Annotated in this window: 169 protein-coding genes and 1 pseudogene (1 of these 170 cut by a window edge); 100 read left to right on the top strand and 70 right to left on the bottom strand. The window is 60.6% G+C overall.

All coding sequences use genetic code 11. The features are described 5' to 3' along the window. The coding region (locus NPS47_RS06895) for an aminopeptidase (RefSeq protein ID WP_274294259.1) at positions 1 to 1,073 on the bottom strand (1,073 nt) is incomplete at its 3' end. A 67-nt stretch (positions 1,074 to 1,140) separates the two neighbouring features. On the opposite strand from NPS47_RS06895, the gene NPS47_RS06890 reads away from it, so the two are divergent. After that, complete coding sequence (locus NPS47_RS06890; RefSeq protein WP_274294258.1) at positions 1,141 to 1,560, top strand: hypothetical protein; 420 nt, start codon at positions 1,141 to 1,143, stop codon at positions 1,558 to 1,560. Between the two features lie 65 nt (positions 1,561 to 1,625). Beyond that, on the top strand, positions 1,626 to 2,039 hold the full coding sequence (locus tag NPS47_RS06885) for a hypothetical protein (RefSeq protein ID WP_274294257.1): 414 nt from the start codon (positions 1,626 to 1,628) through the stop codon (positions 2,037 to 2,039). A gap of 4 nt (positions 2,040 to 2,043) precedes the next feature. On the opposite strand, the gene NPS47_RS06880 is transcribed toward NPS47_RS06885, so the two are convergent. Both NPS47_RS06880 and NPS47_RS06875 read right to left on the bottom strand, forming a co-directional pair. Beyond that, positions 2,044 to 2,277 carry a DUF1161 domain-containing protein gene (locus NPS47_RS06880; RefSeq protein ID WP_038605181.1) on the bottom strand — a complete coding sequence of 78 codons (234 nt, stop codon included), beginning with the start codon at positions 2,275 to 2,277 and terminating at the stop codon, positions 2,044 to 2,046. Between the two features lie 84 nt (positions 2,278 to 2,361). Next, positions 2,362 to 2,787: an OsmC family protein gene (locus NPS47_RS06875; RefSeq protein WP_274294256.1), complete on the bottom strand. Its 426-nt coding sequence runs from the start codon at positions 2,785 to 2,787 to the stop codon at positions 2,362 to 2,364. A gap of 181 nt (positions 2,788 to 2,968) precedes the next feature. Between NPS47_RS06875 and NPS47_RS06870 the strand changes: the two genes are divergently transcribed. Then, positions 2,969 to 3,973, top strand: a complete 1,005-nt coding sequence (locus NPS47_RS06870; RefSeq protein ID WP_274294255.1) for an LLM class flavin-dependent oxidoreductase — start codon at positions 2,969 to 2,971, stop codon at positions 3,971 to 3,973. A gap of 87 nt (positions 3,974 to 4,060) precedes the next feature. Here NPS47_RS06870 and NPS47_RS06865 read toward each other — a convergent pair whose 3' ends face one another. After that, positions 4,061 to 4,285 (bottom strand): DUF1161 domain-containing protein, encoded by a 225-nt coding sequence (locus tag NPS47_RS06865; RefSeq protein WP_274294254.1) that lies wholly within the window; start codon positions 4,283 to 4,285, stop codon positions 4,061 to 4,063. A gap of 106 nt (positions 4,286 to 4,391) precedes the next feature. After that, a complete protein-coding gene (locus NPS47_RS06860; protein ID WP_038605173.1) occupies positions 4,392 to 4,607 on the bottom strand; it encodes a dodecin in 216 nt (71 codons plus the stop codon). 154 nt (positions 4,608 to 4,761) lie between these two features. Here NPS47_RS06860 and NPS47_RS06855 point away from each other — a divergent pair, with 154 nt between their 5' ends. Further along, positions 4,762 to 5,088: a DUF883 family protein gene (locus NPS47_RS06855; protein ID WP_274294253.1), complete on the top strand. Its 327-nt coding sequence runs from the start codon at positions 4,762 to 4,764 to the stop codon at positions 5,086 to 5,088. On the opposite strand, the gene NPS47_RS06850 is transcribed toward NPS47_RS06855, so the two are convergent. Continuing rightward, positions 5,085 to 5,981: a LysR family transcriptional regulator gene (locus tag NPS47_RS06850; RefSeq protein ID WP_274294252.1), complete on the bottom strand. Its 897-nt coding sequence runs from the start codon at positions 5,979 to 5,981 to the stop codon at positions 5,085 to 5,087. The two genes, NPS47_RS06855 and NPS47_RS06850, sit on opposite strands and share 4 nt — an antisense overlap. A 109-nt stretch (positions 5,982 to 6,090) precedes the next feature. Here NPS47_RS06850 and trpB point away from each other — a divergent pair, with 109 nt between their 5' ends. Both trpB and trpA read left to right on the top strand, forming a co-directional pair. Continuing rightward, positions 6,091 to 7,308, top strand: a complete 1,218-nt coding sequence (trpB, locus tag NPS47_RS06845) for a tryptophan synthase subunit beta (protein ID WP_274294251.1) — start codon at positions 6,091 to 6,093, stop codon at positions 7,306 to 7,308. After that, positions 7,305 to 8,117 carry a tryptophan synthase subunit alpha gene (gene trpA / locus NPS47_RS06840; RefSeq protein ID WP_274294250.1) on the top strand — a complete coding sequence of 271 codons (813 nt, stop codon included), beginning with the start codon at positions 7,305 to 7,307 and terminating at the stop codon, positions 8,115 to 8,117. The genes trpB and trpA overlap by 4 nt, the downstream gene beginning before the upstream one ends. Before the next feature lie 117 nt (positions 8,118 to 8,234). Here trpA and NPS47_RS06835 read toward each other — a convergent pair whose 3' ends face one another. Further along, positions 8,235 to 8,564, bottom strand: a complete 330-nt coding sequence (locus tag NPS47_RS06835; protein WP_038605161.1) for a DOPA 4,5-dioxygenase family protein — start codon at positions 8,562 to 8,564, stop codon at positions 8,235 to 8,237. Positions 8,565 to 8,641: 77 nt separating this feature from the next. On the opposite strand from NPS47_RS06835, the gene NPS47_RS06830 reads away from it, so the two are divergent. Both NPS47_RS06830 and NPS47_RS06825 read left to right on the top strand, forming a co-directional pair. Beyond that, positions 8,642 to 9,259, top strand: coding sequence for an NAD(P)-dependent oxidoreductase (locus NPS47_RS06830; protein WP_274294249.1), 618 nt, complete (start codon positions 8,642 to 8,644; stop codon positions 9,257 to 9,259). A gap of 80 nt (positions 9,260 to 9,339) precedes the next feature. Continuing rightward, positions 9,340 to 10,911, top strand: coding sequence for a SulP family inorganic anion transporter (locus NPS47_RS06825; RefSeq protein WP_274294248.1), 1,572 nt, complete (start codon positions 9,340 to 9,342; stop codon positions 10,909 to 10,911). A gap of 1,870 nt (positions 10,912 to 12,781) precedes the next feature. Here NPS47_RS06825 and NPS47_RS06820 read toward each other — a convergent pair. The 4 genes from NPS47_RS06820 to hemF form a co-directional block, all read right to left on the bottom strand. Next, positions 12,782 to 13,501, bottom strand: coding sequence for a DUF4225 domain-containing protein (locus NPS47_RS06820; RefSeq protein ID WP_274294268.1), 720 nt, complete (start codon positions 13,499 to 13,501; stop codon positions 12,782 to 12,784). Beyond that, on the bottom strand, positions 13,473 to 13,973 hold the full coding sequence (locus NPS47_RS06815) for an Hcp family type VI secretion system effector (protein ID WP_274294247.1): 501 nt from the start codon (positions 13,971 to 13,973) through the stop codon (positions 13,473 to 13,475). The genes NPS47_RS06820 and NPS47_RS06815 overlap by 29 nt, the downstream gene beginning before the upstream one ends. A gap of 587 nt (positions 13,974 to 14,560) precedes the next feature. Then, complete coding sequence (gene aroE, locus NPS47_RS06810; RefSeq protein ID WP_274294246.1) at positions 14,561 to 15,385, bottom strand: shikimate dehydrogenase; 825 nt, start codon at positions 15,383 to 15,385, stop codon at positions 14,561 to 14,563. 54 nt (positions 15,386 to 15,439) lie between these two features. Then, positions 15,440 to 16,366, bottom strand: a complete 927-nt coding sequence (hemF, locus tag NPS47_RS06805) for an oxygen-dependent coproporphyrinogen oxidase (protein WP_274294245.1) — start codon at positions 16,364 to 16,366, stop codon at positions 15,440 to 15,442. Between the two features lie 130 nt (positions 16,367 to 16,496). Between hemF and NPS47_RS06800 the strand changes: the two genes are divergently transcribed. Further along, positions 16,497 to 17,474 (top strand): NADPH:quinone reductase, encoded by a 978-nt coding sequence (locus NPS47_RS06800; protein WP_274294244.1) that lies wholly within the window; start codon positions 16,497 to 16,499, stop codon positions 17,472 to 17,474. Between the two features lie 94 nt (positions 17,475 to 17,568). On the opposite strand, the gene NPS47_RS06795 is transcribed toward NPS47_RS06800, so the two are convergent. Both NPS47_RS06795 and dprA read right to left on the bottom strand, forming a co-directional pair. Next, the gene (locus NPS47_RS06795) at positions 17,569 to 18,126 is read right to left on the bottom strand and encodes an L-threonylcarbamoyladenylate synthase (RefSeq protein WP_274294243.1); all 558 of its coding nucleotides are present in this window, start codon (positions 18,124 to 18,126) and stop codon (positions 17,569 to 17,571) included. 37 nt (positions 18,127 to 18,163) lie between these two features. Continuing rightward, complete coding sequence (gene dprA, locus NPS47_RS06790) at positions 18,164 to 19,270, bottom strand: DNA-processing protein DprA (RefSeq protein ID WP_274294242.1); 1,107 nt, start codon at positions 19,268 to 19,270, stop codon at positions 18,164 to 18,166. A gap of 219 nt (positions 19,271 to 19,489) precedes the next feature. Between dprA and def the strand changes: the two genes are divergently transcribed. From def to NPS47_RS06765, 5 genes are read left to right on the top strand one after another with little or no spacing between them, the layout of a single operon-like run. Then, a complete protein-coding gene (gene def, locus NPS47_RS06785) occupies positions 19,490 to 19,996 on the top strand; it encodes a peptide deformylase (RefSeq protein WP_038605133.1) in 507 nt (168 codons plus the stop codon). A 57-nt stretch (positions 19,997 to 20,053) separates the two neighbouring features. Next, on the top strand, positions 20,054 to 20,986 hold the full coding sequence (gene fmt / locus NPS47_RS06780) for a methionyl-tRNA formyltransferase (protein ID WP_274294241.1): 933 nt from the start codon (positions 20,054 to 20,056) through the stop codon (positions 20,984 to 20,986). Then, a complete protein-coding gene (gene rsmB / locus NPS47_RS06775; RefSeq protein ID WP_274294240.1) occupies positions 20,983 to 22,293 on the top strand; it encodes a 16S rRNA (cytosine(967)-C(5))-methyltransferase RsmB in 1,311 nt (436 codons plus the stop codon). The genes fmt and rsmB overlap by 4 nt, the downstream gene beginning before the upstream one ends. A 19-nt stretch (positions 22,294 to 22,312) precedes the next feature. Next, entirely contained in the window at positions 22,313 to 23,686 is a 1,374-nt protein-coding gene (trkA, locus tag NPS47_RS06770) for a Trk system potassium transporter TrkA (RefSeq protein WP_038605126.1), read from the top strand. A gap of 12 nt (positions 23,687 to 23,698) precedes the next feature. Continuing rightward, positions 23,699 to 24,010: a hypothetical protein gene (locus tag NPS47_RS06765; protein ID WP_038605123.1), complete on the top strand. Its 312-nt coding sequence runs from the start codon at positions 23,699 to 23,701 to the stop codon at positions 24,008 to 24,010. A gap of 78 nt (positions 24,011 to 24,088) precedes the next feature. Here the strand turns inward: NPS47_RS06765 and NPS47_RS06760 are convergent, their stop codons facing one another. Next, positions 24,089 to 24,976: a lysophospholipid acyltransferase gene (locus NPS47_RS06760; protein WP_274294239.1), complete on the bottom strand. Its 888-nt coding sequence runs from the start codon at positions 24,974 to 24,976 to the stop codon at positions 24,089 to 24,091. 39 nt (positions 24,977 to 25,015) lie between these two features. Next, entirely contained in the window at positions 25,016 to 25,567 is a 552-nt protein-coding gene (locus NPS47_RS06755; protein WP_274294238.1) for a DNA-3-methyladenine glycosylase I, read from the bottom strand. Positions 25,568 to 25,649: 82 nt separating this feature from the next. On the opposite strand from NPS47_RS06755, the gene glyQ reads away from it, so the two are divergent. The 4 genes from glyQ to NPS47_RS06735 all read left to right on the top strand — a co-directional run bounded on the left by glyQ (position 25,650) and on the right by NPS47_RS06735 (position 30,017). After that, positions 25,650 to 26,597 carry a glycine--tRNA ligase subunit alpha gene (glyQ, locus tag NPS47_RS06750; protein WP_274294237.1) on the top strand — a complete coding sequence of 316 codons (948 nt, stop codon included), beginning with the start codon at positions 25,650 to 25,652 and terminating at the stop codon, positions 26,595 to 26,597. Beyond that, positions 26,594 to 28,648, top strand: coding sequence for a glycine--tRNA ligase subunit beta (gene glyS / locus NPS47_RS06745; protein WP_274294236.1), 2,055 nt, complete (start codon positions 26,594 to 26,596; stop codon positions 28,646 to 28,648). The genes glyQ and glyS overlap by 4 nt, the downstream gene beginning before the upstream one ends. 3 nt (positions 28,649 to 28,651) lie before the next feature. Beyond that, the gene (gene gmhB, locus NPS47_RS06740) at positions 28,652 to 29,185 is read left to right on the top strand and encodes a D-glycero-beta-D-manno-heptose 1,7-bisphosphate 7-phosphatase (RefSeq protein WP_274294235.1); all 534 of its coding nucleotides are present in this window, start codon (positions 28,652 to 28,654) and stop codon (positions 29,183 to 29,185) included. A gap of 61 nt (positions 29,186 to 29,246) precedes the next feature. After that, complete coding sequence (locus NPS47_RS06735; RefSeq protein WP_274294234.1) at positions 29,247 to 30,017, top strand: lysophospholipid acyltransferase family protein; 771 nt, start codon at positions 29,247 to 29,249, stop codon at positions 30,015 to 30,017. A 171-nt stretch (positions 30,018 to 30,188) separates the two neighbouring features. On the opposite strand, the gene NPS47_RS06730 is transcribed toward NPS47_RS06735, so the two are convergent. Together NPS47_RS06730 and NPS47_RS06725 are read right to left on the bottom strand one after the other, a co-directional pair. Next, the gene (locus NPS47_RS06730) at positions 30,189 to 31,811 is read right to left on the bottom strand and encodes an MFS transporter (protein WP_274294233.1); all 1,623 of its coding nucleotides are present in this window, start codon (positions 31,809 to 31,811) and stop codon (positions 30,189 to 30,191) included. Between the two features lie 99 nt (positions 31,812 to 31,910). Continuing rightward, positions 31,911 to 33,560: a GMC family oxidoreductase gene (locus tag NPS47_RS06725; RefSeq protein ID WP_274294232.1), complete on the bottom strand. Its 1,650-nt coding sequence runs from the start codon at positions 33,558 to 33,560 to the stop codon at positions 31,911 to 31,913. Positions 33,561 to 33,697: 137 nt separating this feature from the next. On the opposite strand from NPS47_RS06725, the gene NPS47_RS06720 reads away from it, so the two are divergent. Further along, a complete protein-coding gene (locus NPS47_RS06720) occupies positions 33,698 to 34,585 on the top strand; it encodes a LysR family transcriptional regulator (RefSeq protein WP_274294231.1) in 888 nt (295 codons plus the stop codon). 3 nt (positions 34,586 to 34,588) lie between these two features. On the opposite strand, the gene NPS47_RS06715 is transcribed toward NPS47_RS06720, so the two are convergent. Genes NPS47_RS06715 through NPS47_RS06705 form a run of 3 tightly spaced genes read right to left on the bottom strand, consistent with a single transcriptional unit; the run spans position 34,589 to position 37,597 of the window. Then, positions 34,589 to 35,407 (bottom strand): sulfite exporter TauE/SafE family protein, encoded by an 819-nt coding sequence (locus tag NPS47_RS06715; RefSeq protein ID WP_274294230.1) that lies wholly within the window; start codon positions 35,405 to 35,407, stop codon positions 34,589 to 34,591. Next, entirely contained in the window at positions 35,404 to 36,675 is a 1,272-nt protein-coding gene (locus NPS47_RS06710; protein ID WP_274294229.1) for an NAD(P)/FAD-dependent oxidoreductase, read from the bottom strand. Before NPS47_RS06710 ends, NPS47_RS06715 begins: the two co-directional genes overlap by 4 nt. Before the next feature lie 37 nt (positions 36,676 to 36,712). Then, entirely contained in the window at positions 36,713 to 37,597 is an 885-nt protein-coding gene (locus NPS47_RS06705; protein ID WP_274294228.1) for an MBL fold metallo-hydrolase, read from the bottom strand. Between the two features lie 248 nt (positions 37,598 to 37,845). Here NPS47_RS06705 and NPS47_RS06700 point away from each other — a divergent pair, with 248 nt between their 5' ends. The 3 genes from NPS47_RS06700 to NPS47_RS06690 all read left to right on the top strand — a co-directional run bounded on the left by NPS47_RS06700 (position 37,846) and on the right by NPS47_RS06690 (position 41,812). Continuing rightward, positions 37,846 to 39,162, top strand: a complete 1,317-nt coding sequence (locus NPS47_RS06700; protein ID WP_425313480.1) for a sigma-54 interaction domain-containing protein — start codon at positions 37,846 to 37,848, stop codon at positions 39,160 to 39,162. Positions 39,163 to 39,359: 197 nt separating this feature from the next. After that, positions 39,360 to 40,907, top strand: a complete 1,548-nt coding sequence (locus NPS47_RS06695; protein WP_274294227.1) for a DUF3300 domain-containing protein — start codon at positions 39,360 to 39,362, stop codon at positions 40,905 to 40,907. Between the two features lie 14 nt (positions 40,908 to 40,921). Continuing rightward, positions 40,922 to 41,812 carry a DUF2950 domain-containing protein gene (locus tag NPS47_RS06690; protein WP_274294226.1) on the top strand — a complete coding sequence of 297 codons (891 nt, stop codon included), beginning with the start codon at positions 40,922 to 40,924 and terminating at the stop codon, positions 41,810 to 41,812. Positions 41,813 to 41,891: 79 nt separating this feature from the next. Here the strand turns inward: NPS47_RS06690 and gyrB are convergent, their stop codons facing one another. From gyrB to dnaA, 4 genes are read right to left on the bottom strand one after another with little or no spacing between them, the layout of a single operon-like run. Continuing rightward, positions 41,892 to 44,309 (bottom strand): DNA topoisomerase (ATP-hydrolyzing) subunit B, encoded by a 2,418-nt coding sequence (gyrB, locus tag NPS47_RS06685; protein ID WP_274294225.1) that lies wholly within the window; start codon positions 44,307 to 44,309, stop codon positions 41,892 to 41,894. A gap of 4 nt (positions 44,310 to 44,313) precedes the next feature. Then, the gene (gene recF / locus NPS47_RS06680; RefSeq protein ID WP_045186360.1) at positions 44,314 to 45,417 is read right to left on the bottom strand and encodes a DNA replication/repair protein RecF; all 1,104 of its coding nucleotides are present in this window, start codon (positions 45,415 to 45,417) and stop codon (positions 44,314 to 44,316) included. Between the two features lie 7 nt (positions 45,418 to 45,424). Next, positions 45,425 to 46,528 carry a DNA polymerase III subunit beta gene (gene dnaN, locus NPS47_RS06675; protein WP_274294224.1) on the bottom strand — a complete coding sequence of 368 codons (1,104 nt, stop codon included), beginning with the start codon at positions 46,526 to 46,528 and terminating at the stop codon, positions 45,425 to 45,427. A gap of 39 nt (positions 46,529 to 46,567) precedes the next feature. Further along, on the bottom strand, positions 46,568 to 48,082 hold the full coding sequence (gene dnaA, locus NPS47_RS06670) for a chromosomal replication initiator protein DnaA (protein WP_274294223.1): 1,515 nt from the start codon (positions 48,080 to 48,082) through the stop codon (positions 46,568 to 46,570). A 581-nt stretch (positions 48,083 to 48,663) separates the two neighbouring features. Here dnaA and rpmH point away from each other — a divergent pair. The 22 genes from rpmH (at position 48,664) to NPS47_RS06560 (ending at position 69,484) form a co-directional block, all read left to right on the top strand. After that, complete coding sequence (rpmH, locus tag NPS47_RS06665) at positions 48,664 to 48,798, top strand: 50S ribosomal protein L34 (RefSeq protein ID WP_002551315.1); 135 nt, start codon at positions 48,664 to 48,666, stop codon at positions 48,796 to 48,798. 13 nt (positions 48,799 to 48,811) lie between these two features. After that, positions 48,812 to 49,219: a ribonuclease P protein component gene (gene rnpA / locus NPS47_RS06660; RefSeq protein WP_038616146.1), complete on the top strand. Its 408-nt coding sequence runs from the start codon at positions 48,812 to 48,814 to the stop codon at positions 49,217 to 49,219. Continuing rightward, entirely contained in the window at positions 49,212 to 49,457 is a 246-nt protein-coding gene (yidD, locus tag NPS47_RS06655) for a membrane protein insertion efficiency factor YidD (protein WP_075226616.1), read from the top strand. Before rnpA ends, yidD begins: the two co-directional genes overlap by 8 nt. 2 nt (positions 49,458 to 49,459) lie before the next feature. Next, positions 49,460 to 51,142: a membrane protein insertase YidC gene (gene yidC / locus NPS47_RS06650; RefSeq protein ID WP_274294222.1), complete on the top strand. Its 1,683-nt coding sequence runs from the start codon at positions 49,460 to 49,462 to the stop codon at positions 51,140 to 51,142. Between the two features lie 83 nt (positions 51,143 to 51,225). Then, a complete protein-coding gene (gene mnmE, locus NPS47_RS06645; RefSeq protein ID WP_274294221.1) occupies positions 51,226 to 52,596 on the top strand; it encodes a tRNA uridine-5-carboxymethylaminomethyl(34) synthesis GTPase MnmE in 1,371 nt (456 codons plus the stop codon). 516 nt (positions 52,597 to 53,112) lie between these two features. Continuing rightward, positions 53,113 to 55,005: a tRNA uridine-5-carboxymethylaminomethyl(34) synthesis enzyme MnmG gene (gene mnmG / locus NPS47_RS06640; RefSeq protein ID WP_274294220.1), complete on the top strand. Its 1,893-nt coding sequence runs from the start codon at positions 53,113 to 53,115 to the stop codon at positions 55,003 to 55,005. Beyond that, entirely contained in the window at positions 55,002 to 55,646 is a 645-nt protein-coding gene (rsmG, locus tag NPS47_RS06635) for a 16S rRNA (guanine(527)-N(7))-methyltransferase RsmG (protein WP_107024407.1), read from the top strand. Before mnmG ends, rsmG begins: the two co-directional genes overlap by 4 nt. 18 nt (positions 55,647 to 55,664) lie before the next feature. Beyond that, positions 55,665 to 56,456, top strand: coding sequence for a ParA family protein (locus tag NPS47_RS06630; RefSeq protein ID WP_028942555.1), 792 nt, complete (start codon positions 55,665 to 55,667; stop codon positions 56,454 to 56,456). A gap of 9 nt (positions 56,457 to 56,465) precedes the next feature. After that, on the top strand, positions 56,466 to 57,338 hold the full coding sequence (locus tag NPS47_RS06625) for a ParB/RepB/Spo0J family partition protein (protein ID WP_274294219.1): 873 nt from the start codon (positions 56,466 to 56,468) through the stop codon (positions 57,336 to 57,338). A gap of 149 nt (positions 57,339 to 57,487) precedes the next feature. Continuing rightward, positions 57,488 to 57,895, top strand: coding sequence for a F0F1 ATP synthase subunit I (locus NPS47_RS06620; protein ID WP_010222722.1), 408 nt, complete (start codon positions 57,488 to 57,490; stop codon positions 57,893 to 57,895). A gap of 16 nt (positions 57,896 to 57,911) precedes the next feature. After that, complete coding sequence (atpB, locus tag NPS47_RS06615) at positions 57,912 to 58,781, top strand: F0F1 ATP synthase subunit A (protein WP_274294218.1); 870 nt, start codon at positions 57,912 to 57,914, stop codon at positions 58,779 to 58,781. Positions 58,782 to 58,924: 143 nt separating this feature from the next. After that, entirely contained in the window at positions 58,925 to 59,182 is a 258-nt protein-coding gene (atpE, locus tag NPS47_RS06610; RefSeq protein WP_003097235.1) for a F0F1 ATP synthase subunit C, read from the top strand. A 57-nt stretch (positions 59,183 to 59,239) separates the two neighbouring features. Then, the gene (locus tag NPS47_RS06605; RefSeq protein WP_274294217.1) at positions 59,240 to 59,710 is read left to right on the top strand and encodes a F0F1 ATP synthase subunit B; all 471 of its coding nucleotides are present in this window, start codon (positions 59,240 to 59,242) and stop codon (positions 59,708 to 59,710) included. 12 nt (positions 59,711 to 59,722) lie between these two features. Beyond that, positions 59,723 to 60,259, top strand: coding sequence for a F0F1 ATP synthase subunit delta (locus tag NPS47_RS06600; protein ID WP_038616138.1), 537 nt, complete (start codon positions 59,723 to 59,725; stop codon positions 60,257 to 60,259). A gap of 21 nt (positions 60,260 to 60,280) precedes the next feature. Then, on the top strand, positions 60,281 to 61,825 hold the full coding sequence (gene atpA / locus NPS47_RS06595) for a F0F1 ATP synthase subunit alpha (RefSeq protein WP_038616135.1): 1,545 nt from the start codon (positions 60,281 to 60,283) through the stop codon (positions 61,823 to 61,825). A 50-nt stretch (positions 61,826 to 61,875) separates the two neighbouring features. Next, positions 61,876 to 62,736 carry a F0F1 ATP synthase subunit gamma gene (atpG, locus tag NPS47_RS06590; RefSeq protein WP_274294216.1) on the top strand — a complete coding sequence of 287 codons (861 nt, stop codon included), beginning with the start codon at positions 61,876 to 61,878 and terminating at the stop codon, positions 62,734 to 62,736. Positions 62,737 to 62,763: 27 nt separating this feature from the next. After that, positions 62,764 to 64,140, top strand: a complete 1,377-nt coding sequence (gene atpD / locus NPS47_RS06585; protein WP_274294215.1) for a F0F1 ATP synthase subunit beta — start codon at positions 62,764 to 62,766, stop codon at positions 64,138 to 64,140. 44 nt (positions 64,141 to 64,184) lie between these two features. Beyond that, entirely contained in the window at positions 64,185 to 64,604 is a 420-nt protein-coding gene (locus NPS47_RS06580; protein WP_038616128.1) for a F0F1 ATP synthase subunit epsilon, read from the top strand. Positions 64,605 to 64,726: 122 nt separating this feature from the next. After that, on the top strand, positions 64,727 to 66,094 hold the full coding sequence (gene glmU / locus NPS47_RS06575; RefSeq protein ID WP_274294214.1) for a bifunctional UDP-N-acetylglucosamine diphosphorylase/glucosamine-1-phosphate N-acetyltransferase GlmU: 1,368 nt from the start codon (positions 64,727 to 64,729) through the stop codon (positions 66,092 to 66,094). Between the two features lie 186 nt (positions 66,095 to 66,280). Next, positions 66,281 to 67,060: a DeoR/GlpR family DNA-binding transcription regulator gene (locus tag NPS47_RS06570; RefSeq protein ID WP_038616123.1), complete on the top strand. Its 780-nt coding sequence runs from the start codon at positions 66,281 to 66,283 to the stop codon at positions 67,058 to 67,060. Beyond that, the gene (glmS, locus tag NPS47_RS06565) at positions 67,060 to 68,895 is read left to right on the top strand and encodes a glutamine--fructose-6-phosphate transaminase (isomerizing) (RefSeq protein WP_274294213.1); all 1,836 of its coding nucleotides are present in this window, start codon (positions 67,060 to 67,062) and stop codon (positions 68,893 to 68,895) included. Before NPS47_RS06570 ends, glmS begins: the two co-directional genes overlap by 1 nt. Positions 68,896 to 69,163: 268 nt before the next feature. Further along, positions 69,164 to 69,484 (top strand): hypothetical protein, encoded by a 321-nt coding sequence (locus tag NPS47_RS06560; RefSeq protein ID WP_274294212.1) that lies wholly within the window; start codon positions 69,164 to 69,166, stop codon positions 69,482 to 69,484. Between the two features lie 25 nt (positions 69,485 to 69,509). On the opposite strand, the gene NPS47_RS06555 is transcribed toward NPS47_RS06560, so the two are convergent. Continuing rightward, on the bottom strand, positions 69,510 to 70,496 hold the full coding sequence (locus NPS47_RS06555) for a LysR substrate-binding domain-containing protein (RefSeq protein WP_274294211.1): 987 nt from the start codon (positions 70,494 to 70,496) through the stop codon (positions 69,510 to 69,512). Positions 70,497 to 70,942: 446 nt separating this feature from the next. Between NPS47_RS06555 and katG the strand changes: the two genes are divergently transcribed. The 4 genes from katG to hcnC all read left to right on the top strand — a co-directional run bounded on the left by katG (position 70,943) and on the right by hcnC (position 76,354). After that, complete coding sequence (katG, locus tag NPS47_RS06550; RefSeq protein WP_274294210.1) at positions 70,943 to 73,177, top strand: catalase/peroxidase HPI; 2,235 nt, start codon at positions 70,943 to 70,945, stop codon at positions 73,175 to 73,177. 211 nt (positions 73,178 to 73,388) lie between these two features. Beyond that, positions 73,389 to 73,703 carry a cyanide-forming glycine dehydrogenase subunit HcnA gene (gene hcnA / locus NPS47_RS06545; protein ID WP_274294209.1) on the top strand — a complete coding sequence of 105 codons (315 nt, stop codon included), beginning with the start codon at positions 73,389 to 73,391 and terminating at the stop codon, positions 73,701 to 73,703. Continuing rightward, positions 73,700 to 75,094, top strand: a complete 1,395-nt coding sequence (gene hcnB, locus NPS47_RS06540; protein ID WP_274294208.1) for a cyanide-forming glycine dehydrogenase subunit HcnB — start codon at positions 73,700 to 73,702, stop codon at positions 75,092 to 75,094. The genes hcnA and hcnB overlap by 4 nt, the downstream gene beginning before the upstream one ends. A 3-nt stretch (positions 75,095 to 75,097) precedes the next feature. Beyond that, positions 75,098 to 76,354, top strand: a complete 1,257-nt coding sequence (gene hcnC / locus NPS47_RS06535; RefSeq protein ID WP_274294207.1) for a cyanide-forming glycine dehydrogenase subunit HcnC — start codon at positions 75,098 to 75,100, stop codon at positions 76,352 to 76,354. 17 nt (positions 76,355 to 76,371) lie between these two features. On the opposite strand, the gene NPS47_RS06530 is transcribed toward hcnC, so the two are convergent. Further along, on the bottom strand, positions 76,372 to 77,247 hold the full coding sequence (locus NPS47_RS06530; RefSeq protein ID WP_274294206.1) for a LysR family transcriptional regulator: 876 nt from the start codon (positions 77,245 to 77,247) through the stop codon (positions 76,372 to 76,374). A gap of 129 nt (positions 77,248 to 77,376) precedes the next feature. On the opposite strand from NPS47_RS06530, the gene NPS47_RS06525 reads away from it, so the two are divergent. From NPS47_RS06525 to NPS47_RS06470, 12 genes are all read left to right on the top strand, one after another. Further along, positions 77,377 to 78,339, top strand: coding sequence for an AraC family transcriptional regulator (locus NPS47_RS06525; protein ID WP_274294205.1), 963 nt, complete (start codon positions 77,377 to 77,379; stop codon positions 78,337 to 78,339). A 140-nt stretch (positions 78,340 to 78,479) separates the two neighbouring features. Continuing rightward, the gene (locus NPS47_RS06520; protein WP_274294204.1) at positions 78,480 to 79,811 is read left to right on the top strand and encodes an aromatic acid/H+ symport family MFS transporter; all 1,332 of its coding nucleotides are present in this window, start codon (positions 78,480 to 78,482) and stop codon (positions 79,809 to 79,811) included. A 143-nt stretch (positions 79,812 to 79,954) separates the two neighbouring features. After that, the gene (locus tag NPS47_RS06515) at positions 79,955 to 81,208 is read left to right on the top strand and encodes an OprD family porin (RefSeq protein WP_274294203.1); all 1,254 of its coding nucleotides are present in this window, start codon (positions 79,955 to 79,957) and stop codon (positions 81,206 to 81,208) included. Positions 81,209 to 81,307: 99 nt separating this feature from the next. Next, a complete protein-coding gene (locus tag NPS47_RS06510) occupies positions 81,308 to 82,264 on the top strand; it encodes an AraC family transcriptional regulator (protein WP_274294202.1) in 957 nt (318 codons plus the stop codon). A gap of 106 nt (positions 82,265 to 82,370) precedes the next feature. Next, positions 82,371 to 83,729: a benzoate 1,2-dioxygenase large subunit gene (gene benA, locus NPS47_RS06505; protein ID WP_191830439.1), complete on the top strand. Its 1,359-nt coding sequence runs from the start codon at positions 82,371 to 82,373 to the stop codon at positions 83,727 to 83,729. Continuing rightward, on the top strand, positions 83,726 to 84,214 hold the full coding sequence (gene benB, locus NPS47_RS06500) for a benzoate 1,2-dioxygenase small subunit (RefSeq protein ID WP_038616069.1): 489 nt from the start codon (positions 83,726 to 83,728) through the stop codon (positions 84,212 to 84,214). The genes benA and benB overlap by 4 nt, the downstream gene beginning before the upstream one ends. A gap of 25 nt (positions 84,215 to 84,239) precedes the next feature. Continuing rightward, a complete protein-coding gene (benC, locus tag NPS47_RS06495) occupies positions 84,240 to 85,250 on the top strand; it encodes a benzoate 1,2-dioxygenase electron transfer component BenC (RefSeq protein ID WP_274294201.1) in 1,011 nt (336 codons plus the stop codon). A 66-nt stretch (positions 85,251 to 85,316) separates the two neighbouring features. Continuing rightward, a complete protein-coding gene (locus NPS47_RS06490; protein WP_274294200.1) occupies positions 85,317 to 86,078 on the top strand; it encodes a 1,6-dihydroxycyclohexa-2,4-diene-1-carboxylate dehydrogenase in 762 nt (253 codons plus the stop codon). Positions 86,079 to 86,096: 18 nt separating this feature from the next. After that, positions 86,097 to 87,218 carry a muconate cycloisomerase family protein gene (locus tag NPS47_RS06485; RefSeq protein ID WP_274294199.1) on the top strand — a complete coding sequence of 374 codons (1,122 nt, stop codon included), beginning with the start codon at positions 86,097 to 86,099 and terminating at the stop codon, positions 87,216 to 87,218. Between the two features lie 11 nt (positions 87,219 to 87,229). Next, entirely contained in the window at positions 87,230 to 87,520 is a 291-nt protein-coding gene (gene catC, locus NPS47_RS06480) for a muconolactone Delta-isomerase (protein WP_274294198.1), read from the top strand. 38 nt (positions 87,521 to 87,558) lie between these two features. Then, positions 87,559 to 88,491, top strand: a complete 933-nt coding sequence (catA, locus tag NPS47_RS06475; protein WP_274294197.1) for a catechol 1,2-dioxygenase — start codon at positions 87,559 to 87,561, stop codon at positions 88,489 to 88,491. Between the two features lie 108 nt (positions 88,492 to 88,599). Further along, positions 88,600 to 89,805, top strand: coding sequence for a benzoate/H(+) symporter BenE family transporter (locus NPS47_RS06470; RefSeq protein ID WP_274294196.1), 1,206 nt, complete (start codon positions 88,600 to 88,602; stop codon positions 89,803 to 89,805). 2 nt (positions 89,806 to 89,807) lie between these two features. On the opposite strand, the gene lpdA is transcribed toward NPS47_RS06470, so the two are convergent. Beyond that, positions 89,808 to 91,208 (bottom strand): dihydrolipoyl dehydrogenase, encoded by a 1,401-nt coding sequence (lpdA, locus tag NPS47_RS06465; protein WP_274294195.1) that lies wholly within the window; start codon positions 91,206 to 91,208, stop codon positions 89,808 to 89,810. Positions 91,209 to 91,417: 209 nt separating this feature from the next. On the opposite strand from lpdA, the gene cfaB reads away from it, so the two are divergent. Beyond that, positions 91,418 to 92,602 (top strand): C17 cyclopropane fatty acid synthase CfaB, encoded by a 1,185-nt coding sequence (gene cfaB, locus NPS47_RS06460; RefSeq protein WP_274294194.1) that lies wholly within the window; start codon positions 91,418 to 91,420, stop codon positions 92,600 to 92,602. Positions 92,603 to 92,605: 3 nt separating this feature from the next. Here the strand turns inward: cfaB and cls are convergent, their stop codons facing one another. Next, positions 92,606 to 94,045, bottom strand: a complete 1,440-nt coding sequence (gene cls, locus NPS47_RS06455) for a cardiolipin synthase (protein WP_274294193.1) — start codon at positions 94,043 to 94,045, stop codon at positions 92,606 to 92,608. Between the two features lie 128 nt (positions 94,046 to 94,173). Here cls and NPS47_RS06450 point away from each other — a divergent pair, with 128 nt between their 5' ends. After that, on the top strand, positions 94,174 to 94,701 hold the full coding sequence (locus NPS47_RS06450; RefSeq protein ID WP_274294192.1) for a DUF3617 domain-containing protein: 528 nt from the start codon (positions 94,174 to 94,176) through the stop codon (positions 94,699 to 94,701). 13 nt (positions 94,702 to 94,714) lie between these two features. On the opposite strand, the gene folE2 is transcribed toward NPS47_RS06450, so the two are convergent. Further along, entirely contained in the window at positions 94,715 to 95,602 is an 888-nt protein-coding gene (folE2, locus tag NPS47_RS06445) for a GTP cyclohydrolase FolE2 (protein WP_274294191.1), read from the bottom strand. Positions 95,603 to 95,633: 31 nt separating this feature from the next. Further along, positions 95,634 to 96,020: a glutamine synthetase gene (locus NPS47_RS06440; protein WP_274294190.1), complete on the bottom strand. Its 387-nt coding sequence runs from the start codon at positions 96,018 to 96,020 to the stop codon at positions 95,634 to 95,636. A 127-nt stretch (positions 96,021 to 96,147) separates the two neighbouring features. Here NPS47_RS06440 and zigA point away from each other — a divergent pair, with 127 nt between their 5' ends. Together zigA and NPS47_RS06430 are read left to right on the top strand one after the other, a co-directional pair. Further along, positions 96,148 to 97,356, top strand: a complete 1,209-nt coding sequence (gene zigA / locus NPS47_RS06435) for a zinc metallochaperone GTPase ZigA (protein ID WP_274294189.1) — start codon at positions 96,148 to 96,150, stop codon at positions 97,354 to 97,356. 55 nt (positions 97,357 to 97,411) lie between these two features. Next, positions 97,412 to 98,383, top strand: a complete 972-nt coding sequence (locus NPS47_RS06430; protein ID WP_274294188.1) for a CobW family GTP-binding protein — start codon at positions 97,412 to 97,414, stop codon at positions 98,381 to 98,383. On the opposite strand, the gene NPS47_RS06425 is transcribed toward NPS47_RS06430, so the two are convergent. Continuing rightward, positions 98,380 to 98,772 (bottom strand): DUF3301 domain-containing protein, encoded by a 393-nt coding sequence (locus NPS47_RS06425; protein WP_274294187.1) that lies wholly within the window; start codon positions 98,770 to 98,772, stop codon positions 98,380 to 98,382. The two genes, NPS47_RS06430 and NPS47_RS06425, sit on opposite strands and share 4 nt — an antisense overlap. Before the next feature lie 118 nt (positions 98,773 to 98,890). On the opposite strand from NPS47_RS06425, the gene pdxY reads away from it, so the two are divergent. Then, complete coding sequence (pdxY, locus tag NPS47_RS06420; protein WP_274294186.1) at positions 98,891 to 99,763, top strand: pyridoxal kinase PdxY; 873 nt, start codon at positions 98,891 to 98,893, stop codon at positions 99,761 to 99,763. Here the strand turns inward: pdxY and NPS47_RS06415 are convergent. Next, positions 99,760 to 100,245, bottom strand: coding sequence for an acyl-CoA thioesterase (locus NPS47_RS06415; protein WP_157190576.1), 486 nt, complete (start codon positions 100,243 to 100,245; stop codon positions 99,760 to 99,762). The two genes, pdxY and NPS47_RS06415, sit on opposite strands and share 4 nt — an antisense overlap. Before the next feature lie 322 nt (positions 100,246 to 100,567). On the opposite strand from NPS47_RS06415, the gene NPS47_RS06410 reads away from it, so the two are divergent. Further along, positions 100,568 to 102,328, top strand: a complete 1,761-nt coding sequence (locus NPS47_RS06410) for a cation:proton antiporter (RefSeq protein WP_274294185.1) — start codon at positions 100,568 to 100,570, stop codon at positions 102,326 to 102,328. A 146-nt stretch (positions 102,329 to 102,474) separates the two neighbouring features. Here the strand turns inward: NPS47_RS06410 and NPS47_RS06405 are convergent, their stop codons facing one another. The 3 genes from NPS47_RS06405 to uvrD form a co-directional block, all read right to left on the bottom strand. After that, positions 102,475 to 102,882 (bottom strand): SMI1/KNR4 family protein, encoded by a 408-nt coding sequence (locus NPS47_RS06405; protein WP_274294184.1) that lies wholly within the window; start codon positions 102,880 to 102,882, stop codon positions 102,475 to 102,477. A gap of 112 nt (positions 102,883 to 102,994) precedes the next feature. Then, positions 102,995 to 103,849 carry a Tim44 domain-containing protein gene (locus tag NPS47_RS06400; RefSeq protein ID WP_274294183.1) on the bottom strand — a complete coding sequence of 285 codons (855 nt, stop codon included), beginning with the start codon at positions 103,847 to 103,849 and terminating at the stop codon, positions 102,995 to 102,997. 140 nt (positions 103,850 to 103,989) lie between these two features. Then, positions 103,990 to 106,173 carry a DNA helicase II gene (gene uvrD, locus NPS47_RS06395; protein WP_274294182.1) on the bottom strand — a complete coding sequence of 728 codons (2,184 nt, stop codon included), beginning with the start codon at positions 106,171 to 106,173 and terminating at the stop codon, positions 103,990 to 103,992. A 224-nt stretch (positions 106,174 to 106,397) separates the two neighbouring features. Here uvrD and NPS47_RS06390 point away from each other — a divergent pair, with 224 nt between their 5' ends. Continuing rightward, positions 106,398 to 109,256 carry a putative bifunctional diguanylate cyclase/phosphodiesterase gene (locus NPS47_RS06390; RefSeq protein WP_274294181.1) on the top strand — a complete coding sequence of 953 codons (2,859 nt, stop codon included), beginning with the start codon at positions 106,398 to 106,400 and terminating at the stop codon, positions 109,254 to 109,256. Between the two features lie 37 nt (positions 109,257 to 109,293). Here NPS47_RS06390 and NPS47_RS06385 read toward each other — a convergent pair whose 3' ends face one another. Together NPS47_RS06385 and zwf are read right to left on the bottom strand one after the other, a co-directional pair. After that, positions 109,294 to 109,617 carry a hypothetical protein gene (locus tag NPS47_RS06385; RefSeq protein WP_274294180.1) on the bottom strand — a complete coding sequence of 108 codons (324 nt, stop codon included), beginning with the start codon at positions 109,615 to 109,617 and terminating at the stop codon, positions 109,294 to 109,296. A gap of 85 nt (positions 109,618 to 109,702) precedes the next feature. Beyond that, on the bottom strand, positions 109,703 to 111,145 hold the full coding sequence (zwf, locus tag NPS47_RS06380; RefSeq protein WP_274294179.1) for a glucose-6-phosphate dehydrogenase: 1,443 nt from the start codon (positions 111,143 to 111,145) through the stop codon (positions 109,703 to 109,705). 104 nt (positions 111,146 to 111,249) lie between these two features. On the opposite strand from zwf, the gene hexR reads away from it, so the two are divergent. Next, on the top strand, positions 111,250 to 112,116 hold the full coding sequence (gene hexR / locus NPS47_RS06375) for a transcriptional regulator HexR (protein WP_038616018.1): 867 nt from the start codon (positions 111,250 to 111,252) through the stop codon (positions 112,114 to 112,116). Between the two features lie 99 nt (positions 112,117 to 112,215). Then, positions 112,216 to 112,434, top strand: coding sequence for a PA3496 family putative envelope integrity protein (locus NPS47_RS06370; RefSeq protein ID WP_274294178.1), 219 nt, complete (start codon positions 112,216 to 112,218; stop codon positions 112,432 to 112,434). Here the strand turns inward: NPS47_RS06370 and NPS47_RS06365 are convergent. After that, on the bottom strand, positions 112,376 to 113,323 hold the full coding sequence (locus NPS47_RS06365) for a LysR family transcriptional regulator (RefSeq protein ID WP_274294266.1): 948 nt from the start codon (positions 113,321 to 113,323) through the stop codon (positions 112,376 to 112,378). The genes NPS47_RS06370 and NPS47_RS06365 overlap by 59 nt on opposite strands. 203 nt (positions 113,324 to 113,526) lie before the next feature. Between NPS47_RS06365 and NPS47_RS06360 the strand changes: the two genes are divergently transcribed. Then, the gene (locus NPS47_RS06360; protein WP_045186243.1) at positions 113,527 to 114,942 is read left to right on the top strand and encodes an acetyl-CoA carboxylase biotin carboxylase subunit; all 1,416 of its coding nucleotides are present in this window, start codon (positions 113,527 to 113,529) and stop codon (positions 114,940 to 114,942) included. 11 nt (positions 114,943 to 114,953) lie between these two features. After that, complete coding sequence (gene oadA / locus NPS47_RS06355) at positions 114,954 to 116,762, top strand: sodium-extruding oxaloacetate decarboxylase subunit alpha (RefSeq protein ID WP_274294177.1); 1,809 nt, start codon at positions 114,954 to 114,956, stop codon at positions 116,760 to 116,762. A 132-nt stretch (positions 116,763 to 116,894) separates the two neighbouring features. Here the strand turns inward: oadA and NPS47_RS06350 are convergent, their stop codons facing one another. The 3 genes from NPS47_RS06350 to NPS47_RS06340 are packed head-to-tail and all read right to left on the bottom strand — an operon-like array spanning position 116,895 to position 118,664. Continuing rightward, positions 116,895 to 117,560, bottom strand: a complete 666-nt coding sequence (locus tag NPS47_RS06350) for a GNAT family N-acetyltransferase (RefSeq protein WP_274294176.1) — start codon at positions 117,558 to 117,560, stop codon at positions 116,895 to 116,897. Positions 117,561 to 117,576: 16 nt separating this feature from the next. Next, a complete protein-coding gene (locus NPS47_RS06345; protein ID WP_274294175.1) occupies positions 117,577 to 118,023 on the bottom strand; it encodes a GNAT family N-acetyltransferase in 447 nt (148 codons plus the stop codon). An 11-nt stretch (positions 118,024 to 118,034) separates the two neighbouring features. Further along, entirely contained in the window at positions 118,035 to 118,664 is a 630-nt protein-coding gene (locus NPS47_RS06340) for an FMN-binding negative transcriptional regulator (protein ID WP_274294174.1), read from the bottom strand. A 90-nt stretch (positions 118,665 to 118,754) separates the two neighbouring features. On the opposite strand from NPS47_RS06340, the gene NPS47_RS06335 reads away from it, so the two are divergent. Next, entirely contained in the window at positions 118,755 to 120,284 is a 1,530-nt protein-coding gene (locus NPS47_RS06335; protein ID WP_274294173.1) for a PLP-dependent aminotransferase family protein, read from the top strand. A 3-nt stretch (positions 120,285 to 120,287) separates the two neighbouring features. On the opposite strand, the gene NPS47_RS06330 is transcribed toward NPS47_RS06335, so the two are convergent. The 4 genes from NPS47_RS06330 to aspA all read right to left on the bottom strand — a co-directional run bounded on the left by NPS47_RS06330 (position 120,288) and on the right by aspA (position 125,093). Further along, on the bottom strand, positions 120,288 to 121,319 hold the full coding sequence (locus tag NPS47_RS06330; protein WP_274294172.1) for a histone deacetylase family protein: 1,032 nt from the start codon (positions 121,317 to 121,319) through the stop codon (positions 120,288 to 120,290). Between the two features lie 142 nt (positions 121,320 to 121,461). Then, on the bottom strand, positions 121,462 to 122,454 hold the full coding sequence (locus tag NPS47_RS06325) for an AraC family transcriptional regulator (RefSeq protein WP_274294171.1): 993 nt from the start codon (positions 122,452 to 122,454) through the stop codon (positions 121,462 to 121,464). A gap of 58 nt (positions 122,455 to 122,512) precedes the next feature. Next, positions 122,513 to 123,505 (bottom strand): asparaginase, encoded by a 993-nt coding sequence (locus NPS47_RS06320; RefSeq protein WP_274294170.1) that lies wholly within the window; start codon positions 123,503 to 123,505, stop codon positions 122,513 to 122,515. A 163-nt stretch (positions 123,506 to 123,668) separates the two neighbouring features. Next, positions 123,669 to 125,093, bottom strand: a complete 1,425-nt coding sequence (aspA, locus tag NPS47_RS06315; RefSeq protein WP_045186229.1) for an aspartate ammonia-lyase — start codon at positions 125,091 to 125,093, stop codon at positions 123,669 to 123,671. Positions 125,094 to 125,271: 178 nt separating this feature from the next. Between aspA and NPS47_RS06310 the strand changes: the two genes are divergently transcribed. From NPS47_RS06310 to NPS47_RS06290, 5 genes are all read left to right on the top strand, one after another. Continuing rightward, the gene (locus tag NPS47_RS06310; RefSeq protein ID WP_274294169.1) at positions 125,272 to 126,177 is read left to right on the top strand and encodes a LysR substrate-binding domain-containing protein; all 906 of its coding nucleotides are present in this window, start codon (positions 125,272 to 125,274) and stop codon (positions 126,175 to 126,177) included. 201 nt (positions 126,178 to 126,378) lie between these two features. After that, positions 126,379 to 126,870 (top strand): 5-(carboxyamino)imidazole ribonucleotide mutase, encoded by a 492-nt coding sequence (gene purE, locus NPS47_RS06305; protein WP_038615995.1) that lies wholly within the window; start codon positions 126,379 to 126,381, stop codon positions 126,868 to 126,870. 10 nt (positions 126,871 to 126,880) lie between these two features. Continuing rightward, entirely contained in the window at positions 126,881 to 127,963 is a 1,083-nt protein-coding gene (locus NPS47_RS06300) for a 5-(carboxyamino)imidazole ribonucleotide synthase (RefSeq protein WP_274294168.1), read from the top strand. 93 nt (positions 127,964 to 128,056) lie between these two features. Then, a complete protein-coding gene (locus NPS47_RS06295) occupies positions 128,057 to 128,302 on the top strand; it encodes a GlsB/YeaQ/YmgE family stress response membrane protein (RefSeq protein ID WP_274294167.1) in 246 nt (81 codons plus the stop codon). A 44-nt stretch (positions 128,303 to 128,346) separates the two neighbouring features. Continuing rightward, positions 128,347 to 128,880, top strand: coding sequence for a DUF3299 domain-containing protein (locus tag NPS47_RS06290; protein WP_274294166.1), 534 nt, complete (start codon positions 128,347 to 128,349; stop codon positions 128,878 to 128,880). A 31-nt stretch (positions 128,881 to 128,911) separates the two neighbouring features. Here NPS47_RS06290 and NPS47_RS06285 read toward each other — a convergent pair whose 3' ends face one another. Both NPS47_RS06285 and NPS47_RS06280 read right to left on the bottom strand, forming a co-directional pair. Continuing rightward, a complete protein-coding gene (locus tag NPS47_RS06285; RefSeq protein ID WP_274294165.1) occupies positions 128,912 to 129,808 on the bottom strand; it encodes a D-hexose-6-phosphate mutarotase in 897 nt (298 codons plus the stop codon). Positions 129,809 to 129,880: 72 nt separating this feature from the next. Beyond that, positions 129,881 to 130,282 (bottom strand): acyl-CoA thioesterase, encoded by a 402-nt coding sequence (locus NPS47_RS06280; RefSeq protein WP_009402429.1) that lies wholly within the window; start codon positions 130,280 to 130,282, stop codon positions 129,881 to 129,883. Between the two features lie 373 nt (positions 130,283 to 130,655). On the opposite strand from NPS47_RS06280, the gene NPS47_RS06275 reads away from it, so the two are divergent. The 8 genes from NPS47_RS06275 (at position 130,656) to NPS47_RS06240 (ending at position 141,099) form a co-directional block, all read left to right on the top strand. After that, positions 130,656 to 131,945, top strand: coding sequence for an MFS transporter (locus NPS47_RS06275; protein WP_274294164.1), 1,290 nt, complete (start codon positions 130,656 to 130,658; stop codon positions 131,943 to 131,945). A gap of 161 nt (positions 131,946 to 132,106) precedes the next feature. Then, entirely contained in the window at positions 132,107 to 133,105 is a 999-nt protein-coding gene (locus NPS47_RS06270; protein ID WP_274294163.1) for a phosphate ABC transporter substrate-binding protein PstS, read from the top strand. A gap of 139 nt (positions 133,106 to 133,244) precedes the next feature. Continuing rightward, positions 133,245 to 135,533, top strand: a complete 2,289-nt coding sequence (locus tag NPS47_RS06265; protein ID WP_274294162.1) for an ABC transporter permease subunit — start codon at positions 133,245 to 133,247, stop codon at positions 135,531 to 135,533. A gap of 17 nt (positions 135,534 to 135,550) precedes the next feature. Next, on the top strand, positions 135,551 to 137,221 hold the full coding sequence (gene pstA / locus NPS47_RS06260) for a phosphate ABC transporter permease PstA (RefSeq protein WP_274294161.1): 1,671 nt from the start codon (positions 135,551 to 135,553) through the stop codon (positions 137,219 to 137,221). An 85-nt stretch (positions 137,222 to 137,306) separates the two neighbouring features. Further along, positions 137,307 to 138,140 carry a phosphate ABC transporter ATP-binding protein PstB gene (gene pstB / locus NPS47_RS06255; RefSeq protein ID WP_274294160.1) on the top strand — a complete coding sequence of 278 codons (834 nt, stop codon included), beginning with the start codon at positions 137,307 to 137,309 and terminating at the stop codon, positions 138,138 to 138,140. Positions 138,141 to 138,196: 56 nt separating this feature from the next. Further along, the gene (phoU, locus tag NPS47_RS06250; protein ID WP_128321944.1) at positions 138,197 to 138,955 is read left to right on the top strand and encodes a phosphate signaling complex protein PhoU; all 759 of its coding nucleotides are present in this window, start codon (positions 138,197 to 138,199) and stop codon (positions 138,953 to 138,955) included. A 162-nt stretch (positions 138,956 to 139,117) separates the two neighbouring features. Continuing rightward, a complete protein-coding gene (locus NPS47_RS06245; protein ID WP_274294159.1) occupies positions 139,118 to 140,020 on the top strand; it encodes a response regulator in 903 nt (300 codons plus the stop codon). A 182-nt stretch (positions 140,021 to 140,202) separates the two neighbouring features. Then, the gene (locus NPS47_RS06240) at positions 140,203 to 141,099 is read left to right on the top strand and encodes a peptidoglycan DD-metalloendopeptidase family protein (protein WP_274294158.1); all 897 of its coding nucleotides are present in this window, start codon (positions 140,203 to 140,205) and stop codon (positions 141,097 to 141,099) included. A gap of 6 nt (positions 141,100 to 141,105) precedes the next feature. Here the strand turns inward: NPS47_RS06240 and NPS47_RS06235 are convergent, their stop codons facing one another. The 3 genes from NPS47_RS06235 to phoB all read right to left on the bottom strand — a co-directional run bounded on the left by NPS47_RS06235 (position 141,106) and on the right by phoB (position 144,605). Then, positions 141,106 to 142,446: a hemolysin family protein gene (locus tag NPS47_RS06235; RefSeq protein WP_274294157.1), complete on the bottom strand. Its 1,341-nt coding sequence runs from the start codon at positions 142,444 to 142,446 to the stop codon at positions 141,106 to 141,108. Positions 142,447 to 142,561: 115 nt separating this feature from the next. Next, entirely contained in the window at positions 142,562 to 143,836 is a 1,275-nt protein-coding gene (gene phoR, locus NPS47_RS06230) for a phosphate regulon sensor histidine kinase PhoR (RefSeq protein WP_274294265.1), read from the bottom strand. A gap of 79 nt (positions 143,837 to 143,915) precedes the next feature. Further along, on the bottom strand, positions 143,916 to 144,605 hold the full coding sequence (phoB, locus tag NPS47_RS06225; RefSeq protein ID WP_038615964.1) for a phosphate regulon transcriptional regulator PhoB: 690 nt from the start codon (positions 144,603 to 144,605) through the stop codon (positions 143,916 to 143,918). Between the two features lie 146 nt (positions 144,606 to 144,751). On the opposite strand from phoB, the gene NPS47_RS06220 reads away from it, so the two are divergent. Continuing rightward, positions 144,752 to 145,123 carry a COG4315 family predicted lipoprotein gene (locus NPS47_RS06220; protein ID WP_274294156.1) on the top strand — a complete coding sequence of 124 codons (372 nt, stop codon included), beginning with the start codon at positions 144,752 to 144,754 and terminating at the stop codon, positions 145,121 to 145,123. Between the two features lie 78 nt (positions 145,124 to 145,201). Here the strand turns inward: NPS47_RS06220 and ubiA are convergent, their stop codons facing one another. Together ubiA and NPS47_RS06210 are read right to left on the bottom strand one after the other, a co-directional pair. After that, positions 145,202 to 146,089, bottom strand: coding sequence for a 4-hydroxybenzoate octaprenyltransferase (ubiA, locus tag NPS47_RS06215; protein WP_274294155.1), 888 nt, complete (start codon positions 146,087 to 146,089; stop codon positions 145,202 to 145,204). Continuing rightward, positions 146,089 to 146,613 carry a chorismate--pyruvate lyase family protein gene (locus tag NPS47_RS06210; RefSeq protein ID WP_425313479.1) on the bottom strand — a complete coding sequence of 175 codons (525 nt, stop codon included), beginning with the start codon at positions 146,611 to 146,613 and terminating at the stop codon, positions 146,089 to 146,091. Before NPS47_RS06210 ends, ubiA begins: the two co-directional genes overlap by 1 nt. Before the next feature lie 208 nt (positions 146,614 to 146,821). Here NPS47_RS06210 and NPS47_RS06205 point away from each other — a divergent pair, with 208 nt between their 5' ends. The 6 genes from NPS47_RS06205 to NPS47_RS06180 all read left to right on the top strand — a co-directional run bounded on the left by NPS47_RS06205 (position 146,822) and on the right by NPS47_RS06180 (position 151,193). Then, positions 146,822 to 146,989, top strand: coding sequence for a rubredoxin (locus tag NPS47_RS06205; protein ID WP_274294153.1), 168 nt, complete (start codon positions 146,822 to 146,824; stop codon positions 146,987 to 146,989). Positions 146,990 to 147,022: 33 nt separating this feature from the next. Further along, positions 147,023 to 148,171: an NAD(P)/FAD-dependent oxidoreductase gene (locus NPS47_RS06200; RefSeq protein WP_274294152.1), complete on the top strand. Its 1,149-nt coding sequence runs from the start codon at positions 147,023 to 147,025 to the stop codon at positions 148,169 to 148,171. Positions 148,172 to 148,358: 187 nt separating this feature from the next. After that, positions 148,359 to 148,634 carry an HU family DNA-binding protein gene (locus NPS47_RS06195; RefSeq protein ID WP_003213368.1) on the top strand — a complete coding sequence of 92 codons (276 nt, stop codon included), beginning with the start codon at positions 148,359 to 148,361 and terminating at the stop codon, positions 148,632 to 148,634. A gap of 198 nt (positions 148,635 to 148,832) precedes the next feature. Then, positions 148,833 to 149,720: a hypothetical protein gene (locus tag NPS47_RS06190; RefSeq protein WP_274294151.1), complete on the top strand. Its 888-nt coding sequence runs from the start codon at positions 148,833 to 148,835 to the stop codon at positions 149,718 to 149,720. Beyond that, entirely contained in the window at positions 149,717 to 150,694 is a 978-nt protein-coding gene (locus NPS47_RS06185; RefSeq protein ID WP_274294150.1) for a sel1 repeat family protein, read from the top strand. The genes NPS47_RS06190 and NPS47_RS06185 overlap by 4 nt, the downstream gene beginning before the upstream one ends. A 124-nt stretch (positions 150,695 to 150,818) precedes the next feature. After that, positions 150,819 to 151,193 (top strand): SCP2 sterol-binding domain-containing protein, encoded by a 375-nt coding sequence (locus NPS47_RS06180; protein WP_274294149.1) that lies wholly within the window; start codon positions 150,819 to 150,821, stop codon positions 151,191 to 151,193. 22 nt (positions 151,194 to 151,215) lie between these two features. Here NPS47_RS06180 and NPS47_RS06175 read toward each other — a convergent pair whose 3' ends face one another. From NPS47_RS06175 to exbB, 6 genes are all read right to left on the bottom strand, one after another. Further along, complete coding sequence (locus NPS47_RS06175; RefSeq protein WP_274294148.1) at positions 151,216 to 152,616, bottom strand: aminoacyl-tRNA deacylase and HDOD domain-containing protein; 1,401 nt, start codon at positions 152,614 to 152,616, stop codon at positions 151,216 to 151,218. A gap of 78 nt (positions 152,617 to 152,694) precedes the next feature. Next, a complete protein-coding gene (recG, locus tag NPS47_RS06170) occupies positions 152,695 to 154,770 on the bottom strand; it encodes an ATP-dependent DNA helicase RecG (protein ID WP_274294147.1) in 2,076 nt (691 codons plus the stop codon). Positions 154,771 to 154,779: 9 nt separating this feature from the next. Then, a complete protein-coding gene (locus NPS47_RS06165; RefSeq protein WP_157190540.1) occupies positions 154,780 to 155,700 on the bottom strand; it encodes a hydrogen peroxide-inducible genes activator in 921 nt (306 codons plus the stop codon). A 93-nt stretch (positions 155,701 to 155,793) separates the two neighbouring features. Next, positions 155,794 to 156,531, bottom strand: a complete 738-nt coding sequence (locus NPS47_RS06160; RefSeq protein WP_274294146.1) for an energy transducer TonB — start codon at positions 156,529 to 156,531, stop codon at positions 155,794 to 155,796. After that, entirely contained in the window at positions 156,528 to 156,953 is a 426-nt protein-coding gene (gene exbD, locus NPS47_RS06155) for a TonB system transport protein ExbD (RefSeq protein ID WP_274294145.1), read from the bottom strand. The genes NPS47_RS06160 and exbD overlap by 4 nt, the downstream gene beginning before the upstream one ends. A gap of 3 nt (positions 156,954 to 156,956) precedes the next feature. After that, positions 156,957 to 157,934, bottom strand: coding sequence for a tonB-system energizer ExbB (gene exbB, locus NPS47_RS06150; protein ID WP_274294144.1), 978 nt, complete (start codon positions 157,932 to 157,934; stop codon positions 156,957 to 156,959). Between the two features lie 196 nt (positions 157,935 to 158,130). Between exbB and NPS47_RS06145 the strand changes: the two genes are divergently transcribed. Next, positions 158,131 to 158,988, top strand: coding sequence for an SDR family oxidoreductase (locus NPS47_RS06145; protein ID WP_274294143.1), 858 nt, complete (start codon positions 158,131 to 158,133; stop codon positions 158,986 to 158,988). 12 nt (positions 158,989 to 159,000) lie between these two features. Here NPS47_RS06145 and NPS47_RS06140 read toward each other — a convergent pair whose 3' ends face one another. The 5 genes from NPS47_RS06140 to NPS47_RS06120 form a co-directional block, all read right to left on the bottom strand. After that, positions 159,001 to 159,735, bottom strand: coding sequence for a hypothetical protein (locus NPS47_RS06140; RefSeq protein WP_274294142.1), 735 nt, complete (start codon positions 159,733 to 159,735; stop codon positions 159,001 to 159,003). A gap of 57 nt (positions 159,736 to 159,792) precedes the next feature. Continuing rightward, complete coding sequence (locus tag NPS47_RS06135) at positions 159,793 to 160,173, bottom strand: RidA family protein (RefSeq protein ID WP_038615925.1); 381 nt, start codon at positions 160,171 to 160,173, stop codon at positions 159,793 to 159,795. 23 nt (positions 160,174 to 160,196) lie between these two features. Beyond that, positions 160,197 to 162,305: a bifunctional GTP diphosphokinase/guanosine-3',5'-bis pyrophosphate 3'-pyrophosphohydrolase gene (gene spoT, locus NPS47_RS06130; protein ID WP_038615922.1), complete on the bottom strand. Its 2,109-nt coding sequence runs from the start codon at positions 162,303 to 162,305 to the stop codon at positions 160,197 to 160,199. A gap of 60 nt (positions 162,306 to 162,365) precedes the next feature. Then, entirely contained in the window at positions 162,366 to 162,632 is a 267-nt protein-coding gene (gene rpoZ / locus NPS47_RS06125) for a DNA-directed RNA polymerase subunit omega (protein WP_028942466.1), read from the bottom strand. Positions 162,633 to 162,873: 241 nt separating this feature from the next. Then, positions 162,874 to 163,752, bottom strand: a complete 879-nt coding sequence (locus tag NPS47_RS06120; RefSeq protein ID WP_274294141.1) for a LysR family transcriptional regulator — start codon at positions 163,750 to 163,752, stop codon at positions 162,874 to 162,876. 243 nt (positions 163,753 to 163,995) lie between these two features. Here NPS47_RS06120 and NPS47_RS06115 point away from each other — a divergent pair, with 243 nt between their 5' ends. From NPS47_RS06115 to NPS47_RS06100, 4 genes are all read left to right on the top strand, one after another. Then, positions 163,996 to 165,378, top strand: coding sequence for a glutamine synthetase family protein (locus tag NPS47_RS06115; protein WP_274294140.1), 1,383 nt, complete (start codon positions 163,996 to 163,998; stop codon positions 165,376 to 165,378). A gap of 18 nt (positions 165,379 to 165,396) precedes the next feature. Continuing rightward, positions 165,397 to 166,890, top strand: a complete 1,494-nt coding sequence (locus NPS47_RS06110) for an aldehyde dehydrogenase (protein ID WP_274294139.1) — start codon at positions 165,397 to 165,399, stop codon at positions 166,888 to 166,890. 14 nt (positions 166,891 to 166,904) lie between these two features. Beyond that, positions 166,905 to 167,684: a gamma-glutamyl-gamma-aminobutyrate hydrolase family protein gene (locus NPS47_RS06105; RefSeq protein WP_274294138.1), complete on the top strand. Its 780-nt coding sequence runs from the start codon at positions 166,905 to 166,907 to the stop codon at positions 167,682 to 167,684. A 111-nt stretch (positions 167,685 to 167,795) separates the two neighbouring features. Then, positions 167,796 to 169,346, top strand: coding sequence for an APC family permease (locus NPS47_RS06100; protein ID WP_274294137.1), 1,551 nt, complete (start codon positions 167,796 to 167,798; stop codon positions 169,344 to 169,346). Between the two features lie 21 nt (positions 169,347 to 169,367). Here NPS47_RS06100 and gmk read toward each other — a convergent pair whose 3' ends face one another. Together gmk and NPS47_RS06090 are read right to left on the bottom strand one after the other, a co-directional pair. Beyond that, a complete protein-coding gene (gmk, locus tag NPS47_RS06095) occupies positions 169,368 to 169,988 on the bottom strand; it encodes a guanylate kinase (RefSeq protein WP_274294136.1) in 621 nt (206 codons plus the stop codon). A 13-nt stretch (positions 169,989 to 170,001) separates the two neighbouring features. Then, a complete protein-coding gene (locus NPS47_RS06090) occupies positions 170,002 to 170,865 on the bottom strand; it encodes a YicC/YloC family endoribonuclease (RefSeq protein ID WP_274294135.1) in 864 nt (287 codons plus the stop codon). Between the two features lie 241 nt (positions 170,866 to 171,106). On the opposite strand from NPS47_RS06090, the gene rph reads away from it, so the two are divergent. Both rph and NPS47_RS06080 read left to right on the top strand, forming a co-directional pair. Further along, a complete protein-coding gene (gene rph / locus NPS47_RS06085) occupies positions 171,107 to 171,829 on the top strand; it encodes a ribonuclease PH (RefSeq protein ID WP_274294134.1) in 723 nt (240 codons plus the stop codon). 24 nt (positions 171,830 to 171,853) lie between these two features. Continuing rightward, a complete protein-coding gene (locus NPS47_RS06080) occupies positions 171,854 to 172,222 on the top strand; it encodes a DUF4870 domain-containing protein (protein ID WP_107024511.1) in 369 nt (122 codons plus the stop codon). 63 nt (positions 172,223 to 172,285) lie between these two features. Here the strand turns inward: NPS47_RS06080 and NPS47_RS06075 are convergent, their stop codons facing one another. Beyond that, on the bottom strand, positions 172,286 to 173,065 hold the full coding sequence (locus tag NPS47_RS06075; protein ID WP_028942456.1) for an exodeoxyribonuclease III: 780 nt from the start codon (positions 173,063 to 173,065) through the stop codon (positions 172,286 to 172,288). 80 nt (positions 173,066 to 173,145) lie between these two features. Here NPS47_RS06075 and pyrE point away from each other — a divergent pair, with 80 nt between their 5' ends. Beyond that, on the top strand, positions 173,146 to 173,787 hold the full coding sequence (pyrE, locus tag NPS47_RS06070) for an orotate phosphoribosyltransferase (protein ID WP_010225878.1): 642 nt from the start codon (positions 173,146 to 173,148) through the stop codon (positions 173,785 to 173,787). A 41-nt stretch (positions 173,788 to 173,828) separates the two neighbouring features. On the opposite strand, the gene argB is transcribed toward pyrE, so the two are convergent. The 4 genes and pseudogenes from argB to coaBC all read right to left on the bottom strand — a co-directional run. Beyond that, on the bottom strand, positions 173,829 to 174,734 hold the full coding sequence (gene argB / locus NPS47_RS06065) for an acetylglutamate kinase (RefSeq protein WP_157190530.1): 906 nt from the start codon (positions 174,732 to 174,734) through the stop codon (positions 173,829 to 173,831). 29 nt (positions 174,735 to 174,763) lie between these two features. Further along, positions 174,764 to 176,140: pseudogene (locus NPS47_RS06060) on the bottom strand (phosphomannomutase/phosphoglucomutase); the annotation flags it as partial. A 136-nt stretch (positions 176,141 to 176,276) separates the two neighbouring features. Continuing rightward, entirely contained in the window at positions 176,277 to 176,732 is a 456-nt protein-coding gene (gene dut, locus NPS47_RS06055) for a dUTP diphosphatase (RefSeq protein ID WP_274294133.1), read from the bottom strand. A 6-nt stretch (positions 176,733 to 176,738) separates the two neighbouring features. Further along, positions 176,739 to 177,636: the 3' portion of a bifunctional phosphopantothenoylcysteine decarboxylase/phosphopantothenate--cysteine ligase CoaBC gene (coaBC, locus tag NPS47_RS06050; RefSeq protein ID WP_157190527.1), read on the bottom strand. The gene runs 311 nt beyond the window's last position; the window shows 898 of its 1,209 coding nt (coding positions 312–1,209); the start codon falls outside the window, past its right edge; it ends in the stop codon at positions 176,739 to 176,741.

Here is a 177,636-nt window from a genome sequence, read left to right as displayed (position 1 = left end):
CTTTTCAAGGCCTGATGCCGCTGCTCGAGCGGTAGACGCCCCAGGGCCTCAACACGCTGATAGAACATCTCCCAGTTCCTGTCTACCTGAGCAAATAACTGCGCAAACGCCGGCACCCACTGGTCATACAAACCAAAAGGCAACAACTTGGCATTGTTCATCGGAGCGTTGATCCAGGCGTCATAGCGCCCTTTGCCTCTCCATTGGCCATCACGCAGCGCCCGGTAGTCACCGCGCAAGCGTTCGAATTCAGCCTGCTTGCCCGCACGCTTGGCTGATTCGTTCAGCGGCGCCGCATACAGGGCCTTGAGCCGTTCGCGGCTGGCCAGCACCAATGCAACGAACTGGTCGCGCTGCTGACTATCGTCCTGTGTTAGCAACGCCAGACCACGGGAAGCACGCCACTGGCGCGTACCTTCCTGCTCGACGAATGTAGCAAAGGACTCATTGAACGCGGTGTCGTCCTGCACATACAGACGCTGATGCGCCAGCTCGTGGAAAATAACCGTGGCCAGGCGTTCGTCGCCCCAACCCAGCATCGAGCTGAGGATCGGGTCATCGAACCAGCCCAGGGTCGAATAGGCTTCCACCCCGCCGACATAGACATCCAGCCCCTGCTGCTTCTGCAATGCCGCAGCCCCGCGAGCCGCACCCTGGCTGTAGTAGCCGCGATAGGCGACGCAGCCGGCAATCGGGAAGCAATGGGTCTGGGGCTCGAGGGAGAACTCCGGGGTGGCGAACACATTCCACACCACGTACGGGCGGCCAATGTCGGCATACACCCGGTAACTGCGATTATCCGGCAACTTCAGTTGTGCGCTGGCGAAGGCCCGAGCCTGCTCTGCCTGAAGCAAATGCTGGCGCAGTTTGGCCGGGGTAGCTGGGTCCGCTATCAGTTCGGCCACCGGTTGACGCGCCTGCAACAGCTGCCACTGGCCGCTGGCCAATTGCCCGTAGTAATTGAGGCTGGAACAACCGTTGAGCAGCCCGAGCGCCAACAAGGGAACCAAGTAGCGAAAAAAGTGGTCGAGTGCCCCATGACTTGAGCGCAATAAAAGAAATAGTCGAAGCATCCGCGTCCCGTCATCCGCTCAAGAGCTCATCAGCTTCAAGACTATCCTGCCCGGCTGGAGTTTTGCCATGCGTACACTGCTTGTCATCAGTGCTCTTCTGCTTCTGTCCGGCTGTGCCGGGTTGTTGATGCCTCGTCCCGACCCCAACCAGGCCTGGATCGACCTCGCCACCGGCCAGGACGATACCCTGCATGCGGTGGAAGTAGACGACCGCGCCTGGGCCGACAAACGTTATTTCGAAGTGTCGCCAGGCAGCCACGAGCTGACCGTGCGCTACCTGTTTCCGGTAACGCCGAGCAATATCGGGCCGGTCAGCGAACCGCTGTGGCGCGATTGTCAGCTGAATGTGAAATTCAAGGATTTCAATGCCGGGCAACGCTATCAGCTCGAAGCCGGCAGCATTGGCTTTCGGCCCTGGGCCAAGCTGTATGACGAGCAGCGCAACCTGGTCAGCAAAGGGCTACCGGCGGGCTGCCAGCGCACCTGACAGCGCACCTGACAGCGCGAATGACGCTATGCTTGTGCTTTGTAGGTTGCAAGCGGGAGTTTGTCATGCGCCAGCCAATGATGCTGATTGCCCTCAGTACCCTGGGGGCTTGCGCCAGCCCCTTGCCGCCCGTTGATAGCAAGCAGGCCTGGGTCGACCTCTACACCATGACGCCTGGCAAAATGCTGATGGCCGACCGCCTGGATGGCGTACGCCTCAACGACGGTCGTTTCTTCCAAGTGACGCCGGGCAGGCATGAGCTGACCGTGCGTTTCGATTACGAGGTGAAATCCAGTGGATTCACCGTCGATCCGGTGGAGCGCACCTGCTACCTGAAAGTACGCTACGACCACTTCGAAGCCGGTCAGCGCTACCGCCTCGAAGCGCGGGCGCCAGCCATGCAACCCAGCGCCTATCTCTACGATGCGCAACGCAAGGTGGTCGCCGAAGAAGCCAACGACATATTCTGCATTCCCTGAATGCCTAGCGATCGTTCTTCTGATAGATGATCTTCTTGGTGCCGCCCTCGCAGCTGCCGACCACCATGTTCTGGTCGTGAACATCTTCGTTCTTGACGATTTCCAGGGTATAGGAGCTCACGTTATTGGCCTGTATCTTCGCTTCGATCTCGGCCTTGAGCTCTTCGCAATTCTTCGGCGCGGCCAGCGCAGAAGTCGCCAGCAACGAAGCCAGGACAGCAATTGCAACACGGATCATGGGGACAGCTCCTTGTGGCGGTAAGGATTTACCGGCACTCATTTGACCACAACAAGCCCGTCCCGGTTCTACCTTGCCCCACCTCTAACCCACCAGGCTGGCATCCAGGCTGATCTGCGCATTGAGCACCTTCGATACCGGGCAGCCGGCCTTGGCCTTGTTCGCCACTTCGAGGAACTGTTCCTCGCTGGCACCGGGAACCTTGGCCTTGAGAATCAGGTGCACAGCGGTGATCGCGAAACCATCGGGTTGTTTGTCGAGGGTGACTTCGGCGGTAGTGTCGATGCGATCCGCCGTGAAGCCCGCTTCGCCCAGCAACATTGACAGGGCCATGGAAAAGCAGCCGGCATGGGCCGCGCCGATCAACTCTTCCGGGTTGGTGCCTGGCTGGCCTTCGAAACGGGTGTTGAACCCATAAGGGTTGTCCTTGAGTGCGCCGCTCTCGGTAGAAAGCAGGCCCTTGCCGTCTTTCAGACCGCCTTGCCATACAGCCGATGCTGTCTTTTTCATACTGCCTCCGGAGTCTCTGCAGGGCGCGCGTTTGCGCCGCCTAAAATTCAGAGGCCAGTGGCCCAGGCAAGTTCAGCCTGATTGCACCCCAGGCATTGAATCCTCAGGAAGTGCCCATACAGAGTTAGAAAGGCCCCGGCTGAATGCCGAGCAAACGACTGCCCAGGAGGCTCAACAGCCCATGAAGCGACTTGCGGACATCAAATTTTCCACCCTCGACCTGGTACCGGTGCGTGCCGACGGCAGCCCGGCGCAGTCCCTGCGCAATTCGCTGGACCTGGCGCAGCACGTGGAAAAATTCGGCTACAACCGCTTCTGGGTCGCCGAGCACCACAACATGGACGGCATCGCCAGCTCAGCGACCGCGGTATTGCTCAGTTACCTGGCCGGTGGCACGTCGACCATCCGCGTCGGTGCCGGTGGCGTCATGCTGCCCAACCATGCGCCGCTGGTGATTGCCGAACAGTTCGGCACCCTGGAAAGCCTCTATCCCGGTCGAATCGACCTGGGCCTGGGCCGTGCACCGGGCTCTGACCAGATGACTGCCCGGGCCCTGCGTCGAGAACGCTCCGGCAGTGCTGACGATTTTCCGGACGATGTTGAAGAGCTGGTGCGCTACCTGGGGCCACGGACCCCGGATCAGAAAGTCATTGCCGTGCCCGGTTATGGCACCAACGTGCCGATCTGGCTCCTCGGTTCCAGCCTGTTCAGCGCCCAGCTGGCCGGTATGCGCGGCCTGCCTTACGCCTTTGCCTCGCATTTCGCCCCGCGCTATATGCACGAGGCCATCCGTATCTATCGCAACCACTTCCAGCCTTCGGCCGTGCTCGACAAACCGTATGTGATGCTGGGAGTGCCGCTGGTGGCTGCCGACACTGACGAGCAGGCCAATTACCTGGCGACCTCGGTGTATCAGCGAATTCTTGCCCTGATGCGCGGCCAGAGCCTGGTACAGCGGCCGCCGGTAGACAGCATGGACGGCCTGTGGCTGCCCCATGAGCGCGAGGCGGTAGGCGATTTCCTGGGGCTGGCGATGGTCGGCGGGCCGCAAAAAATCCGCGCCAAGCTAGACGTTTTGCTGGAACAGACTCAGGCCGATGAGCTGATCTTCACCTGTGACCTGTATGAGCATGCGGACCGGATCCGCTCTTATGAGCTACTGGCGCAGGTGATGCGCGAAAGCTAATGGCCTCATCGCCAGCAAGGCCGGCTCCCACAAAGATTGCCTTGGCACTCATCTGTGGGAGCTGGCGTTGCCAGCGATGAAGTCCGATCAGCCACGCTTGTAGACGATTTCCTTGGTGCCACCTTCGCAGGTCCCGACGACCTTGCCGCTCGCGGCAGCCCCTTTGTCAACGATCTCCAGCGAGTAGCCGCTGACGCCCTTGGCATCAAGCTTGGCGGCTATTTCGCTCTTCAATTCTTCGCACGGTTTGCCCGCGGCAAGCGCAGTGCCCGCCAACGCCATCAAACCCAGTGCCACTACCAACTTCTTCATCGATCGCTTTCCTTGTTCAGATCAAAGTGGAGGAGGGCGCCGGAACCGGTCCGGGCGCCTCTGAACTGTGTAACTCAATTGACCCGCACAAGCCAGTGTCATGCCTTCAGCTGTTGACGATACGGAATCCAACCTTGAGCGTTACCTGAAAGTGCGCCGCCTTGTTGTCCTTGATGTGCCCGCGGGTGTCGACCACTTCGAACCACTCAAGGTGCTTGATGCTTTTGCCCGCTTCGGCCAGGGCGTTGTTGATGGCCTCTTCGATACTGTTGGGTGACGAGCCGACGAGTTCGATTTTCTTGTAGGTGTGATGATCCGACATGAGCAGTCTCCTTTTCGAAGGTGAACTTTGAGCCTAGCAGCGTCAGCCTGATTTACCTGCCGAAGGTCCCTACCCGGAAAATTCAGAATGCACTTTCTCGCCCTGGCGGAGTCGGAATCAGAACAGCTCACTCACACCTCGAAGGAGAGCCACCATGGCCAACCATTCGCTGCGTAAAGCGTCGCTGCAAAGCATGGAAGCGGAGATCGAAAGCCTGCTCAAATCGCTGGAAAGCCTCAAAGGCGATGCCTCGGACGAGTCGCGCAAGACCTTAAAGACGCTCAAGGACAATGCCGAGAACGCTTTGCGTCATTCGCGCAGCCTGCTCAGCGATGCCTATGAAGAGGTGAAAACCAAGACCCGTGAGACCGGCCTGGCCACCCGCGACTATGCCCAGGAACACCCCTGGACCACCGCGGGTGTAGCGATTGGTGCGCTTGGCCTGCTTGCGGCGTACCTGTTGTCAAAGCGCGATAACTAGTCGGCCTGGCGCGCCAGCTCAGCGCGTAACCACCCGGCCAGTTGCTCGGCGCGCCCATCCGCGGCGCGTCGCGGCACCCACAACGCCAGGGCGGCCTGGGTCTGACAAAAGCCCCAGGGCGCAGCCAGGCGTCCGCCGCGCAAGTCATCGGCCACCAGCGGCTGCGGCGCGATGGCTACGCCCAGGCCGGCGACAGCCGCTTCCAGCAAGTAATACAGATGCTCGAAATCCTGGCCATAGCGCAGCGCCTCAGGGTTGATACCCTGTTGCTGCGCCCAACTTGGCCAGGCCTGTGGCCGTGAAGTGGTCTGCAGCAGGGTTTCTTCCAGCAAGGCCTCAGCCGGCGCCTGCTGCAGGCGGGCGAAGCCTGCGAAGTGCGGGCTGAGTACCGGACCAATGCACTCCTGGGCCAGCACATGCACCTGCATATCGGCCGGCCAGGGTGGCTCGGCGAACACCAGCAGAGCATCGAGCCCCGGACGACGCGGGTCGAGATCACCTTCACCGGCGGACAAATGCAGACGCAACTCGGGCAGGTCCGCCTTGAGACGGCCCAGTCGTGGAATGAACCAGCGGGCCAGCAAACTGCCGGAGCAACCGAGTACAAACGGCGCGTCGGCACTGCTCTGGCTCAACTCGGCGCACACGCTGCGCAAGCGCTCGAAGGCATCGGTGCTGGCATCGCGCAAACGCAGGCCGGCATCTGTGAGTTTAATGCCGCGCCCGTCCTTGACGAACAAGCTAACCCCCAGATGCTCCTCGAGCACCTTCAATTGCCGACTGACGGCGCCATGGGTCACGTGCAGTTGCTCAGCCGCCTGGCTGACGCTGTTGAGCCGGGCAGTGGCTTCGAAGGCCCGCAGGGCATTGAGGGGAGGCAGGTCCTGGCGCATGACGTGTGAGTTTTCCTGACATGTTCAAGCAATCTTATCGGTTTTCAGCTGCGCCTGTCGTGGGTACAGTAAAGCCATTCCCAGTCTTCACTACGCCCTGGAGCGACCCATGACCCAGACCAACTTCCGCGCCGGCCCTGATGCCAATGGCCTGTTTGGCGCATTCGGCGGCCGCTACGTGGCTGAAACCCTGATGCCACTGGTGCTCGACCTGGCCCGCGAATACGAAGCGGCCAAGGCCGACCCTGAGTTTCTCGAGCAACTGACCTACTTCCAGCGCGACTACATCGGCCGTCCCAACCCGCTGTACTTCGCCGAACGCCTGACCGAACACTGCGGCGGTGCAAAGATCTTCTTCAAACGTGAAGAACTCAACCACACCGGCGCACACAAGGTGAACAACTGCATCGGCCAGGTGCTGCTGGCCAAGCGCATGGGCAAAAAGCGCCTGATCGCCGAAACCGGCGCCGGCATGCACGGCGTGGCCACCGCCACCGTCGCCGCACGCTTCGGCCTGCCTTGCGTGATCTACATGGGCGCTACCGACATCGAGCGCCAGCAGGCCAACGTCTTTCGCATGAAGCTGCTCGGCGCCGAGATCGTGCCGGTGACCTCCGGTACCGGCACGCTCAAGGACGCCATGAACGAGGCCCTGCGTGACTGGGTCACCAACGTCGATGACACCTTCTACCTGATCGGCACCGTTGCCGGTCCACACCCGTACCCGGCGATGGTCCGCGACTTCCAGTCGATCATCGGCAAGGAAACCCGTGCCCAGTTGCAGGAGAAGGAAGGGCGCCTGCCCGACAGCCTGATCGCCTGTGTGGGCGGCGGTTCCAATGCCATGGGCCTGTTCCATGACTTCCTCGACGACACCAGCGTGCAGATCATCGGTGTCGAAGCCGGTGGCCATGGTGTCGACACCGACAAGCATGCCGCCAGCCTCACCGGCGGTGTTCCGGGCGTGCTGCATGGCAACCGCACCTACCTGCTGCAGGATGCCGACGGCCAGATCACCGACGCCCACTCGATTTCCGCCGGCCTGGACTACCCGGGCATCGGTCCTGAACACGCTTATCTGCATGAAGTGAAGCGCGTCGAGTACGTCAGCATCAACGACGAAGAAGCCCTGGCCGCGTTCCACACCACCTGCCGCCTGGAAGGCATCATTCCGGCCCTGGAAACCTCCCACGCCCTGGCTGAAGCAATCAAACGTGCGCCGACCCTGCCCAAGGATCACCTGATGGTGGTGTGCCTGTCCGGGCGTGGCGACAAAGACATGCAAACCGTGATGAGCCATATGGCTGCCCAGGAGATACAGGCATGAGCCGTCTTGAACAACGCTTCGCCGAACTGAAGGCCGAAGGCCGTTCCGCACTGGTCACCTTCATCACTGCCGGCGACCCGGGCTACGATGCCTCGCTGGCGATTCTCAAAGGCCTGCCGGCTGCTGGCGCCGACGTCATCGAGCTGGGCATGCCGTTCACCGATCCGATGGCCGACGGTGTGGCCATCCAGCTGGCGACCCTGCGCGCCCTGGAGGCGGGCCAGACCCTGGCGAAAACCTTGCAGATGGTTCGCGAGTTCCGGGTCGACAACCAGACCACGCCGATCGTGCTGATGGGCTACTACAACCCGATCCACCGCTTCGGCGCCGATGCCTTCGTCGCCCAGGCCAAGGAAGCCGGTGTCGACGGCCTGATCATCGTCGACCTGCCGCCTGAGCATGATGCTGAACTGGCCACTCCGGCCCAGGCAGCGGGTATCGACTTCATCCGCCTGACCACGCCGACCACCGACGACGTGCGCCTGCCGCGCGTACTGGAACGCAGCTCCGGCTTCGTCTACTACGTCTCGGTGGCGGGTGTCACCGGTGCGGGTTCGGCCACCACCGAGCAGGTCAGCAGCGCGATCGAGCGTCTGCGCCGGCATACCGACCTGCCGATCAGCGTCGGCTTCGGTATCCGTACCCCGGAACAGGCTGCGGCCATCGCCAGACTGGCCGATGGTGTGGTGGTGGGCTCGGCGCTGGTCGACAAGATTGCCCAGGCGAAAACCACCGATCAGGCCGTGGGTGATGTGCTCGAGCTGTGCTCGGCACTGGCTCAGGGTGTGCGGGGCGCGCGCAAGGCTTGATTCTGAAGCAGCTGTCTTAACACCCCCGGTGGGAGCGGGCTTGCCCCGCGATGCGATTTGACTGACACACCGCAATCGCGGGACAAGCCCGCTCCCACCGAGAGTTGTTCCCACCCACTATTCAAAGATCGACAGATCAAGCGGCCGCACCGCCCCCATCCAGATCCCATGATCGCGATGATCCGCCAGGTCATCGCCGGTCAGCGGATGCAGAAACACCACCAGCCCGTGGCGATACAGCGCCAGCCAGGGCAACACCACCCCGACCACCTCAGGCCCGAAGGCCAGCTGGCAGCTCCAGTCCGGATGCGGCCCGACCGGCTTCTGATGCATGCGCCCCATGCTCACCCCAAACAGCTTGGCAGCCTCTTCACATAGCTGCCGCGCTTGCTCCATGGTGCTGGCGTCGTAGTAAACGTGGGCGTGATATCCCTTGATCCTCTGCACAAAAACTCCTGAATGCCAACGAACCCCGGCCAGTGTCCCAGGGTCAAATGATCACCCCCAACGCGTGGAGTGATCTGGTGAAAAATGCCGAAACCCCAGTGTTCAAATTGGTCATCCTCGGTGGGCTGAGCAGCCTCGGCAGCGCCCTGATGGCCGAATTGCTCAAGCGCCAGCATGAGGTGATCGCCGTAGTCGATGACCTGAACACCCAGGCGCCACGCCCAGGCCTGCACTTCAAGATCGGCGGGCTGAACAGCGCTGATCAAGCGGAACAAAGCGTAGCCGGTGGCTCCGCCGTGATTTGCCTGCTGCCCGTCTTGGCGCCCGATGATTTTGCCATGCAACTGCGCATGAGTCAGACACTGATCAGCGGCCTCTCGCGTACGACTATACGCCGCCTGTTACTGGTCGGTGATTTCAGCGTGCTCGACAACAGTGAAGGGCACAGCGAGCAACAACGGGCCTGTGCCGATCAGATCGTCGACCTGTTGCAACGCAGCCCGCTGCACTGGACCTTGATCAACACGCCAGAGCAAGTCGCCGGGCTGGGCATCGAACATTTCCACCAGACCCACGGCACCCTGGAGCCTGGCCTGCGCGAGCCATTACAACGCCTGGCCAGAGTAGCGGCCGCCATGGTCGACACCCTGGAGCTGAAACTGCACCACGGCGAGCATGTGAACTTCGTCTTCTAACCTGCCGCACGCTTTCCGGCTTGCACCGAAGCGCCGGACATCGCACCCTGAACAGCTTCCAATCGCGATAGAGCATGTCCATGGCCTGGCCTGATCGCCACCGTCTGCTGCCGTTTCTCACCTGGCTGCCCCGGCAAACCCGTGCCAGTGTGCGGCGCGACCTGCTGGTCGGGCTGAGCGGGGCGATCCTCGCACTGCCGCAATCAATCGCCTACGCATTGATTGCCGGCCTGCCTGCCGAATATGGCCTGTATGCGGCGATTGTCCCGGTGCTGATTGCCTGCCTCTGGGGCTCTTCCTGGCACCTGATCTGCGGGCCGACGGCGGCGATTTCCATCGTGCTCTATGCCAGCGTCAGCCCCTTGGCGGTCAGCGGCAGTGACGACTACATCACCCTGATCCTGTTACTTACCTTTCTGGCCGGGGTGTTTCAGTGGTTGCTGGGGATGCTGCGTTTTGGCGCGCTGGTCAATTTTGTCTCTCATTCGGTGGTGCTGGGCTTTACCCTCGGCGCCGCCATCGTTATTGCCCTGGGACAACTGCCGAGCCTGTTGGGGCTGGACCTGCCCAGCCAGGCCACCCCATTGAAGACGCTGCAAAGCCTGCTGGAACACGCCGGTGAGGTCGATTGGCCTGCTCTGCTGCTGGGCCTGGGTACCCTGCTGCTGGGCATTGCGCTGAAGCTGCTGCGCCCGCGCTGGCCGGGCCTGTTGATAACCCTGACGCTTGCCAGTCTGCTGGTCTGGTTGCTGCCTGGACTCTTCGCTCATGTGCGCTTGGTACCCGGGTTCGCCGGCCAGTTGCCGCCGCTGAGCCCAATCCCCCTGCTCGACGTCGAGCTGATCCTGCGCTTGCTGCCCAGCGCTGTGGCGGTGGGCATGCTGGGGCTGGTCACCAGCCTGTCGATTGCCCGTTCGCTGTCGTCGCGTTCGGAGCAGTTGATCGACGCCAATCAGGAAATCCGCGCGCAGGGCCTGTCGAATATGCTCGGCAGCCTGTTTTCCGGCTACCTGTCATCAGGCTCATTCACCCGTTCCGGGCTGAGCTATGACGCCGGAGCACGCTCCCCCTTGGCCGGGGTGTTCTCGGCACTGTGGGTAGCGCTGTTCGCCGTAGCCGGCGCCAGCCTGATTGCGCATATCCCGATTCCGGCGATGGCCGCCAGCATCCTGTTGATCTGCTGGGGCCTGATCGATCATCGGGCGATGCGCGCGCTGTTCCGGGTCAGCCGTTCGGAGTTTCTGGTCATGGCCCTGACTGCAGCCGCGACCTTGCTGCTGGAGCTGCAGACCGCCATCTACGCCGGGGTGCTGGCCTCGCTGTTTTTCTACCTGAAGCGCACGTCACGGCCGCGCGTACAACACGCCCGCGAAGGTGATGCCGACGTGCTGCGGGTGGGCGGGTCGATTTTCTTTGGTGCCAGCCATTACCTGCAGGTACGTCTGCAACGCTGCCAAGGCCCTAATGTGGTGATCGATGCCCGGCAGATCAACTTCATCGACTATTCCGGCGTCGACATGCTCCATCGCGAAGCCCGTCGATTGCGCCGGGCAGGCGGTAGCCTGACGCTGCATCGGGCGCGTCCGCAAGTGATTGAGGAATTACATAAGCTGGAAGGGGTAGCGCACTGCCCGATCCGCTTCGAGGAGTGACCTATCGCGGGGCAAACCCGTTTGTGTCTAGCGACAGGGAATACACGCTGTGTAGTATGTTTTATGAGCTTACACTCTAAGGACTCTGTAGCAATGTATACAGTTAGATATTTAATAAGCATGGGGTTGACTATTATTGCCGGCGCCATGTTCTACACAATGCTTATTATGCTTGGCATAACAGCGTTATTCCCACTTGAAGAAACAACCTATTGGGTTATGAGCGGAATTCTGTTTGTCACCCTCAGCATTGTCGGATTAAAATTTTACATCCCCAGACTACGCAACATCTGGTAACCATGGTCATGCCAAACAGCTTGGACGCTTCTTCGCATAACTGGCGAGCTAGTATACTTTATGAGTTTACACCCTAAGGACTTTGTAGAAATGTATACAATTAGATACTTGATAAGCTTGGGGCTAATTATTATCGGCTGCTCTGCGGGCTACACAATGATCATCATGTGGGGCATAAGGAAATTATTCTCACTAGAACTAGAAGACCAGCTCTACTGGACTATAAGCGGAATTTTGTTTGTTATCATCACCGCTGCCGGCTTAAAATTTTACATCCCAAGACTACGCGACACATGGTAACCATCGTCATGCCAAACAGCTTGAACGCTCCTTCGCACAACTGGCGAGATAGTATACTTTTTGAGTTCACACCCTAAGAGCCCTGTAGAAATGTATACAGTTAGATATTTAATAAGCATGGGATTGACTATTATCATCTGCTCTATGTTCTACACATTGCTTATTATGTGGTGCATAACAGAGCTCTTCTCACTAGAAGAATCGCCATACTTGGTTATAAGCGGTATTTTGTTTGTTGCCATTTCCGTTGCCGGCTTAAAGTTTTACATCCCCAGACTGCGTAATAAATGGTAGCCATCGTCACTCCAAGCGATTTTTTCTAAACTTCTAATAGCTAGCAAGGGCTTGCTTCATAGTGCTGAAGCCGAAGTACACAAGGACATGATTGCCTCTGCACATTCACTGCTTAACTCTGCCGGTCCAAGGATCGGGACATCAAGCTGCTCTTCCACGACGATGCGCAGGGCATTGCACCCTGTCTGCTTGTGGTTATGATTGAGGCGAAAACAGTTCATTACCATATATCGCGTAGCCTGGGGATGTAAAACTTTAAACCGAAACCGGTAATTACAACGTATAAAATGCCGTATACGATCCAGTATAACGCCTCTTCTAGTGGAAATACTTCTATTATGAACCGCATAATAAGAGCCGTGTAGAATATAGAGCAACCGGCAATAGCCAACCCCAAGCCAACCAAATATCTAACCGTATACATTGCCAAAGAACCCCTCAAGCAAAACCCATCAAGCTATAGCATCAATTGATTTTAATCTCATAAATCCCCTCTGATACCATAGAGACAATTTTAATCTACTCAGCTACCCCCTGAAAAACTAAGCAAACTTACCGACTTACTGATATGCAGACTCAAAATTAGATAAGTTCCACCTGAAAAGCGAGACTGATTCCGTCACGGTCACACCTAGCATCGCAGCTTGTGCTTTTCGATTGAGGCCAAAGCAGATTACTGATACCCTTTTGTTGCATTTACTCCTAGCTAGATCTAATATTTTTATGCATTCACATCCAAAGGACTCTGTAGAAATGTATACAATTAGATATTTAGTAAGCCTGGGCATAACAATTATTGCCAGCGCCATGCTCTACACAGCCATTATCATGTTTGGCATAACAAAACTATACCCTCTAGAAGGAACTCCATACTGGGTTACAAGCGTTACTTTGTTTGTTACCATTTCCGTTGCCGGCTTAAAATTTTACATCCCCAGGTTACGCAATACATGGCGATTATAACAACCTCACTAAAACATCAATTATTTATGGTTTCAGCTCGTTCTTCTGACACCATGGATTTAATTGTAATCGAATCAACTAATGCTTCAAAAAACAAAGCCAATCTTCCGGTCTGTTGATACGCTGGTTCGTAATTAAGTGGGTCCCGCCTGAAAAGCTGCACTGAACCCGTCTTTCGTAAAGGCTGCATCATACCTAGAGCTGACAAACCCAGGTCGAATACTCCATACACCATATCCCCTGTGTATTCATCTTTAAATAAGTCTTGATAAACACGTCTAACTGGCCCCCTTGCCGCTTCAACATTCGGACCTTGGTAAATATTCATCCCCCCTTCATAAATATTATTAACGCCGTGAGCGATAAAAGCTCCACCTACTGGTGCTGCAAAACCGGCTGATGACCCTGTAATCGCAACTCCGACTTCAATCTGCATCACACCTGCTACGACCCCGATGCCATTCTGAGCATAAAAAGCCGCCTTGGAAGCCAGCTCGTCATACTCTGCCCTGATTTCTTGCACGCCATCCCAGGCACTTATTATCCCCTCATTAACATCACTTATAATTTCATTAACATAATCAGATATTACTGAGCCAAACTGCAGCTGAAGAATGCCATCATCAAAACTAGTAGCGCTTATGGTGCAACCCAATGCAACCAGGTCAGCGCCTGCTTTGGCCACATCATGAATGTCACATGACTGCTCATTCACCTTCGTACCCCCAAGACGCATAGGCACTTGTGCTTGCCTGGTGGTGTACCCAGCTAATGTCCCGATACCTGATGGCCAGAAGCTCCTGCGGCTGCGCGTCACTCATATGAATGGCATGTGGCACCTGAACGCTTACATTGGCAATACGTCCACCGGTCAACAACACAGTAAAGTACTTTTCGTGACCACCAACAGGTGAAGTGCGATAGAAATTGATTTTACACTCGATCTCTTCGCCTTCATGCAGGGCACTGGCTAGCAATGGTGTAGATTTATCGATGTTTTTTGTAATAACGACCGGCATATGTTTGCCACGCCCCCCTGACGTGCTGCCGTCATTACCACCTGCCATGTTATGAGCGTAAGCCAGCACCATAATTTCGTCTTCGTGGTCAGCTTGACACTTGTTCCCAATAGAGCTTTGGCTGGAACAACCAGCGGAAATCAAACCTTGTTTTTTCCCGGTAATGGTCATGTAACTGTGATTAGCCATCTCTTTCACTCCTGTGGTCAGAGTGATCAGTCTATTGCGAATGAGACAAGCCGAATGTAGGACGCTTCTGAAACGATATACAAAATATGTCGAACTTAGCTTCTATTACTCGATAAGAAGCCAGGCGCCTGCGTCGCGCAGGCGGTAGCCTGACGCTGCATCGGGCGCGCCCACCAGTGATCGTGAAATAGTGCAACCTGACATTTTTGCCAGTTGTGCCCGCACTGTCAGTGCAGTTGACTAGGGCAGTCGGGTGATTCGCCTCATCCTTGGTGCGCGATTACCCATCGACAACGATTGTCGAACGGAGTCCACCATGGAGCGTCATCGGGGTAGCTCATCCTGTTTGCTGTTTTATCTGCTCCTGTGGGCAGGGCAGCTAGCAAACGCCCATTCGACTGTCGGCGACACTGGAGGGTGCTGGACGATTGCTCAGGCAGAAGCTCGAATCAGGTCATTGCGTGACAGTATCAACGCTGTCGAGCCCTACTCAGGAAAACTGCAATCCCCGGCAAAAATTGCGTTCTACGAACGGCAAATTGCCGAGGAAGAGCAGTTCATCACAACTGAACAGCTAAGCGATTCGACTAATTGCGCGCCAACTGCCGACGCAACTCATCCAGCACAGGCGCCGTGTCTGGACGAATACCGCGCCAGATGAAGAACGCTTCAGCGGCCTGCTCGGCGAGCATGCCCAAGCCGTCGAGCACCTTGGCGGCCTTGTGTTCGCTGGCCCAGCGGCAGAAAGGCGTCGGCTCTTTGCCATACATCATGTCGTAGCACACGGTCTTGCCCGGTTCGATCAACGAGGCAGAGATCGGCGGCAGCTCTCCGGCAAGGCTGGCGGAGGTGGCGTTGATGATCAGGTCAACCGGCTCTTGCAACCAGCTGAAACCACTGGCAGCCACCGGGCCCAGGTCGGCGAATTCACGGGCCAGCTGCTCGGCTTTTTCCACCGTACGATTGGCGATCACCAGCGATGCCGGGTTGTGCGCCAGCAACGGTTCCAATACGCCGCGAACGGCGCCACCGGCGCCGAGCAGGAGAATGCGCTTGCCGCTCAGTTGCACACCGGCATTGACGGTCAGATCACGCACCAGCCCGGCACCGTCGGTGTTGTCGCCCTGCAGGGTGCCGTCGGCCAGCTTGCTCAGGGTGTTCACCGCGCCAGCGCGCTTAGCCCGTGACGTCAGGCTATCGACCAGGCGAAAGGCTTCCTCCTTGAACGGCACCGTGACGTTGGCGCCCAGGCCCTGCTTGAAGAAGCCCTGGGCACACATGCTGAAATCGTCCAGCGGCGCCAGCAAGGTGCTGTACTCCAGTTGCTGGCCGGTCTGGTCGGCGAACAGGCGGTGGATCAGCGGCGATTTGCTGTGGCCGATCGGGTTGCCGAATACAACGTACTGGTCCATTCACGCGGTTCCTGGGTCAAGGTCGGGCAGGGCCGGAAAGTTATCCACAACGGCTCAGCGGCTAGCCTTGGCCTCGCCAAGCCAGTCACGGTCCTGCAGGAAATACTCCGTCAGGCGCGCTTCTTCGCTGCCTGGTGCGGCCTTCCAATCGTACCCCCAACGCACTTGCGGTGGCAGTGACATCAGGATCGATTCGGTGCGCCCGCCCGATTGCAGGCCAAACAGGGTGCCGCGGTCGTAGACCAGGTTGAACTCGACATAACGGCCGCGACGGTATTCCTGGAATTCGCGCTGCTCGGCGGTGTAGGGCTGATCCTTGCGCCGCTGGATGATCGGCAGGTAGGCCTCGACATAGGCATCGCCAATGGCGCGCATGAAGGCAAAACAGGTGTCGAAGTCCCACTCGTTCAGGTCATCGAAGAACAGGCCGCCGATACCGCGCGGCTCGCCGCGATGCTTGAGGTGGAAGTAACGGTCACACCAGGCCTTGTAGCGTGGATAGACATCGGCGCCGAACGGCGCACAGGCGCGCTCGGCCACCTGGTGCCAGTGCAGGCAGTCTTCTTCGTTGCCGTAGTAAGGGGTCAGGTCAAAGCCCCCACCGAACCACCAGACTGCCTCTTCACCTTCCTTCTCGGCGATGAAGAAGCGCACGTTGGCGTGGGAAGTCGGTACGTGCGGGTTGTGCGGGTGGATGACCAGCGACACCCCCAGGGCCTCGAAACCACGCCCGGCCAGCTCCGGCCGATGGGCGCTGGCCGACGGCGGCAGACCGCTACCGAACACGTGGGAGAAGTTCACGCCGCCCTTTTCGATGACCTTGCCTTCACCGATCACCCGGGTCCGTCCGCCGCCGCCGGCTTCACGCGTCCAGGCGTCTTCGACAAAGCGGGCACCGCCGTCTTCGGTTTCGAGGGCGGCACAAATACGGTCTTGCAAGTCGAGCAGGTAGGCTTTCACGGCCTCGGTGCGGCTAGTCATCAGGTCACCTGGAAGCGGGCATGAGCAAATTCGGCGCGTAGCATACCACCGGCGGCAGGCTGGCCGCAGTTGACGGCGATCAAGCAAAGGCGTCCGATAGGGGTTTTCCCAAGCCGACAGGAGAGTGCAGATGGCCAAGCGTATCCAGTTCAGCCAGCATGGGGGCCCGGAGGTCCTGCAACTGGTCGATTTCGAACCTGCCGCCCCTGGCCCGCAGCAGGTCCGCGTGCGCAACCAGGCCATCGGCCTGAACTTTATCGATACCTACTTTCGCAGCGGCCTGTATGCGCCTCCGGCGTTGCCGTCGGGACTGGGCACAGAAGGTGCCGGGGTGGTCGAGGCGGTCGGTGATCAGGTCACCCGCATCAAGGTCGGCGACCGCGTCGCCTATGCCGGGGGGCCGCTGGGTGCCTACAGCGAAGTGCATGTGCTGCCCGAAGCCAATCTGGTCAAACTGCCTGACAGCATCAGCTTCGAACAGGCCGCGGCCGTGATGCTCAAGGGCCTGACCGTGCAGTACCTGCTCAAACAGACCTACGCCGTGCAACCGGGCGAGACCATTCTGTTTCATGCCGCTGCCGGTGGCGTTGGTTCACTGGCCTGCCAATGGGCCAAGGCTCTGGGTGCCAGATTGATCGGTACTGTCAGCTCTGCGGAAAAAGCCGAGCGCGCCAAGGCGCTGGGGGCCTGGGCGACCATCGATTACAGCCGTGAGGATGTAGCGCAACGGGTGCTGGAGCTGACCGACGGCAAGAAGTGCCCGGTGGTCTATGACGGCGTTGGCCAGGACACCTGGCTGACTTCACTGGACTGCCTGGCGCCGCGCGGTCTGATGGTCAGTTTCGGCAATGCCTCGGGTGCGGTCAGCGGGGTAAACCTGGGTATTCTGGCGCAGAAGGGCTCGCTGTATGTCACTCGGCCAACCCTGGCCAGCTACGCCAACAATGCCGAAAACACTCAGGCGATGGCCGATGACCTGTTCGCGATGATCGCCAGCGGCAAGCTGACGGTGGATATCCACCAGCGCTACCCGCTGAGTGAGGCGGCCAAGGCACAGACCGAGCTTTCAGCGCGCAGGACGGTGGGGTCTACGGTGTTGCTGCCTTGAGAATGTGCTGAACTCATCGCCGGCAAGGCCGGCTCCCACAGGGACTGCATGCTCTGATCAATTGTGGGAGCCGGCCTTGCCGGCGATCGGGCCATCAGCCAGCCCGAACCACATCCCCGGTCACCAGGTCACGGATCACACTCGGGTTACGCCGCCCACCCAGCGCGCCGCCCAGGACCAGATCCAGCTGTCCGCGGAAGTACTGCTCAACACGCAAGCGTGACTTCGCCGCCGGACGCCCTTGAGGGTTGGCCGAAGTCGATACCAGCGGCCCGACCAGCGAACACAGCTCACGGACCACCGGATGATCGCTGACCCGCAGGGCTACCGTGTCGTGCACCCCGGTAATCCACTCCGGCAACATGTTCTGGTGCGGTACCAGCCAGGTGTTCGGGCCCGGCCAGGTGCTGGCCATGCGGTCGAGCCAGATTTCCGGGAAATCCTCGAACAGGAAGTCGAACTGGCGGATATTGTCGGCAATCAGGATCAACCCCTTGTCGACCGAGCGCGACTTGATCGCCAACAGGCGATCCACCGCTTCCTCGTTCCAGGGATCACAGCCCAAGCCCCAGACGGCCTCGGTTGGGTAGGCAATCACCGCACCGGCCCGAATTTCACGCGCGGCTTGTTGCACACGCCAACTGCTCACCATTGAACTCTCTCCGCATTAAGGCTGACCAGCAGTGTACTTAGGCAGGCCGGGCAAACCAACGTCCAGCTTCATTGCAAACCCGCCCGGCCACTTCAAGCTCGGTCAATGCCGCCAGTACCTTGGGCAATGCCCAACCGCTGCTGTTGGCCAAAGCTTCGCTGGTTTGTGGCGCCGCCAGCAACAACTCTTCAAGTACATGCCGGCTGCCAGGCGTTTCGTCGCCCGGTAGCGGCGGCAGGCGCTGCCATCCCTGCAGGGTCTCGACAATCTGCTCGACGCTTTCCACCAGCAAGGCGCCGTCGCGAATCAACTGGTGACAGCCTTTGGACCCCGGATGATGGATCGACCCCGGAATGGCATACACCTCGCGCCCTTGTTCTGCCGCCAACCGCGCGGTGATCAGCGAGCCACTGGCCAGGCTCGCCTCGACCACCAGCACCCCCAACGACAGGCCGCTGATGATGCGATTGCGCCGGGGAAAGTTAGCCGCCACCGGCCCGGCATCGAGAGGAAACTCGGAAACTACGGCACTGCCTTGCTCGATCATCGCCGCCGCCAGCGCCCGATGCCGTTGTGGATAAAATTTCTGCAAGCCGGTCCCCAGTACCCCGATCGTCTGCCCACCGACATCCAGAGCGGCCTGATGAGCGGCACCGTCGACCCCCAGGGCCAGGCCGCTGGTAATGACAAATCCACCCCGGGCCAGGTGGCGGGAAAAGGCCCCGGCGGTGTCCAGCGCCGGGCGCGATGCGCGGCGACTGCCGATAATCGCCAGCTGCGGTTTTTCCAGCAACGCCGGGTTACCGGCCACGAACAGCAAGGGCGGAGCACTATCCACTTCAGCCAGTAACGCCGGGTAGGCGGGGTCGTCCCACATCAGCAAATGCTGGTCGCGCCGCTCTAGCCAGGCCAATGCAGCCGCTGCGCCTTCGCGTACTTCGTGGCTGCGGCGAGCCTCGGCGCTCACCTCGGGGAGGCCCAGCGAACGCCAGGCAGCGGCCGGCGCACTGAGCGCCGCCGAGGCATTGCCAAAGGTCTGCAAGAGCGAATGAAAGCGTTGCGGACCGAGTCCGGGTAAACGATGCAGGCGCAAGCGCGCCTCGAGTTCGGCGGGTGAACACGCCCGGTAAGCTGACTCTGGCATAACGATCATCCTTGATCGAACGAGTTGTATGCACCCTGCACAAGCTGTGGATAACTCTGTTGATAATACTTTGACAACCGGTTGAAGAATTTCCCTTGCTGGCATGCCTGGGGGCTGCCTGAAACCTTAGCTGACCTTTGCCAGGTGCCGAACGCGCCGAATCCCTTTATTATGTGTACTCATGTTTGTAATTCATCGCACAGTGCAGCTCATACGCTTATGGCCATTCTGAACATCCTCGAATTCCCGGACCCGCGCCTTCGCACCATCGCCAAACCGGTGACCGAAGTCGATGACGGCGTTCGCCAGTTGATCGATGACATGTTTGAAACCATGTACGAAGCCCCGGGCATCGGCCTGGCGGCAACCCAGATCAACGTGCACAAGCGCATCGTGGTCATGGACCTGAGCGAAGATCGCAGCGAGCCGCGGGTGTTCATCAACCCCGAGCTGGAGATGCTGACCGACGAAATGGACCAGTACCAGGAAGGCTGCCTGTCGGTACCCGGCTTCTACGAGAACGTCGACCGCCCGGTGCGGGTCAAGGTCAAGGCGCTGGATCGCGATGGCAAGCCTTACGAGCTGATAGCCGAAGGTCTGCTGGCGGTGTGCATCCAGCACGAATGCGATCACCTCAACGGCAAGTTGTTCGTCGATTACCTGTCGACGCTCAAACGTGACCGGATCAAGAAAAAGCTGGAAAAGCAGCATCGCCAGCAAGCTTGATCTCCTCTTTCCAAAGGCTTGCTCCGGCAAGCCTTTTTCTTTTTAAGCGAGAACGCCATGCGCATTGTCTTTGCAGGCACCCCCGAGTTTGCCGCCGAACACCTCAAGGCCTTGATCGACAGCCCTTATGAAGTGGTGGCCGTCTACACCCAACCGGACCGTCCGGCCGGGCGCGGACAAAAACTGATGCCCAGTGCGGTCAAGCAACTGGCTGTGGATAACGGCATCCAGGTCCTGCAACCGCCAACCCTGCGCAATGCCGAGGCTCAAGCTGAACTGGCTGCACTCAAGCCGGACCTGATGGTGGTGGTCGCCTATGGCCTGATCCTGCCGCAAGCGGTGCTGGATATTCCGCGCCTGGGCTGCATCAATAGTCATGCCTCGCTGCTGCCGCGCTGGCGCGGCGCCGCGCCGATCCAGCGCGCGGTCGAAGCCGGCGACAGTGAAAGTGGCGTGACCGTGATGCGCATGGAAGCGGGGCTGGATACCGGCCCGATGCTGCTCAAGGTCGTCACCCCGATCAGCGCCACCGACACCGGTGGCAGCCTGCACGACCGCCTGGCCGAGATGGGCCCGCCCGCCGTGCTCGAAGCGGTCGCCGGTCTGGCCGCGGCCACGCTGCAAGGTGAAGTCCAGGACGACAGCCTGGCCACTTATGCACACAAGCTGAACAAAGACGAAGCGCGCCTGGACTGGAGCCGTCCGGCGGTTGAGCTGGAGCGCCTGATTCGCGCCTTCAACCCCTGGCCGATCTGCCACAGCACCCTCAACGGTGAAGCCGTGAAAGTCCTGGCCGCCAGCTTATCCACAGGCAAAGGCACCCCAGGTGAAATCCTCGGCGCCAGCAAGGACGGCCTGATCGTTGCCTGCGGTGAACAGGCCCTGTGCCTGACCCGTCTGCAATTGCCCGGTGGCAAGGCGCTGAACTTCAGTGACCTGTTCAACAGCCGCCGCGAGAAATTCGCCAGCGGTACGGTGCTCGGTCAATGAATCCACGTCTGGCAGCCGCCCGCGCCCTGGCGGCAGTACTCAGCGGCAAGGCCTCACTGAACAGTTCGCTGCCCGCGCAACTGGACAAGGTCGAAGTACGTGACCGGGGCCTGACCCAGGACCTGGCCTTCGGCACCGCGCGCTGGCAACCACGGCTCTCGGCGCTGGCCGAACGTCTGCTGCAAAAGCCGTTCAAGAAGGCCGACGCCGATGTCGAAGCCTTGCTGCTGGTAGGCCTGTATCAGCTGCTCTACACCCGTGTCCCGGCCCATGCCGCCATCGGCGAAACCGTGGGCTGCGCCGACAAGCTGAAAAAGCCGTGGGCCAAGGCCCTGCTCAATGCCGTACTGCGCCGCGCGCAACGCGAAAGCAGCGAGATCCTCGCCGAACTGGAGCGTGATCCGGTGGTGCGCACCGCCCACCCGCGCTGGCTGCAGAAGTCGCTCAAGGCGTTCTGGCCAGAACAGTGGGAAGCCATTTGCGCCGCCAACAACGCTCATCCGCCGATGATTCTGCGGGTCAACCGCCGTCATCACAGTCGTGAGGCCTATCTGGAGCTATTGCGCGCAGCGGAGCTGGAAGCCAGCGCCTGTCAGTACAGCGTCGATGGCATCCTTCTCGCCCAAGCCTGCGATGTGCGCGGCCTGCCAGGCTTTGATCAGGGCTGGATCAGCGTCCAGGACGAAGCCGCACAGCTGGCTGCCGACCTGCTCGACCTCGCGCCAGGGCAGCGGGTGCTCGACGCCTGCTGCGCACCCGGCGGCAAGACCTGCCACCTGCTTGAAGCCGAGGCAAAACTGGAGTCTGTGGTCGCGATCGATCTCGAAGCCAAGCGCCTGACCCGGGTCCGGGAAAACCTCGACCGCCTGGGCCTCGATGCCCAGTTGATCGCCTGCGATGCCCGCGATACCGCCAGCTGGTGGGACGGCAAGGGTTTCCAGCGCATCCTGCTCGACGCACCTTGCTCGGCCACCGGGGTGATTCGTCGTCACCCGGACATCAAGATGACCCGTCAGGCCGACGATATTGCCGCCCTGGCCAGCTTGCAGGGCGAACTGCTCGACGCCCTGTGGCCGACCCTCGAAGTCGGCGGCATCCTGTTGTATGCCACCTGCTCGACCCTGCCGACGGAAAACACTGAAGTCATCGAGGCCTTCCTCGCTCGCACCCCGGGTGCCCGCGAGCTGGACCTGGCGACCCAGGCTGGCTTGCGCCAGCCCCATGGCCGCCAGCTACTGGCGCAGGAAGGCGGACACGACGGCTTCTACTATGCCAAGCTGATCAAAATCGCCGCCGCGCGCGGATAACAAGAGAAGGGAACAGCGGATGAAGATCATCATCCTCGGTGCAGGGCAGGTCGGCGGTACGCTGGCCGAGCACCTGGCCAGCGAAGCCAACGACATTACCGTGGTCGATACCGATGGCGAGCGCCTGCGCGACCTCGGCGACCGCCTGGACATCCGTACCGTCCAGGGCCGCGCCTCGTTCCCGACCGTATTGCGCCAGGCCGGTGCCGATGACGCCGACATGCTGGTGGCGGTGACCAACAGCGACGAAACCAACATGGTCGCCTGTCAGGTCGCCTACACCCTGTTCCACACCCCGACCAAGATCGCCCGGGTGCGTGAGTCGGCCTACCTGACCCGCGCTGGCCTGTTCGACAACGACGCCATCCCCGTCGACGTACTGATCAGCCCCGAGCAGGTGGTAACCCACTACATCAAGCGCCTGATCGAGCATCCCGGTGCCTTGCAGGTCATCGACTTTGCCGAAGGCAAGGCCCAGCTGGTAGCGGTCAAGGCCTACTACGGCGGGCCGCTGGTTGGTCAGCAACTGCGCCAGATCCGCGAACACATGCCCAACGTCGACACCCGCGTCGCGGCCATCTTCCGCCGCGACCGGCCGATCCTGCCTCAGGGCGATACGGTGATCGAGGCCGACGACGAGGTGTTCTTCATTGCCGCCAAGGCCCACATCCGTGCGGTGATGGGTGAACTGCGGCGCATCGACGAAACCAACAAGCGCGTGGTCATCGCCGGCGGCGGACAGATTGGCGAGCGCCTGGCCGAAGCGATCGAGAGCCGCTACCAGGTGAAGATCATCGAGATGAACCCGGCGCGCTGCCGTTACCTCTCCGATACCCTGGACAGCACCGTGGTGTTGCAGGGCAGCGCCTCGGACCGCGACCTGATGCTCGAAGAGAACATCGCCGAAGCCGATATCTTCCTGGCCCTGACCAACGATGACGAGGCCAACATCATGTCCTCGCTGCTGGCCAAGCGCCTGGGCGCGCGCAAGGTGATGACCATCATCAACAACCCGGCGTATGTCGACCTGGTCCAGGGCGGCGATATCGATATCGCCATCAGCCCGCAGCTGGCCACCATCGGCACCTTGCTCGCCCACGTGCGCCGCGGCGACATCGTCAGCGTGCACTCCCTGCGCCGTGGCGCGGCAGAGGCCATTGAGGCGATTGCCCATGGCGACTCGAAATCCAGCAAGGTGATCGGCAAAGCCATCGAAGACATCGCCCTGCCGCCGGGCACCACCATCGGCGCGATCATTCGCGATGAAGAAGTGCTGATTGCCCACGACGACACGGTGATCGAGGCGGGCGACCATGTGATCCTCTTCGTTGTGGATAAAAAGTACATCCGTGACGTCGAGAAGCTGTTCCATGTCGGGTTGAGCTTCTTCTAAGGGAGAGCCGCGATGCGCGAATCACTGGAAAAGATGCTGGCCAAGGGTGTGGATAACGCCCTGCTGCGCTTCGGCCTGGGCAAGGCCTGGCTGGATGAGGGCAACGGCGCCGAAGCGGCTGTTCATCTGCAACGCTGCGTCGAATTCGACCCGAAGTACTCGGCGGCGTGGAAGCTGTTGGGCAAGGCCCATCAGTTGCAGGGTGATAAAGCGGCAGCGCGCCTGGCCTGGGAACAGGGGCTGGAAGCGGCCAGGGCCCATGGTGACAAGCAGGCCGAAAAAGAGATGACGGTGTTTCTCAAGAAGCTGGATAAGGCCGGTTAGGCCATCGCGGGGCAAGCCCGCTCCCACAGCGTTATCCACAATGCCTGTGGGAGCGGGCTTGCCCCGCGATCAGCATTTTCAGTACCAGCGCGCCTCACCCGGCGGACGCTTCTTGAAGCGCTTCATGCTCCACATGTACTGGCTCGGATAAGCCCGCACATAACGCTCGACCACCTGGCTCATGGCCGCTGCCGAAGTTTCGGTGTCTTCGCTGTACATCGCCTCGGGCGCCGCTTCCAGAATCACCTTGAAGCCGGAACCGTCCGGCAGGCGCAGGGCATGCAGGAACACCCCGACAGCCTTGCCGCCGGCGAGCATGTTCGGCACGAATTTGCTGGTCAGCGCCTTGGTGGCGAAGAACGGCACGAAGATCCCCGCCGACTCGGCCGGCTCCGGGTCTGCCGGAATGCCGACCTGACCGCCTCTACGCACTTCCTTGATGATGCTCAGAATGCCTTCTTTGGTGGAAGCGGCCACGCGGTTACCCAGCTGCACGCGCTGCTCGCGCAACAGGTCATCAACCGCCTTGAGCTTGGGCGGGCGGTAGAAAATGATCGGTTTGCACTGGTTGCAATAGAAGTGGTTGAGCACTTCCCAGTTGCCCAGGTGACTGGTGATGCCGACCACGCCCTTGCCCGAAGCCAGAGCGGCCTGCAGCACTTCCAGGCCTTCGACTTCGCGCACCAGGTCGAGTGAGCGCTGGGCCGGCCAGATCCAGGCGCAGGCGCTTTCGGTAAAGGACTTGCCGATATCCATCAGGGTACGGCCAACCAGTTGCTCGCGCTCGACCGGGTCCATCTCCGGAAAACACTTGGCCAGGTTGATGCGCACCACTTCACGTGAACTGTTCGGCACCTTCCACATGATCCAGCCGATGGCCGCGCCGACCCGCTGTACCGCGCCCCAGGGGAGCTTGGCAAACAACCGCAACGCCCCGACCATCAAGGCGCCCTTGAATTTATCCACAGGCTGGTTCCTCTTTCTGCAAGCCGGCCATTGTACCCCTCAGCGCAGCAGAAGGGCGTAGCGATCACAATCGGTGGTGTGGTCCATGACCATGCCGGTGGCCTGCATGAAGGCATAGCAGATGGTCGGGCCGACAAAGGTGAAGCCGGCTTTCTGCAGGGCCTTGCTCATGGCCTTGGCTTCATCGGTAACGGCCGGAACGTCACTGCGCTGGCTGAAATGATTGATCTTCGGTACACCGCCGACAAACGACCACAGCCACTCAGCAGGGTTCTCCAAAGCCAGCCAGGCGTTGGCGTTGCGCCGCGCGGCATTGAGCTTGAGGCGGTTGCGAATGATCCCGGGATCGAGCATGCGTTCCTCGATTTCTTCATCACTCATCTGCGCCAGCCTCTGTGGGTCGAAGCCGAACAACACCTGACGGTAACGCTCGCGCTTTTTCAGCACGGTGATCCACGACAGCCCGGCCTGGAAGCCTTCGAGCAGCAGCATCTCGAACAACTGGCCCGGCTCACGCTGCGGCGTGCCCCATTCCTGATCGTGGTATGCCTGGTAAAGTGGATCGTCGGTACACCAAAAGCAACGTGGCATAAGGCTCCAAGGGTAGAGGCTTGGGCGAATCGGGTTATACTCCCGCTCTTTATATTCGCAGCCCTAGAAACAGGTGAATTTCGTGAGCCAGCCTACGCCAGCCGTGCGTACCTTCCAAGACTTGATCCTCGCCCTGCAGAACTACTGGGCCGAGCAAGGTTGTGTGGTGCTTCAGCCCTACGATATGGAAGTAGGCGCCGGCACTTTCCATACCGCCACGTTCCTGCGCGCCGTCGGCCCGGAAACCTGGAACGCCGCCTACGTACAGCCGAGCCGTCGCCCGGCTGACGGTCGCTATGGCGAAAACCCCAACCGCCTGCAGCACTACTACCAATTCCAGGTGGTGCTCAAGCCAAACCCGGCGAACTTCCAGGAACTGTACCTGGGCTCGCTGAAGGCCATCGGCCTCGACCCGCTGGTGCACGACATCCGTTTCGTCGAAGACAACTGGGAATCGCCGACCCTCGGCGCCTGGGGTCTGGGTTGGGAAATCTGGCTCAACGGCATGGAAGTCACCCAGTTCACCTACTTCCAGCAAGTGGGCGGGATCGAGTGCATGCCGGTCACCGGTGAAATCACCTATGGCCTCGAGCGTCTGGCCATGTACCTGCAGGGCGTCGACTCGGTCTACGACCTGATCTGGACCGACGGTCCGTTCGGCAAGGTGACCTACGGCGACGTTTTCCACCAGAACGAAGTGGAGCAGTCGACCTACAACTTCGAACACGCCAACGTCGAGAAGCTGTTCGAACTGTTCGATTTCTACGAAAGCGAAGCCAATCGCCTGATCGAGCTGGAACTGCCGTTGCCGACCTACGAAATGGTCCTCAAGGCCTCGCACACCTTCAACCTGCTCGACGCCCGCCGCGCCATCTCGGTGACCGCGCGCCAGCAGTACATCCTGCGCGTACGCACCCTGGCCCGGGCCGTGGCGCAAAGCTATTTGCAAGCCCGCGCCAAGCTGGGCTTCCCGATGGCGTCCCCTGAATTGCGTGATGAAGCATTGGCCAAGCTGGAGGCTGCACAATGAGTGCTCAAGATTTCCTGGTTGAACTGGGCACCGAAGAACTGCCACCAAAGGCCCTGAGCGCCCTGGCTGATGCGTTTCTCGCCGGTATCGAGAAAGGCCTGCAGGCCGCTGGCCTGAACTACACCGGCAAGCAGGTCTACGCTGCGCCGCGTCGTCTGGCCGTGCTGATCCGTCAACTGGACACCCAACAGCCGGACCGCAGCATCAATGTCGACGGCCCGCCCCGTCAGGCCGCCTTCGACGCCGAAGGCAACCCGACCCAGGCAGCCCTCGGCTTTGCCAAGAAGTGCGGCGTAGAGCTGGCCGAAATCGACCAGAGCGGCGCCAAGCTGCGCTTCTCCCAGCACATCCCGGGCAAGGCCACCGCCAGCCTGCTGCCGACCATCGTCGAAGATTCGCTGAACGACCTGCCGATCCCGAAACGCATGCGTTGGGGTGCGCGCAAGGAAGAGTTCGTGCGTCCGACCCAATGGCTGGTGATGCTGCTGGGCGACGACGTCGTCGACTGCACCATCCTCGCCCAGACGGCTGGCCGTGATTCTCGCGGTCACCGCTTCCATCACCCGGAAGACGTGCGTATCACGGCCCCGGCGAACTACCTGGAAGACCTGCGCAAAGCCTACGTACTGGCCGATTTCGCCGAGCGTCGCGAGCTGATCAGCAAGCGTACCGCCGAACTCGCCATGCAGCAGGAAGGCACCGCTATCGTGCCGCCTGCACTGCTCGACGAAGTGACTGCGCTGGTCGAGTGGCCGGTGCCGCTGGTCTGCTCGTTCGAGGAGCGTTTCCTCGACGTGCCGCAAGAAGCCCTGATCACCACCATGCAGGACAACCAGAAGTACTTCTGCCTGCTGGACGTCGACGGCAAGCTGCTGCCGCGCTTCATCACCGTCGCCAACGTTGAAAGCCGCGATCCGAAGCAGATCGTCGAAGGTAACGAGAAGGTCGTGCGCCCACGCCTGACCGACGCCGAGTTCTTCTTCAAGCAAGACAAGAAGCAGACGCTGGAAAGCTTCAACGAACGCCTCAAGAACGTGGTGTTCCAGGCTCAGTTGGGCAGCGTCTTCGACAAGGCCGAGCGCGTTGCCAAGCTGGCCGCGTTCATTGCCCAGCGCATTGGCGGCGACGCTCAGCGCGCAGCCCGCGCCGGTCTGCTGTCCAAGTGCGACCTGGCCACCGAGATGGTCGGCGAATTCCCTGAAATGCAGGGTGTTGCCGGCTATTACTACGCCCTCAACGATGGCGAGCCGGAAGACGTCGCCCTGGCCCTGAACGAGCAGTACATGCCGCGCGGTGCCGGTGCTGAACTGCCGTCGACCCTGACCGGTGCGGCCGTGGCCATCGCCGACAAGCTCGACACCCTGGTCGGAATCTTCGGTATCGGCATGCTGCCAACCGGCAGCAAAGACCCTTATGCCCTGCGTCGCGCAGCGCTGGGCGTGCTGCGGATCCTGATCGAGAAGCAGCTGGACCTGGACCTCGACGAAGCAGTGAACTTCGCTGTCACCCAGTTCGGCAGCAAAGTCAAAGCCGCCGGCCTGGCCGACCAGGTGCTGGAGTTCGTCTTCGACCGTCTGCGTGCCCGTTATGAAGACGAAGGCATCGACGTTGCCACCTACCTGTCGGTCCGTGCCTTGAAGCCAGGTTCGGCCCTGGACTTCGACCAGCGCGTACAGGCCGTACAGGCCTTCCGTCAGCTGCCTGAAGCCGCTGCCCTGGCCGCGGTGAACAAGCGTGTGTCGAACCTGCTGAGCAAGGCCGAAGGCGCGGTAGCGACCACGGTCGAGCCGAAGTACTTCGACAATGCCAACGAGTTCTCCCTGTACTCGGCGATCCAGCAAGCCGACCAGGCCGTGCAACCGATGGCCGCTGCGCGTCAGTACAGCGAATCGCTGGCACGTCTGGCAGCCCTGCGTGAACCGGTCGACGCCTTCTTCGAGGCGGTGATGGTCAACGCCGACGACGCCAATGTGCGGGCCAACCGCTATGCCTTGCTCAGCCGCCTGCGCGGTCTGTTCCTGGGCGTGGCCGACATTTCGCTGCTGGGGTAAGTCTTGAAGCTGCTGATTCTCGATCGGGACGGGGTGATCAACCAGGACTCCGATGCCTACATCAAGTCGCTGGACGAGTGGATTCCGATCCCGGGTTCGATCGAAGCGATCGCGCAGTTGAGCAAGGCCGGCTGGACGGTGGCGATCGCCACCAACCAGTCCGGCATCGCTCGCGGCTACTACGACCTGGCAACCCTCGAGGCCATGCATGAGCGCCTGCGCATGCTGGTGGCCGAGCAGGGTGGCGAGGTTGGCCTGATTGTCTATTGCCCTCACGGCCCGGATGAAGGCTGCGATTGCCGCAAGCCCAAGCCGGGCATGCTGCGAACCATTGCCGCGCATTACCAGGTAGACCTGGCCGGGCGGTGGTTTGTCGGTGATAGTAAGGGTGACCTGGAAGCCGCATTGACCGTCGATGCTCAACCGATTCTGGTAAAAACCGGGAAAGGCGAGAAAACCCTGAGCAAGGGAATTCCCGAAGGCACATTGATTTTCGATGATCTGGCAGCCATCGCCAGAGAACTTATCCACAAATAGGGCGTCTGCGAACCAGGCGCACTTTTACTAGGCGGGCAAGCCCGCAACGGTACATGCCGCTATGTCGATCCTGCAGGCGATCAGAATTTTTCTTTTTTACCTGCTGCTGGGTACCAGCTCTTTGCTGTGGTGCACCCTGAGCTTTTTTATTGCGCCGTTTCTGCCATTCAGCGCCCGTTATCGCTTCATCAATGTCTACTGGTGCCGTTTCGCGCTGGTGCTGGTGCGGGTCTTCCTGAACATCAAGGTCAAGGTCAGCGGGGCTGAAAACATTCCCAAGCAGCCTTGCGTGATCCTCTCCAATCACCAGAGCACCTGGGAGACGTTCTTTCTCTCGGCGTATTTTTCGCCGTTGAGCCAGGTACTCAAACGTGAACTGCTGTACGTACCGTTCTTCGGCTGGGCCATGGCCATGCTGCGGCCGATCGCGATTGACCGTGACAACCCCAAGGCTGCGCTCAAGCAAGTGGCCAGCGAAGGCGACAAGCTGCTCAAGGACGGCGTCTGGGTGCTGATCTTCCCGGAAGGCACCCGTGTGCCGTTCGGCCAGATCGGCAAGTTCTCCCGCGGCGGTACCGCCCTGGCGGTGAATGCCGGCCTGCCTGTGCTGCCGATTGCCCACAACGCTGGCAAGTTCTGGCCCAAGCAGGGTTGGAACAAGCGGGCTGGCACCATTGAAGTGGTGATCGGTGCGCCGATGTACGCTGAAGGCACTGGCCCGCGCGCGATTGCCGAGCTCAACGACCGGGCGGCAGCCTGGAACGAACAGGCTCAGCGCGACATGGGTTCGTTGCCGGCACAAGCCCCGAATGCCACCCAGGGCGTTGCCTGACGATCTGTGGATAACTTGTGTACAGTATTTGGATCTTTCGCTCAAAAATTCGCTAAGTGATTAATTTACTTACTTATTTCTCTGTATGACTGTTTTCTGAAAATCGTGCATAAGTTTTTCAACGGCATAAAAAAACCGGCGCTTGCGCCGGTTTTTTTTGCCCGAGAATCCTCACACCTTGTCGATGTCGACATCGCGGGTTTCTTTCAGGCAGAACAGCCCGACCACCAGGCTGACACCGGTGATCAACACCGGATACCACAGCCCATAGAAGATATCGCCGGTGTACACCACCAGGGCAAACGACACTGTCGGCAGGAAGCCGCCGAACCAGCCGTTGCCGATGTGGTAAGGCAGCGACATCGAGGTGTAACGGATGCGGGTCGGGAACAGCTCAACCATCACTGCCGCCAGCGGGCCGTAGGTCATGGTCGCGATCAGAATCATGGCGACGATCAGCACCACCACCATGGTTTCGTTGACGCTGGCAGGATCCGCCTTGGCCGGATAACCCGCCTTGTCGATGGCAGCCCGTAGCGCCACTTCATCGAAGCCGTTGATGCGCTGGTCACCGACAGTTACGACCACTTCACTACCGGCAGCGGCGGCTTCAGAGCTGTAGGGCAGGCCTTGCTTGACCAGGAAGGTCTTGGCCTTGTCGCACGGACTATCAAAGCGCGCCTTGCCGACCGGATCGAACTGGAAGGTGCAGCTTTGTGGATCGGCCATGACCACAATCGGTGATTGGCGACTGGCGGCATCGATCTGCGGGTTGGCGTAATGGCTCAGGGCTTTGAACAGCGGGAAGTAGAGCAGGGTAGCCAGCAGCAGGCCAATCATCAGGATCGGCTTGCGGCCGACGCGGTCCGACAGCCAGCCGAAGAACACGAAGAACGGCGCGCCGATCACCACGCTGATAATCAGCAGGGTGTTGGCCTGGGCCGGGTCCATCTTGAGCATCTGGGTGAGGAAGAACAGTACGTAGAACTGCGCGGTGTAGAAGGTCACCGCTTGCCCGGCGTTGATGCTGAACAGGGCAGTGAGGACGATCTTGAGGTTGGCCCAGGAACCAAACGACTCACGAATCGGCGCTTTACTGGTTTTGCCCTGAGCCTTCATTTTCACGAAAGCTGGCGATTCGTGCATGCTCATACGAATCCAGGTGGAAATCGCCAGTAACACGATCGACAGCAGGAACGGCAGACGCCAGCCCCAGACTTCGAACTGATCACCGCTGATATAGCGGCTGCCCAGCACCACCAGCAGTGACAGCAGCAAACCGAGGGTCGCTGTGGACTGGATAAAGCCGGTATGGAAGCCACGTTTACCCGGTGGCGCATGCTCAGCCACATAAGTCGCAGCGCCGCCATACTCGCCGCCCAAGGCCAGGCCCTGGAGCATACGCAGGATCACCAGAATGATCGGTGCGGCGATGCCGATACTGGCATAGGTCGGTAGCAGGCCGACCGCAAAGGTCGACAGGCCCATCAGCACGATGGTCACCAGGAAGGTGTACTTGCGGCCGATCATGTCGCCCAGGCGACCGAACACCAGTGCCCCGAACGGTCGCACCAGGAAGCCTGCGGCAAAGGCCATCAAGGCGAAGATAAAGGCAGTGGTGTCGTTCACCCCGGCAAAGAACTGCTTGCTGATGACCGCGGCCAGTGCCCCGTAGAGAAAAAAGTCATACCACTCGAACACCGTCCCGAGGGATGACGCGAAAATGATCTTGCGCTCTTCACGGCGACTGTTGCTGACCGTCGCCGCGCCCTGCTCCTGAATGTAATCCGACATCGTGCTGTCCTCGGCCTCAAGGCCCCAGTGATTATTCTTGTTGTTCCACTGTCGACGCCGGCAGACCGCGTCCGGTGTCGTTGTTGCTACGCACCCTGGTCAGGGCGTCGGTATTGCGTTTTCTTCATCGATCCGAGCTGTGGATAACATCCCCCGGGTGAGCAGTTGCGCCGCCTTTTCGGCAATCATCAAAGTGGGTGAGCAAGTATTGCCGGAGACAATCTGCGGCATGATCGAGGCATCGGCGATGCGCAGCCCCGGCACGCCATGCACGCGCAGCTGGTCATCGACCACGTCCAGCGGGCCATTGCCCATCCGGCAGGTACCGACCGGATGGAAAATGGTGGTGCCGATCTGGCCGGCGGCTTCGTGCAGTTGTTCTTCGCTTTGCAGGTCCGGCCCAGGCAAGTATTCGCGCGGGTTGAACGCGGCCAGGGCAGGGGCCTGGACAATCTTGCGGGTGATGCGAATGGCCTGGGCGGCAACCCGCAAATCTTGCGGGTCGCTGAGGTAGTTGGGATCGATCAGCGGCGCTTCGTCCGGGTTGGCCGAGCGGATATCGATGCGGCCTCGGCTCGTCGGGCGCAAGTTGCACACCGATGCGGTAAACGCCGGGAAGCGATGCAGCGGCTCGCCGAAGCGCTCCAGCGAGAGCGGCTGCACATGGTATTGCAGGTTCGCCGAGGCCTGCTCCGGCCCGGAGCGGACAAACGCCCCCAGTTGACTCGGCGCCATGGCCAGCGGACCACTGCGGTCATACAGATAGCGCAAGCCCATCCCCAGCTTGCCCCAGGCGCTGTTGGCAACCTGGTTGAGGGTGCGCGCGCCACTGACCTGATAGATCAGCCGCAGTTGCAGGTGGTCCTGCAGGTTGCCGCCAACGCCCGGCAATTCATGACGGACAGTTATCCCCAGGCTTTCGAGCAAACCACGCGGGCCGATGCCGGAGCGTTGCAGAATCCCGGGAGAGCCCACCGAGCCTGCACAGAGGATGATCTCGCGGCGGGCGCTGAAGTTCTGCCAGTTGCCTTGCCAGCGCGCTCTTACCGCTGAGGCACGACCGGCGTCGAGGATCACCTGGTCGACCAGCACATCGGTCAGTACGGTCAGATTGGGACGGTTGAGCACCGGACGAAGAAAGGCCTTGGCCGAGTTCCAGCGAATCCCGGAACGCTGGTTGACCTGAAAGTATCCACAGCCCTGGTTATCCCCGCCGTTGAAATCGGCGACGCTTTCAATTCCACTCTGGGCGGCCGCTGCGCGGAACGCATCGAGTATCGGCCACGAATAACGTTGTTGTTCGACCCGCCATTCGCCTTGATCGCCGTGCACATCACTGGCACCGCCGAAATGCTTTTCGCTGGCCTTGAACAGCGGCAACACGTCTTTCCAGGCCCAACCGGCGTTGCCTTGCTCGGCCCAGCGATCGTAGTCACCGGCCTGACCACGCATATAGATCATGCCGTTGATCGAGGAACAGCCACCGAGCACTTTACCCCGTGGATAACCCAGGGCTCGCCCGTTGAGGCCAGGCTGGGCTTCGGTCTTGAAGCACCAGTCGGTACGTGGGTTACCGATGCAATAAAGGTAGCCCACCGGAATGTGAATCCAGGGATAGTTGTCTTTACCGCCCGCTTCGAGCAGCAATACCCGACAGCTGGGGTCGGCAGACAAACGATTGGCCAGCAAGCATCCGGCAGGACCGGCACCGACGACCACGTAATCGTAGACAGGATCGGCTGATGGCATGGGCAACCTCGCGCCTGATTATTATTCTTGTCGTGGTCCATGTTATTGATTAATTTCGAGATGAAAACGTTAGATTTCACTCAAGTGCTGTGCGTTTTAACACAACGTTCGTGAACACCTGATTCACAAGGAAAAGCATGTTCGACTGGAATGATCTGCGGTTTTTTCTCGAGTTGCAGCGTAGCGGCCGCCTGCTGACCGCGGCCAAACGTCTCAACACCACCCACAGCACCGTGGCTCGGCATATCGACAATATCGAGCAGAGCCTGGGCACCGCACTGTTCGTCCAGCATGCTCAAGGCTATGAACTGACACCGTCCGGCCAGGCCCTGCTCAAGCATGCCGAAGCCATGGAAAACGTCGCCCTGCTGGCCCAGGAAGAAATCACCCAGGCCATTACCCCGCTAGGCAAGATCCGCCTCGGCGTCACCGAAGGCATCGGCATCATGTTCTTCACCCCGCGCATGGGCAGCCTGTTCGAGCGCTATCCGGGGCTTGAGGTAGAACTGGTCGCCGTGCCGCGCTTCGTCAGCATCCTCAACCGCGAGGCGGAAATCAGCATCCACCTGGAACGGCCGAATGCCGACCTGCTGATCACCCGCAAGCTCACCGATTATCGCCTGGCGCTGTACGCCAGCCCCGAGTATCTGGCCCAGGCGCCAGCGTTGCACCAGCGCGAAGACCTGGCCAGGCACAGCTGGATCGGCTACGTCGACGACCTGTTGTTCAGTCAGGAGCTGCTGTTTCTCAACAGTTTCTGCCGGGCCCCGAATGTGGTGTTTCGCAGCACCAGCGTGATCGCCCAGCAGCAGGCTGCCCGGGCCGGATTGGGCATTGCCGTGCTGCCCAACTACATGGCCCGGCATGACCCGGCGCTGGTCCGCGTGCTGCCCAGCGAAACCATCCAGCGCAGCTACTGGATCTGCACCCGCCGCGAACTGCACAAGTCAGTGCGCTTGCGGGTGGTCTGGGATTTTCTCCTGGCGCTGTGTGCGCAAGAGCAGGACGCCTTGCTGGCGGAGTAGGGCTCATCCACTGAAGGTTTTCACCGCCAGCAACATGGCCGCACAGATCCCCACGACGGCAAACAGCTGCTGCAGACGTGGGCCGGCCAGGCGGCTGGCAAACTGTCGGGCCACCAACAGCCCCAATACCGCACCACCCGCAAACGGCGCGCCCACGCTCCAGTGCATGACGCCACCGACGCTGGCGCTGATCACACTACCGGTGGACACCAGGGCGATCACCGCCAAGGAGGTGGCAACGATGCTTTTCATGTCCAGATTGGTGTAACGACTGAGTGCCGGAATGATCACGAAGCCGCCGCCGACACCGAGCAATCCCGAGAGCAACCCAGACAACGCGCCGGTAAATGCCAGCGCGCGGGCGCAGGGCAGGGTCCAGCGCAGGCGTCCTTGCAAGGGGTTGAGTACACATGGCATGACCATGCGCTTGCCCTGCGCCGGCTCACCGCGCAGCTCGCGGCGGGCTTTGAGCAGCATGCGCGCACAGGCATATACCAGCACTACCGCGAAGGCCAGGGCCAGCGGCGCGTTGGGTAGTTGGTGCGCCAACATCAGTCCGAACGGAGCGGCGGCGATACCGATCAGTGCCACAAAAGCCGCAGCGCGGTAACGCACCACCCCTTGGCGCAACCCCAGTACCGCGCCAACAGCTGCCGCCATACCGACGGCCAGCAGGCCGACCGGTGCCGCCTCGACCATCGACAGACCAAGGCCGAAGACCAGCAGGGGCACGGCCAGAATGCCGCCTCCGGCGCCGGTCAACGCCAGCACCGCACCAATGATCGCTCCCAGCCCTGCCGCAAGAAATGGCTGTTCGATCACTGCTGAACCTCAGCAACGACGGTCTGCGGTTTGGCCAGCCACTCGCGGCCCTTGAGCATGCAGCGCCAGTACAGCGGTGGCAGGATCTGCGCCTTGAGCAGCCAGGCCAGCCGGGTAGGGCGCCGGCCATCGAGCAGCCAGCGTGGAAAGCTCGGCGCCAGCTTGCCGCCGTAAGTGAACTCGGCCAGCACGATCTTGCCGCGCTCGACGGTCAGCGGGCAGGAGCCGTAACCATCGTAGTGCGCCAGCTTCGGCAGACGCCCCAGGGCGACCAGTACGTTATTGGCCACCACCGGCGCCTGCTTGCGCGCGGCTGCAGCGGTCTTGGCATTGGTCGTGTTGATCCCGTCACCCAAGGCGTGGATGTTGGCGAACTGGCGATGACGCAAGGTCGCCGGATCGACATCAATCCAGCCAGCCGCATCGGCCAAGGGACTGTTACGGATGAAGTCGGCAGGTACTTGTGGCGGCACCACATGCAGCATGTCGAAGGATTGAACCCGCGTTTCGCTGCTGCCATCGGGCAAGGTACGAATGAAGGTGGCCTGCCTGGCCGGGCCATCGACGGCAACCAGACGATGAGAATACTGCAGGTCGACCGCGTACTTGTCGATGTATTCCATCAGCGCAGGGACATAATCCGCCACCCCGAACAGTACCGCGCCGGCATTGAAGAACTGCGCCTGGATGTTCCCCAGACGCCCTGTGCGCAACCAGTGATCGCAGGACAGGTACAGGGCTTTCTGCGGCGCGCCCGCGCACTTGATCGGCATGGGTGGCTGGCTGAACAGCGCGCGGCCTTCGCGCAGGTTCTGCACCAGCTGCCAGGTGTAGGGCGCGAGGTCATAGCGATAGTTGGAAGTCACGCCATTGCGCCCGAGGGTCTCGCTCAGGCCATCGATGGCCTCCCAGTCAAGCTTCAGACCAGGGCACACCACCAACTGCTCGTAGCTCAGCAAGCGACCGTCATCCAGAGTCAGCGCTTGCGCCTGAGGGTCGAAGCTTTCGACTTTGGCCTTGATCCAGCGAACCCCCGAGGGAATGGTCGACGCCATGCTCCGCGCAGTGCTGGGTGCATTGAAGACACCGGCACCGACCATCGTCCAGCCGGGCTGATAGTAATGGGTGTCGGCCGGGTCAATCAGGGCGATATCCAGCGACGGATCGCGGCACATCAAACTTGAAGCCACGGCGATACCGGCAGCCCCCGCGCCGACAATCAGGACCTTGTGATGATCGCCTTTTGGCGATGTGGTGTGAGCAGGCATGGCAAGGTGTTCCTTTAATAATAATTTTGGGTGTTGCTCAGAGCACGTTGAGCGGGATCTTCAGATAGCGCACTCCGTTGTCTTCAGGTTCGGGTAACTGGCCGCTGCGCATGTTGATCTGCACCGAAGGCAGAATCAGCACCGGCATGTCGAGGGTGGCATCGCGCGCTTCGCGCATGGCGACAAAACTGTCTTCGCTAATGCCTTCGCGAACATGGATGTTATTGGCGCGCTGTTCGGCCACCGTGGTCATGTAGCGCAGCTCGCGGCCACCCGGCAGGTAGTCATGGCACATGAACAATCGGGTATCAGCGGGGAAGGCAAGAATGCGCTGGATCGAGCGATACAAGGTGCGCGCGCTGGCGCCGGGAAAATCACAACGGGCGGTACCGTAGTCAGGCATGAACAGGGTGTCGCCGACGAAGGCGATGCTTTGGTCACCGGCCTCGACCACATAAGTCATGCACGCCGGTGTGTGCCCTGGGGTGTGCAAGGCACGCGCCTGCAGATTGCCAATGGCAAACGGCTGCTCATCGTCGAACAGCACATCGAACTGGCTGCCATCGCGGGCGAAGCCCTGGTCGGCATTGAACAGCGCACCGAAGACTTTCTGTACCTGGGTGATCTGGCTACCGATGGCGATCTGGCCACCCAGGGCCTGCTTGAGATACGCCGCGGCAGAGAGGTGGTCGGCGTGCACATGGGTTTCCAGAATCCATTGCACCTTGCCGCCCAGTTCATTGACCCGGGCAATCAATTGGTCTGCTGAGGTGCTGTCGGTGCGGCCGGACTTGGGATCGTAGTCCAGTACGCTGTCGATCAACGCACAATGACCGCTGCCACGATCCATCAGCAGATAGCTGATGGTCGAGGTTACGCTGTCGAACAGCGCTTCCACATATAAGGTACCGCCGATGATCATTCCCGCTCTCCAGATAGTTCCGTGTGCCAGGACGTTGAGCCTTGTGCGCATTGGTCAGGCTGGTTTCAAGATGCGTGCCAGCGTTCAACGGGCCGCTTTCTGAGGGCAAGCACCGATTTCATTGGCTGCCAGGGGGTCGGTCTGCCACAGACTGCCGCTTCGGCTGTCAGGCATTGGCAGTCCCTGGCAGTTTTTGGCAGTGCCTCTCGCCTTCAGTTAAGCTGCTCGGGTGCTTCTCCTGGTGCCTTATGTCTTATTCTTCGCCAAATATTCCCGATCCGGCCGTGCAGGCGCTGGTGTCATACCTCGAACACGATGCGCAACCGACCATCGTGCTGGATACCGACTACAACATTCTCGCCGCCAACGCTGCCTACCAGCGTCAGTTCGGTGTGCAAGGCCAACCGCCCATCGGCAGCAAATGTCACAGGGTTTCCCATCACTATGCGGTGCCCTGCGATCAGGCCGGCGAGCTGTGCCCGATGCGCAAGGCCCGGGACAGCCGCGCGCCCGAACGGGTACTGCATGTTCATCACACACCCCGTGGCCCTGAACACGTAGACGTTGAACTGCGCCCGATCCTGAATCAGCAAGGGGAGGTGGTGGCCTTTGTCGAGCGCCTGACCAGCATTGCGGTAGCGTCTGCCCAGCCTCAGCAACAAGGTCTGGTGGGGCGCTCGGCAGCCTTCAAGGATGCGTTATCGAGCTTGCAGCGGGCGGCGCCAGCACAGATTCCGGTGCTGCTGCAGGGCGAGTCCGGCACCGGTAAAGAACTCTTTACCCGCGCGTTACACCTTGGCAGCCCGCGCGCCAACGGCCCGCTTGTCGTGGTCGACTGTACCGGCCTGACCGAGTCGTTGTTTGAAAGCGAGCTGTTCGGTTACGAGAAGGGCGCTTTCACCGGTGCACTGCAACGCAAGATCGGCCTTGCCGAAGCGGCTCATGGAGGCACCTTGTTCCTCGATGAGATCGGCGAAGTACCACTGGCCATGCAGGTCAAACTGCTGCGCCTGATCGAGTCGGGCAGTTTTCGCCCGGTCGGCAGCCTGCGTACTGTCCATTCAGATTTCCGCCTCATCTCGGCTACCCACAAACCGCTCAAGGAAATGGTCGCAGCAGGCACCTTTCGTGAAGACCTCTATTACCGCATCAGTGGCTTTCCCATTCGCTTACCGTCCCTGCGCGAGCGGGTCGATGATTTGCCACTGCTGATCGACAGCCTGTTGCAACGCATGGCGGGTAAGTCGGCGCCTCAGGTCGACAGCGAAGTGCTGAAAATACTCGGGCTACACAGTTTTCCCGGCAACATCCGCGAGCTACGCAATATCCTTGAGCGGGCGCGATTGTTCGCCGACGACGGCGTCATCCGTGCCGAGCATCTTCCGGCCGAGTTACGCAACGGGACAAAGGACGCGCAAGTAGACGTACGACGGCGTAACAAAGACGAGCTCGGAGAACTGGCCCAGGCCCTGCAGAACTTCAAGGGTTCACGCAGTGCTTTGGCCCAGCACCTGGGCTTGAGCGAGCGGACCCTCTACCGCCGCTTGCGTGAACTTGGGCTTTGATCCCGCAGGGCATGGACCGAGGATGAACAAACGGTTTGATTTGATCGTGATCATCCGGCAGAGCATTTTTTCTTCTACGCTGAAACTGCTCACCCGCTGCGGAGAGCTTTCCATGCGTCGATTGCCGAGTCGGTAACCGGTTGGGTGCGAGGGCGCCTGACGTTCCGCTCTGTCTTTTCTGCCACAGGAGCATCGTCATGTCTGCCTGCCTTCACAGGGCGATCCTGCTCACCATCGCCATGCTCGCGCTCTCTGGCTGTTCTGATAAGGATGAGCCCCCCAAGGCAACGGCCACGGCGCCCGCAACCGTCACGCCAGCTGCGCCATCCGAACCGGTTGCTCCGCCTGCTCCGCCTGCTCCGGCCGCTCCAGCGGCGCCAAGCGAAGCGGTGTTCAGCACCGAACAGCTTGATCAAATGCTGGCACCGTTGGCGTTGTATCCGGACGCTTTGCTGGCTCAGGTGCTGATGGCCACCACCTATCCAGGCAATGTCGCCGACGCGGTTGCCTGGTCCAAGGCGCATCCGAAGCTCAGCGGTGATGCTGCCGTCAAGCAGGTCGCCGACCAACCCTGGGACCCCAGCGTGCAATCGTTGGTCGCGTTTCCGCAGGTGCTGGACACCCTTGGCCAGGACCCGGTCTGGGTGCAGCGCGTCGGCGATGCCTTTCTCGCCCAGCCCGATGCGGTGATGAACGCGGTGCAGCGCCTGCGCGCCAAGGCCAAGGCCGCTGGCCACCTGGAATCCAACGAGCAACAGACCGTCGTAGTGCAACCGGCAAGCGCCCCCGCAAGCGGCACGACCACTGTGGTGCAAGCTGCCGCGCCGGCACAAACCATCGTGATCCAGCCGACCAACCCGCAGGTGGTATACGTCCCTAGCTACAACCCCAATGTGGTGTACGGCAGTTGGCCCTCTCAGTCCTACCCACCGGCGTATTATCCGCCATCACCGGCGTATACCATCGGTACGGCATTGGCGACCGGCTTGGCTTTCGGTGCTGGCGTAGCGATCGTCAATTCGCTGTGGGGGGATTGCGACTGGGATGATCATGACGTCGATATCGATGTGAATCGCTACAACAACATCAACAACGTCAACCGCAGGCTCGATGCCAACCAGAACAACTGGCGCCATAATCCGGCGTATCGCGACGGCGTCCCGTACCGCGATCAGGCCAGCCGAGCCCAGTTCGACCGGCGCCTACCCGGCAGCGCACAGCGCACAGCCTACCGCGGTGACACGCCGGCCCGTGTCGAAGACCGCGCGCGCGCCCGTCAAAGCCTTGAAAAACGTGGCATCGAAGCACCGGCAACCAGTAACCTTGAAGCCCGCCAACGTGCGCAGACTGCCGACCGCGAGCGCGCCAAACAAAGCCTGGAACAACGTGGCATCAACCAGTCCGGCAGCGCCCGCGAGCGCGCCCAGGTTGCCGACCGCCAACTGAAGAATGACGGTCAGGTCCGCCAACGTGCGCAGGCGCCCGTGCAGAAACGCCAGCAACAGCAGCCGGCGCGCAACCAGCAAGTGCGCCAGCAAGCCCGCCAGCAACATGCTAGCGCCCAGGCGCCGCGCAACAATGCCTTGGCCGGTGTGCGCAACCCTTCGCAGACACGCGTCGCGAGCAATCGTGGCCAGGTCAGCCAACGCAGCGCCAGCCGCCCCGCCGCAGCGTCTGCGGGCCACCAGGTGCAACGACCCGTACGGATGCAATCCAACGGTGGTGGCGGCGGCCGCCGCCGTTGAGAGGAGAGTCAGTCATGAATGCTGCAAGTCGAATTGCGCTGGTTCTGCTCCTGCTCTGGACATCCAGCAGCTACGCCCAGACACATTTCCCCAACGCGGAGGCCGCCGGCGACGCGCTAGTGCAGGCGCTTGGTAGCGAGAAAGCCGATAGCCAAAAGTTGGCCAACTTGCTCGGCAACGACTGGAAGAGTTACATCCCGACCAAGAACGTCGACCGTAAGGATGTCGACGCCTTTCTCGCCCTCTACAAGGAAAAACATCAGATTCAGCCCGACAGCCCGGAGCGTGCGCATCTGGTCGTCGGCGACACGCCCTGGGTATTTCCAATTCCCATCAGACACAGTGCTGGCGGTTGGGCATTCGACACCAAAGCCGGCGCCGCGGAAATCCGCCTGCGCCGCATCGGGCGCAACGAGCTGGCGACAATTCAATCAGTGCGCGCCTATCACGACGCGCAGATGGATTACGCCGAGGTTGATCGCAATGACGATGGCGTCCTCGAATACGCGCAGAAATTCATCAGCAGCGACGGGCAGTTCGACGGCCTGTACTGGCCGGAAGAGGAGGGTGTCGAAGAAAGTCCGCTCGGACCGCTGTTCGGTGATGCCGCGAAGGGTGACGACTGGCACGGCTATCACTATCGCATCCTCACTGCCCAAGGCCCTTCGGCGCCGGGCGGCGCCTATGACTACAAGATCGGCGATCGCATGACCCGCGGTTTTGCCGTGATCGCCTGGCCGACGGAATATGGGGACACTGGCGTGATGAGCTTCATGATCAGCCACGACGGCGAATTGTTCGAGAAAGACCTGGGCCGCGACAGCACCAAACGCGCTGCTGCGATTACGCGCTTCGACCCCGACAGCAGTTGGCGTGAAGTAAAGGACGAGGAGGATGCGCGCTGAACCAAGTGGAAATCAGCGCAAACAAAAAGCCCGCGAGAGCGGGCTTTTTGATACAGCATGCCGGTGAATCTACACCTGGTTAGAAGTCCAGGTTAGACACCGCCAAGGCGTTACTTTCAATGAACTCACGACGTGGCTCAACCGCATCGCCCATCAGGGTGTTGAAGATCTGATCGGCAGCGATCGCGTCTTCGATGGTCACCTTGAGCATACGGCGCACGGTTGGGTCCATGGTGGTTTCCCACAGCTGGTCCGGGTTCATCTCACCCAGACCTTTATAGCGCTGGATGGTGTGACGCTTGGTGCTTTCGGTCATCAGCCAGTCAAGTGCTTCCTTGAACTCGGTGATCGCCTTCTTGCGCTCGCCACGCTGCACATAGGCACCTTCGCCGAGCAGGGTGCTCAACTGTGCGCCCAGGGCGGTGACGGTGCGGTAGTCGTTGCTGCCGAAGAAGTCACGGTTGAAGGTGACGTAGCTGGCCAGGCCATGGGAGGTGATTTCCACTTCCGGCAGCCAGACATTACGTTCTTTGTCTTCACGCAGGCTGGCCTTGTACAGCAGGCCCGACTTCTCGCTGGTACGCAGACGCTCTTCGAATTTGCCCAACCATTCCTGCATGGCAGCGTGGTCGCCCAGCTGATCCAGGGACACCGCCGGCAGGTAGACGAAGTGCTCGGTCAACTCCTGTGGGTACAGGCGCGACAGACGCTTGAGGGTCTTCATCACGGTACGGAATTCGTTGACCAGGCGCTCCAGCTCAACGCCAGAAACCGGTGGTGCCGATTCGTCCAGGTGCAGGCTGGCGTCTTCCAGCGCCGACTGGGTCATGTACTCTTCCATGGCCTCGTCGTCTTTGATGTACTGCTCCTGCTTGCCTTTCTTGACTTTGTACAGCGGTGGCTGAGCGATGTAGATGTAGCCGCGCTCGACCAGCTCCGGCAGCTGACGGAAGAAGAAGGTCAGCAGCAGGGTACGGATGTGCGAACCGTCAACGTCAGCATCGGTCATGATGATGATGTTGTGATAACGCAGCTTGTCGATGTTGTACTCTTCGCGACCGATACCACAGCCCAATGCAGTAATCAGCGTGCCGACTTCCTGGGACGAGATCATCTTGTCGAAACGTGCTTTCTCGACGTTGAGGATCTTACCCTTGAGCGGCAGGATGGCCTGGGTCTTACGGTTACGACCTTGCTTGGCCGAACCACCTGCGGAGTCACCCTCCACCAGGTACAGTTCGGAAAGGGCAGGGTCCTTCTCCTGGCAGTCGGCCAGTTTGCCTGGCAAGCCGGCGATATCCAGCGCACCTTTGCGGCGGGTCATTTCCCGCGCTTTACGTGCAGCTTCACGGGCACGCGCGGCGTCGATCATCTTGCCGACAACGGCTTTGGCTTCGTTCGGGTTCTCCAGCAGGAAGTCGGAGAAGTATTTGCCCATCTCCTGTTCCACGGCCGTTTTCACTTCCGAAGAAACCAGCTTGTCCTTGGTCTGCGAACTGAACTTGGGATCTGGCACCTTGACCGAAATGATTGCGGTCAGACCTTCACGGGCGTCGTCGCCAGTGGTCGAAACCTTGTTCTTCTTGGCCAGGCCTTCCTGCTCGATGTAGTTGTTCAGGTTACGGGTCAAGGCCGAGCGGAAGCCGACCAAGTGGGTACCACCGTCGCGCTGCGGAATGTTGTTGGTGAAGCACAACAGGTTCTCGTTGAAGCTGTCGTTCCACTGCAGAGCGATTTCCACGCCCACACCGTCTTCACGCTGAACACTGAAGTGGAACACCTGGTTGACCGGAGTCTTGTTGGTGTTCAGGTACTCAACGAAGGCACGCAGACCGCCTTCGTACTTGAAGTACTCTTCCTTGCCCGAACGCTCATCTTTCAAGAGGATGCCGACGCCGGAGTTGAGGAACGACAGTTCACGAATCCGCTTGGCCAGGATGTCCCAGCTGAAGTGGATGTTTTTGAAGGTTTCGGACGACGGCTTGAAGTGGATATGGGTACCGGTGGTTTCACTGTCACCGACGATGGCCATCGGAGCTTGAGGAACACCGTGAACATAGGTCTGTTCCCAGATCTTGCCGCTACGGCGAACAGTCAGGATCAGCTCTTCGGACAGGGCGTTAACCACAGACACGCCTACACCGTGCAGGCCGCCGGATACTTTGTAGGAGTTGTCGTCAAACTTACCGCCAGCGTGCAGGACGGTCATGATGACCTCGGCGGCGGATACGCCTTCCTCTTTATGCACGTCGACTGGGATGCCGCGACCGTTGTCGCGAACACTGATGGATTCGTCCGGGTGGATAGTTACGGTAATGTCATCACAGTGGCCGGCGAGTGCCTCGTCGATCGAGTTATCGAGCACCTCGAACACCATGTGGTGCAGGCCGCTACCATCATCGGTGTCGCCAATGTACATACCGGGACGCTTGCGCACGGCATCTAGCCCTTTCAGCACTTTAATGCTGGAGGAGTCGTACGTTTGATTTTCGCTCATGCCTTCACTCCCGATGGTCGTGGGTCTGGGTGATACGGCCCTGTTCCACGTGGAACAAAGCAACTGGCGTTTCCGTCTGCCAGCCTTCCCTCAATAATTCGTGATCTACACAGGTGATAAATACCTGGCAGCGTAAGTCTTCCAACAAGCGACAAAGTGCGCGACGGTGCTGCTCATCCAATTCAGATGGCAAGTCATCCACTAGATAAATACATTGGCCGCGCCGAGCCTGGCTGACCAAATGTCCCTGGGCAATCCGCAACGCGCAGACCACAAGTTTCTGTTGGCCCCGAGACAAAATATCGGCGGCGTTGTGAGCGCCGAGTCTCAAGCGCAAATCAGCTCGCTGTGGTCCGGCCTGGGTATGGCCCATGTGCTGATCCCGCTGCAAGGAAGAGGCGAGTACTTCACTGAGCTCTCGATCCTTGTCCCAGCCGCGGTAATAACTCAGGGTCAGCCCTTCGAGCTCGACCAAATCGCTCAGGGTTTGCTCAAAGACGGGCTTCAAGGCCTTGATGTAATTTCGGCGGTATTCATCTATTTCAGCACTGGCCAGGCACAGTTCCCGGTCCCAGGCCGCTTGCGAAACAGCGTCAAGTGTACCATGCCGCAACCATGAGTTCCGCTGCCGCAAAGCCTTCTGCAGGCGTTGCCATGTGGCCATGAAGCGTGGTTCCACGTGGAACACACCCCAATCAAGGAACTGCCGGCGAATTTTCGGCGCACCTTCGAGCAAGCGAAAACTGTCCGGGTTGATCAATTGCAGCGGCAAAATCTCCGCCAGCTGCGCGGCGCTGCGGGCGTTCTGACCGTCGATGCGGATAGTGAACTCGCCTTGCCGATCCCGCGAAATACCCAGGTTGCTCGAACCCCCTTCACTCAATTCCACCTGGCCAAAAACGGTACAGGCAAGTTGCTCGTACTGGATGACCGGGGTCAAACGCGTGCTGCGGAAGGAGCGGGCCAGGCCAAGAAGATGAACGGCTTCCAGCACGCTGGTTTTACCGCTGCCGTTGGCGCCGTACAAGATATTGATGCGGGGGGAGGGGGAGAAAGTCACCGGGTGCAGGTTACGCACCGCGGTGACTGAAACGCGACTGAGGGACATCTAGAAACTACAGACGCATCGGCATGACAACGTAAGCGGAGTCGTCGTTGTCAGCTTCCTGCAGCAGCGCACTGCTGTTGGAATCCGACAGAATCAGGCGAACTTGCTCAGTGGTCATGACGCCCAGCACATCCAGCAGGTAGCTGACGTTGAAGCCGATTTCCAGCGCGCTACCGTTGTAGTCAACGCTGATTTCTTCTTCCGCTTCTTCCTGCTCAGGGTTGTTGGCCTGGATCTTCAACTGACCGCTGGCCAGCTGCAGACGGATGCCGCGGTACTTCTCGTTCGACAGAATGGCGGTACGGCTGAACGCTTCACGCAGCGCCTGGCGATCACCCAATACCAGCTTGTCACCGCCCTTGGGCAGTACACGCTCGTAGTCAGGGAACTTGCCATCGACCAGCTTCGAGGTGAAGGTGAACTCGCCGGTAGTAGCGCGGATGTGATGCTGTCCCAGGACGATGCTGACCATGCCCTCCGGCTCGGTGAGCAGACGCGCCAGTTCAAGGATACCTTTGCGCGGCACGATGACCTGGTGACGGTCAGCCTGACCGATGTCGGCACGCATGGAGCACATGGCCAAGCGGTGACCGTCGGTGGCGACAGCGCGCAGGGTGTCAGTGGACACTTCAAGCAGCATGCCGTTGAGGTAGTAACGCACATCCTGTTGCGCCATGGCGAAGCTGGTGCGCTCGATCAAGCGGCGCAGACGGCTTTGCTCAAGGTTGCAGGTCAGCGAACCCGGGCCTTCTTCGACAGTCGGGAAGTCGTTGGCTGGCAGGGTCGACAGGGTGAAACGGCTGCGCCCGGCCTTGACCACGATCTTCTGTTCGTCGAGCTTGATGTCGATCAGCGCATCGTTTGGCAGGCTCTTGCAGATATCCATGAGCTTGCGCGCGGGTACGGTGATCTCGCCTGGCTCGGCAGGCTCTTCCAGTTGAACACGGCCAACCAGTTCCACTTCCAGGTCAGTACCGGTCAGTGAAAGCTGTTGACCCTGAACAACCAGCAGTACGTTGGACAGTACCGGCAAGGTCTGGCGGCGCTCGACGACGCCTGCGACCAGTTGCAGGGGTTTCAACAGGGCTTCGCGTTGAATGGTGAAGTGCATGGTCTAGTCCCTTGCCTTAATAAGCTGCGCTGACGTCAATCACGTCGTCAGGGTCCGCAGCAGGTTCTTGTAGTCCTCGCGGATATCCGCGTCGGATTCCTTGAGTTCGTTGATCTTGCGGCACGCGTGCAACACGGTGGTGTGATCGCGGCCGCCGAAGACATCACCGATTTCCGGCAAGCTGTGGTTGGTCAGTTCCTTGGACAGAGCCATGGCTACCTGACGCGGGCGGGCCACCGAACGGGAGCGCCGCTTGGACAGCAGATCGGAGATCTTGATCTTGTAGTACTCGGCCACGGTGCGCTGGATGTTATCCACACTCACCAGTTTGTCCTGCAGTGCCAGAAGATCCTTGAGCGATTCACGAATCAGCTCGATGGTGATGTCGCGTCCCATGAAGTGCGAGTGGGCGATGACGCGCTTGAGCGCACCTTCCAGTTCACGGACGTTGGAGCGAATGCGCTGGGCAATAAAGAAGGCAGCGTCATGCGGCAAGTCGACCTTGGCCTGGTCAGCCTTCTTCATCAGGATCGCGACGCGGGTTTCCAGTTCCGGTGGCTCGACCGCTACGGTCAGGCCCCAGCCGAAGCGCGATTTCAGACGCTCTTCCAGGCCTTCAATCTCTTTCGGGTAACGGTCACTGGTCAGGATGACCTGCTGACCGCCTTCGAGCAAGGCGTTGAAGGTATGAAAAAACTCTTCCTGGGAACGCTCTTTACGAGCGAAGAACTGAATGTCATCGATGAGCAGTGCATCCACCGAACGGTAGAAACGCTTGAACTCGTTGATGGCATTGAGCTGCAGGGCCTTGACCATGTCGGCGACGAAACGCTCGGAATGCAGGTAGACCACCTTGGCATTCGGGTTCTTCTTGAGCAGGTGGTTACCCACAGCGTGCATCAAGTGCGTTTTACCCAGACCTACACCGCCGTAAAGGAACAACGGGTTGTAGCCATGCTTGGGATTGTCGGCGACTTGCCAGGCGGCTGCGCGAGCCAACTGGTTGGACTTACCCTCGACGAAGTTCTCGAAGGTAAAGGTACGGTTCAGATAGCTGGTGTGCTTGAGCGCACCTTCAACCTGCACGGTACGTTGTTCGGTGCGGCTACTTGGCGCCGGTGCCGAAGCGGATTCGCCCATCGAATCGAAGCTGTCACGCGAAGGCGCTTGCTCGACTTCAGCCGCAGCCGGAGCAGCAACAGGTGCGGCAACTGGTTCATTGACCACAGCCGTTTGTGCAGCCTGCGCCTGGGATGCGGCGACAGCGGCAGCCAATGGTGCATTAGGGGCGGCACGAGGCGCGGAACTGCGTCTGCTGCCTATTAATAAGGAAAGGGCAGGCGCAATGCCGTTGCCATGCTCACCCAGCAGCTCGAGCAGGCGGCTCAGGTACTTTTCATTGACCCAATCGAGAACGAAACGGTTGGGCGCGTAGACGCGCAACTCGTCGCCTTCGGCTTCGACCTGTAGCGGACGGATCCAGGTGTTGAATTGCTGGGCAGGCAGTTCATCGCGCAGAAGCTCCACGCACTGCTGCCAAAGTTCCACTGACACGGATATCCCCTGAGTTGAAAGCCGGTGAGGCAAAAACAAGCCCCCATTGTACCGAGCAGCAGCGCAGTTATCCACATGCAGGTGCGTCGAGGATGGCGATAAATCAGCAGCTTAGTGACCAAAATGACCTTTCGGCGCTGTGAATAAGCTCTGTGGATAACCGCACCTGAGGTCTTTGCACAACTGGGGGTTGAAATCGGTGGATAACCGCCCTGTGGATAACCATCGATTTGATCCACAGCTTTTCCGAGGCTTCGGCACAGCCAGAGCACCTCTTCTCGACAAGGTTTCTTTTCTCTGTACACGACGGAAATAAAGGCCTGTAGCGTTTTATCCACAGATAATGGCTGCTTAAGCTTTATAAGTTTTACAGAAAAGCTTTAAATAATTCCTCTCTCTTTTTTTATGTTTAAGCGTGTGAGGGTTCTCCTCCGTGAAGCCCACTACCTGGAACGGGTGATTTCCCGTCTATAAGGAAAAGCTGGTTGGAAATTGACCTATGGCTGCGCTTTCTCTAGAATCGCCGGTCTCTTAAAACGGGGGCCATTCCGGCCCGTAGTCGACGAACCAGGTAACACGCCATGAAACGTACTTTCCAACCAAGCACCATCAAGCGCGCTCGCACTCACGGTTTCCGTGCCCGTATGGCCACCAAGAACGGTCGTGCCGTTCTGTCGCGTCGCCGTGCCAAAGGCCGTAAGCGCCTGGCAGTTTGATTTTTCGGCACAGGTGGTGAGTCAGGACTTCAGTCGGGAAAAGCGTCTGCTTATCCCCCGACAATTCAAAGCGGTCTTCGACTCCCCAACCGGCAAGGTCCCAGGGAAAAACCTGCTGCTCCTTGCCCGCGAGAACGGTCTGGATCACCCCCGCCTGGGGCTTGTGATCGGGAAAAAGAGCGTCAAGCTCTCCGTTCAACGTAATCGCCTGAAACGCCTGATGCGCGATTCGTTTCGCCTGAACCAGCACTTGCTTGCAGGTTGGGATATCGTGATCGTCGCGCGCAAAGGGTTGGGCGAGATTGAAAACCCAGAATTGCACCAACATTTTGGCAAGCTCTGGAAGCGCCTCGCACGCAGTCGGCCCGCTCCAGTGGTGAACACCGACTCTGTGGGGGTAGACAGTAAAAATGATGCGTAAACTGGCACTCGTTCCGATCCAGTTTTACCGTTACGCCATTAGTCCTCTGATGGCCAATCACTGTCGTTTCTACCCCAGTTGCTCCTGTTACGCGTTAGAAGCCATCGAAAACCATGGTCTTTTACGTGGCGGGTGGCTAACCGTTCGTCGCCTGGGGCGTTGTCACCCGTGGAATGCCGGCGGTTTTGACCCGGTTCCGCCAGCTCCCTCTTCCCGTTCTTCTTCGATAGCCGAGTAATCATGGATATTAAACGCACGATCCTGATCGTCGCCCTGGCAATCGTGTCCTATGTCATGGTCCTTAACTGGAACCAGGACTACGGCCAAGCTGCCTTGCCGACTCAGAATACTGCTGCCAGCAACGCTGCCCCGGCCTTGCCGGACACCGCGCAGGCCGGCAACACTGGCGCCAGCGCCGATGTGCCAAGCGCCAACGCTGAATCCAGCCCAGCCGAACTGGCTCCGGTTGCCGTCAGCAAAGACCTGATTCGGGTCAAAACTGACGTCCTCGACCTGGCTATCGATCCAAACGGTGGTGACATCGCCCAGCTGATGCTGCCCAAGTATCCGCGCCGTCAGGATCATCCGGACATTCCGTTCCAGTTGTTCGACAACGGTGGCGAGCGTACTTATCTGGCGCAAAGCGGCCTGACCGGCACCAATGGTCCGGATGCACGCCCGAGCGGTCGTCCGCTGTACGCCGCCGATCAGAAAAGTTATCAACTGGCTGATGGTCAGGACCAACTGGTTGTCGACCTGAAGTTCAGCGACAACGGCGTCAACTACATCAAGCGCTTCAGCTTCAAGCGCGGTGAGTACGACCTGACCGTTACCTACCTGATCGACAACCAGAGCGCTCAGCCTTGGTCCGGTAACCTGTTTGCGCAATTGAAGCGCGACGCCAGCTCGGATCCGTCCTCGAGCACCGCGACCGGTACTGCGACCTATCTGGGTGCTGCCCTGTGGACAAGTTCGGAACCCTACAAAAAGGTGTCGATGAAAGACATCGACAAGGGAAATCTGAAAGAAAATGTTACTGGCGGCTGGGTAGCCTGGCTGCAGCACTACTTTGTAACTGCCTGGATTCCAAACAAGTCTGACAACAACATTGTCCAGACCCGCAAGGACAGCCAAGGCAACTACATCATCGGTTTCACTGGCCCGGCGCTGAACGTGGCCGCTGGCGCCAAAGGCGAAACCAGCACCATGCTGTACGCCGGTCCCAAGGTCCAGGACAAGCTCAAAGAGTTGTCCCCAGGCCTGGAACTGACCGTCGACTACGGCATTCTGTGGTTCATCGCTCAGCCAATCTTCTGGCTGCTGCAACATATCCACAGCCTGCTCGGCAACTGGGGCTGGTCGATCATCGTCCTGACCATGCTGATCAAGCTGCTGTTCTTCCCGCTGTCCGCCGCCAGCTACAAGTCGATGGCGCGTATGCGTGCCGTGGCGCCGAAACTGGCTGCGCTGAAAGAACAGCATGGCGATGACCGGCAGAAAATGTCGCAGGCCATGATGGAGCTGTACAAGAAAGAGAAGATCAACCCACTGGGCGGCTGCTTGCCGATCCTGGTGCAGATGCCGGTCTTCCTCTCGCTGTACTGGGTGTTGCTGGAAAGCGTCGAGATGCGTCAGGCGCCGTGGATGTTCTGGATCACCGACCTGTCGATCAAGGATCCGTTCTTCATCCTGCCGATCATCATGGGCGCGACCATGTTCATCCAGCAGCGTCTGAACCCGACGCCGCCGGATCCGATGCAGGCCAAGGTGATGAAGCTGATGCCGATCATCTTCACCTTCTTCTTCCTGTGGTTCCCGGCTGGTCTGGTGCTGTACTGGGTTGTGAACAACTGCCTGTCGATCGCACAGCAGTGGTACATCACCAACAGCATCGAAAAGGCTACCAAGAAAGCCGCTGCATAACGGGTTAGCCAGCTAACCTGTGGATAAACGCCCCCTCGTGGGGCGTTTTGCTATCTGTCGTTTTTGTCGTGAGGCCTTCGAGCATGAACACTGTGCGTGAAACCATTGCCGCCATCGCTACCGCCCAGGGACGTGGGGGCGTGGGGATCGTGCGGCTCTCCGGACCCCTGGCGCAGCAAGCCGGGCTGGCAATCTGTGCAAAGCCACTGACGCCGCGCCATGCCCATTACGGACCGTTTCGTGCCGACGATGGCCTGGTCATCGATGAAGGCATCGCGCTGTTTTTCCCCGGCCCGAACTCTTTCACCGGTGAAGATGTGCTGGAACTACAGGGCCATGGTGGTCCGGTGGTCCTGGATATGCTTTTGCAGCGCTGTGTACAACTGGGCTGCCGCCTGGCTCGCCCGGGTGAGTTCAGTGAACGCGCTTTCCTCAATGACAAACTCGACCTGGCGCAGGCCGAGGCCATTGCCGACCTGATCGAAGCCAGTTCTGCACAGGCGGCGCGCAATGCCTTGCGCTCGCTGCAGGGCGAGTTTTCCCGTCGTGTGGATAACCTCACCGAGAAATTGATCAGCCTGCGGATCTATGTCGAAGCGGCGATCGACTTTCCCGAGGAGGAAATCGACTTCCTCGCCGATGGCCACGTGCTGAGCATGCTCGATGATGTGCGCACGAATTTATCCACAGTGCAGCGTGAGGCCGGGCAGGGGGCTTTGCTGCGCGATGGCATGACCGTGGTAATCGCCGGTCGGCCGAATGCCGGCAAGTCGAGCCTGCTCAACGTGCTGGCCGGCCGTGAGGCGGCGATTGTCACCGACATTGCCGGCACTACCCGGGACATCCTGCGCGAACATATCCACATCGACGGCATGCCGCTGCACGTTGTGGATACCGCCGGACTGCGCGATACCGACGACCATGTGGAAAAGATTGGTGTAGAGCGTGCGCTCAAGGCCATCAACGAAGCCGATCGGGTGCTCCTGGTCGTCGATTCCACCGCGCCGGAGGCCAGTGATCCCTTCGCCCTGTGGCCGGAATTCCTCGATCTGCGACCTGATCCGGCCAAGGTTACGCTGATTCGTAACAAGGCCGACCTGAGTGGCGAGACGGTGGCCATGGAACAAAGCGCCGATGGCCACGTCACCATTACCTTGAGTGCCAAGGATGCCGACATGGGACTTGAGCTGCTGCGCGAGCACCTGAAGGCCTGCATGGGTTATGAACAGACGGCCGAAAGCAGCTTCAGTGCCCGCAGGCGCCATCTGGAGGCGCTACGCCAGGCCAGTGCACACCTGGAACACGGTCGTGCGCAATTGACCCTCGCAGGTGCCGGTGAGCTACTCGCTGAAGACTTGCGTCAGGCTCAGCAAGCCCTGGGCGAGATTACCGGCGCCTTCAGCTCGGACGACCTGCTCGGTCGGATCTTCTCCAGCTTCTGCATCGGCAAGTAAGCGTCCTTATCCACAGCCGGGTCCGCCATGGACCTGGCTTCTTTCCTCCTTTCCTCGATTTCCCCTTCCTGACAGGACAGCCAATCGGCTGATTCTGCGTTCTCGCCTGCGCGTCTATCCACATTTCTGTGGAATAAGCCCTGTGGAAAACCCCTCCTCAGCTCCGTTGATAACTACCCTTCAAGGCTGAAGATAAATCCGCCTGTGGGTAACTAGCCATTTCATCCACAGGCTTAAAGCGCTTATCCAGAACGCTCATGACCGGTAGACCACAGGGTTTTGAATCTCTGTACATAAGGTAAATAAAGGCCTGTAGGACTTTATCCACAGAAAGGGTGGTGCATAAGAATAAACATAAAAACAAAGCTTTAATAAATTTCTCTCTCTTTATTTCTATTGCTCGCCACTCATCCACAGCCTGGTTAAATTTTGTGCAAAAGGTTCCTTTAGAGGGGGGTAAGTCCCTATACTTGTGCGTTATCCCTATCTATTCCCGAAACAGGCACGAGGTGCGTGGTGGATTTCCCTTCCCGTTTTGAAGTGATCGTCATCGGCGGCGGCCATGCCGGTACCGAGGCTGCGCTTGCGTCTGCACGCATGGGCGTAAAAACCCTGCTGCTGACCCATAACGTGGAAACCCTCGGTCATATGAGTTGCAACCCGGCCATCGGTGGCATCGGCAAGAGCCACCTGGTCAAGGAAATCGATGCGCTCGGCGGCGCTATGGCGCTGGCTACTGACAAGAGCGGTATCCAATTCCGTGTTTTGAACAACCGCAAAGGCCCAGCCGTGCGCGCTACTCGCGCTCAGGCCGACCGCGCTATCTACAAAGCGGTAGTGCGTGAAATTCTCGAGAACCAACCCAACCTGTGGATATTCCAGCAGTCCTGTGATGACCTGATCGTCGAACAGGACCAGGTGCGCGGTGTGGTGACGCAAATGGGTCTGCGTTTCTTCGCCGACTCCGTGGTGTTGACCACCGGGACCTTCCTCGGTGGACTTATCCACATCGGTCTGCAGAATTACTCCGGCGGTCGCGCCGGTGATCCACCGGCCATCGCCCTGGCCCATCGCCTGCGTGAATTACCGCTGCGCGTCGGTCGTCTGAAAACCGGGACCCCGCCGCGCATCGACGGACGCTCTGTGGATTTCTCGGTCATGACCGAGCAGCCGGGCGATACGCCGATTCCGGTGATGTCGTTCATGGGCGACAAAGCCATGCATCCGCGGCAAGTGAGTTGCTGGATTACCCACACCAATGCCCGTACCCACGAAATCATCGCGTCGAACCTCGACCGTTCGCCGATGTACTCCGGGGTCATCGAAGGCATTGGCCCGCGCTATTGCCCGTCGATCGAAGACAAGATCCATCGCTTTGCCGACAAGGAAAGCCACCAGGTGTTCATCGAGCCGGAAGGCCTGAACACTCACGAGCTGTACCCGAACGGGATATCCACATCCTTGCCGTTCGATGTGCAACTGGAGATCGTCCGCTCGATCCGCGGTATGGAAAACGCGCACATCGTGCGTCCGGGCTACGCCATCGAGTACGACTACTTCGACCCGCGTGACCTCAAGTACAGCCTGGAAACCAAAGTGATCGGCGGTCTGTTCTTCGCCGGGCAGATCAACGGCACCACCGGCTACGAAGAAGCCGGTGCCCAGGGCCTGCTCGCTGGAACCAACGCCGCACTGCGTGCGCAGGGCCGCGAAAGCTGGTGCCCGCGCCGCGACGAAGCGTACATCGGTGTGCTGGTCGACGACCTGATCACCCTGGGAACCCAGGAGCCGTACCGCATGTTCACTTCGCGCGCCGAATACCGCTTGATCCTGCGTGAAGACAACGCCGATTTGCGCCTGACCGAAAAAGGTCGCGAGCTGGGCCTGGTCGATGACCAGCGCTGGGCGGCGTTCAGCGCCAAGCGCGAAGGTATCGCCCTGGAAGAGCAGCGGCTGAAATCCACCTGGGTTCGCCCGGACACCGCGCAGGGTCAGGCCATTGCCGAGAAATTCGGCACGCCGTTGAGCCACGAGTACAACCTGCTCAACCTGCTGACCCGTCCGGAAATCGACTACGCTGGTCTGATGTCCGTGACCGGCGGCAGCGAGATCGACCCGCAGGTGGCCGAACAGGTCGAGATCAAGACCAAATACGCCGGTTACATCGACCGGCAACAGGAAGAAATCGCCCGGCTGCGTGCCAGCGAAGATACTCGCCTGCCCGACGATATCGACTACAGCGGTATCTCCGGTCTGTCCAAGGAAATTCAGAGCAAGCTCGGTCAGACCCGGCCTGAAACCCTGGGCCAGGCGTCACGGATCCCCGGTGTGACCCCGGCGGCGATTTCCCTGTTGCTGATTCATCTGAAAAAACGCGGCGCAGGCCGCGAGTTGGAGCAAAGCGCTTGAGTTCTCAGGTCACCCCTCAACACGCCGAAGAGTTGTCCACAGGTGCCCGCCAGCTCGGTGTCGAGCTGAGCGAGGCGCAGCATGCGCAATTGCTGGCCTACCTGGCCTTGCTGATCAAGTGGAACAAGGCCTACAACCTGACCGCCGTGCGCAATCCGGACGAAATGGTTTCCCGCCACCTGCTCGACAGCCTGAGCGTCATGCCGTTTATCCACAGCGAGCGTTGGCTCGATGTCGGTAGCGGCGGCGGCATGCCCGGTATTCCCCTGGCGATCCTGCATCCGGACAAGCAAGTCACGGTGCTCGACAGCAACGGCAAGAAAACCCGCTTCCTGACCCAGGTAAAACTGGAGCTGAAGCTGGACAACCTGACAGTTATCCACAAGCGGGTCGAAGAGTTCCAGCCAGCGCAGCCGTTCAGCGGAATTGTTTCGCGGGCTTTCAGCAGCATGGAGAACTTCACCAACTGGACGCGCCACCTTGGCGACGAACAGACGCAGTGGCTGGCAATGAAAGGGCTGCATCCTGCCGATGAGCTGGTAGCATTGCCGGCAGATTTCAGAGTGGATAGCGAGCAGGCCTTGACCGTTCCGGGTTGCCAAGGCCAGCGCCATCTGCTGATACTGCGCCGCACGGCATGATTGGGAACACAAGCAAGAATGGCTAAGGTATTCGCTATCGCGAACCAGAAGGGTGGTGTGGGCAAAACCACCACCTGTATCAACCTCGCAGCATCGCTGGTCGCTACCAAGCGCCGGGTGCTGCTGATCGATCTCGATCCACAGGGCAACGCCACCATGGGTAGCGGTGTGGATAAACACGTCCTGGAACACTCGGTCTACGACCTGCTGATCGGCGAATGCGATCTGGCCCAGGCCATGCACTTCTCCGAGCACGGCGGTTATCAACTGCTGCCGGCCAACCGCGACCTGACCGCCGCGGAAGTGGTGCTGCTGGAAATGCAGATGAAGGAGAGCCGCCTGCGCACCGCGCTGGCGCCGATCCGCGAGAACTACGACTACATCCTGATCGACTGCCCGCCGTCGTTGTCGATGCTGACCCTCAACGCCCTGGTCGCCGCCGATGGCGTGATCATTCCGATGCAATGTGAATACTTTGCCCTGGAAGGCCTGAGCGACCTTGTGGATAACATCAAGCGTATCGGTGAGCGTCTGAACCCGAACCTGAAGGTCGAAGGCCTGTTGCGGACCATGTACGACCCGCGCCTGAGCCTGATCAACGATGTCTCCGCGCAGCTCAAGGAACACTTTGGCGATCAGCTCTACGACACGGTGATCCCGCGCAACATTCGCCTGGCCGAGGCGCCGAGTTTCGGTATGCCGGCCCTGGCTTACGACAAGCAATCGCGCGGCGCGCTGGCTTACCTGGCCCTGGCTGGGGAACTGGTACGCCGTCAGCGCCGTCCATCACGCACTGCACAAACAACTTAAGGAATCCGTATGGCCGTTAAGAAACGGGGTCTCGGACGTGGGTTGGATGCACTGCTCAGTGGTCCTACCGTCAGCGCGCTCGAAGAGCAGGCTGTGAAGGTCGACCAGAAAGAACTGCAACATCTGCCGCTCGACCTGATCGAGCGCGGCAAGTACCAGCCACGTCGGGACATGGACCCGCAAGCGCTGGAAGAACTGGCTCAATCGATCAAGAACCAGGGCGTGATGCAGCCGATCGTGGTGCGCCCGATTGGCGACAACCGCTTCGAAATCATCGCCGGCGAACGCCGCTGGCGCGCCAGCCAGCAGGCCGGCATGGAAACCATTCCGGCCATGGTCCGCGATGTGCCCGATGAAGCGGCCATCGCCATGGCCCTGATCGAGAACATCCAGCGCGAAGACCTCAACCCGGTGGAAGAGGCCATTGCCCTGCAGCGTCTGCAGCTGGAATTCCAGTTGACTCAGCAGCAGGTCGCCGATGCCGTGGGCAAGTCGCGGGTTACCGTGGCCAACCTGCTGCGCCTGATCTCGCTGCCGGAAGTGATCAAAACCATGCTCTCGCACGGCGATCTGGAAATGGGTCATGCCCGGGCACTGCTTGGTTTGCCGGAAGAACAGCAGGTGGACGGGGCGCGTCACGTTGTCGCACGTGGACTGACCGTACGCCAGACCGAAGCCCTGGTGCGCCAGTGGCTCAATGGCAAGCCGGAACCGGTCGAACCGGCCAAGCCCGACCCGGACATCACCCGCCTCGAACAACGTCTGGCAGAGCGTTTGGGCTCGGCAGTACAGATACGTCACGGCAACAAGGGCAAAGGCCAGTTAGTTATCCGTTACAACTCGTTAGATGAGTTGCAAGGTGTGCTAGCTCACATCCGCTGAAACAATTGCTTTTGTAGCGCGTAGTCGGAAATCACTACCCGGCAGTTGAATAGGGGTTAATCCGCCCCTATACTCTGCGCGCATTTTGTCGGCACAAATTATGCCAAGTCATAGCTGACTGGTTGGTCGACTTTCGAGGAGCAGTTGTGATGGAAACACGCACGCCAAACCGCTTGCCTTTCCATCGCTGGGCGGTTTTTCCGGTACTGTTGGCTCAATGTGTCGTGTTTCTGCTGGCAACTTTGGCGTTGTGGCAGTGGCATGGGGCGGTCAGTGGATATTCAGCACTCTGCGGAGGACTGATTGCCTGGCTGCCAAATGTGTATTTCGCCTGGAAGGCTTTTCGTTACACGGGGGCCAGGGCAGCGCAGGCTATCGTCAAGTCGTTTTACGCTGGCGAAGCAGGCAAATTGATTTTGACGGCAGTGCTGTTTGCATTGACGTTTGCAGGAGTGAAGCCATTGGCGCCGTTAGCAGTCTTCGGTGTCTTTCTGCTGACCCAGTTGGTCAGCTGGTTCGCGCCCCTGCTGATGAATATAAGACTTTCGAGACCTTAGGGCGTTTGAGGCAACCATGGCAGCAGAAACCGCTTCGGGCTATATCCAGCACCACTTGCAGAACCTGACCTTCGGTCAACTACCAGACGGCGGTTGGGGCTTTGCCCATTCCGCAGCAGAAGCCAAAGCAATGGGCTTCTGGGCTTTCCACCTGGATACCCTGGGTTGGTCGGTCGCACTGGGTCTGCTTTTCGTACTCCTGTTCCGCATGGCAGCCAAGAAGGCGACTTCCGGCCAGCCTGGCGGCCTGCAGAACTTCGTTGAAGTGCTGGTAGAGTTCGTCGACGGCAGCGTCAAGGACAGCTTCCACGGTCGTAGCCCGGTGATCGCCCCACTGGCGCTGACCATTTTCGTCTGGGTCTTCCTGATGAACGCCATCGACCTGATCCCGGTCGACTGGATTCCTCAGCTGGCCATCCTGATCTCCGGTGATCCGCACATCCCGTTCCGCGCGGTCTCGACCACCGACCCGAACGCGACCCTGGCCATGGCCTTCAGCGTGTTCGCCCTGATCATTTTCTACAGCATCAAGGTCAAGGGCATCGGCGGTTTCCTCGGCGAACTGACCCTGCACCCGTTCGGCAGCAAGAACATCTTCGTTCAGATCCTGCTGATTCCGGTCAACTTCCTGCTTGAATTCGTCACCCTGATCGCCAAGCCGATCTCGCTGGCACTGCGTCTGTTCGGCAACATGTATGCCGGCGAGCTGGTGTTCATCCTGATCGCTGTGATGTTCGGCAGCGGCCTGCTGTGGCTGAGCGGTCTGGGTGTGGTGCTGCAATGGGCGTGGGCTGTGTTCCACATCCTGATCATCACCCTGCAAGCGTTCATCTTCATGATGCTTACCATCGTCTACCTGTCGATGGCTCACGAAGATAACCATTAAGACCGCCTGGCGTGTCTGATGACCCTTTCGCCAGCACGGGGGAGGGTCGAAAAAGTCCGCAAGGGCAGCTGTACCAAACGATTTTGTTTTACCGCTTCAAACTAAAAAACCTAACCAATACGACGTAAAAGTCGGGAGGAAAGATGGAAACTGTAGTTGGTCTTACCGCTATCGCTGTTGCTCTGCTGATCGGCCTGGGTGCTCTGGGTACCGCCATTGGTTTCGGCCTGCTGGGCGGCAAGTTCCTGGAAGGCGCTGCTCGTCAGCCAGAGATGGTTCCAATGCTGCAAGTTAAAATGTTCATCGTTGCCGGTCTGCTCGACGCCGTAACCATGATCGGTGTTGGTATCGCTCTGTTCTTCACCTTCGCTAATCCCTTCGTTGGTCAAATCGCCGGCTAATCACTCGAATTCTCGAGTGGTTTGGTGTGATGGACAAAGAACGAGCGAGGTGTTGGCGTGAACATTAATGCAACCCTGATTGGTCAGTCCGTTGCGTTCTTCATTTTTGTGCTGTTCTGCATGAAGTTCGTGTGGCCTCCGGTCATCGCGGCATTGCAAGAACGTCAGAAGAAGATCGCGGATGGACTGGACGCTGCCAACCGAGCAGCTCGCGACCTGGAGTTGGCCCAAGATAAAGTGGGTCAGCAACTGCGCGAAGCGAAGGCTCAGGCAGCTGAAATCATTGAGCAAGCCAAGAAGCGCGGTGCTCAGATCGTCGAGGAAGCCCGTGATCAGGCCCGCGTCGAAGCTGACCGTGTGAAGGCTCAGGCTCAGGCCGAGATCGAACAGGAAATTAACGGTGTCAAAGACGCCCTGCGTGCCCAAGTGGGTCTGCTGGCTGTCGGCGGTGCTGAAAAAATCCTTGGCGCCACAATCGATCAAAACGCGCATGCGGAGCTGGTTAACAAACTGGCCGCTGAAATTTAAGCGAGGGCGATCATGGCAGAACTGACCACGTTGGCCCGACCTTACGCTAAGGCTGCCTTTGAGCATGCCCAGGCCCATCAGCAACTGGCCAATTGGTCAGCCATGCTCGGCCTGGCTGCTGCGGTGTCGCAAGACGACACCATGCAGCGCCTGCTCAAGGCCCCGCGACTGACGAGCGCAGAAAAGGCCGCCACTTTTGTTGAAGTGTGCGGTGACAAGTTTGATGCACAGGCAAAGAGTTTCATCCAAGTTGCCGCGGAAAACGAACGTCTCCTGCTTTTGCCGGAGATTTCGGCGTTGTTCGAGCTGTACAAGGCCGAGCAAGAGAAATCCGTGGACGTGGAAGTCACCAGTGCTTTTGCGTTGAACCAAGAACAGCAAGACAAACTCGCCAAGGTTCTCAGTGCACGGCTCGACCGGGAAGTGCGCCTGCAAGTGTCGGAGGATGCCAGCCTGATCGGTGGCGTCGTAATCCGCGCCGGCGACCTGGTTATCGATGGCTCAGTCCGCGGCAAAATCGCGAAACTGGCCGAAGCATTGAAATCTTGAGTTTGAAGGGGCAGCAGAGCAATGCAGCAACTCAATCCTTCCGAAATTAGTGAAATCATCAAGGGCCGCATCGAGAATCTCGATGTAGCCTCTCAAGCTCGCAACGAAGGTACTGTCGTCAGCGTTTCTGACGGCATCGTGCGGATTTACGGTCTGGCCGACGTCATGTACGGCGAAATGATCGAATTTCCAGGCGGCGTCTACGGTATGGCCCTCAACCTGGAGCAAGACTCCGTTGGTGCGGTAGTACTGGGCGCTTACGACACCCTCGCCGAAGGCATGAGCGCCAAGTGCACTGGCCGCATCCTCGAAGTTCCTGTTGGTAAGGAACTGCTGGGTCGCGTTGTCGACGCACTGGGCAACCCAATTGACGGCAAAGGCCCGCTGGGCAACACCGAGACCGACGCGGTCGAGAAAGTTGCTCCGGGCGTGATCTGGCGTAAGTCGGTAGACCAGCCTGTACAGACTGGCTACAAATCCGTCGACGCCATGATCCCTGTCGGCCGTGGCCAGCGTGAGCTGATCATCGGTGACCGTCAGATCGGTAAGACCGCCATGGCGATCGACGCCATCATCAACCAGAAAGACTCCGGTATTTTCTGTGTTTATGTTGCTGTCGGCCAGAAGCGTTCCACCGTTGCCAACATCGTTCGCAAGCTGGAAGAAAACGGCGCCCTGGCCAACACCATCGTGGTGGTTGCCAGTGCTTCGGAATCCGCCGCACTGCAATTCCTGGCGCCATACGCCGGTTGCACCATGGGCGAGTTCTTCCGTGACCGCGGTGAAGACGCGCTGATCGTCTACGATGACCTGTCCAAGCAGGCCGTTGCCTACCGTCAGATCTCCCTGCTGCTGCGCCGTCCACCAGGACGTGAAGCGTACCCAGGTGACGTGTTCTATCTCCACTCCCGTCTGCTGGAGCGTGCATCGCGCGTTTCCGAAGAGTACGTCGAGAAGTTCACCAACGGTGCTGTAACTGGCAAGACCGGTTCCCTGACCGCACTGCCGATCATCGAAACCCAGGCTGGCGACGTTTCCGCGTTCGTTCCGACCAACGTGATTTCCATCACCGACGGTCAGATCTTCCTGGAATCGGCCATGTTCAACTCGGGCATCCGCCCTGCAGTGAACGCCGGTGTTTCGGTATCCCGTGTGGGTGGGGCCGCTCAGACCAAGATCATCAAGAAGCTTTCCGGTGGTATCCGTACCGCTCTGGCTCAGTACCGTGAACTGGCAGCATTCGCCCAGTTCGCTTCTGACCTGGACGAAGCCACTCGTAAGCAACTCGAGCACGGTCAACGTGTTACCGAGCTGATGAAGCAGAAGCAATACGCTCCAATGTCCATCGCGGACATGGCGCTGTCGCTGTATGCCGCTGAGCGTGGGTTCCTGACCGACGTTGAAATCGCCAAAGTCGGCAGCTTTGAACAAGCGCTGATTTCCTACTTCAACCGTGATCACGCCGAACTGATGGCGAAGATCAACGTGAAGGGTGACTTCAACGACGAAATCGACGCTGGCATCAAAGCCGGTATCGAGAAGTTCAAGGCCACCCAAACCTGGTAAGCCGCAGCGGGGGCTTTGCAGCCCCCGCTTGCTAACCTGATAGGTGTTACATGGCAGGCGCAAAAGAGATTCGCAGTAAGATTGCGAGCATCAAAAGCACGCAAAAAATTACCAGCGCCATGGAAAAAGTGGCGGTCAGCAAAATGCGCAAGGCTCAAATGCGCATGGCTGCTAGCCGTCCTTATGCGGAGCGTATCCGCCAGGTTATTGGTCATCTGGCCAACGCCAACCCGGAATACCGCCACCCGTTCATGATCGACCGCCCTGTAAAGCGCGTCGGTTATGTTGTGGTGAGCAGTGACCGTGGTCTGTGTGGTGGCTTGAACACCAACCTGTTCAAGGCCCTGGTCAACGACATGGCGGCCAACCGCGAGCAAGGGATCGAGATCGATCTCTGCGTAGTTGGTAGCAAGGGTGCGGCGTTTTTCCGCAGCTTCGGCGGCAACGTCGTTGCAGCAATCAGCCACCTGGGCGAAGAGCCGTCGATCAATGATCTGATCGGCAGCGTCAAGGTTATGCTGGATGCTTACCTGGACGGTCGTATTGATCGTCTGTCCGTGGTATCGAACAAGTTCATCAATACCATGACTCAAACTCCAACGGTCGAGCAGTTGATTCCGTTGGTGGCAACCCCGGATCAAGAACTCAAGCACCACTGGGACTACCTCTACGAACCTGACGCCAAAGAGCTGCTGGACGGCCTGATGGTGCGTTACGTGGAGTCGCAGGTCTACCAGGCGGTGGTCGAGAACAACGCAGCTGAACAAGCTGCCCGGATGATCGCGATGAAGAACGCCACCGACAACGCCGGTGATTTGATCAGCGAATTGCAGCTGATCTACAACAAGGCGCGTCAGGCTGCGATCACCCAAGAGATCTCGGAAATCGTCGGCGGCGCTGCCGCGGTTTAACGGTTCAAATATTCAGAGGATCCAGCTATGAGTAGCGGACGTATCGTTCAAATCATCGGCGCCGTCATCGACGTGGAATTTCCACGTGACAGCGTACCGAGTGTCTATAACGCGCTGAAAGTAGTTGGCGCGGAAACCACCCTGGAAGTTCAGCAGCAGCTGGGCGACGGCGTGGTTCGTACCATTGCGATGGGTTCTACCGAAGGCCTGAAACGTGGCCTGGACGTAAACGACACTGGCGCAGCGATCTCGGTACCGGTCGGTAAAGCGACCCTGGGCCGTATCATGGACGTCTTGGGTAACCCAATCGACGAAGCCGGTCCAATCGGTGAAGAAGAGCGTTGGGGCATCCACCGTGATGCACCGTCGTTCGCTGACCAGGCAGGCGGCAACGACCTGCTGGAAACCGGCATCAAGGTTATCGACCTGGTTTGCCCGTTCGCCAAGGGTGGTAAGGTTGGTCTGTTTGGTGGTGCCGGTGTAGGCAAAACCGTAAACATGATGGAACTGATCCGTAACATCGCCATCGAGCACAGCGGTTATTCCGTGTTCGCCGGTGTGGGTGAGCGTACTCGTGAGGGTAACGACTTCTACCACGAGATGAAGGATTCCAACGTACTGGACAAGGTTGCTCTGGTATACGGCCAAATGAACGAGCCACCAGGAAACCGTCTGCGCGTAGCGCTGACCGGCCTGACCATGGCTGAGAAGTTCCGTGACGAAGGTAACGACGTTCTGCTGTTCGTCGACAACATCTATCGTTACACCCTGGCCGGTACCGAAGTATCCGCACTGCTGGGCCGTATGCCTTCGGCAGTAGGTTACCAGCCGACCCTGGCTGAAGAGATGGGCGTTCTGCAAGAGCGTATCACTTCGACCAAGGAAGGTTCGATCACCTCGATCCAGGCCGTATACGTACCTGCGGACGACCTGACCGACCCGTCGCCAGCGACCACCTTCGCCCACTTGGACGCCACCGTTGTACTGTCCCGTGACATCGCCTCCCTGGGTATCTACCCAGCGGTCGACCCACTGGACTCGACTTCGCGCCAGCTGGACCCGAACGTCATCGGCAACGAGCACTACGAGACCGCTCGTGGCGTTCAGTACGTACTGCAGCGCTACAAAGAGCTGAAGGACATCATTGCGATTCTGGGTATGGACGAACTGTCCGAATCCGACAAGCAGCTGGTATCCCGTGCTCGTAAGATCCAGCGCTTCCTGTCGCAGCCGTTCTTCGTGGCAGAAGTCTTCACTGGTTCTCCAGGTAAATACGTTTCCCTGAAAGACACCATTGCTGGCTTCAGCGGCATCCTCAAAGGTGACTACGACCACTTGCCAGAACAAGCGTTCTACATGGTCGGCAGCATCGAAGAAGCGGTCGAGAAAGCCAAGAAACTGTAATCCCGGCGCCCCGCAAGGGGCGCTAATCAGGTTGAGGCAAGCAGATGGCTATGACAGTCCATTGCGATATCGTCAGCGCGGAAGGAGAGATTTTCTCCGGTCTGGTCGAGATGGTGGTTGCGCACGGTAACCTGGGTGATCTTGGTATCGCTCCAGGCCACGCGCCGCTGATCACTAATCTGAAGCCAGGTCCGATCACGCTGACCAAGCAGGGTGGCGCCCAAGAGGTGTTCTACATCTCTGGTGGTTTCCTCGAGGTCCAGCCGAACATGGTCAAGGTGCTTGCCGATACCGTGCAACGCGCTGCCGACCTGGACGAAGCTCAGGCTCAGGAAGCCCTCAAGGCTGCTGAGAACGCCCTGCATGTAAAAAGCGCGGATTTCGACTACGGTGCCGCCGCTGCACGTCTGGCCGAGGCCGCAGCCCAGCTGCGTACCGTCCAGCAAATGCGCAAAGGCAAGTAATCGGCCCAGGCCGGTCACTGCTGCTGCGATTGAGTTAAAGGGTAGCCTCGGCTACCCTTTTTCTTTTTCCGCGTTTTATATTCTGGTCATCTCGCTGACCTTCCAGGATTGGTAGCCCGTCAATGTCTCTCGATATCGTTATCCTCGCCGCTGGCCAAGGTACCCGGATGCGCTCTGCGCTGCCCAAGGTGCTGCACCCGGTCGCCGGCGACTCCATGCTTGGCCATGTTATCCACAGCGCGCGTCAACTACAGCCGCAAGGCATCCATGTGGTGATCGGGCACGGTGCTGAGCTTGTGCGTGAGCGTCTGGCGGCAGATGACCTGAATTTTGTTCTGCAAGACAAACAGCTGGGTACTGGCCATGCGGTAGCGCAAGCCCTGCCGGCCTTGAGCGCTGATACGGTGCTGATCCTCTATGGCGATGTACCGCTGATCGAAGTCGATACCCTCAAGCGTTTGCTGACCCAGGTAACCTCTGAGCAGTTGGGCCTGTTGACGGTCAACCTCGATGACCCAACGGGTTACGGGCGCATTGTCCGCGACGCCCTGGGGCAGGTGGCAGCGATCGTTGAGCACAAGGATGCCAGCGACGCGCAAAAAGCCATCAAGGAAGGCAACACCGGCATTCTGGCGGTACCGGGCGCACGCCTGGCCGAGTGGCTGGGGCGTCTGTCGAACAACAATGCCCAGGGTGAGTACTACCTGACCGACGTGATTGCCATGGCCGTTGCCGATGGCCTGGTGGTCGCCACCGAGCAGCCACTGGACCCGATGGAAGTGCAGGGCGCCAATGACCGTCGCCAGCTGGCGGAACTGGAGCGTCACTACCAGCTGCGTGAAGCGCGTCGTCTGATGGCTCAAGGGGTAACCCTGCGCGACCCGGCACGTTTTGACGTGCGTGGCGAAGTGACCGTTGGTCGCGACGTACTCATCGATATCAACGTGATTCTCGAAGGCCGTGTGGTCATTGAAGACGACGTGGTGATCGGCCCTAACTGCGTGATCAAGAACAGCACCCTGCGCAAGGGCGTCGTGGTCAAAGCCAACAGCCACCTTGAAGGCGCGATCATGGGGGAAGGCAGCGATGCCGGCCCGTTTGCCCGCCTGCGTCCAGGCAGCGTGCTGGAAGCCCGTGCCCATGTGGGTAACTTTGTCGAACTGAAGAACGCCCACCTCGGTGAAGGCGCCAAGGCCGGTCATCTGACCTACCTGGGCGATGCCGAGGTCGGTGCGCGGACCAACATCGGTGCCGGTACCATCACCTGCAACTACGATGGCGCGAACAAGTTCAAGACCGTCCTTGGTGAGGATGTGTTCATCGGCTCCAACAACTCCCTGGTTGCGCCTGTGGATATCCTCGACGGTGCGACCACAGCTGCCGGTTCGACCATTACCCAGAAAGTCGAGGCCGCACAGCTAGCCGTCGGCCGCGCACGCCAGCGCAACATCGATGGCTGGAAGCGACCGGAGAAGATCAAGAAAAGCTGAAGTTATACACAGCGATGAACAAGGGCCGACTGGATTGTGCATAAGTCGGCTCTTTTTCGTTTGTGGATAAGAAATCGGATGAATGAAGTTATTCACAGGCGAATTTTTCATCTCTCTGCTTGACGGTTTTTGTCCTTTAGGTTTTGATTGGCATCACTAACTTTCGAAACGAAACTTAAAGACGCCATGTCGAAACGTAACACTCCACAGCGCCGCCACAATATCCTCGCCTTGCTCAACGAGCAGGGGGAAGTGAGCGTCGATGCGTTAGCCAAACGTTTCGAAACCTCGGAAGTCACCATCCGCAAGGACCTTGCCGCTCTGGAAGCCAACGGCTTGCTGCTGCGCCGCTACGGTGGTGCGGTGACCATGCCGCAGGAGCTGATCACAGATCAGGGCCAGCCGGTTTCGTTATATAAGCAGGCGATTGCCCGGGCGGCGGTCGGACGTATCCGCGAACATGCACGCATCATCATCGACAGTGGCAGTACCACCGCCGCGATGATTCCCGAGCTGGGCCACCAGCCGGGCCTGGTGGTGATGACCAACTCGCTGAATGTGGCCCGCGCCCTGAGCGAGCTGGAACACGAGCCTGTGCTGTTGATGACGGGGGGTACCTGGGACCCGCATTCCGAGTCTTTCCAGGGGCAGGTCGCCGAGCAGGTACTACGCTCTTACGATTTCGACCAGCTGTTCATTGGTGCCGATGGCATCGACCTGGTGCGCGGCACCACCACGTTCAACGAGTTGCTCGGCCTGAGCCGGGTGATGGCCGAAGTGGCCCGGGAAGTGATCGTCATGGTCGAGTCCGACAAGGTCGGGCGCAAGATTCCCAACCTCGAGCTGCCCTGGGGCAGCGTCAACACCCTGATTACCGATGAGCGCTTGCCCGCTGAGGCGCGCGAACAAATTGAAGCCCGCGGCGTCCATGTGATTTGTGCCGCACTCTCCAAGGAGCATATCTAATGTGTGGAATCGTTGGCGCCGTCGCCGAACGTAATATCACCACCATCCTCATCGAAGGCCTCAAGCGTCTGGAGTACCGCGGTTATGACAGCGCAGGCCTGGCGGTCTTCACCCAGCAGGGGACTCTGGAGCGTCGTCGTCGCATCGGCAAGGTCAGCGAGCTGGAAGCCGCTGTAGCCGCCGATCCGCTGGCTGGCCAGCTGGGTATTGCCCACACCCGCTGGGCAACCCACGGCGCGCCCACCGAGCACAATGCCCACCCGCATTTCTCCGGCCAGGAACTGGCAGTGGTGCACAACGGCATCATCGAGAATCACGAGGAGCTGCGTGAAAAGCTCAAGGGCCTGGGCTACGTGTTCAGCTCTGAAACCGACACCGAAGTCATCGTCCACCTGCTGCATCACACCCTGAAAACCGTTCCGGACCTGGCCGACGCCCTCAAGGCTGCAGTCAAGCAACTGCACGGTGCCTATGGCCTGGCGGTGATCAGCACGCATCAGCCAGACCGCCTGCTGGCAGCCCGCAGCGGTAGCCCGCTGGTGATTGGTCTGGGTCATGGGGAGAACTTCCTGGCATCCGACCAGTTGGCCCTGCGCCAGGTGACCGACCGCTTCATGTACCTGGAAGAAGGCGATATCGCCCAAATCCGTCGCGACCAGGTCACCATCTGGGATCTGGCGGGCAACGCCGTCCAGCGCGAAACCGTGCAGTACCACGAAGGTGCGGAAGCCGCTGACAAGGGCACCTATCGCCACTTCATGCTCAAGGAAATCCACGAACAACCGACTGTGGTTCAGCGCACTCTGGAAGGGCGTCTGGGTAAAGACCACGTCATGGTTCAGGCCTTTGGCCCGCAAGCCGCCGAGCTGTTCGCCAAAGTCCGTAACGTGCAGATCGTCGCCTGTGGCACCAGCTATCACGCCGGCATGGTTGCCCGTTACTGGCTCGAAGAGCTGGCCGGGATTCCGTGCCAGGTCGAAGTGGCCAGCGAATTCCGCTACCGCAAGGTGGTGGTGCAGCCGGACACCCTGTTCGTCTCGATCTCCCAGTCCGGTGAAACCGCTGACACCCTGGCCGCCTTGCGCAATGCCAAGGAACTCGGTTTCCTCGGCAGCCTGGCGATCTGTAACGTTGGTATCAGCTCGCTGGTACGCGAGTCGGACTTGACCCTGCTGACCCAGGCCGGTCCGGAAATCGGCGTGGCTTCGACCAAAGCATTCACCACCCAGCTGGTCTCGCTGATGCTGTTGACCCTGTCCCTGGGCCAGGTGCGTGGCACGTTGCAAGCTGGTGTCGAAGCCGAGCTGGTCGAAGAACTGCGCCGCCTGCCGACGCGTCTGGGCGAAGCTTTGGCCATGGACGTCATCGTCGAGAAAACCGCCGAGTTGTTCGCCGACAAGCACCACACCCTGTTCCTTGGCCGTGGCGCGCAATTCCCGGTGGCGATGGAAGGGGCGCTGAAGCTCAAGGAAATTTCCTATATCCATGCCGAAGCCTATCCGGCCGGTGAGCTCAAGCATGGCCCGCTGGCGTTGGTCGACAGCGACATGCCGGTGGTCACCGTGGCGCCGAACAATGAACTGCTGGAGAAGCTCAAGTCCAACCTGCAGGAAGTACGCGCGCGTGGCGGTGAACTGATTGTCTTTGCCGACGAACACGCCGGTATGAGCAACGGCGAAGGTACCCATGTGATCGCCGTGCCGCACATCATCGATGCCCTGGCGCCGATTCTCTATACCATTCCGCTGCAACTGCTGTCGTACTACGTGGCTGTACTCAAAGGTACCGACGTCGATCAGCCGCGGAATTTGGCAAAGTCGGTGACGGTAGAGTAACGACTGCTGCTGACCACACCTGTTGGTTTTAGAGCATTCAAACTCTCGCAGGAGCCCAGGGAGGTCTGTCCTCCCACCTCCTGCATCCCCTCCTGGCCCCGAACCCGCCCTCGGGGCCTTTCTGTCCAAGCCGCCCAAAGAACTGCAAGATGCTGCTGCGAAGTCAGTGATATGAATCGCTTCGCTCGTCGGTGGAGCGCAATATCTATGTTGACTGAAGAATCTCGTGCAGTTAAAGGCATATTGCATGAGAGCAGAATGGTGAGACATGGCACAATATATAACTACCTTCGAAATTGACCATATTAAAATATTGGCATCACCAATGTATGAAAGTTATGGTGATGAAGATTTCGATATTTTCAATTGCCCCATTTGTAAGAAGATATACTTAATTGATTATGAGGTTGACAGTATTTTTCTAGATCCTGAAAATTTATCTGAAATATTCAATGGCGATGTGTTTTTATGTTCTTTCTGTGGCTTTGATTTCACCGGTGAAGTTATTATAGGGGCTGCTGCAGATGAAAAATATAAAGTGACTTTAGAACACTTAATGCAGAGTGATTGGAAATGGATTTTAAAATAAATCCAAACATTGCGCTCTGAACACTTCAAAGCTGCCAGGGTTTTGTACCGGCGGGGGCTGTGCGCTTGAGTGTCGTCGCTAACAGATCGAATTCTTGCGCGCGCGGATGTGTTCGACGCCATACCAGCCCGATGCGCCGATGTTCATCACCCCGCAACGGCTTTACGCTCAATCGTGTGCTGTCGGCATTGATGGCTGCCAAGGCGGGCAGCAAAGTACACCCACGACCGGCGGCGACCAGATGTTGCAGGGTTTCCAGGCTGGTAGCCCGGCAGTCCGCCGAATCGCCTGCCTGAACCTCGCTCATGCCACATGCTTGCAGCGCCTGACCGCGCAGACAATGACCATCGGTAAGCAACAACAACTTCAGATCGCTCAATGCTTCGACCGCCACATCGGTGCCGGCACCAACTTCATGCCCCAACGGCAGTGCAGCCCAAAACGGCTCATCGAACAGCACACGCTCATCATAGGCTTCAGGGTCGAGCAGTCGCGGCCCACCCTGTACTGCCGCTTCGCAGCGCAGACACTCCGCAGACCGCGACATCGTCTGATAGAGCGGCCGAGGGAGTGCCAGCAATGCGCTGTCGATGGATTGATCGTTGAGCCGCTCGCACAAGTCAGCGGTAAAGCTCTCCTGTATCACCAACTGCAACTTGGGATGGGCGGCTTCTACTGCCTCCAATAGATGCGGCAAGTAATAGGGCGCCAAGGTCGGGATGATGCCCAGGGTAAGAATGCCTTCCAGCGGGTCACGGCGCGCACGGGTCAGGGCAAGAATGGTGTCGGCTTCGGCAAGCATGTGCCGCGCGCGCTCGACGATCTGCTCTCCACTGGGCGTGAGGGTGAATTGCTTGGCCTGACGGTCCACCAATACCTGGCCGAGGTAGTTCTCCAGCTTGCGCAATTGAGTGGACAACGTGGATTGCGTGACATGGCAAGCGTCGGCGGCACGGCCGAAGTGACGGTGCTCCGCCAGCGCGACGAGATAGCGGAGTTCGCGTAAGGTCATCAACATATCCTTGGAAAAGCGCGCACTGGGCTTCAATTTGAGCTGCAAGGCTGGCAAACAGGGTCAAGGCAGTAAAATTAAAAAAACGCATGACCTGCATTGAAATAAATTTTAAGTAGCAGACACCGTCTGGCCAGCTGCCGGTTGGCAACTTGCCATTCACCGCGCACACCTCAGATTCTATTCCTGCTTCCAGATCCAAGCGCTTGGCTATTTTTGCATCGTCACCTTAAGGGCATTTCTCGAATTGGCGTCAGTCAGGTTATCAATCGGCCCCGTTTAGAACATCAATTGTTGATTTTACGGTGCGCAATTAAAGTTTGTACTGAGTATGCATCCCAGGTTGTCCCTGGTTTGATTGTGTACTTCTCCACCTGACCCGGTACCCGTTTCCAAACCAAGTTGTTGAGTGGCTTGGTTTATACACTTACAAGGATCAAGCCCCTATGCGCATGAAACAACTGCCCCTGGCGATTGCCCTGATAGTTGGCTTTTCACCCGTTGTTCACGCCGATAACACCGGCGCCGCCTCTTTGGCGGGCAAGCACGAACAGATGACTAACAAGGACTGGTGGCCCAATCGCCTGGATCTTTCCTTGTTGCGACAACACAACCCTGCCTCCAGCCCGGCCGACGCCGATTTCAACTATGCCAAGGCATTTAACAGCCTTGACTTGAATGCGGTGAAAAAGGACATCGAAGCAACTTTGACAAAGTCGCAAGACTGGTGGCCAGCGGACTATGGCAACTATGGCCCGTTCTTTATCCGTATGGCCTGGCACAGCGCCGGCACCTACCGCGCGCTGGACGGCCGTGGTGGTTCCGACGGTGGTCAACAGCGTTTCGACCCGCTCAACAACTGGCCGGATAACGTAAGCCTCGATAAAGCACGGCGCTTGTTGTGGCCTGTGAAAGAAAAGTACGGCGCGAGTATTTCCTGGGGCGACCTGATGGTGCTGGCGGGCACCGTGGCGATGGAATCGATGGGGATGAAAACCTACGGCTTCGGTGGCGGTCGTGCAGATGACTGGGAGCCTGATCTGGTCTATTGGGGCCCTGAACGCACCTGGCTCGGTGATGAGCGCCACCATGGCAAGCGTGAGCTGAAGAAGCCGTTGGCTGCCGTGGAAATGGGGCTTATCTACGTGAACCCGGAAGGTCCACATGGCAAGCCGGATCCGCTGGCGGCCGCCAAGGACATTCGCGACACGTTCGCGCGTATGGGCATGAACGACGAAGAAACCGTTGCACTGATCGCCGGTGGCCACACCTTCGGCAAGGCGCACGGCGCGCACAAGCCTAAAGACTGCCTGGGCGCAGATCCTGCCAGCGCTCCTACCGAGCAACAAGGCCTGGGCTGGAAAAATACCTGCGGTAAAGGAAACGCCGAAGACACCATCACCAGTGGCCTGGAAGGTGCGTGGACTTCGAGTCCTGCGAATTTCACCAATCAGTACCTGGCCAACCTCTTCGGCTGGACATGGGTTCAGACCAAGAGCCCGGCCGGTGCGATCCAGTGGGTTCCGTCTGATCCAGCTGCTGCGGTCATGGTTCCTGACGCGCACGTCAAAGACAAGCGTCATGCGCCAATCATGTTCACCACTGACCTTGCGCTGCGTTTCGACCCCGCTTACGAGAAAGTTTCACGTCGCTTCCTGGACAACCCCAAGGAGTTCGAACTTGCCTTCGCCAAGGCCTGGTTCAAGCTGACTCACCGTGACCTCGGCCCGCGTACCCATTACCTGGGGGCCGATGTACCCAAGGAAGACCTGATCTGGCAAGACCCGATCCCGGCGCTGGACCATAAGCTGATCGACACCAGGGACGTCGAAGCGCTCAAGGCCAAGGTACTCGCTTCGGGCCTCAATACCGGCGAGTTGGTGCGTACGGCCTGGGCCTCGGCTGCTTCGTTCCGAGGCTCCGACATGCGCGGTGGCGCCAACGGTGCACGTGTGCGTCTCGCCCCGCAGAAAGACTGGAACGCCAATAACCCGGCTGAGCTGAGCAAAGTGCTCGCCAAGCTGGAAGCGATCCAGAAGGACTTCAACAGCAACCTCAAAGGCGGCAAGAAAGTCTCGCTTGCTGACGTGATTGTGATCTCGGGTTCTGCAGCGGTTGAGTCTGCCGCGAAGAAGGGAGGTTACAACGTTCAAGTCCCGGTAACCCTGGGTCGCATGGACACCACCCAGGACAAGACAGATGTCAATTCCTTCGCGGCGCTGGAACCCAAGGCTGATGGTTTCCGTAACTACTACAGCGCTGACGCTCGCCTCTCACCGACCGAAATGCTGGTCGACAAGGCCAGCTTGTTGAACCTCACTGCACCGGAAATGACGGTGCTTGTCGGTGGCATGCGGGCACTGGGGGCGAATACAGACGGTAGTAAGAATGGCGTGCTCACGACTCGTCCGGGCACATTGTCCAACGACTTCTTCGTCAACCTGATGGACATGTCGACTGTCTGGTCGAAGTCCTCTACCGATGGCTTGTATGAGGGGCGCGACCGCAAGTCCGGCGAGGTCAAATGGTCTGCCACACCAGTCGACCTGGTATTTGGCTCCAACTCGGAGCTGCGTGCGGTCTCCGAGTTCTATGCCGCAAGCGATGCCAAGGAAAAGTTCGTCAAGGACTTCGCCAAAGCATGGACCAAGGTCATGAACCTCGACCGATTCGATCTCTGATCGAGCGGGCCAGCTACCCATAGAGCAGCGTCCTTGCTGGCTGCGACAGATTTTGATTGTCTAAATCCAGAGCCCCCGTTTATCGGGGGTTTTGTGTTTTTGCCGGTTAATCGCTCAAGTCGGCCGAATGCTGGCCTGGATCAATAGTTGTTGCAGCTGCTTCGCATAGTGTGCCAAGTCCCCATTACCCTTTTCACGGATGAAAGGCGCTATGCAAACACTGGATCGAAAACTCGACATCCAGCCCCTGTCGCGGGCTGATATGACCATCCATCTCAACGGCCAGCCGGTCGAAGTCGCCTCTGGCGAGACGGTGCTCACCGTGCTCAACGCCGTGGGCCTGCGCCAGGTAGCGCGCAACGATCATGCCCAACTGAGCGGTGCTTTTTGCGGCATGGGCGTCTGTCATTGCTGCCTGGTTTCAATCAATGGCCGGCCCAAGCGCCGCGCCTGCCAGACCGTGGTCCAGCCCGGTATGCAGGTGGAAACCCTGAGCAACCGCTTTGCCGGGCAGGAGGCGCCATGAGTCTGCGTCCGGTGATTGTCGGTGGTGGTTCGGCGGGTATGGCGGCGGCCATTGAGCTGGCGCATCACGGTGTACCCAGCGTGTTGTTCGATGAAGCGTCGCGGCCGGGCGGGGTGGTGTATCGCGGACCGCTGCGCGCAGGCGTTGACCTGGGTTACCTGGGAGCGCGTTACAGCAAGTCCTTGAAGGCCCTGCACAAGGAATTCGCTGCCAGCGCCGGGCAGATCGATCTGCGCCTGAACAGCCGCGTGGTAGGCGGTGACGAGCAATGCTTGATGGTGCTTGATGGCGAAGAGCGTCTGCATCAGATCGACTACTCGCACCTGGTACTGTCGGCCGGTTGCCATGAGCGCAACGTGCCGTTTCCTGGCTGGACGCTGCCGGGCGTGCTGTTGCTCGGTGGCTTGCAGCTGCAGATCAAGAGCGGCGTGGTCAAACCGCTGGGCAGTACGGTGATTGCCGGCACCGGCCCGTTACTGCCGCTGGTGGCCTGCCAGTTGCACGCCGCCGGAGCGAAAGTGGCCGGTGTCTATGAAGCCTGCGCGTTCAGCAAGATCGCCAAGGAAAGCCTGGCGCTGTTGAACAAGCCGCAGCTGTTCCTCGACGGTTTGAGCATGCTCGGTTACATGAAGCTCAATGGCATTCCGATGTATTACGGCTGGGGCGTGGCCGAGGCCAGGGGTGAAGGCGAACTCGCAGAAGTCGTCGTGGCGCCTTACGACAACAACTGGCAGCCCGACCACAGCCGTGCCCAGCGCGAACCCGCGCAAACCCTGGCGGTGGGCTACGGCTTCATTCCGCGTACCCAGCTCAGCCAACAGTTGGGGCTCGAGCATGGCTTTCATGACGATGGCTACCTGCGCGCAAAATGCAACGTCTGGCAACAGAGCAGCCAGCAACACATTCATCTAGCCGGTGACATGGGCGGTATCCGTGGCGGTGAAGCCGCGATGCTGACTGGCCGCATCGCAGCAGTGTCGATCCTGCTGCAGCGCGAAGTGCTGAATGCCGAGCAGGCCATCGAACTGCGCGAGCAGTACCTGGGGCAGTTGGCGGCCATCAAGCGCTTTCGCGCCGGGGTAGAGCGCTATACCCAGCGGGGCACCCGGCAGATCGAATTACCACAGCCCGATACGGTGATCTGCCGTTGTGAGCATGTGACCCGTGCTGATATCGACCTGGCCCTGGAGCAGGGCGTGCAAGACATGGCCGGATTGAAGATGCGTACGCGGGTGAGCATGGGCGACTGTCAGGGACGTATGTGCGTTGGCTACTGCAGCGACCGTCTGCGCGAAGCGACGGGCCGTGTTGATGTCGGTTGGTTACGCCCGCGTTTTCCGGTCGACCCGATACCTTTTTCTGCATTCCAGCAACCTGGCACGGAAGCCTGAAACATGAACAGAACCTACGACGTAGTGATTGCCGGCGGTGGGGTCATTGGCGCCTCCTGCGCTTATCAGCTGTCCAAACGCAAAAACCTGAAGATCGCCCTGATCGATGCCAAGCGCCCCGGCAACGCCACCCGTGCTTCGGCCGGTGGCTTGTGGGCGATTGGCGAATCGGTCGGCCTCGGCTGCGGGGTGATTTTCTTTCGCATGATGTCAGCCCAGCACAAGCGCCAGGCGCAAGGGGCTGCGGTGGTGGTGGATGCCAGCACGCCGCATATCCTGCCGCAGTCGTTCTTCGATTTTGCCCTGCAGTCCAATGCACTTTATCCACAGCTGCACCGTGAACTGATCGAGCGCCACGGCATGGACTTCAAGTTCGAGCGCACTGGCCTCAAGTATGTGATCTACGACGATGAAGACCAGCTGTACGCCGAGCATATCGTCGCGCAGATCCCGCACCTGGCCGAGCAGGTGCGCTGGCTCGACCGCGAGGCCCTGCGCCAGGCGGAGCCGGCGGTCAGCCATCAGGCGCGTGGTGCTCTGGAATTTCTGTGCGATCACCAGGTCAGTCCGTTCCGCCTGGCCGACGCCTATATGGAAGCGGCGCGACAGAATGGTGTCGATGTGTTCCACAACACCAACGTCACCGGTGTATTGCACCAGGGGTCACGGGTCAGCGGAGTGCAGACCGCCGAAGAAGGTACGTTTCATTGCCAGACCCTGATCAATGCCGCCGGTGCCTGGGCGGCCGACCTCAGCGAACAGGCCACCGGTCTGCGCATTCCGGTCAGCCCGGTGAAGGGCCAGATCATCCTCACCGAGCGTATGCCCAAACTGCTGAACGGCTGCCTGACCACCAGCGATTGCTACATGGCGCAGAAGGACAACGGCGAGATCCTGATTGGCAGCACCACCGAAGACAAAGGCTTCGACGTCAGCAACACCTTCCCGGAAATCAACGGTCTGGTGCAGGGCGCGATTCGCTGTATTCCAGAGCTGGTGCAGATCAACCTCAAGCGCACCTGGGCCGGTTTGCGACCAGGGTCACCGGATGAATTGCCAATCCTCGGGCCCGTGCCGGAAGTCACCGGTTACCTGAATGCCTGTGGACACTTTCGCACCGGCATCCTCACCTCGGCGATCACCGGGGTGATGATCGACAAGGTCCTGCACGACGAGCCATCGCCTGTGGATATCTCTCCGTTCCTCGCCGAACGCTTCCATGCCGGGGCTGTGGATAAAGCTCCGGCCAGCGTGGTCTGAGCAAAATGTGAGCGGCCCTAGTGGCCGCTCATGCGTTCAATCAGATTCAGGCAATGGCGGACCTGAGGCGAGTTATCCCCAACCCGGCGGCTGAGAATGATCGGTGAAACCGCCGCTGCCTCGCTCAGCGGTGCGTAAACGATATCGTCGCGGTGCTGGCGCTGCACCGAGGCGGGCACCAACGTTATCCCCAGGCCGGCCGCCACCAGTCCAAGGGCAGTCTGCAGTTCGTTGGTCCACTGAATCACCTGCACGCTCAGGCCCTGGCTGGAAAACAACGTCATGATGTGGTCGGCGTAGCTTGGGCGCGGGGTGGCGGGGTAGAGCACGAAGGGCTCAAAGGCCAGGCGCACCAGGTCGATGGGCTGGCCGATCAGCGGATGGCCGCAGGGCAGGGCGACAACCAAGGGGTCTTCGCGCAGTACCTGCTGGTCAATGGCCGGGTCTTTGATGTGGATGCGGCCAAAACCGATATCGATGCGTCCGGCTTTCAAGGCGTCCACCTGCTGCAGGGTGATCATTTCCTGCAGGCCAAGCTCCAGCTCCTGGTTGGCGCGTAATTGGCGAATCAGCTCGGGTAACAGGTCGTAAAGGGTCGAGGGCGCAAAACCGATGCGCAACCACTGGCGTTCGCTGTTTGCGATGCGCCGGGTGCCTTCGGATATCTGCTCGAGCTGGTCGAGCAGCATGGCACTCTGTTCGTAAAAGTAGCGCCCGGCTTCGGTCAGGCGCAGCGGACGGCTGCGTTCCAGCAGATCGACCCCGAGGGTTTCCTCCAGTTGGCGGATTTGCCGGCTCAAAGGCGGCTGGGCAATGTGCAGCAGCTCGGCGGCGCGGGTGAAGTTCAGGGTCTGTGCGAGCACCCGGAAGTAACGCAGATGGCGCAGTTCCATGATACCTCCAGAGTATTGTTACCTACCCAACAGATATTGGACTGCCTGCTGGTGCTGACGCAAGCTGGTGCCCTGTGGATAACCAGACCCTGTGGATATCGTCCAGCAAGAACAAGAAGAGGGCAGCCCATGAGCAGCCACCTGTTGAGCGAGCGCAGCTGTGTGTTTCAGCGCGCCGACCCGTATGCCGTGTCCGAATACGTTAACCAGCATGTCGGTGGCCATAGCCTGCGCCTGCCCAGAACTGGCGATCTGAAGGCGAGCATCAACCACCGCAAGTTTGCCAGCCTCGACCTGTGCCGCTTGAGCTACGGCGGCAAGGCGCGGATCACTTCGCCCGCCCTGGGTTCGCTGTACCACCTGCAGATCCTGCTCAAGGGCCACTGCCAGTCCAGTTTTCGTGGCAACGAACATCATTACGTGCCCGGCGAGCTGTTGTTGATAAACCCGGACGATCCGGTCGACCTGACCTATTCGGCCGACTGCGAGAAGTTCATCCTCAAGATGCCGGTGAGTCTGCTCGAGCAAGCTTGCCTGGAGCAGCGCTGGCAGTTGCCCGAGGGCGGGATTCGTTTCAACAGCGCGCGCCATGTCACCGGTGAACTGGAAGGCTTCATCGGCTTGCTCGGGTTGATCTGCGCAGAGGCGGAGTCCACCGACTCGTTGCTGCAGGTCCAGGAGCACTACGGGCGCATCGTTGCCAGCAAGTTGCTCAGCTTGCTCGGCAACAACGTGCAGCGTAGCGAACCGGTGCAGCAGACCCACTCGTTCGAGCAATTGGCCGCCTACATCGACGCCCACCTGGAGCAGGACATCAGTGTCGGCCAGTTGATGAATGTCGCACGGGTCAGCGAGCGCACTTTGTACTCACTGTTCGAGCGCCATGCCGGCTTGTCGCCCAAAGGCTATGTGCGCCAGCGCAAGCTTGAGCGCATACATGCTGCTTTGCAGGACCCGGCAAGCCCGGTGCGTAACGTTACCGAGATCGCCCTGGACTACGGCTTCCTGCACCTGGGGCGCTTTGCCGAAAGCTATCGCCAGCGTTTTGGTGAACTGCCCTCGGTCACCTTCAAACGGCATCGCTGCCCCTGATCAGCCCTCGCGCAAACTGGATAGCGATTCGCAGGAAACGGCTATTGGCCCTTTTGTACTGCTCCTAACCTGAGATCGCGAACACTGCACGGCAGGTTCGCCTTCGGGTTTCGATAACAACAACAAAAGAGACACGCCACATGCGAGCCATCGATATCAATGGCCTGATCGATCAGGCGAAGTTCAATACCTTCCACTGGCGTGTGCTGTTCTGGTGCGCGCTGATCATCATCTTCGACGGATACGACCTGGTTATTTATGGCGTGGTGTTGCCGGCGCTGATGCAGGAGTGGGGCATGACCCCGTTGCAGGCCGGGGCCCTGGGCAGCTACGCGCTGTTCGGCATGATGTTCGGCGCTTTGGTGTTCGGGCCGTTGTCCGACCGCATCGGCCGCAAGAAGGCCATCATGATCTGCGTGATCCTTTTCAGCGGCTTCACCGTACTCAACGGCTTCGCCCGCAACCCGACAGAGTTCGGTATCTGCCGCTTCCTGGCGGGCCTGGGGATCGGCGGGGTGATGCCCAACGTCGTGGCGCTGATGAACGAGTACGCCCCCAAGCGCATGCGCAGCACCCTGGTGGCGATCATGTTCAGCGGTTACTCGGTGGGCGGCATGCTCTCGGCCGGTCTGGGGATCGTGTTGTTGCCGGCATTCGGTTGGCAGTCAGTGTTCTACGTCGCCGTCATTCCCTTGCTGCTGTTGCCGTTGATTCTGCGTTTCCTGCCGGAGTCCCTGGGTTTTCTGGTGCGTCAGGGACGCACCGAGCAGGCCAGCCAATTGCTGCAGCGGGTCGAGCCCAGCTATCGGCCACAAGCCGGCGACCGTCTGGAAGTGGTCACTGGCGTCGAGGCCGGTGGCTCGGTACCGCAGCTGTTTCGTGAAGGCCGGGCGCTGAGCACCTTGATGCTCTGGGTCGCATTCTTCTGCTGCCTGCTGATGGTCTACGCCCTCAATTCGTGGCTGCCAAAACTGATGAACAATGCTGGGTACGGCCTGGGATCGAGCCTGGCTTTCCTGCTGGTGCTCAACTTTGGAGCGATTTTCGGTGCTGTGGGCGGTGGCTGGATTGGCGATCGCCTCAAGCTCGACCGCGTGCTGGTGGTGTTCTTCGCGCTGGCGGCGTTGTCGATCAGCCTGCTGGGCTTCAAGAGCCCGACACCGGTGCTGTACCTGCTGATCGCAATTGCCGGGGCGACCACCATCGGCACCCAGATCCTCGCTTATGCCTGCGTCGCCCAGTTCTATCCGATGGGCATCCGCTCCACGGGGCTGGGTTGGGCTTCGGGTATCGGTCGTAGCGGGGCAATCGTCGGACCGATCCTCGGCGGCCTGCTGTTGGGTATTCAGTTGCCGCTGGCGCTGAATTTCATGGCCTTTGCTGTGCCTGGCGCGGTAGCGGCGGTGGCAATGATGGTGTTTGCCAGCCGCAGTTCGGCCAAGGGCATGGCGCCGCTGCAATCAGCGGCCTAGCCAGCAATCGTGTAGATCCAATCGCTGGCAAGGCCAGCTCCCACAAAGTCTGGTGCATGCAATACCTGTGGGAGCTGGCTTTGCCAGCGATGCGGACACCGCAGTTCTCAAGTCAAAAACAACAATAAAAAGAGCACGTCATCATGAACAACCTCCGTCCAATCGGGTTGCTGTCTTTGTTCGCCCTGAGTTTCACCGCCCAGGCCGCCGAACCTGACTTTTTCAAGGACGCCACGGCCACCCTGCAAGCGCGCAACTACTACTTCAGCCGTGATTTTTCCGGCATCGTTGGCGCCAACCAGCAGTCCAAGGCCGAGGAGTGGGGGCAGGGCTTTATCCTCAACTTCAAATCTGGCTACACCCCGGGACCGATAGGCGTTGGTGTCGATGCCATCGGCCTGCTCGGTCTCAAGCTCGACAGCAGCCCGGACCGGACCGGCACCGGACTGCTGCCGGTGCAGGATGACGGCCGCGCGGCGGATGAATACAGCCGTGCAGGGGCGACCTTGAAGCTGCGCTATTCGAAGACCGAACTGAAAGTCGGCGAACTGCAAACCAACTTGCCGATCCTCCAGTACAACGACTCGCGCCTGCTGCCGCCGACCTATCAGGGCGCGAGCATCAGTTCGGCGGAAATCAGCGGCCTGACCCTGCAAGCAGGGCACCTGAGTTCTACCAGCCTGCGCAACGAAGCCGGCGATGAAAAGCTGATCGCCATGCTCGGCCACCTGCCGCAGCGTCAGGCTGACAGCGATGCGTTCAACTTTGCCGGTGGTGATTACAGCTTCAACGCCAACCGCAGCACCCTGAGCCTCTGGTATGGCCGTCTGGAGGACATCTACCAACAGGGCTTTGTCGGCCTCAAGCACAGCCAGCCGGTAGGTGATTGGGTGCTGGGCGCCAACCTCGGCTACTTCAGCGCCAAGGAGCAGGGCGAAAGCCGCATTGGCGATATCGACAACCAGGCGTTCTATTCGCTGCTGTCGGCCAAGCGCGGCGGGCATACGTTCAGCGTCGGCTACCAGGGTATCTATGGTGAAAACGCGTTTCCGCGTGTGTTTCCTAATATTTCACCGCTCGGCAACGAGGTACCGACCTATGAGTTCTCGTACGCCGATGAGCGCTCATGGCAGGTACGGTATGACTACGACTTCGTGGCCATGGGAGTTCCCGGGCTGACGACAACCGTGCGCTATCTGAAAGGCAACAACGTCGATACCGGGCTTGGGTTCGAGGGTAAGGAGCACGAGCGCGATCTGGACATCGGCTATGCGGTGCAGAGCGGGGTGTTGAAGGGACTGGGGGTGCGTTTGCGCAATGCGATGGCGCGGTCCAACTACCGTTCGGATATCGATGAGAACCGGGTGATCCTGACGTACACCTGGACGTTGTTGTAAGCCCGCGATGCTTTTGGAAACACACCGTCCATCCACGGATTGGTCGAAAACCCAAGCTATCGCTTAGACTGCCAGGATAACTACAACGAGTATCCTGGTATGGAGAGTCGCCTGCTCAGTGAGCGCAGCCGGGTTTTCGATCGTGCCGATCCTTATGCCGTGTCGACCTACGTCAATCAGCATGTGGGAGTGCATAACATCCGCCTGCCGCGTTACGGGCATCCAGAGGCGTGCCTCGATCATCGCAAGTTCGCCAGTCTTGATCTGTGCCGGATCAGCTACGGTGGCGAAGTACGGGTGATGTCGCCGGCCCTGGAAAACGTCTTTCACCTGCAGATCCTGCTGCGTGGCCATTGCCTGTGGCGGCGCGGCCGGTCCGAGCGTTTGCTCGGTCCTGGCGAGTTGCTGCTGATCAACCCGGACGAGCCGGTCGATCTTGCCTATTCGGCCGATTGCGAAAAATTCATTCTCAAGCTGCCCAACCGCTTGCTGGAAAGTGTCTGCGATGAACAGCGCTGGCAGCGTCCCGGCGAAGGCGTGCGCTTTCTCCAGAGCCATTACCAGTTGCTGGCGCTGGAAGGTTTCGCCGGCTTGCTGGCCATGGTCTGTCATGAAGCCGAAGCCAGTGAGCCGCTGTTACGGGTGCAGGAGCATTACAGCCAGATCGTCGCCAGCAAGCTGCTCACCTTGATGCCGACCAACGTCAGCCGTGAAGCACTGACCAGCCAGGCGGTGACCTTCGACCGGATTGCCGGTTACATTGAAGGCAACCTCAAACTGGATATCAGCAGTGAACAACTGGCGCGCCAGGCCAGCATGAGCCTGCGTTCGTTGTATGCGCTGTTCGAGCGCAACGCCGGCACCACGCCGAAAATCTACATCCGCCAAAAGAAGCTCGAGCGCATCCACACCAGCCTTGCCGACCCCAACTGCCCGGTGCGCAGCATCACCGAACTGGCCATGGATTACGGCTTCGTCCATCTGGGCCGTTTCTCGGAAAACTACAAGTCGCTGTTCGGCGAACTGCCCTCCGATACCCTCAAGCGTCGTTCCTGACACTTTGCAGAAAACGGATAAAGGTCTGCACAAAGCGGATATTTGCCGTGCCCCTCGCTCCCTAACCTGACATGGCCTGACCACAATAACAACGGAGGCCCCGGCCATGTCCCTGGGATTCGATTACCTTAATTCCCTGCTTGAAGAAGATCAGGAGAAGGGCGTCTTTCGCTGCAAGCGCGAGATGTTCACCGACCCCCGTCTGTTCGATCTTGAGATGAAACACATTTTCGAGGGTAACTGGCTGTACCTTGCCCACGAGAGCCAGATTCCGGAAAAGAACGACTTCCTCACCACCACCATGGGGCGCCAGCCGATCTTCATCGCGCGCAACAAGGATGGGGTGCTCAATGCCTTCCTCAATGCCTGCAGCCACCGCGGTGCGATGCTCTGCCGGCACAAGAGCGGGAACCGCTCGTCCTACACCTGCCCGTTCCACGGCTGGACTTTCAACAATTCCGGCAAGCTGCTCAAGGTCAAGGATCCGGTCGATGCCGGCTACCCGGCGAGCTTCAACTGCGAAGGCTCCCATGACCTGACCAAGGTTGCGCGGTTCGAGTCCTATCGCGGTTTCCTGTTCGGCAGCCTGAACCCGGACGTCGTACCGCTGGTCGAGCACCTGGGCGAGTCGGCAAAGATCATCGACATGATCGTCGATCAGTCGCCGGAAGGCCTGGAAGTGCTGCGCGGTTCGTCCTCCTACATCTACGAAGGCAACTGGAAGCTGACCGCCGAGAACGGCGCCGACGGCTACCACGTCAGTGCCGTGCACTGGAACTACGCCGCCACCCAGAACCAGCGCAAGCAGCGCGAGGCGGGCAGTGAAGTGAAAACCATGAGCGCTGGCGGCTGGGCCAAGAGCGGTGGTGGTTTCTACTCCTTCGACAAAGGTCACCTGCTGCTCTGGACCCGTTGGGCTAACCCTGAAGACCGTCCGCTGTTCGAGCGCCGCGATGAGCTGGCCGCCGACTTCGGCCAGGCCCGCGCCAACTGGATGATCGAGAACTCGCGCAACCTGTGCCTGTACCCGAACGTGTACCTGATGGACCAGTTCAGCTCGCAGATCCGTATCGCCCGGCCGATCGCCGTGGACAAGACCGAGATCACCATCTACTGCATCGCGCCCAAAGGCGAGAGCGATGAAGCGCGTGCCCAGCGTATCCGCCAGTACGAAGACTTCTTCAACGTCAGTGGCATGGCCACGCCGGACGACCTCGAAGAGTTCCGTTCGTGCCAGATGGGTTACCAGGGCGGACGTGGCTGGAACGACATGTCACGTGGCGCCACCCATTGGGTCGACGGTGCCGATGCCGCTGCGCAGGAAATCGATCTGCATCCGCAAATGAGCGGTGTGCGTACCGAAGACGAAGGCCTGTTCGTGCTGCAACACAAGTACTGGCAGGAAACCATGCTCAAGGCCCTCGCCGACGAGCAACAGCTGATCCCCGTGGAGGCCGTGCAATGAGCATTTCCTTCGAGCAAGTGCGCGACTTCCTCTACGAAGAAGCGCGTTACCTGGACGACAGCCAATGGGACAACTGGCTGGAGTGCTACGCCGCCGACGCCACCTTCTGGATGCCGGCCTGGGACGACAACGACCAGCTCACCGAAGACCCGCAACGGGAAATCTCGCTGATCTGGTACGGCAACCGAGGCGGTCTGGAAGACCGCGTGTTCCGGATCAAGACCGAACGCTCTAGTGCGACCATGCCCGACACCCGGACCTCGCACAACATCAGCAACATCGAACTGCTGGAACAGAACGATGGCGTCTGCAAGGTGCGCTTCAACTGGCACACCCTGAGCTTTCGCTACAAGACAGTGGACAGTCACTTCGGCACCAGCTTCTACACCCTTGATGTGCGCGGCGAACGGCCGCTGATCAAGGCCAAGAAGGTCGTGCTCAAGAACGACTACGTGCGTCAGGTCATCGACGTTTACCACATCTGAATCCAGCTTTTCTGCGAGGTGTGCCATGCACAAGATCGCCTTGAATTTCGAAGACGGGGTTACCCGTTTCATTGACGCCACTGCTGACGAAACCGTGGCTGATGCCGCCTACCGCCAGGGCATCAACATCCCGCTGGACTGCCGTGATGGCGCCTGCGGTACCTGCAAGTGCTTTGCCGAGGCCGGTCGTTACGACCTGGGCCAGGAATACATCGAAGATGCCTTGAGCGAAGAAGAAGCTGCCCAGGGTTATGTGCTGACCTGCCAGATGCGCGCCGAAAGCGATTGCGTAGTGCGCATTCCAGCCTCGTCGCAGGTGTGCAAGACCGAGCAGTCCAGCTACCAGGCCAGCATCAGTGCGGTACGCCAGCTGTCCGACAGCACCATTGCCCTGTCCATCAAGGGCGATGCCTTGAGCCGACTGGCCTTCCTGCCCGGGCAGTACGTCAACCTTGGCGTGCCCGGCAGCGAGCAGACCCGCGCTTACTCCTTCAGCTCGCTGCAGAAGGATGGCGAGGTCAGCTTCCTGATCCGCAACGTGCCGGGCGGGCTGATGAGCAGCTTCCTCACCGGTCTCGCCAAGGCTGGCGACAGCATGACCCTGGCCGGTCCGTTGGGCAGTTTCTACCTGCGCGAAATCCGTCGTCCGTTGCTGCTGCTGGCCGGTGGTACCGGGCTGGCGCCGTTTACGGCGATGCTGGAGAAGATCGCCGAAGAAGGCAGCGAGCATCCGCTGCACTTGATCTACGGCGTGACCAACGACTTCGATCTGGTTGAGCTTGATCGCCTGCAAGCGCTGGCTGCACGCATCCCCAACTTCAGCTACAGCGCCTGCGTGGCCAACCCCGAGAGCCAGCACCCGCTCAAGGGTTACGTCACCCAGCACATCGAACCGCGTCATCTCAACGACGGCGATGTCGACGTGTACCTGTGCGGCCCGCCGCCGATGGTCGAAGCGGTCAGCCATTACATCCGCGAACAGGGCATCACCCCGGCGAACTTCTACTACGAAAAATTCGCCGCCGCCGCTGCCTGAAGCCGTTTTTATGGGGCCGGCCGCATCGTGCGGGTACGGTCGGCCCCTTTTTTATTCGAGGTTGTCATGAACAACAGATTCGACAACAAGGTCGCGCTGGTTACCGGCGCGGCGCAGGGCATCGGTCGCCGGCTGTGCGAGCGCTTGCTCGAAGAGGGCGCGACCCTGGTGGCGGTGGACCGCTCCGAGCTGGTCCACGAGCTGCAAGGCGAAGGCGTACTGACCCTGACCGCAGACCTGGAGCAATACGGCGATTGCAACCGGGTGATGGCGGCAGCGGTAGAGCGTTTTGGCCGCCTCGACGTGCTGGTCAACAACGTTGGCGGCACCATCTGGGCCAAACCTTTCGAGCACTACGAAGCAGCACAGATCGAAGCGGAAGTGCGCCGTTCATTGTTCCCTACCTTGTGGTGCTGCCATGCGGCATTGCCCTACATGCTTGCGCAGGGCAGCGGTGCCATCGTCAACGTTTCCTCGATCGCCACGCGCAGCGTCAACCGCGTTCCCTATGGCGCTGCCAAAGGCGGGGTGAATGCACTGACCGCTTGCCTGGCCTTCGAAACCGCCGGTCGCGGTGTGCGGGTCAACGCCACGGCGCCCGGTGGCACCGAAGCACCGCCACGCCGGGTGCCACGCAACAGCGCCGAGCAGAGCAGCGACGAGAAAGTCTGGTACCAGCAGATCGTTGACCAGACCCTCGACAGCAGCCTGATGAAACGCTACGGCAACCTCGATGAGCAGGTTGGCGCGATCCTCTTTCTGGCCTCCGACGAGGCTTCCTACATCACCGGCACGGTGTTGCCGGTTGGCGGCGGCGACCTCGGCTGAGCGCCCCTGGAGATCTCGATGAGTCATCCTTTGATTGAACGCATCTCGACGCTGATCGTCGACCTGCCCACCATTCGCCCGCACAAGCTGGCGATGCACACCATGCAGAAGCAGACCCTGGTGATCATCCGTCTGCAGTGTTCGGATGGCATCGAAGGCCTCGGTGAGTCGACCACCATCGGTGGTCTGGCCTACGGCAACGAAAGCCCGGAAAGCATCAAGCGGAACATCGACAGCTACTTTGCGCCGCTGCTGATCGGCCAGGATGCCAGCAACATCAATGCCGCCATGCAGCGCCTGGACAAGGTCATCAAGGGCAACACCTTTGCCCGTTCCGGGATCGAGAGCGCGTTGCTCGATGCCCAGGGTAAACGCCAGGGCCTGGCCGTCAGCGAACTGCTCGGCGGACGGGTGCGCGACAGCCTGGAAGTGGCCTGGACCCTGGCCAGCGGCGACACCGCCCGCGACATCGCCGAGGCCGAGCAGATGCTCGACCTGCGTCGTCACCGTATCTTCAAATTGAAGATCGGCGCCAATGAAGTCGCCCATGACCTTCGCCATGTGGTCGCGATCAAACACGCCCTCGGCGAGCGCGCCAGCGTGCGGGTCGACGTCAATCAGTACTGGGACGAATCGCAGGCGATTCGCGCCTGCCAGGTGCTGGGCGATAACGGTATCGACCTGATCGAGCAGCCGATCTCGCGCATCAACCGTGCCGGCCAGGTGCGTCTGAACCAGCGCAGCCCGGCGCCGATCATGGCCGATGAATCCATCGAAAGCGTTGAAGACGCCTTCAGCCTGGCCGCCGACGGCGCCGCCAGCATCTTTGCCCTGAAGATCGCCAAGAACGGTGGTCCGCGTGCCGTGTTGCGCACCGCGCAGATCGCCGAAGCCGCCGGCATCGCTCTGTACGGCGGGACCATGCTCGAAGGGTCGATCGGCACCCTGGCCGCTGCCCATGCCTTCGTCACCCTGAACCAGCTGACCTGGCACACCGAGCTGTTCGGCCCGCTGCTGCTGACCGAAGAGATCGTTAACGAAGCGCCGGTGTATCGCGACTTCGCCCTGCATGTACCCCGTACCCCGGGCCTGGGCCTGACCCTGGACGAAGAGCGCCTGGCGTTCTTCAGCCGCAAATAAGGAGAGATGCCATGTTGTTCCACGTGAAAATGACCGTGAACCTGCCCCTGGACATGGACCCGGCCAAAGCCGCACAGCTCAAGGCCGACGAAAAGGAACTGGCCCAGCGTCTGCAGCGTGACGGCAGCTGGCGCCACCTGTGGCGCATTGCTGGGCACTACGCCAACTACAGCGTGTTCGACCTGCCCAGCGTCGAGGCGCTGCACGACACCCTGATGCAGCTGCCGCTGTTCCCCTACATGGACATCGAAATCGATGGCCTGTGCCGCCACCCGTCATCGATCCACAGCGACGACCGTTGAACGCCAAACGCCGATAACAACAATTCGAGGTACCTATCATGACCGTGAAGATTGCTCACACTGCCGATGTCCAGAAATTCTTCGAAGAAGTCAGTGGCCTGAACAATGACCTGGGTAACCCGCGCATGAAGCTGGTGACCAACCGCATCGTCAACGACGTGGCCCGCATCATCGAAGACCTGCAAGTCACCCCTGATGAATTCTGGAAGGCGGTGGATTACCTCAACCGCCTAGGTTCGCGCCAGGAAGCCGGCCTGCTGGTGGCCGGGCTGGGCGTTGAACACTACCTGGACCTGCAACTGGACGCCCAGGATGCCGAAGCCGGGATCAGCGGCGGCACCCCGCGCACCATCGAAGGGCCGCTGTATGTCGCGGGCGCACCGATGGCCGAAGGCGAAGTGCGGATGGACGACGGCCAGGATCCGGGCACCGTGATGTTCCTCCAGGGCCGTGTCCTGGACGAGCAGGGCCAGCCGGTGGCTGGCGCTGTGGTCGATCTGTGGCATGCCAATACCCAGGGCACTTACTCGTACTTCGACAGCACCCAGTCGGACTACAACCTGCGCCGGCGCATCGTCACCGATGCCGAAGGCCGTTACCGCGCGCGCAGCATCGTGCCGTCGGGCTACGGCTGCCCTGCCGACGGACCGACCCAGGAAGTGCTCGATCAGCTGGGTCGTCACGGCAATCGTCCGGCGCATATCCACTTCTTCATTTCTGCGCCGGGTTATCGTCACCTGACCACCCAGATCAACCTGGCGGGTGATCAGTACCTGTGGGACGACTTCGCTTATGCCACTCGTGATGGTCTGATCGGCGAGCTGCGTTTTGTCGAGGATGCGGCGGCAGCCGATGCCCGTGGTGTAGAAGGGCGTTTTGCCGAGATGGACTTCGACTTCCAGCTGCTCACTGCACCCAAGCCTGCGAGCGAAGAACGCAGCAAGCGGCCGCGGGCGTTGCAAGACGCTTGAGGACTGGGTTGAATTGATCGCGGGGCAAGCCCGCTCCCACAGGTAACAAGCCTGTGGGAGCGGGCTTGCCCCGCGATGCTTTCAAGAAGCCACTCACTGGACAAGCCAATGAAAACAATACTCCAGGACTTCTCCCTTTCTGCCTTGGTCGCCGGCTTCATCGCCACCCTGATTTCCTACGCTGGCCCCTTGGTGATCATCTTCCAGGCCGCCCACAGCGCACAGCTGTCGGCGGCTGAACTGTCTTCGTGGGTCTGGGCCATTTCCATTGGCAGCGGTGTGCTCGGCGTGGTGCTCAGCCTGCGCTTCAAGGTGCCGTTGGTGATTGCCTGGTCGGCACCGGGTTCGGCCCTGCTGGTGGCGCTGTTGCCGGATATCGCCTTTGCCGAAGCGGTCGGTGCCTACATTGTCGCCAACCTGGTGATCTTGCTCGTCGGCCTGTCGGGCGCCTTTGACCGCATCGTCGGCAAGCTGCCACCCGCCATCTCCGCAGCGATGCTCGCGGGCATTCTGTTCAGCTTCGGTACCGGCTTGTTCACCTCGCTGAAATCGCAACCGCTGCTGGTGCTGTCGATGTTTGTCAGCTACCTGGTGTTCAAGCGTATCGCCCCGCGTTACGCGGTACTGGCCGTGCTGGTGTGCGGGGTGAGCATTGCCGTGTTCAGCGGCGAAATGAACAGCTCGGCGCTGGTGGTGGGCTTGGCCACACCGGTGTGGACCACGCCGGTGTTCAGCTGGAATGCGCTGTTGAGCATCAGCCTGCCGTTGGTGATGGTGGCGCTGACCGGGCAGTTCGTGCCGGGTATCGCCGTGCTGCGCAACGACGGCTATCGAACCCCGGCGAGCCCGATCATCGCCAGCAATGCGCTGACCAGCCTGATCCTCGCGCCGTTCGGTTGCCATGGCTTGAACCTGGCGGCGATCACGGCGGCCATCTGCACCGGCCGCGAAGCGCATGACGATCCGCGCAAACGCTATTGGGCGGGTGTCTGCGGGGGCGTGTTGTATTTGCTGTTGGGCGTGTTCGGGGCGACGCTGGTGTCGCTGTTCACTGCGTTCCCCGCTGCCTTGATTGCGGCGCTGGCCGGGCTGGCGTTGTTTGGTGCCATTGGTGGGGCACTGGCCGGTGCGATGAGTGTCCCGAGTGATCGCGAGGCAGCGTTGATCACCTTTCTGGTGACGGCCTCGGGCATGTCGTTTCTGGGTTTGTCGGCAGCTTTCTGGGGGCTGATCTTCGGCTTGTTCGCACACCTGTTGCTGCACCTGCGGCGACCAGCGCCACAGGTGAGCAGGGCAGGGGTGCAGGCTGACTGAAGTCAGATCTGCATGGCCATGCCTTCGACGTTCATCGCCGCCTGACGCAAGGCTTCGGAACGGGTCGGGTGCGGGTGGCAGGTGAGGGCGATGTCTTCGGCGGACGCCGAGAACTCCATGGCCACGCAGAACTCGCCGATCATCTCGCTGACGCTCGGGCCGACCAGGTGCACGCCGAGCACCTCGTCGGTGTTGGCGTCGGCCAGGACCTTGGCGAAGCCTTCGGTCTCGTGGTTGATCTTCGCCCGGCTGTTGGCGGTGAAGGGGAACTTGCCGACCTTGTAGGCACGCCCTTCGGCCTTGAGCTGTTCTTCGGTCTTGCCGACGCTGGCCAGTTCCGGGCGGGTGTAGATCACCCCGGGGATAAGGTTGTAGTTGACCTCATGGGCCTTGCCGGCGATCCGCTCGATGCAGGCCACCGCTTCGTCTTCGGCCTTGTGCGCGAGCATCGGGCCGGAGGTGACGTCGCCGATGACCCAGATCCCCGGCACCGCTGAGCGGTGGTGCTCATTGGCGAGCATGCCGCGCTTGTCGGTTTCCAGGCCGACGTTTTCCAGGCCCAGGCCCTTGGTGTACGGACGACGGCCGATAGCCACCAGCACATAGTCCGCCTGCAGGCTTTCACTGGCACCGCCCGCGGCAGGCTCCAGGCTCAGGCTGACGCCATCGGCCGAGGCGGTGGCTTGAGTGACCTTGCTGCCCAGCTTGAAACTGATGCCTTGCTTGGCCAGCGCACGTTGCAGGGTCTTGGCGGTTTCTTCGTCGGTGCCCGGACAAATGCGGTCGAGGTATTCGATCACGGTGACCTGGCTACCCAGGCGCCGCCACACCGAACCCAACTCCAGGCCGATGACACCAGCGCCGATGACCACCAGGTGCTTGGGTACGCCGGGCAGCGACAGGGCGCCGGTGGAGTCGATGATGCGCTGGTTGTCGATGGTCACACCGGGCAGCGGGGTCGGTTCGGAGCCGGTGGCGATGACGATGTCCTTGGCCTGCAGTTCGGTGACACTGCCATCTTCGGCACTGACATTGACCCGGCCTGTGCCTGCGATCTGGCCCCAGCCTTTGATCCAGTCGACCTTGTTCTTGCGGAACAGGAACTCGATGCCCTTGGTCAGGCCCGTTACGCTTTCGTCTTTCTGCTTCATCATCTGGGCGAGATTCAGGGTCGGCTTGACCTCGATACCCAGGTTGGCGAACTCGCTGCCCGCCGCCGCTTCATACAGCTCTGAAGCATGCAGCAGTGCCTTGGACGGCATGCAACCGACATTCAGGCAGGTGCCGCCCAGGGTCGAGCGGCCTTCCACACAGGCCACGCTCAGGCCCAGCTGACCGGCACGGATGGCGGCGTTGTAGCCGCCGGGGCCGCCGCCGATGATCACTACATCATAGGTTTTCATTGTTGTACTCCAGGATGAAGAATCGACAATGGCGCCAAGATTAGTCTGCCGGGCGATTGATTGTATACAATTTATCGTGTGCTTCGATTTCCCCAAAAGGGTCTGGAATGGGGGCGAGCGCTTCAGGCCATGGTCGCGACAGGCTGAAACTTCCAACAGATGAACTACCCTTTGGCGGTGACGTCCGATGAAAAAGGGAGGTTCATTTCATGCTTGCGCAACTTCCATCTGTTCTGCAAAGCCTGCGATTGCCACTGCGTCTGAAACTGTGGGATGGTCATGAGTTCGATCTGGGGCCCAAGCCGCAGGTCACCATCCTGGTTAAAGACCCGCAGCTGATCACCCAGCTGACCCATCCAAGCCTGGACGAACTGGGCGCAGCCTTTGTCGAAGGCAAGCTGGAACTGGAAGGCACCATCGGTGAGGTGATCCGGGTTTGCGATGAGCTCAGCGAAGCCTTGCTCAAGCATGAAGTCGATGACCTGCCGGTGCGTAGCGAACACGACAAGGCGACTGACGCGGCAGCGATTTCCTATCACTACGACCTGTCCAACGCCTTCTACCAGCTGTGGCTGGATCAGGACATGGCCTATTCCTGCGCCTATTTCAAAACCGACCAGGACACCCTCGAGCAGGCCCAGCAAAACAAGTTCGAGCACCTGTGCCGCAAGCTGCGCTTGCAGAAGGGCGACTACCTGCTCGACGTCGGTTGCGGTTGGGGTGGTTTATCGCGCTTTGCTGCCCGGGAGTTTGGCGCCAAGGTGCTCGGCATCACGTTGAGCAAAGAACAGCTCAAGCTGGGTCGCCAGCGGGTCAAGGACGAAGGTCTGCAAAACCAGGTGAAGCTGCAGATTCTCGATTACCGCGACATTCCTCAGGATGGCCGTTTCGACAAGGTGGTCAGTGTCGGCATGTTCGAACACGTCGGCCATGCCAACCTGGCGCTGTACTGTCAGCGTCTGTTCGGGGCCGTGCGCGAAGGTGGCCTGGTGATGAACCACGGCATCACCGCCAAGCATGTGGACGGGCGTCCGGTCGGGCGAGGAGCAGGGAGTTTTATCGGGCGCTATGTGTTCCCTGAGGGCGAGCTGCCGCACCTGTCGATGATCGCGGCCAGCATCAGTCACGCTGGTCTTGAAATAGTCGATGTCGAAAGCTTGCGCCTGCACTACGCGCGCACGCTCAAGCACTGGAGCGATCGCCTGGAAAGCCAGTTACAAACAGCCTCGACGCTGGTGCCAGAGAAGGCCCTGCGCATCTGGCGCCTGTATCTGGCCGGCTGCTCCTACGCCTTCGCCAAGGGCTGGATCAACCTGCACCAGATCCTCGCGGTCAAACCCTTTGCCGACGGTCATCATGACCTGCCGCTGACCCGTGAGGACCTCTACCGCTAACGGTCAGAGAATCGGCGAAATCAGCCGGGCGATGCGCATCCCCAGTTGTTGCAGGCGATGGGTGTCCCGGCTGTCCTCGGCGCTGATCTCACGCGCCAGGGCGAAGTCATGAATGAGCATGGCTTCGACCTGATCGGCGAAGCCGCGGTCGATGGTCAACAGCATCACCTCGAAGTTCAGACGGAATGAGCGGTTGTCCAGATTGGCGCTGCCGATGGCGCTGATCTCGTTGTCGATCAGCACCACCTTCTGGTGCAGAAAGCCCGGCCCATAGCGGAACATCCTGACCCCGGCGCGCACTGCCTGGAAGGCGTAGAGGCTGGAGGCGGCATAGACGATGCGATGGTCCGCGCGCGAGGGCAAAAGGATCCGTACATCCACGCCGCGCAGGACGGCCAGGCGTAACGCGGCGGCCACCGCTTCATCGGGGATGAAGTAAGGACTGGTAATCCACAGCCGCTCTTTTGCCGAATGGATGGCTTCGACGAAGAACAGCGAGCAGGTTTCCTGCGGGTCGGCCGGACCGCTGGCCAGTACCTGACAGAGCACGCCGTCTTCGGGATAGGTGTCGGGCAGGATCAGCGGCGGCAGCTTGCGCGTAGCCCAGTACCAGTCTTCAGCGAAGGACTCCTGCAGGCAGGCGAGCACCGGGCCACTGACTTGCACATGGGTATCCCGCCAGGGCGAGAGCTTCGGTTTTTCGCCCAGGTACTCGTCGCCGACGTTGTGCCCGCCGAGAAAACCCTGCACGCCATCGACCACGACGATCTTGCGGTGGTTGCGAAAGTTGACCTGAAAGCGGTTGAACCAACCGCGGCGTGTGGCGAAAGCGCGGACATTCACTCCGCCGTCACGCAGCTTCTGGCTATAGCTGGCGGGCAGGGCGTGGCTGCCGACCCGGTCGTACAGCAGGTAGACCTTTACCCCTTCGGCGGCTTTCTTCAGCAGCAGGGTTTGCAAGGCGCGACCGAGCTTGTCGTCGTGGATGATGAAAAACTGCACCAGCACCGTGTCACGTGCTTGCTCAATGGCAGCGAAGATGGCGTCGAAGGTCGCCTTGCCGTCAATCAGCAGGCGCACCTGATTGTTCGCCAGGCATGGCATCCGGCCCAATCTGGGCATGGCCCGAAGTGCCCCATAGGACTCCGAGTTGCGTGCTGCCAGCGCCTCATCGACCCAGGGTCGCCAGTTCAGGTCGGCCATGGCCACATGCATTTCGTGGTTGGCCTGGCGCCGCGCATGGATGTAAGCGTCGAAGGTGCGGCTGCCGAACACCAGGTAGGGAATCAAGGTGAAGTAGGGGATGAACAGCAGCGACAAGGCCCAGGCAATTGAACCCTGGGCCGTGCGCACGGTGAGCACCGCATGCGTGGCGGCGATCGCACCGAGCAAGTGCAGGGCACCGATCAGGTAACCGAAGAAGTAGGGGCTGTGGTAATCCATACGCATCCTGCTGTCCGAAGGTACTGCCCACTAACAGAGCATGTTCCACACTGTACTTGCAACAGAAAGGGCAAATTGACGTCTAAGCTGTGTTCCAGCTTGGGGCTGGAGTTTCGAGGAGTCATTACATGAAAAGTCGTCTGCCAATGCTGGCACTGGTTCTGGGGCTGGCGAGCCCGTTGGTGCATGCGCAGATGTTGCAACCGGGGTTGTGGGAACTGACCACCAGCAATATGCAGGTCGATGGCAAGGCGCTGCCGGACATGGGCTTCATGCTCGGCCAATTGAAAAATCTGCCACCTGAACAGCGGGCGATGATCGAAGGCGGTCTGGCCAAGCAGGGGATCAGTGTCGCCGGTCAGGGTGTGCGCTCATGCCTGACGCCTGAGCAGGTCAAGACCAACGACATTCCGCTGCAGGACCCGAAGTCCGGTTGCACCCAGAAGATTACCGAGCGCACGGGCAATGTCTGGAAGTTCACCTTCAGCTGCCCGAAAGCGCAGGGCAATGGTGTAGCAACCTTCCAGAGTGATAAAGAGTTCACCACCACGGTGAACGGCAGTTTCAATGCTTCGGGCGTTCAGCAGCAAGGCAGCATGAACACCCGTGCCGTTTGGTTGGGTGACGACTGCGGCAGTGTTAAACCTCGTACCTGAAGCGTGAACTTCGTTACCAGTGCCACTGGCTCTGGGCAACCGCATCGTGGGCATGCAGACTCTCTGCATGTTCCACGCGCAGGGCAAAGCCGCTCAGCCAGGTCAACTGCTGCAAGGCCAGATGCAGACGTCGAGCTGCGTCCTCACAGAACATCAGGTTCTGCCCGTTGGCCAGGGCAAAGGCCTGTTCATCTGCACGCTTCACCGCCGTCTGCACGGCGGTGCCCAGCGCCGCCTCAGCTTGATCGATCAAGACTTTGATCGGCAGATCGCTGACCCCTTGCCTCAGGCGCACTTGCAATTGCGCCACACTACGCTGGCTGTGAGGCGTTGCCAGCACACCCTGGGCGCTGCCCAACCAGCTGAGTACAGCCTCATGGCTGAGGCTACGGTTGCCGAAATCGGTGAGGAATTGCTGTTGAATCAACTGCCTGGCCAGGGCAGCAGAGCACGGGCAGGTGGAGGAGTAATCCAGCTGCACTTTTAGTTCCACGTGGAACACTTCATCTTTCAGCTGTGCAGAAAGGCTGACGGGATAGGCTTTCCAACCTGCCAACGGGCTGATCAATGCCGGACGTTTGAGCATGAGTTCAAAGCGCAAATTCAAGTAAGCAGCGGCGGACAAACCCGCGTGACTCTCAAGAAAAGTATCCAGCACCTGGTGAATCAGCAGAGGTGTTAAAGGCTGCTGTTCGAACATCTCCAAAGCCAGGTACAAGCGCGACATGTGGATACCGCGTGAGCTGCCATCATCCAGGCTGACGCCGGCGTCGGCACTTGCGCGCAACGTGCTGCCTTCAAACAACACCGGCAAGGCAATGTTGCACATACCTACCCAGTCGAGGGGCAAGGCGCTATGGATGGCTTGCGCGGCGATATCAGGAAGCGTGAGGGCAGTCATGGGCAGCTCGTTTTCTGTGTGGCGATAGTGATTACTGGCAGCCGCTCAGGCGATTGCAGCGCAAGTTGAAGCGCTGGCCGCTGGAGCTGGAAACCCGATTGAAGGTGGTCCAGCCGACTTTGCGGCTGTAGCCCACCCAGGTTTCACCGTCACTGGCCAGGCCGGTGTAGAACGTCAGCTGCCCGTAGCGGCTGTTGGTTTGTGTCCATAGCCGTCGTCCTTGCACTTCATAACCGCGCAGATACGTGGTGCTGCCCTCGCTGCGCACGCTGTAGTAATTGCCTTGCGCATCGCCACAGGCCAGCAAGGTGGCGCTACGGGTGCACAGCGCCAAGCCTTTGCTCAGTGGAACAGCCACGGCGGCAACCGACAGGCACAGCAGCAATAGTGCAGAGACAGACAGGCACAGCAGTTTCATCTTTGGGCATCCTTCGCGAGGGCCTTCGGTCGAGTTCAGGTAAAGCAGCTTGGCGAGATTGTATTGTTATAATATAACATTGCGCAATGCATCGTTCGAATGCCCCTGCCCCGATGAGGATCTGCCCATGCCCAACCGTCTTCCCGTCACCGTGCTTTCCGGCTTTCTCGGCGCCGGTAAAAGCACGTTGCTCAACCACGTCCTGCGCAACCGCGAGAACCTGCGGGTGGCCGTGATCGTCAACGATATGAGTGAAATCAACATCGACGCCAGCGAAGTGCAACGCAATGTCAGCCTCAACCGCGCCGAAGAAAAACTGGTGGAGATGAGCAACGGCTGCATCTGCTGCACCCTGCGCGAGGACCTGCTTGAAGAGGTCGGCCGGCTGGCCCGCGAGGGCCGCTTTGACTATTTGCTGATCGAGTCCACCGGCATCTCCGAACCGCTGCCGGTTGCCGAGACCTTTACTTTTCGTGATGAACAGGGCCGTAGCCTGGCCGATCAGGCGCGGCTGGACACCATGGTCACGGTCGTCGACGGGTTGAACTTCCTGCGCGATTATCAGGCCGCCGAAAGCCTGGCCAGTCATGGCGAAACCCTGGGCGAGGACGACCAGCGCTCGATCAGTGACCTGCTGATCGAACAGGTGGAGTTTGCCGACGTAATCCTGCTCAGCAAGATCGACCTGATCAGCAGCGATGAACGCGAAGAACTCAGCGCCATCCTGCGCAGCCTCAATGCCCAGGCGCGGATCGTACCGATGGTCATGGGCCAGGTACCGTTGGCGTCGATCCTCAACACCGGCCTGTTCGATTTCGAGCGTGCTGCCCAGGCGCCGGGATGGCTGCAGGAGCTACGCGGTGAGCATGTGCCGGAAACCGAAGAGTACGGTATCGCCGCCAGCACCTGGCAAGCCCGTCGACCGCTGCATCCACAGCGCTTCTTCGACTTTATCCACAGCTCGTGGAGTAATGGCCGCTTGCTGCGCTCGAAAGGGTTCTTCTGGTTGGCCAGCAAGCATCAGGAGGCCGGCAGTTGGTCGCAGGCCGGAGGCATGATGCGTTATGGCTTTGCCGGACGCTGGTGGCGCTTTGTGCCGCGTCAGCACTGGCCGCAGGATGAACAGAGCACGGCAGCAATCCTCAAGAACTGGACGCCTGAATGCGGAGACTGCCGTCAGGAGTTGGTGTTCATCGGTCAGAACATTGATTTCACCCAACTGAAGGCCGAGTTGGATGCCTGCCTGTTGAGCGACGCGGAAATGGCCGAAGGCGCCGAAAGCTGGAGCCAGCTGGCGGATCCGTTCGGGCCTTGGTACGACGAAGAGGCGGCTTGACGCAATGGACTGATTTCAAGGCATAGTGACGAAAATCCAGGGCACCTAACGTCATATGCTGCAGAACATCCCAACCCACGTTATTGCCGGACCTTTGGGTGCCGGCAAAACCAGCCTTATCCGTCAGCTGATGGCCCAGCGGCCAGCAAACGAGCGCTGGGCCATTCTGATCAATGAGTTCGGACAGATCGGTCTGGATGCGGCGTTGCTCAGTACCGACGATCAGGGCATCGCCATGGGCGAGGTAGCGGGTGGCTGTCTGTGTTGCGTCAACGGTGCGCCGTTTCAGGTCGGACTGGGGCGTTTACTGCGCAAAGCCAAACCGCAGCGGTTATTTATCGAACCTTCGGGGTTGGGACATCCACGGCAATTGCTTGAGCAACTGCGTCAGCCGCCGTGGCGTGGTGTATTGGCCGTCCAGCCAGCCGTCATGGTGCTGGATGCCGCGCAACTTGCAGGGCGCATCGCTTTACCTGAAGCACAGCAGGACGCGCTGGCCGATGCGGGCTTGCTGGTGCTGAATAAATCCGAAGGGCTGGATAGCCAACAACGCTTGTGGATAACTTCACAGCTGCCGCGTCAGCCGCTGTACTGGACCGAGCAGGGGCGATTGCAATTGTCGGAATTGCCAACCCAGGTAGTTCCACCGGGCGTAACCGAGTCTGTGGATAAGCTGGTTCTGCCCAATACTGCCGGGCCTACGGAGACCTTGTGGATAAATCCACATGAGCCAATCTGCAGCATTCAGGACGCTGCGGAGGGCTGGAGTATTGGCTGGCGCTGGCACCCACGGCAGGTGCTCGACAAGGCACGTATCGAACAGTTCTTGCGCGACTTTGACTGGCGCCGGGCCAAGCTGGTTATCCACAGCCCACAAGGTTGGCAGTCGATCAACGCTGTGGACGGGCAGGGCGATCTGCACTGGCAGCCCAGTGAATGGCGTCGCGACTCGCGTATCGAGCTGATTTTCACCACTGCGCAGGATCAAAAGCTGCTGCAGCAAGCCATGCAGGCCTGCCTGATCTAGTGACGCCAGCGGTTATGGTCCTGGCGCCACTGATTCATTTCGATGACGTTGCCGGCCTGCTGTACCGGTTTTATTTCGAACGGGTAGGGCGCCAGTTCGATCTGCATGCTGTGGGCGCCAAACTGAGTGACGGTGCCCGGGTGGCGTTGCTCACCGGTGACCGTGAATTCAAAGTTATACACACGGGCCAGGCGCTTGCGACCCTGGGCGTCGCGGACAAAGCCGATGCGCTTGAGCGCGACATTGCCATCGAGCAGTTCCAGATCGAGTTTTGCGCAGTGCTGCTTGACCCGTTCCAGGGCCTTTTCACGCAATCCGTGGTTGTGCCACAGCCAGGCGCCAGCTGTCGCCAGCAGCATCAGCACGGAGAGATTACCCAGGGTCAGCATTTACATTTACTCCAACGAAGTACGCCCAGCTTAACTGCCTCCGCGCTCTGTCGTACAGGTGGCATTTGACGCCATACTGCGCGTCTTGTTTTTCAATTCACAGCTTCGGAAGTCTTGCATGAAACGTACGCCGCATCTGCTCGCCATCCAGTCCCATGTAGTTTTCGGCCATGCCGGTAATGGCGCGGCAGTGTTCCCGATGCAGCGGGTCGGTGTGAATGTCTGGGCACTCAATACCGTGCAGTTCTCCAACCACACTCAGTATGGCCAGTGGACCGGAGAAGTGCTTGCGCCAGTTCAAATTCCCGCACTGGTCGAGGGCATTGCCGCGATCGGCGAATTAGGCAACTGCGATGCGGTGTTGTCCGGCTATATGGGCAGCGCCGAGCAGGGGCGCGCGATCCTCAGTGGCGTGGCGCGGATCAAGGCGGCCAACCCCAAGGCCCTGTACCTGTGTGACCCGGTCATGGGGCATCCGGAAAAGGGCTGCATCGTACCGGCTGAAGTCAGCAACTTTTTGCTTGAAGAGGCACTGGTGGCTGCCGATGTACTGTGCCCGAACCAGCTGGAACTGGACAGTTTCTGTGATCGTCGGCCGGAGTCCCTGGAGGATTGCGTAAGCATGGCTCGCAGCCTGCTGGAACGCGGGCCGAAAGCGGTGCTGGTCAAGCACCTGGCTTACCCCGGACGCGGGGCGGAGGACTTCGAGATGCTGCTGGTCACTGCCGAAGGCAGCTGGCACCTGCGTCGGCCGTTGCTGGCCTTCCCGCGTCAACCGGTGGGCGTGGGTGACCTGACGTCAGGGCTGTTCCTGGCCCGCCTGCTGCTGGGCGACAGCTGGCTGGCAGCGTTCGAGTTCGCTGCCGCCGCCGTGCATGAAGTGCTGCTTGAAACCCAGGCCTGTGCCAGCTACGAGCTCGAGCTGGTACGGGCCCAGGACCGCATCGTGCATCCACGGGTGCGCTTCGAGGCTCGGCGCCTGAGCTGTTAAAGCGTGTCGCCCTTGAGCTCCTGGTAGCGCTTTTCCAGCTCCTGGCGAATCAGGCGGCGCTGCTTGCCTTGCAGGAAGCGGCGTTTTTCTTCGCTGGATTCCGGCTGGCGCGGCGGAACCGCCACGGGCTTGCGGTCGTCATCGACGGCGACCATGGTGAAAAAACAGCTGTTGCTGTGGCGCACCGAGCGCTCGCGAATGTTCTCGGTGACCACTTTGATGCCGACCTCCATCGAGGTATTGCCGGTGTAGTTGACCGAGGCAAGAAAGGTCACCAGCTCGCCGACATGCACCGGCTCGCGAAAGACCACCTGGTCGACCGACAGGGTCACCACATAGCGCCCGGCATAGCGGCTGGCGCAGGCATAAGCGACTTCATCGAGATATTTCAGCAGCGTGCCGCCATGAACGTTGCCAGAAAAGTTGGCCATGTCCGGGGTCATCAGGACGGTCATCGACAGCTGGGCGTTTCCAGGTTCCATAGTGTGCTCACGGTTAGGTTGCGCTGAGGCGGGGTGGCGACTGGTATTCACGCTTCTTTCCCCTATTACGATTCCCATCTAAAGACGGGACGCTGACAGCGGCCTTGCCGTCACGCTGTTTGTGCCATTTGCGGCGTTGAATAGGTCGATCTGTTTCCACTTATTGCATCGGCAATGCGCGACAGGCGCCAGTGTTAACCTGAAGAGGCCGATGCAAGGCGGGGTTTCTACATTAAAAACACTAAGTACCCGCAACTCAATCAGTCTGTTCCTGGGATGGGTAGCGGTTTGTCCTTCGTCTTTAGGTAAGGAGTACCACGCCGTGCATGCCATCAGCTTTATCCAGGACCTGGCAGTGATCATGCTGGTGGCGGGTGTGGTCACCATCCTCTTTCACCGTTTCAAGCAGCCGGTGGTGCTCGGCTATATCGTCGCCGGCTTCATCATCGGCCCCCATACCCCGCCTTTTGGTCTGATCCACGACGAAGACACGATCAAGACCCTCGCCGAGCTCGGGGTGATCTTCCTGATGTTCTGCCTGGGCCTGGAGTTCAGCCTGCGCAAGCTGTTCAAGGTCGGCGCCACGGCGTTTATTGCGGCGTTCCTGGAAATCGTGCTGATGATCTGGATCGGCTTCGAGATCGGCCGCTGGTTCGGCTGGAGCACCATGGACTCGCTGTTCCTCGGGGCGATTCTGGCGATTTCCTCGACCACCATCATCGTCAAGGCGCTCAACGACCTGAAGATGAAAAACGAGCGCTTTGCCCAGCTGATCTTCGGCGTGCTGATCGTCGAAGATATCCTCGGTATCGGCATCATCGCCCTGCTTTCGGGGATCGCCGTCAGCGGCTCGGTCAGTTCCGGCGAAGTGTTTTCCACCGTTGGCAAGCTGTCGCTGTTCATGATCGTGGCGCTGGTCATCGGCATTTTGCTGGTGCCGCGACTGCTGGCCTATGTCGCACGTTTCGAAAGCAACGAGATGCTGCTGATCACCGTACTGGGCCTGTGTTTCGGTTTCTGTCTGCTGGTGGTCAAGCTCGAGTACAGCATGGTGCTGGGGGCGTTCCTGATCGGTGCAATCATGGCCGAATCGCGACAGTTGTTGAAAATCGAGCGTCTGATCGAGCCGGTTCGCGACCTGTTCAGTGCGATTTTCTTCGTCGCCATCGGCATGATGATCGACCCGTCGGTGCTGCTCGAATATGCCTGGCCGATCGTGGTCATCACCGTGGCGGTGGTGCTGGGCAAGATGCTGTCCTGCGGCATGGGCGCATTCATTGCCGGCAATGACGGGCGTACCTCACTGCGCGTGGGGATGGGGCTGTCGCAAATTGGCGAGTTCTCTTTCATCATCGCGGCGCTGGGCATGACCTTGCAGGTCACCAGCGACTTTCTTTACCCGGTCGCGGTGGCCGTATCGGCGATCACCACACTGCTCACGCCTTATCTGATCCGTGGTGCCGACCCGTTGTCGCTGAAGCTTGCCAAGGTCGTCCCGCGGCGCCTGGCGCGGGTGTTGTCGCTGTACGGCGAGTGGTTGCGCAGTATCCAGCCGCATGGCGAGGGCGCGTTACTGGCCTCGATGATCCGGCGCATCCTGCTGCAGGTGGGGGTCAATCTGGCACTGGTGGTGGCGATCTTTTTCAGTGGCGGCTATTTCGCCGCGCGCATCGGCCAATACCTGGGCGAATGGATCAGCGATGTCGGCCAGCAGAAGGCATTGATCTGGGGCGCGGCCTTGCTGCTGTCGCTACCGTTCCTGATTGCCGCTTACCGTAAGCTCAAGGCACTGTCGATGCTGCTGGCGGAGATGGGGGTCAAGCCGGAAATGGCCGGGCGGCATACCCAACGAGTACGCCGGGTGATTGCCGAAGTGATTCCGCTGTTGTCGCTGCTGGTGATCTTCCTGCTGCTTTCGGCACTGTCGGCGAGCATTCTGCCGACCAGCGAATTGCTGGTGCTGATCGTGGTGGTGGCGGCGGGTGTGGCGGCGTTGCTCTGGCGCTGGCTGATCCGCGTGCACACGCGCATGCAGATCGCGTTGCTGGAGACGCTGGACAACCATCAGGAGAATCACCACTAGGGCGGAGGGAACAAAGACGCTTCCTGCACGGACGATTCGAATGTCCGAGGGGATGGAGCGGTAGCAAATCGCCACGCACAGAAAGGCATGGCGATTCTACGAACATTAATGGCTAATGGCCATTAATTTGTGAGGATATTTCTCATTCAGCTTTCCAGCCAGACATCCCGTGCCCAGTGCCAGACCGACTCCCAGCTTTCTTCGGTGACGAGCTCTTCTTCGCCGGACCACAGCACGACCGTGCCGTCTTCTTCGACGCAGTAGTAATCGTCGCCATCCTGGCAGATCGGGATCAGGTCGCGCGGCACACCTGCGTCCCAGGCGTTGGCCGCCACTTCCGGCAGGTAGGTGTGCGACTGCGGATCGGTGACAGTGACGGGCTCCAGGCTGCCATAGACCACGTCGCTGACCGTCAACAGGAATTCCTTGAAGACGAATGGAATGTTGATGAACAACTCTTCTTCGATTTCGACCAGTTGGTCTTCATCCGGCAACTCCAGCGGCACCGGTACCGGTTCATTGGCTTCTCGGAGCTGTTCGATGACTTCTTCCACGGTTCTATCCTCTAACCTTTACGACACGCTGCGCGTTATACCCTAGTAGCCCGCTGCGCTAAAAGCAAAACCCCGGGACAAGCCCGGGGTTTTTTTGTGCAATGCCTCAAGATCAGCCGTTCTGGCGGATCCCGGCGACCAGCCAAGGCTGGTTTTCGCCCTGGGCGCGTTCCATGTTCCAGCTTTCGCTGAACACTTCACCCTGGTCGAAGCGCGAGGTTTTCGACACACCGCTGAACGTCAGGGTGGCGATGGTCTTGTCGGCGCGATCATCGACACCTTCAAGTTGCACATCCAGGTTGTCGATGTAGGTGGACTGGAAGCCATCACCCAGCTCGGCACGCTCCTGCTTGAGGAACTGCAGCATTTGCGGGGTAACGAACTCGGCGATCTTGTCCATCTCGTTGGCGTCCCAGTGCTGCTGCAGCGTCTGGAAGTGGTTACGGGCAGCGGCCAGGAAGCTCTGCTCGTTGAACCAGGCCGGCGCGTTGATGACCGGACGGGCGGCAGCGGCTGGCGCGGCGGAACCACCGAAGATCGACGGCTGGGCAGTCGGCTGGTGAGCTTCACGCTGGAATGGCGCGTGACCGGCGGCGGCCATTTGTGGCTGCTGCTTGCGGCGACGGGCGGCGATGAAGCGGAACACCAGGAAGGCGATCAGCGCCATGATCAGGATGTCGAAGATCTGCATGCCATCGAAGCCATCGCCCATGAACATCGAGGCCAGCAGGCCACCGGCGGCGATACCGGCCAGCGGGCCGAGCCATTTCGATGCGCCGCTGGCGGCTGCAGGTGCGCGACCTGGCGCGGTTGGCGAGGCACCCGGGGTGGTCGGGGTTGCCTGGCGGGTCTGGTGCATTGGCGCGGCGCCTGAGCTTTTGCCGCCGCCCATGCGTTTGGCGTTGGCGTCGAGGCTCATCGTCAGGCCGATGCACAACGCCAGGGCGATGCTAAGAAAACGTTGCATAGAAGGGTATTCCCGTTTTGTGGATTGCACGCGCGTCATGGTGCACAGGTTGTAGGACACATGACCAGCGCCAAGATGTTTCCATCTTTTGCCTGCAGGTCAGGGTAACTGCTCTGTGGGAGCAGGCCCATCATCCCTGCCTACAGCGCTTCGAGCTTGGCGTAGCCGAGCATCAGCCATTTGCTGCCTTCGGCGAAGTTGACCTGCACGCGGGCCTGGGCGCCGGAGCCTTCGAAGTTGAGGATCACACCTTCGCCGAACACCGCGTGCTGCACACGCTGGCCAAGGTTGAAGGCGGTTTGCGGAATGTTCGCGTTGGCGAACAGGCTGCTGGTGTTCTGCTTTTGACCTGAGCCGAAAGGGCGGCTGACGCTGTTCGACAGACGTACTTCCTGGATCAGTCCTGCCGGAATCTCACGTACGAAACGGGAAACCTTGTTGTAGGTTTCACTGCCATAAAGGCGTCGGGTTTCGGCGTAGGTCATCACCAGCTGCTGCATCGCCCGGGTAATACCGACGTAGGCCAGGCGACGTTCTTCCGCCAGACGGCCTGGCTCTTCCAGGCTCATCTTGTGCGGGAACAGGCCTTCTTCCATGCCGACCAGGAACACATGCGGGAATTCCAGGCCTTTGGCACTGTGCAGGGTCATCAGCTGGATGCTGTCTTCGTGTTCATCGGCCTGGGCATCGCCGGCCTCCAGCGACGCATGGCCGAGGAACGCGGCCAGCGGTGAGAGTTCGGCGTCTTCTTCGCTGGTTTCGAAGTTGCGCGCGGCGCTGACCAGTTCCTCAAGGTTTTCTACCCGTGCCTGACCCTTTTCACCTTTTTCTTCCTGGTGATAGATGATCAGCCCGGACTGCTCGATGACCGTCTGGGTCATCAGGTGCAGCGGCATCTCCATAACCTTGGCGGCAAGGTTCTCGATCAGCTCGATGAACGCTGCCAGAGCGCTGGCGGCGCGGCCTTTGAGCGCTTTGTTGGCGATCAGCAGGCTCATCGCTTCCCACATCGACACTTCGCTGTGCCGCGCGTGGTCGCGAATCGCTTCGACGGTCTTCTCGCCGATGCCGCGTGGCGGAACGTTGATGACCCGCTCCAGGGCCGCGTCGTTACCGCGACCTTCGAGCAGGCGCAGGTAAGCCATGGCGTTCTTGATCTCGGCGCGTTCGAAGAAGCGCTGGCCACCGTAGATGCGGTAGGGGATGCGTTCACGCAACAAAGCTTCTTCAAGCACCCGCGACTGGGCGTTGGAGCGATACAGGATGGCGATGTCGCTACGTGCCAGGCCAGTCTTGAGCACGCTCTCGATGGTTTCGACCACATAGCGCGCTTCATCGTGTTCGTTGAAGGCTGCGTACAGGCTCAAAGGCTCGCCATCGCCGCCGTCGGTCCACAACTCCTTGCCCAGGCGATCGCTGTTGTTGGCGATCAGGGCGTTGGCGGCCTTGAGGATGCCGGCCGTGGAGCGGTAGTTTTGCTCCAGCCGGATCATCTCGGCGTCGGGGAAGTCGGCGCTGTACTGGTGGATGTTCTCGATCTTGGCGCCACGCCAGCCGTAAATCGACTGGTCGTCGTCGCCGACCACCATCAGGCTGTCGCCACCTTTGCACAGCAGGCGCAACCAGGCGTACTGCACGGCGTTGGTATCCTGGAATTCGTCCACCAGCACATGGCGGAAGCGCCGCTGGTAGTGTTCGAGCAGGCCCGGGTGGTCACGCCACAGGTCCAGGGCGCGCAGCAGCAGTTCGGAGAAGTCGATCACTCCGGCGCGCTGGCAAGCCGCCTCGTAGGCCTCATAGATGCTGCGCATGGTGCCCAGGTACAGGTCGCCGCTGGCCTGGATGTGTTGCGGGCGCAAGCCCTCGTCTTTCTGCCCGTTGATGAACCATTGGGCCTGGCGCGCCGGCCAGCGCTGCTCATCAAGGCCCAGCTCGCGGATCACCCGCTTGACCAGGCGTTGCTGGTCATCGCTGTCGAGGATCTGGAAGTTCTGGTTCAGCCCGGCTTCCTGCCAGTGCGCCCGCAACAGGCGATGGGCCAGGCCGTGGAAGGTGCCGACCCACATACCGGCCGGGTTGATGCCCATCAACTGTTCGATACGCTGGCGCATCTCGGCAGCGGCCTTGTTGGTGAAGGTCACCGACAGGATCGAGTGCGGCGAGGCCTGCTCGACCTGGATCAACCAGGCGATGCGGTGCACCAGCACACGGGTCTTGCCGGAGCCGGCACCGGCCAGGACCAACTGACGACCGACGGGGGCCGCTACGGCCTGGCGTTGGGCGTCGTTGAGGGAGTTCAACAGGAGAGAGAGATCATCGCGCATCCGGGCATTTTAGGGGCGCAAGCAACCCTTGGGCAAATATACAGTAGAAAAACTTCGTCCTCCCGACGGGCCGGTCATTGCGCTGCAGCCCAAGGCCTGCGCACTTGAGCGCTTTTCGTCGGAAAACCGCAGAGCAGAATAATGATCCAGAGCAGTTTGGTGCAGGCGTTTGCTTGTGTATGCTCCGTGCACGTTTAGGGCTAACCATTACAAGAACACTGCCTATGACATCTGGTTCCGGCTCCGTCAGCGTGCCTCTGGGTTCCCGCGGGAGTATTCGTAAACAATTCGCGACACAACTGGCCGTAGAGCGCACCCGCCTGCTCTATCAAGGCTCGTTGCTGCCCACCCTGTTCATGCTGCTCAATGGTCTGGTCTGTGCCTGGTTGCTCTGGAGCCCGGCGCGCTACCTGCAGGTCAGCGTCTGGGTGGTCTGGTTGATGGCGCTGGTGGCCCTGCGGGTTATCCAGGTGGCCGCGTTTGATTCGGCCATGCCCGAACGCCAGGCTCAGCCGACCTGGCGGCGCATGTTTCTGTTTGGTTCGGCGTTCAGTGGCCTGACCCTGGCCAGTGCCGCGATTGCCCTGGTCCCTGTGGATAACTTCGTGCAGCAGGCTTGGGTGTTCGGTTTGCTCGGAGCGGCGACGTTGTCGGCCAGTATTGCCTATGCCGTCAGCCTGCCGGCGTTCCTCAGTTTTACCTTGCCTTGCCTGCTGCCGCCCATCGCTTTCCTGTTCTGGGGGGACGACGAGCAACATCGAGGCTGGGGCCTGCTGGGTCTGATTCTGCTGGGGGCGTTGCTGGTGGTGGCCTGGCAGGTCAATCGGCTGATCGAAGTCGGGCTGCTGAAGCGTTTTCAGAACCAGGCACTGATCGAACACCTGCAGATGGCTCAACGGCGTAGCGAGCGGCTCAATCAGGCGCTGGCCGGCGAAGTTGAACAACGGCGCCTGATCGAGGAGCAATTGCGTGAGGCTCAGGTCGGCCTGGAGTCGCGTGTCACTCAAGCCAACCATGCCCTGAGCACAAGCGAACAGCGCCTGGCCCTGGCCCTGGAGGCCAGCGAATTGGGACTGTGGGACTGGAACCTGGAGACCGATGAGATCCACCACACCCAGCTGCGCGAATTGTTCGGTCTGGACCAGGCCCAGGTACGTAGCGTCCGCAATGACCTCAAGCCACGCCTGCACCCAGACGATTTACCGTTATTGCGCCGCACGCTGGTCGAGCACCTCAAGGGGCGGAGCGAGGATTACCGGGTCGAGTACCGGGTGCGCCACAGCCAGGGGCATTGGTGCTGGATCGAAGACCGCGGGCGGGCGGTCGAGCACGGCGCCAACGGCCAGGTCGTGCGCATGCTGGGCACGCGCCGCGATATTTCTGCGCAGAAGGGTCAGGAAGAGCAGCAACGTCTGGCGGCCACGGTATTCGAGGCGGCCAGCGAAGGCATTGCCATTCTTGATCCGGATTTCGTGCTGCTGGCGGTCAATCAGGCGTTCTGCGAAGTGACCGGTTATTCCCGTGAAGAGCTGCTCTTGCGTAACGCGCTGGAACTGCCCTGTAGCCGTGATGCGCGGCGCCACAGCCTGGCGATCGAGCAGGCCCTGGAGCAGCAGGGGCGCTGGCAGGGTGAATTGGTTGAAGCACGCAAGAATGGTGACTTGTATCCGCAATGGCTGCAGTTGAACGGGGTGCGCGATGCCCGGGGCACGATCAGCAATATTGTCGGCTTCTTCACCGACCTGTCGGCACGCCGTGAATCGGAGGAGCGCCTGCGCTACCTGGCGCATTACGACGAGCTGACCGGCTTGGCCAACCGCGCCCTGTTCCGCTTGCGCCTGCACGATGCCGGGCAGCGGGTCCGGCTTAACGGACGCAGCCTGGCGTTGCTGCACATCGACCTGGACCGTTTCAAGTTGCTCAATGAAAGCCTCGGGCATGAGCTGGCGGACCAATTGCTGAAGAAGATGGCCCAGCGCATCGCCAACGCCGTGCCGGAGGCCGATACCGTGGCGCGTTTGTCCGGCGATGAGTTTGCTGTGCTGTTCGATGGCTACAACAACCTGTCCAGCCTGGTACGGGTGACTACCCGCCTGCTGGACAAACTGCGTGTGCCGCAGCGTCTGGATGGCCATGAAGTGGTGATCAGTGCTTCGGTAGGTATCAGCGTGTTGTCCGATGCCACCTTTGACCTGGGCGCGCTGGTCAGTCAGGCCGATATGGCCAAGCAGCATGCCAAGCATCTGGGTGGTGACAGTTTTCAGTTCTACACCGAGAACCTGCGGGCCAGCACACTCGAGCGCCTGCAACTGGAGAACCACCTGCGCAAGGCCATCGAGGAGCGGCAGTTGCTGGTCTACTACCAGCCCAAGCTGTGCCTGCGCCAAGGCCAGCTGCTCGCGGCCGAGGCGCTGGTGCGCTGGCAGCACCCGCAATGGGGCATGGTGCCGCCGAGTGAGTTCATCGGCCTGGCAGAGGAAACCGGGTTGATCGCCCCCATTGGTGAGTTCGTCCTGCGTCAGGCTTGCTGGCAGGCTTGCGAATGGCAGCGGCAGGGGCTGGCGCCGATCCGGGTTTCAGTCAATCTGTCGGTGTATCAACTGCGCCAGGGCAAGCTGGTCAGCCTGGTGCGCCAGGTCCTGGAGGACAGTGGGTTGGCACCGCACCTGCTGGAACTGGAACTGACCGAGAGCCAGTTACTCGACAGCGTCGAGCACATCATCACCACCTTTGAGCAGCTGCATGAGCTCGGGGTCAAGCTGGCGATCGACGATTTCGGCACGGGCTATTCATCGCTCAGCTACCTCAAGCGTTTCCCGGTGGACTACGTCAAAATCGACCAGGCGTTCATCCGTGGCCTGCACGAAGGCAGTGAAGACGCCGCCATCACCCGGGCAATCATTGTCATGGCCAAGAGCCTGGATCTGAAAGTGGTTGCCGAAGGTGTGGAAACCCCTGAGCAGCTGGCCTTGCTGCGCGAGCAGGGGTGTGACGAAGTGCAGGGTTACCTGATCAGCAAGCCGGTGGATGCCAGTGCATTCGGTGCGCTGCTGGGGCGTAGCATGACTCGTCTTATCAGCTAGCAGGCCGTGCCTGAGCACAGGCCTGCTGCCGAGCGCGTCAGTTCGTGGTGATGATTTCGTCGACGGTGGTCAGCAGCCCACCCTCATGAAATACCCTCACGCAAGGGATGTAGCTGTGATCGCCAGACATCTCGAAGCAGACCTCTTTATCGGTCTGCACCTGGGTGAAGATGCCTTCTGCCTGCACCAGCTCCAGCTTCAGGTTCAACGCAAAGGATTTGTCCTGAAGATCAGGCTTTACCAATACGGGGGTGATGCCCGGGTGGGCGACGGTGACGGTTCCGCGCACGCGAAAGCTGCCTCCACCGATGCCCGGCATCAGGTCGTTTTGAATGGTCCAGTCCTTGGTTGCGATGGTCATGTCTTGATTCCTCGAAGATGGTTTGCAACTCATGTTGCAAGCCCATCTTCTGGTTATCGGGACATTAAGGGGAGCTGGAAGGCTTTCAGTCGTGCCAGGCGCTACCCCGGCGAGCCAGCAGGCTATGGGCTTGATCCGGGCCGTTGGAGCCGGCCGGATAGGGCCGTGGCGCCTGGAAGTGTTCCTGCCAGCCGTTGACGATCGGATCGATCCAGGCCCAGGCCGCCTCGACCTCGTCGCGGCGCATGAACAGCGTCGAGTCGCCTTCCAGTACATCCAGCAACAGGCGTTCATAGGCGTCCCAGCGCCGGGTCTGGCCGAAGACCTGAGCCAGGTTCAGGTTCAGCTCGACGGGCTCCAGGCGCATGCCCTTGCCGGGCGTCTTGGTCATCATCTGCAGGCTGATGCGTTCGTCTGGCTGCAGCTGGATCAGTAGCTGGTTGGCCTGATCGCCGTCGAACAGGCGATGGGGTACCGGCTTGAACTGAATGACGATTTGCGACGAACGTTTGGCCAGGCGTTTGCCGGTGCGCAGATAGAAGGGCACGCCGGCCCAGCGCCAGTTGTCGATATGTGCTTCAACGGCGACGAAGGTCTCGGTATCGCTGTCGTTGTCGACATCTTTCTCGAAGTAGTAGGCCTGAACCTCCTGGCCGCCGATCTTGCCGGCGCTGTACTGACCGCGCACGGTCTTGTCCTGCACGTCCTGGCCACCGATGGGTTTCAGCGCCTTGAGGATTTTCACCTTCTCGTCACGCACCGCTTCCGCCTCGAATTGCGCGGGCGGCTCCATGGCCACCAGGCAGAGCAGTTGCAGCAGGTGGTTCTGCAGCATGTCGCGGGTCGCACCGGCGCGGTCGTAGTAGGCGCCGCGGTTCTCTACGCCGAGGCTTTCACAGACGCTGATCTGCACATGATCGATCTGGTTGTTGCGCCACACTGGCTCCAGCAGGGCATTGGCAAAGCGCAGGGCCATGAGGTTCTGCACGGTTTCCTTGCCCAGGTAGTGGTCGATGCGAAACACCTGCGACTCGTCGAACACCGCGCCGATGGCCTGGTTGATTGCGGTGGCCGACTCCAGGGAATGGCCGATGGGCTTTTCCAGAACGATGCGTGCTTCGCTTTCAGCCAGACCGGCAACTTTCAGGTGGTTGGCAATGGGCACGAACAGGTTCGGTGCAGTCGCCAGGTAGTAGACGCGGGTCAGCCCGCCCGGTTCACCGAGAAAGCGGGCCAGGCGGCCGAAATCGGCGCTTTGCGCGGCATCCATGGCGAAGTAGTCCAGGCGCGCGGAGAAACGCGCCCAGACATCCTCGTCGAAGTCGTTACGGGCAATCTGTGCCCGGCAGCGGCGTTCGGCGAGCTTGAGATACTCACTGCGGGGCAGGTTGCGCCGGGCCAGGGCAATGATGCGCACGGCGATGTGCAGGCGGCCCTCGCGATACAGGTGATAGAGCGCCGGAAGCAGTTTATGCAGGGCCAGATCACCGGTGCCGCCGAACACCATAATGTCGCAAGGGATAGTCAATACCACCACTCTCCTGGTTCGTTTAGCTGGGCGGGTCGCCGGTCATGTAGTATAACTACAAGAAAGCTACAACCCGGTCAGTCGATCATAACCGAGTCCTGCCCTTGAATCTGTTGCAACACATCGCCCAGTCGCGCCATCTGCTACGCAAATCGGAACTCAAAGTTGCCGATCACGTGCTGCTGGATCCCGCAGCCGTCATGCACAGCTCCATGGCCGATCTTGCCCACAGCGTTGGTATCAGCGAGCCGACCATCGTGCGCTTTTGCCGAGCCATTGGTTGTTCCGGGTTCCAGGACCTCAAGCTGAAGCTGGCCCAGAGCCTGGCGGCCGGTGCCAGTTTTGGCCAGTTCGCCATTCATGAAGACGACTCGGTCGCCGATTACAGCCTGAAGATTTTCGACACCACCCTGCATACCCTGATGGAAGTGCGCGAGCACCTCGACCCTCAGGCCCTGCAACGGGCGGTTTCGGCCATGGCCCAGGCGCAACGTGTCGAGTTCTATGGTTTTGGCGCGTCCGGCGCCGTGGCGGCTGATGCCCAGCACAAGTTCTTCCGCCTGCTGCTCACGGCAGCGGCGTATTCCGACCCGCACATGCAGGCAATGTCGGCAGTGACCCTCAAGCCGGGTGATGTGGCGATCTGCATTTCCCAGTCAGGGCGCTCCAAGGACCTGCTGATCACCGCCAATCTGGTGCGTGAAAGCGGTGCCACCCTGATTACCCTGTGCCCGAGCCAGACACCGCTGGCCGAGCTGTCGACCGTCAACCTGGCGATCGATGTGCACGAAGACACGGAAATCTACACCCCGCTGACTTCGCGTATTGCCCACCTGGTGGTGATCGATGTGCTCGCCATGGGGGTGGCCATGGCGCGCGGCCCGAGCCTGGTCAATCACCTCAAGAGCGTCAAACGCAGCTTGCGCAGCCTGCGCCTGTCACCCAAGTCGATCAAGGCGATGGACGACTGAGCCAGGCTGCTGTTTCACCGATTTGTCATTGGCATGCCGCCAAATCGTAACGCCGCGTAGTCAGGCTGAAGCTCCCGCACTCGATCAGGGAGATATGCAATGGCTCGTGAACTCGATGGCTCGTATCAACCCAACGCCAAGTCCCGCAAGCAGCAGGAGAAAGATCAGCGCCGCATGGAGTACCGCCGCGCGATCGAAAGCTACTCCGAACAGCGCCGCCTGCTTCAGGAAATCGCCGATTACCCCGACATCCAAGCCGTCAGTGTGTGGCAGGTATCTGCGGCAAACGCCCCGAAAAACGCTCAACAAGCCCGCTGATTTGCGTGCGTTCGCTGCGGATGAACGCAAGAAAGGCCAAGGCCACCGGCGATTGCCGCTTGGCCTTGGCCTGCACCACGCACCAGCTGCGGTACAGCGGCAGCTCTTCGACCGGTAACTCGCGCAGCACCCCGGTAGCCAGTTCCAGGTTCAGCGCATGACGGGTCAGCAGGGCAATGCCCAGGCCGGCAATCACGCATTCGCGCTGGGCGTCGGCCGAGGCAACCTCAAGAGTCTGGGTGAAGTGCACGCGCTTGTCCTTGAAGTACTCCTCACAGGCCTTGCGGGTGCCTGAACCTTGCTCACGAACCAGCAGGGTATGCGGCTCCAGATCCTGCAAGCGCAGCGTTTCCAGCTTGCACAAGGGATGATCCGGCGGTGCCACGGCGACAATCGGATTGTTCAGGAACGGCAGGAATTCCAGGCCCATGTCCTGGGGTACCATCGACATGATGATCAGGTCGTCACGGTTGTCCGAGAGGCGACGGATGGCCTGGGCGCGGTTGACCACGGTGAGGGTAAGATTGACTTCAGGGTGCAGGCGCTTGAAGGCGGCGAACAGATGCGGGACGAAGTATTTGGCGCTGGATTCCACCGCCAGCTTCAACTGCCCCTGCAACGAGCCCTGCATGTCGGAAAGCTGCATGTCGAGGCTTTCCAGGCGACCGAAGATGTCGCGGCTGGCGCGTTGCAGGGCTTCGGCAGCCTCGGTCAGGTAGAGCTTTTTACCGACGTACTCGAACAGCGGCTGACCGACCAGCTCTTCGAGCTGGCGGATCTGTAGACTAACGGCGGGTTGTGTGAGGTTCATCTCCTCGGCCGCCCGGCTGTAGGAACGCAAATCACAGACCTCATTGAAGATCTGCAACTGACGCAATGTCATACGCATCAATGACTTACGCATTTTTTCCACATCCCGGCAAAACCTTGTAACAGCACTATAAGCTTTTGCTAATGCACACCCTAATAAATATTGATTTTTGTTTATCCAGAGACAGCGCTAGGGTAAAGATGCGACTGGCCAGCGACGATTGGTCACGCGCCGACCGGCGGTGCCGGCTCGTTTGTTCTAGCGGCCTTGGGAATACTCCAGTGATAAAAAAAATCCTGATCGCCAACAGGGGTGAAATCGCAGTTCGGATCGTGCGTGCCTGCGCCGAGATGGGCATTCGCTCCGTGGCGATCTACTCCGACGCCGACCGCCATGCCTTGCACGTCAAGCGTGCAGACGAGGCCCACAGCATTGGTGCCGAGCCGCTGGCCGGCTATCTGAACCCGCGCAAGCTGGTGAACCTGGCAGTGGAAACCGGTTGTGATGCGCTGCATCCCGGTTACGGTTTTCTGTCGGAGAACGCTGAACTCGCGGACATCTGCGCTGAACGCGGGATCAAGTTCATTGGTCCGGCCGCCGAAGTCATTCGCCGTATGGGCGACAAGACCGAAGCCCGTCGCAGCATGATCAAGGCCGGTGTGCCGGTGACCCCGGGCACTGAAGGCAACGTTGCCGACATCCATGAAGCGCTCGAGGAAGGTGACCGCATCGGTTATCCGGTGATGCTCAAGGCCACCTCCGGTGGTGGCGGTCGCGGTATTCGTCGCTGCAACAGCCGCGAAGAACTGGAACAGGCATTCCCCCGCGTGATCTCCGAGGCCACCAAGGCCTTCGGTTCAGCGGAAGTGTTCCTGGAAAAATGCATCGTCAACCCGAAACACATCGAGGCGCAGATCCTCGGTGACAGCTTCGGCAACGTTGTGCACCTGTTCGAGCGCGACTGCTCGATCCAGCGCCGCAACCAGAAACTCATTGAAATTGCCCCAAGCCCGCAACTGACCCCGGAACAGCGCGCCTATATCGGCGACCTGTCGGTGCGCGCAGCCAAGGCGGTGGGTTACGAGAACGCCGGTACCGTGGAGTTCCTGCTCGCCGATGGCGAGGTGTACTTCATGGAGATGAACACCCGGGTGCAGGTGGAACACACCATCACCGAAGAAATCACCGGTATCGACATTGTTCGCGAGCAGATCCGTATTGCCTCGGGCCTGCCGCTGTCGGTCAAGCAGGAAGACATCCAGCACCGCGGCTTTGCCCTGCAGTTCCGCATCAATGCTGAAGATCCGAAGAACAATTTCCTGCCCAGCTTCGGCAAGATCACCCGTTACTACGCACCCGGCGGCCCCGGCGTGCGGACCGACACGGCAATCTATACCGGCTACACCATCCCACCGTTCTACGACTCGATGTGTCTGAAACTGGTGGTCTGGGCGCTGACCTGGGAAGAAGCCATGGACCGCGGCCTGCGGGCTCTGGACGACATGCGCGTGCAAGGGGTGAAGACCACGGCCGCCTACTACCAGGAAATCCTGCGCAATCCGGAATTCCGCAGCGGTCAGTTCAATACCAGCTTCGTTGAAAGCCATCCGGAACTGACCAACTACTCGATCAAGCGCAAACCCGAAGAGCTGGCCCTGGCCATCGCTGCCGCCATTGCCGCCCACGCAGGCCTGTGAGGAACCCCATAATGTCCAAGAAAATCTTTGTAACCGACACAATCCTGCGCGACGCCCACCAGTCCCTGCTGGCCACCCGCATGCGTACCGAAGACATGCTGCCGATCTGCGACAAGCTCGACAAGGTCGGCTACTGGTCGCTGGAAGTCTGGGGCGGCGCGACCTTCGACGCCTGCGTGCGCTTCCTCAAGGAAGACCCGTGGGAGCGTCTGCGCAAACTGCGGGCAGCGCTGCCTAACACCCGTCTGCAGATGCTCCTGCGCGGCCAGAATCTGCTTGGCTACCGCCACTACAGCGACGACGTGGTCAAAGCCTTTGTGGCCAAGGCTGCGGTCAACGGTATCGACGTATTCCGCATCTTCGATGCGATGAACGACGTGCGTAACCTGCGCGTGGCCATCGAAGCGGTCAAGGCTGCCGGCAAACACGCCCAGGGCACCATTGCCTACACCACCAGCCCGGTGCACACCATCGACGCTTTCGTGGCCCAGGCCAAGCAGATGGAAGCCATGGGTTGCGATTCGATCGCGATCAAGGACATGGCCGGCCTGCTGACCCCTTACGCCACCGGTGAGCTGGTCAAGGCCCTGAAAGCCGAGCAGTCGCTGCCGGTGTTCATCCACTCCCACGACACCGCCGGCCTGGCAGCCATGTGCCAGATGAAGGCCATCGAGAACGGCGCCGATCACATCGACACCGCCATCTCCAGCTTTGCCTGGGGCACCAGCCATCCGGGTACCGAGTCGATGGTCGCGGCGCTCAAGGGCAGCGAGTTCGACACCGGCCTGGACCTGGAGTTGCTGCAGGAAATCGGCCTGTACTTCTACGCCGTGCGCAAGAAGTACCACCAGTTCGAAAGCGAGTTCACCTCTGTCGATACCCGTGTACAAGTGAACCAGGTGCCGGGCGGGATGATTTCCAACCTGGCCAACCAGCTCAAGGAGCAGGGCGCGCTCAACCGTATGAACGAAGTGCTGGCCGAGATCCCGCGGGTGCGTGAAGACCTCGGCTTCCCGCCGCTGGTGACCCCGACCTCGCAGATCGTCGGCACCCAGGCGTTCTTCAACGTCCTCGCCGGCGAGCGCTACAAGACCATCACCAACGAGGTGAAGCTGTACCTGCAAGGCGGTTACGGCAAGGCCCCGGGCGTGGTCGACGAGAACCTGCGTCGTCAGGCCATCGGTAGCGAAGAAGTCATCGACGTGCGCCCGGCAGATCTGCTCAAGCCGGAAATGACCAAACTGCGTGCCGATATTGGCAACCTGGCCAAGTCTGAAGAAGACGTGCTGACCTTCGCCATGTTCCCTGATATCGGGCGCAAGTTCCTCGAAGAACGCGAAGCCGGCACCCTGACCCCTGAAGTGCTGCTGCCGATTCCGGAAGCCGGCAAGGTGGCCTCGGCCGGCGGCGAAGGCGTGCCGACCGAGTTCGTCATCGACGTCCACGGCGAAACCTACCGCGTCGACATTACCGGTGTCGGCGTCAAGTCCGAAGGCAAGCGTCACTTCTACCTGTCGATCGACGGCATGCCGGAAGAAGTGGTGTTCGAGCCGCTCAACGAATTCGTCGGCGGCGGTAGCAGCAAGCGCAAGCAGGCCAGCGCACCGGGCCACGTCAGCACCACCATGCCGGGCAACATCGTCGATGTGCTGGTCAAGGAAGGCGACCTGGTCAAAGCCGGCCAGCCGGTGCTGATCACCGAAGCCATGAAGATGGAAACCGAAGTGCAGGCGGACATCGCCGGCAAGGTCACCGCCATTCATGTAGCCAAGGGCGACCGGGTCAACCCGGGCGAAATCCTGATCGAGATCGAAGGCTGATTTTCAGGCCCTCATCTACAAGCGGTTAACCTCTGGGGAGCATATGCTCCCCTTTTTTTATGCTCGGTGGGAGCGGGCTTGCCCCGCGATTGCAGGTTGTCAGTCACATCGCATCGCGGGACAAGCCCGCTTCTACCGGCACGCCTCGAGGGTTTTCAGCTGGCCACCAGGCTTCTGGTTGTCGACGCTCAACCAGCGCTCGAACCCCGCCGCAATTACCGGCCACTCTTCATCGGTAATCGAGAACCAGGCGGTATCGCGATTCCTGTCCTTGATCACCATATGCTTGCGAAACACCCCTTCGAAGTGGAAGCCAAAACGTTCGGCGGCACGCTTGGAGCGGGCATTGTCGTTGTTGCACTTCCACTCCAGGCGGCGGTTGCCCAGTTCGAACGCCAGCTTGCCGAGCAGGTAGACCGCCTCGGTGCCTCTGGGCGTACGCTGCATGGCCGCGCCAAAGGCAATGTGGCCGATCTCGATACGGCCCTGGTCGGGCACGATCGACATCAGGCTGAGGATGCCCTGGGTCTGGCCGTTGGCACTGTCGATGACGCTGTAGAACAACGGATCGCTGCTGGCCGCATTGCTGTCGAGCCAGTGGTCGAAATCTTCGCGCTCGGTGAACGGCCCGTAGGCCAGGTAATCCCAGAGTTTCGGGTCGGCATCGGGACCCTGGAACACCTGCCAGAGGTCTTCGCGGTCACGCCGCGGATCAAGTTTTTCCAGGCGAATGAAGCGCCCGGTCAAGGTTGTCGGTTGCGGGCGTTTTGCCGGGTGCCAGTTCAGCGGTGCACTCATGTGATGGCTCCTGGGCTTACAGCGGTTTGCGAAACTGGATGAAGCCGGGCCGTTCGGCGACCTGCTCGTAGAGGCTGATGGCGGTGGCGTTGGTCTCGTGGGTCAACCAGTGAACCTTGGCGCAGCCTGCTGCCTTTGCCGTAGCGTAGACGTATTCGATCAACTGGCGACCGATACCCAGGCCACGTTGTTGGTTCTGCACATAGAGGTCCTGCAGGTAGCAGGCGTTCTCGATGCTCCAGTTCGAGCGGTGATAGATCCAGTGGACCATGCCCACCGCTTTGCCATCGACCCAGGCCAGGGCGGCATTGGTCGGCTCATTCGGGTCGAGCATGCGCTGCCAGGCCACGGCGCTCACCTCGTCGCCAATGCGGGTTTCGTAGAAGCGTTGGTAGGCCTGCCACAGGGGCAGCCAGGCGCTGTGGTCATCGGCAGTAACCTGGCGGATCGTAACGGTTGGCATATGAGATTCCTTCAAGAGCGGCGCATCACTGCGGCCAGTTGGTTATCCAGGGGATCGGTGCTGTTGGCCAGGCTTGTACGCACACCTTCGATATCGACGGCCGAACGGTTCTGGCTGAGTTTGCGGGTGCCTTGCAGGCGCTCGATGGGCAGGGCAAAGCCGACAATCGCCTTGAGCATGGTCGCCATGTAGTCGGCGGGCGCTTCATCCACCGACCAAGGCTTGGCTTGAGCCTGTTCATGGTGATCGCTCAGGCGCCGGACGATGCCCAGCAGGCGCTCGGCATCGTGATACACCTCGGCCTTGCCCCAGGCGTGTACGGCCAGGTAGTTCCAGGTCGGTACGGTGCGCGGATCCTCAGCCTTGCTCGGATAGTAGCCGGCACTGACATAGGCGTCGGGTCCGGCGAACACCACCAGGGCTTCGGCACCGTTTTCCAGTTCCTGCCATTGCCGGTTGGCACGGGCGAAGTGGCCGTAGAGGGTACCGTTGCTGCCTTGGCTGCGATCCAGCAGCAGCGGCAGGTGGCTGGCCTGCAGGCCTTGTTCACCCTGGGTGACCAGCACGGCCAGGCGCGTCTGTTCGATCTGCCGGTGCAGTTGGTTGAGGTCGGTTTCCTTGTAGCTCGAAGGTGTGAACATGAGGATTGTCCTTGGCGAATGGTTCAATCCTAGGCAGGCTATTGGTCTATGGTAAGAGCCATTTCCAGCTAATTTGACAGGTCCATTGTCATGAGCGTGCGTCCTTTCGCGTTGCCGTTCGACCCTACGGGTATTGTCCTTGACCGCCGCCAGGGGCTCAGCCGTCAGCTTTACCAGGCGCTGCGTCTGCGCGTGCTGGATGGTCGTTTGAGCAGCGGCACACGCTTGCCGGCCACCCGTGACATGGCCGCGGCATTGGCGCTGTCGCGCAACAGCGTGGTGCGCGCCTACGATCAGTTGTATGCCGAAGGCTTTATCGAAAGCCGGGTCGGTGACGGCACCTACGTGAGTCAGCTGCCAAAACTATCCACAAAAGTATCCACAGGGTTATCCCTGGGTTTTTCCACAGGGTTATCCACAAAATCGCTGGAAAATACTGAGTTTATATCCAGTAATGTTATCCACAATGGCCCCTTGGAGCGGCTGGAAAAGCATCATTTACCGGCGCCAAAAAGCGGCCCGCCGCGGGCATTTCGTGTCGGATTACCGGCGCTTGATCTGTTCCCTTTCGACGTTTGGGCCAAGCTGCAGGCGGGATTCTGGCGCAACCCGGATCCAGCCGCGCTGGGCTACGGTGATCCGGCGGGAGAGACCGAGCTGCGTGAGCTGATTGCCACCTATCTGCGTCGATCACGCGGGCTTTCATGCACCGCTGAACAAATTGTGATCACCAGTGGTGCGCAGCAGGCGATAAGCCTTTGTGCACAGTTGCTGCTGGAGTCGGGTGACGTGGTGGCTGTGGAAAACCCTGGCTATCGTGCCGCCGGTAATGCCTTCGCCCTGACCGGGGCGCAAGTGCGCGGCATTGCCGTGGACAATGACGGACTGGACTGCGCTGCGCTGTACGATGTGGCGCAGTGCCGCTTGAGTTATGTGACCCCCGCACACCAGTACCCCACCGGCGTCACCATGAGCCTGGCCCGGCGCCTGGAACTGCTGGAGTGGGCGCAGCGCAAGGATGCCTGGATCATCGAGGACGATTACGACGGCGAGTACCGCTACAGCGGGGCGCCGCTGGCCCCATTGGCGGCGCTGGATCGCAGCGGGCGGGTGCTGTATGTCGGCACGTTCGGCAAGATTGCCTTTCCCGCCTTGCGCCTGGGCTATCTGGTGCTGCCGCAACAACTGGTGCAAGCCTTTTCCCGTTGCCGGGCGTTGGCGGTCAGGCATTCGGAGGTCGGCACACAGGCGGTGATGGCGCAGTTCATGGCTCAGGGGCATTTCCAGCGACACATTCGCCGGGTGCGACGTGCCGCTTTGAATCGGCGCAATGCGTTGCAGGCGGGCTGGCCTGTGGATATCCCCGGCCTCGGGCCGATGCCCGAGGTTGCGGCGGGACTGCATGTGAAGATCGATGTCGACAGTTATGCCCGCGAGCAACAGCTGATCGCCCAGGCCGAGGCCGTCGGTGTCGAGCTCAATGCCCTGAGCGACTACTGGTTGCCTGACTCGATGCCCCCTGTGGATAACCGCGCAGGACTGGTACTGGGCTTCGCTGCGGTGGACGAAGCGCGGATTGCCGACGCCCTGGCACGCTTGCGGCGTGCCTGGCGTGGTTGAGGATCAGCGAACCGCTTCGAAACCTTCCAGTACGTTCACGGCATTGATGCCAATTTCTTCGACCGCATAGCCGCCTTCCATGACGAACAGGGTCGGTTTGCCGAGGCGGGCGATGCGCTCACCCATCTTCAGGTAGTCGGGGCTATCGAGTTTGAACTGCGAGATTGGGTCGTCCTTGAAGGTATCGACGCCGAGCGACACCACCACCACGTCTGGCGCATAGGCAGCGATGCGTTCGCAGGCCTGATCCAGGGCGGCGCCCCAGGTAAGCCAGTCACTGCCTGCCGGCAACGGATAGTTGATGTTGTAGCCCTCACCTTCGCCCTCGCCAAGTTCGTCGGCATAGCCCAGGAAGAACGGGAACTCGGCCTGTGGGTCGCCGTGAATCGAGGCGAACAACACATCGCTGCGCTGGTAGAAGATGTCCTGGGTGCCGTTGCCGTGGTGGTAATCGACGTCAAGGATCGCGACTCTGCGCTGGCCCTGGTCGAGGAACGCCTGGGCGGCGATGGCGGCGTTGTTCAGGTAGCAGTAGCCACCCATGACATCGCTGGCGGCGTGGTGTCCCGGTGGACGGCACAGGGCAAAGGCGCTGCGCGCACCGGCTTGCACTGCGGCCTGGGCGGTGAGGGCGACTTGCGCTGCGCTGTAGGCGGCCTGCCAGGTCCCGGCGGTGATGGGCGCGCCACCGTCGAAGCTGTAGTAGCCCAGTTCGCCATGCAGGCCTTTGGGCTTGATGCTGCGCAAGGTGCGCGCCGGCCAGGTGAAGGGCATCAGGTCACCGTCATGGCCGAGGCTGGCCCAGCGCTGCCAGGCACCCTCGAAGAAATTCAGGTAATCGGCACTGTGCACACGCAACAGGGGCGCGCGGCCAAAGTCTGCAGGGCCTTGCACCGGGCCCAGTTCACGGGTCTTGACCCGCTCCAGCACATGGTCGGCGCGCGAAGGCATTTCGAAGCAGGGCATCAGTTGCCCGTCAATCAGTTCGCAGCGGCCGTGGTGAAGGTGATGGTCATCGGAATAGATTGTCAGCATTTGTTGTTCTCCGGGGTCACTGGCATGGCTCCATTGTTGATGGAGCGGCCCCGGTGCAGAACGGCGGGAACGGCCAAAAGGGGATCGATATGGCCAGTTTGGCTGTCCGCATATCGCCCCCGCGCGGCGAACTACCTGCCGGTCAGGCGCGGAAGTGGCTTGGCGCTACGCCACTCCAGCGCAGAAACGCATGGCGGAAACTGGCGGTTTCGCTGAAGCCCAGCGCTTCGGCAATCTGATAGATCGGCAGCTGGTCTTCGGTCAGCAACTGCTTGGCGCGCTCGAAGCGTAATTCGTCGAGCAACTGCTGGTAGCTGCTGCCCAGCTCTTGCAGATGCCGACGCAGGGTACGCGATGAGCAATTCATCTGTTTTGCCAGGCCTTCCAGCCCGGGGGCGGCGTCCAGTTGATCGAGCAGCAACTGACGGATGCGCCCCAACCAGGCCTGGCGACCGGTGAATTCCAGATTCTGCCGGCGGCAGCGTTCGCTCATGGCCCGGTGGGTAATCTGGTCGGCCAAGGGCAAGGGCATTTCCAGCCAGCGGCGTTCGAAGGCAAAGGCGTTGTCGCTGGCTTCGAAGTGCAGCGGGCAGTCGAAGGTTTCCGCGTACAGCGCCTGGTAATCGGGGGCGGCATGGACAAAACGCGACGCCAGCAGCGGCAGCGATTGCCCGAGCAGGTCATCACAGATGACTTTCAACGAGGTCAGGCAGAACTCGGCATTGAACGCTGCCAGGTGCGGGTCTTCGCGATAATTGCTGGCGCTGAACCAGATACGCTCACCGTCTTCGATCAGGCGCAGCTGGAAAAGTGTTCCCAGTAGCGCCGGGTACTGCATCGCCAGGCGCAAAGCGTCACCTAAGGTGGCACTGGAGAGCAGGGCGTAACCGAGCATGCCGTAGCAGGAAACATGCATGCGCCGGCCCAGTTCCAGGCCCACCTCACGGCGCCGCGCCACGGCGTTGGCGCACACCAGCAGCTCCTGGCGGGTGGTGATGCGCGAGTCGGCGCGGCCCAGGTCCGCCGGGCTTATCCCGCTACCGTCGAGGAGCGCCGCAGCGTCTACGTCGTCATCCTTGAAGGCCTGGAGCACCAACGACACGGCGTTGAGGGTAGTGAGGTGTGAGTGGAGCATGTCTGGCTTCCTGCTGAAGGGCTACCGGCAAGTGAGCAATATGCGTGCCTTGCCGGGCTCAACGTAGCTCGCCACACAGGTCCAGCTCGATCAGACGGCGTACTTCTGCCAGCGGTAGGCCGGCGCCGAGCAGCAGTTGCAACTTGCCGAACGCCGCTTCGCGGGTCATCCCGCCGCCGGACAACACCCCGACCTGACGCAGGCGGCTGCCGGCTTCGTAGACATCCAGCTCGACCCCGCCTTCATGGCACTGGGTGATTGCCAGCACCACCACCCCTCGTGTCTGCGCTTGCGCCAGGGCATCGAGAAAATCCGTATTGTCAGCCGGCCCGGTACCGCTGCCGAAGCATTCCAGGATCAGGCCCTGTGCACCGCTGTCGAGCGCCGCTAGCAGCAGCGCTGCGCCGAAGCCCGGTACCAGTGGCAGTACCGCGACCGTGGCGGTTTTTTTTGGCTGCCGATAGTCGAGTTCACGTGGCAACGATTGCAGTTTCTCTGCGCCGCCGAAGCGCTTGAGGGTGACGAACGGGTGCCGGCCAAAGCTGCGCACCTTGGCGGTGCGGTTGGGTTCGAGCAGTTCGCCATGGAAATACAGCTGTACGCCCGCAGCGACGCCTTTGGCCAGAGCCTGCAGGGCGCCGAGCAGGTTTTCCCAGGCATCGCTGTCGGCAACCCCGGCTGGCAGCATGGAACCGGTGAACAGCACCGGTGCTTGCAGGCCCAGAAGCTGGAAGCTCATTGCGGCGGCGCTGTAGGCGAGGGTATCGGTGCCGTGCAGGATCAGCACGGCATCGCAGCCCTGCTCATCGACGGCCTCGATCACCGCCGCGCGCAGGTGCTGCCAGTACTGGGGTGTCATGTTGGCGCTGTCGATCAGCGGCTGCATTTCGCGGAAGCGCCAGTGCGGGATACCGGCAAGTCCGCTCAGTTGCTCGCGCATCCGCTGCTCGAAGCCCGAGGCCGGAGCCAGGCCGTTGGCGCTGGCCTGCATGCCGATGGTGCCACCGGTGTACAGCACCATGATGTTACGAGCGGGATGGGCGGTTGCCATGGGGCTGTCTCCGTGAGCGGCTTATAGTTAGCTGCCCACAGTACGTCATGCTGTCGACGATATGCCACAGGCATAAAAAAAGGGCCCGGGGAGTGATCCCTGGGCCCTCAAAAGGTGAGAGGTGTCTAGTCCCTCGACCTGGTGAGCGGTGTTACAGCATCGGTTACGCTTTCAGCGGCACCAGACGCGGAGCAATCATGTTTTCCGGACGCAGGATGTCGTTGAGCATCTCTTCGTCCAGCAGGCCTTCCTCGCGGACCAGTTCCAGCACACCACGGCCGCTTTCAAGGGCGATGGCAGCGATACGGGTGGCGTTTTCGTAGCCGATGTACGGGTTCAAGGCGGTGACCAGGCCGATCGAGTGTTCGACCAGTTCACGGCAGCGCTGTTCGTTGGCGGTGATGCCGACGATGCAGTGCTCGCGCAACATGTCCATGGCGCGTTGCAGCAGGCGGATCGAATCGAAGATCTTGTAGGCGATCAGCGGTTCCATCACGTTCAGCTGCAGCTGGCCGCCTTCGGCAGCGACAGTCAGGGCCAGGTCGTTGCCCATGATGGCGAAGGCCACCTGGTTAACGGCTTCCGGGATGACCGGGTTGACCTTGCCGGGCATGATCGAGCTGCCTGGCTGACGCGCTGGCAGGTTGATTTCGTTGATGCCGGTACGTGGACCGCTGGACAGCAGGCGCAGGTCGTTGCAGATCTTCGACAGCTTGACCGCGGTACGCTTGAGCATCCCCGAGAACAGGACGAAGGCGCCCATGTCCGAGGTGGCTTCGATCAGGTCGGCAGCCGGTACCAGCGGCTGGCCGCTGATGGTTGCCAGGCGCTGTACGGCCAGGGCCTGGTAGCCAGGGTCGGCGTTGATGCCGGTGCCGATGGCGGTACCGCCCAGGTTGATTTCGGTCAGCAGTTCCGGCGCCAGCGAGCGCAGGCGCTGCAGGTCTTCGGTCATGGTGGTGGCGAAGGCGCGGAATTCCTGGCCCAGGGTCATCGGCACGGCGTCCTGCAGCTGGGTACGGCCCATCTTCAGTACGTGGTCGAATTCCTTGCCTTTGGCGGCGAAGGCCTGGATCAGGCTGTCGAGGCTGGCCAGCAGGGCGTCGTGACCGAGCAGCAGACCCAGACGGATCGCGGTCGGGTAGGCGTCGTTGGTCGACTGCGCCATGTTCACGTCGTTGTTCGGGTGCAGGTATTTGTACTCGCCCTTCTGGTGGCCCATGGCCTCCAGCGCGATGTTGGCGATGACTTCGTTGGCGTTCATGTTGGTAGAAGTACCAGCACCGCCTTGAATCATGTCGACCACGAACTGCTCGTGGTAGTCACCGCGGATCAGACGGGCGCAAGCCTCGCTGATGGCGGCGTGCTTGGCATCGCTCAGGTGACCCAGCTCACGGTTGGCGTCGGCAGCCGCCTGCTTGACCATCGCCAGGGCGACAACCAGCTTGGGGTAATGCGACAGCGGAACACCGGAGAGGTGGAAGTTGTTGGCAGCGCGCAGGGTCTGGATGCCGTAGTAGGCATCAGCTGGGACTTCAAGGGTGCCAAGCAGGTCTTTTTCGACGCGGAACGATGCAGCAGCGGACATGATAAATATCATCTCGAGTTAGGCCCGGCACATGCCGGAATGGCGCCAATCCTAGGCCTGCGGCGATTTTGCAGCCAATGCTGTTGCGCGCTAACCTATGCACAAACGGCATAATGGTTGATGTGACGCCAACCGACATTCGAGCGTGTGCCATTTTGGTGCATGCCTGGAGAGACAGATGAACCTCGAAAGCAAATGGCTGGAAGACTTCAGTGCCCTGGCGGCGACCCGTAGCTTTTCCCAGGCCGCCGAGCGCCGCTTCGTGACCCAGCCGGCCTTCAGCCGGCGCATTCGCAGCCTGGAGGCCGCGCTGGGGCTGACCCTGGTCAACCGCTCGCGCACACCGATCGAACTGACCGCAGCCGGGCAGTTGTTCCTGGTAACGGCGCGTACCGTGGTTGATCAATTGGGTGAAGTATTGCGCCATCTGCACCATTTGGAAGGTGGGCAGGGCGAGGTGATTCAGGTGTCGGCCGCTCACTCCCTGGCCTTGGGATTCTTTCCGCGCTGGATCGCTCAGTTGCGCAACGATGGCCTGAACATCGCGACCCGGCTGGTGGCCACCAACGTCGGCGACGCAGTGCACGCCCTGCGTGAAGGCGGCTGTGACCTGATGCTGGCGTTCTACGACCCTGACGCTGCGCTGCAGATGGACGCGGAAATCTTCCCGTCGCTGCACATGGGCAATACCGAGATGCTCCCGGTGTGCGCCGCCGACGCCGATGGCAAGCCGCTGTTCGACCTGGAAGGCGAGGGCAGTGTGCCGTTGCTCGCCTACAGCGCCGGGGCGTTTCTCGGCCGCTCGGTCAATCTGCTGCTGCGCCAGCGTAATCTGCGTTTTACCACGGTGTACGAGACGGCCATGGCCGACAGCCTCAAGAGCATGGCCCTGGAAGGTCTGGGCATCGCCTGGGTGCCGCGGTTGTCGGCGCGCGCCGAGCTTGAGCGGGGTGAACTGGTGATCTGCGGCGGTAGCCAGTGGCACGTGCCGCTGGAAATCCGTCTGTATCGCTGCGCGCTGGTGCGTAAAGCCAACGTCCGCTTGCTCTGGCGCAAGCTCGAGGGCGGGCCGGCAACAGCTTGACTCAAAAGTCAGCCAAAGCCCCGAAAAATAAGGCCGACAGTTGGTCGTCGGAGTGCATTAAATGCACCGCTTTGCGATATACTGCGCGGCCTTCGGTCGGTTTCCCCCGACCCTAATTCGTATAACAAGCCACGCCGGTTGTCCCGCGTGGCTTGTTGTTTTTTGACGCGCCTGCGGGCGCCCAAGAGAAGAGGCTCGACGATGAGTGCACTGGTTGGCGTGATCATGGGCTCCAAGTCCGATTGGTCCACCCTTAGCCACACCGCCGATATGCTGGAAAAACTCGGCATTCCCTACGAGGTCAAGGTGGTTTCCGCCCACCGCACCCCGGACTTGCTGTTCCAGTATGCCGAAGAGGCTGAAGGCCGCGGCATTGAGGTGATCATCGCCGGAGCCGGTGGCGCTGCCCACTTGCCAGGCATGTGTGCGGCCAAGACCCACCTGCCGGTGCTGGGCGTACCGGTGCAGTCGTCGATGCTCTCCGGAGTCGATTCGCTGCTGTCGATCGTGCAGATGCCCGCCGGTATTCCGGTGGCCACCCTGGCCATCGGCAAGGCCGGTGCGATCAACGCCGCGCTGCTCTCGGCGAGCATTCTCGGGGCCAAGCACCCGCAGTTCCACACGGTGCTGAAGCAGTTCCGCGCTGAGCAGACAGACAACGTTCTGGACAATCCAGATCCGCGCCAGGCCTGAGGTCAAAAGCATGAAAATCGGTGTAATCGGTGGCGGCCAGCTGGGTCGCATGTTGGCCCTGGCAGGAACGCCGCTGGGCATGAACTTCGCCTTCCTCGACCCGGCCCCGGACGCTTGCGCCGCGCCACTGGGCGAGCACCTGCGTGCCGATTACGGCGACCAGGACCATCTGCGCCAGCTGGCTGACGAAGTCGACCTGGTCACCTTCGAGTTCGAAAGCGTCCCGGCTGAAACCGTGGCCTTCCTGTCGCAGTTCGTACCGGTCTACCCGAGTGCCGAATCGCTGCGCATCGCCCGCGATCGCTGGTTCGAAAAGAGCATGTTCAAGGACCTGGGCATTCCGACCCCGTCGTTCGCCGACATCCAGTCGCAAGCCGACCTGGATGCTGCGGTGGCCAGCATCGGCCTGCCGGCCGTGCTCAAGACCCGTACCCTGGGCTATGACGGCAAAGGCCAGAAAGTGCTGCGAACTGCCGAGGATGTTGTAGGCACCTTCGCTGAACTGGGCAGCGTGCCGTGCCTGCTGGAAGGCTTCGTGCCGTTCACCGGCGAAGTCTCGCTGATCGCCGTGCGTGCCCGTGATGGTGAAACCCGTTTCTACCCGTTGGTGCACAACACCCACGAGAACGGCATCCTGCGCCTGTCGGTGGCCAGTGAAGACCACCTGCTGCAGAGCCTGGCCGAGGACTACGCCGGTCGCGTGCTCAAGCAGCTCGACTATGTTGGCGTGCTGGCGTTCGAATTCTTCGAGGTTGATGGCGGCCTGAAGGCCAACGAAATCGCCCCGCGCGTGCACAACTCCGGGCACTGGACAATCGAAGGCGCCGAGTGCAGCCAGTTCGAAAACCACCTGCGCGCCGTGGCCGGCCTGCCGCTGGGTTCGACTGCCAAGGTCGGCGAAAGCGCCATGCTCAACTTCATCGGCGAAGTGCCGGCGGTAGACAAGGTGGTTGCCATCGACGAATGCCATCTGCATCACTATGGCAAGGCCTTCAAGGCCGGGCGCAAGGTCGGTCACGCCACCCTGCGTTGTGACGACATGGTGACCCTGGAGCAGAAGATCCAGCAGGTCGAAGCCCTGATCCAGGGCTGAAGGGAACCTTCTCTCTTCGCTATCCCTCTGATGGCAGGATGCCAAAGCGCTGACTAGGCTTTGGCGTGCGCCATTTCACTCAGAGGGATTGCCATGGGTATCATCGGAACCATCTTCATCGGCCTGATCGTTGGTCTGCTGGCACGCTTCATCAAGCCCGGCGACGACAGCATGGGCTGGATCATGACCATTCTCCTCGGCATTGCCGGTTCGCTTGCAGCGACCTACGGCGGCCAGGCGCTGGGCTTCTACCAGGCTGGTGAGGGTGCAGGTTTCCTCGGTGCCCTGGTGGGCGCGGTCGTGCTTCTGGTGATCTACGGTATGGTTAAAAAGAACTGATGGCAGGCTAGAATGCTCGGCAATTTCCGTTGCCGAGCATTCTCATGCGCCGTGTATTACTGCTTTCACTGTTGCTCATCAGCAGCCTGGCCCGCGCTGAACTGGCGGAAACCGACTGGCTGGAGCTGATGCCCAAGTCGGACCAGAAAGCCCTTGAGCTGATGCCGGAGATCGATCACAACACGCCGGAAGCCATGGGCACCTTCACCGACAAGGGTGGCATGAAGCAGGCCAAGGGCTTGCCGGCAGTGATGTATTCGAACAAGACCGTCGCCGCCATGAACGGCAAGCAGATCCGTCTGGGTGGCTATCCGGTGCCGCTGGAAACCGATGCCAAGGGCAACAGCACGCTGTTCTTCCTCGTGCCTTATCCGGGTGCCTGCATCCACGTGCCGCCACCACCGCCGAACCAGTTGGTGCTGGTGCGTTATCCCAAGGGTTTGAAGCTGGACGATATCTATACGCCGCTGTGGGTCAACGGCACCTTGAAGATCGAGAAAGTCAGCAATGATCTGGCCGATGCCGCCTATGCCATGGATGCGGCCAAGGTGCGGGTGGTGGAAGACGCTGATCTTTGAATGATCGCGGGGCTTGCCCCGCGATAGCGATCTAGAGCGGTTCGCTGCTGATACTCAGACTCAGCGAATGGGTTGCCCCAGGCGCCAGCGTCACCACATCGTCCCAGACGTTCGCAGTCTCGATACACAACATGCGCTGCCAGCCATCATCGGCCATGTCCGGCAGTTCGGCCGCGCGCCCGATCCACGGGTTCCAGATCACCGCCGAGCGCGAACCGCTGCTGTTCAGGCGAATACGCCGGTTCCAGTTCGGGTCGACAATGCTCAACTGCTCAGGCGCCTGCAGGTAGATACGGTCGGTTTCACCGGCAAAACCCAGATTGCCTTGTTGGGTACGTTGCGCCCAGTCGGCCAGGGTTTCGATATAGCCCAGACCATCGACACCCTCCACCTGAACTTCACGCACATCGCTGACTGCGAAATAGCTGTGCAGCGCCTGGCTGATAGTGACCGGGACGTTGTCGAGGTTGTAGCTGGACAGGGTGATAATCAACTGCTCGCCCATGACGATGCTCAACTTGAGTTCGACAATGTGCGGCCAACCGGGGAGGTCTCCCTGGCTTTCCGGCAGGGTGAAGTCGACTCGCACCGTGTCGCCTTCGCTGGCGATTCCCAGCAGTTGCCAGTCACGGCCACGCACCAGGCCATGGGCCGGTCCGTCTTCACCGCGATACATGGCCTGCACAGCCGCAGGATTGCGCTTGAGGTTGCCAAACCAGGGCCAGCACACCGGAACCCCGGCGCGCACGGATTTGCCCTGCTTGAAGATGGCCTGCTCGCTGAGCCACAGCAACGGCGGCTCGCCGACCCTCTGATAGCTCAAAACCTGCGCGCCCTGCTGGGCTACCAGCAGTTCCGCGGTGTCGCTGGTGATGCGCCAGCAATTGAGCTCGCCGTGCTGTTCGGATTCAACCTTGGGTGTGGACATGCGCTTGATCTCGTTGGTGTGCCGTACGGTTTTCGACCGCTTGCATACCTTCGAGTTTACCGCGCAGCCGTGTCAGCGACGAGGAGGAACCGAACGGGTGCGGCCGCTGCCATCGATGGCAACGAACACGAACACAGCTTCGGTGACCTTGCGCCATTCGCTGGACAGCGGATCGTCGCTCCACACCTCGACCATCATCTGGATCGAGCTGCGGCCGATTTCCAGGGTCTGGGTATAGAAGGACAACTGCGCGCCAACAGCCACAGGGACCAGGAAGGCCATACGGTCGATGGCCACGGTTGCCACCCGACCTCCGGCGACACGACTGGCCATGGCGGTGCCAGCCAGGTCCATCTGGGCGACTAGCCAGCCGCCGAAAATGTCGCCGAAACCGTTGGTTTCACGCGGTAATGCAGTGATTTGCAAGGCCAGGTCGCCTTGCGGGATAGGATCTTCTTGTTCGAGTTCAATCATGCCGGGGGTGCCTCTGACCCGTGACGCTTCGTTGGTTGGCGCTATGACAGACGCCTCGAAAAACGATTCAGCACAACTATTCTACGCTGCTTTCGCTTTGCCAGGCGGCGAAGGGAAACTCTGCGAAACCGACTAAGCATATCTAGCGGCGTTTTCGCACAACATCCTTCAGAAGACACAACCTTTTCCTACAGGCGGCCAGTATATAGAGCGAAAAGCGCAGCGACGACCATGCAGTCATGAATAGTTGTATTGAATAGGTACTGCTATGTGCTTTTTCCGGCAATTTGCTATGTTTGACCGCTTCCCAGGCCGAAACCCGCGTCACAGGCGGCCTGCAGTATCAATAAAGCAAAACCAATAAGAGATACCTATGACCTCCGTGCCCGGCAGTATCGTGCAGCCTTCGCGGCCGCTCACCCGCAGTGACTACAAGACCCTGTCGCTTTCCGCCCTGGGCGGTGCGCTGGAGTTCTACGATTTCATCATTTTCGTGTTCTTCGCCACTGTAGTCGGCAAGCTGTTCTTTCCCGCCGACATGCCGGAATGGCTGCGTTTGATGCAAACGTTTGGCATTTTCGCCGCTGGCTATCTGGCGCGGCCGCTGGGCGGGATCGTCATGGCCCACTTTGGCGACCTGCTGGGGCGCAAGAAGATGTTCACCCTGAGCATCTTCATGATGGCTGTACCGACCCTGATCATGGGCCTGCTGCCGACCTACGCACAGATCGGTATGTGGGCGCCGATCCTGCTGTTGCTGATGCGTGTGATCCAGGGCGCGGCAATTGGCGGTGAGGTACCGGGCGCCTGGGTGTTTGTCTCCGAGCATGTGCCGGCACGCAATACAGGCTACGCCTGCGGAACCCTGACGGCCGGGCTGACTTCCGGGATCCTGCTCGGCTCGCTGGTGGCAACCTTGATCAACAGCATCTACAGCCCGCAGGAAGTGGCCGATTACGCCTGGCGTATTCCTTTCCTGCTGGGTGGGGTGTTCGGCTTCTTCGCCGTGTACCTGCGTCGCTGGCTGCACGAAACCCCGGTGTTTGCCGAGATGCAGGCGCGCAAGGCGCTGGCTGAAGAAGTCCCGCTGCGCGCGGTATTGCGTGATCACCGTGGCGCCATTGTTATCTCGATGTTGCTGACCTGGCTTCTGTCGGCCGGCATCGTGGTGGTGATCCTGATGACTCCGGCCCTGCTGCAGAGCCTGTACCAGGTCAGCCCGACCGATTCGCTGAAGGCCAACAGCCTGGCCATCGTCCTGCTCAGCTTCGGCTGCATCGCCACGGGCGCGCTGGCTGATCGCCTCGGCGCCGGTCGGGTGTTCATTGTCGGCAGCCTGCTGTTGCTGGCGTCGTCCTGGACCTTCTATCACAGCCTGCCCACCCATCCTGAGTGGATGTTCCCGCTGTACGCCCTGACGGGTCTGTGCGTGGGCATTGTCGGTGCGGTGCCGTATGTCATGGTCAAGGCATTCCCGCCTGTGGTGCGTTTCAGTGGCCTGTCTTTTTCCTACAACCTGGCCTACGCAATCTTCGGTGGTCTGACGCCGATGGTGGTCACTGCACTGCTCAAGTTCAGCCCGATGGCACCGGCCTACTACGTCGCCGGCATCTGCACCATTGGTCTGCTGGTGGGTATCTATTTGTTGGCCAAGAAACGCTGAAAGCGCTCTAACCCAACCCCCGCAACATTTTGAAAAGGCCATCACCGAGTTTCGGTGATGGCCTTTCATCTAATTGTCACATTCGGTTCATAGAGTAGTCATACGGCCTGCAGATACTTGGGCCCGATCCATCTCACCCCAAATTCTGCTAGGAGCAAGGCATGAAACTGAAGCGTTTGATGGCGGCCCTGACTTTCGTCGCCGCTGGCGTTGCCACCGCCAATGCGGTTGCCGCTGTTGACCCTGCGATTCCGACCTACACCAAGACCACCGGTGTGTCGGGCAACCTCTCCAGCGTCGGTTCCGATACCCTGGCGAACCTGATGACCCTGTGGGCTGAGGCCTACAAGAAGGAATACCCGAACGTAAACATCCAGATTCAGGCTGCCGGCTCCTCCACCGCGCCACCGGCGCTGACCGAAGGCACCGCCAACCTCGGCCCGATGAGCCGCAAGATGAAGGACGTCGAGCTGCAGGCGTTCGAACAGAAGTACGGCTACAAGCCAACCGCCATCCCGGTTGCCGTCGACGCCCTGGCCGTATTCGTGCACAAGGACAACCCGATCAAAGGCCTGACCATGGCTCAGGTCGATGCGATCTTCTCCTCGACCCGTCTGTGCGGCGCCAAAGCCGAGGTGAAAACCTGGGGTGACCTGGGCGTGACCGGCGACCTGGCCAACAAGCCGGTTCAGCTGTTCGGCCGCAACTCGGTATCCGGTACCTACGGCTACTTCAAGGAAGAAGCCCTGTGCAAAGGCGACTTCAAGCCTAACGTCAACGAACAGCCTGGCTCGGCTTCGGTCGTGCAGTCGATCAGCAGCTCGCTGAACGGCATCGGTTACTCGGGCATCGGCTACAAAACCGCTAGCGTGAAGACCGTGGCCCTGGCCAAGAAAGAAGGTGGCGCCTTCGTTGAAGACAACGAAGCCAACGCCCTGAACGGTACCTACCCGCTGTCGCGTTTCCTCTACGTTTACGTCAACAAGGCCCCGAACAAGCCTCTGGCCCCGCTGGAAGCCGAGTTCGTCAAGCTGGTGCTGTCGCAAGCAGGCCAGCAGGTTGTGGTGAAGGACGGTTACATCCCGCTGCCTGCCAAAGTGGCTGAAAAAGCCCTGGCGGACCTGGGTCTGAACCACAACGGCAACGTTGCAAAGAAGTAACTGAAGATCCGGCGGAGCCTGGTCGATGACCCGGTTTCGCCACAAATTGCGAGTCCGCTGCCAGGACCCCTGAGCGGCGGGCTTTTTTGCGTCACTGCATTGTCATGTTTTTGTCATACGGGACCGCTAGGGTGTGCGCATGAATGATCTGGCCAACTCCACAATGACCCAAAATTCTCCCCCCGTGCGGATTGACTTCAATACGCCCGAACTGCAACGCAAGCGCCGCATGCGTGCGCTCAAGGATCGCCTGACCCGCTGGTATGTACTGGTGGGCGGGCTGGCCGTGCTGGCAGCGATCACCTTGATCTTCTTCTACCTGGCCTATGTGGTCGTGCCGCTGTTCCAGGGCGCCACGCTGACCAGCAAGAAAGCGCTGGAGCCGACCTGGCTGAGCCAGGACGCCGGCAAGCCGCTGATGATTGCCCTGGAAGAGCAGAACCTGGTGGGGATGCGGGTTTCCGACAAGGGCCAAGCGCTGTTCTTCGACACCAAGAGCGGTGCCGAGCTCAAGCGCGTTGACCTGCCGGTGCCGGCAGGTACCCAGGTGACCTCTATTGGCGCCGATCAGCCGGGTAACCCACTGGTGGTGCTGGGTCTGTCCAACGGTAAGGCGCTGGCGTTCAGCCACAGCTACAAGATCACTTACCCGGACAACAAGAAAACCATCACTCCGGCCATCGACTTCCCGTATGGCCAGGAGCCGTTCGTGCTCGACGAACAGGGCCGTGCGCTGGAGCACGTCAGCCTCAATGTGAACGGCGAGACCCTGGTGGTTGCCGGTTCCACGGGTGCGCACCTGCAGGTGGTATCGCTGAGCCGCGAAGAAAACATGATGACCGGTGAGGTCACCAGCGAGCAGAACCGTATCGACCTGCCGCAGATGACCGAGCCGGTCAAAGCGATCTTCATCGATCCGCGTCAGCAGTGGCTGTATGTGATCAACGGCCGGGCCCAGGCGGATGTCTTCAGCCTGCGTGAAAAGAGCCTCAATGGCCGTTACAAGCTGCTCGAAGACGGCAATGCCGAAGTCACCGCCAGCACTCAGCTGGTCGGCGGTATTTCGCTGATCATCGGCGACTCCAAAGGCGGTCTGGCGCAGTGGTTCATGGCCCGCGACCCAGATGGCGAGCAGCGCTTCAAGCGTATCCGCGAGTTCCAGATGGGCAAGGCGCCGATCGTGCAGATCGACGCCGAAGAGCGTCGCAAGGGCTTCGTCGCCCTCGATGCCACCGGTGAACTGGGCGTGTTCCACAGCACCGCGCACCGGACCCTGCTGGTCGAGCCGGTCGCTGAAGGTGCAGGCGTTCTGGCCCTGTCGCCGCGTGCCAACCGCATCTTCATCGAAGAAGGCGGCAAGCTGCTGCCACTGACGCTGAAGAACCCGCACCCGGAAGTGTCCTGGAGCGCGTTGTGGAGCAAGGTCTGGTACGAGAACTATGACGAGCCGAAGTACGTCTGGCAGTCCACAGCTTCGAACACCGACTTCGAGCCCAAGCTGAGCCTTTCGCCGTTGACCTTCGGTACGCTGAAGGCGGCGTTCTACGCGATGATCCTGGCGGCGCCGCTGGCCATTGCCGCAGCCATCTACACCGCCTACTTCATGGCCCCCGGCATGCGCCGCAAGGTCAAGCCGGTGATCGAACTGATGGAGGCGATGCCGACAGTAATCCTCGGCTTCTTCGCCGGCCTGTTCCTGGCGCCGTACCTGGAAGGCCACCTGCCGGGTGTGTTCAGCCTGTTCCTGCTGATGCCGATCGGCATCCTGGTTGCCGGCTTCACCTGGAGCCGCCTGCCCGAGTCGATCCGCCTGCGGGTCCCGGATGGCTGGGAAGCGGCGATCCTGATCCCGGTGATCCTGCTGACCGGCTGGTTCGCCCTGTACATGAGCCCGTTGCTGGAAACCTGGTTCTTCGGCGGTGACATGCGCCTGTGGATCACCAATGACCTGGGTATCACCTATGACCAGCGCAACGCCCTGGTCGTTGGTATCGCCATGGGCTTCGCGGTGATTCCGAACATCTACTCGATTGCCGAAGACGCCGTGTTCAGCGTGCCGCGCAGCCTGACCCTGGGCTCCCTGGCGCTCGGTGCAACGCCATGGCAGACCCTGACCCGTGTGGTCATCCTGACTGCCAGCCCGGGCATCTTCTCGGCGCTGATGATCGGCATGGGCCGTGCTGTTGGCGAAACCATGATCGTGCTGATGGCCACCGGTAACACCCCGGTCATGGAAATGAACCTGTTCGAAGGCATGCGTACCCTGGCCGCCAACGTTGCCGTGGAGATGCCGGAATCGGAAGTCGGTGGCAGTCACTACCGCGTGCTGTTCCTCGCCGCGCTGGTACTGCTGATGTTCACCTTCGTGATGAACACCTTGGCCGAGCTGATTCGCCAGCGTCTGCGCAAGAAATACTCGTCGCTTTGATAGAAAGGTAGAGATCCGTGAAAAAGGATTCCCTCAAAAGCTGGTTCAAGAGCGGCGCCCCCGGCGTCTGGATCAGCGGTGGCGCCGTCGCCATCGCGGTGATCATGACCATCGGTCTGCTCTCTGTGATCGCTGTGCGCGGCCTCGGCCACTTCTGGCCGGCCGACCTGGTCCAGGCCACCTACAAGGTGCCTGGCCAGGCCGACCACGTCGTCGTCGGCGAAGTGGTGCAGCAAGAAGAAGTACCCCTGGCACGTCTGAAAGGGGCCGGCCTGCCGGTCCCGGACAACGGTCCGGAGTTCATGACCCGTGAGCTGATCAAGGTCGGCAACCGTGACCTCAACGGCAGCGACTTCACCTGGGTGGTCGGCGATTGGCTGACCGACCTGCAAACCCCGGTCGACCTGATTGCCCTGGAGCGTCGTGAGTGGGGCAACTTCTACGGCTACCTGGTCAGCGTCAAGGAAAACGGCAAGGTCGTCGCCGAAGGTCAGGCGGCCTGGGCTGAGCTGCAGGCGCGCCTCAAGCGTGCCGACAAGCTCGCAGGCGAGCTGCAGAAGCTTGAGAAGAAGGACATCGGTGCCATCAACTACGGCCTTGAGCGTCTGCGTCTGCATGCTCGCAAGCTGGAGCTCGACGGTAAGCTGGATGCCGCCGCCCAGGCTGACATGGACGCCGAACGTGCCGAGCTGAACAACCGCTACAAGGCCATCGAAGAGCGTCTGGGCAACCTGCATCAGGACTTCGGTCGCGATAGCCTGGTGGCCAAGGACGGCAATGGCCGTGAAGTCGAGATCAACCTGAGCAAGGTGGTGCACGCCTACCAGCCGAACGGCATGGGCTTCTTCACCAAGATGGGCGTGTACTTCGCCAAGGTCTGGGAGTTTCTTAGCGACGACCCGCGTGAAGCCAACACCGAAGGCGGGATCTTTCCTGCAATCTTCGGTACCGTGATGATGACCCTGATCATGGCCGTGATCGTCACCCCGTTCGGCGTACTGGCGGCGGTGTACCTGCGTGAATATGCGCGCCAGGGCCCGGTGACCCGTCTGATCCGTATCGCGGTGAACAACCTCGCCGGTGTTCCGGCCATTGTTTACGGCGTGTTCGGTCTGGGCTTCTTCGTCTATGTGCTGGGTGGCTCGCTCGACCGCCTGTTCTTCCCGGAAGCACTGCCCGCGCCAACCCTGGGGACACCGGGCCTGCTCTGGGCCTCGCTGACCCTGGCGCTGCTGGCGGTACCGGTGGTGATTGTGGCCACCGAAGAAGGCCTGGCGCGTATCCCGCGTACGGTTCGTGAAGGCTCGCTGGCCCTCGGTGCCACCAAGGCCGAGACCCTGTGGAAGATCGTACTGCCCATGGCCAGCCCGGCGATGATGACCGGCATGATCCTCGCCGTGGCCCGTGCCGCCGGTGAAGTGGCGCCGCTGATGCTGGTGGGTGTGGTGAAACTGGCGCCATCGCTGCCGGTGGACGGCAACTACCCGTACCTGCACCTGGACCAGAAGATCATGCACCTGGGCTTCCACATCTACGACGTCGGCTTCCAGAGCCCGAACGTCGAGGCCGCGCGGCCGCTGGTGTACGCCACTGCGTTGCTGCTGGTGCTGGTGATCGCCACGCTCAACCTGTCGGCGGTATGGATTCGTAACCACCTGCGCGAGAAGTACAAGGCGCTGGACAGCTGATCGAAACACCTTTTTTGCAAGTGCCGCCCGTGTGTTGTGCCGGGCGGTTCGATGAAACGAAATTGATAGCGTATGGAGTCTGACCATGCAGCAAGAATCCCACGCCCACGGCATCGATATGTCGGCCCTGGGTCGTACCAAGCAGAGCCTGCAACTGGCCGATGAAACCGTGGCCATCGAAGTGCCTGGCCTGAGTCTGTACTACGGCGAGAAACAAGCCCTGTTCGACGTCAGCATGAACATCCCGAAACAGCGCGTGACCGCCTTCATCGGCCCGTCCGGCTGCGGTAAATCGACCTTGCTGCGTACCTTCAACCGCATGAACGACCTGGTGGATGGCTGCCGTGTCGATGGCGCGATCAACCTGTACGGCAATAACATCTATCGCAAGGGCGAAGACGTGGCCGAACTGCGCCGCCGGGTCGGCATGGTGTTCCAGAAGCCCAACCCGTTCCCCAAAACCATCTATGAAAACGTGGTCTATGGCCTGCGCATCCAGGGCATCAACAAGAAGCGCGTACTCGATGAGGCCGTGGAATGGGCACTCAAGGGCGCGGCCCTGTGGGAGGAGGTCAAGGACCGCCTGCACGAGTCGGCGCTGGGCCTGTCCGGTGGTCAGCAGCAGCGTCTGGTGATTGCCCGCACTATCGCCGTGGAGCCCGAAGTTCTGCTGCTCGACGAACCGTGCTCGGCACTCGACCCGATCTCGACACTGAAAGTCGAAGAGCTGATCTACGAGCTGAAGTCCAAGTACACCATTGTCATCGTTACCCACAACATGCAGCAGGCGGCGCGGGTTTCCGATTACACCGCCTTCATGTACATGGGCAAGCTGATCGAGTTCGGTGACACTGACACGCTGTTCACCAACCCGGCGAAGAAGCAGACCGAAGACTACATCACCGGTCGGTATGGCTAGGATTCAACGACTGAACGCCGCCTGACAGCACTTACCGGACGCTCCAAGGATTTCTCATGATCAATAAAGACAGCCTTACCCACCACATCTCCCAGCAGTTCAACGCCGAACTCGAGGAGGTCCGCAGTCACCTCCTGGCGATGGGCGGTCTGGTCGAGAAGCAGGTCAATGACGCGGTCACCGCGCTGATCGAGGCCGACTCGGGCCTGGCCCAGCAGGTGCGTGAAGTCGACGAGCAGATCAACCAGATGGAGCGCAACATCGACGAGGAATGCGTGCGCATTCTCGCCCGTCGTCAGCCGGCCGCTTCCGACCTGCGTTTGATCATCAGCATTTCCAAGTCGGTGATCGACCTGGAGCGCATCGGTGATGAATCGACCAAGATCGCCCGCCGCGCCATCCAGTTGTGCGAAGAGGGTGAGTCGCCACGTGGCTACGTCGAAGTCCGGCACATCGGCGATCAGGTGCGCAACATGGTCCGTGATGCCCTGGATGCCTTCGCCCGTTTCGATGCCGACCTGGCACTGTCGGTCGCCCAGTACGACAAGACCATTGACCGCGAGTACAAGACTGCGCTGCGCGAGCTGGTGACCTACATGATGGAAGATCCGCGTTCGATTTCGCGGGTGCTCAGCGTGATCTGGGCCCTGCGTTCGCTGGAGCGGATCGGCGACCACGCGCGCAACATCTCCGAGCTGGTGATCTACCTGGTGCGCGGTACCGACGTGCGTCACCTGGGCCTCAAGCGCATGAAAGAAGAGGTCGAGGGTGGCAGCGAAAAGGCTAATGTTCCGGCTGAAGCTGACGATAAGTAAGACTGCCCCGAGAACGAACGCCCGGCCCTGGCCGGGCGTTTTCGTTTGCGGTCGAGCACCTCAAGGCAGCCGCGAACGAAACCACGAGTCCCGGCGTGAGCCAATGTTTGGCAAATGGCCATTAGTCAGCGTTATGCTAGTCGGGATTCAATAGGAGTGGCGATGAGTAAAGTCAGTGTGTTGGTTGTGGATGATGCGCCGTTCATTCGCGACCTGGTGAAGAAGTGTCTGCGCAACTATTTCCCCGGAATTGTCATCGAAGACGCGGTCAATGGCCGCAAGGCCCAGACATTGCTGGCGCGCGAAGCCTTCGACCTGGTTCTGTGCGACTGGGAAATGCCGGAAATGTCCGGGTTGGAGCTGCTGACCTGGTGCCGCCAGCAGGAGTCGATGAAAACCCTGCCGTTCATCATGGTGACCAGCCGCGGCGACAAGGAAAACGTGGTCCAGGCGATCCAGGCCGGTGTCTCTGACTTCGTCGGCAAGCCGTTCACCAATGAGCAATTGCTGACCAAGGTGAAGAAGGCCCTGACCAAGGTTGGCAAGCTCGATACCTTGCTGGCCAGCGCCCCGACGCGTGCCAGTTCGGCCTTTGCAAACGACTCGCTGAGCGCCCTCACCGGTGGCCGTGCGGAAACGGTGAAACCGGCAGCACCCGCTGCTCCGGTGGCGGCGGCCAAGCCACTGATCAATGCGCCCAAGCCTACGGCTGCCGCTGCTGCACCGGCAGGACGTGGCCAGGGGCAGTTGCGTCTGCCAAGCGGCGTGCAGCCCTGCGTGATCAAGGCCCTGAGCCTCAAGGAGGCGTTGCTGGTGGTCCGCCGTGGCGAGACCCTGCCACAGGTGCTCGAAGGCGCTGTGCTCGATCTGGAGCAGGGTGAAAACGCCGAAGTCGCCCGGCTCAATGGTTACCTGCATGCGGTGGCGGCGCTGGAACCCAAGCCGGACAGCGACTGGTTGCAGCTCACCTTCAAGTTCGTTGACCAGGATGCACAGAAGCTCGATTACCTGTCGCGGCTGATTGCCCGTGGTACGGCGCAGAAGCATTTCGTGCCGGGAGCTTGATAGAACCTATCGCGGGGCAAGCCCGCTCCCACAAGGAGAACAGCAAACCTGTGGGAGCGGGCTTGCCCCGCGATGAATACACCGCTCGTCTTCTCGTACACCCCTGAAACACTCCTCGCATCCCTGCGCCAAAATCCCCTGCTAGTCTTCGACAGACGTCAACTGTCAAAAAGCCACTAATCATGCAGGCACACTCGCTGCTGTTCTGCGCCTTGCTCGTGGCTTGCGCCCCGACCCTGGCCTCGACCTTCTACAAAAGCACCGATGCCCAGGGCGTGGTCTCGTATTCCGACCGGCCACTGCCTGGCGCAAAGGCCTTTGTCTTTCGCGACCAGATGGTCGAGCAGCTGGAAGGCCAGGTGAAACTGCACGCCATCAAGTTCGCCAGCGGCGTGAGCTTCAGTGCCCGCAACGACACCCACGCGCCGGTGGAGGTGGAGTTGCGCCTGGAGCGTCTGGGTAACGCCAAGGGCGCAGGCACGCGGCTGGTCCGGCGCGTGGTGCCCGCGCGGGCGGCCGTGCTGCTGACCGTGGTCAACGCATTGCAAGCGGATCTGCCGGTGAGTTATCAGGAGACGTTCACCTATGCCCTGGGCAACCCGGCACAGCGTCAGCAGGCCTTTCAGTACCCGCTGCCATGGCGCGGCGGGCCTTTTCGCGTGACCCAGGGGGCAAACGGCAGCTACAGCCATTTCGGCCCGAAAAGCCGCTACGCCATGGACATCGCCATGCCCGAAGGTACACCGATCATTGCTGCACGGGCGGGCATCGTGATCAAGACCGAGAACAGCCAGAGCGGGCGCGGGACGCACCCGGCCGGTAACTTCGTGCGGATTCTGCATGACGACGGCACCATGGGCGTCTATCTGCACCTGATGCGTGGTTCAGTGGTGGTTCGCGAGGGACAGCGGGTGGTATACGGGACCGCGCTGGCTAAATCAGGTAACACCGGCAACAGCACCGGCCCGCATCTGCATTTTGTCGTGCAGCGCAACGTCGGGCTGGCGCTGGAGTCGATTCCGTATCAGTTCAAGCAGCCTGTCGGCGGGTTGCCGAACTTTACCGCCGGCAACCCTTAAGGCGGCTCAATCGAGCTTGAGCACCTTGGCCAGGACGATCTTCGGGCCTTTCATCTTCTTGATGATGATGCGCAGGCCTTCGACTTCCAGCAGCTCCTCTTCTTCCGGTACCCGCTTGAGGGTCTCATAGACCAGGCCGGCGAGGGTTTCCGCCTCGATGTGGTCCAGGTCCACGCCGAGCAGGCGCTCGACCTTGAACAGCGGCGTGTCGCCACGTACCAGCAGTTTGCCTGGCTGATAGGCGAGGATGCCGCGCTCGGCCTTGCGGTGTTCGTCCTGGATGTCACCGACCAGCACTTCCAGCACGTCTTCCATGGTCAGGTAGCCAATCACCTTGCCATCGGCTTCTTCGACCAGGGCGAAGTGCGCGCCGCCTTTGCGGAACTCCTCCAGCAGGTGGGCCAGGGGCATGTGGCGGGACACACGCTCCAGCGGCCGGGTCAATTCGGCAAGGTTGAAGGATTCGGGGATATGCTCCAGATCGGCCAGCTCCAGCAGCAGATCCTTGATATGCAGCAGGCCGACGAACTCACCACGCTCGGCATCGAACACCGGGTAGCGGCTGAATTTGTGCCGGCGGAACATCGCCAGGATTTCCTTGAGCGGCGCATGGGCGTCGAGGCTGACCATGTCTTCACGGGAGTTGGCCCAGTCGACCACCTCCAGTTCACCCATTTCCACGGCCGACGCCAGTACGCGCATGCCCTGGTCGCTGGGGTCCTGGCCACGGCTGGAGTGGAGGATCAGTTTCAGTTCGTCGCGGCTGTAATGGTGCTCGTGGTGCGGGCCGGGCTCGCCCTGGCCGGCGATGCGCAAAATGGCGTTGGCACTGGCGTTGAGCAGGTAGATGGCCGGATACATCAGCCAGTAGAACAGGTACAGCGGCACCGCAGTCCACAGCGACAACAGTTCCGGTTTGCGGATCGCCCAGGACTTGGGCGCCAGCTCACCGACCACGATGTGCAGATAGGAAATCACGAAGAAGGCGCTGAAGAACGATACCGCCTTGATCACTTCCGGCGACTCTACGCCGACCGCGGCCAGCAGCGGCTCAAGCAGGTGGGCGAAGGCCGGCTCACCGACCCAGCCCAGGCCCAGCGAGGCGAGGGTGATGCCCAGCTGGCAGGCCGAGAGGTAGGCGTCGAGCTGGTTGTGGACGGTACGCAGGATCTGCCCGCGCCAGCCGTGCTGCACGGCAATCGACTCGACCTTGGTCGAGCGCAGTTTGACCATGGCGAACTCGGCGGCAACGAAAAAGCCGTTGAGCAGCACCAGCAGCAGAGCAAAAAGAATCATGCCGAAATCGGCGAAAAGTGAGGCGAAGCTAATACCAGGGGAAGGGTCCATGATGGGGTTTTACGGGGTCCGTCATCTGAAAAAAGAGAGAAATGCCGTGCCAGCATTCGCTGGCACAAGTCCGCCAATGTAGCGGGTGAGGACGCAGTTGCCTAGGGGCGGGCCCTCAGGAGGCCTGGCGCTGGGCAATCTGCACGGGGGCGAAATGGCAGGTAAAGGTGCTGCCATGGCCAGGTACGCTGCTGATCTCGAGGCGTGCGCGGTGACGCAACAGTACGTGCTTGACGATCGCCAGGCCGAGGCCGGTGCCGCCGGTGTTGGAGGCACGGCTGGAGTCGACCCGGTAGAAACGTTCGGTCAGGCGTGGCAGGTGCTTGGCGTCGATGCCGATACCCGAATCCTGCACGCTGAGGTGCGCGCCCTGTTCGTCGGCCCACCAACGAATGCGGATCTGCCCTTCGTCCTGGGTGTATTTGACGGCGTTGAAAACCAGATTGGAGAATGCGCTGCGCAGCTCGGCCTCACTGCCCTTGAGGAAAATCCCGGGTGTGGTTTCCAGGCTGATGCGCTGGTTACGCTGGCCCGACAACGCCTGGGCGTCGCCCTTGATCGATTGCAGCAGGGCTTCAACCGCCACCGGCTGGTTGTCTGAGGGGTAATCGGTGGCTTCCAGCTTGGCCAGCAACAGCAGGTCGTTGAGCAGGGTCTGCATGCGTCCGCCTTGTTGCTGCATCTGCTGCAGGGCGCGGACCCAGCGCGGATTCACCTCCTCGACGTTGTCGAGCAGGGTTTCCAGGTAGCCGGCGATCACCGTCAGCGGCGTGCGCAGTTCATGCGAGACGTTGGCAACGAAATCCTTGCGCATCTGTTCAAGCTGATGGATACGGGTGACGTCGCGTACCAGCATCAGGTGCTCGTTATTGCCATAGCGGGTGATATGCAGCTGCACGCGCAGGCGGTCGTTGATCGGCGAGGGGATCTCCAGCGGTTCGAGGTAGTTCTCCTGTTCGAAGTACTCCTTGAAACGCGGGTGGCGCACCAGGTTGGTGACTGGCTGGCCACTGTCCTGTGGGGTTTTCAGGCCCAGCAGGGTTTCGGCGGCGCGGTTCCACCACTCCAGGTTGCCGTCGCTGTCGAGCATGATCACCGCATCTTTGAGTGCGGCAGTGGACTCCTGCACGCGATCGATCACCGCCTGCAGGCGCCCTCGCACGCGCTGGTCGCGGCGTTGCAGGTGATAGATGCTGTCGAACACCTCACCCCACAAACCGTAGCCATCCGGCGGTGCTTCGTCGGGTTTGTGCAGGCGCAGCCACTCATGCAGGCGCAGCAATTGCTTGAGGGTCCAGCCCAGGTAGAGCGCCAGGCCCAGGGCCAGGCTCCAGCCGTAATAGCCGCTGATCAGACCGACCAGCAGGCAGGCGCTGATCAATAGCAGCATGTGGCGAATCAGGGTGCCATGCCAGTTCTGGTTCAATTAACGACGCGTCCTTTCCATTACCTTGGCCTGATATAGCGGTTCAGCTCTTGGTGGAGAAGCGATAACCGGTGCCGCGTACGGTTTGTACCAGATTCTCGTAGGCATCACCCAGCGCCTTGCGCAGGCGGCGGATGTGCACATCGACCGTGCGCTCTTCGACATAGACGTTGCCGCCCCACACCTGATCGAGCAACTGGCCGCGGGTATAGGCGCGCTCCTGGTGGGTCATGAAGAACTGCAGCAGGCGGTATTCGGTCGGGCCCATTTCGGCCGGCTTGCCATCAATGGTCACGCGGTGGCTGATCGGATCGAGCAGCAGGCCACCGACTTCGATCGGCGCTTCGCCATCGCTGGGGCCGGCGCGGCGCAACACCGCCTTGAGCCGGGCGACCAGCTCACGCGGCGAGAAGGGTTTGGTGATGTAGTCATCCGCACCGACTTCAAGACCCTGGATCTTGTTGTCTTCTTCACCCTTGGCGGTAAGCATGATGATCGGGATATCGCCGGTCAGCTCATCGCGCTTCAGGCGCCGGGCCAGTTCGATACCCGAAGTGCCCGGGAGCATCCAGTCGAGCAGGATCAGGTCCGGCTTGCGGTCGACGATCATGGCGTGGGCCTGCTGGGAGTTTTCTGCTTCCAGGCAGTCATAGCCGGCCATTTCCAATGCAACGGCGATCATCTCGCGGATTGGCGCTTCGTCGTCAACGATCAGAATGTTTCTGCCAACCATGTTCAAACCTCTTCCCATTCAGGTGTCTTGGCCCGCATTAGATAACGGAATTATTGCAGTCGTGTGACAGGTCGTGGGCTGTTGCAGCAACATTCTGTTACTGAGCTAGGCTTAAATTCCCTCTCCCGAGAAACACGGTGGATCCAATGACACGACATACGCTGAACTGGATGACGCTTTTCGCTGCAGTGGCACTGGCGTTGCCAGGGATAGCGTCGGCCCATCATGCCATGATGAAAGACGGTGTGATGGTCGACCATGCTGGTATGACGCTCTACACCTTTGACAAGGATTCGGGCGGCAAGTCCATGTGCAACGATGAGTGTGCCAAGAACTGGCCGCCGCTCATGGTCAAGGATGGCGACATGGCCGAAGAGGGCTGGACGCAAATCAAACGCGATGACGGTTCGATGCAATGGGCCTACAAAGGCAAACCGGTGTACACCTTCGTCAAGGACAAGAAAGCCGGTGACATGACCGGTGACGGCATGAAGGATGTCTGGCACGTGATCAAGTAGTAGCGACTTCAACCGCGGGGCAAGCCCGCTCCCACAGAATGGCCTTTACCTGTGGGAGCGGGCTTGTCCCGTGATAACTTAGAAGCTGTAATCCAGCACAATCCCCACAAACACCAGCAACCCGGCCCAGTGATTGTGCAGGAAGGCCTTGAAACACGATTCGCGGTCCAGCTTGCGAGTCGTCCAGAATTCCCAGACGAAGCATGCCAAGGCAGCCATCAGCCCAAGGTGGAACCAGCCGCCCAGTTCAAAGCGATTACCGGCCATCAGCAAGCAGCCCAGCGACAGCACCTGCAGGGTCAGGATGATCACCCGGTCGGCTTCGCCAAACAGGATCGCGGTAGATTTCACGCCGATCTTCAAGTCATCGTCGCGATCGACCATGGCGTAATAGGTGTCATAGCCCACCGTCCACAGCAGATTGGCGATGTACAGCAGCCAGGCAATGGCCGGCAGCTCGCCGGTGGCGGCGGTGAAGGCCATGGGAATGCCCCAGGAATAGGCCGCCCCGAGCACCACTTGCGGGTAGTAGGTGTAGCGCTTCATGAAGGGATAGCAGGCCGCCAAGGCCACCGCGCCGAATGACAGCCACACGGTCTGGGCATTGGTGCACAGCACCAGCAGGAAACTCACCCCCACCAGCACGGCAAACAGCACCAGTGCTTCGCGGGCATTGATCCGGCCGGCGGCCAACGGGCGATCGGCAGTGCGTTTGACGTGGCCATCAACCTTGCGGTCGGCGAAGTCGTTGATGGCGCAGCCGGCCGCACGCATCAGAACGACACCGAGGGTGAAAATCAGCACGTTGGCCAGGGTCGGCGTACCCTTGGCGGCGATCCACACCGCTGACAGCGTCGGCCACAACAGCAGGTAGATACCGATCGGCCGGTCCATGCGGCTCAGCTGGATGAAGTCCCAGGCGCGCGGATGCAGACGGTTGAGCGACTTGAGCAGCTGCAGGTACATCAGTGGATCTCCCCGGAAATCGCGGCGGCCTGCCACAGCGACGGCAGGAAGACTTCGGCAACCAGCACGCTCAGCGTGGCCCGATCAAAGCGCGAACGACGCCCCCAGAGCTTGTCGCTGGCGTCGCTGGCCGGCAGCCAGGCCTTGGGGTAATGACAGACCTCAATGGCGCGGCGGGTAAAGGCCTGGTCGCAGAACAACAGTTCACCCAGCGAGCGGCTGCCCAGCGCTTCCATGTCCAGCCCGCCACTTTCCAGGGCGCTGCGCGAGGCGACACTGCGGGCGAACACCCAGGCCTGGCCATGGCCGCGCAAGTACACTTCGCGGACCCAGCCTTCGCTGCCTGGGGCCAGATCCAGTGCCCGGCACTCGTCTTCACGCAGGGGCTGCCAGCCCTCGTAAAGGGGTGTAACAGAAAAGTGATCGGCGGATAATCGAGTCAGGCGACGGGTCAGTGATCCTTGATCGAACAACCAGTCAAGCAGCGCAGGCGTTGCGCTGTCTGCTACCTGAGAGTACTGCAACCATTCTGCAGCGGGCGCTTGCGATGTTTCGTACGGCACGATGGTATGGGTTAACAGGCCAAAGAGACCGCGAGCTTAGCATGATTGCCCGATCCGGCTTGCATGCTGGCACCTGGCTCCAGTACAAAGCCCCTCCTTGAGAAGGTCGCCATTGTAATTTCCCCAAGAGCGACCACTCCAATGCCTGGGTTTGTTGAGGAAACAAGTAATGAAAAAGTGGCAGTGTATTGTTTGTGGTCTGATCTACGACGAGGCCGAAGGTTGGCCGGATGATGGCATCAAGCCCGGTACCCGTTGGGAAGATGTCCCGGCAGACTGGCTGTGCCCGGACTGCGGTGTGGGCAAGATGGATTTCGAAATGATCGCCATCGGCTGATCAGTAATTAACCAGGATGCAAGGAAACAGGGCATGACGGCACCGGTGGTAATTGTGGGTACTGGCTTGGCGGGTTACAACCTGGCCCGCGAATTTCGCAAACTCGACGGCGAGACGCCGTTGCTGTTGATTACCGCCGACGACGGCCGTTCCTATTCCAAGCCCATGTTGTCCACCGGCTTTGCCAAGAACAAGGACGCCGACGGCTTGAGCATGGCCGAGCCGGGGGCCATGGCTGAACAGCTCAAGGCCGAAGTGCGCACTCACACCCGCATCAGTGGCATTGACCCCGGCCACAAGCGCCTGTGGATCGGCGAAGAGCAGGTGACTTACCGTGACCTGATCCTGGCCTGGGGCGCGCAAACCGTGCAGGTGCCGGTTGAAGGCGATGCCGGTGAGGCGATTTTCCCGATCAACGATCTGGAGGATTACGCGCGCTTCCGTGCGGCAGCGGTGGGCAAGCAGCGGGTGCTGATCCTGGGGGCCGGCCTGATCGGCTGTGAATTTGCCAACGACATGAGCCTGGGCGGCTTCCAGGTCGAATTGGTGGCGCCGTGCGAGCAGGTCATGCCGACGCTGCTGCACCCGGCCGCCGCTGCCGCCGTGCAGGCTGGCCTGCAGGCGCTTGGCGTGCGTTTCCATCTGGGGCCGGTGCTGACCCGTCTGCAGCGGGTTGCCGATGGTCTGGAGGCGCACCTGTCTGACGGTACGGTGATCCCCTGCGATCTGGTGGTTTCGGCGGTTGGCCTGCGTCCACGCATCGACCTGGCCTCTGCGGCCGGTTTGCAGGTTAATCGTGGCGTGGTGGTCGACCGGCAACTGCGGACTTCGCATGCCAATATCTACGCCTTGGGTGATTGTGCCGAAGTCGATGGCCTCAACCTGCTCTATGTCATGCCGTTGACGAGCTGCGCGCGCGCGCTGGCACAAACCCTGGCTGGCAACCCGACAGCCGTTGCCTACGGCCCGATGCCGGTGACGGTAAAGACACCGGCTTGCCCGCTGGTGGTCTCGCCGCCACCCCATGGCCGTGAGGGTACCTGGCAGGTCGAGGGTCAGGGCATCGACCTCAAGGTGCTCTGTCGTGACGCTGACGGCAATCTGCTGGGCTACGCCCTGACGGGCTCGGCAGTGATGGAGAAACTGGCTCTAAATCGGCAGCTTCCGGCGTTGATGGCGTAAATAGCGGGCGTTCTGTCGGATTTCCCCTGCTATTGACTCAACAATGGCCGCCCAGAGACTGGCGCGGCCCCTGACGGCATGCCATCCTCACTCCCGTCTGCCGCAGTTTAGAGCCTGCGGTGCCTTGGGCGCTGTTCTTGAAGAGCAGCACGGCATAACAACAAAAAACCGTCTAAGAGGCTTCACTATGCGCAAACCAGAACTCGCCGCAGCCATTGCTGAAAAGGCCGACCTCACCAAAGAGCAAGCCAATCGCGTGCTCAACGCCGTGCTCGAAGAAATCACCGGCGCCCTGCATCGCAAGGACAGCGTGACACTGGTCGGATTCGGTACCTTCCTGCAGCGTCACCGTGGCGCTCGCACTGGCAAGAACCCGCAAACCGGTGAGCCAGTCAAAATCAAAGCCAGCAACACCGTAGCCTTCAAGCCAGGCAAATCCCTGAAGGACAGCGTCAATCCGTGATGCCTCGCACCGATTGATTGCATTGAGAAACGGGCACCCGACACGGTGCCCGTTTTTTATTGCCCCGCCCGGAGCTTGTGACTAGCATACGGCGCCCCTGTCGCAATGGCAGCGGGACACGTCCAGGGAGGGGCGCAGGATGCACTGCAAAGTTATGTCATTGACCGCCGTGGCGGCTGCCAGCTTGCAGGTGAATGCATGAGGCGCCTGCTGGCAGTGATCTGTGGCCTGGGTGTTGCGCAGGCTTTGGCCGACACTCGCACCTTCACGTTGACGCCAGACTTCAGTGGCGCCTCACACGTGCAGTTGACGCTTCAGGACAATCGTTGGCAGGCGCAATTGGCGGGAGGCGATGGGCAGTCTCAGTCGCTGGCCGATGTCTGCCAGCCCGAGCTGGGCCAGGTGCAGGTGCGTGACGTCTTCACGGTGCGCGGCGACAAGGATTACCTCGTGGTGCAATGCGCGGCGCCGGTCGCTCATCCGGGCTTTGAGTACTATGCGCTCAACGGCCTGGTATTTCAGGCCGGCGTGTACTTCTGGGACAACGGCGCACTGGTCCGTGACGCCCGCGCCTCGCAGGCGTTGTCCGGTTATGAAGGGAACATGACGGAGAACTGGAGCCAGCATCACTGGTACCACACACAGTCGCTGGCCAGACAGAAGTTGCTCGAGCAGGTGCGAGGGCATGAGCGGGATTCGTTGAAACTGGCGCGGGAAATCGTCCTCGCGCGGCTTGCAATCGAGGACCGCGATGCGCTGTATACCTACCTCGATATCGAGCTGCCACGATTGCTGAGAGAAGAACCGCTGAACGCGCAGACCGCGCCACTGTACAACGACCTCGGCTATGCCCTGCAGCAGGGCGAGTGGCACAGCGCGGCCTATGAGCTGTTTGCCAAAGTCGAAGGGGTCGTGCCGCAGCGGGTCGTGCTCAAGCTCAACATCGCTGACAGCCTCTGGGCGTTGTACAAGCGCAAACAGGCTGCTGAGTACTATCGCAGCTATGTCCAGGCCATGAACAGCGCCGGTAAGCCGGGGATCATCCCGGAGCGGGCACGGTCGCGCAGCCAGGAGCCACAATCGTGATCAGGCTTTTGTTGTGTCTGTTGCTATTGAGCGTGCTGGTTCCTCCAGCCATGGCCGAGACTTCATGCGTGGCTGAGTTCGACAGCTTTCTGCACGAGTTTGCCAACGATCCTCAGGTGCAACGCCAAGCCAGCAGCGGGCGAGTCCTCTACAGCCAGCTGCAGGGGCTGCAGGATAATGTCTATCCATTGGTCAGGGCGATGCAGGGCGCGCAGCTTGCATTGCCATTGATCGCACCCGTGACGGCGGACCTCAAGGGCCTGGAGGTGCAGCGCTTGACGGATGGTCATGTCCGGGTGCTGGACAAACGCGGCGGTCTCGACCGGCTCAGGGGCTACCAGTTCGAGCGCAAGGCTTGCTGGACGTTGGTCTCCGTCGATGACTGGTCGGTGGATGAGTCACGCCTGCTGCTGACAGGGCTGCCAAAGATGAACCCGGCCGAGGAGGTCTGCTACCGCAAAGCCAACATCTTCCTGGCCCTGGGCGGGGTGGAGAAGTATCCACCTACTGCAGAGTTTTTCGACGTAGGCATGCAGTTTCTGCTGTGCGCTGCGGCTTCGGGCAACCCGGACGCCAGCCTGGCCGCTGCGAGCCTGGGATATTCCGGAATGGCGCCTGCTTTGAGCGCCGAAGTGACCGAGAAGCTGTTCCTCGCCGCTGCGCAGACCTTGCCTGCGGGCGCGGCTGCCTTGTACGGGTTCTATTGCTCAGGTACTGACCAGAGCTACGAGGGCCCGTGCATGGACCCTGAGCGTGCCCGTGCTTGGCTGATCAAGTCGATCGACATGGGCAACTGGGAGTCGCTGACAACCTTGGCGTCTGATTGGGAGAGTGGCCGCTTGGGCGGCGCCATCGACCTGTCTCGTGCGCTGGCTTGCTATGAGCTGGCGCGAGAAAAAGGAGTGGTGGAGTACGTGGACAGCGTAAAACGCTTGCAACAAGCGGGGGCGCAGCCCGGAGGACGTTGTTACTAAGCCGCGAATTACCCGGTTACAGAGCAAATTACCCTGATCTTCGCGAAATGTGCGGCAAAGTATGGTGTTTTTATAACGAGACTATAAACTGCTTCGCCAGTCACTTTTTAGCCGAGGCGTGCACATGAAGTTTCGCTTTCTCCTTTGGGCCATGGGGTTGTTGATGGCCAAGGCCAGCCGCAAGAACCCGGCGTTCCAGCAGCAACTGGCCGATAAGGATCTGGTGTTCCAGCTACAGACCCTCGACGGCAAGACGGCGCGTCATTTCATCGTCAAGGACATGCGTATCAGGAGCCAGTCCGGCACTCACCCGCAGCCGGCTTTCGCTATTGCCTTCAAGGATGCGGCCTTTGGTTTTGCCACCTTGCAAGCGAAGAACAAGCAATTGGCATTCATGCAGGGAATTCAGGACAAGAGCATCCAGATCAAGGGCAACCCGGCGCTGGTGATCTGGTTCCAGGGCCTGATGAAGTACCTGAAACCGAAGAAAAAGGCCTGACCTTCAGGGGCAGGCCGCTTGCTCAGTGCTGGTTGAATTGCGAGGCCAGCTCGCGCAGCAGCGCTTCTGCCTCCAGCACCTTGTGCACCACGTCTTCAGCTTTTTCACGGCTGATGCTCAGGCGCTCCAGCAGTGCGTCGGGGATGGCCTCGACCGGCCCCGAGCCAATGCCACGGGCACGCAGCAGGCGCACGGCCAGGCACACCAGGTTCGGGAACGCCGCGTAGTCACCGTCGTACTGCGGGTCGTGCTGGAAGCGCAGCGCGGTGGCCAGCTCCTCGGGCATGTCCCAGAAACGCATCAGCCAGGCGCCGATCTGCTCGCGGCTGATGCCCAGCAAATGCTGTTCGACATAGCTGTGGCACAGGTGCGGGTTGACCTCAAGATGGCGGCAGATCAGCGAGAAGTGCGGCGGGAAGACGTGCGCCAGCAGCAGGTAGCCGAAGTTGTGCAGCAAGCCGGCGAGGTAGGTCAGACCGGCTTCCGGGCGCTCGGCGCGCGGCATGGCACGGGTCAGGCCTTCGATCACCGCAGCGGTGTAGATCGACTGCTGCCAGTACGGCGTAGTGGCCTGCGGATGGTCCTTGGGCAGGCTCAGGGTTTTGCCCAGTGCCAGGCCCAGGGCCAGGTTGATCACCAGGTCGAAGCCCAGCACGCGGACGATGGCGTCCTCCACTGAACGAATCTTGCCGGGGGAGGCGTAGTAGGGCGAGGCGGCCCAACTGACCACCTGGGCGGCCAGGGCCGGGTCGGTCTCGACCACGCCGGTGATGTCGTCGATGGTCGCGTTGGGGTCGACGCGCAGCTTGATGATTTTCTGAGCGGTTTCCGCCAGCGGCGGAATCTCGATGGTGTTTTCCAGGCGTTGCTGGATACGCCGGGCGGTGAAGGCCTGGACCGCCTGGGAGATCTCTTCGCGGTCGTCGGTCGGACGGTCGAGGTTCGGCCGGATGCTGCTCAGCGGCTCGCCAAAATTGCCGGCGCTGGCCTTGCTCAGCATCTTCTTGAAATCGTCGCGTTCGATTTCCAGCAGCAGGCCGGCTTCGCCGGAGTGCACCAGCAACTTTTCAGGCTTGAGCAGGCTCTCTTCATAGAGGCTGGGCGAACTGGTCAAAGCCGGAAGGCCGGGAAGGATTTTCAGGCCATGCTTGTCGAGCATGGTTTTCAGGCGATCCAGGGGCACGGCAGCCAGCTTGCGACCGGTCAGCTCGGTCAGGCGGTTGAGATCAAGCAATTGGTTCTGTGGGAACAGCACCATCAGCGCGCCGACTTCGTCATCGAGCAACACAGCCTGGACCTTGCGCTCGGGCAACAGCTGCGGACGATCGAGCACTTCACGATAGGCAATGCCGAGCCTTTCCAGCAGCAGCCGGATAACAGACGGAGCGTGGGGGGTTGCGGTATCCAGGGCAACTTCAGTCATGGTCTGTATCCAGAAATTTTACAATCGCAAGAGTATAACCAGCTTGAGCTTTCAGCTGGATCCATTCTGGGACGGGCGTCACACCTGGCCATATTGCTGGCCATGACGTAGCCAGCGCTCCAGCAGCGGGCTGACATGCTCCGGCCAGCGTGCCAGCAGGGCCTGGGCGGCATCGCGCACGGCGGGCAGGAGGTCGGCGTCGCGCATCAGGTCGGCGACCTTGAACTGCAGCAGGCCGGTCTGGCGGGTGCCGAGCATTTCACCGGGGCCGCGCAGCTCCAGGTCTTTCTCGGCAATGATGAAGCCGTCATTGGTTTCACGCATGATCCCCAGGCGCTCGCGACCGATCTGCGACAGCGGCGGATGGTAGAGCAGTACGCAATGGCTCACCGCGCTACCTCGGCCGACCCGGCCGCGGAGCTGGTGCAACTGGGCCAGGCCCAGGCGTTCGGGGTTCTCGATGATCATCAGGCTGGCATTGGGCACATCGACGCCGACCTCGATCACCGTGGTCGCCACCAGTAGCTGCAGGTGGCCTTGCTTGAACTCGGCCATGACTGCGGCCTTTTCCGCAGGTTTCATGCGCCCGTGAATCAGGCCGACGCGTAGCTCGCCCAACGCGCTGCCCAGCTCCTCGAAGGTGGTTTCGGCGGCCTGGCAGGTCAGTTCTTCGGATTCTTCGATCAGGGTGCAGACCCAATACGCCTGGCGGCCTTCGGCGCAGGCGGCGCGGACCCGTTCGACCACTTCGAAGCGGCGGCTGTCGGCGACCAGCACGGTGTTGACCGGCGTGCGTCCAGGCGGCAGCTCATCGAGGATCGAGGTGTCGAGGTCGGCGTAGGCACTCATCGCCAGGGTACGCGGGATAGGTGTTGCGGTCATGATCAGCTGATGCGGGCAGAGCTGGCCGCCCACGCCTTTCTGGCGCAGCGCCAGGCGCTGCTGTACGCCGAAACGGTGTTGTTCGTCGATGATCGCCAGGGCCAGGTTCTTGAACTTCACCTCGTCCTGGAACAGCGCGTGGGTGCCGACCACCATCGGTGCGCCCGCGGCGATCTGCTCCAGGGCGCTGGCGCGGGCTTTGCCTTTGAGCTTGCCGGCCAACCAGGCGACCTCGATGCCCAGCGGCTCCAGCCAGCGTTTGAAGGTGACGAAATGCTGTTCGGCGAGAATCTCGGTAGGCGCCATCAGCGCGACCTGATAGCCCGCCTCCAGCGCCTGCAGGGCGGCAAGGGCGGCAACCACGGTCTTGCCGGCGCCGACGTCGCCCTGGACCAGGCGCAGCATCGGTTCGGGCTGGCTGAGGTCGTAGGCAATCTCGTTGCCGACCCGTTGCTGGGCGCCGGTCGGGGCGAAACCGAGGTTGGCCAGGTACTGCTGCGGCAAGCGCGTGGCCTTGGGCAGTACCGGCGCCCGTTGCGCGCGCAGGCTTTCGCGCAGGCGTTGCTGGGACAGCTGGTGAGTCAGCAGCTCTTCGAACGCCAGGCGGTGCTGGGCCCAGTGCTGGCCTTCGGCAAGTTCGTCGACGTCGGCATCGGCCGGCGGGTGATGCAGGTAGCGGATGGCATCGTCCAGCGGCGCGAGCTGGTAGTCCCGGGCCAGTTCCTTTGGCAGCCAGTCGGGCAGGCTGCGCGGGCCGAGCATCGCCAGGCTTTGCTGGCACAGCTGACGCAAGCGTTGCTGGGTCAGGCCTTCGGTGGTCGGGTAGATCGGCGTCAGGGTCTGCTCCACCGGTGCCGGTTCGTCGCCAGTCAGGGCGCGGTATTCCGGGTGGTAGATCTCCAGGCCCGAGGCACCGGGACGGGCTTCACCGTAGCAACGCAGGTGAGTGCCGCGTTTAAGGCCTTCCTTTTGCGCATTGCTGAAGTGGTAAAAACGCAGGCTCAGCACGCCGCTGCCGTCACCCAGGCGCACCAGCAGGCTGCGGCGCTTGCCCATGACCACATCGGTGCCGCTGACCACCCCTTCGATCACCGCATCCTGACCAGGGCGCAGGGCGCCGATCGGGACCACACGGGTGCGGTCCTGATAGCGAAGGGGCAGGTGGAAAAGTACATCCTGAAGGTTCTCCAGGCCGACCTTGGCGAGTTTCTCGGCCATGGCCTCGCCAACACCCTTCAATGCAGTCACCGATACCTGGGACAACTCTGGCATGACGACGTCCTACGCGCTCGCGGGTGGCTTGGCCACCGAGCACAGGCGGATGGAGTCGGCGAGGATCTCGATCGCCTTGGGCCGCGGGAAGCTGGCGCGCCAGGCGATCGCCACGGTGCGAAACGGTGCCGGAGGGCTCAACGGACGCACTTCGATAACCCCGGGGGCGTAGTGATGGCTGTGCACTGCCGACAACGGCAGGATCGACACACCCAGGCCCGACGCGACCATGTGGCGAATGGTTTCCAGCGAGCTGGACTCGACCGTGGTGTGTTTGGCGCCGTCGCTGCCCTTGGTCAGGGTCGGGCAGGCTTCGAGTACCTGATCACGGAAGCAATGGCCCTCGCCGAGCAGCAGCAGGCTCTTGTCGTTGAGCAGACTGGCGTCGATGGTTTGCTTCTTGGTCCAGGGGTGCTCGCTGGGCATCAGTACATAGAAGGGTTCATCGTACAGCGGCAGGGTCAGGACATCGGCCTCGTTGAACGGCAGGGCGATGATCACGGCATCCAGCTCACCGTTGCGCAGCTTGTCGCGCAGGATGTGGGTGAAATTTTCTTCGATGTACAACGGCATCTGCGGAGCAACCCGATGCAGTTGTGGAATCAGGTGCGGGAACAGGTAAGGACCGACCGTGTAGATCGCCCCGACTTTCAGTGGTGCGGTCAGCTGGTTCTTGCCGGCCTGGGCCAGTTCGCGGATGCCTTGGGCCTGTTCGAGGACTTTCTGTGCCTGGGCGACGATACCTTCGCCAACCGGGGTCAGGCGTACTGCGCTTTTGCTGCGCTCGAAGATCAGTACACCCAGTTCGTCCTCGAGCTTCTTCACGCCGACCGACAGAGTCGGCTGGCTGACATGGCAACGTTCGGCGGCATGGCCGAAGTGCTGCTCTTGGGCGAGGGTGACGATGTAGCGCAATTCTGTGAGGGTCATAACGTGCGTCCATGAAGTTGCGGCCCCAGCATAGCGGCTGCAATCGATAGACGCACGTTATCAGAGTTGCCCGTTTGTGACAGAAACAATGCGTTAGCGCTTGTCCAGCGAGTAGACGAATGGCGCGATCACTTCAATGCTGCCGTTATTGAGCAATTCCTTGGGCGGTGGCGGAACCGGCTGGGCGCGACGGATCATCTCCAGAGTCGCCCGATCCAGTGCCGCACTGCCCGAACCACCGGCCAGGGTGTAAGACAGAATCTTGCCCTCGCCATCGACTACAAAGCGCAGCCGGTTGATGCCTTCCATGCGCATGCGCCGGGCGTTTTCCGGGTAGCGCTTGTACTTGGCCAGGTGGCGCAACAGATCGCTCTGCCAGGTTGGCAGGGCATTGCTGTTGGTGGCGATGCTCGGAGCCGGCGCGGCGGATTTCTGCGCAGGCGCGTTGCTCGGCGGGGTATCGACCACTTGCTCGTCGGTAGGCTTGTCTTGCGGCGGCTCAGGCTTTTTCTCCGGCTTGGGCGGCTGCGGTTTGGCCTTCGGCTTGACCTGCTTGGCGATGGCGATTTTCGGTTTCGGCGCCTCGGCCAGTTTCGGCAGCGGCAGTTCTTCAACCGGCGCTGGCGGCTGTGGCGGGGTGACCACCTTGGGCGGCGGTGGGGGCGCCGGTACGGGCATCGGCGCCATCTCGATCATCATCGCCGCCGGCGGCAACTCGATCGCTTGCGGTACCGACCAATTGAGCGTCAGCAGCACGGCGACAGCATGGATACCCAACACAATCGCCAGACTGGTGCTGTAACGCGCGAACTTATGCCGCGTCTTGATCATTTCTTGGCTGCCGTCTCAAGCCCGACCAGACCGACTTTCAGGTAACCGGCCGCGCGCAGCGAATTCATCACGTCCATCAGATCGCCGTAATCCACGCCTTTGTCGGCCTGGAAGAAGATCGTGGTGTCCTTGTCGCCTTTGGTCTTGGCGTCGAGTACCGCGCCGAGCTGGTCGCGCTCGACCTTCTCTTCGCCGACATAGACGTTCTGGTCGGCCTTGACGCTGAGGAACACCGGCTTCTCCGGCCGTGGTGCCGGCTTGGCGGTCGAGGCCGGCAGATCGACCTTGATGTCGACGGTTGCCAGCGGCGCTGCCACCATGAAGATGATCAGCAGGACCAACATCACGTCGATGAACGGCGTGACGTTGATTTCGTGGTTCTCGGCGAGGTCGTCGCCACCTTCGTTAAGATGCAGGCCCATGGATTACCCCACTTTCACCATGTGAGGTGCAGTGGCGCGCTCGCTTGGCTGGTGGTCCAGGTCGCGGCTGACCAGCAGCAGGACTTCTGCCGAGGCGTCGGCAACCTGAGCCTTGTAACCGGCGATGGAGCGGGCGAAGACGTTGTAGATGACCACCGCCGGGATTGCCGCAACCAGACCCAGTGCGGTGGCCAGCAGGGCCTCGGCGATACCGGGGGCGACCACGGCGAGGTTGGTGGTCTGGGTTTTGGCGATGCCGATGAAGCTGTTCATGATGCCCCACACGGTGCCGAACAGGCCGACGAACGGAGCAGTGGAACCGATGGTGGCCAGTACGCCGGTGCCGCTGCTCATGTTGCGGCCGCTGGCGGCTACCAGGCGCTCAAGGCGGAAGCTGACGCGTTCCTTGATGCCTTCTTTCTCGCGGGCATTGGCCGACAGGCGCATTTCATCCAGGGCATCGTGGACCAGCAGGTGGGCCAGGGTGCCTTCCTTGTTGGCGCCATCGCTGGCTTCCTTGAGGGTGGTGGACTTCTTCAGCAGGGCGATTTCACCGCGCAGACGACGCTTGGCGCCCATCAGCTCGAAGCCCTTGGCGATCCAGATGGTCCAGGTGATGATCGAGGCGATGGCCAGGCCGATCATGACGATCTTGACCACGATGTCGGCGTTTTTGTACATGCCCCATGGCGACAGGTCGTGGGCCATGCCCAGGCTGGTGTCTTCAACCAGCGCTTGGACTTCTTCGGCTTCGGTAACAGCCTGGCCATCAACCGGCGCGGCGGCAGCGGCAGCAGCTGGCTCGGTACCTGGGGCAGCAGGGGCTGCGGCCGGGGCTACGGCAGCAGCGGGGGCGGCAGCGGTTGTGGTCGGCTCATCGGCCAGGGCAGCCGGGGCCACCGCCAGGCTGAACATCAGCGCGGCAATGGCGCGCCATACGCGCGGCGTGGTTGGCGAAGCGGAAGGTTGGATACGTGTCATGCTGGCCGGACCTGATGAAGAAGAAAGAGGTGGTTGTCCTTCTAGGCCTCGAGACAGGCCGAGAACAAAAATTCGGCGGCCATTATTGCAAGTAATTCTTGTTAGCAGAAGCAATAAAGTTACTTTTTTTCCATCATTGCTAGCCGCCTATCGATTTATTTGGATAGGCTGAGCCTTTGATTTGCGGAGTTTCGGGATGTCTGCGTGTTCAGTTCTGATCGTCGGTTGTGGGGATGTTGGTAGCCGTCTGGCGAAGCAAATGCTGGCGTGCAACTGGCAGGTAAGTGGCCTGCGTCGTAGCGTCGACCAACTGCCGGCCGGGGTGACGGGCGTGGCTGCGGACCTGTTCGACGCGCAGTGCCCGACCACCTGGCCAGTAGCGGCGCCGGACTATCTGGTCTACTGCGCAGCGGCCAGTCAGCATGATGAGGCCGGTTATCGAGCTGCCTATGTCGACGGCTTGAAGCATGTCCTGAGCTGGTTGGCCGAGCGCGGGCAGGCGCCGAAGCGTTTGCTGTTCGTTTCCAGCAGCGGCGTCTATGCCCAGCAGGGCGGTGAGTGGATCGACGAGGCGTCGCCAGCCGAGCCGCAGAACTACAGCGGCACGGTCATGCTGGAGGCGGAAAAGCTGGCACTGGCCAGCGGCATTCCGGCCACTATCGTGCGCCTGACCGGTATCTACGGCCCGGGACGGGAATGGCTGCTCAGCCAGGTGCGTCAGGGCTACCGGGTTACAGAAGAGCCGCCGCTGTATGCCAATCGCATCCATGCCGAGGATGCCGCCGGCTTGCTGGCTTTTCTGCTCAAGGCCGATGCCCAGGGGCAGGCGCTGGAGGAGTGCTACATCGGCGTGGATGACGCCCCGGCACCGTTGGCCGACGTGGTGACCTGGCTGCGCCAGTACATGGGCGTTACCGAGTGGTCGGAACAGGAGCGGGTGCGCCGTACCGGCAGCAAGCGGTGCAGCAACGCCCGTGCCCGGGCACTGGGCTGGGCGCCACAGTACCCAAGCTACAAGGAAGGCTATGCGGCCATCCTTGAAGGGCGCTCCTAGTACGTCAGGTGATCAGTCGCGCTCGAGCAGCCACTGGCGAGCGCCAGGTTGCAGTTGTGGCTTCTCGTCAGGCTGCGCGCTGTTGAGGGCGCGCAGAATTTCCAGCTGATCGCCGTCGCGCTTGAAGATCCACGGTGCGCCTTTCTGATTGCGCTCCAGCCACAGGCTGTCGTTGTTGCCGCTCATGTCGGCACAGTCGCCGGCCAGGCACAGCGCGTAGCGGTCCAGGTTGGGCAAGCCTTCGACGCTGCCATTGTCGCGAAAATGCACCAGGCCGCCCTGGCCCGGGCCTTCGACGATCTTCCATTCACCACCGAGGTAGGCGTTGTACAGGGCCTGTTCGAACGTGGTGCCGGTGCGTGCGCCCATCGGTGCGGGGGTGCGGGCTTTCTCGAAACTCTGTTGCGGTGCCCAGTCGCTGGTGTTCTGCACCAGCTCGTCACCGTCCAGGACCAGGGTTGCGACCTGGTTGCCGGAGAATTCCACCTGGTATTGCTTGTCGCCGGCCTTGAGCTGGCCTTCGGCGATTTCAAAGCCGTTGTCGTAGCTGGCCTGTGCGGCGGCGACGTTGACCTTCCATTCGAAGTTCGGGCCGTTGTCGTGCAGGGCCTGGCGCAGGCTGACGCCTTTGGCGGCGGTATCGATGGCTTTCTGGTTGATCCAGATGCCGTTGTAATCTTCAGGTTTGTGGCTGGCGCAGCCGCTCAGCAGTGCGGCAGCCAGGGTCAGGGCAAGCGCGTGGCGCATGGCGGGGTCCTTCCGGGGCAGAGCGAGGGCGAGCCGGGCGGCTCGCCGCGCGGGGTATTACTCGAGGACCAGAATCGCGTCCATTTCAACTTGCGAGCCACGTGGCAGGGCGGCAACACCGATGGCGGCACGCGCCGGGTACGGCTGTTCGAAGTACTTGCCCATGATCTCGTTGACCTTGGCGAAGTGGCTAAGGTCGGTCAGGAAGATGTTCAGCTTGACGATGTCCTTGAACGAACCGCCGGCAGCTTCAGCAACAGCTTTGAGGTTTTCGAAGACCTGAACGGTCTGGGCTTCAAAGCCTTCGACCAGTTCCATGGTTTTCGGGTCCAGTGGGATCTGGCCGGACATGTACACCGTGTTACCGGCCTTGATCGCCTGGGAGTAGGTGCCGATGGCGGCGGGGGCCTTGTCACTGGTGATGACGGTCTTGGTCATGATGACTCCTTGCTGTTATTGGGCTACGTGCGCATGCGGGTGATGCGGATCACCCCGGTCAGGGCACGCAGTTTCTTGATCACGCGGGCCAGGTGCACACGGTCGTGCACGCTGACCACCAGTTGGACCACGCTGATGCGACCATCGCGCTCGTCCATGCTGATTTTTTCGATGTTGCCGTCGGCGGCGTTGACGCTGCTGGCCAGCAGTGCGATCAGGCCGCGCTGGTGCTCCAGCTCGACGCGCAGTTCGACGTTGAACTCACCGGTGACATCCTTGGCCCAGGACAGCTGCACGCATTTTTCCGGGTTATGGCGGATTTCACTGATGTTCCGGCAATTCTCCAGGTGCACGACCATGCCTTTGCCGGCCGACAGGTGGCCGACGATCGGGTCACCCGGGATCGGTGTGCAGCATTTCGCATAGCTGAGCACCAGGCCTTCGGTACCGCGGATCGCCAGCGGACCTTCAGGGGTCGGCAACTGCTCGCCTTCGCTCGACAGCAGGCGGCGGGCGACCACATAGGCCATGCGGTTGCCCAGGCCGATGTCTTCGAGCATGTCCTCGAGCTGTTCCAGGCGATACTCGCTGAGCATGGCCTGGACGCGCTCCTGGGGAATCTTGTCGAGGGCGCTGTCGAAGCCGTTGAGCACCTTGTTCAGCAGGCGTTCGCCAAGGCTGATGGACTCGGAGCGGCGCTGCAGCTTGAGGGCGTGGCGGATATGCGTACGGGCTTTGCCGGTGACGACGAAATTCAGCCAGGCAGGATTCGGGCGCGCACCTGGAGCGCTGACGATCTCGACCGTCGAACCGCTCTGCAGCGGTTCGGACAGTGGCGCCAGGCGCCGGTTTATGCGGCAGGCGATGCAGCTGTTGCCGACGTCGGTGTGCACCGCGTAGGCGAAGTCGACCGCAGTGGAGCCTTTGGGCAGCTCCATGATGCGGCCCTTGGGCGTGAACACGTAGACCTCGTCCGGGAACAGGTCGATCTTCACGCTTTCGATAAATTCCAGGGAGTTGCCTGCACGTTGCTGCATCTCCAGCACGCCTTTGACCCACTGGCGGGCGCGGGCGTGGGTGCCCTTGGGCTGTTCGTCGTCGCTGGACTTGTACAGCCAGTGGGCGGCAATGCCGTTGTTGGCCATCTCTTCCATTTCGCGGGTGCGAATCTGGATCTCGATAGGCACCCCGTGCATGCCGAACAGCGTGGTATGCAGCGACTGGTAGCCGTTGGCCTTGGGAATCGCGATGTAGTCCTTGAAGCGCCCGGGCAGCGGCTTGTACAGGTTGTGCACGGCGCCGAGCACGCGGTAGCAGGTGTCTACCTTGTCGACGATGATGCGAAACGCGTAGACATCCATGATCTCGTTGAAGGCGCGGCGCTTGCCGCGCATCTTCTTGTAGATGCCATACAGGTGCTTTTGCCGGCCGCTGACTTCGCCTTCGATGCCGTCGACGGCCAGGCAGTGGGCCAGCGACTCTTCGATCTTGTTGACGATTTCCTTGCGGTTGCCGCGGGCGCGCTTGACCGCCTGGTAGATGCGCGCGGAGCGCATCGGGTGCATGGCCTTGAAGCCCAGGTCTTCGAATTCCACGCGCACGCTGTGCATCCCCAGGCGGTTGGCGATGGGGGCGTAGATTTCCAGGGTTTCTTTGGCGATGCGCCGGCGTTTCTCGCCTGACAGCACCTCCAGGGTGCGCATGTTGTGCAGGCGGTCGGCCAGTTTGACCAGGATCACGCGGATATCCCGGGCCATGGCCATGGCCATTTTCTGGAAGTTTTCCGCCTGGGCTTCGGCTTTGGTCTCGAAGTTCATCTGGGTCAGTTTGCTGACCCCATCGACCAGTTCGGCCACGGTCTCGCCAAATTGCGAGCTGAGGGCTTCCTTGGCGATGCCGGTGTCTTCGATCACGTCATGGAGCATGGCTGCCATCAGGCTCTGATGGTCCATGTGCATGTCGGCGAGGATGCTTGCCACCGCCAGCGGATGCGTGACGTAGGCTTCGCCGCTGCGACGGCGTTGGCCATCGTGGGCTTGTTCGGCGTAGAAGTACGCTCGGCGCACCAGGTTGACCTGGTCAGCGCCGAGGTAGGTCGACAGACGATCGGCGAGGGCGTCTATGCTCGGCACAGGATTACCTCCTGCCGAGGAAAGGGGACCTGCGCCGTACTACGTCGACCAGGCATAGGCTTAGACGGCCTCGTTGGCCTCTTCCTCGCTACCGAAGGCAAAGGCAGGCTCGACTTCGACAATGGATTCGGCAGCGATGAATTCAGGGGTGCAGATGCCTTCAGCGATTTCACGCAGGGCAACGACGGTAGGTTTGTCGTTTTCCCATGCCACTTTCGGCTCTTTGCCGCCGGTGGCCAGCTGACGGGCACGCTTGGTAGAGAGCATGACCAGCTCAAAACGGTTATCCACGTGTTCTAGGCAGTCTTCAACGGTTACGCGGGCCATGGTCTTCCTCAAGTAGCAAATGCGGTGTTCAGCCCGAATGGGCGAGCGGACTCGATAGTTTAAAAAATCACCAGCCTTTAGGGAAGCTTTGATTTTGTTTCGGGTCCTTGATAGTTCTGACGATAACCACTTCCGGGGCTCTGGCACAACTGTTTGTCGTGTTGTCGGATTTAAAGCATCGCGGGGCAAGCCCGCTCCCACAGGGTGACCTGTGGGAGCGGGCTTGCCCCGCGATAGCGATTTACTGACGCCCCAAGGCATCGCGCAGCCGCGGCGTCAGCTCATCGAACAAAGTCTGCACCGAGCGCAAAGCCCGGCAATCCGGGCGGGTCAGCAGCCAGACTTCGGTGTCGCATCCCGGCAGCGCCTCGCTCAAGGGTTCAACGCCCGGCAAGGTGTGCGCCATGTAATCCGGCAAAGCCGCCACTCCCAGCCCGGCAGTCACCAGTTGGGCAATCGCGGAGATGCTGCTGCAGCGATAGCGTGGCGTCACACCGGGCAAATGCTCATTGCGCCAGACCACCGTGGGGTGGTCCTGCATGGCGTCATCCGGCGCGATCCACGCCAGGCTGGCCGGGGCTTGCTTGAGCTTTTCGCGATACTCCTCGCGGCCACAGACCACATAAGAAGCCGAGCCCAGGCAGCGGCCGACCAGGTGCTCCGGTGGCGAGTTGGTCAGGCGCAGGGCGAGGTCGGCATCGCGGCGGCTGAGGTTGGCGAAGGTGTTGGAGGTCGCCAGTTCCAGCGACAGGGCCGGGTAGGCCGGCATGAACTCGGCCAGTGCCGGCAGCAACAGGCTGTGCAACACGGCATCGGTACAGGTCAGGCGAACGGTACCGCTGACCACCTGCTCACCGTGCTCCAGCGCTACCCGCGCGGCATCCAGCGCCTGTTCGGCGCGCTCGGCCTGCTCGGCCAGGGCCTGGGCGGTACCGGTGGGAATGTAGCCTTTGCGGCTCTTGACGAACAATGCGGTACCGAGGGCAGCTTCCATGCGCCGGATCGAGCGGAACACCGTCGAAACATCCACCCGCAGCAGTTCTGCGGCCTTTGCCAGTGAACGTCCGCGTACCAGGGCGAGTACCAGTGAGAGGTCGGCGTGACTGATCTGATATTGCATGGGTGCACTCTTTGCTTGCCTAAATGCCAATGTCTGTTGCGCTAGGGCCATTCTATAGTGCGGCAGCAGTCGTGAATCAACTCGTAACGTTGTCAGCATGTGGAACGAAAGTCCTATATGACAGCGCTCTGCAGTTCCCCACGATGGGACACATAAAAGAACAAATGAAACCATCGCCGCTCCCGTTAGCGCCGCAGTACCTCCTCACAGTCGTTCGATAAAAAAATCAAAGGATGCCTAGCCATGACGTCGGTCTCCCCGCGCGCCATCCCTCTCGACGAGATGGGTGAATTTCTCCAGGCCCACCCTGAGGTGCAATTTGTCGATCTGCTGATTGCCGACATGAACGGCGTGGTACGTGGCAAGCGCATCGAGCGCGCGAGCCTGGTCAAGGTCTACGAAAAAGGCATCAACCTGCCGGCCTCGCTGTTCGCCCTGGACATCAACGGTTCCACCGTGGAAAGCACCGGTCTGGGCCTGGATATCGGCGACGCCGACCGCATCTGTTTCCCGATCCCCGGCACCCTGAGCTTCGAACCCTGGCAGAAGCGTCCTACCGCGCAGTTGCTGATGACCATGCACGAGCTGGACGGCACGCCGTTCTTCGCCGACCCGCGGGAAGTCCTGCGTGGTGTGGTGGAGAAGTTCGACGCGTTGGGCCTGGATATCTGCGCGGCGTTCGAGCTGGAGTTCTACCTGATCGACCAGGACAACCTCAACGGCCGGCCGCAGCCACCGCGTTCGCCGATTTCCGGCAAGCGCCCGCAATCGACTCAGGTGTACCTGATCGACGATCTGGACGAGTACGTCGATTGCCTGCAGGACATGCTCGAAGCGGCGAAAGAGCAGGGCATTCCTGCTGATGCCATCGTCAAGGAAAGCGCGCCGGCGCAGTTCGAGGTCAACCTGCACCACGTTGCCGACGCGATCAAGGCCTGCGACTACGCGGTATTGCTCAAGCGCCTGATCAAGAACATTGCCTACGACCATGAAATGGATTCCACCTTCATGGCCAAGCCTTACCCGGGCCAGGCGGGCAACGGTCTGCATGTGCATATCTCGTTGCTGGACAAGAAAACCGGCAAGAACATCTTCACCAGCGATGACCCCGAGCAGAGCGAGACCCTGCGCCACGCCATCGGCGGTGTGCTGGAAACCATGCCGGCATCGATGGCTTTCCTCTGCCCGAACATCAACTCCTACCGCCGTTTCGGCGCCCAGTTCTATGTGCCGAATGCGCCTAGCTGGGGCCTGGACAACCGCACCGTGGCGGTCCGCGTACCGACCGGCAGCAGCGATGCCGTGCGCATCGAGCATCGCGTGGCCGGCGCCGACGCCAACCCGTACCTGATGATGGCGGCGATCCTCGCCGGTATTCACCACGGCCTGACCAACCAGATCGAACCGGGCGCGCCGATTGAAGGCAACTCCTACGAACAGCTGGAGCAGAGCCTGCCGAACAACTTGCGCGATGCGCTGCGTGAACTCGATGACAGCGAAGTGCTGAACAAGTACATCAGCCCGGACTACATCGACATTTTTGTCGCCTGCAAGGAAAGCGAAATGGCCGAATTCGAGGTGTCGATTTCCGACCTCGAATACAACTGGTACCTGCATACCGTGTGATGCCCGGAGAAAACAACAATGACAATTGCACCACGTGAACACTGGGAACAGCTGTTCCAGACCCTGAAGATCGAAGGCCGTGCCTTTGTCGACGGGCAGTATTGCGCCAGTGTTGCTGGTGACACTTTCGATTGTTCAAGCCCGGTCGATGGCCGCCAGCTGGCGCAGGTCGCCAGTTGCGACAGCGCCGACGCCGAGCGTGCCGTGGCGGCAGCCCGCCGTAGCTTTGACAGCGGCGTCTGGGCCAAACAGCCGCCGGCGCAGCGCAAGCGGGTGCTTATTGCGTTCGCCGATCTGCTGCTGGCCAACGCCGAAGAGCTGGCGTTGCTGGAAACCCTGGACATGGGCAAGCCGATTGCCGATGCCCTGAGCATTGATATCCCGGCTGCGGCCAATGCCATCCGCTGGCACGCCGAAGCCATCGACAAGATTTATGACGAAGTTGCTGCAACCGCGTCCGACCAGCTGGGTCTGGTCACCCGCGAGCCGGTCGGCGTGGTTGCGGCCATTGTTCCGTGGAACTTTCCACTGATGATGGCCTGTTGGAAGCTCGGCCCGGCCCTGGCCACCGGTAACTCGGTGATCCTCAAACCGTCCGAAAAATCACCGCTGACGGCGATCCGTATCGCCCAGTTGGCGCTCGACGCCGGTCTCCCGGCCGGTGTGCTGAACGTGCTGCCTGGCTACGGCCATACGGTCGGCAAGGCGCTGGCCTTGCACATGGATGTCGATACCCTGGTGTTCACCGGCTCCACGCGTATTGCCAAGCAGTTGATGGTCTATGCCGGCGAGTCGAACATGAAGCGGGTCTGGCTGGAAGCCGGTGGCAAGAGCCCGAACATCGTCTTTGCCGACGCCCCTGACCTGCAGGCGGCTGCCGATGCAGCCGCAGCGGCCATCGCCTTCAACCAGGGCGAAGTGTGCATTGCCGGTTCGCGCCTGCTGGTCGAGCGCAGCATCAAGGATCGCTTCCTGCCGATGGTGGTCGAGGCGCTTAAGGCCTGGAAGCCTGGGCACGCCCTGGATCCCGAGACCCGCGTCGGCGCTCTGGTGGACAGCACCCAGCTGGATACCGTGCTCGGCTACATCGAAGCCGGCAAAGCCGATGGCGCCACCTTGCTCACGGGTGGTGAGCGCGTGCTGGAAGACACCTGCGGTGTTTACCTGCAGCCGGCGATCTTCGATGGCGTGACCAACGCCATGCGTATCGCCCGTGAAGAAATCTTCGGGCCGGTGCTGTCGGTCATCACCTTCGACAGCGCCGAAGAAGCCGTGGCCATCGCCAACGATTCACCCTTCGGCCTGGCCGCAGCCGTCTGGACCAGCGACATCTCCCGTGCCCACAACACCGCCCGTGCCCTGCGCGCCGGCAGCGTCTGGGTCAACCAGTACGACGGCGGCGACATGACCGCTCCGTTTGGCGGGTTCAAGCAGTCGGGTAATGGCCGCGACAAGTCGCTGCACGCTTTTGACAAATACACCGAACTCAAGGCGACCTGGATCAAGCTGTAAGGGAGGGTGAACCCATGCAAACTACCAATGACCTGCCGCCTTTGATTGGCATTTCCGCCTGTCGTCAGCAATTGGGCAATAATTCTTCGCACACCGTCGGCGACAAGTATGTCGAAGCGGCAGGTTTCGCCGGAATCCCGCTGATCCTGCCGGCGCGCGCCGAGCCGGTGGACCCGCAGCGCGTGCTGGAACGCTTAAGTGGCATTCTTTTTACCGGTTCGCCTTCTAATGTCGAGCCGCATCATTACAATGGCGCCCCCAGCGTGGAAGGCACGAAGCACGATGTGTTTCGCGACCGGCTGACCCTGCCGTTGCTGCAGGCCGCCATTGCCACCGGTGTGCCGGTGTTCTGCATCTGCCGTGGATTCCAGGAATTGAATGTTGCCTTGGGCGGTAGCCTGCACCAGCGCGTGCAGGAACTGCCAGGTTTCCTCGATCACCGCGAGCCGCAGGACGCGCCACTGGAAGAGCAATACAGCCCACGCCATAGCGTTAGCGTACAGCCCGGCGGGCTGTTCGAACGGCTGGGGCTGGAGCAGAGCTTCATGGTCAATTCGCTTCACAGCCAAGGCATCGATCGCCTGGCTGACGGCCTGCGGGCTGAGGCCCTGGCGCCGGACGGATTGATCGAAGCGGTGTCCATGGAGGACGCCCCGGGCTTTGTGGTCGGTGTGCAATGGCACCCCGAATACCGCATGGCCGAGAACCCGGTTTCGTTGCGTCTGTTCCAGGCGTTTCGTGAGGCATGCCTGGCCCGTGCAAGGGGCGAGCGTCACCGGGAGAAGACCCTATGAGGTCATCCGGTTAATCCGGAATTCAAGCAACAGCAACAGGTTTCAATGAGTGCAAGCGGACGCGCTGCGGGGCGTCCTGAAAAACAATAGTAAAAGCGGCGGCAACTACTCATGAGCGAATACGAAGCTGGCCTGTCCCCAGGAATGGGACAGGCTCGCACCCAGGAAAAAGGTGCATCGAAAGCATCCAAAGGGCTGGCCGCGGGCCGCCTTGGTCTGCTGGCGAGCATTGTCCTGGGTATCTCCACCATTGCACCGGTCTACACCCTCACTGGCGCCCTCGGCCCAACCGTGCGTGAAGTCGGTGCTCACCTGCCGGCGGTGTTCATCGTCGGTTTCCTGCCGATGCTGCTGGTGGCCCTGGGCTACCGCGAGCTGAACTCGGCCGAACCTGACAGCGGTACCTCCTTTACCTGGTCGGCGCGGGCGTTCGGCCCGATGATCGGCTGGATCGGCGGTTGGGGCCTGGTAACGGCTACCACCATTGTGCTGTCCAACCTCGCGGGGGTGGCGGTCGACTTCTTCTATCTGTTCCTTGGGCAGATCACCGGCAGCCACGAGGTGGCGGCGCTGGCCGATAACCTGTTGATCAACGTCGTCACCTGTTGCGTGTTCATCGCCATGGCGGTGTGGATCTGCTGTCGCGGGATCACCACGACCATGACCGTGCAGTACTCCCTGGTGGCACTGCAACTGGTGGTGCTGGTGGGCTTTGCCATGGCTGCGTTTGGCGAGTCTGCGCAGATGCCGCCGCTGGAGTTCGATTTCGACTGGTTCAACCCTTTTGGTGTCGAATCCTTCTCGTCATTTGCCGCCGGCCTGTCGTTGTCGATCTTCATCTTCTGGGGCTGGGACGTGTGCCTGAGCATCAGTGAAGAGTCCGTGGGCAGCGGTGATACCCCCGGCCGGGCGGCGACCCTGACGGTGCTGCTGATTCTTGCTCTGTATCTGGTCACGGCGATTGCCACGCTGCAGTTTGCCGGTATCGGCGATGTCGGCCTGGGCCTGAACAACCCGCGCATCCAGGAGAACGTCTTTGCCCACCTGGCCGGTCCGGTCATGGGCCCGCTGGCGATCCTCATGTCGATCGCGGTATTGGCCAGCACCGCTGCCTCGCTGCAATCGACCTTTGTGGCACCGGCGCGCACCTTGCTGGCCATGGGTTACTACGGTGCAGTACCTGAGCGCTTCGCCAATATCTGCCCGCGCTCGAAAACCCCGCGTTACGCGACGATCTGCGCCGGTGTGGCCGCAGGTGTGTTCTACGTCACCATGCGTACCCTGAGTGAGAACGTGCTGGCCGACACCATCACCGCCCTGGGCATGATGATCTGCTTCTACTACTCGCTGACCGCCTATGCCTGTGTCTGGTATTTCCGCCACAGCCTGTTCGACAGCGTGCGTCACTTCTTCATGCGTGGCCTGTGCCCGCTGCTCGGTGGCGGCATTCTCTCGGTGATCTTCCTGCAGACGGCCTACGACAGCGCTTCACCGTCGTTTGGCAGCGGTTCGCATGTCGGTGGTCTGGGCCTGGTGTTCGTGATCGCAATGATCATCACACTGCTGGGGCTGGGGCTGATGATGCTGTCACGCCTGCGGGCGCCGGCGTTCTTCCTGGGCATGACCCTGCAACGTCATGCCACGGTCTCCAGCCGCCGCTAAGCGGCTGGAGTGACCGGTTGCTCAGGCAAGTAATTGCTTGAGCAACTGGCCATGACGCTGCTGCTGGTTAGCCTGCAGCAAGCGGTTGGCGCGGAACACCGCCTTGAGGTCTTCCAGCGCAGTGGCGAAGTCATCGTTGATGATGACGAAGTCATACTCGTCGTAGTGACTCATCTCGCTGACCGCTTCACGCATACGTCCCTCGATGATCTCATCGCTGTCCTGGCCACGGTTGGTCAGGCGCTGGCGCAGGGCTTCCTGGGTCGGCGGCAGGATGAAGATCGAGCGCGCCTCAGGCATCAGCCTGCGTACCTGCTGGGCGCCTTGCCAGTCGATTTCCAGGATCAGGTCGTGGCCCTGGTCGAGGGTCTGCTGCAGCGCACTGCGCGAAGTCCCGTAGAAGTTACCGAACACTTCGGCCTGTTCGAGGAAGTCGCCTTGCTCGATCATCAGCTTGAATTCGGCATGCTCGACGAAGTGATAGTTCACGCCGTGCACTTCGCCCGGGCGCATGGCCCGGGTGGTGTGCGAGACCGATACCTGAATGCTGCTGTCAGCATCCATCAGGGCCTTGACCAGGCTGGTCTTGCCGGCGCCGGAGGGGGCGGAAACGATATAAAGGGTGCCGCTGCTGTGATTCATGGTCGGTGTGGCCTTACTCAATGTTCTGTACTTGTTCACGCATCTGCTCGATCAGTACCTTGAGGTTGACCGCGGACTGGGTGCTGCGTGGGTCGAAGGCTTTGGAGCCCAGGGTGTTGGCTTCGCGATTGAGCTCCTGCATCAGGAAGTCCAGGCGCCGGCCAGCGGCACCGCCGGACTTGAGCACCCGGCGTACTTCGTTGATGTGGGTGTTCAGGCGGTCGAGCTCTTCAGCAACGTCGCTCTTTTGCGCCAGCAGGACCATTTCCTGTTCCAGGCGCTGCGGGTCGAGCTCGGCCTGCATGTCGGTGAAGCGGTCGAGAATCTTCTGGCGCTGGGCGGCGAGCATCTGCGGCACCAGGGCGCGCAGGGTGGTGACTTCGCTGGCCATGCCATCGAGGCGCTCGTTGATCAGACGGGCCAGTTCGCTGCCTTCGCGGTTGCGGCCGTTCTTGAGCTCCTTGAGGGCCTCTTCGAACAGCGCCAGCGCTTCGTTGTTGAGCGCCTGTGGATCGCTGGCATCAGCGACCAGCACGCCAGGCCAGGCCAGCACCTCCAGCGGGTTCAGCGGCGCCGGCTGCTTGATCAGGCTGGCTACGGTCTCGGCGGCGGCGACCAGTTGCGCGGCGCGCTCGCGGTCGACCTGCAGGGGCTTGCCGGCATTCTCTTCATTGAAGCGCAAGGTGCATTCGACCTTGCCGCGCGACAGGCCCTGGCGCAGGGCTTCACGCACCGCGCCTTCAAGCTCGCGCAGCGCTTCGGGCAGGCGCAGGTGCGGCTCCAGGTAGCGATGGTTGACCGAGCGTAGTTCCCAGATCAGGGTGCCCTGGCTACCGGCGCGCTCGACACGAGCAAAAGCGGTCATGCTGTGCACCATGGGAAGTACCTCGCAAAAAAGGGTCAAGGAAAAGCCAACCGGCTGCAAAGGCGCAAGATTGTAGCGCAGTGCGCGGCAGGCTCCCAATGCACTGATGTTACAAACAGTCAGACAATACCCGGAAAAAACCGACCAACGCCTCTGGGCCCACCGTTTTCGGGGCTGCGACAATAGACGTGTCCTCCGCGCCCGGTGCGCTCTATAATGCTGGGCAGATTCAAACCCAGTACAGGTATCCCAAATGAAACGTCCAAGTGGTCGCGCCGCCGATCAGCTCCGCTCGATCCGCATCACCCGCAACTACACCAAACACGCCGAGGGATCAGTACTGGTCGAGTTCGGTGACACCAAAGTCGTCTGTACCGTCAGCGTCGAGAACGGTGTGCCGCGCTTCCTCAAAGGTCAGGGCCAAGGCTGGCTGACCGCCGAATACGGCATGCTGCCGCGCTCCACCGGCGAGCGTAACCAGCGTGAAGCCGCGCGCGGCAAGCAGGGTGGTCGCACCCTCGAAATCCAGCGTCTGATCGGCCGTTCGCTGCGTGCCGCGCTGGACATGAGCAAGCTCGGCGACATCACCCTGTACGTCGACTGCGACGTGATCCAGGCCGATGGCGGTACCCGCACCGCGTCGATCACCGGTGCCATGGTTGCACTGGTCGATGCCCTGCGCGTGGTCAAGAAGCGTGGCGGCCTGAAAGGCGGCGACCCGCTCAAGCACATGATCGCTGCCGTCTCGGTGGGCATGTACCAGGGTGAGCCTGTGCTCGACCTGGACTACCTGGAAGACTCGGCTGCCGAGACCGACCTGAACGTCGTCATGACCAGCCAGGGTGGCTTCATCGAAGTGCAGGGCACTGCCGAAGGCGCGCCGTTCCAGCCGCAAGAGCTCAACGCCATGCTGGCGCTGGCGCAAAAAGGCATGGTCGATCTGTTCGAACTGCAGCAAGCTTCGCTGGCTGACTGATTTCGACACGGCAAGGAGCAGAACATGACCGAGCAACCGTTGCAGTTGCCCACCCCCAATGCCGAGATTCGTCAGTGGGCGATGTTCTGTCACCTGGCCGCCCTGCTGGGGCTGGTGGTGCCGTTTGGCAACCTGCTGGGTCCGCTGGTGATGTGGATCTGGAAAAAAGACCTTGATCCGTTCATCGATGCCCAGGGCAAGGAAGCGCTGAATTTTCAGCTCACCGTGTTCCTGGCCTCGATCATCTGCTTTGCGCTGATGTTCGTGCTGGTGGGGATCGTGTTGTTCGGCATGCTGATGGTAGCCGTGCTGGTGCTCACGATCGTTGCCGGGGTCAAGGCCAATGACGGGCAGCCCTATCGTTACCCGATGACCTGGCGGCCGATCAAATAATGATTAGCTGACAGCAGGCACAAAAAAACCGACGCGAGGTCGGTTTTTTTGTGCCTGAACGAATCAGATCGTCAGCGTCCAGTCGTAGTCCACGATCAGTGGCGCGTGCTGGGAGAAGCGCGGTTGACGCGGCAGGCGTGCGCTACGCACGAAGCGGCGCAGGCCCGGGGTCAGCAGCTGGTAGTCGAAACGCCAGCCCAGGTTGAGCATCTCGGCCTGCTCGTTGTCCGGCCACCAGCTGTACTGGTCGCCTTCACGGCTGACTTCGCGCAGGGCGTCGACATAACCCATGTCACCGACAACGGTGTCCATCCAGGCCCGCTCCGGCGCCAGGAAGCCCGGCGACTGCTGGCCATCGCGCCAGTTCTTGACGTCGAGCTTCTGCTGCGCCACGTACAACGAGCCGCAATAGATGTACTCGCGACGTTTGCGTCGCTGCTTGTCCAGGTATTTGGCGAAGTCGTCCATCAACTTGAACTTCTGGTTCAAGTCTTCGTCGCCGTTCATTCCCGAAGGCAGCAGCAGCGTTGCGATGCTTACCTTGTCGAAATCGGCCTGCAGGTAACGTCCGTAGCGGTCGGCTGTCTCGAAGCCCAGGCCACTGATGACTGCCTTGGGCTGCAACCGCGAATAAAGCGCCACGCCGCCTTGGGCGGGAACTTCTGCGTCGCAGGCATAAAGGAAGTAGCCATCAAGCTGGAAAGCTGGGTCGTCGAGTTCAAAGGCCGAGGCGCGGGTATCCTGAAGGCAGATGACGTCAGCATTCTGGGCTTGTAGCCAGCTGAGCAAACCACGCTCAACGGCAGCCTGAATGCCATTAACGTTCACACTGATGATCCGCATAAATGGCCCCAAAAATCTCGTGCGTGTATGATACCCGAGCTGTACTCATTTAGCTAAATCCGTGGTATCCGGGACTCTTCATGCAGCCGTATCAGCGCGACTTCATTCGTTTTGCCATCGACCGCGGGGTTCTGCGCTTCGGTGAATTCACCCTCAAGTCCGGGCGCACCAGCCCGTATTTCTTCAATGCCGGCCTGTTCAACAGTGGATCGGCCCTGGCTCAGCTCGGGCGTTTCTATGCCGCGGCAATCGTCGACAGCAAGATTCCGTTCGACGTGCTGTTCGGCCCGGCCTACAAGGGTATTCCCCTGGCGGCAGCCACTGCCGTGGCACTGGCCGAGCATCATGACCTCGACCTGCCCTGGTGCTTCAACCGTAAAGAAGCCAAGGCTCACGGCGAAGGCGGCAGCCTGGTTGGCGCACCGCTGACCGGCGACGTACTGATCATCGACGACGTGATCACTGCCGGCACTGCGATCCGCGAAGTCATGCAGATCATTCAGGGCCAGCAGGCCAAGGCTGCTGGCGTGTTGATCGCACTTAACCGTCAGGAGCGCGGTAACGGCGAACTGTCGGCGATCCAGGAAGTGGAGCGCGACTTCGGTATTCCGGTGGTCAGCATCGTTTCCCTGACTCAGGTGCTGGAGTTCCTCGCCGACGACCCGGCGCTCAAGCAGCATTTGCCGGCCGTCGAGGCCTATCGGGCCCAGTACGGGATCTGAGGCAAATAAAAAGGCGACCTTCGGGTCGCCTTTTTTGTGTCTTAACGCGGCTTGCTATTGGTGATCAGGGTCCCGACACCACTGTCGGTAAAGATCTCCAGCAGCACCGCATTCGGTACCCGGCCATCGATGATGTGCGAGCTGTTGACGCCGCCTTGCACTGCTTCCAGGGCGCAGCGGATCTTCGGCAGCATGCCGCCGTAGATGGTGCCGTCAGCGATCAGTTCGTTGACCTGCTCAGTGGTCAGGCCGGTGAGTACGGTACCTTGCTTGTCCATCAGGCCGGCGATGTTGGTCAGCAGCATCAGCTTTTCAGCCTTCAGCGCTTCAGCCACTTTGCCCGCCACCAGGTCGGCATTGATGTTGTACGACTCGCCGTTGGCACCGACGCCAATCGGCGCGATGACCGGGATGAAGTCACCTTTGACCAGCATGTTCAGCAGGTCGGTGTTGACGCTGGTGACTTCGCCGACATGGCCGATATCGATGATTTCCGGGGTGGTCATCTCTGGCGTCTGACGGGTAACGGTCAGTTTTTTCGCACGGATCAGCTGGGCGTCTTTGCCGGTCAGGCCAATGGCGCTGCCGCCATGGCTGTTGATCAGGTTGACGATGTCCTTGTTCACCTGGCCGCCGAGAACCATCTCGACCACGTCCATGGTCTGGGCGTCGGTGACGCGCATGCCATCGATGAAGTGGCTTTCGATCGACAGGCGCTTGAGCAGATCACCGATCTGCGGGCCGCCGCCATGCACGACCACCGGGTTGATGCCGACCGCTTTCATCAGCACCACATCGCGGGCAAAACCGGTTTTGAGCTCTTCGCTCTCCATCGCGTTGCCGCCGTATTTGATCACCAGGGTCTTGCCGACAAAACGGCGGATGTAAGGCAGCGCTTCGGACAAAACCTGGGCGACATGGGTGGCGGCATCGCGATCGAGGGTCATGCAGGGCTCCAGTTGGAACAGATAGTCAGTCAGAACTTGGGTTGCAGATCAGGAGCAACGCGCTTCAACTGGGCGCGGAAAACTTCCTGGATACGCTGCAGTTCGGCGTCAGTGTCGGCCTCGAAACGCAGCACCAGCACCGGTGTGGTGTTGGAGGCGCGAACCAGACCCCAGCCGTGGGGATAGTCGACCCGCACACCGTCAATGGTGGTCAGGTTGGCGTCTTGGCCCCAGTCGGCTTCGCGTTGCAGTGCATCAATGATGCTGAATTTACCTTCGTCGGTCACATCAATGTTGATTTCCGGGGTGGAAATATCATTCGGGAACGCGGCGAACAGCTGTTCGGCATCGGTTTTGGCCTTGCTGAGGATCTCCAGCAGACGCGCGGCACTGTAGATGCCGTCGTCGAAACCGTACCAGCGTTCCTTGATGAAAATGTGTCCGCTCATCTCGCCGGCCAGCAAGGCGCCGGTTTGCTTCATCTTCTTCTTGATCAACGAATGACCGGTCTTCCACATTAGCGCGCGGCCACCGTATTGCTCGATCAGTGGGGTCAGGCGGCGCGTGCATTTGACGTCGAAGATGATCTCGGCACCCGGATTGCGCTCAAGCACGTCCTGGGCGAACAGCATCAGCAGACGGTCGGGGTAGACGATACTGCCGGTGTTGGTGACCACGCCGACACGGTCGCCATCGCCGTCGAAAGCCAGGCCGAGGTCGGCACCGCTTTCCTTGACCTTGGCAATCAGGTCGACCAGGTTCTCCGGTTTGCCCGGATCCGGGTGATGATTGGGGAAGTTGCCGTCAACTTCGCAGAACAACGGGATCATTTCGCAGCCCAGGGCTTCGATCAGTTGCGGGGCAATCACGCCGGCCGCACCGTTGCCGCAGTCGACCACGACTTTGAGTTTTTTCGCCAGCTTGATGTCGCCGGTGATCTGCTGGAAATAGCGCTCGAGAATTTCGACTTTTTCGACGCTGCCTTCGCCGCGGCTCAGGTCGTTGGTCTTCAGGCGGGTCAACAGGGCCTGGATCTGTTCATTGGCCAGGGTGTCGCCGGCAATGACGATCTTGAAGCCGTTGTAGTTCGGCGGGTTGTGGCTGCCGGTGAGCATCACCCCGGACTTGCCGGCCAGGACGTTGGCGGCGTAGTACAGGGCCGGGGTCGGCACCAGGCCGACGTCGCTGACTTTGCAGCCGGCTTCGACCAGGCCTTTGATCAGTTGCTCGACCAGCATCGGCCCTGACAGGCGGCCGTCACGGCCGACCGAGATATTCGGTTCGCCCTGGGCCAGGGTTTGCGCACCGATGGCGCGGCCGATCCAGTAGGCGGTTTCGGCGGTCAGGGTGTCACCGACCACGCCCCGGATGTCGTAGGCGCGGAAGATGCTTTCCGGGAGTGCGGGTACCAGGTGTGCCATGTCGTTCATCTCTGGGGAGCTCCAATATCGAGGGCGTGCAGGGCAGGCTCAAACTGAACGCTTTGACGGTCATTTCGCCAGAGAGTTCGCCGTCCTTGGCGCGCAGTGGGCAGCGGCTGGATCAATTGCTGCCGGAATGGCCAAAGCCACCAGCGCCACGCTGGCTTTCGTCGAAGGTTTCGACGATGTCGAAATGAGCCTGCACCACCGGTACCAGAACCAGTTGTGCAATACGTTCGCCGACGGTGATGGTGAATGCAGTTTGACCGCGGTTCCAGCAGGAAACCATCAGCTCGCCCTGGTAGTCGGAGTCGATCAGACCGACCAGGTTACCCAGCACGATGCCGTGTTTGTGGCCCAGGCCTGAGCGCGGCAGGATCAGCGCGGCCAGGCCCGGGTCGCCGATGTACACCGACAGGCCGGTAGGGATCAGCACGGTCTGACCCGGCTCGAGGACGGTGTCCTGCTTGAGCATGGCGCGCAGGTCGAGACCGGCGGAACCTGGGGTGGCGTACTGCGGCAGCGGGAATTCGTTACCGATGCGTGGATCGAGAATCTTGGCTTGTAGAGCGTGCATGCAGAGTTAAACCTGGTTGAGACGTTCGGCGATGAAAGCAACCAGCTGGCGGGCGATCTTGCCCTTGCTGGTCTGTGCGAAGAGTGTTTCGTGTAGCTGGCGATCGATCACGCTGCAGGCGTTTTCCTCGCTGTTGAAGCCGATGCTGGGGTTGGCCACATCGTTGGCGACAATCAGGTCGAGGTTCTTGTCCTTGAGCTTGCGCGCAGCGTAGTCGAGCAGGTGTTCGGTCTCGGCGGCGAAGCCAACGCTGAACGGGCGATCGGGACGGGTGGCGATGCTGGCGAGAATGTCCGGGTTGCGGACCATCTGCAGCAGCAGGCCGTCACCTGTCGTAGGGTCTTTCTTAAGTTTCTGTGGTGCGACCACTTCTGGACGGTAGTCTGCGACCGCCGCCGAGGCGATGAAAATATCGCAGGGCATCGCCGCCTCGCAGGCGGCGAGCATGTCGCGGGCGCTGACCACGTCGATACGGTTGACCCGGTCGGGCGTTGGCAAGTGCACCGGGCCACTGATCAGGGTCACCTTGGCGCCGGCTTCGACCGCTGCTTCGGCCAGGGCAAAGCCCATTTTCCCGGAGCTGTGGTTGGTGATGTAACGCACCGGGTCGATGTTTTCCTGGGTCGGGCCTGCGGTAATGACGATGTGTTTACCGGTCAGCGACTCGCGCTTGAAGCTTTCGGCGGCGCACCAGGCAAGGTCGGTGGCTTCAAGCATGCGCCCGAGGCCGACATCGCCACAGGCCTGACTGCCGGAGGCCGGGCCGAACACCTTGATGTCGCGGCTTTGCAGCAGTTCGAGGTTGGCCTGGGTGGCCGGGTCGCGCCACATCGCCTGGTTCATCGCCGGGGCGACGGCCACGGTGGCGTCGGTGGCCAGCACCAGGGTGGTCAGCAGGTCGTCG

This window comes from Pseudomonas putida, assembly GCF_028682475.1.
GTDB classification, from domain to species: Bacteria; Pseudomonadota; Gammaproteobacteria; order Pseudomonadales; family Pseudomonadaceae; genus Aquipseudomonas; species Aquipseudomonas putida_AG.
The sequence above is the reverse complement of the archived record's forward strand: the minus strand, read 5'-3'. Positions and strand labels throughout refer to the sequence as shown.

Excerpts from the sequence above, each read along its gene's own strand:
- rsmB (WP_274294240.1), top strand. The coding sequence starts at position 20,983 with ATGAATCCACGTCTGGCAGCCGCCCGCGCCCTGGCGGCAGTACTCAGC.
- NPS47_RS06365 (WP_274294266.1), bottom strand. The coding sequence starts at position 113,323 with ATGCGTATGACATTGCGTCAGTTGCAGATCTTCAATGAGGTCTGTGAT.
- NPS47_RS06090 (WP_274294135.1), bottom strand. The coding sequence starts at position 170,865 with ATGGTGCACAGCATGACCGCTTTTGCTCGTGTCGAGCGCGCCGGTAGC.
- NPS47_RS06440 (WP_274294190.1), bottom strand. The coding sequence starts at position 96,020 with ATGAAACTGCTGTGCCTGTCTGTCTCTGCACTATTGCTGCTGTGCCTG.
- trpB (WP_274294251.1), top strand. The coding sequence starts at position 6,091 with ATGACCCAGACCAACTTCCGCGCCGGCCCTGATGCCAATGGCCTGTTT.
- atpB (WP_274294218.1), top strand. The coding sequence starts at position 57,912 with ATGGCAGCAGAAACCGCTTCGGGCTATATCCAGCACCACTTGCAGAAC.
- NPS47_RS06195 (WP_003213368.1), top strand. The coding sequence starts at position 148,359 with ATGCGCAAACCAGAACTCGCCGCAGCCATTGCTGAAAAGGCCGACCTC.
- NPS47_RS06385 (WP_274294180.1), bottom strand. The coding sequence starts at position 109,617 with ATGACCATCGCAACCAAGGACTGGACCATTCAAAACGACCTGATGCCG.
- NPS47_RS06220 (WP_274294156.1), top strand. The coding sequence starts at position 144,752 with ATGACACGACATACGCTGAACTGGATGACGCTTTTCGCTGCAGTGGCA.
- NPS47_RS06875 (WP_274294256.1), bottom strand. The coding sequence starts at position 2,787 with ATGAAAAAGACAGCATCGGCTGTATGGCAAGGCGGTCTGAAAGACGGC.
- def (WP_038605133.1), top strand. The coding sequence starts at position 19,490 with ATGGCCATTCTGAACATCCTCGAATTCCCGGACCCGCGCCTTCGCACC.
- NPS47_RS06265 (WP_274294162.1), top strand. The coding sequence starts at position 133,245 with ATGAATGATCTGGCCAACTCCACAATGACCCAAAATTCTCCCCCCGTG.
- NPS47_RS06285 (WP_274294165.1), bottom strand. The coding sequence starts at position 129,808 with ATGTCCACACCCAAGGTTGAATCCGAACAGCACGGCGAGCTCAATTGC.
- NPS47_RS06320 (WP_274294170.1), bottom strand. The coding sequence starts at position 123,505 with ATGGCAACCGCCCATCCCGCTCGTAACATCATGGTGCTGTACACCGGT.
- glmS (WP_274294213.1), top strand. The coding sequence starts at position 67,060 with ATGTGTGGAATCGTTGGCGCCGTCGCCGAACGTAATATCACCACCATC.
- NPS47_RS06720 (WP_274294231.1), top strand. The coding sequence starts at position 33,698 with ATGTTCGACTGGAATGATCTGCGGTTTTTTCTCGAGTTGCAGCGTAGC.
- rpmH (WP_002551315.1), top strand. The coding sequence starts at position 48,664 with ATGAAACGTACTTTCCAACCAAGCACCATCAAGCGCGCTCGCACTCAC.
- NPS47_RS06560 (WP_274294212.1), top strand. The coding sequence starts at position 69,164 with ATGGCACAATATATAACTACCTTCGAAATTGACCATATTAAAATATTG.
- oadA (WP_274294177.1), top strand. The coding sequence starts at position 114,954 with ATGTCCAAGAAAATCTTTGTAACCGACACAATCCTGCGCGACGCCCAC.
- NPS47_RS06140 (WP_274294142.1), bottom strand. The coding sequence starts at position 159,735 with ATGCGCCACGCGCTTGCCCTGACCCTGGCTGCCGCACTGCTGAGCGGC.
- NPS47_RS06295 (WP_274294167.1), top strand. The coding sequence starts at position 128,057 with ATGGGTATCATCGGAACCATCTTCATCGGCCTGATCGTTGGTCTGCTG.
- NPS47_RS06705 (WP_274294228.1), bottom strand. The coding sequence starts at position 37,597 with ATGATCATCGGCGGTACCTTATATGTGGAAGCGCTGTTCGACAGCGTA.
- trpA (WP_274294250.1), top strand. The coding sequence starts at position 7,305 with ATGAGCCGTCTTGAACAACGCTTCGCCGAACTGAAGGCCGAAGGCCGT.
- NPS47_RS06820 (WP_274294268.1), bottom strand. The coding sequence starts at position 13,501 with ATGCGTCTTGGGGGTACGAAGGTGAATGAGCAGTCATGTGACATTCAT.
- ubiA (WP_274294155.1), bottom strand. The coding sequence starts at position 146,089 with ATGTACCTGCAGCTGCTCAAGTCGCTCAACCGTCTGCATCCGCGCGCC.
- exbD (WP_274294145.1), bottom strand. The coding sequence starts at position 156,953 with ATGGGCCTGCATCTTAACGAAGGTGGCGACGACCTCGCCGAGAACCAC.
- yidD (WP_075226616.1), top strand. The coding sequence starts at position 49,212 with ATGCGTAAACTGGCACTCGTTCCGATCCAGTTTTACCGTTACGCCATT.
- NPS47_RS06340 (WP_274294174.1), bottom strand. The coding sequence starts at position 118,664 with ATGTTCACACCTTCGAGCTACAAGGAAACCGACCTCAACCAACTGCAC.
- katG (WP_274294210.1), top strand. The coding sequence starts at position 70,943 with ATGCGCATGAAACAACTGCCCCTGGCGATTGCCCTGATAGTTGGCTTT.
- NPS47_RS06730 (WP_274294233.1), bottom strand. The coding sequence starts at position 31,811 with ATGTCGGATTACATTCAGGAGCAGGGCGCGGCGACGGTCAGCAACAGT.
- NPS47_RS06865 (WP_274294254.1), bottom strand. The coding sequence starts at position 4,285 with ATGAAGAAGTTGGTAGTGGCACTGGGTTTGATGGCGTTGGCGGGCACT.
- rph (WP_274294134.1), top strand. The coding sequence starts at position 171,107 with ATGAAACGTCCAAGTGGTCGCGCCGCCGATCAGCTCCGCTCGATCCGC.
- NPS47_RS06765 (WP_038605123.1), top strand. The coding sequence starts at position 23,699 with ATGCGCGAATCACTGGAAAAGATGCTGGCCAAGGGTGTGGATAACGCC.
- NPS47_RS06580 (WP_038616128.1), top strand. The coding sequence starts at position 64,185 with ATGGCTATGACAGTCCATTGCGATATCGTCAGCGCGGAAGGAGAGATT.
- NPS47_RS06890 (WP_274294258.1), top strand. The coding sequence starts at position 1,141 with ATGCGTACACTGCTTGTCATCAGTGCTCTTCTGCTTCTGTCCGGCTGT.
- NPS47_RS06175 (WP_274294148.1), bottom strand. The coding sequence starts at position 152,616 with ATGACTGAAGTTGCCCTGGATACCGCAACCCCCCACGCTCCGTCTGTT.
- NPS47_RS06620 (WP_010222722.1), top strand. The coding sequence starts at position 57,488 with ATGGAAACACGCACGCCAAACCGCTTGCCTTTCCATCGCTGGGCGGTT.
- NPS47_RS06370 (WP_274294178.1), top strand. The coding sequence starts at position 112,216 with ATGGCTCGTGAACTCGATGGCTCGTATCAACCCAACGCCAAGTCCCGC.
- cfaB (WP_274294194.1), top strand. The coding sequence starts at position 91,418 with ATGCTTGCGCAACTTCCATCTGTTCTGCAAAGCCTGCGATTGCCACTG.
- NPS47_RS06240 (WP_274294158.1), top strand. The coding sequence starts at position 140,203 with ATGCAGGCACACTCGCTGCTGTTCTGCGCCTTGCTCGTGGCTTGCGCC.
- NPS47_RS06190 (WP_274294151.1), top strand. The coding sequence starts at position 148,833 with ATGAGGCGCCTGCTGGCAGTGATCTGTGGCCTGGGTGTTGCGCAGGCT.
- cls (WP_274294193.1), bottom strand. The coding sequence starts at position 94,045 with ATGGATTACCACAGCCCCTACTTCTTCGGTTACCTGATCGGTGCCCTG.
- uvrD (WP_274294182.1), bottom strand. The coding sequence starts at position 106,173 with ATGCGCGATGATCTCTCTCTCCTGTTGAACTCCCTCAACGACGCCCAA.
- NPS47_RS06300 (WP_274294168.1), top strand. The coding sequence starts at position 126,881 with ATGAAAATCGGTGTAATCGGTGGCGGCCAGCTGGGTCGCATGTTGGCC.
- phoB (WP_038615964.1), bottom strand. The coding sequence starts at position 144,605 with ATGGTTGGCAGAAACATTCTGATCGTTGACGACGAAGCGCCAATCCGC.
- NPS47_RS06510 (WP_274294202.1), top strand. The coding sequence starts at position 81,308 with ATGGAGAGTCGCCTGCTCAGTGAGCGCAGCCGGGTTTTCGATCGTGCC.
- NPS47_RS06350 (WP_274294176.1), bottom strand. The coding sequence starts at position 117,560 with ATGAGTGCACCGCTGAACTGGCACCCGGCAAAACGCCCGCAACCGACA.
- dnaN (WP_274294224.1), bottom strand. The coding sequence starts at position 46,528 with ATGCACTTCACCATTCAACGCGAAGCCCTGTTGAAACCCCTGCAACTG.
- atpD (WP_274294215.1), top strand. The coding sequence starts at position 62,764 with ATGAGTAGCGGACGTATCGTTCAAATCATCGGCGCCGTCATCGACGTG.
- benB (WP_038616069.1), top strand. The coding sequence starts at position 83,726 with ATGAGCATTTCCTTCGAGCAAGTGCGCGACTTCCTCTACGAAGAAGCG.
- NPS47_RS06290 (WP_274294166.1), top strand. The coding sequence starts at position 128,347 with ATGCGCCGTGTATTACTGCTTTCACTGTTGCTCATCAGCAGCCTGGCC.
- NPS47_RS06710 (WP_274294229.1), bottom strand. The coding sequence starts at position 36,675 with ATGCCTGCTCACACCACATCGCCAAAAGGCGATCATCACAAGGTCCTG.
- NPS47_RS06625 (WP_274294219.1), top strand. The coding sequence starts at position 56,466 with ATGGCCGTTAAGAAACGGGGTCTCGGACGTGGGTTGGATGCACTGCTC.
- NPS47_RS06235 (WP_274294157.1), bottom strand. The coding sequence starts at position 142,446 with ATGGACCCTTCCCCTGGTATTAGCTTCGCCTCACTTTTCGCCGATTTC.
- mnmE (WP_274294221.1), top strand. The coding sequence starts at position 51,226 with ATGAACACTGTGCGTGAAACCATTGCCGCCATCGCTACCGCCCAGGGA.
- NPS47_RS06205 (WP_274294153.1), top strand. The coding sequence starts at position 146,822 with ATGAAAAAGTGGCAGTGTATTGTTTGTGGTCTGATCTACGACGAGGCC.
- phoR (WP_274294265.1), bottom strand. The coding sequence starts at position 143,836 with ATGCTGCTATTGATCAGCGCCTGCCTGCTGGTCGGTCTGATCAGCGGC.
- NPS47_RS06725 (WP_274294232.1), bottom strand. The coding sequence starts at position 33,560 with ATGCCATCAGCCGATCCTGTCTACGATTACGTGGTCGTCGGTGCCGGT.
- fmt (WP_274294241.1), top strand. The coding sequence starts at position 20,054 with ATGCGCATTGTCTTTGCAGGCACCCCCGAGTTTGCCGCCGAACACCTC.
- NPS47_RS06695 (WP_274294227.1), top strand. The coding sequence starts at position 39,360 with ATGTCTGCCTGCCTTCACAGGGCGATCCTGCTCACCATCGCCATGCTC.
- NPS47_RS06200 (WP_274294152.1), top strand. The coding sequence starts at position 147,023 with ATGACGGCACCGGTGGTAATTGTGGGTACTGGCTTGGCGGGTTACAAC.
- recG (WP_274294147.1), bottom strand. The coding sequence starts at position 154,770 with ATGCCAGAGTTGTCCCAGGTATCGGTGACTGCATTGAAGGGTGTTGGC.
- NPS47_RS06245 (WP_274294159.1), top strand. The coding sequence starts at position 139,118 with ATGAGTAAAGTCAGTGTGTTGGTTGTGGATGATGCGCCGTTCATTCGC.
- yidC (WP_274294222.1), top strand. The coding sequence starts at position 49,460 with ATGGATATTAAACGCACGATCCTGATCGTCGCCCTGGCAATCGTGTCC.
- NPS47_RS06145 (WP_274294143.1), top strand. The coding sequence starts at position 158,131 with ATGTCTGCGTGTTCAGTTCTGATCGTCGGTTGTGGGGATGTTGGTAGC.
- NPS47_RS06525 (WP_274294205.1), top strand. The coding sequence starts at position 77,377 with ATGAGCAGCCACCTGTTGAGCGAGCGCAGCTGTGTGTTTCAGCGCGCC.
- phoU (WP_128321944.1), top strand. The coding sequence starts at position 138,197 with ATGATCAATAAAGACAGCCTTACCCACCACATCTCCCAGCAGTTCAAC.
- NPS47_RS06165 (WP_157190540.1), bottom strand. The coding sequence starts at position 155,700 with ATGACCCTCACAGAATTGCGCTACATCGTCACCCTCGCCCAAGAGCAG.
- NPS47_RS06600 (WP_038616138.1), top strand. The coding sequence starts at position 59,723 with ATGGCAGAACTGACCACGTTGGCCCGACCTTACGCTAAGGCTGCCTTT.
- NPS47_RS06690 (WP_274294226.1), top strand. The coding sequence starts at position 40,922 with ATGAATGCTGCAAGTCGAATTGCGCTGGTTCTGCTCCTGCTCTGGACA.
- NPS47_RS06330 (WP_274294172.1), bottom strand. The coding sequence starts at position 121,319 with ATGCTGACAATCTATTCCGATGACCATCACCTTCACCACGGCCGCTGC.
- NPS47_RS06870 (WP_274294255.1), top strand. The coding sequence starts at position 2,969 with ATGAAGCGACTTGCGGACATCAAATTTTCCACCCTCGACCTGGTACCG.
- NPS47_RS06105 (WP_274294138.1), top strand. The coding sequence starts at position 166,905 with ATGCAAACTACCAATGACCTGCCGCCTTTGATTGGCATTTCCGCCTGT.
- NPS47_RS06415 (WP_157190576.1), bottom strand. The coding sequence starts at position 100,245 with ATGGAACCTGGAAACGCCCAGCTGTCGATGACCGTCCTGATGACCCCG.
- dut (WP_274294133.1), bottom strand. The coding sequence starts at position 176,732 with ATGCACGCTCTACAAGCCAAGATTCTCGATCCACGCATCGGTAACGAA.
- NPS47_RS06795 (WP_274294243.1), bottom strand. The coding sequence starts at position 18,126 with ATGGTGAGCAGTTGGCGTGTGCAACAAGCCGCGCGTGAAATTCGGGCC.
- exbB (WP_274294144.1), bottom strand. The coding sequence starts at position 157,934 with ATGACACGTATCCAACCTTCCGCTTCGCCAACCACGCCGCGCGTATGG.
- aspA (WP_045186229.1), bottom strand. The coding sequence starts at position 125,093 with ATGTCCGCTGCTGCATCGTTCCGCGTCGAAAAAGACCTGCTTGGCACC.
- NPS47_RS06825 (WP_274294248.1), top strand. The coding sequence starts at position 9,340 with ATGGCCTGGCCTGATCGCCACCGTCTGCTGCCGTTTCTCACCTGGCTG.
- zigA (WP_274294189.1), top strand. The coding sequence starts at position 96,148 with ATGCCCAACCGTCTTCCCGTCACCGTGCTTTCCGGCTTTCTCGGCGCC.
- benC (WP_274294201.1), top strand. The coding sequence starts at position 84,240 with ATGCACAAGATCGCCTTGAATTTCGAAGACGGGGTTACCCGTTTCATT.
- NPS47_RS06815 (WP_274294247.1), bottom strand. The coding sequence starts at position 13,973 with ATGGCTAATCACAGTTACATGACCATTACCGGGAAAAAACAAGGTTTG.
- rpoZ (WP_028942466.1), bottom strand. The coding sequence starts at position 162,632 with ATGGCCCGCGTAACCGTTGAAGACTGCCTAGAACACGTGGATAACCGT.
- NPS47_RS06075 (WP_028942456.1), bottom strand. The coding sequence starts at position 173,065 with ATGCGGATCATCAGTGTGAACGTTAATGGCATTCAGGCTGCCGTTGAG.
- lpdA (WP_274294195.1), bottom strand. The coding sequence starts at position 91,208 with ATGAAAACCTATGATGTAGTGATCATCGGCGGCGGCCCCGGCGGCTAC.
- NPS47_RS06555 (WP_274294211.1), bottom strand. The coding sequence starts at position 70,496 with ATGACCTTACGCGAACTCCGCTATCTCGTCGCGCTGGCGGAGCACCGT.
- NPS47_RS06390 (WP_274294181.1), top strand. The coding sequence starts at position 106,398 with ATGACATCTGGTTCCGGCTCCGTCAGCGTGCCTCTGGGTTCCCGCGGG.
- hcnC (WP_274294207.1), top strand. The coding sequence starts at position 75,098 with ATGAACAGAACCTACGACGTAGTGATTGCCGGCGGTGGGGTCATTGGC.
- NPS47_RS06885 (WP_274294257.1), top strand. The coding sequence starts at position 1,626 with ATGCGCCAGCCAATGATGCTGATTGCCCTCAGTACCCTGGGGGCTTGC.
- atpA (WP_038616135.1), top strand. The coding sequence starts at position 60,281 with ATGCAGCAACTCAATCCTTCCGAAATTAGTGAAATCATCAAGGGCCGC.
- NPS47_RS06160 (WP_274294146.1), bottom strand. The coding sequence starts at position 156,531 with ATGATCAAGACGCGGCATAAGTTCGCGCGTTACAGCACCAGTCTGGCG.
- NPS47_RS06280 (WP_009402429.1), bottom strand. The coding sequence starts at position 130,282 with ATGATTGAACTCGAACAAGAAGATCCTATCCCGCAAGGCGACCTGGCC.
- recF (WP_045186360.1), bottom strand. The coding sequence starts at position 45,417 with ATGTCCCTCAGTCGCGTTTCAGTCACCGCGGTGCGTAACCTGCACCCG.
- NPS47_RS06135 (WP_038615925.1), bottom strand. The coding sequence starts at position 160,173 with ATGACCAAGACCGTCATCACCAGTGACAAGGCCCCCGCCGCCATCGGC.
- NPS47_RS06080 (WP_107024511.1), top strand. The coding sequence starts at position 171,854 with ATGACCGAGCAACCGTTGCAGTTGCCCACCCCCAATGCCGAGATTCGT.
- NPS47_RS06800 (WP_274294244.1), top strand. The coding sequence starts at position 16,497 with ATGGCCAAGCGTATCCAGTTCAGCCAGCATGGGGGCCCGGAGGTCCTG.
- glyS (WP_274294236.1), top strand. The coding sequence starts at position 26,594 with ATGAGTGCTCAAGATTTCCTGGTTGAACTGGGCACCGAAGAACTGCCA.
- NPS47_RS06515 (WP_274294203.1), top strand. The coding sequence starts at position 79,955 with ATGAACAACCTCCGTCCAATCGGGTTGCTGTCTTTGTTCGCCCTGAGT.
- NPS47_RS06100 (WP_274294137.1), top strand. The coding sequence starts at position 167,796 with ATGAGCGAATACGAAGCTGGCCTGTCCCCAGGAATGGGACAGGCTCGC.
- NPS47_RS06630 (WP_028942555.1), top strand. The coding sequence starts at position 55,665 with ATGGCTAAGGTATTCGCTATCGCGAACCAGAAGGGTGGTGTGGGCAAA.
- NPS47_RS06700 (WP_425313480.1), top strand. The coding sequence starts at position 37,846 with ATGTCTTATTCTTCGCCAAATATTCCCGATCCGGCCGTGCAGGCGCTG.
- NPS47_RS06860 (WP_038605173.1), bottom strand. The coding sequence starts at position 4,607 with ATGTCGGATCATCACACCTACAAGAAAATCGAACTCGTCGGCTCGTCA.
- pyrE (WP_010225878.1), top strand. The coding sequence starts at position 173,146 with ATGCAGCCGTATCAGCGCGACTTCATTCGTTTTGCCATCGACCGCGGG.
- NPS47_RS06310 (WP_274294169.1), top strand. The coding sequence starts at position 125,272 with ATGAACCTCGAAAGCAAATGGCTGGAAGACTTCAGTGCCCTGGCGGCG.
- pdxY (WP_274294186.1), top strand. The coding sequence starts at position 98,891 with ATGAAACGTACGCCGCATCTGCTCGCCATCCAGTCCCATGTAGTTTTC.
- NPS47_RS06270 (WP_274294163.1), top strand. The coding sequence starts at position 132,107 with ATGAAACTGAAGCGTTTGATGGCGGCCCTGACTTTCGTCGCCGCTGGC.
- NPS47_RS06325 (WP_274294171.1), bottom strand. The coding sequence starts at position 122,454 with ATGCTCCACTCACACCTCACTACCCTCAACGCCGTGTCGTTGGTGCTC.
- hcnA (WP_274294209.1), top strand. The coding sequence starts at position 73,389 with ATGCAAACACTGGATCGAAAACTCGACATCCAGCCCCTGTCGCGGGCT.
- NPS47_RS06850 (WP_274294252.1), bottom strand. The coding sequence starts at position 5,981 with ATGCGCCAGGACCTGCCTCCCCTCAATGCCCTGCGGGCCTTCGAAGCC.
- NPS47_RS06530 (WP_274294206.1), bottom strand. The coding sequence starts at position 77,247 with ATGGAACTGCGCCATCTGCGTTACTTCCGGGTGCTCGCACAGACCCTG.
- gyrB (WP_274294225.1), bottom strand. The coding sequence starts at position 44,309 with ATGAGCGAAAATCAAACGTACGACTCCTCCAGCATTAAAGTGCTGAAA.
- NPS47_RS06735 (WP_274294234.1), top strand. The coding sequence starts at position 29,247 with ATGTCGATCCTGCAGGCGATCAGAATTTTTCTTTTTTACCTGCTGCTG.
- glmU (WP_274294214.1), top strand. The coding sequence starts at position 64,727 with ATGTCTCTCGATATCGTTATCCTCGCCGCTGGCCAAGGTACCCGGATG.
- NPS47_RS06855 (WP_274294253.1), top strand. The coding sequence starts at position 4,762 with ATGGCCAACCATTCGCTGCGTAAAGCGTCGCTGCAAAGCATGGAAGCG.
- NPS47_RS06425 (WP_274294187.1), bottom strand. The coding sequence starts at position 98,772 with ATGCTGACCCTGGGTAATCTCTCCGTGCTGATGCTGCTGGCGACAGCT.
- benA (WP_191830439.1), top strand. The coding sequence starts at position 82,371 with ATGTCCCTGGGATTCGATTACCTTAATTCCCTGCTTGAAGAAGATCAG.
- NPS47_RS06755 (WP_274294238.1), bottom strand. The coding sequence starts at position 25,567 with ATGCCACGTTGCTTTTGGTGTACCGACGATCCACTTTACCAGGCATAC.
- pstB (WP_274294160.1), top strand. The coding sequence starts at position 137,307 with ATGCAGCAAGAATCCCACGCCCACGGCATCGATATGTCGGCCCTGGGT.
- NPS47_RS06520 (WP_274294204.1), top strand. The coding sequence starts at position 78,480 with ATGCGAGCCATCGATATCAATGGCCTGATCGATCAGGCGAAGTTCAAT.
- NPS47_RS06490 (WP_274294200.1), top strand. The coding sequence starts at position 85,317 with ATGAACAACAGATTCGACAACAAGGTCGCGCTGGTTACCGGCGCGGCG.
- NPS47_RS06335 (WP_274294173.1), top strand. The coding sequence starts at position 118,755 with ATGAGCGTGCGTCCTTTCGCGTTGCCGTTCGACCCTACGGGTATTGTC.
- NPS47_RS06570 (WP_038616123.1), top strand. The coding sequence starts at position 66,281 with ATGTCGAAACGTAACACTCCACAGCGCCGCCACAATATCCTCGCCTTG.
- NPS47_RS06470 (WP_274294196.1), top strand. The coding sequence starts at position 88,600 with ATGAAAACAATACTCCAGGACTTCTCCCTTTCTGCCTTGGTCGCCGGC.
- NPS47_RS06345 (WP_274294175.1), bottom strand. The coding sequence starts at position 118,023 with ATGCCAACCGTTACGATCCGCCAGGTTACTGCCGATGACCACAGCGCC.
- hemF (WP_274294245.1), bottom strand. The coding sequence starts at position 16,366 with ATGACTAGCCGCACCGAGGCCGTGAAAGCCTACCTGCTCGACTTGCAA.
- NPS47_RS06450 (WP_274294192.1), top strand. The coding sequence starts at position 94,174 with ATGAAAAGTCGTCTGCCAATGCTGGCACTGGTTCTGGGGCTGGCGAGC.
- NPS47_RS06120 (WP_274294141.1), bottom strand. The coding sequence starts at position 163,752 with ATGCAATATCAGATCAGTCACGCCGACCTCTCACTGGTACTCGCCCTG.
- catA (WP_274294197.1), top strand. The coding sequence starts at position 87,559 with ATGACCGTGAAGATTGCTCACACTGCCGATGTCCAGAAATTCTTCGAA.
- folE2 (WP_274294191.1), bottom strand. The coding sequence starts at position 95,602 with ATGACTGCCCTCACGCTTCCTGATATCGCCGCGCAAGCCATCCATAGC.
- NPS47_RS06485 (WP_274294199.1), top strand. The coding sequence starts at position 86,097 with ATGAGTCATCCTTTGATTGAACGCATCTCGACGCTGATCGTCGACCTG.
- hcnB (WP_274294208.1), top strand. The coding sequence starts at position 73,700 with ATGAGTCTGCGTCCGGTGATTGTCGGTGGTGGTTCGGCGGGTATGGCG.
- NPS47_RS06880 (WP_038605181.1), bottom strand. The coding sequence starts at position 2,277 with ATGATCCGTGTTGCAATTGCTGTCCTGGCTTCGTTGCTGGCGACTTCT.
- atpE (WP_003097235.1), top strand. The coding sequence starts at position 58,925 with ATGGAAACTGTAGTTGGTCTTACCGCTATCGCTGTTGCTCTGCTGATC.
- aroE (WP_274294246.1), bottom strand. The coding sequence starts at position 15,385 with ATGGACCAGTACGTTGTATTCGGCAACCCGATCGGCCACAGCAAATCG.
- NPS47_RS06180 (WP_274294149.1), top strand. The coding sequence starts at position 150,819 with ATGAAGTTTCGCTTTCTCCTTTGGGCCATGGGGTTGTTGATGGCCAAG.
- argB (WP_157190530.1), bottom strand. The coding sequence starts at position 174,734 with ATGACCCTCGATCGCGATGCCGCCACCCATGTCGCCCAGGTTTTGTCC.
- NPS47_RS06115 (WP_274294140.1), top strand. The coding sequence starts at position 163,996 with ATGACGTCGGTCTCCCCGCGCGCCATCCCTCTCGACGAGATGGGTGAA.
- trkA (WP_038605126.1), top strand. The coding sequence starts at position 22,313 with ATGAAGATCATCATCCTCGGTGCAGGGCAGGTCGGCGGTACGCTGGCC.
- NPS47_RS06275 (WP_274294164.1), top strand. The coding sequence starts at position 130,656 with ATGACCTCCGTGCCCGGCAGTATCGTGCAGCCTTCGCGGCCGCTCACC.
- NPS47_RS06110 (WP_274294139.1), top strand. The coding sequence starts at position 165,397 with ATGACAATTGCACCACGTGAACACTGGGAACAGCTGTTCCAGACCCTG.
- atpG (WP_274294216.1), top strand. The coding sequence starts at position 61,876 with ATGGCAGGCGCAAAAGAGATTCGCAGTAAGATTGCGAGCATCAAAAGC.
- NPS47_RS06430 (WP_274294188.1), top strand. The coding sequence starts at position 97,412 with ATGCTGCAGAACATCCCAACCCACGTTATTGCCGGACCTTTGGGTGCC.
- purE (WP_038615995.1), top strand. The coding sequence starts at position 126,379 with ATGAGTGCACTGGTTGGCGTGATCATGGGCTCCAAGTCCGATTGGTCC.
- NPS47_RS06400 (WP_274294183.1), bottom strand. The coding sequence starts at position 103,849 with ATGCAACGTTTTCTTAGCATCGCCCTGGCGTTGTGCATCGGCCTGACG.
- dprA (WP_274294242.1), bottom strand. The coding sequence starts at position 19,270 with ATGCCAGAGTCAGCTTACCGGGCGTGTTCACCCGCCGAACTCGAGGCG.
- gmk (WP_274294136.1), bottom strand. The coding sequence starts at position 169,988 with ATGAATCACAGCAGCGGCACCCTTTATATCGTTTCCGCCCCCTCCGGC.
- catC (WP_274294198.1), top strand. The coding sequence starts at position 87,230 with ATGTTGTTCCACGTGAAAATGACCGTGAACCTGCCCCTGGACATGGAC.